Source organism: Paenibacillus sp. FSL R10-2782 (genome assembly GCF_038592985.1).
Lineage (GTDB): Bacteria > Bacillota > Bacilli > Paenibacillales > Paenibacillaceae > Paenibacillus > Paenibacillus terrae_C.
On record NZ_CP151951.1, the window covers coordinates 749,386 to 980,071 of the forward strand.

Genomic DNA, 230,686 nt, shown 5'->3' on the forward strand with positions numbered 1-230,686 from the left:
GCAAGTTTTAAAAATGTCCGGTGTCCACGGCATCGGCGTTGGGTATAGGGACCCTGCTCGTCCCAAAAGAGGGGCCGCTGTCATTGTGTATACAGATCGGCTTGCCACAGCCTCTACAGGACTTCTGACGGCTACTGCACTAGGCAAGCAAACGAGAGTTCCTGTCCGAATTGTAAGGTCTGGAAAGATGAAAGCCCATGCTGCGGACTACATGACGCGTATACGCCCGGTCATCGCCGGCTACAGTGTCGGGACGATTGAAGGCTCCGGTACAACCGGACTCATCGTTGCCCCAACTGGAGCGCCGGCTACCCGCTATCTTTTCAGCAATAACCATGTACTCAACCCGTCCAATACAGATAACCGGGAGGCCTCGCTTCAGCCAGGCGGAGCCGATGGGGGGACGGCTACCCGAGATCGTATAGGGCGTTTATATCGGTATATACGCCTGAACCCAAAGGGAACCAATTTCATTGATGCGGCGCTTTCCTTGCCGACCCGCAACAGCTTGCTCAGTCCGCGTTACGCTACGGTAGGAGTTGTTCCGGGGCATGTGACCGCTTATCGTGTGGGAGAAAAATTCAAAAAGGTGGGGCGTACGACCGGATTGGTGAAAGGTACGGTAGAGTCCGTCTATACGGATCTACAAATTAATTACGGCGGAAGCTTGGGGCTGCTGACCTTCCAGGATCAGACTGTCATTAGAGGTACCACTCCTGTATCGCTGCCCGGGGATTCCGGCTCTGTCTGGCTCAGACGGTCGGATAATTATGCGGCTGCGGTCAATTTTGCAGGCACGGCAGATGGTCGTATGTCCATTGCCTTCCCGGTGCAGTGGTTCATGCAGGCGTTTAACACACGGGTAGCCCGCCCCGTCGGGGCAGGCCAGGTGCGCAGAGTAGATACAGGATCATCTCCACGCTCTTATACAAGACAGCTCACCAGCAAGGAATTGGCACGCTTACAGCCAAGAACAACACGGATTAAACGGAGTTAAACGCCCTACAGATGGAAAAGCTGCCGCTAATCACTCCGGTGAAGCGGTCGCTTTAAAAGCTTTCCATAGGAAGGCTAGCTTCGGAAGCACCATCCATCTGCGCAGTGGCAATATTGGTAACCTTTAAGATCGGCTTATATAGCGTGAATGATTCACGATGCAAATCATTCACGGCACAAATCATTCATAAGTTAAACAGTTCATGGCATAAAATAATTACATCCGTTTAATCTGTCCCTTCGGCATACGAGCTGGCAACCTTGTAAAATTTAAAGGCATACGTTTTGCTTTCGCCTGGAGCCAGCGACAGACTGGTGTTGGAAAGATAGCCACGGTTGGTGCTCCTCGACTCTCCGCAGGTCCTGATATTCAAGACCTGCGCCTGTAGAGGAATCAGGGACAAGCAGTAGATAAGGCCCGATGCCGCCAGACCAATACTCGTTAAACGGCAGCGGCAGTCCCCAATCTCCGATTTCCAGCATTTGATAGGAAGTGCTCGTTACTTTCATCTGCCGTATTTTGTTTGGGTGCGTTGGAGCTGTTCATGACATAGTTCGTATTGAATGTGTCTCCTACCAGACGTAAGGAAGAGATATCCCCGTAATCTCCGACCGAGATGGAGAATTCATTATTCGATAGCTGTACTGCCTGTATAAAGCCATTGTTACTGCGTCGCATCATCATATAAACTGGACATATGCCGGAATAAGCATTCAGAAGGTGGAGATCGCTATGGAAATTAAGATACAGTTGCCGAAAATTCCTTCAGACTTACCTGTATTAACCGATGAAATGTACTCCTTACGGTCCAAGGATGAGTTTAACATGGGCTCTGTAGAGGATATGACTATGGATAATGTAGAAGCTACCAGGGTTTCGTTGGAGAAGATGATTTTTAAAAATGTAACGATTATGGAATCGTCATTGCCGGAAAGTGAATGGACAGATGTTATTTTCGATAAATGCGACCTGTCCAATATTAACTTTTCGGGTTCCTTTATTCACCGGGTTGAGTTCAGAAATTGCAAGCTGCTCGGAACAGACTTCTCCAGAAGCAGACTCCAAAATGTTCGTTTTGTGGATTGCTTAGGAGATTATTCGCTGTTTCGCTTTGCCAATTTGAAACAGGTTGGTTTTGAGGATTGCTCCTTGATTAGCGCGGACCTTTATCACATGACGCTACAAAAAATCTTTTTTACCCGTTGCAATATGGATCAGGCTATGCTGTCGGGTTCCAAGCTCAAGGGGGTTGATCTGAGCGATTGCGAATTCGATGGACTACAGGTGGATATCGAAGACCTGGACGGGTGCATGATCTCACCGCATCAGGCCTCGTCTTTTGTGGGATTGTTAGGGCTAGTCATTAAATAAGGGGGGCTAATGTTGTTTCAGTATCAGGAGCAGCAATATGAGGGCATTGATTATAGCGGGAAAGATTTAAGGGAGGGTGAACTTATTCGGTGCACCTTTGAACGTTGTACGTTTACGAACGGTTCGCTGGAGGAAATCATGACCAGCGAATGTCGTTTTATCGAATGTGATTTTCAAGGGGCGTTGTTGAACGGTTCCATTCATACTGAATCGGCTTTTATAAATTGCAGCTTTATTGAAGCCAACCTGTTCGTCTCCAAATTCAGCAATTGTAAAATGACGGGGTCAGACTTTTCGAAAGCAAAAATAGATGGTATTACGCTCGTTCAGGGGGATTGGTCGTATACCAATTTGCGGCAGGCCCGGCTGGAAAAGCAGGATTTGAGAGGAGTACGCTTTTATGAAGCGGATCTCTCAGATGCCAATCTGCAGAAGGCAGACCTCAGAGATTGCGATCTGACCAGAGCTATTTTAGCTCATGCCAAGCTACAGGGAGCCGATTTACGTGGTGCTAATATGGATGGAGTCGATTTTAAAGCATTTGTTGTCAAAGGTGCACGGATGGATCGGGATCAAGCTCTATCGTTCTTGCGCTCGTATGGTGCGAAGGTCGATTGAGGCGGAGGTTCCACTCATTCTTTGATCCTATCCCAGGTCTGGCGCAGGCGGTTAATACCTTCAATGATTTGGTACTCCGTTAAATGGGCAAAAATAAAACAGGCGGATGGGGGGCCTGGTGTCAGTTGGTAATCGGCTGCATCACGCCATGTGACTCCAAAAGACCGTGCTGCCTGCATCAAATGGTGATACTGAGCAGGCTCATGCTTCCAGATGGCGTAGGCATGCAGGCCGCAATCGGTCTGATGCCAGTGAAAAAGTCCACTCAACTGCTGCATTTCACGCTGGAACACGTCGTAACGTGATCTGTACATCCGGGTCATCCGGCGAAGATGGCGAACATAGTCTCCGCGCATCATAAAGCGTGCCAGTGCGCGTTGCTCCAGACGGGCAGCAGGCAGCGGGGCATATAACCGTTTGGCGGCTGTCAGCGCTTGGGCCAGTGCAGCGGGCAGAATAGCGTAGCCCAATCGAAGACTACTGAACATGCTTTTGGAAAAGGAACTGACATAGATTACACAATCCCTGCGATCCAGTGCTTTCAGCGGTTCAATCGGTCGTCCTGCCCAACGGAATTCGCTGTCATAATCATCTTCGATAATCCACGCGCCTCTGGATACCGCCCACTGCAAAATGTGTTGACGTCGTGCTAATGGCAATACAGCTCCGGTTGGAAACTGTCGTCCCGGTGTAACAAACAGTAATCTGGAATCCCAATCCTGCGGAATAATTCCTTGTTGATCCAGCTCAGCGGCTTGTACTTGTCCGCCCGATGCAGTAACCGCACGGTGGATACCGGGGTAACAGGGATTTTCCAGTACAATTGGATCTTGCTCATTAATAAGCAATTGGCATAATAATGTGATCACTTCCATGGAACCACTGCATAATACAACTTGATCCGGGTGGGCCGTAATTCCCCGTGTTCTTCCAACATGCTGACAAATTGCTTCGCGCAACCATACATCACCATTCACAGGTGCTGTCATCAAGGCAGATGAAAGCTTTTGCAGGTCTTTGCCAGCGGTAGCCATTGCGCTTTTCCATGCGGTCAGTGAACTGCCTTCCAACACCACTTCTCCTGCCTGAAAAGAAATCAGGGGTTGTTGAGCCTCATCTTCATTCACAGCAGAAGCAGGAGAAGGCTGTGGCTCTCTTTCCATCTGTATAATCCGTTGTCCCCATGCTGACAGAGCTGGGGTTGTTTGTTTTACAGAAGGCGCTTGCTGGCTCTGCTTGTCGATCGGTGATTTGGTAGGTAGCATCGCTGTCTGCTCAATGACAAAGGTACCTCTGCCTACCGCCGTTTTCACATATCCTTCTGCCAACAGCATATCGTAGGCTTCTGCAACACTGCCCCGCGAAATTCCATACATCACAGCCAGATCACGACTGGAAGGCAGGCGCGTATCGCTGGCAAGTGAACCGTTCAGAATTCCTTCCCGAAGGGCATGATACAATGCCAAGTATTTATGATGATACATTTGAATAGCACGCTGATAAGCAATCGTAATATCCATAACCTTCTCCTTCCATTGGACTACTCATTTTCAATCATATTGGATCTATTCATTGATCCATTTTCAACATAATCTGAAATGTATCGCTGGTCAATAGACGAAAGGAGCATGAGCCATGAGAAGAAAAGAATTTACGGTGGCAGAAGAAGAGGAAATTGAGCAATTTCTGAGCGAGGTCAGCTTCGGATTTCTGGGCATGAATAGCGAGGACGGGTTCCCTCGTGTTGTACCCTTGAATTTTGCTTATGGAAACGGTGTTTTTTATATTCATGGCAGTCGTGTCGGAGAGAAGATGGAACGGATGAAGGATGACAACCGGGTCACTTTTTCCGCTGCCAAAGAGTATGCACTCATTCCGTCTTATTTTACGGATGAACATATGGCATGTCCGGCGACTTCATTTTTTAAAAGTATTACCGTGCGTGGTCATGCGGAGCAGGTAGTGGAGCTGGAAGAAAAGGCGTCGGCATTTTCCATTTTTATGAGTAAGCTGCAACCGGAAGGCGGCTATGATGCTATTGATGCCAGCGATCCCCGGTATGCTTCACGTCTGAAAGGAGTCGCGCTGATCAAGATTGTACCGGATGAGTGGACTGCCAAATTCAAATTCGGGCAGAACGTTAAAGATCAGGAACGTCAACAGATTATCGACGGTTTGCAAAACCGTGGGCTGGATGATGATCTGGCAACCATTGAAATGATGCGCAAATATTGTCCTCACCTCTAATCCAGTGTAATTATTCCTGCTCACTCACGGTCTAATTGGTTAATTATACCTTGAGGAAGATGCCCTTAGATTTCAAAACCTTCATTTCTTCTGTATTAGGTCTTTTGAAGGACAGGCGTATATCATCCTCAAGCCCGTTGTTCTTACTGCAAAGGGACTTTATAATACGATAGATTTGTGTAGTAAGGGGGCAAAATCGTGATGAGAACAGGAATCAGAAGTCGGGAAGGTCGACGGTTGTTACTGGAGGCAGGGGCTGAGGAGTTCGCTCAGACCGGTTTTTATCAGACAAAGGTAAGCTCGATTGCGGCGCGTGCAGGATTGACGCAGCCGGATTTTTATATTCATTTTGAGAGTAAGGAACAGATGTATGAGGAGCTTGTCGAGAGCTTCCGTTTGTTGGTGAATGAGACGGTCCAATGTATGGAGGTGGAGCCGGAGCAAAGCCAAGCTGAAATGTTGAGCCGGGGACAAGTGTTTCTGGAATCCGTATTTCGTATGTTATCCAATAATCCGGCGATAACCCGTGTCGGATTTTACCAAGCGGCAGACTCGGTGCGTATCAAGGCAGAAATGGCAGGTCATATTAAAAAAAATCTACTTGCTGCACAACGTCGTGGCTCTTACCGTGAGGAGTTGGACCCGGAGCTGACTGCGGAATGCGTCGTTGGCTTGATTGAACGGTTGACGTTAACCCAATTACTGACTGGACGCGAAAGTCCATCCGTACTTGCCAAGCAGACACGAAACCTGCTCTATCACGGCTTGCTGACACATGAAGGATAGGGGAGCCAATGCTTAAAAGACCTACATTTGGGCGTGAGGAGCGGCATCTGTACCTATCATGGCTGGCATCATACGCATAAGATGCTTTTGTAAACCATGAAGGGAGGAATCAGCATGTCTGGAGTAGGCGCTGGTTATGGAGCTTTCACATCTACAGGAGCGATTCTGGTACTTTTCATTTTGCTCGTTATCATTTCTAAAGCATTCGTGATCTAATTCGTTGCTAAACAATCAGCATTCGAGCGATTTGTTTGTAATCAACGAAGAGAGGAGGAAGTTGAAATGGGTGAAGTAGAAAGAGGTTGTGGCTACGGTGTTTGGACTTCCACTGGTGTGATTCTGGTACTCTTCATATTGTTGGTTATCATTACTCGCACTATTTTCATCTAAATTCTATATCATGGGCTTGAGCGCCGATGCTTCGGCCCTATGGTAATGCAAGCCGGAACAGGAACCGTCTCCAATAGGGGCGGTTTCTTTTTTTTGAAGTTAACGTTGACGTTAACGTTATATAGGTGTAGTGTTTATATGTAAATTTTTTCATAAGTAGGGTGTCATGCTTACGTATAAAATTGACGAGGTTGCCAAGCAATGCGGTTTGACCAAGCGAACCATTCGTTATTATGAGGAAATCGGTCTGTTGCCCTCCCCGCAGCGCAGCGAAGGGAATATGCGGCTGTATACGCAGGAGGATGTGGATTTACTAAAAAAATAGTGAGTGCCAAGGAGGTGCTTGGCTTCTCCTTGCAAGAGCTTCAGCGTTACATATCCGCAGCGGAAATACTAAAGGGTCAGCGGGAGGAATACCGTGAGCGAACGGATAACCTGCTTCCTGCTGAGCGCCGGGACATGTTGGAGGATATGGAAGCAGCACTGAACGAACAGTTGGAGTTGATGGAGGGAAAAATCAACAGCATCCGTATGCTCCAGACCGAGCTGGAGGAATTGCGGGTCAGGGTTCGTGAGCGAAAAATTCTGCTAGATAAGGAACTTGGCAGCGCCCCGTCATAAGAGGAGCATTCTACATTTAGATTTGGAGGTTACATCATATTATGAGTTCACAACACGCATTACCTGAGGAGTTAAAGTTACCTGATGAGTTAAAAAAACAGGCAGGCTTGCTCTCTCAGCCCAAGGCGGTATGGGCGGTTGCTTTTGCCTGTGTTATTTCATTTATGGGACTGGGATTAGTCGATCCTATCCTCCCGGCAATCGCCGATCAGCTTCATGCCACCAAGAGTCAGGTGTCACTGTTGTTCACCAGCTATAATCTGGTGACAGGCGTGGCTATGCTCATTACGGGCGTAGTGTCCAGCCGATTGGGTGTCAAATGGACGCTGCTGACCGGAATATTGCTCATTATTGTGTTTGCCGGGTTGGGCGGTACAGCCGATACGGTTGGCGGGATTGTGGGCTACCGGGCAGGCTGGGGTCTGGGGAATGCCCTGTTTATTGCTACGGCGCTATCCGCAATTGTCGGTCTGTCCACTTCGGGAACGGCCAAAGCGATTATTTTGTATGAGGCGGCCCTGGATCTCGGGATTTCGGTCGGCCCGCTGCTTGGCGGTGAGTTAGGCTCCATTTCTTGGCGCGGTCCGTTCTTCGGTGTAGCTGCATTGATGGTTGTGGGATTCTTGTTCATTACATTTATGCTGCCTACGATTCCAAAGCCTAAAAAGCGCGGCTCGATTGCTGATCCGTTCAAAGCACTCACTTATCCTGCCTTGCTAACGCTGGGCGTTGTGGCTTTGTTGTATAACTTCGGATTTTTTACACTGATGGCGTATTCTCCATATGTGATGCATCTGGACGAGCATGGTTTGGGCTATGTCTTTTTCGGCTGGGGAATTATGCTTGCCTTTACCTCGGTGTTTGTAGCACCGAAGATTCAAGCTCGCTTTAGCGTGGTATCTTCCATTAGTGTCATGCTAACGCTGTTTGCCATTGATTTAGGCGTCATGGCGATAGGGACGGTCGCAGGCTCACCGACGATTGTCATTGTGGCGGTCATCTTGGCTGGTATTTTTTTGGGGATTAACAATACATTGATCACCACGGCTGTGATGCAGGCTGCTCCGGTGGAGCGCTCCACAGCATCTGCGGCCTACAGCTTTATGCGCTTTTTGGGTGGGGCGATCTCACCGTGGCTTGCAGGAAAGCTGTCCGAGTGGTATACGGCGGAAACTCCATTTTATTTTGGCGCATTGATGGTACTGCTGGGTGTAGTGGTGCTGATCGTACGTCGTCGACATATGCAGGATATACAGATTGATGCTCACTAAGAATGAACTTCTGAGGGGGAAAAGAGTATGAGCGAATACCAACATATTCTGGTCGCGATCGATGGTTCGGAACAGGCTATGAAGGCGTTGGAGACAGCCAAAGCGCTGTCTAAACAGCTTCAGGGTGGACCGCGTCTGACCGTATTGCATGTGAATCCGGCTTTATCCATGAATGAACCTCCGATTGGGGTGGATGTGGATGAGCGAATTGAGGAGGAAGGACGTCATATATTGGAGCCAGCATCTGATTATTTGAAGGACGAGGGTATTTCTTATCGCGTGCTGGTGGGTCATGGTGACCCGGCGAGTGTTATTTGCAAAAGTGCAGAGCAGGAGCAGGTGGATCTGATTATTATGGGAACACGGGGCAAAGGGCTGGTTTCCGAAATGATCCTGGGAAGCGTCAGCCATCATGTGATCCAGCATGCGCCCTGCCCTGTGCTGACGGTAAAATAAGCGGTAAAAAAGCCTGTCTGAAAAGGGAAGGAGATACGCATGATGCGTATAACCTCCCCAGATCAGCCGGGCTTTTTTAGTAAGGATATTCAGCGCAAAACTTTCCGAACCCACTTGAGTTTATCTCCGTAAGGTGGGAATAGAAGCTTGTTGTTGATCTCGGAGTTTTTCTTCATGATGCTTTTGGTGTGGGAGAAGAGATCAAAGCTATATTTTCCATGGTAACCGCCCATACCGGCTGCTCCAACGCCTCCGAAGGGAATGTGCGGGTTAGCGATATGAGACACCGTATCGTTTACACATCCACCTCCAAAGGACAGGCGGGTAAGCACTTCATGTTCAACCTGTTTATCTTCTGTAAATAAATACAGTGCCAGTGGCTTCGGATGATCCATTACCGTTTGGATAGCCTCTTCCAACTGTTCAAATTCCAGCATCGGCAGGATTGGCCCAAATATTTCATCCTGCATCGCAGCATCTGACCAGGATCGGGACTCCAGAAGGGTAGGCTCAATATAGAGGTCTTCCCGAAGCGTTGTACCACCAAAGCGTATATTCTCCCGATCCCGCTCAATCATAGCAGCCAATCGGTCAAACTGTCGCTCATTGACGATACGGCCGTAATCGCTGCTTTGCTGAGCATCCTGACCATAAAAGCTTGTAATTGCTGCCTTCATCTGCTCCAATAGCTCTTTCTTAACCTCTTTATGGACAAGCACATAATCGGGGGCAATGCAGGTCTGACCCGTATTCATCATCTTTCCCCAAATAATACGCTTGGCGGCCATCTCGATCTTTGCAGATCGCTCTACAATGACCGGACTTTTTCCTCCAAGCTCCAGAGTGACAGGCACTAGATTTTTGGACGCCGCCTCCATGACAATTTTGCCAACCCCCACGCTCCCCGTAAAGAAAATATAGTCAAATGGAGCATGAATCAACGCGGATGTGACTTCCTTTTCGCCTTCAATCATCCGAATATAAGACTCATCAAAGGTTTCATGTATCAGCTTCCTGATGACAGCGGCAACAGCAGGCGTATTTTCGGATGGCTTCAGAACGACTCCGTTCCCTCCGGCAATGGCACCAATGAGCGGCTCAATTAACAATTGAAATGGATAGTTAAACGGACCGACAATCAGTACTGTTCCGTAAGGTTCCTTGTACACATAGCTTCTGGTTAGAGGGTGATAAATAGGTGTTTTTACCCTTTGGGGCTTCATCCACTTCTTGAGGTGCTTTGTCATATATCGAATACTGTCCAGAGTAAAGCCGATTTCGGTGGTATAGGCTTCAAATTCATTTTTGCGTAAATCCTGAAACAAGGCGGACATAATCGGTTGCTCATAACGTTGGATGGCATGGGCCAGCTTTCGTAACTGCTCCAGCCGAAACTCAACACTACGGGTTTGCCCACTGTGAAAAAATTGACGATGCTGCTGTAAAATGTGGCTGACCTGCTCTGATGTTAGCTGCTCCATAAAGTACATATCCCTCCTATTCAGCCTTTTATTAAAGGCAGTTCCGTTCCAGCGTTGTGACTAGGTTTTTCAATAGCTGTATCGAATGATCCAAGGCTAAAAAATAATGGTGCTCCGTGCCTCGTTGTTCCAGTTGGACGACTCCCGCATTCTTCAGAAGCTTCAAATGGTGGGAAACGGCAGGCCGTGACAAAACCAAATGCTCCGTAATAGCGTTGACGGTCATCTTGCCATTCTCTGAAAGTAAGAGCAAAATATCCTGACGGTGCGGTTCGCTTAAAGTCTGAAAAGTAGGAATGCATGCTCGAAGCAGCTCGATTGCTTGTTTTCCCATATTTATAGTATCCCCCTTAAATGTTTAACCATTTAAACCTAATGGAAGGAGTATAGTCTTTTTGATATGAGTATTCAAGTCGAGCAAAAAGAATAGCATACAAAATAACACTAGATACAAAGAACCACCGGATACAGGTTATTTCGCCTGAATATCAACCAGTAGTTCTTTATGCCTAGTATGAAATTCTCGCCCTGGTCATCCATTGTTTTTTGTCGGTTAGCTATGATGCTGCGTATCATGGTTCAAAAGCATCTGTACATGAAGACATTTGTGAAGTATACCTATGTAGGATAGCAAGCTGTAGTTATAGCATTTTTTTGAGCTGGGATATTCGGGCTTGGGAAACGTCAAGTATCTTTGCATATTCGTGCTGTGCTGCATTGGGTTGTTTTTGCATCAATTCTTTTAGGCTTTCGATCATCTGTTGCGTTGATCGACGCAAACGTTTGGATTGCTTCAATGGCCTTTCCCTGCTGGAGAAAGTCGATTTGGACGGCCTGGTGATAGGGCTGAAATCCGTACCATTTTTCAAATCACGAATACATTCCCCACAAATAAAGCTGTCTCTAAAATAAGTCAATTGCTCCGCCGAACCACACATTTTACACGTCACCCCGGTATATTTTCGTAAGGCGAGAGTACCCGTTTCCTCATCAGCGAAAATCTCAACAGGATCACCCATCTTGTAATCCATTGAAATTCGCATCTCTTTGGGAATGACGATACGACCTAACGAATCTAAGGGACGTGTCATACCTGTATTTTTCAAATGATAACCTCCTTTTTTTATATCCTTATAATACTAAATAAAGGGGAGAAAAAAGAATAGGCTTAGAGAAGCAATAGTATATATTAAGTAAACTATTGAAAAGTATACAAAAAAATTCTATAAAATGGTATACTTTTTTTGTAGAAAAAACGATAATTTTAGCACAGCTTGCGTCTTGTACTCAATCAATCTATGATTCTGGGGCGAGAAACCTTCGTGGGCTACTCGCTCTTTTTAGTATATTTCTCAATACTTTGCACTCTATTCTATGAAAACCTATACTTATAGTTAAAGCTAACTTTAAGAACTGCAACAAAAACGAGGAGGGGAATGAACATGTACTCCATCAGAGAAGTTCAAATCAAGAGCGGACTGCCTGCATCTACACTTCGTTATTATGAAAAAGAGGGGATATTACCTGAAGTGGGGCGGGATGAAGGCGGGAGAAGAGTATATACGGAAAAACAAATTGACTGGATCAGGTTTGTTATGGCTATGAAAGATACGGGGATGACGATTGAAGAGATTAAGGCATACCTTGAGCTTAATGCGAAAGGCGAAGCCGCCGTTCATGAAAGAAGAGATCTTCTCGTAGCTCATAAGAAAAAGGTAGAAGAACATATGGCCCAAACACAACACAATTTGGAGAAAATCATTCAGAAGATCGCTTACTATGATCATGTGGTTATGGGGAAAAACTTCTCTTAACCAAGCATTTGCTGCAAAGGTAAAAAAGCCAAAGCCGTTTGCTTAAAAAGCAAACGGCTCTTCGGAGGGAGCAGGGCACTATATATTTCTGGTAACCTCATACGCATCCCAGACAGCGTACATAATATTTTGTACTTGCTTGGCATCTCCGATTAAGTAGGCTTCGGAAACGTCATTTTGGATGTCTTCATAAAGCGATTGTTGAGGAGTATATCCTACAGCCAGAATCGCTGAATCGGCCTTTAGAATCGTTTCTTCACCATCTTTGTTTTTAAGAACATATTCTTGATCGTTGGCATCGACAATTTTGGTGTTGGTCAGGAGATGGATATCCTTAAATGCAACAAGGTCACGCAGCATATCTTCATTTGCATGGCACAGGGGTCCGCCTACGGTTAAAATATCTTCTTGCATTTCCACCAGGGTTACTTTTTTACCTTGATCAGCAAGCCAGAGTGCAGTTTCGCATCCCACAAGCCCGCCCCCGACAATTACAGTGGAAGCACCGGGATCTTTTTTCCCAAGCAAAACCTCTTCTGCCGAATACACCTTGGTAGACATGCCGATGGAGAAGGTTTTTGGAGAGGATCCGGTAGCAAAGATAACGACATCTGCTGCATATTCCTTTACGGTAGTCCGGTTAACCTCGGTGTTCAATCGGACGTCAACGTTTAAATCCTTTAATTCCCCTTCGTACCAGGTCGCAAGTAAATGGTCGTCTTCCTTGAAGTCTGGAATTCCGCCCGGGATTAGATTACCTCCCAATCGGTTATTTTTATCAAATAAGGTAACGTGATGTCCCCGAATAGCAGCTACACGGGCAGCTTCACATCCTGCCGGCCCTCCACCGATCACCAAAACTTTTTTGGATTGATCTGCTTTTCCGAGTGCGTAGTCTTTTTCTCTACCGCAAGCTGGATTAACGGCACATGAAATCGTTGCAAAAGATGCCAATCGACCCATACAGCCCTCCTGGCAGGAGAGGCAAGGACGAATCTTTTCTATTTTCCCAACCTTGATTTTATTGGGGATATCAGCATCAGCTAACAATGGGCGACCAAGTGCAATCATATCGGTTTTTCCTTCACGTATAGCCTTGCTGGCCAAGTCTGGATTATCCAATCTGCCAGCAGTAATCACAGGTACCTTTAGAATGGCTTTTAAAATTTTGTTGTAAGGAAGATAAAGTCCTTTTTCCTGATACATGGGTGGATGTGCCCAATACCAAGAGTCGTAAGAACCGACATCGCCATTGAAAGCATCATACCCGGCTTCCTCTAATATTTTGGCAGCTTCAATCCCCTCTTCAATATCCCGTCCCTGCTCCTTAAACTCTTCGCCTGGCAATCCGCCTTGACGCCAATCTTTAATAAAGCTTTTGATGCTGTATCGAAGAGATACCGGGAAATCCTGTCCACATTCGGCTTTGATGGCTTGAACGATCTCTATGGCAAATCTTAAGCGGTTTCTCAGACTTCCTCCGTATTCGTCTGTCCGATGGTTAAAGAAAGAAATCGCAAATTGATCCAATAAATAGCCTTCATGAACCGCATGGATTTCAATACCGTCAAAGCCTGCCTTTTTGGCAATAGCTGCGGATTCCGCAAATTTTCTGATATAGGTGTGAATTTCGTCAATGGTCAGCTCACGACAAGTTACATCAGGAAGCCAACGATGAGGAATGGGAGAAGGAGCGACAGCCGTTTTACCAACAATTGAAGGGATACTTACCCGTCCAAATCCTGCGGATAATTGCAAAAATATTTTTGTGCCGTATGCATGAATCCGCTCCGTCATCATTTTACCCGTTTTAACGAAATTCAACGGATTTAGAGTAGGGCAGGGCATGGATGGCAGGGCACATTTCTCAATTTCATTCTCAACCATCGTTACACCTGTAATGAGTAGACCTGTCCCACCTTTTGCCCGTTCAACATAATACTCGACGCCACGTTCATTAAAAGTACCATCGGCATCACAAAGCCCGCCTGGACCCATGGGAGCCATGACAAAGCGGTTTTTAATTTCCAGCTTTCCAATTTTCATAGGCTCGTATAAAATTTGATGTTCTTCTTTCATAAGAATACCTCCTAAGTATGGATCATTTATTAAAATGAATGTATTCACCGAATGGATTCAGTATAGAATAGGAGTAAGTATTATTATGTGATTATTTTCACAATTAAACAAAATAGCATTCCCTATTATAATTAAGTAATATGAACAAGGTACCTGAGAAAGAGAAATATTTACAATAGAGAGGGGAGTAAGTGAGTGTCAAAAAAACAATTGAATGGACGCAAGCTGCAAAGTTTGCAGACTAAAAAAAATATATATAACAGTACATTAGAGCTAATGCATGAAAAGAGCCTGGAAAAAATTAAAATTGAGGATATCTGTCGAAAGGCCGGCGTGTCCGTGGGGTCATTTTATAATCATTTCAAGACTAAAAGTGATATTTTGGTGGAAATGTATGCACAGGCGGATGGCTACTTTGAATTAAAATTTAAGAATGAACCACCTTCAGAAAGTATTGCGCAGGATCTTATTCAGTATTTTGAGATTTATGCGGAATATAATCAGAATATTGGCTTAGAGACGGTGCAACAATTATATACAAGTAATAACAAGCTTTTCATTACTAAGGGTCGTGATATGCAAAATATACTTCAACAGATTATAGAGAGAGGACAAGCCGCGGGAGAGCTGGATCAAAGCATGACATCCGAAGAGGTGACGGACTACTTATTTATTGCAGCTCGTGGGGTCATGTACAACTGGTGCCTTCATGATGGCGACTCTGATTTAATTGTAAATATGCGTGAATATATGAGTCGTCTGATCACGATCTTTAAGCAAAGGAATTGATTGTATCCTAGCCGCAGAGACGGATCACTACACGCTTAAAGAAGAAGTATAAAAAGGGATGAACAGCAAGCTAATTTAATGGCTTGCTGTCCATCCCTTTTGCGTGTAAAGCAGTTTTACATGCTGCTGTGTGTCGCTCTCATGCCTTGCTGGCTGTTGTTACCGTAGTGTTGCATGTTACCGCTGCCTGCATATTGCTGCCCGGTTGCACCCATGTGTTGCGGAAAGCTTTGATTCATGTGGCTTCCCATACCATAGGATGACGGTTGCATACTGCGGGAGGCGTAGTTATCGCCAAAGCCGGGTTGAGTCATTTGACTGCTGGAGCGGATGGTGTTTTCCAACTGACTACACAATTGAATAACTTGCTGGCATTGCTGCACAGCTTGTTGGTGGTGCTGGATTGCGGTTTGGATCATTTGAGCTGCATTGCGTTCACGTTGCACAAGGCCCTCTAAATTGGAGGCATTTTGTTGCTCCTGTTGTAGCAGTTGCTGATACATGGCAGTTCCTTGCTGTGTTTGTTGTACCAATTGTTGCATAATTTGTTCACACTGACGAAGCTGCTGTTGTGGAGCCATGGTGTTGTTGTACATTGTCATCAATCTCCTTCACCGGATGGTTTTGGGTTCCAGACCCTCATATATTGTGGCGAAGGAAGACGATGATTATACGCGGATTTTGGCTACAGATTGGCTACCAGAATAGCCGTAAATTCCTCTAGGAATACACGATCTTCGTGATCAAAGCGGGCTTTTAGCGGGCTGTCAATGTCCAGCACTCCCAGCAGTTCCCCGTTCTTAATGAGGGGGATGACGATTTCGCTGTTGGAGGCCGCGTCACAGGCGATATGGCCCGGGAACGCATGGACATCCTCTACGACAAGGGTCCGTCTCTCCACTGCGGCTGTACCGCATACACCGCGTCCCAGCGGAATCCTTATACACGCGGGCTGGCCCTGAAATGGACCGAGTACAAGCTCGGTCCCATCATAGAGATAGAAGCCGCTCCAGTTAATATCCGGTAGAAAATGACCAAGCAATGCAGAAGCGTTCGCCAGATTTGCAATGGTATTGGGTTCGTCATGAATGAGTGCCCGGAGTTGTCCGAGAACCGATTCAAATTGTTCGTGACGTGTGCCTTCGTAAGGGATAGTCTGAAACATGTAGTCCACGCTCCTATCAGTGAATTTTTTTTACCATTATCTGTTGTATATATCGGCAGAAAAAGGTAATTCTGCAAGCTGCTTTTACCATTGGTTAATTAATTTAAGATATAACGATTGTATATATTCAGTCAAGAGGAAAATACATCTGTAACCTTTCTGGACCTCGTTACTTATGTGGAGAAAAGCAGGGAGTAAATACAGAGTATAGTCATCATTCATAACACAGGAGTGTTTGCGTTTGTTGGAGGGGTATGCTTAAATGTAGCGTATATTTATTGTCACTTTGATGCTGGAAGGATGATTGAACATGTGTGCATATGCATGTAAGGGGCATATACCACCGCTGGAAAGCCCGCGTCTTCGACTGCGAAAGATGGAAAGCGGGGATGCAGCTACGATGTTTGCCTGCTGGTCTGACCCGGAGGTTCACCGTTATATGAACCTTACGGGGATGTCCGGGCGTGAGGATGCGGAGGATATGATCGAGCTGTTGAATGAGCTGGCGAAGACGGAGGATGCGCTGCGCTGGGGCATAGAGCTGAAGGAGAACGGGAAGCTGGTCGGCAGCTGTGGATTTAATTATTGGCAGACCGAAGGAGCTTATAAAGCCGAAATCGGTTACGAGCTGGCTAAGCCCTATTGGAGAAAGGGCTATATGTCAGAGGCACTACGGCTGGTCCTGTCTTTCGGGTATGACACGATTCGGGTGAATCGGATGGAAGCGTTGGTGGACCCACGAAATACGGGATCCCAAGCCCTGTTGTCCTCTATGGGCTGGACGCAGGAAGGGCTGTTACGACAAGTGCAGCATACGTCTACAGGCTTTAAGGATATGCTGATGTACTCCTTGCTGCATGAAGAATGGCTCAGACTGGAGGCGAGGCGAAATGCTGTTTCAGTATAACGGAGGGTCGTCGTCGCTGCACAAGCTGGGGCCATTAAGCAAGTTGATCCTGGTGGGATGCATTAGCCTGTTGTCGATGGCATGGGAATCAACACTGCATGAAGCTGCGCTGCTGGTTGTACTGATCGTTGCGGCTTGGTTTGGGGCAGGCTTAACGTTGGCACGCCAACTCCGGGCTATGTCATTTCTAATTGGTCTGGGCATTCCGTATTTTATATTGTCTATTCTGGCGATTCGGGAAGGACATATCGTGGCAGCTTGGGGGCCGATCTGGATTACAGCGGAAGGGCTCGATATCGCAGGGGCGTTGACGCTGCGCATTTTTGTGCTGTTTTTGGCCTCATATATTTATCTATCGACAACGGATCCCCGAGATTTTGTACAGGCTTTGAATCTGCGTCTGCGTGTCCCTTATCGGTTTGCGTTCGGTATTTCGGTGGCGCTGACGTTTCTCCCCTTATTGGAAGAGGAAGGACGTACCATAATGGCAGCACGGCGTGTACGTGGACAGGAACCACCGCGTGGGCTGCGGAATCGGCTATCCTGGTGGGGCGGGTATACGGCTGCAGTGCTGGTGAATGCCGTGAGGCGGGTTCAGCAGACGGCGCTGGCGATGGAGGGCAAAGGCTTTGGAGCATATGCAGACCGGACTTATCTTCGCATGCTGGATCGTCGTCGTTCCGGCTATGTATGTGCTGTGGTTGCTGTATTAGGTACTGCTGTTTTATGGTGGAGCTTATAGGGAGCAGCCTCTTTTTTCGCCCTTATTGTCAACTTTAATAAAAAATTAAGGTTGACAATAAGGACTTGTATGAATACATTTAGAAAGTGGAAATTTATATTTGGAGAGGAGATAGAGAATTACATATGAAGGAATCTCGTATTTTTGCAAGATTTACGACGCTGGATATTGTACTGATGGCGATGCTGGCAACGTTGAATGGAGTCATGACCGTTTATTTGTCGATGATTAACAAAACATTAAACAGTCTGGGGGGCCCCATCGCCACTTCCGCCATTGTCGGGCTGTACATGATATATGGTTTGCTGGCCTATTATATTATTCGTAAGCCGGGTACGGCGGTAATTGCTTATTCATTCGGTGCAGTGGTGCAGTCCTTTATGGGCTCAGTCTACGGAATCGCTTCTATTATCGCGGCTGCGGTCTGCTATATGGTTGTGGCTGAACTGGTATTTGCTTTATTGCGCTATCGACGCTGGAATGCCGTTTCGTTGATGCTGGCAGGCGGGGCCATGGTTCCGTTGTGGTTTATCGTGGCAGCCAATATGTTCGGCTACATGTATTGGGGCTGGAAGGTGCTGGCGATTACACTGGTCGTGCGCATCCTGAGCGGCATTGTATTGTGCGGTCTGCTGACCAAGATGTTGGGTGATGCGTTGAGTCGGACAGGGCTGCTAAAACGTTTTGAGCTGGGACGCGCTTCACGTGCGGAATGAACATAGCGATTATGGTTCTGTATGTAAAATAGCCGTGTCCATGAAGGATTTTGGCTATTGGTATAATGATCAGACTGAACCCACGATACGTGGCTTGACGCTGGACATCGCGGTGGGCGAGCATGTTGCGATTGTCGGGGCCAGCGGAAGTGGAAAGTCTACGCTGTGCCAGCTTCTCCATGGAGGATTATCCCGTTCGGGTGAAGGTGAACGGACCGGGAAGCTGACCGTATACGGGCTGGACCCGGACACGGCTGACCTGGCGGCTGTCGCCTCTACCGTCGGCGTCGTGCTTCAGGACCCGGATGCCCAACTGGTGCAGGGAATCGTCGAAGACGAGCTTGCCTTCGGGCCGGAGAACCTGCGCGTGCCTCCGGCGGAAATAGCGCAGCGCCTGACGGCTGCGCTGGAGGCCGTTGGCCTTGCCCCCGAGCGCGACTCCTTCGTGCGTCGCCTCTCGGGAGGCCAGCGCCAGCGCACCGCTATCGCTGCGGTGCTGGCGCTGGAAGCGCCGCTCGTCGTGTTCGACGACGCAGCGGCGCAGCTGGACCCGCCGGCTGGACGCGACTTCGCCCTGCTATGCCGGCGGCTCCATGCCGCAGGCCGGACAGTGGTCACCGTGTCCGGCCGCATGGACGATGCCGCGCGCGCAGCGCAGCGCGTCATCGTGCTGGAGGGCGGGGCTGTGCAGCTGCAAGGCCCGCCCGAAAAGCTGCTGCGCGAGCATAGCGCGCAGTTGGCCGCCTTGGGGCTGCTGCCCTCTCCCGCAGGGAGGGGAGGCGTGCCCCAAGGGCCGGGGGCGAAGCCCGGCCTGCCGTTGCTGGAGGTGAAGGGACTGGCCTTCACCTATCCCGGCAGTAGCCGGGCAGCGTTGGCAGGCGTGAGCCTTGCCCTTGCGCCCGGCGAACGAGCCGTGCTGCTGGGCGAGAACGGCTCAGGCAAAACAACGCTCGGCAAGCTGATGATGGGCCTCCTGCCTGCACCCAAGGGGTGTATGTGGTGGGAGGGTCAGGATATGGAGAAGCTGCCGATTCATCAACTGGCCGCCGGGATCGGCTATGTGTTCCAGCAGCCGGAGCATCAGTTTGCGGCTGCAACGGTGTGGGACGAATGCTTGTACAGCGTCCGGATCAAGCTTGGATTACGGGCTGGCGAGCCGATTCCGGCTGCGTATGAGGAACGGGCACAGCGATTGCTGACAGCCGCCCGACTGGATCACAGGCTGAATGCCTCTCCGTACCTGCTGAGTGGTGGTCAAAAAAGGCTCTTAAGCGTAGCTGCGCAGTTCATTCTGCCCAAAAAGCTTTACATTTTGGATGAGCCTACGGCCGGAACGGATTATGAAGGAGCGAGCATCCTGCTTCGCATGTGCGCAGAACAGTCTGCCGAAGGTGCAGCTTTCCTGATCATCACCCACGATATGCAGTTCGCTGAAAGCTTTTCCAGCCATATTCTATACATGGAAAAGGGGCAGCTCAAGCGGGAGAGTACCGTGGAGTTATCATGAGATTACAGTTGACAAAATTAAGTATATGTAGACAATAATATATATACATCGTACAAAACAGGCGGCCTATATAGGCCGCCTGTTTACGATTATGCAGTGCGGGTAATACCAATCCTGTGCAGTCGAATTGCACAGGTGCAACCAGTTTACATAAGGAAAGGATTTGTGATTTGCTTGGGAAAAGATAAACCCATGAAGCGCGGGCTTGTGCTGACCGGTGTCCTGTTGGCCACCTTTCTGGCCGCGATTGAGGGAACCGTCATCGGTCCTGCCGGACCGACTATTGTTAGTGAACTGGGCAGTGTGAATTTACTCAGTTGGATTTTTACGGCCTATTTGCTGACGATGGCTGTAACCACACCTATTTTCGGCAAGCTTAGCGATTTATTTGGCCGCAAACCGATTTTTCTGATCGGCTGTTCATTGTTTGTACTCGGTTCTTTGCTTTGTATGCTGGCTGGTAGTATGGAGCAGCTTATTTTGTACCGGGCTATTCAAGGGATTGGAGCGGGCGGCGTGATTCCCGTTACCTTTACCATTATCGGAGATATATACAAAATGGAGGAACGCGGCAAAGTTCAGGGAATGATCAGCTCGGTATGGGGGATTTCTTCCCTAATCGGGCCTTTGCTGGGCGGTTACGTGGTCACTTATTTTGGCTGGGAATGGATTTTTGGTTTTAACGTCCCTTTTGGACTGCTTGCAATGTTCTTCATCGCTCGTTACCTGCGGGAGCAGGTAGCGAAGCGTACCGCACGTATCGACGTGCCGGGAGCTGTTACCTTTACCATCGGAATGACAGCCCTGTTGCTCGTATTGGCGCTGGGCGGACAGTATATCGGCTGGGCTTCTCCTGAATTGCTGGCCTTGGCTGCTGTTGCTATTTTATTCCTGATCCTGTTTTTGTTTATCGAGAAACGCGCTCAGGAACCGATGGTGCCGCTAAAGCTGTTTCGGATATGGGACATTGCTTTTTCCTGTGCCGCAGCACTGCTGGTGAGTTCTCTGCTGATTGGCCTGACCAGCTACCTGCCGCTTTGGATTCAAGGCGTACACGGTGGGGATGCTGCTTCGTCCGGTCTGGCACTGGCTCCGATGTCGGTAGGCTGGCTATTCGGCTCCATGATCGGAGGACGCATTTTGCTGACTCTGGGTTCGCGTCGAACCTCATTAGTGGGACTGACCCTGATTGTATTGGGTGCCTTCGTGATGACCTTGATGGGCCAAACGGCGCCGATCTGGCTGCTGTTCCTGTCTACTTTATTGTACGGATTGGGATTTGGCTTCTCCATGACCGTGTTTACGATTATTGCCCAGTCTTCGGTCGGGTTCCAGTTGCGTGGTGCATCTACAGCATTGAATACGTTCCTACGCACATTGGGGCAGACGATTGGTGTCGCAGCCTTCGGTTCATGGCTGAATTATCGCATTGCTGCCCAAACAGCAGACGGACAGCTTACACAGCAGGGGGTTACGCAAGAGGATATTAACGGTCTGCTTGCACCTCATTCTTCACAAAGTTTGAGTGGCAGGACTGCCGGCTTGCTCCGTTCTGTGCTGGAAAACAGCCTGCATTCCCTGTTCATCATCATGGTCGTTATTGCAATCGTTAGCTGGTTTGTCGTTCTCGGACTTCGGAACCGTCCACCGGGTACGGAAGAAGAAGCAAGCAAGCCTGCAAAGGCGGCACAGGGAGGAACTGCATAGGAATAAAGGAAACGTAGATCGTTTCCTTGTTACATGTGGCGCTTGCCAACAGAATGTTTATTGCTTGTATAGCGATGGCACGAGACAGGAAAATATGAATTATTGCCCATTTATTCAAGCTGAAAAGTCCGCTCCAGGTACAAAAATGGGGCGGACTTTGCTATGAATGTCGGATTATAGGAACTAAATGCTTAAAAACTGCTGATTGGATAAAACTATTTGTGATAGGGTGACAGGTTGTCAGCGCTACGGCCTAGCTTTTTGAGCAATCCGATAAGCTGATCTCTTTCGGTTTCGCTGATTCCGCTAAAAGCACGTTCAATCTGACGTGTATAGTCTGGGTAAATTTCGTCCATGACGCGTTGTCCCTCGTCCGTCAATTCCGCATATATAATCCGACGATCCTGGTCGCACGGGTGACGGTGCAAATAACCGCGGCTCTCCAGCTTGTCGATAACATAGGTGACATTTCCGCTTTGCAGTAGCAGCTTGGCTCCAATTTGCTGGATCGGCTGCGCGCCCTTGTGATATAAAACTTCCATTACGGCGAAGGCCGTTGGGTTAAAGCCCACCGTTTTGATGCCAGCAACCGCATGCTCGTTTACACTTTTGAATGACTTGCCAAACACGCTATACAAATGCATAGATTGCTGTGTCACCAGTGTCCGGTAATCTATCATCTTCATTCCGCCTTTATGTATGGATTTGGGCATCCTTTGACCGCTCGGCTTGGATGACCGGGCAACCATACCCTTGTTACTAGCATAAAGGGATTTACGTAATGAGAACATGCGATTTGTCACAGTAGCTGCTTTTTTAACTATTTAATTTCAAAGCTTTAAAGTAAATTTTTGAAAAATAAAGGTTTTGAATGTAAAAAAACCTTCCCAGATGGTTATATTAAAAAATAATAAATCTTACAGACCCCAAATAAATGCAACAGAGGAGATGAGGCACATGGATACGGGTTCTTTCCGTTTTCATTTTCGTGATCCGCAGCAGGCCGCCCAAGCCTGTGAAACATTAAAAGAAATTGGGTACACCGCCAGCACAAACGGTGACACAGGTCTGAGTGTTCATATTGAGAATCAGGATGTACTGTCTGCACTGGAGATTTGCCAAGCCTATGAGGGCAGCATGATTGAGGGGGGGGATCTCCCTTCTGATTCGGGTGACATTCCTGGCTTGCAAGGAAGTGTGTGGGTGCCAAATCCGGGTTATCGCTCGGAGGATTGGATGATTCCCGCTCACATCATCAATGAGGATTGGAGCGAAGCGTATAAGAACGGTTCCTCCCCAACGAACAGCAGCCCGACAAAGGAGCACAATGTCAGCTCCGATCAACAACCCGAAGAGGATGTAGACGGTTTTTCTGGCAGCATCCATATCTGAATTCACATGAATGAGCGTAATAACCGACCAAGTGGTGTTTTGATTTGTTTAAATCCAAAAAGGAGCTCTAATTCCGTGCACAAAAGGATTAGAGTTTTTTTAATGACAGGCTGATCAAAATGGGTGAGAACGAAATTTTTGCCGAAGTCTACGCCCCAATCCTGCTACTGAATCCTGCCTATGAAGAGGCTTATATGCCTGTTGTAGCAGGCAAAGGGAATGAGAGTCGCTTTTGTAATCTTCAAGCTATTCCCGATCTTGTGGCTAGTTGCTGCTATTTTTGCTGCTATTTTGGCAGCGGTGGGTATTTAATAAATCAAGCACAGAACCCCTGTCTTTCAGAGACAAGGGTTTCTTTTTGTGCCATTTTTTTAACATGTATGGTGCATAAGTTTACGTGGGAAATGAATAATATGGATAGCTTTTTCCTAAGGAGGAAATAAACTTGATGCTTGCTGATAACAGACTACTCATTGCTGCTCTAGGCGGTGTAAATGAAATCGGGAAAAACATGTATTTCATCCAGTACAATCAGGATATTGTCGTTATAGATTGTGGCTCCAAGTTTCCTGACGAAAATTTGCCTGGTATTGATCTCATTGTGCCGGATGTCACCTATTTACTGGAAAATAAGGACAAGGTCAGAGCGCTTATCGTGACACATGGGCATGAGGATCACATTGGAGGCATTCCTTATTTGCTGAAGCAAATAAATATTCCCGTATATGGGACAAAGCTCACCATCGAATTGATTAAGATTAAGTTAAAGGAGCATAACCTTTTACGTGATGCCAAGCTTCATCTTATAGATGCGAATTCAACCGTTCAAACTGGCACGATCCAGGCCTCCTTTTTCACCACCGTCCACAGCATCCCTGATTGCTTGGGAGTCTTTTTTCAGACACCAGAAGGAAATGTGGTTCATACCGGGGATTTCAAATTCGATATGTCTCCCGTCAGTGGACCTTTCCCAGATCTTCATCGAATGGCCGAAATTGGACAACAGGGGGTTAAAGTGCTTCTTTCCGAAAGTACAAATGCCGAAAGACCAGGCTTTACTCCTTCAGAACGCTTGGTCGGCGGGCATATTTTAGATGCATTCGCCAGAGCCAAACAGCAAGTATTTATCTCTACGTTTGCTTCCAATGTTAACCGTGTCCAACAAGTCATTGACGCGGCTGTGGAAACAGGACGCAAACTGGTTTTACTCGGACGAAGTATGATAAATGTGGTATCGGTAGCTAAGGAACTGGGCTTCTTAAGCATGCCCGAAGATCTGCTGATCGAGGCGGGTGAAACAGAGCGGTTTCCTGCAGAAGAAATCGCCATTTTATGTACAGGAAGTCAGGGCGAACCGATGGCTGCACTGTCCCGGCTAGCCAATTCGATGCATCCAAAAATCGAAATTTTGCCCGGTGATACCGTAATCATTGCCGCAGGAGCCATACCGGGGAATGAACGGAATCTTGCCCAAGTGATTGACAACCTGTACGTACTGGGCGCCAACGTTATTTATGGATCAGGCAGCAACACAGGGATGCATGTATCCGGTCATGGTAGCCAAGAAGAGTTAAAATTAATGATGACCCTGATGAAACCCCAGTATTTGATTCCCATACATGGTGAATTCAGAATGCTGTATCAGCATCGTCAGCTAGCAGAGTCTGTGGGCATTCCTATGGAGAATGTATTTATTGTCCATAACGGTGACACTATTCAAATCGAAGAGGGAAGGGCATCCATGGGGCCCAAAGTACCATCCGGCAATAGTCTGGTAGACGGGCTGGTAACAGGTGACGTAGGCAACATTGTACTGCGAGACCGCAAAAAGCTTTCTTCAGACGGAATGCTGATTATTGTGATGACGTTGAGCAAAAACGAGAAGCAAATGCTCGCAACGCCAGAGGTTATATCAAGGGGATTTGTATATGTCAGGGATTCCGAAGAGCTCATGAATCAGATTCACGACACGATCATGTCCACGGTGAACGAGTTAACAGAAATTGAAATGAGTCAGTGGGGTCTGATTAAGCAGATGTTAAAAGATGATGTTGGCCGGTTCATTTACAGTCAGACCAAGAGAAGACCCATGATTTTGCCTATCATTATTGAGGTTTAGGAAACGGGCATGGATTGTGTTCACTATGCCATTAACCAAAAAAAGACTTAAATCAGCAATGTCACTGATTTAAGTCTTTTTAATTCCCTCCTACCTCCCCAAAAAACGAGGATGCGGTGGCGGTATAGCGAAGCGGAGGATTTGAATCTGGAGAAGCAACAGCGATCGTAAGCTAGGGTCTCCACACTCCTACAGCATTTCGTTTAAAGCCGCCTGTGTTCCCGCCGTATGCCCCGTCGTAAACGCTGCGGTAATATTATAGCCGCCCGTATACCCGTGAATATCCAAAATCTCACCGCAGAAAAACAGTCCCGGCATCAGCTTGGACTCCATCGTTTTTGGATTGGTTTCCTTCAAATTTACACCGCCTCCGGTAACGAACGCCTCCTTCAGAGAGAGCGTACCGTTCACCCGAATCGGAAATGCCTTGATTCGATGGGCTAACTCCTGCCATTGCTGCTTCGGAATATGATCATACGTCAAATCCTCACGCAGCTCGGTTTGCTGGAGCAGCAGCGGAATCAGGCGTTCCGGCAAATAGGGCTTGAGCACGTTTTTAATCGCCTTTTTGGCATCGGCTGCCGCCAGCTCCAGTGTTTCCCGATAGACTTCATCAGCATGCTTGTGAGGCTGCAAATCCAGAGTCAGCAGTACCGTGCTGGTCTTGTCCTTTTTCATCCCTTTTACGACAAACTGACTGCATCGCAAGGCGGAGGGACCGGACAGGCCAAAGTGTGTAAAAATCATGTCCCCTTCGTGGGTGATTACCTTCTTTTGCTTCGCATTCCACACGGTTAGGCTGATGTCGCGCAAAGATAGACCTTGTAGCTCCTTCGTCTGGATAAACGTCTCACCTGACGTTAATGGAACCTCCGTGGGATACAGCTCGGTGATCGTATGGCCTGCTTGCTCTGCCCATGCGTAGCCGTCACCTTCCGAGCCTGTATGAGGGACGGACTTGCCGCCAACCGCTACAATCACGTTGCGGCTGCGAAGGGTTTCCCCGGAACGCAGTCTTACCCCCGCAGTACGACCTTCTTTGTATAGAACCTCCTGTACGGGGCAATTCGTCCGAATGTCGACTCCTTGAGAACGAACCTTGTTGACCAAAGCATCGACAACTGTTTTGGCCTTATCCGTCACCGGAAACATACGCCCGTTGTCTTCTTCCTTTAAGGCTATGCCCAGTTGTTCAAAAAAGGCGATGATATCCCGGTTGCCAAAAGCCGCCAGCGCACTGTGCAGAAAACGTCCATTGCCGGGGATGTGCCGGATCAGCTCGTCCAGCTCTTTTGCATTCGTGACGTTGCAGCGCCCTCCACCGGAAATACCCAGCTTTCGTCCGAGTTTATTTCCTTTTTCGAGTAAAAGCACCTTGGCGCCCTCACAACTGGCTGCTGCAGCGGCCATTAATCCGGCAGAGCCGCCTCCAATCACAATAACGTCGTATGTCATGAACCTCTTCCTTTTTGTTGAAAAATTTTTTGAAAACTCAAAATAGGATATCAGGATTTCCCCATATCGTAATACCGTTACCTTAGATACACATTATCGCTGTATTTCTGTATAAGGATATACCCTATCACAAGCTTGGGTATTCACGTAAAGACGTCATCTTCTATTAATCTATGTTTCGCAGAATTTGTCGTTCTATACCGGGATTTTAACACATATATTGTAATATATTGTAGCCTGTGCTTTAATTCAACTAACGGCGTCAAGGAAAGATGATGAGGGGGAGAAGTCCTTGTTAATTGCGTTGAAGGAAAGTATGCTTCAAGTTCTCCTTGCCGTGATGTCTGCGGGTTTTTTCTCTATATTAACGGATTATGGGGATAAGAAAAAGGTTTGGGGTGGCAATCTGCTTTCCGCATCTAATCAAAGGATCCTTTTTTGGTGCTGCTTGCCAGCCATATTGCTATGTTCGCTCTTTCAATATCAGCCTCCTTATGGCCTACCTTCCAATCTGGGGATTATCCCCCTCGCTGTTGGCATCATGTACGGCAGACGGCGCACAGCATGTATTCTTGCCGCTTCTGCGCTGGTTAGTGTTCTGATTATAGCCCAGTCTACGGCAATGTCGCCAATGTATGTGGGTACGGGTTTTATTCTTTTTCCTTTTATGCTGCTGCACGTCAAGTTTTTTCAAAGAGGAACATTATTGGACAAAAAACTTCTTATTTCTGCCTATGTTGCGGCTGATTTGCTGCTTAAAGCGATTTTCTCGCTACTGTGGGGCAAACAGGATGTTTGGGTATATGTTCCTGATCTCCTTACGACGCTTTGGAACATTGCAGCAGGTGTGCTGGCAAGCTTTTTGGTCGTCAGTCTGATGCGAAATGCCTTCGAGAAGCTGGCGTTGCGGCGGGATGTGACCGAGTTTACGAGCAAATATCTAATTGAAGCCGATAAGCTGCGTCAAGTGTTGGATCTGATGCCGTTAGCCCTGGTAACTCTGGACAGCGAGGAACGAGTTGTACATATGAACAAAACGATGCTGGAACTCTATCGGGACGTCGATCCGTTTATTACGCTTCCTGAGGTGGTGGGGCGTCCTTTGACAACGCTGTTTGGTTTAAGCACTGCACCAGTGGTCAATGAACGGGTTGCGAAGGCCCTTGAAGGAGAGGCGGGTGCTGATTTTATAAATGTGCCTCCCAAAGTATTTTTCTCAAGCTTCCTTCCCATTCATGATAAACATGTAAGCCGAACGACAGGTGTCATTATCGCCTTACAGGACATTACAGAGCTGGAGACACTGCGCAGCGAGCTGGGCAATTTCGAGAGGCTTAGTCTGGTCGGACAGATGGCGGCGGGCATTACTCATGAAATACGCAATCCGATGGCGGTTGTGCGGGGATTTTTACAGCTCATGCGCGAAAAGAGTCCCGATTCCCTCGGTCACTATTATCGTATTGTGATGGAGGAGCTGGACCGGGCGAATGGAATTATTAACGATTTTCTGTCACTTGCCCAAAACCGGATTGTCGAGAAGGAGCAATGCCATCTGCATGATATTATCCGTGAACTCACTCCTCTGCTGTGGGCAGATGCCAATCTGAGAGGACAGACGATCGAGCTGAAGCTGGAGGATCATGTCGCAATGTTGCATTTGAACTCTAAGGAAATGAAGCAATTGCTGCTCAATCTGTCGCGTAATGCGATGGAGGCTATGGGGGATAAAGGTGTGCTGACGATTTCAACGCATGAAGAGGGCGATTTTGTGGAGCTGGAAGTGAAGGACACGGGTCCCGGTATTCCGCAAAATCAGCTTGAAAAGCTGTTCCAGCCTTTTTACACGACCAAAACGAAAGGTACAGGTCTGGGCCTGGCCTTATGCCAAAGTATTGTAGAGCGTCATCACGGTACGATTGCAGTAGATTCGGTGGAGGGAATGGGAACGCAGTTTAAAGTTCGATTGCGCAGAACCATTCCAACTCACAGGGATCATTCTGAATCACCCTCCATGAATTCCATATAGAAATAATTGTACAAATATATATCTGGATTTTTGCAAATTGCGTGAAAAAGATTGTATAATAAAGATTAGATGTCCATGTCTTTCACACGGCAGAGGCTGAAATGAAGCAACATAATATACATGATTTTTCGAAAAGGAGTGAACGAATATGTCGATGTCTTTTGATCAATATATGAGAGATTCTGTTCAGCCGATGCGCGAAGAACTGACAAGTCTCGGAATTCAGGAGCTGCGTACTCCGGAAGATGTGGAGGCCAAACTGCCTGATGCCAAAGGCACAGTGCTGGTCGTTGTGAACTCGGTGTGCGGTTGTGCCGCAGGTCAATGCCGTCCGGGTGTAGCCGAAGCGCTGAAGCATGATATTACACCGGATCATCTGTACACGGTTTTTGCTGGTCAGGATAAGGAAGCAACGGCGAAGGCACGCGAATTTTTCGCACCATATCCGCCATCTTCTCCTTCGATCGCGCTGTTGAAGGACGGCGAACTGGTTCACTTCATCGAGCGTCATCAGGTGGAGGATCGTTCGGCAGACCAAATCGCTGCTGATTTAACCAGTGCATTTGACCGTTTTTGCCGGTAATACTGCTCAAGCTAGGCCCCGCATTTTTCGCTTGCGAAACTTGCCGGGGCTTTTGCATGTTGGCTTGTGAAGGAAATTCCTAAAAAAGAGGTGCTTATCTGATGAGTTTGCAGGAACAGATTATTGCTGAATTGGGAGTACAGCCTACCATTAACGTAGAGGCCGAGGTCCGCAAGCGTGTGGATTTCCTCAAGACGTATGTCACGAAAACTGGAAGCAAGGGCCTGCTAATCGCCATCAGCGGCGGGATCGACAGTGCTGTAGCGGCTGCCTTGTGCAAACAGGCTACGGATGAGCTGACGCAGGAGCAAGGCGAAGAGTACAAAACGCTTGGAGTATTTCAGCCGTATGGCAAGCAGGAAGATATCGAGCATAGCTACGCGGTAGCCAAAGCGTTTGACCTGAAATATGCAGGGGAAACGAACATTCAGGAAGCGGTGGACAAGATTGCCGTGGAGGTGGAGCATTCGTTGAAGGATATTGGTCTTGAGCGCTCCATTACTCCGCAAGTGAGAGGGAATGTAAAGGCAAGAACACGTATGGTGGTTCAGTACGCGCTTGCAAATGAGCTGAATTTGCTCGTTGTAGGTACAGATCATGCCTCGGAAGCTATCACAGGCTTTTATACCAAATGGGGTGATGGTGCCGTTGATATTACGCCGCTCAGCACGCTGAACAAGCGTCAGGTGCGTTTGCTGGCGAGCTACCTGGGAGTTCCGCAGGTCATTTTAGACAAAGCGCCTACAGCGGGATTGTGGGAAGGCCAGACGGATGAAAAAGAACTGGGTATTTCTTACGAAGCGAACAGCGACTATCTGGAAGGCAAGGAAATTGACCCGGCGGCACGTGAAAAGCTAGAAAGCTTCTTCACACGCACAGCGCATAAGCGGACAAGCATTCCAGGCATTTAAGCAGCGAACAATTATGGAATTGTAAAATAATAATGCGGCGATCCGCCCGGCGGATCGCCGTTTGTATTGACAGCAGGCTATGGCTTAATTGGTGATCCATTCCATGAAGCGGCGGGTTTCGGTAATCGCCTGATCCAGCGGAAGGCTGCTTCCCTGGAACGGATGAACGGTATTGAAGGTATGGTTGCCCCCTTGAATTTGTACCCACTCAATATCAGGACGAACTGAGGTAAGCAGGGCAGAGCCTTCACGCAGGCGTTTGGAATCCTCGGTACCTTGAATGAGTACGGCAGGCTGTTGGCTGTCTTTAAGCCTGTCCACGATGGCAAAGCGCTGGCGATTTTGCTCCAGATCCTCCAAAATAACAAGATCCAGCGGAAGCTGCTGTCCGGTTCTGGCGTTGGGTACGTAGCTGCGACCCTTGGTCCGCATTTCTTCTTTTTGCGGCAAGGTGAACAGGTCCAGGTCAGTTACGCCATTCCATGAAATGACGCCTGAAACCTCTTCCGGATGATCCAGCGCATAGATGAAGCAGCTTCCCGCACCTCGGCTGTGTCCTAACAGAAACAACGGCAGTTGTCTGAACTCGTGGCGTGCTCTCAGATTTGTCAGCAATAAGTCCAAATCCTCTTGTTCCCGGCTGTAGGTGTTCCGTGCGAACTTTTCCAGCTCGGTAAAATTCGTTAGATCCTCACCTATGCCGTTATGTGAAAAGTTGAAGGTTACGACATGGTTGTCTGTGCTCAAGGCTTCTGCTATATAGGGGAACATGCCCCAATCCTTGAAGCCCTTATAGCCATGAGCAATGACGAGCAAGCTTTTGGCTGTATTTTTGGAGGGAAACCAGGAAGCCCTGATTACCGCATCTGTACCTGCTTCCGTACCTGCTTCAATAACGAGTGATTCTGACATCCTATCCTTCCTTTCTACGGGAATTTTAAATGGGCATATAAGCTAAATCAACATTTCGCAAATAGCCTTTCTTATTTTAACATATTTTGGTGCTGATTTTACGGCTTTGCGACTCGCCATGATGTGGACACGCTGTTACAATAAGGGCAGTAAAGTATAAAAGGACGGGGAATACCCAAATGATCTACGGAATCGGACATGATGTGCTGGAAATGAGCCGGATGGCTGACATATTGGCAGGCAAGCATGCAGACGCTTTTTTAAATCGGGTGTTGACCCCGGCTGAACGCGACCTTGCTATGGAGCGAAAGGGCAGGCTGGCGGAGTTTGTAGCAGGGCGTTTTGCCGCGAAGGAAGCGATAACGAAAGCCTTCGGCTGCGGAATTGGGCAGATCATCGGGTTCGGCGATATGGATATTTTACCGGAGTCTGGGGGCAAGCCAGCGGTTTATTTGTCTGCCCCTGCGTGGCACAGACTCGGGCTACCGGGTGCGGGCGGCTCGGATTATAGCATTCACCTGAGTATTACACATCAACCCAACATTGCCTCTGCTTTTGTGATTGTTGAATATAAGGAGACGTGATGTGATGACCACCCATACATTGGAACAAAAACGTTATTTCAGCTTCGAGCTGCTGAATTGGTATACACGAAGCAAGCGGGATTTGCCGTGGCGCCGACACCGGAATCCTTTTTATATCTGGATTTCGGAAATTATGCTCCAGCAGACGCGTGTCGATACGGTGATTCCGTATTTTAACCGCTTTATTGCACGGTTTCCGACGATTGAGGCGCTGGCGGAAGCGCCCGAGGAGGATGTACTTAAGCTGTGGGAAGGGCTGGGATATTATTCCCGAGCCAGGAATTTGCAAACGGCAGCGAAACAAGTGGTTGAGCTTCACGGTGGGGAAGTACCGGATGATACGCAGGCTGTCGCCGCTCTGAAAGGCGTAGGCCCGTATACGACGGGAGCGATTATGAGCATTGCCTTCAATCGGCCGGAGCCTGCTGTGGATGGGAATGTGATGCGCGTGCTGTCGCGCTATTTCTTGATTGAAGAGGATATCATGAAGGGTAGCACGCGAGCACATATGGAAAGTCTGGTGCGGGAACTGATCCCTGAAGGGAGAGCCTCCGACTTCAATCAGGCACTAATGGAGCTGGGTGCGCTGGTCTGCACGCCGAAGTCGCCCCAGTGCCTGACCTGCTCGGTCATGGAGCATTGCTCAGGCCGATTGGCAGGCCGCGAGGAGACGCTGCCGGTCAAGACGAAGGCGAAGCCGCCGCGGCTGGAGCCGCGTTCCGTCGCCCTCATCGAGGGCAGCGGCGCGAACACAGGCCGCCTGCTCGTGCGTCAACGCCCGGCCAAGGGCCTGCTGGCCCGCATGTGGGAGCTGCCGCACGAGCTTGTCGGGCCGGAGGGCTACAACGGCCCGGTGCCGGATGAGCCAGCCATGGATCACCTGGCGGGTCATTTGCTGGCGGAGGGCGTGCTCGCCCGTCCGGTGCGGTTCGTACGTGAGGCGGAGCATACGTTCAGCCACATTCACTGGAACCTGCGTGTGTTCCAGTGTGAAGAGGTCGCCAGCCCTGCTGGAGAGGCTGGCGGACAGTCGCTGGCTGCCGAGCAGCGGGCAGGCTACAGCACCGACGGTGCGAAGCCGGGTGCGCTGCTTGCGCTGGCGGAGCAGGAGGAGTGCGCGGCGCTGCCTGCGGGGTACCGCTGGATCAGCGAGGCCGATATGGACACCTTGGCGTTTCCCAAGGTGTTCCTCGATCTAATCACCGAATATTTTGCGAAGCAAAAAGGGACCTTGGTGTAGGTCCCCAAGCTGTCGGGAGAAGTCCCGACAGCTTTTTTTGTTCTTTTTTTATTCAGCCTGACATCTCATTTAAATAACGATGCATATAGGTAATACCTATCCATAGTCGTAGCCGGGTTTTAGGCTATGCCTTTATCTACATCGCTTGTTCAAAAATGTCGATCACTTCTTGCTGCGTAGGTTGAATCGGATTGGTTACACCGCAGGCATCCTTGAGTGCGTTGGCGGCGAGAACAGCGAAATCTTCTCGCTTGACGCCGAGTTCTTCTAGCCCGGAAGGGATGTTGACCCGTTTAGCCAGCTTTTCAATGGCGTGCAGGGCTAGGCTGGCACCTTGCTCCGGTGTTACACCGTCCGTTTTTTCGCCAAGTGTACGGGCAATATCGGTGAGTCGTTCGGCGGAAGCCTTGGCGTTATAGCGCTCTACATGCGGCAGCAAAATGGCGTTACAGACCCCATGCGGCAGATTATAGAAGCCACCCAGTTGATGTGCCATGGCGTGAACAAAGCCCAATCCGGCGTTATTGAAGGCCATCCCTGCGAGGAACTCGGCGTAGGCCATTTGGCTACGAGCTTCCACATCGTTTCCGTCATCCACAGCTTTGACCAGATAATCCCGAATCAGCTCAATGGCTTTAAGCGCGCAAGCATCCGTGATCGGTGTGGCATTGGTGGAAACATAAGCTTCAATAGAGTGAGTGAGCGCATCCATCCCTGTTGCGGCAGTTAATGACTTGGGCATAGCCATCATCAGATCAGGATCATTGACGGCAATGAGTGGTGTCGTGTGCTTGTCAACAATCGCCATTTTGATATGACGCTCTTCATCCGTAATTATACAAAACATAGTCATTTCACTAGCTGTTCCTGCCGTGGTGTTAATGGCAATCAGAGGGAAGGAAGGCTTCTCGGATTTATCCACGCCTTCGTAGTCCCCGATCTGTCCGCCGTTGGAGGCCAAAAGCGCGATTCCCTTGGCACAGTCATGCGGTGACCCGCCTCCGAGCGAAATAATAAAGTCGCACCCGGATTGGTTCAACAGCTCCAAACCCTCATTTACATTTGAAACCGTGGGATTCGGTTGAGTGCCGCTGTATACGACGGATTTTACGTTTAGACTGTCTAACATGCTTGTTACCTTTTTCGCAATTCCAATATCAACTAAAGGCTTATCGGTTACGATCAATGCATTTTTAAAGCCCAATTTTCCGATTTCTGTACCTGCATCCGCCAGTGCACCCGAGCCCATAAGACTCATACCCGGCATCATGAATTTGGAGGTTCCCGTCATAAATATGCATCCACCTTTGTTATTATTTTGAGGTAAATCAAGATATAATGATGGAATAAAAGGATCTTTCAACCATCCTTATATCCTTATCATACTGCCCTATATTGGCGGGAACTAACGCATTTTATTATAAAATATCGTGATTTTTAAAAGGGAGCATTTTGCATAAATCCAGGGAGCGGCCTTCAATCAGCAATATAAAGATCGGAATGATTCTGTCCGCCTATATATTGTATCCATGAGCGACTGGAATCGAATTATGCAAACTGCTGAAGGGTGAAACGATGGAGCATTCCAAAACTTTAGGCGACTTTAATCGTTATAGTGAGCTGCAATATGGATATGAAACCGAGCTGATCAGAATTTTGTATTATGATCTCCCAGAAAATTATTACGAGAAATATGCTTCATATGAATGCCCAAAGCTGTGTACGATTTTGGAGGGGAGAAAAGAAGTCAAAATTAATGAAATGGAGCGTTTTGAATACGATTCTCAGGAGATTATCCTGCTTCCTCCTCAGTCCAGCGTAGAAATGAAGATCAAAGAACAAACCAAGGCACTGGTCTTTGAATTAAGCGATCAGTTGATGGAACGGTTAAGGAACGTGGTAGAGGAGGAATTTCAGGTCCCGGAGAGTTCCCCGACTCATGCGGTGGTTCGCTGCGAGCTGAACGAAAAGGCGAATTCACTTACCGCATCTATGGAGCGGATCAAGCAATATATGGCACATCCCGTCGAAAGAAAAAATTTCCTGATTGATCTGAGCGCTCAGGAAATGGCCTATCATCTGCTACAGATGCAGGTGCTTGAGCAGAATCTGCTTACGAACCATCGGCATCCTGTGTTTCGGGCAATCCGGGATATTCAGGAGCAGTTGCCTGGGATCAGGTATGTGAAGGATCTGGCGGATAACTATAATATGTCACATGCGAATTTCACGAATCAGTTTAAAAAAATAACAGGATTAACCCCGCTCGACTATATTACGAATCAAAAAATGCAGCTCGCCAAGCAATGGCTCCAGCACCGGAACGTGACAGAGGTCGCTTTTGATTTGAATTATGAGAGCGTTTCCTATTTTATCGGTCTTTTTAAGAAAAAGTACGGGGTTACACCCAAGCAATATCAGATGAGTGTGCAGCGCCAAGTTGTGGTTACGTAATGTAAAAAAAAGTCAAGCGGCGATTCCACAGTAACCGGGGAATCGCCGCTTGGCTTTTTTTACAGATATAGAGTTACCAGCTTATTTTTTCGCTGCTGCGTAACGTTTGTTCACTTCATCCCAGTTGATGACATTGTAGAATGCTGCAATGTAATCCGGGCGTTTGTTTTGATATTTCAGGTAGTAAGCATGCTCCCAAACGTCCAGTCCAAGTACCGGAGTCAGACCTTCGGAGATTGGGCTGTCTTGGTTAGGAGTGCTGGTGATTGCCAGTTTGCCGTCTTTGCCGACAACCAGCCAAGCCCAACCACTACCAAAGCGTGTTGTAGCTGCTTTGGTAAAATCTTCTTTGAATTTGTCATAGCCGCCCAACTCGTTGCTGATTGCTTCAGCAATAGCGCCAGTTGGTTGTCCGCCGCCGTTAGGGCCAATAACTTCCCAGAACAGGCTGTGGTTGTGGTGTCCGCCACCGTTATTGCGAACCGCAGGGCGGATGCTTTCAGGAACGCTGTCCAGATTGGAGATCAGATCCTCCAGGCTTTTGCTTTGCAGTTCAGGAGCGCTTTCCAGAGCTGCGTTCAGGTTTGTTACATATGTGTTATGGTGACGATCATGGTGAATTTCTACTGTCAGCGCATCAATGTGCGGCTCCAGTGCGTCTTTCGCGTAAGGAAGTTCTGGTAATTGAAATGCCATTGTAAAATCCCTCCTGATTATATGGTTTGGGTAAGGTATTCCTATGTAATAATACCCTCTACAGTTATATTAAACCGCATTCAGGCTATTTTATCAACATTTTTGTTTGTAAAATAGCAAACTGGGCAATACGACCTGGTAGCTATCATGTCCAAAAACCCGCTTGGAATACATGATGTATAGGTAATAAAAGGAAAATTATGCAGCCCAAAAATGTAAACGCTTCATATATAGCGCTTACATGAGAAAAAGGGATGTATTCCTTCTAAAAGTGTGGTTTAATGTTCAAGGAAGCAGAAATTTCGGCTTTTTTGTCGACTGCTATATCTTGTCATGTCTGCGGATATGACGAATTTGAGGGAATTCACCCTTTTCCTGTTCTTCAATTCATATATAGCAGATCGTTTGCATTTTTATCATAATGCCTTGTGATTAACACTATGCTAACAACTTTAAGGATTTATGTAAAAATGACGGTGCTGTCTCAATTTGTTTTATTAAGCTTACGAAAAGGGAGATATTACTTATGCACGTTCGTTCCTTTCAATTGAGTGATGTGAATCCAGTAATGGGACTCATGCAGGTTGCCTTGTCTGAGGAGTGCTACAAAGAGACGGTGGGTGCTTTTGCCCGTCAGCTTTCGTGGGATTCCGGCTTGATCGTTGTTGCAGAAGAGGATGATGAGCTGGTTGGCGCCCTGATCGGCACGATTGATCAGAATCAGGGTTGTTATTATCGTATTGCTATTCACCCGGATCATCGTCGGATGGGAATTGGCAAATCGCTTGTGGAGTTCATGGAGCAGCGTTTTCAGCAACGTAAGGTTAGTCGCATCTGGGTAGCCGGAGACAAGCACAACAGCGCGGCCATGCCTTTGTATGAAGCGATGGGTTATGGGGCAAACCAGATTTTGCAGGCTTTTCAGCAGCTCAGTATTTTGGCTCCTCATTAATCAGCAATGGATATAAAGAGAATCGAATATTTTCAAAGCTAATACTTCCATTTAAAGCATATCTGAGTAACCGTTGCAATCGGGTACGGGATATGCTTTTCTATTTATAACAGGGTTGAGGAGGTTTAATATGCACACACTGGCTCCTTCGTCAGGCCCGCTTCCTACGCCGGAAACGTCCAAGCATACTGGTCGTTGGAGTTATATACGCGATTGGCTGGTGACTCTTCTGATCGCGATGACCATCTTGCTGCTGCTGAATCTGTTCGTGTTTAATTTGTCTACGGTCAGGGGACATTCCATGCAGCCGACGCTGATGGAAAGTCAGCATTTGTTCGTTAACAAGCTGGTTTACAATTTTCATGATCCAGGCAGGGGGGACATCGTGATCCTACAGGATCCCGACTCCAAGCCGTCCAGCCCGAGATTTTTAGTGAAAAGAGTCATAGGTACTCCCGGGGATGTAATCCGGGTTGAGCATAATCATTTATATGTGAACGGCGAGCTGCAAAATGAGCCTTACACCGACTCAGAGATTGAGGATGGTGATTACGGTCCTTTTACAGTGGAGCCGGGACACTTTTTTGTCATGGGCGATAACCGACACGCCGAGGGCAGCAAGGACAGCCGATATTTTGGCAGCATTAAATCTCAGGATTTGCTGGGGCGTGCGGAGCTTGTATTTTGGCCGATATCCGAGTGGAAGTGGCTGTAGAGAAAGTATAGTCTGTATGCTAAAAATCAATGCGGAACGCGTGCCAATCGTCAGGACCATGACGGGGCAGGCGGTGACCGATCAGGAAAGGAAGAGAAGTATGAAAGAAGTGATGGTATATACCGACGGCGCTTGTTCGGGCAATCCCGGCCCTGGGGGCTGGGGCGTCGTTTTGCTATATGGAGAGCATCGCAAGGAGCTGTCCGGGGCCGAAAAAATGACGACAAACAATCGTATGGAGATAAAGGCCGTGATTGAAGCGCTCAAGCTGCTCAAGGAGCCTTGCCATGTCAAGGTGCACAGTGACTCCGCCTATGTCGTAAACTGCTTCAAACAGGGCTGGATTAAGAATTGGCTTCGTAACGGCTGGCGTAACAGTAAAAATCAGCCCGTTGAAAACAAGGAGTTATGGGAAGAACTGTGGGAACTGATGAGCAAGCATGAGGTAGAGTATGTGAAGGTCAAAGGTCACAGTGACAACGAGCTGAACAATCACTGTGATTTTTTGGCGACCAGCGCTGTTAAAAATTTACGGTAGCATCTGCTGAACTAATCTGTTGAAATTTGAGATATGAGGATTTTGCAAAAAACCTCATATAAGTGATATGAAAGAGAGGTGAGTATCGGATGCAACGCGGACAGACACCAACGGCTGCCGGAACCGCTTTGGCTTGGGCCTCGCTCAAGCAGGAGATTATCGAAGCCGCTCCGGGGCTGGGCATCGACTCCATCGGGTTCGCATCCGCCGATCCCTTTCTGTCTCTGAAAGCAATATTGGAGGAGCATCGTGCCAAAGGCTATGAATCCGGTTTTGAGGAGCCGGACATTGATAAACGGATCTACCCGGAGCTGTACGGTTCGCAGCCTGCATCCTTGATTGCCATTGCGGTGGCTTATCCTTCCAAAATGAAGGACCCGCCGAAGTCGGATAAAGGCAAGTACCGTGGCATCTTGGCGCGTTCCGCCTGGGGTAAGGACTACCACATGGTGCTGCGCGAGGCGATGGAAAAGCTGGAGGCTTTTATAGGTGAACGGGTTCCCGACGCGATTATGAAAAATATGGTGGATACCGGGGAGCTATCAGACCGGGCTGTTGCGGAGCGGGCGGGTATTGGCTTTAGCGGCAAAAACACGATGATGATTTCACCGACACTGGGATCATGGATTTATCTTGGTGAGCTGCTGACGAATATCCCTTTTCAGCCAGATGAGCCGGTGACGGACGGTTGCGGGGAGTGTACCAAATGCCTGGATGCGTGCCCTACGGGTGCGCTTGTCGGGCCGGGGCAGCTCAATGCCCAGCGATGTGTGTCCTTTTTGACGCAAACGAAAGGCTTTCTGGATGAGGAATTTATGCTGAAAATCGGGAACCGGTTGTACGGATGTGATACCTGCCAAATCGTATGTCCCAAAAATCGGGGCCTCAACTGGGATCATCATCCTGAGCTTACACCCGATCCCGAAATTGTGAAGCCATTGCTGCTGCCGTTGCTGGAGTTGAGCAATCGTGAATTCAAAAAGAGATTTGGTCAAAGTGCGGCAGCCTGGCGGGGAAAGAAGCCGATTCAGCGCAATGCAGTTATTGCGCTCGGCAATTTCAAGGATATTAGCGCCGTGCCCAAGCTGACGGAGGTTCTGTTGGATGATCCGCGTCCTGAGCTTCGGGGTACGGCAGCATGGGCTTTGAGCCGAATTGGAGGAAAAAACGCAATGACAGCGATCAAGCAAGCATCTGAGAAGGAACAACATGAGCAAGTACGTGAAATGGTCGCGCAGGCGCATTCCAAACTTGAGGAACGAGAACAGGCTGAGCAGCAACAGGTCTCAGAAGTAACGGTTCAGGGACCGACTACGATTTATTATGATGAAATAGAGACACCCGTAGGTATTTTGACGCTGTGTGCAACGGATCGGGGGCTATGCCGGATTGATTTTGGCGTTTTTCATGCGAAGGAGGCGCTGCTTCAGCAATGGGCACGTACATGGATCGGGGAATATGTCTATGTGCAGGAGCCGGAAAAGCTGCGTGAGGCTGCCGATCAACTGCGTGAGTATTTTGCCGGGAAACGACGGGATTTCACTGTGGCCTATGATTTGAGGGGCACCCCTTTTCAGGAGCAGGTATGGCGTGCGCTTCAAAATATTCCGTATGGGCAAAGCGTGTCCTACAAGGATATCGCGGAGTCAATTGGCAGAGCCAAGGCGGTACGTGCGGTCGGAGGAGCGAACAACAAAAATCCGTTGCCCATTCTGATTCCATGTCACCGGGTATCGGGTGCAAACGGGAGCTTGGTTGGATATGCAGGAGGGCTGCCGATCAAGATGAAGCTACTGGATTTGGAGAAGGAATGAGGACAGGCATTTGCAAATTGTGATTTGCTAGCTGTCCCATGTTTTGCTATGATAGGTTCGTGTATAACAAGAGGTTTCATATAAATATACAGAGGTGACGACTTCGTGGTGTGGAATATTGTCATTCCGATTATTACCCTGATTGTTGGTTTGGTTGGGGGATTTTTCATCGGTGCTTATTATCTTCGCAAACAGCTTGAAAAAATGCAAAACGATCCTGATACGCTGCAAAAAATGGCCAAGCAGATGGGTTATAATCTGAATGGGAAGCAAATGCAGAAGGCCCAGCAGATGATGAAGAACCAGCAGTTCTCCAAAAATCAGCCAGGTCAGCGTAAAAGTCAGGGCCGTCGGAAATAGTGAGCAACATAAGCACGGATGCCGCAAGAGGTTGCACAGAGGAGGATTACTGTGGCTGGCGTAAAAGATTATATTAACCGCAAAGCTGCGGATAACCGGGATAAAATCGAGTACCATGTGGAGCAAATTCTACAACTGATTGGTGAGGACCCTAAGCGTGAAGGGTTGCTGGAAACACCGGCACGCGTAGCGCGCATGTATGAGGAGATATTCGCAGGTTATGAGGTTGATCCCCGGGATGCGCTGGGTGTAACATTCGACGAAAATCACGAGGAGCTTGTGATTGTGAAGGACATCGTCTATTACAGCCAGTGTGAGCACCATATGGCTCCTTTCTTCGGAAAAGTGCATATCGGCTATGTACCCAGTGGCAAAATTGTAGGACTAAGCAAGCTTGCCCGTCTGGTTGAGGCTGTAACGCGCCGATTGCAGGTGCAGGAGCGCATTACGGCACAGATCGCAGATATTTTGAATGAAGCGGTCTCCGCTCACGGGGTTATGGTGGTCGTGGAAGGCGAGCACTTATGTATGTGCGCAAGAGGCGTCAAAAAGCCTGGCAGTAAAACGGTAACATCTGCGGTACGCGGAACGTTTCGTGATGATGCGGCGCAGCGTGCAGAGTTCCTCTCGCTGCTTAAGGATTGACCGAACAGGCGTGACAGTGATGAGATGAATAAAAAGGGGGGGGTACGCATATAGGCGTAGCCACCCTTTTTTGCTAACATGAGAATAGGTGGACGTTAGCTGCTTTGAAGGAGGATACAGTATGGAGAATGTACATATGTCAGCAGCCAAAACAACGGTTTTGCCTGATCTGCAATGGTTTGAAGCGCCACTCGTGACCACTCAGACGGATGTTTTGTCTCCACTGGCGTGGGAGGAACTGGCCTGCCGGCAAGTAGGGCAAGGAGCTGCGCCTGTTTTGCATCTATGGCGGCACCCGGCTGCGCTGGTGATCGGCCACCGGGACCGCAGGCTTCCGTACGCGCCGCAAGCGATGGAGCGTGTGCGGAACGCCGGAACCTCGGTATGCGTGCGTCCCTCGGGCGGAGCGGCCGTCATGCTGGACAGGGGGGTACTGAACCTGTCCCTGATCTTGCCGAATCCGCAGCGAGCGATCAGCCTGCATGAAGATTTTCGGCTTATGGCGGGGCTGATCAGCGATGCGCTGGCCCCGTGGTCCGCCGAGGCGCAGACCGGGGAAATCGCCGGGTCCTTCTGTCCCGGCGATTACGATGTCAGCGTCCGAGGCCGCAAGTTTTGCGGCATTGCGCAGCGGCGGCAGGCCAAGGCCTATATCATCACGGCCTTTGTGATGATTGAGGGCAGTGGCGCGGAGCGCGCACAGGCGGTGCAGCGGTTCTATGCGGAGGCAGCCGGAGCTGCGCCGACGGGTGTGCCGAAGCCGGATTATCCGCAGGTGAATCCGTCAACGATGGGTAGCCTGGCGGAGCTGGCCGGGGTGCCGTCGGTTGAGGCGTATACGGCATCGCTGCGCCGTGTAGTCGAAAGTCGGGCGGCGATTTTGCCTGCCGATGGCTCACTGGTGCAGCCTCAGGGACTGACAGAACAAATGGCAGCACTTAGAGAGCGATACGATTTGCAGGTGTAGTGGGAAGGGGAAGTATGTTCCTGGCTACAGATGAGTCTTGGCTTAGAACGGCTGCCATCTCAGCTTAGAGGCTTGGGCATAGCGTTTTTCCACCTCAGGCCAGTTCACGACATGCCACCAGTCCTCGATGTATTTGTTGCGCTCGTTCTGATGCTTTAAGTAATAGGCATGCTCCCAGACATCAATCGCCAGTAGCGGGATGGACTCCCATTGAGTCAGGTTCTGGTGCTTTTCAGCCTGCAAAATTTCAAGCCGTCCTGCACGTGGACTCCACGTCAGGATGGCCCAGCCGCCACCCTCGACCTTCTCGGCTGCCGAGCTGAATTGCTTCTTGAATGCCTCATAGCTGCCAAAGTCCTTTTTGATCTGCTCTGCCAGTGGGCCGCTTGGTGTTCCGCCGCCCTGAGGACTCATAATCGTCCAGAAAAGGGTGTGTAGATAATGCCCCGCGCCATTAAACGCCAGCTCACGTTCCCAGTGCTTCACAAGGTCAAAATCACCCGTTTTCCGGGCTTCCTCCAGCTTTTTCTCCGCTTTGTTTAAATCATTTACATAGCTTAAATGATGCTTGTCATGGTGGATGCGCATCGTTTTCTCATCAATATATGGCTCAAGCGCATTATAGGGATAAGGAAGCGGTGGTAAACGATGTCCCCCGATGGGAACAGGTCGGCCGGGTGAAGTTTTTTCCATTGCCGCAGGCTCAGCCTGGCTTGACTGCACGCCTTTGTCTTTGTTCGCCCACGGTCCTTCCCACCTCGTGCTGTCTGTCTGGCCTGTCTGCCGCTCTCGCAGCGCATCCTCGGGGTAATCCTCACCCTCTGCCGCCATATGATACAATGCAGTGGCCCGCGCAATGGAGCCGGGCTCCTGAAAGGAATTGGTCGATATCAGGAAATACTGGCTCTCATGTGCTGCATGCAGCACAATTCCGGTGGATTTTGGCTGCTGTCGTAACGCATGGCTGTGCTCGGTCAGCAGACTGAGCTGCCGTACATACTCCTGTGACTGGCGGTTTGCGGTTAGCAGCAATTCGTCCAGACGACGATTCAGCCCTTGTGAGACAGGCTGTGAATCTGATGTCACTCCTGCCGATGCCTCAGTCGATTGTAGCCCTTCTGGCGCCGATTCTGACTCCGAATCTCTCGACTGTCCCGATTGCCCGGCTTGTGCTTGTGCAGCAGCCGATGACCGCTCCCATTGACGATGCCACGCCTGATCTGCCGGATCGAGGGCGCTTCGCTGCTCTTCAAGCAGCTCTATAGCGGTGCGTTCCGTCTGTTCGAATACCGTCCTCCAGTCATCCAGCAGCCGCACGTAGGCAGGCTCCAGGCCCTCTGTAGCGGACTTAATCACTTCCACATGCCAGCTTTCCTGCTGCTTCCAATGCCGGATTTCCTCCAGCACACGCAAGGGCAGGAAAGACCCGTAAGTACTCAGCATCATTTTTACCTCCCGTTTCCCACTATGGCTATCTGGGCTGGTTCCAAGAGCCTGACCCGGATGCATACGTACCCAGTATATTCGCCGTCTCATCGGGAATATGTCTACAAACTCCCCCGATCTGGCGCGGACATGTAATGTGGGGCAATGATACATAGTTGGACGCAAAAAAGAAGCCTCGCTGCGGCTCGGGTTAAGTGTCCACAGACGGGCTTCTCCAGGTTGAAAGGAGTACGGCTTCTAAAATAGAACCCTTACTTCGTAGTCGTTTGTTTACTGGCATTAGCAATCGTTTTCTTATCCTCCAGCTCTTGAACACCGCTTAAAAACGTCGATACCCGCCGCAAATACTCACGTGGGTGCTCTCTAAAAATAAGCTCATGCAGTCCGTTTTTGACAATCCATACACTGGAAAGCGGGTTGGTTTGATTGGCAGCGAGCTTTTCCGCAATCGGGTAAGGGGCTTTTTCATCCTGCGTCCCATGTACGAACATGATCGGGAACGGATAGTTTTCCGCTTTGACCTCTTGATATGGAATCTGATGCAGGCTGGTACCATTCAAGACTGGAAACAGCAGCTCCAGAATTTCCAGAGACGGATGGCGCGGCAGATCGATTTGATTATGAATGTTATGATACAGCGTATCCGGCTCCAGTAGGAAGGTGCTGTCCAAAATCATGGCGTCCACATCCTTGGTTTGCAAGCCCGCCTGAAGAGCGGTTCCAGCACCCATCGAGAAGCCCCATACGATGATCTCCGAGGAGCCGCGTTGCTTCGCAAGCTGGATGGCCCCGAGAAGCTGCTGGGATTCCGCTTTGCCCCCAGTTGCGACGGCTTTGCTATTTTGTGATGCGAATCCGTAATCGAACATGACTACGTTAAAATTCAAACGGTGGGCATAATGCGCCAGATCATACATCGGAATCCAGCTTTCTTCGCGATTGGCCCCGTAACCGTGGCTGAAAATAATCGTTTTCTTCGATTGACCTGCCGGGATATACCAGCCCTGCACCATCCGGCTGCCATCCTTGGCGGGGAAGCTGATTTCCTCGTAGGGCATTCCTTTGGCCTGCATCGGGTTCGAGTAGAGTGGCGCGACGGTTGGATTCGTCAGCACCCATGCGATATAGGCGTGCAGGGTAATAAAGCAAAACAATAGAAAAAATACGACTGACAGCAGCAAGGCAATGACCACATGCTTGATCCGCAATAGCCGGGGGTTGATCAGTGGGGTGGACGGCTCCTGGACAGCATGCTGTAGCTGAGAGCTGCGCTGGGATGTCGAAATCATGTAAGAGCCTCCTTCATATAAAAATGAACTTCGTTTCATAGAATATTAGGTACAATTCCACTTGAAATTGATAGTTTATGCCCGTATCGATACCTATTATCGTATGATGCGTGTTATCCAAAGTCAACGCTTGAACCGGAAAAGTAAAAATGATGCAAAGAATTGTCGATGTTTGTCCTCGTTCTGTAATATGGCTGTCACAAAAACATTGGTTTACAGTAGCCGCGATTATTCTATATAATTTATGTAACCATGTTTCATGGTGTGAAACGAATATGAAACAAAGAGGAGCGGTTCACAATGGAAGACCGTAAATTAACCGTTCGCGCCGTGGAGCGTGCGCTTGATATACTGATGTGTTTTACCGGAGATTCCGATCTAGGCCTGACAGAGATTGCTTCCAAAATTGGTTTACATAAAAGCACGGTTCATCGGCTGCTGGCTACGTTGGAGGATCGGGGCTTTGTTGTTCGGAATGCTGCAACGGAAAAATATCGGCTCGGCATCCGGATATGGGAACTGTCCACCCATCTGTCGCAAAGCGACGAGCCGGCGATCCTGTTACAGCCAGCCATGGAAGGATTGCGTGACCGTCTGGGCGAAACGGTCAGCTTATACCTGCGCGATGGCAGCATGCGTATCCGCATTCAGGCCGTGCAGAGCAATCAGGCGATCCGTCGCGTTGCACCAGTAGGTGCAAGCATGCCGCTGGCTGTAGGAGCCTCCAGCAAGGTGCTGGCGGCCTTTATGCCGCCGCAGGAGCTGGAAGCCCTGCTAACCGGGGATGAATGGCCGCCCTCGGTAGATCCGGAGGTCTATAAGGCTCAATTGCAGGATATCCGCGAGAAGGGCTATGCGACCAGCTATGAGGAACGGGAGCCGGGCGCTGCTGCTGTCGCTGCGCCTATCGTGAATCGGAAGGGGCAGGTCGCTGCGGCCTTGTCTGTATCTGGTCCGGTTAGCCGACTAGCGCCCGAGAAGCTGCATGATTTTGCACCGATTTTAATCGAGGCAGCCAAGGAAATGGGGCTTATGCTTCCATAATCTTTGGAAAAAGGGACCAGGGAAGGGTTGCCAAAGCCGCAAATTTGAAGTAATCTGTTGGTGATGGCGGGTTGTCCTATATAGCCGCCTCATACGAATAGAATTAACAGAGTTACTGGGGGAGCCTGTAATGCCGGGCTGAGATGGAATCGCACTAGATTCCGGACCCTTTGCACCTGATCTGGATCATACCAGCGTAGGGAAGTAATCGGCCATTGAAATGTATACGCAGCCGCTGTCTACGGCAATGCATCGGAGTATGTTTCCGCGTGCGCAGCTGTCTGGATAGCCGTTTCGTTAGATTAGCCGGTTCCCTGGGGAACCGGCTTTTTTGCATAGATCAGCCAGCCTGGGGATGGTTCCGGATCGGTGTGTCATTTCATCGAAACGGGAGGAATGGACAATGAAACCGACAGAAACAGAAGGAACAGTAGGGAACGCAGTGGATGAACAGACTGGAGGGGTAAAGCCCTTTCCAGGGAGCCGCAAGGTGTATATTCAAGGCACGCGGCCGGACATTGCCGTGCCGGAGCGTGAAATCGCGCTGCATCCCACACATACGCCACAGGGCACGGAGCATCATGAGCCGTTACGCGTGTACGATACGAGTGGTCCCATGACCGACGAAGCCTATCAGGTCGATATCCATCAGGGCTTGCCTCCATTACGGCGGGCTTGGGCACTGGAACGGGGCGATGTGGAGGCTTACGAGGGGCGCGCCGTCAAGCCGGAGGATAATGGGCTGAAGCCCGGCTCCAAACGGGAGACGGCGGAATTTCCCGGCGTCACCAACCGTCCGCTCCGTGCGCGGCAAGGGCGTAGTGTAACGCAAATGCATTATGCGCGGCAAGGGATCATTACGCCCGAAATGGAATTTGCAGCCATCCGCGAAGGAGTGGAGCCTGAGTTTGTGCGGCAGGAGTTGGCGGCTGGACGAGCCATCTTGCCTTCAAATATCAATCACCCGGAAAGTGAGCCGATGGTGATTGGACGTCATTTTCACGTGAAGATTAATGCGAACATTGGTAATTCTGCGGTTACGTCCTCCATCGAGGAGGAAGTGGAAAAAATGACCTGGGCTGTACGCTGGGGCTCGGATACGGTCATGGACCTGTCCACAGGCCGTAACATCCATACGACGCGTGAATGGATCATCCGTAACTCTCCTGTGCCGATCGGAACTGTACCGCTGTATCAGGCGCTTGAAAAGGTGAACGGCGAAGCTGAGGCGCTAACGTGGGAGTTGTATCGTGACACGCTGATTGAGCAGGCAGAGCAGGGCGTGGACTATTTCACCATCCATGCGGGCGTGCTGCTGCGGTATATTCCGATGACGGCAAGCAGAATGACGGGAATTGTGTCCCGTGGCGGTTCAATCATGGCGGCTTGGTGCCTTGCGCACCATCAGGAGAACTTTTTGTACACGCATTTTGAAGAAATATGCGAAATTATGAAAGCCTACGATGTAGCCTTTTCCCTTGGGGATGGTTTGCGTCCGGGGAGTATCTATGATGCGAATGATGAGGCACAGTTTGCTGAGCTGGATACGTTGGGCGAGTTAACGCAAATTGCCTGGAAGCATGATGTTCAGGTTATGATTGAAGGGCCGGGACATGTCCCGATGCACAAAATCAAGGAGAACGTGGACCTGCAAATGGAGATTTGCAAGGAAGCTCCCTTTTATACACTGGGACCGCTCACGACGGATATTGCACCTGGCTACGACCATATTACCTCGGCGATCGGGGCGGCAATGATCGGTTGGTTCGGGACGTCCATGCTGTGCTATGTGACGCCGAAGGAGCATTTGGGCCTGCCGAACAAGGATGACGTTCGTGAAGGAGTCATTACGTACAAAATTGCGGCACATGCTGCCGATTTGGCCAAAGGCCATCCACGGGCGCAGCAGCGGGACGATGCTTTGTCCAAGGCACGTTTTGAATTCCGCTGGCGCGACCAGTTCAATCTTTCACTCGACCCTGAGCGGGCCTTGTCCTACCATGATGAGACACTGCCAGCAGAGGGAGCCAAGGAAGCACACTTTTGCTCAATGTGCGGTCCCAAGTTTTGCAGCATGCGTATCACGCAGGACATTCGCGCCTATGCGGCGGATAAGGGGCTGGACACTGAAGAAGCGATAGCCGCCGGGATGCGTGAGAAGGCAGAGCAGTATCGTGATGCCGGGCAGTAAAAAATGCATAAATAACAAAAGCCGTGGTTCTCTACAGATGATGTAGGGGCCACGGCTTTTTAGCTTATGTAAAGCGAGATCATCCAACCGGATAAACGAATGCTTTATTTTTTACCCATTTTCTCATTCAAAATGTCCTGAAAGCTGAGCTTCTTCTCCGAGCTGTCTTCCTTCTTCTGCATACTCACTGCGTTGGCACGTTGGTATTGGTGATGAAAGGGCATCAAGGTGTGTACAGTTAAATTCATTGTATTCATGCGGGCTGTTCCTCCAATTCCATTTTGTCAAATTCAGATTGAGTTGCTTAGGACGTCTGTATAGGACTATTCGTATGTACTTGATGTCGTAATACCGGGTAGACTACTTGGTAATGTTTCAATCATTATAAACGCATTTTTTCAAATTAAAACGCTTTTGACATAAAACAGGAAGATGGTCGTATGTGTCTAAAATGAGGATTAGGTGTATGGTCATCTTGAGGGAAAATGTGCCTAGGTCCAGAACAAGGGCCAGAGGCCCGTTTTCTCAGTTTAGTAGTCGGGATTGTGTTTTTTTGTCGAACATCTTTATATAAGTGAGGATTTTGCAAAATCCTGAAATCAATATGAAGTCAGTCTGGTGGCGAATTAAAGTGTCAAAGTTGTATTGACTTTATGTTTGGTAGTGGATACCATGAACTGGTTGTAAGCGTGTTTTAGCTACTAGAGTCAGCCTATCCATCAGGCGATTCATCCGTTGAAATGTTTGAGAAAGGACCTGGATCTATATGAAAAAAAGAATTGCAGACATCGCATTTATTATTCTGGGTGCGTTTTTTTTCGCGCTGGCTGTTAATCTGTTTGTTATCCCGAATGAGTTTGGCGAGGGGGGCGTTACAGGGGTCACGATCATATTGTACTACCTGTTTCAGTGGTCCCCCTCGATCGTCAATCTGGTGATCAATGGATTGCTGCTGATTGTCGGATATAAATTTTTGGACAAGAGAACGACCCTGTACACCGTCATTGCGGTTGCTTTTAACTCGTTGTTTTTACATTTAACGGCCAACTGGCGGATTGATTCGCATGAGCCGACGATTAATGCCGTATTTGCCGGGGTTTTGGTGGGGATCGGGATTGGTTTGATCGTGCGGGTGGGCGGGACAACAGCGGGAACGGTTATTTTGGCCCGGATTGCCAACAAATATCTGGATTGGAACATCAGCTATGGCTTGCTGTTTTTTGATCTGATTGTTGCATTTTCTTCCTATTTTATTATTGGCCCGGAAAAGCTTATGCTGACCATCGTTATTTTGTATGTCGGGACGAAGGTTATGGATTTCATGATCGAAGGACTGAACCCGAAAAAAGCGGTCATGATTATTTCGGAGCATCAAAACAAAATTGCCGAGATGGTCATTACCCAAATGGATCGGGGAGTAACAGTCCTGTCAGGCCACGGGTACTACACGAAAAATCCGAAAGAAGTGCTGTATATCGTCATCAGCAAGCAAGAGGTGTCAGCGCTTAAAAAGATTGTGAAGGCTATCGACACAGCGGCGTTTATCACGATTCATGATGTGCGGGATGTGTTCGGAGAGGGCTTTTTGGATATTTCGAAGTAACTGGCGGTGCGAAGGCAATTTCATAGGAGACATAGATTGGAAGTCGGTCCTGAGGGATCGGCTTTTTTGTTTTATATAGATAAAAAAATACCCCCGATTCGCAGATAGAGCTGCAATCGGGGGTTCTTCACATATGACGTTAAAAAAAACTTAGTCTGCGATCATTTGACGCAATACGGTTTGCAGAATACCGCCGTTGTGGTAGTAGTCGATATCGACGGTGCTGTCCAGACGGGCAGTTACCGGGAACTCGAACTTCGTGCCATCCTCGCGTTTGGCTACAACGGTAAGCTCTTGACCCGGCTTCACGTCATTGTCGATGCCGAGAATATCAAACGTTTCACGACCGTTCAGACCCAGGCTGGACCAGCCGTTGCCTTCCTGGAATTGCAGTGGAAGCACACCCATACCGACCAGGTTACTGCGGTGAATCCGTTCGAAGCTTTCTGCAATGACGGCTTTGACGCCCAGCAGAAGCGTACCCTTCGCTGCCCAGTCACGTGAGCTGCCTGTGCCGTATTCCTTGCCGGCAATAACGATCAGGTTTTGATCGGCTGCCTGATATTTCATAGATGCATCGTAGATGGACATTTCCTCATCCGTCGGCAAGTATTTGGTCACGCCGCCCTCGGTGCCAGGAGCTACGTTGTTGCGAATACGGATGTTAGCGAACGTACCGCGCATCATGACCTCATGGTTGCCCCGACGAGAGCCGTAGGAGTTGAAGTCCTTGCGCTCTACGCCATGCTCCTTCAAGTACAGTCCTGCCGGGCTGGAAGGAGCAATGTTGCCTGCTGGTGAGATATGGTCCGTAGTGACCGAATCGTTCAGCAGGGCAAGCACACGCGCATTACGGATTTCCTGGATATCCTGTACACCATCTTGAAGTTTTTCAAAGAATGGCGGATTTTGAATATAGGTTGATTTTTCATCCCATTCATACAGTTCGCCTTCAGGAACCGGAATGGAATTCCATTTTTCGTTGGCAGTGAACACATTCTCGTATTTACGACGGAACATATCCGGGCTGAGAGACAGGCTGATCGCTTCCTTGATTTCCTCGGAAGTGGGCCAGATGTCTTTCAGATAGACCGGCTGATTGTCGTGATCGTAACCGAGCGGATCATTCACCAAATCAATGTTCACCGTACCTGCCAGCGCATAAGCGACGACCAGTGGCGGTGAGCCGAGATAGTTGGCTTTGACCTGCGCATGCACGCGGCCCTCAAAGTTCCGGTTACCGGAAATGACAGCGCCAACCGTCAGATCGTTGTCTGTGATGGCCTGACTCACTTCGTCAGGAAGCGGACCGGAGTTACCAATGCAGGTCGCGCAGCCATAGCCAGCCACATGGAAGCCGAGTGCTTCCAGCGGAGCGATCAGCCCGGCTTTTTGCAGGTATTCCGTCACGACAAGGGAGCCCGGCGTCAAGCTGGTTTTAACATAGCCCGGCTTTTTGAGCCCGCGTTCTACTGCCTTTTTGGCGAGCAAGCCTGCGCCCAGCATAACGCTTGGGTTGGAGGTGTTCGTGCAGCTTGTGATCGCCGCAATTACGACTGCGCCAGTACCCAGCTCGCTGGTGGAGCCGTCCGGGTGGGTCAGCGGAATCTTCTGTGCGATCTTTTCATCACTCAGTCCGTAGCCGCCTTTGTCCACAGGGGTACGGATAATGCCTTCAAAGGTTTCCTTCATGCGACTAAGCTCAACACGGTCCTGCGGACGTTTGGGACCCGCAAGACTCGGTACAACCGAAGCCAAGTCCAGTTCAATCGTATCGCTGAACACAGGGTCCGGCGTATCGGATGTGCGGAACATGCCTTGCGCTTTGTAATATTCCTCTACAAGACTCACTTGCTCATCAGAACGTCCGGTGCTGCGCAGGTAGGCCAGCGTTTCCGCATCGACCGGGAAAAAGCCGATCGTTGCGCCGTATTCCGGTGCCATATTGGCAACCGTTGCACGGTCAGCCAGGCTGATGTTAGCCAGGCCGGGTCCGTAAAATTCCACGAATTTGCCGACTACGCCTTTTTTACGCAGCATTTGGGTTACCGTAAGCGCCAGATCGGTGGCGGTAGAGCCTTCTGGCAGACTGCCTGTCAGCTTGAAGCCGATAACATCCGGTGTGACAAAATACAGCGGCTGCCCCAGCATACCCGCCTCTGCCTCAATCCCGCCGACGCCCCAGCCGACGACACCCAGACCGTTAATCATCGTCGTATGGGAATCCGTTCCGACGAGGGAATCCGGGAAGACGACGGTTTCGCCGTCAATAGTTTTGGTGGCGGCCACGGATGCCAGATACTCCAGATTGACCTGATGGACGATCCCCGTGGACGGTGGAACAGCACGGAAGTTGTTGAACGCCGTTTGCGCCCAGCGCAGAAAACGGTACCGTTCCTCGTTACGCTCAAATTCTACATTAATATTATAGTCCAGCGCTTCGCTGGTACCGAAAGCATCAACCATAACCGAGTGGTCGATAACGAGATCGACGGGTACGAGCGGGTTGATTTGTTTCGGGTCGCCGCCCGCTTTTTTCACAGTATCGCGCATGGCTGCCAAATCGACAACCACCGGAACGCCGGTGAAATCCTGAAGCACGATGCGTGCGGGAATGAATGGAATTTCCTTGTTGGTGTCACGATTCTCAGCCCAGCCTGTAAGCTGCTGCACATGCTCTTCTGTAATCGCGCGTCCATCGAATTGGCGCACAGCGGCTTCCAGCAACACTTTAATGGAAAAAGGCAGCTTGGCGATACCGCTTTTTCCTTGTTCCTCCAGTGCCTTGAGACTGTAATAACGGTAAGGCTTGCCATCAACTTCGAGACTGCGGGCAATGGAGAATTGATCTTTTCCTGACATAAGTATTACCTCCTTATAGTAGATGCCTGGGGGAAAATAGGGATGTCGTTTTTTCGACGTCTTGCACAGTTGGCTTAAATTGGTTGCGCTCTCATGAAAGCAGCATAGCTGATCTGAAGAATAACCGATTAACCTATAGATAACAGTTATTTTCATAATAGAGCAGAAGACGATTTCCAATGGTTTCATTAGATGAAACTTAATTTCAAAATAATGTTTCTGAATTAAGTATACCGTTTTCACTCGATTCCGTAAAGTTTTTTTGGCCTAATTTATGCGCCGAAGCCTGGAAAATAAAACGTTTCTCTTTCTCGTGTTCCAGTGCTCATACCAAGCTTTAGAGATTCATACTTATAGATAGAGAGCCATACCAGGCTATAGAGGAAATGAAGAAAGCTATACGGTATTCCCGCTATCCCCACACAAGGATTGGCGGGACGGAAATGGAGGGACAGGGATGGGGGAGCGGGAATGGAAGCAGGCCCTTTTTGCTTATGTGAACCAATATAACCGGAGTGAGGTGAACGGCGCTCCGCAGCCGGATGAATATCTGGAGGTAGGTCAGCGAATGGAGCGTGCGGCCCGCACGGCTAGACTGGAACAGTGGTATAACGAGCGGAACGCCGTTCCCTTACGTAGTGAAACACGCGCCAAGCCGCTGCGAATAGTGCAGGATACGCCGGAGGAGGCTGTGGTGGATGTACAACTGCATGTCCGGCTTTTTTACGAAAAAGGCGGGATGACTCACCGGGAGGATCGGATTGAACGGGAACGTCTGACGTTCACGCGTGAGGGTGAAGCCTGGCAGGTGGCAAGAATCGAGCGTGATCCGGCAGAGAGGAAGCCGGCGGGGGGAGAGGTTCCTTTTGAACAGGCTTCGTTTAATCAGGGAGGGAATCTGCCGCTGCTGAATCGCGGTGTACTCGGCTTTGGCTCATCAGCACGCCCCAGCCGATATCGCCGCGAAGAGGCGGCAGCCTATGCGGATCAATGGTGGGATAGCTTCAACCCGGAGTTTGAGGGTTTTGATGTGGATTGTACCAATTATATCTCGCAATGCCTCTTTGCAGGGGGAGCACCGATCCACTATACTGGTAAAAGAGAATCGGGCTGGTGGTACAAGGGACGGGTCGCCGGACGTGAGTTGTGGAGCTATAGTTGGGCGGTTTCCAACAGTCTGGAGCGATATTTAGGCTCTAGCTCGTGGGGGTTGACTGCGGAGCAGGTGAGCCGTCCAGAGCAGCTTATGCTGGGGGACGTCATTTTTTATGATTGGGATGGTGACGGCATCTTTCAGCACAGCACGGTGGTAACGGCCTTTGATGCGGGCGGCATGCCGCTTGTTAATGCGCATACGGTAAGCTCCAGGCACCGTTATTGGGACTACAAAAATTCGTATGCGTGGACGGACAACACGGTATATCGCTTTTATCACATCGCCGACTATTTTTAAATGAGATGATTTATAGCAGGTACAGTGACGCAGATCAGGCACAATGACGAAAGCAGGAAAGCGGAGGATAGGCATGGCAAAACAAAAATTGACCGTAGGGCTAGTGTACGGCGGCAAATCGGGCGAGCATGAGGTTTCGCTGCAAACGGCGTATGCGGTACTGAACGCTTTTGATTATGAGAAATACGAGATTATTCCTTTTTATATTACGAAGGCTGGCGATTGGCGCAGAGGGTCGCTGCTTGACGCACCTTTGGCTTCTGTAGAGCAATTGAAGCTGGAGCGCGCAGAGGGCGGTACGAAGGCGGCATTAGATACGTTGTTCGGTAAACTGTACGGAGAGCATACGCTGGATGTGCTATTTCCGCTGCTGCATGGCACCTTTGGTGAGGACGGAACGATTCAGGGCTTGTTTGAAATGGCGGATATGCCTTATGTCGGTGCAGGAGTGCTGGCTTCTGCCGCAGGGATGGACAAAGGCGTCATGAAGAAGCTGTTTGAGCATGCCGGACTGCCGCAAGTGAAATACTGTTATTTTAATAGTACACAGTGGGCGCATACCAGCCATGATTTGGTGCGCAACATGGAAACCGAGTTAGGGTACCCGTGCTTCGTCAAGCCGGCGAATCTGGGATCAAGTGTCGGCATTTCCAAAGCTACTAACCGGGGAGAACTGGAAAAGGCAGTCGAGCTGGCTTTGCAATTTGATCTGAAGGTCATTGTGGAGGAGTATGTCGATGCCCGCGAGGTCGAGGTTAGCGTACTCGGCAACGACGAGCCGATTGCTTCGGTACCCGGTGAAATTGTATCGTCCAGCGACTATTACGATTATGCTGCCAAATACACGGACGGCCAATCGGAAATGCTCATTCCGGCACCGTTGGACGAGGAAGTGGCGGATCGTATCCGTGAAGCCGCATTGCAAGCATTCCGCGCTCTGGAGGGCTGCGGGATTTCCCGTGCCGATTTCTTCGTCAGACGTTCGGACGGACATATTCTTATTAATGAAGTAAACACGATGCCAGGTTTTACGCCGTTCAGCATGTATCCATTGCTGTGGAGAGAAACAGGCGTATCCTATCAAAGCTTGCTGGACCGCATGATTGCACTCGCACTGGAGCGTTATGAGCGCAGGTCTGCGCTGCATTACGAGAATTCATAAAACGAACCAGGGGGGAGCTGATCACTCCTCTCTTTGTTCATATACACGGTATACAGTCAGGATTTGTAAAAATACTTATCACGAAAGGTGGCGGCTAAACATGGGCTTTCAAACCGAATTTAACTCGGTGTGCAAATTCAAAAGCGAACAGGAATTGTACGAACTGCTGGAATACGGACGCGGCAAAATGGTTAAATCCGGCCTGCGTGTGTTCCCGACAGGTCAGAAGGTCATCGCTTACAGCGTGGACAATGAGGCAGTAGCCATCGTGCAGATTGTCGGCTGTATTGCCGAAATCAATTTTCAGGGCGACGAAGTGACCGAGGTTGAAATGCTCCTCATTCGTAAGCTGAATGAAGAGGAAGCCAGAATTCAGACCGCATTGGCAGATGAAATGTTTTTCGGAGCGCAATAGACAGGTCAAGGACAGATGAATGCCGAATCAGAGAGTTATGCTGGAAGCCAAAAGCAAGGATGAAGCGTGTTCGGGCTGATGAAGGAACTGCGTGCGTGTATGAGAAGGTGACGGAGTGAAGATGCTAGATGGGGCTTCGGCAGAAATTACGCCTTAAAGAATAGTGTTCGGCGGATAAGTTCCCAAATAGAGAAACTTTATGGAATATATTGTGTATAATAGATTGTATAACTAGAAAAGCGGTACTTTAACAGAGATGGTTAAGAGACTGTGCTGTAATGCAGCTTCGTAGACCACGTAACAATGATATAGAAAGTAGAGTGAACACGTTGAACGAACATGAAAACGAAAAGGTTCCCTATATTGTATCAGGAAAAAGCTATACCGCCGTGGCCATTAACGCAGCATCCAAAGCCGGGGAATGGATCAAAAGCAGACTGGGCACCGTTGAGCAGTTAAGCACCAAGCAATCATCGACGGACCTTGTGACCGAAGTGGATAAAGGTGCGGAGCAGATGATCCGCAGACTGATTCTCACGCATTTTCCCGACCATGCCATTTTGGGCGAAGAGGGGGTAGAGCCAGGTGCCGAGGCATCGGCCCGTGCATTGGAGGCTGCTCGTGAAGAGGAGTATTTGTGGATTATTGATCCGGTAGACGGCACAACTAATTTTGTTCACAGCCTGCCGTACTACAGTGTATCTATCGCCTTGGCCCACCGTGGAGAGGTGATTGTCGGTGTCATTTATGATCCGTCCCGCGACGAAATGTTTGTGGCTGAAAAAGGTAAAGGCGCGTATGTGCATGGCAATCCGATGAGGGCATCCAGAGAAGAAACACTGGGAGACAGTCTGGTGTGCATCGGCTTCCCACCGGACCGCACTTTTGCACAGCCGCTGAATATGAAAATAACGCAGGTTCTTACGCCGCAGGTACGAGGCATTCGGGCACTCGGCTCGGCAGCCCTGCATCTGGCTTATGTGGCATCGGGACGGTTGTCAGCCTATTGCGAAATCGGTTTGAATGCCTGGGATGTAGCAGCGGGCGCTTTGCTGGTACAGGAATCGGGAGGAACGATCACAGATACGCTCGGCAGACCTTATGACCTTAGCGTGCGACATATTGCAGCTACAAATACAGCTATTCATTCTCAACTCATTCAAGTACTGAAAGAAGCAGATGCAACTGGGTTATAATACATCTATATCGCTTATCGCTGAAGGAGGAAGGATGATGAGCCAATCCGAAGATTTGGAACGTGAGCTAAGTGAATTGCTGACGGAAGGCGAAATTCGTGAGAATGAAGCCAAAAAACGCGAACGGCTCACTCCTAAATATGAGGTGCGGATCCAAACCCATATTGACCCTATTGTGGAGGAGACACGTAAATATCGCAGCATGGCAAGGGAACTGGACGACCGATACGATGAATATATGAGCAAGGCGGACAAATCGGAACCAACCGACCAACGCTGAGCGAACACAAATACCTCTTGCCTAATGACCAAGGCTTGGGGTATTTTGTATGATGTACAGCTTTATCGGACAATCTCCATTCCAGGCTGGAACAGGCAGGACGAGTAAGGAGGCGACATCTACTGATCACTTATTTTAAAAGCGCTTTCAAAAATGCCGGAATCCATCATAAAATGGTACTGCTGATTACAGTGCTCATGCTGGTTAATTTTGCAGTTGTTGCAGTCATACTTAAATACGTATTTCATATTTATGATAATCAAATGTATAAAAAGACATCCGAAGTACTCAATATTTCTTCAATCGGCATTGAAAATGAGCTAAAGGATGTGGAAAAGGTTACTTTTAAGGTGACAACAGACGAACAGCTTCAGCGTTATTTACTACAATTGGAAAAGGAAACCTCACCTTACGTCAAAATGGTGCTGCGTAAAAAAATAACGAACAGGCTTATCGCCTTCGCCGGCTCTGAAACTTATATTTACTCTATGATGGTGATCGACAAAGAAGGTCAAGTCATGAGTGCGGGCAACCGCGAGGGCATTCCCCAGGAGCTTCGCTCCACCCTGTCTATGCTGGCAGACGAATATGACGGTTCCAACGCATGGTATGTAGCGGGTCACTCCTCCTTGCTCGCTGCGAGGCAGTTTAAATCCTTTACGGATTCCAACTTTACCCTGAACGGACTCGGAACGCTGGCGATTCGTGTACGAATTGACCGGATTGTAGCCGACCGTGTACAGACTTCTGATGGTGACGGACAGCTAATGATCACCGATGGAAGGCGTATGGTCTATCCCGAAACACCGCTTTTGAATGACAGCGATATGCTGGCCGAGCTTGGGCGGAAGCAGCCTTATGGTATTGCAACCTACACAGGCGGAACCTTTTTTGCAGCTCAAACCAAATCCTCTTATACGGGCTGGACGTATTTGCATATGACCCCCTTTGACGACATGTTTCGCAGTATTACAATCATTAAAGAAATTGTAAGCGCTATTTTTGTCATTATGCTTCTGATCGCGCTGGCACTGGGAGCACGATTATCTGGCAGTATTACGAAGCCGATCGTTCAATTAATCCAGAACATGCGTAAAATTGAACAAGGAGATCTCGACCGTCTGGAGGAGGAAGCACTCGGCGCGGTTCCTCTATCCACACAGGATGAGGTGGGCCTGCTGCACCGGACCTATAAGAAGATGATCCGCCGTATCCGTGAGCTAATTAATGAAAATGTTGCAAAGCAGCTATTGCTGCGGGAGACGGAGCTAAAGGCGCTTCAGGCGCAGATTAATCCACATTTTTTGTATAACACGCTGGAGTCTGTGAACTGGCTCGCAAAGGCGAATAAGCAGGATCGTATCTCGGAAATGGTGGAGGCGCTGGCCTTTCTGTTGCGCAGTGCAGTCAGTTTTGAGGAACAGCTCATTCCACTTCGGAAAGAGTTGGACATTGTGAGAAGTTATGTAACGATCCAAAGAACACGCTTCGACGAACGTCTCGTTTTCCATCTGGATGTTCCGGAAGAACTGATGGACGCGCAGATTCCGAAGCTGACGCTCCAGCCCTTGGTGGAGAATGCGATTCATTATGCGCTGGAGCCGCGAATTGAGCCATGTCGGATTGCTATCATTGCCCGGGAGCAAGAAGGTGCGCTGCTGCTGCGGGTCGAGGATGACGGACCGGGCATGACGCAGGATTTTTTGGAGCAGCTACGGAGCGGGCAGGTCGCTACACGGGGGCAGGGTATTGGGCTTGCGAACATTCAGGAGCGGATTGACCTGACGTTTGGTACACCATGGGGCATAGAACTGCACAGCGAGTCAGGAACAGGAACGTCGATTCATGTCTGTATTCCATATGTGAAAGGGGATCAGGATCATGTACAAGGTGCTGTTGGTTGATGATGAGCGTATGATTTTGGAAGGCATATCACAGGTGGTCGATTGGGCCAAGGCGGGTACGAGGCTGGTCGGTACGGCACGTAATGGGATTGAGGCGTATGATCAGATTCAGGCCAGCCCGCCTGATTTTGTCATTAGCGATATCTCTATGCCCGGACTGGACGGAATTGGACTGGTGGAGAGAACGACGGAGCATTTTCCGGATGTCCGCTTCATTCTGCTGTCTGGTTATAAGGATTTTGATTATGCCTGTCGTGCCATGCAATACGGAGTAAAACATTATTTGTTAAAGCCCTGCAACGAGCGTCAAATTCATGAGGCGTTGACCGAGTTGGGGCAGGAACGGGAGGAGCAGGAGGAACGCAAGCAGTTCGTGAACCGGATGAAGCTTGATTTTCAGCGTATGCTGCCTCATGTGAAGGAGCATTTTTTGAAGGAGTTTATTTCCTATAAAACTTACGGCAGTCGGGATATCGCTTTTTATGAGCGGTTATTCGGTCTGGAGCTGCAAGATAAGCAGGTTCGAATGCTGCTGCTGCGAGTCGAGGAATCCCATGAGCCGGAGCATCTATTTGCCCTGCAAAATATTGCGGCGGATTTAATGGACGATGTATTGCTTGGGACGACCATGCAAGGACAACTGCTTATCGTGCTGGAAAGCGGGAACGATACGTCCAGGCTTATGGAGCAGCTTGACGCGGTACGTGCGACGTTTCGCCGTTTTTACAAGCTGGAGGTGACAGTCGCAGTTAGCGAGTCGGATAGTATGCAGCACTCACGCGGGATGTATCGGGAGACGCTGCATTGTATGAATCACCGTTTTTACACCGGAGAGGGCAGTCTGATTACCAAGGAGGATCTGGCGGCCGCAGAACCTCGGGAGATGGCGGATCTGGAGCTGGACGAAGAGAAGTTTGGTCTGCTGATTAAGGCGGGGAATACGGAGGAGGTGGTGCAGGAGGTAGATCGGCTGTTCGGTATCCTGTCCCGTATGAAGCTGGAAATTTCCGTGACCCGCTCCTATGTGCTTCAACTGTATGCAGCCATGATTCGCATATGTCCCGAGGAGGAACGCGCGGCATTCACCAGCCGAATGGTCGTGCTGGCTGAGCACAAAACGCTTGCTTCTCTTAAATCCTTCGTGCAGGAAGCCGCCGGACGAATGACCGCAAGTTACTATAAAAGCAATGTGTACCGCCAGTCCTCCACCGTTAATAAAATGATCACCATCATCGAGCAAAACTACAGAAAATCCGATTTGTCACTGAATGGAGTGGCAGGCCAAATGCTGTATATGAATTCTGACTACTTAGGAAAAATCTTCAAAAAGGTGACGGGGGAAAACTTTTCGCACTACGTCAATCGCTACCGGATCGAGCGTGCAGCAGAGCATATTCGGGAGACGGGAGACGTGAAGGTATTCGAGCTGGCCGAATGGTTCGGCTTCGGCGGAAACGCCCAATATTTCAGCCAGGTATTCAAAAAATGGGCGGGCATGACGCCATCGGAGTATATTAAATCACAGGAACGGGGATGAGCGCTGGAGCCCCTCTGTTTTTTAAACCCAGGAAACCTGATTTGTGTATTCCAATGTTTCGCTGCTTTTGGGAAAATAACAACAGGAGCAAATGTAAACGCTATCAAATTGGCGTAAATACGTTATCACTTGTAACACAGCTCCTTTCAAGAACAGCGAAAAGGGGAGAGATAGGTGGGCAAAAAAGGATGGTTTCTGATCATAGCCATGCTGCTCGTATTGACGACGGCATGCAGCGGAGCAAATGACGGCGGCAATTCGGGCACAAGTGCAGACGGGAAGGTAAAGCTACGAATCGCTTGGTGGGGATCGGATACGCGTCATGAATATACGCAGAAGGTCGTCGATCTGTATAAGCAGAAAAATCCGAATGTGACGATTGATGTGGAATACGCCTCTTTTGATGACTATTGGAAAAAGCTCGCCCCGCAGGCTGCGGCAAACCAGCTGCCGGATATCGTGCAAATGGACATTTCGTACATTAGCCAATATGCGAAGAATGGCCAACTTGAGGATCTTGCGCCTTACTTGAATCAAAAAATTCAGGTCGCTGATGTGAACGAAAATGTACTCAAAACCGGCGTAATTGCCGGAAAGCAATATGGTATTCCAACAGGTGTTAATGTTCTGGGCTTCCAGTATGACCCGGCGTTGCTCAAAAAAGCGGGCATAGATAAAATTCCTGACAACTGGACATGGGACCAATACAAAGAGCTGGCTCTGAAGGCAGCCTCCAATAAAGTTCACTTCGATAGCACTATGGCTGCCGATATTTTCTTCCACTACTATTTGCGTACACATGGAAAGTCTCTCTACAATGCGGAAGGAACAGGCTTGGGGTATGACGACGATAAGCTGTTTGCCGATTTCTTTGGCGGATTGGCTGATCTCATTAAAAAAGGGGCGACCCCGACTCCTGAAATTATGAACCAAACCAAGGGCATTCTTGAAGAATCCGATATCGTAAAAGGAACGGGCATCGGAATCTGGCAGTGGTCCAATCAGTATGTGGGCTTACAGCAGGTCGTCAACCGTCCGATGGAGCTAGCGCCGATGTTTGGACCGAATATGGAAAAAGGCATCTACATGCAGCCTACGATGTACTGGACAGTCGCTGCCCGTTCTCAGGTGAAGGATGAGGCCGCCAAGTTTATTGATTTCTGGATGAACGATGTAGAAGCGAATAAGTTGATTAAAGGCGAGCGGGGCGTGCCGATTTCCGCTAAAATCAAGGAAGCTGTAGCACCTGAGTTGAGCGAGGCTACGAAGCAGGTGTTTGATTTTGTGGCTTCCATGGAGCCAAAGGCTTCTCCAATGAGCCCACCGCCGCCAGTCGGATCACCGGAAGTGATTGCGACCCTGACCGATTATATTGAGCAGGTCAATTTCGGGCAGATGACAGCGGAGGATGCAGCGGCCAAATTCCGGGCTGATGCGAATACCATCCTTGCGAATAACAAGCAGTAATCAGCGCAATGGAATCAGGATGGGCCTGACAGACACCGCTTTAACATAGGGACGAAGGCTAGTTTCGTTAGGCTAACCGTGCGTAGAGATGGCATGATACGCACGGTTAACCCGACGAACGAACCGTAAGTTTTCTTTATATACTTCATAACAAAATACATGTAACAACGATTTATCGATATAATAATTTGATTTGGCAGCAAAATGTAACAGAAGGGAGGCTTGATGAGCTTGCGAAACCATCAGAGCTTGAGAGCCAATATGACCGGATATGCGTTTATCAGCCCGTTTATTGTGGGCTTTCTGGCGTTTACGTTAATTCCGATGTTTATTTCATTGTATCTGTCCTTTACAAGCTACAATTTGTTCACCCCGCCCAAATGGATTGGTCTGGGGAACTTCGAGAAAATGTTCACAGGCGACCCGAAATACTGGAATTCAATCCGAGTCACGTTTACGTATGTACTGGTTGGCGTACCGCTGCGACTGATTTTTGCGCTGTTCGTGGCTATGATTTTGAATACCAAATCGCGCATGGTCGGCACGTATCGGACGATGTATTATCTGCCATCCATTATCGGAGGCAGTGTTGCGGTGTCTATCATGTGGCGGAACATTTTCAGCAATGAGGGCATTGTTAACAGCTTGCTTTCAGCCTTGGGAGCGACTCCCGTAAAATGGTTTGGTGATCCGAATGCTTCGCTTACGATGCTGATCACTCTGTCCGTATGGCAATTTGGTTCCTCCATGCTGATTTTTCTGGCAGGATTGAAGAATATTCCTGTTGAATTGTACGAGGCGTCCGGCGTAGATGGTGCTTCGCCCGTACGAAAATTTTTCAGTATTACGCTGCCGCTGCTTAGTCCAATTATTCTATTTAACCTGATCATGCAGACGATCAGTGCCTTTATGACCTTCGTTCCGGCGTATGTTATTTCCAAGGGCGAGGGAGGTCCAATGGATGGAACGATGCTGCATTCACTGTATCTGTTCCGGCAGGCGTTTATGTTCAGCAATATGGGATATGCGGCGGCCATGGCCTGGGTCATGCTCATTATGATTGCGATCCTGACAGCGATATTATTTATATCATCCAAATACTGGGTATTCTATGAAACGGAAAAGGGGCGCTGATACCGATGGCATGGAAAACGTTCAAATGGCCAATTTATCACATTCTGGTCGCTGCACTGGCGCTCCTGATGCTGTATCCCGTGTTTTGGATGCTGTTCAGCTCGTTTAAAGAAAGTCGGACGATATTCGTCACGGCATCCTCGCTTTTCCCTACAGAATGGATCTGGCAAAACTATGTAACAGGCTGGAAAGGCACAACGGGGTATAACTTTGGCACATATATTATGAATTCGCTCACGATCGTAGTGATTTCAACGATTGGAGCCGTGCTTTCCTCCTCATTGATCGCATTTGGCTTTGCACGTTTGAAATTCAGAGGACGTAACTTGTGGTTTGCCCTGATGATGGTGACGCTGATGCTGCCAGGGGATGTGGTACTGGTACCGCAATATATTATTTTCACCAAGCTAGGGTGGATCAATACGATCTTGCCGCTGGTAGTGCCGTCGTTTTTCGGAATGCCGTTCTTCATCTTCCTGATGGTTCAGTTTATACGGACGATACCGGCAGAGTTGGATGAAGCGGCTACGATTGACGGATGCGGCAAGTTCCGGCTGTATTTTCGAATTATTTTGCCCCTGCTCAAATCCTCACTGGCTACGGCGGCCATCTTTTCTTTCTACTGGAAGTGGGAGGATTTGCTCGGTCCGGTACTGTATCTGAACTCGCCGGATAAATATACCGTTTCGATTGCACTCAAAATGTTTCTCGACAGCGAGTCTGCCTCCAACTGGGGAGGGATGTTCGCCATGTCTATCTTAAGCTTGCTACCGGTTATCGCTGTATTCTTCGCCTTCCAGAAGCAGATTGTAGAAGGAATGAGTACAAGTGGCTTGAAGGGATAAAGTGGGGCTTAAGGGCTATCGCGGAGAGGTGAATGGAATGTGGAAGTTTGATTTTGGTCCGGGTGAGCCTGTGGATGGCTACACGGGAGTACCCCCGGATTGCTCGTACACTGCCGAGCAGGGCTACGGCTTCGAGAACGTGGATCATGTGTATGGTCGGGAAAGGCGATTATACGGCGTAACCGCACCCAAGGATACGCTCACACGGCTGCGAAGCCGCTTTTGCATCCCGCTGGGGACTGCGTTTGTCGCCGATGTACCGGAGGACGGGACGTATCTCGTCACCGTGCTGCTCGGCGATCCGCTCGCGGAGACGCTCACGCGGCTCAAAGCCGGCGAGGGCAAGCATGTGCTGCCCCCGTTACACACGCTGCCGGGCCAGTTCACAGAGGCCCGGTTTGCGGTGCCCATCAGGGGCGGCAAGCTGAGCCTCGCCGTATCGGGCACCGCGCCGAGGCTCAATGCGCTGGAGATAGCACCAGCGCCACAGACCCTCCGGCTATTCCTGGCCGGAGATTCCACCGTTACGGATCAGGACGCGTCCGGCTATCCGTATACAGGCTGGGGCCAGGCTTTACCAGCCCTGTTCAAGCATGATGTGTGCGTGGATAATCACGCCGTATCGGGAAGAAGCTCCAAAAGCTTCGTGGACGAAGGGCGGCTGGACGTCATTTTGGCCGAAATGAAGGCAGGAGACTTCCTGTTCATCCAGTTCGGTCATAATGATCAGAAGCCGGACCCGGAACGGGCTACAGAGCCTTTTACAACCTATAAGGAGCATCTGCGCCTCTATATCGACGGAGCCAGAAGCCGTGGGGCTACTCCAGTGCTGGTTACGCCTGTACACCGCCGTTATTTTAACGGGGACGGTACACTGTCCGACACACATGGTGACTATGTAACAGCGGTTCGTGAGCTGGCGGAAGAGGCGAACGTGCCGTTGATTGACTTGGCTGCCCGCACGCAGGAGTTATATGAGCGGTTGGGTCCCGAGGCAAGCAAAGAGCTCTTTATGTGGCTGCTGCCCGGTGAATACTTGAACTTTTCCAGTGGCTTGGAGGATAATACACATTTTCATGAGAACGGTGCGGTCTGTATTGCAGACATGGTGGTGGATGCTGTGAAGGAGCTGGATTTGCAGCCCTTACGCATGTATTTGCGATAGACGGACAGATTGTTCTCGAACAGGTGTCAAGGAGGCAGTTAACGTGAAACTTACTAAAGGGGGAGACGAGGAAATGCCTGCATTGATTTTTGATGAGGAACAAATTAAACAGGTGATCGACCGGGTGGTGGAACGCACATTTCAAATGGACTATAGCTGGGATTGGCCGGGTGGTGTGGCCTTTTACGGGGTGTGTGAAGCCTATGAAGCAACCGGGAACGAGAAGTATTTGATCAAATTAAAGGAATGGGTCGATGAAAATATTGCAGATGGACTTCCACCGCTCTCGGTGAACGGTGTGTCTGTGGGACACTGCTTGCTGACGCTGTATCAGGCTACAGGAGAGCAAAAGTACCTGGATATCGCCACTGAAATGGCGGAATTTCTGGCGAAGAAAGCCGAGCGGTTTGCCGAAGGTATTTTCCAGCATACGGTGAATTCACTTCATGACGTATTTCCGCAGCAGGCGTGGGTGGATACGATGTTTATGGCAGGTTATTATTTGCTGCGCATCGGTCATTTGCTGGGTAACAAGGAATATTGGGAGGACGGTATCCGGCAATATCACGGGCATGAGGAATTTTTGCAGGACCCGGATACGAATTTGTATTATCACGGCTGGGATCATGCGAACCAAAGCCGGATGTCAGGTATTTACTGGGCGCGGGGAAATTCGTGGGCTGCACTCACAATGGCAAAAGCGCTGAAATTCGTGGAGGTGCAGCATCCATCCTACATGATCATCGACGGTTCGCTGCGTGACCAGCTCAGTGCGCTGGTGCGGCTGCAATCCTCGGAAGGGCTGTGGCATACGGTGTTGAATGATGAAACCTCCTATCTGGAAACCTCAGGCTCCGCAGGCATTGCGACGGCTTTGCTTATGCAGGGGCGACTGTTTAACAAATACACGCAAAAGGCAATCGACGGTATTCTTTCCCGAATCAAGGAGGATGGCACTGTGACGGGTGTATCCGCTGGAACCGCCGTAATGAACGATATTGATGGCTACCGCAACGTACCATACAAACGCATTCAGGGCTGGGGACAGGGACTGGCGCTCGCTTTTCTGGCCCAACTGCTGCGTACCAAAGAGAATCCATTTGGATAGTTTGTGAATAGCATAGGGATGCAAAAGTATTATAGGTGAAAGGAGCCGGATAGCATGGAAAATACTGAGCTTTCTAAGGAAAAAGTAAACCAGCCGCGGGGCAGTTTATTCTGGGTTATTCCCGATGGCTATATTCCACCTGAAAGCCGGGGAGAGCTGCTTAGTCATGAGAGTATATGTGTGCTGAACTGTGGAACCCGAGCGGCCAAGCTGAGTATAGACATCTATTTTGAGGACCGCGAGCCGTTGGAGGGATTGATCGAGGTGGTGGAAGGAAGGCGAACTCGCCATATCCGTACGGCCTCCTTGGAGAGGGATGGTGAACGGATTCCGGCAGGCATTCCCTATGCGATTACGGTCACCAGCGATGTGCCGGTGATTGTGCAATATAGCAGACTGGACACGACACAGCCGGAACTGGCGCTAATGAGCGTCATGGCGTACCCGGTTGAAGGGTGAGATATTGGCTTGAGCGGGATATTTAATCTCAAGCGAACCATTCTAAGTAAAATAGATGAAATGAAAAAGAAATCCTCAAGATGGTCATTTATTCCAACTCGGGGATTTTTTTTGTGTTACAGCCGTGAGTATTTATGTTAATTCAGTCCACTTTTCGAGGCTTTGCAGCAGACGCTTTTCGCGGATCGAAGCTTCTCCGACCTCCAAAATTGGTGCCCAATACCCCGATAATGATAATAACTGCCCCGATAATATGATAGTATGCGAGCTGCTCCTTCAAAATATAAGCACCTGCCACCATGGAAATGAGAGTTGATAAATTACCGATCACACTCATTTTCGAGGCTTCGATCCACTTCAAGGCAAAGCTTGATAGCAGCGAGGTGACGAGGGTAGATAGAATGCCCAGATAAGCCAGTGCCAGCCAGTAATCAGGCTTTACCAGGGGAGCAATATAAGTGCTCATGGAGCCGTCTATAGCATGATATCCCAGCGCCACCAAGTTAAAAACGATACATCCCAAAATGGAGGTAACATAAGTCAGTTCCATCGGGCTGTATTTTTGTGTCAATGGGCGAGCCAGCACATTATAGCCGGATAGACAAACAGCAGAGAGCACGAGCAAAAGAATGCCACCAAAGCTATTGGAGGCCAGGGGCGCTCCGCTTTTCATCACGAATATAAAAATAACGCCTGCTACAGAGAGCAGCAAGGAGAGCTTTTGGATAACCGTGGTCCGCTCTTTAATAAAATAGGACGCCAGCAGCAGCGTGAAGATGGGAACGGTTGCCTGAATAATGCCGCCTTCCGATGAAGAGGTGCTCATCAGCCCGAAGGCTTGCAATGGAAAATACACTAAAGGCGAGAGCAGCGCCAGCGGTAAAATACGCAGGATATCACGCCGTGTGATGTTAATCCTGATCCAGCCCAACACTACCGGAACCGTCAAAGCGATAAAAGACAAAGCAAAGCGGTGGGCGATTACATCCAGCGGGCTGGCTTCGGTGACCGTCAGCTTCACAAACAAAAATGAAAAACCGAGTATAGCGGCATAGCTGAGAGCAGCCAGGTAGGCGACTCCAGTTTTGGAACGATTGTGCATGATAAACCTCCGTAATGAATGGCTTAGGCATTTGCTTTCTTTAGCCTAGCCTGAATGTTTCCAACATGTTGCTCCTCCCAATATACCCGGATGGCGTAATTTGATACAATCCATAAAACATACAACTGTACGGGTACAGTTTGCAAAATAAAAAAACCGGAAGGCAGTCTCAAAGGTGGGATATCCCAGTCCTTAAAGCTGCTTCCGGCCCTAATCATATCAAGATTCCATCATTTACTGATCTGCTTACTTGCCCTGTGCCATTGCATGGAAAGAATCGTCCGCTGCTTCCAGCGTAGCGTCCACGTCTTCATCTGTGTGTGCCGTTGTGAGGAACCATGCTTCGTACTTCGACGGAGCCAGATGAATACCGCGATCCAGCATATGACGGAAGAAGGAAGCAAACGCTTCGCCGTCCGTATCCTGCGCCTCATCGTAGTTCGTGATCGGATGATCACAGAAATGCGTCGAGAATGCCCCACGGATGCGGTTAATTGTCAACGGCACGCCATGACGTGCGGCTGAGGAAGCGATACCATCCGTCAGTCTCACAGCGAGACGTTCCATCTCTTCATACACGCCTTCGCCTTGAAGTACTTCAAGGCATGCAATGCCTGACGAGATGGAAGCCGGGTTGCCCGCCATGGTGCCCGCCTGATAAGCCGGGCCGAGTGGAGCAACCTGCTCCATTACATGCTTGCTGCCGCCGTAGGCACCGATCGGCAGGCCGCCGCCCATGATTTTACCCAGCGCGGTCAAATCCGGCTGAATCGCATCATGATTGTCCAATCCGGCGTACGTTTGGGTGGAGCCATAGTGGAAGCGGAACGCTGTAATGACCTCATCATAGATGACGAGTGAACCATTCGCCCGTGCCATCGAGCATAGCCCTTCCAGAAAACCGGGCTGCGGCATCACCATGCCGAAATTGCCGACAATCGGCTCGACCATGACGGCTGCCACATCGTCACTCCAGCGCTCCAGGGCTTGGCGCAGCGCGTCCAGATCATTGAAGGGCACGGTAATCACCTCGCTCGCAATGTTGGTCGTAATGCCTGCGCTGTCTGGTATACCCAGCGTGGACGGGCCAGAGCCTGCGGCTACGAGCACCAGATCGGAGTGACCGTGGTAGCAGCCTGCAAATTTGATGATCTTATTTCGCTTTGTATAGGCCCGTGCAACACGGATCGTCGTCATGACTGCTTCTGTGCCGGAATTCACAAACCGGACCTTGTCCATGGAAGGAATGGCTTCCTTTAGCATCTTGGCAAGCTTGATTTCCAATACCGTAGAGGTTCCGTACAATACCCCGTTCGCCGCCGCCTCACTAATGGCCTTGGTAATATGAGGGTGGGCATGTCCGGTAATAATAGGGCCGTAAGCCGCTAAATAATCAATGTACCGATTATCATCCTCGTCCCAGAAATGAGCGCCTTTGGCGCGTTTCATAAATACCGGAGCACCGCCGCCCACCGCCTTGAAAGAGCGTGAAGGACTGTTTACGCCCCCGACAATATGCTCCAGTGCTTCTTTATATAATGCTTCGGAGGTTTCCCGTTTCATCATCCAAAACTTCCTTTCCGTTCATTAAAATAGGGTATACACACGCCAAAGGGCAGCGTTCGCGGCTGCCCCCTGCATACATCATTATAGCTCTTTTTGTCCTGTCTTTGTTGTCGATTGTGTGGCAGCAGCATCATTGGTTCTGCTGCCACCCGTGAAAGAAGCCTTATCCGTCTTGGACGATGATGCACTGTCCGGTTGCTTCGTGTTGTTTTGATCCTTATTTTGTTCCTGTGTCTGTACAGGAGGATTGTTGAATATATCCTGCACGTACTTTTTCAATTCTTCCGGATCGCGGACGGTAAGAACCTCCGCGCCGCCTACATTTTCTTCCCCGAGCAGCTTCATCGGCGGAACCTGCTCGCTGCCAGCAAAGTTGCTTTGGTAGCCGACGTTTGCCAGCCTCCACATATCGTTGACACTGAGATTTGTATCAATATACGGGTTTACCTGCTGCAAAATGCTCGGCAGATTGGCAATGGAGGTCGTGCTCCGCATTTTCTGTGCTATAGCCTCCAAAAATGCACGCTGACGCCCTGACCGGGAGAAGTCCGACATGGCATCGTGGCGAAACCGCACGTATTGAAGCGCCTCTTTGCCTCCCAGATGCTGCATGCCCTTTTTCAAGTCAATATCGTATTCATGCTTATCGGCATTACTTGTATAATGCATATCTTTTTCGACTTCAAAATCAATACCGCCTACGGCATCCACCAGCTTGATGAACCCCTGAAAATCGGTATACACATAATATTGCACCGGAATGCCCAGCAGATCACCAGCTGTCTTCATGGCCGTGTTGGGACCGTGAGTAATGGCGGTGTTAATCCGATTTTTATCGTAGCCGGGAATATCCACGTACGTATCACGCAAAATAGAGAAGAGGTGAATCTTTTTCTTGACGGGGTCCAGCGATACGACCATCATGCTGTCCGACCGGGGGACTTCCCCTTTTTGGATACCACGGCCATCGACACCCATCAGCAAAATATTGACCGGATCCGTACCTTCCCACTTAGGCGGGTCTGGTGTGCGCACCTGATCGACCTGATTTACATTTTTGAATGGGGAGTTCGCACCCTCTTTATGCAGATTATCCAGTTGATTATAAATGGATGAAAAATAATACACGGCAAAGCCGACAATCGCGACGATAATCACGGCTAGAACCGACCATATCGTCCTTTTGGTTCTGCTTGTCATGGATGCTCTCCCTTTCGCTTTTCAATTCATTACATTATAATTTCTTTTTGGAGCACAATCAATTTAACTATGGATTTTATAAAATCCTGAATGTGAGGTATGACATGCTGGCAATTGATGTGCAGGATCTGCGCAAAACATTTAAAGTGCAAAAAAACCGCGAGGGCCTGAAAGGAGCCTTCCTTGATTTATTCGCCCGCGAATACAACGAAGTGGCCGCGGTCAAAGATATTTCCTTCGGTATTCCGCAGGGAGAAATATGTGGCTATATTGGTGAAAACGGAGCTGGAAAGTCCACCACCATCAAGATGCTCACTGGTATTCTTGTGCCAACGTCTGGACATCTCAAAGTAGGCGGCTTTGTTCCTTACGAGGAACGTGAGAAATTCGTAAGTAATATCGGTGTTGTTTTCGGACAGCGCAGCCAGCTATGGTGGGATATCGGCGTGATTGAGTCTTTTCAGTTGCTGCGCAAAGTATATCAGGTTCCGGCCACAGACTTCAAACGCAGGCTGGATGAGCTGGTAGAGCGGCTCCAATTACAGGACCTGCTAAGCCGCCCGGTGCGCAAGCTTAGTCTCGGGCAGCGGATGCGCTGTGAATTGGTGGCTGCGCTGCTGCACAATCCGTCCATCGTTTTTCTGGACGAGCCGACTATTGGACTCGATATTATGGTGAAGTCTGAAATCCGCGAATTTCTGAAGGACATGAATCGGGATCACGGTACGACGATTTTGCTGACAACCCATGATTTGCAGGATATTGAAGCGCTGTGCTCGCGTGTCATTATGCTGGATGACGGGAACATCATCTATGACGGTGGTCTGGAGGATTTGAAGGCACGTTGGGGTACAGGTCGTGAGGTACAGTTTCAGTTCGGCGTGCCCACCCAGCTTGAGCAATTACAAGCGTGGACAGCGGACATGCCGCTGGCATGGACGGCGGATAATGATTTGGCTGCCAAGGTGTGGATACCACTTCATATTAACGTATCGGATGTACTGGCCAGCGTAGTCGGGCGTACGGATATTACGGATATCAAAATCATTGAAACGAACACCGATGATATCGTGCGAAGCATCTACCAATCCGGCTCGGCGGAACGCAAGGGCAGTCCCTTGCTTCCGACAGTGGAGGCCAAAGTCCATGCTTAGCGTATATACCGATTTTATTCGTATCCGGTTTCTCACCATGCTCGCTTATCGTGTGAACTATTATACGGGCATATTAATTTATTCCATGAATATTGGCGTATATTATTTTACGTATAAAGCGATTTATGGAGATGCGGGCAGCATCGGTGGCTTTTCCGCAGCCCAAATGACGACCTATGTAGCAGTATCGTGGATGGCGAGGGCCTTTTATTTCAACAATCTGGATCGTGAAATTTCGACAGAGATTCGTGATGGCAGCATTGCCATCCAGATGATCCGGCCGTATAACTATGTGCTGGTCAAAGTCATGCAGGGGCTTGGCGAGGGGATGTTCCGTTTCCTGCTGTTTATGATCCCGGGCATGGCGATTGCGATGCTGCTGTTTCCAGTGACGTTGCCGACAGATCCTGTAGCATGGATCAGTTTCCTCGTGATGCTGTTTTTCAGTTTTATGATCAATACCCAAATCAATATTATCACTGGCTTGACGGCCTTTTTCATTGAAAATAACGAGGGTATAATGCGCATGAAGCGGGTGGTAGTGGACCTGTTCTCCGGCCTGATTCTGCCCATCAGCCTGTTTCCGGGCTGGCTGGCGACCTTCGCCCAGTGGCTGCCGTTTCAGGCGATTACGTATTTGCCTGGCTCCGTATTTACCGGACGAGTAAAAGGCGTGGGTATTTGGAATGTACTGGGTATCCAAATCATTTGGCTGGTCGTTCTGCTCGTGCCGATGATTATCATTTGGCGACTGGCGCGCAGACGTCTGTTCGTGCAGGGAGGGTAAGCCGATGATGTACTATTTGGGACTCATTAGCGAATATTTAAAGAATTACATGAAATCCCGGCTAACCTACCGCGCGGATTTTTGGGTAGAGGTCATTTCCGACCTGCTGTTTCAGGCAACCAACCTCATTTTTATTTTAGTTATTTTTATGCACACCAACACGTTGGGCGGTTGGAGTGAAAGTGAAGTCGTGTTCGTCTATGGCTTTTTCATGGTTCCTTACGGATTATTCAGCTGCTTCGTCAACCTGTGGAACTTTAGCGAACGCTACATTGTAAAAGGAGAACTGGATCGGGTCATGACCCGTCCTGCGTATAATCTGTTCCAGATTTTCCTTGAAAATGTGGACCCGCCCGCGCTGGTCGGTTCGGTCATCGGTCTGATCATTATGGGAATCAGCGGAGCGCAGATGGATTTGGCTATGGAGTGGTGGTTCATCCCGGCTCTAATCATCATGAGCCTAAGTGCCGTAGCGATTTATACGGGAATCTATACCATATTGACTTCGATTTCGTTCTTTTCTGATGCCCCGACGGGAATTATTCCGCTTATGTACAATATGCAGAGCTACGGACGTTATCCGGTGACAATTTACAACCGTGCGATTCAAGTTGTGCTGACCTGGATTCTGCCGTTTGCTTTTGTTGGCGTATATCCGGCATCCCTTTTCCTTCATCGGGAGGATATGCAGCATATGGCGCTTTTGACTCCGGTCATGGGAGCTGTATTTCTAACCTTGGGCTTACTGGCATGGAATTTTGGTATTCGGCGTTACAGAGGTGCAGGTTCTTAGGTCGTATCACATGAGAGCCCCACAAGATAGGAGATGATGAGATGTCCACGACATCTACCGCTATTGGACAACCCGCGCCGGACTTTGAATTGCCGGGAAGTGAAGGGAAAAACGTCAAGCTGTCTGATTTTAGAGGCAGCAGGGTTTTACTGTATTTCTATCCGAAGGATTTAACCTCCAGTTGCTCGACACAGGCTTGTGATTTTCGGGATAAGCATATGGAGTTTGAAGGCTTGAATACCGTCATTCTGGGGGTGAGTCCTGATCCACTCAAGCAGCATGACAAGTTTATTACCAAGTACGGACTACCTTTTCAGCTTTTGACGGATGGGGAACATGAAGTGGCGGAAGCTTACGGCGTGTGGCAGCAAAAGCAGATGTACGGCAAGCAATATATGGGGATCGTTCGCTCCACATTCCTTATCGATGAGAACGGTATTTTAATTCATGAATGGCGTAGCTTGAGAGTCAAAGGGCATATCGATGCTGCGCTGGAGTACATTCGGGAACTGGCAAAATAATAAACATCCACACACTCTTTGGGACACTGGCTCTTCTTCAGGTTCTCAGAGGGTGTTTTTGATATGTAATCTCCGGCGTATTCTTACTTTAGGATGTTGTATAACCCTCATTAAGATTGTTTGCTTTTCTGCCTGATCACGTAAATGCCCCACAAGCTCAAGGGAATGATGACCGAGTTGGTCAAATCCCAATCTACCCAGGAGGGGACAAGGGTATCAAAATAGTAGATGACATTGGGTGCAACCATGCTGCTCAAGCCGTAGACAAGCATTGCCGCAGGCATGCTGAAAGGGCGGTGATCTTTTAGACGAAATGTCTGTGCTGTCCCCAATATGAACGCGTAAAAATAAAGGAAGCTCTTAAAAAAGAGCGACAATCCCCATATAGCTGCTATAAAGGCCTCCATACGTTGGAAAAAATTGAACACGTTTATTTTGGCAGTGAGCATATACGAAGGATACACGCTATATTCAGTTAGAAAAGGGCCGAGAACAAAAAGAGACATAATTACAAACAGACTGAGCAGAATTCCGCCTATAAGGCTTCCTAAAAGGATGCTTCTTTTAAAATGTGCTGAATGCTTCACATAGGGGAAAAGCATGAGAAATACGACTAATTCTCCAAATGGATAACTAACCCCAAGAAGCGTACCATGAATAGTAGGGAGAATCCCGTTTTCCATAATTGGCTTTAATTTAGAAAAATCAATCTCGGGAATAAGGCAAGCCACTACAGTAATAGTCACGATTACAAAGAAAGGCAAGCATAGCTCGCTGGCACGGGCGAGGGTTTCAATTCCGGTAAAAAAAGCGTATACCAGCATGAGTATTGCCAACAGCATTAATATCCTTAACGGGGTTAGCACATAAGTCTGTGTAGTATAAAAGTCACCAAATTCCCTAATATATATGGCATCGGACATCAAGAAATAGAAAAGATACCATATCGAGACGACAGGAGCCAACCATTTCCCTAGAATTTTCCTTATAGCTTCAATCAAAGTAAGGCTGGGATACAGCTCATGTACACGCAGCAAAAGCCATACAAGCGCCATACCTGCCGGTATACTCAGCAGGGTACTGATCCATGCATCCTGTTTAGCGATATGGGTGCAGATGCTGGGGATGATCAGTATCATATCACCCATTGTGCAAAAAATAATGAGAACCGTTACTTGTCCAACACTAATTCGGCCTTTTTCCAACGCTGGTGGCCCCCTTTATTTACAAATTGAATAGATGTGAAAACAGGCTATTTACCGGCTTATATATCATCTCAATCAAGATTAGTGGGCTCGATGTTTCCTTTGCCTGAGCAGCGATCGTGCTGAACCACGCCCCGAATGCGAGCATCACGATGTATACAACCATGTCCTTAAAGCGAAGCTTGCGGTATAAGCCGGGCAAGTCCTTGATTGCAATCAATAGAGCAATGCACAAAACCGCAATGGCGGCCTTCATAGGGATGCTCCTTCCGTAATCGAACTCGTTTTGGGATGCCATGAAGCCGCGAACCTTTATCTGCCTTACTCCTTCATTTTCTTTTGAAGGGACTGGAAAATAGCTCCCATTTTCTTAATTTCTGTATTTGCCTTATATTCAATCTGTAAATTCATAAATGAGTGATTCCAATCTTTTTTAAGTTCTTTCCAGACCTTGGGATCAGTTTGATGAATTAATTGTCCAAACCCAAAAATGTCTACTTTGAAGTTGCGACGTACAGTTTCTACGGAATGCTTCATAATCTCGATCAATTTGGAGTTATTCTCCATCTCAATTTCTTTAATATCCTCCAGACTTTTTAGTTCCATTTTTTTGCAGCTATTCTCTCTAATCGTACTTATGTTTTCTACGGATATCTGGATTATAGGCTCACCGTTGCGTATTAATACCTTAGTCTTCGTATAACTTCTCAAAGTCAGCAGAGCGATCTTACCACCTTCCGGGCAGTCCGTATGTGCTGTCGTTGTATCTACGTTATCCCGGATATAGTTGTATCCTTTGCTATCGTATTCATCAAGCCACCCGATTAAACGGTCCTTTTTAAACACACCCAGGCTGGAAAGGGCCAGAACTGTTGTTGGTTCAATGGTTTTGATATTGTCCGTACCTTCCTCTATCCCCTTGGATAAATTTCCTTTAGCCTCAAGGGCGGGCAGAGTAGCATGTATTTCGGAACTGACGAGCTCCTCCATCAGCTGCTCTATAGTCACTTTGCTGACAGGAGCCCAGGTTTTAGATAATACATCCATAGAAGCAAACATTTTGTTCGCCGGAATTTTCTCCAATGTCGTGGTTACCTGAAGTATTTTGGAGGCAGACATACCTCTCGCAATACAGATATAAAAGTCAGTTCTGGCAAAAGGTTCTCTCATCAGGGATTCCACGACGTTGGCGATTCCCTGTCTGGCGAATTCCTCGCCAAATATCAGCATACGGATATGTGATAAATAGATGATTCGCGGGCTGATTTCTGTCATTTTTTGGATAGCTTCATAAAGAGTAGGAGCTGTTACCTCATAGGTAGTTACTGTAGGAGCTCCTTTACTTGATCTTGATTTGGAGGCCACCTCCGAAGGAACAACCACCTGTGCCGACACTCGGATTTGATCGCCGTCCTTATCCACACCCAGTCCTACGGTAATTCCGATCTCGTTAAGCTCTCTGCGGTCCCAACAGCCGGTCAGAAGGGAAGCGAGCAGACTGAGTATGAGAATCGTGCTGATCACTGCTTTCATGTACGGTCACATCCCAATTATTTTTTCTTACCCGCCCGCTTTCTCTGTGTTTTTTGCCGGATCGTATTCTGAACTTGATTCACATTCGGACGGGTAGTCATCCACGGCCAAGGCAGGCGAAAGATCGTATCCTTCATATCACTTTGCATATAAGGGCCGAACGGACTCATGTAAGACACTCCGAAAGATCTTAGGCTGGTCAGATGAAGCAACAGGACCATCAAGCCCATTAATATACCCAGAAATCCGAAGGCGGCGGCCAGCATCATGAGGGCGAACCGGATAATCCGTACCGCAACGGACAGCCCGTTTTCAGGGATGACATAGCTGGAGATCGCGGTGATGGATACGATAATAACCATGGCGGCCGACACGACGCCTGCATCCACAGCAGCTTGCCCAATGACCAGCGTACCTACAATGGATACCGCTTGTCCGACCGTCTTTGGAATTCGCACCCCGGCCTCACGCAAAATTTCATAGGTAATTTCCATCAGCATCGCTTCCACAAAGGCCGGAAACGGAACACCCTCCCGTTGCGCTGCCAAACTGATCAACAGGTTGGTAGGAAGCATTTCTTGGTGAAAGGTAGATACCGCAATATAGAAGGCTGGTGCCAGCAGAGCGATGAAAAAAGCCAAAAATCGCAGCATCCTCAACAAAGTACTGATATCCGCGCGTTGATAATAATCCTCGGCCGACTGGAAAAATTGGACAAACAACGCAGGAATCAGAAGTACAAACGGAGTCCCGTCCACTAATATGGCCACTTTTCCCTCCAGCAAACTGGCTGCTACCGAATCCGGGCGTTCACTGTTGTATATCGTAGGGAAGGGAGTAAAGGTGGCGTCCTGAATTTGCTCCTCGATGTAGCCACTTTCCATAATCCCGTCAATATCAATTCGGTCCAGACGTTCTCTCAACTCCTGAATAACGCCTTCGTCCGCGACTCCTTTGATAAACATCACGGCCACATTGGTATGTGTGACCTCTCCGATCTGCCTTGTTTCCATCCAAAGACGCGGGTCGCGAATTCGCTTGCGAACCAGAGCTGTATTGGTACGCAGATTCTCAGTGAAACCCTCCATGGGTCCACGTACAACCGTCTGTGATTGGGGTTCACTAACATTACGATCCTCCCAGCCGACAGCATCAATCCAAATGCTTTTCGCGTAACCCTCCAACAAAATGATAATTCCGCCGGATAGCATCCGGTTGAATAACGCATCCATTTCATCCAAAGTGCCTGAATGCCCTGCGATCAACACCTGATCCTTTAAATAATCGAACGGTTCGGCACCTTCCGGTACATGATGAATTTCCATCCGCATAAATGAGCGCAGTACAGAATCATGCAACAATTGAGTGTTAATCAGACCATCAATATAAAACACGGCTGCTGGCCATTTCTGCATCCACAGTAGCTCTTTGACAATCAAATCCCCGCTGTTTCCAATCGAGCTTTGGATATGATTCACATTATCCCGCAAGCAAGAGGATACGTGAGTGAGCGGACAGCTTTTATTCTCATTTTGCATACGTAAAATCCTCCGATATTGGAGTTAGTTGGTTTAGTGTGCTCTGAATATATGAATTTATGCTTGACGTTTGTATAGTCATCCCTATAAATTAGTTATATATCTAATTAGATTAATATATAATTATTTGATCATATCGATTTGGAGCTGAAGCACATGGTAAACAAGCAATACAGAAAGTTATTCGCGGCTGGTATCATTAACGGAATTGGAGACCGCTTCTGCCAAATCGCTTTGTTAGCCTTGATATATCGGCTTACCGGCTCGGGACTCAGCGTGGGGATTATGCTGGGACTACGGGTGATTCCTTTTTTAATTCTGTCGCCCGTGTCAGGAGTGCTTATCACCCGGATATCCAGACGCACCCTTATGATGACCACGGATCTGCTGAGAGGTGGAGTAACCCTTGTCTTTTTAAGTGTTCACAGCAATGAGGATATGTGGATCGTTTATGGAGTCAGTACCCTGTTAGCCTGTGGGGAAGCGCTGTACGCTCCAGCCCGTAAGTCGTCCATCCCGCTGCTGGTCCGACCGTCGGATTTGTTGCGGGTGAACAGTCTGGAGCAGGTGATGAGCGGACTGGTATTGGTGATTGGCGCCGCTGCTGGAGGCATCGTATCCGCTTTTTTTGGACCACAGGCCGCATTTATGCTCAATTCCGCCAGCTTTTTCGTTGCAGGTCTGATCGTCTGCAATATTGCATTCCCGCCCGTGACCAAGGAGGAAGTAAATAGGGAGGATGCTCATACTGAATCACGTGGAAGTCGGACGTCTTCCGATGATCGAATCCTCGGCAGGTCACAAATACTGCAATGCATCCGTATGTCGCTTCCGCTCCAAGTCGTAATTGCATTCGAGCTACTGGTTCCATTCCTCAATGGGATTGATAATGTGCTGATCAGTGTATATGCCGTGCAGGAGTTTAAGCTGGGGGATGCCGGGATTGGACTGTTTTACGCCGCTTTGGGTGCGGGCCTGGTTGTCAGTTATGCACTGGGGCGTCTATTCAGCCGTTCTTTATTGAGCGGAGGACTGGTATGTCTGCTATTGGAGGGAATTTTGCTCATGGGGTTAAGTGGAATTGAACATGCATGGGCGGCGGTCGCCATTTACTTTTTCATTTCGTTGGCAGGCGGGGTGGGAGCAATCTGTTTGGATACACTATTCATGCGAGAGACTCCGCTGCATTTACAGGGGCCATTATTGGGTATGCTGACAGCGTGGAGTCAAGGAATTATCGGCTTATCCATGTTTGGAGCTGGGGTGGCGGTGGAAATCATAGAGCCGCGTATGTTAGGTTTGATTGGCGGCGCTGGATTTATCTTGATATCTATCATGATATCAATTTACTATATAAGGACTCGCAGCCGTAAGGCAGCGGGAATCTAATTATTCCGTATCGTTTTTGCTACTGGTTTTCACTGATTTATCGGACTTGCGGAAAGAACCAATCAGGAAGGATCTCCAGCGGTAAACGATATATAGCAGAAGGATAATGCCGATGATGACGACGATTCGCAGCGCATACAGCTCCACCAAATGGAACATGGCATCCCATTGCGGACCGAACACCTTACCGATGCCAAGAAACAGGATGACCCAGAACAGGGCGCCGCTGTATGCATACAAGGCAAATTTACGCAGGGGAAGGGCGATAATTCCCGCAAAATAACCTGTAAAATGCCGGACACCGGGAATGAAATATCCGAGAAAAATAAGCCAGTACCCGTAACGTTGAAACCATTTTTGCGTTTTTTCAAGCTTGTCCGGCGATAACAAAACCCATTTGCCGTATTTATGGATAAAGGGGAGTCCGGCCCATTTTCCGATAAAGTAGGTAATGGTCATTCCGATGGTTGTGCCTAAAAAGGCCAGAAGCACCAGCTTTCCAAAATCCAGCGTACCCGAATAGGAGAGATATCCCGCATAAGCCATCGTGGTTTCCCCGGGAAAAGGTAAAGCAATAAATTCCAGCAGCAAGCCGAAAAAAAGGACGCCGTATCCGTATTCTTCGAACAATTGCGCGATCCATTTCAGCACATCCATCGTTTACACTCCTACGAACAGATTCATAATTTAGAATTAATTCATTTTAACAATCTTTTCATGTCCGCTCAACTCCGGTTGATTTCTTGACGTCTTGTTTTATCGTTGCGTATAATGAAACGAACAATTGAGGGAGGCACGGTAATGAATAAGCCTAATGAAATCGTTGTAGTTCTTGACTTTGGAGGACAATACAACCAGTTAATCGCAAGAAGAATACGGGACCTCGGCGTGTACAGCGAGCTCCTTCCATACAATACGCCTGCGGAGAAGCTGAGAGAACTGGCACCGAAAGGGATTGTTTTCTCAGGTGGACCTTCCAGCGTATATGCAGAAAATGCCCCTCAAGTCGACCGGGCAATCTATGATCTGGGAATTCCTATTTTCGGTATTTGCTATGGTATGCAGTTGATGGCTCACCAACTGGACGGTAAGGTAGAACGTGCAGGCAAGCGTGAGTACGGCAAAGCAGACGTGCAATTCAATGAGGATACAAGATTGGCCAAAGGGCTGGAATCTCGTCAAACCGTATGGATGAGCCACGGAGACCATGTTACGGATCTGCCATCCGGCTTTAAACTGGATGCAGGAACGGAAAGTGCACCGATTGCAGCAATGAGCCATCCGGAGCGGAATCTGTACGCGGTACAATTCCATCCAGAGGTGCGTCATTCCATTCATGGTAATGAGATGATTAGCAACTTCCTCTATGAAGTATGCGGTTGTGAAGGCAAATGGACGATGGAGTCGTTCATCGAGGACCAGATCCGTGAAATCCGCCAGCAGGTAGGCGACAAAAAAGTATTGTGCGCTTTAAGTGGCGGTGTAGATTCTTCCGTTGTAGCAATGCTCATTCATAAAGCGATTGGTGATCAACTGACATGTATGTTCATTGACCATGGACTGCTGCGCAAGGGCGAAGCTGAAAGTGTAATGGAGACGTTCGTTGGTAAATTTGATATGAAGGTTGTCAAAATTGACGCACGTGAGCGTTTCCTGTCCAAGCTGGCAGGAGTCGATGATCCGGAACAAAAACGTAAAATCATCGGTAACGAGTTCATCTATGTGTTCGAGGAAGAATCCAAGCAATTCGACGATTTTACATTCCTGGCACAAGGCACACTGTATACGGATATTGTAGAGAGTGGAACAGCCACGGCACAGACGATCAAATCGCACCATAACGTAGGTGGCTTGCCGGAAGACATGAAGTTCAAGTTGATCGAGCCGCTGAATGCACTGTTCAAAGATGAAGTACGTAAAGTCGGCGAAGAATGCGGACTTCCAGCTGAGATTGTATGGCGTCAGCCTTTCCCGGGTCCGGGTCTTGCCATTCGTGTACTGGGCGAAGTGACAGAGGACAAGCTTACGATTGTTCGTGAATCGGATTATATTTTGCGCGAGGAGATTGCCAAAGCCGGTCTGGACCGGGAAATCTGGCAATACTTCACCGCTCTGCCGAATATGAAGAGTGTTGGCGTAATGGGCGACGCTCGTACGTATTCTTACACTGTGGGCATTCGTGCAGTAACCTCCATCGACGGCATGACCGCCGACTGGGCGCGTATCCCTTGGGATGTGCTGGAGAAAATTTCGGTACGTATCGTTAATGAAGTGGATAACGTCAATCGCATCGTGTACGATATCACCTCTAAACCACCAGCAACGATTGAGTGGGAGTAGTTGCTATTGAGTTAGAAAGCCTTTATTAAAGGCGTTTCTAGCTCTTTTTTTTATTGCATTATCATTGTGTTTTTTCAAATCTACTTTGTTTTTCACCTTTTTCATGTTCCCAGTTATTCTTGATGTGAGTAAATTAAACTTACAAGAAAAAATGAAATAACAGCAAGTAAAATCAAATAGTAATCTCTCCATATCTTTATACTAAATGTAGAGCGGTTGAAAAGAGGTGAACAGAAGAATGTACGAGTGGCAGAAGCAAATTCAAATCATCGTTGATGAAATTGATGAATGTATTAAAAATTATAGTGATGAAGCTTTGACACTACACTTTCTTTCTCGAAGGTTGGGTTATTCCGAGTTTTATACAACGAGAAAATTCAAGGAAATAGCGGGTATGCAATTTAGGGATTATCTACGGCGTAGAAAATTAGCGTTTGCACTAAAAGAGGTTCGAGATAGTGAAAGAAGCATTTTGGATATTGCTTTTAATTATGGTTTTTCATCACATGAAGCTTTTACCAGAGCTTTCAAAGGAACATATGGTGTAACGCCAAGTGAATACCGAAAAGCGCCTAAGCCTGTCGTTCTTCGAACAAAAATAAACTCTTTTGACCGCTACTTTTTAGGATTGGGAGAGATTGGTATGATGAAATCTACCGATGATGTTAAAATTTATTTTGTAACTATTCCCGCACACAAATTTTTGCACATTAAAAACTATGAGAGTAATGGGTATTGGGATTTTTGGCAAAAACAAAGTCTTATTCCGGGGCAGGACTGCGAAACAATTTGCGGATTACTTGATAGTATTAAGGGCAAATTGGATGACGATGGTGGGAGCGAAGTTAACAGCGGCGGTGGTCAGATTATGGCATATATTAATGACCCTGACGGTAGATTATGCGATTGGGGTATTCCACGGACAGAGTGTTATGGGATACGTCTTCCTTTGGATTATAAAGGTGAAGTACCACCACAAATGCTTATGATTGATGTTCCCGAAGCCAAATATATTGTTTTCGAACATGGGCCATTTGATTATGAGCAGGAAAATCGCAGTGTAGAGGAAAAGGTTGAGAAGGCAATGGCAAATTTTGATTTTGCAAATACCAGTTACTGCTTTGATACTTCCCCTGGTAGAATCATTTATTGTTATCATGATCCGGAGCGGTTTTTAAAGTATATCAGACCAGTAAAAACGAATGGTTGAGTTCATCGAAAACAATAAACTAGCTGATGCATAAGGATTGTAGTATCCCTAGTTATGAAATTTTCATTTTACCCGCAACTATTGAATGCTCAAAAATACTCTCTTTTCTTTGCGCTTTCAGCAAATGGAAGGGAGTATTTTTTGTGACTAAACTCAAGGAATTGATTCAGGGTTTCAAGCTAAATCAAGAAGTTTTAGGTCGGGTAAAACGGTACATTGATGTAAGCATGTTCCGTTTATACTGTTGGGAAGGGTTTATGAGGAAGAACTAGGAATTGTTGAAGTGGAGGATGTAAGTCAGCTTCACGATAGAAAGTACATTCAGGAGCGGCAACGTATAGGGCGTGAAATCAACCGGACAATAAATAACAACCTTGCTACTCTGAAAGTTTTTTTCAATTCTTAGTAGATGAGGATTTTATTGATGAACAGAACAATCCGATGCGGCGGATTAAAAATCTCAAGGAAGCAAAAACCGTAATCGTCACGTTTAATGATGATGAGTACATGAGAAAGTATGAGGAACTAAAGCAGGAGCGTTTCAGGAAAAAAGAACAGGATGAAGTTGAGGATTACTACTTCCTAGAACAGTCGGCAGTTAAGCTTTCCCGCTTCCGCATAAACAAAATTCTAAAAGAGCATTGCAGAAATGCGGGGGTTCGGAAAGAAGTCCGATGCTCTCACCATGATTGCCGCCACTATTTTGCTCAGAAGCAATTAAGAAACGGCATAGATGTGTATAGTCTGAGTCGCCTGATGGGTCATTTTGACACGCAGATCACTTCTAAATACTTAAGAGGACTGGAGCAGGAAGATATTCTTCACATTGGTCGCTTACACAGTCCGTTAAATGGTTTGAAAATCAAACAAAATTCAATGGGTGAGTTGAAATGAGTAGAATTCATAACGTTGAACTGGACGAAGTGGCTATCCAAAGGCTCATATGTATCGCTAGAAGGCATTATAAGCTTGTCCTTGAGTTTGGAGGTAGGCGAACCTCTCCTAAACGCCGCGAAGCCATAAAAGCTGAAATTACGGCTCTGAGAGAACAAAGATCACAAATAATTAATTCATGTACTGTGAAAATGGAGGATGACATAACATGCAGATCGTAGTTTCTAACTTTGACTTCCTTAAGCCTGTCTTTGACTTTGAGTTGTTCAAAGTCGCCCACCAAGATAAAGAGGATGTGAAGCAAACCGCTATTCTTCGTATCTTGGAATCGGTGTCGAACTACACAAGTGAAGAACTCCCTGAAAACAAACTGTTCTCATTCTGTCAGGTTATTGTGAAGCGGACTGTTGCAGATTACTATCGCAGGTCAAGCCGCTTGATTGAACAGAAAACGATGTCCATAGACTGGAATGGTTATAACAGTAAAGGTGAAATTTCAGGGGGGGGGGCATTAAGTCCCACTTCTGATGATTATTCCTATGACATAGCACTTCTCCGTCATGATTTTACGCAACATAGGCATCTCTTTTCGCCCCAAGAAAGAAAAGTGCTGGAGCATTTACTATTTTCACGAGATGGTATTGGAATGAATATGGCAGATATTTGTTCTGAACTTAACATTAATAAATCTCATGCATCGAGAGCTTATAAAAAGCTTCGCACTGTGTGTAACTGAATTTCCCGATGCAACTAAATAAGGTGTGGCTACGATGTTTAAAATGCAATACATTACAAAAGAGGGAATTAAATTCTTTCACTGTTGGATGGATAAGCATGTCTGCTTTACCACCTATCCTTACATAGAGAATGCTTCTGAGCCTCCACCTGCATATTTCGCATAAATTCTTATATATTGGCCCTCTTCTAAATCCCAATCATTTTTAAAAGAATGGATAGCTTTTTCAGATACTACAAATGACATAAATAATCTATTCCCCTTTCCCATTTTTTCAATCACATTTTTTAACTTCTCTACTATAATTTTCCATTCTGAAACTAGCTCCACATCCACATGAAGCTCTTGCATTAGGGTTATTCAAGGTGAAACCGCCTAACATACCGCTTTCTTCATAGTCAATTTGAAGACCTTCAATATATTTAATACTATTAGTGTGAACCAAGATACTAAATTCACCTTTATTTAATAAGATATCACCTTCTGTTTTCTGCTCATCCACGATAAGAGAATAGGATAGACCACTGCATCCCCCCTCATCAACGCCTACTCTAAGGAAAGAATTTCGGGCATTAGCACTTGATAAGATTTCGACGATTTTTTCGAATGCTGCTTCACTGACCTGTATCATCGTAGTAATTCCTCCTTGGAACGTCATTTTTTTTAGCTGCATTGTTAACCCAGTCTATTAAACAGGGTATGAATGTAGCAAGAGCAGATCCTTTTGGTGTTAATTCATAAATAGTTTGTATGGGGCGTGCCAAACTTACAGTTCTTTTAACCAAATTATCGTTTTGAAGCTCTTTTAAACGCTTAGAGAGGATGCTTTCCGAAATGGAAGGAACATTTTCGGAAATTTCGCTAAATTGCTTTGGACCTTGAGAAAGGGAAAATAGTATATGAATAATCCATTTAGTCCCGATTATACGATAAGCTGTAAAAAGTTTCTCAGTATCTGTAGTCAACATATTATTGATATACCCTCCTTCTCATGATCAGCTTAGATAGACAGGAGACTGATTCCTTTTGTTCTAATTACGTAGCCGTTCCATGTCTTAAAGGACAAGGAACGGTTCCGTCAATACTCGCTTTTAAAGTGGTAAACATTGTGGATTCCTCATCTGTTTATTAGTTCAGTTTGTGGTGTAATCCGAGTGCTAGCGAATAAACTCATTACGATTAACAAGAGATGAAAACCCATCGTTACAATTAATCCTGATTGCAGTGACATCCCAGCAGATTGACAAACAACAAGGATGGAACCGCCTATTCCGATAACCACGCCCGGTGTAAAAGAATCCGCAAATTGCAAATTTGCTGAAGTTTTTCCAACACCTTCTTCCCCTGTTTGGGAAAATGCCACAACGCCGCTAATAGGATGTGCCAAGCCGATTCCGATTCCAGCTATGATTTGTCCAATAACCGCAACGGCAACAGTTACAACAGGTACCCAAAATACGAAGGCAATCCCAAATGCAAGCAGTAGCACACCCAGTATAATTCTTGTATGACGTCCACGACCTTGGTCTGCCGAATCCCAACGTCCTTGCAGATAAGCAATGACGCACCAACTCAGTGCAGCACTCGCTACAATTAATCCGGCCTGAGAAGGAGTAATACCTTTCACATCTATTAAAGCCAATACCAAGAAATTCTGTGTGCTGGTATAGGCAGCGAAGAACAGCCCACGTGTTGCTAGAATAGCTGGCATGCCTTTTCGGAAAGCAAGAGTTCCCTTGGGTAGCAGTTTGCGCAGCGGATATACCATTAGCACTAAGCCGATAATGACTAAAACAAACCCTGTAATTATCGGTAGCATGCTAAGACCAATTAAGAAAATCCCCGTACCTATCGTTAATAGTAACGCCAACCATGTAGCTGTAGCTCCGTTGTCCCCTTGTGTTCTCTCTGTCTTTAATTTCCTAAAAGCAGGTAAACTTAGAAATGCTGAAACAACCAGGATCGGTAATATTCCCCAGAAAACAAACCGCCAGGACCACTGATCTGCGATAAGACCGGCAACGTATGGACCAAGCATGGACGGAAGAACGTAGGCAGTACCGAATGCTCCGAGTATTTTGGCACGTAATTCATCGGGATAACTTAAGGATATTGCAGTGTACACGCAAGTCATCATAGCGCCGGCACCTAAACCCTGCATGGCTCGTGACCCTATCATGGTATACATATCGCCTGCTGTTGCGGCAGCGATCAGCCCGACGATAAACAAAAGAAGTGCGAAAGTGAACGGTGCTGCAGGTCCTCTTCTATCAATGATCCGACCGACGACCAGGGTCCCGATAATCTGCGCAAGCAGATATGTGCTGAATATCCAGCCAAATAGGTCAAGGCCGTTCAAGTCGCCAGCAATGGAAGGGGCAATTGTGGTTACCGATAAGCCCTCGAATCCAACTGCCATCACCGACAGGATAATTCCTATGGACAGTGCAAAATAACGCGGGCTGAAAATACTTTGAGGATTAGACGACATGAAATGTGACCTCCAAGAAATTTTTTATGTATACTTCATATCCGGATACTTAGTAAACATTTTTGTTTATAAAGTTTAAACTACAGTTTAACTTTGACTTTGTCAACATTTTTATTTAAAATGTAGAGAGTGTTGTAGATCCAGTCGCTTTCAAAAGGAGGTTCACCATGAGCCGCAATCAAACGAATAAGGATTCATCAACTGGTACCCGGAGAGGGATCATTGATCTGCTAAAGCAGCAAGGTGGAATGGATGTTGCGACACTATCCTCCAAATTTTTGTTATCTGGTATGGCTATTCGTCAACATTTAAATGCTCTCAAAGAAGAAGGATTGGTTACTTACGAAGAAGAGGCCCGTCCCATGGGACGACCCACAAAGCTCTGGAGATTAACGCCTGAGGCTGATCGTTTTTTTCCAAACGGATATTCTGAGTTGTCAGTCAGTCTGATCAATTCGATGAGAGAGGCTTTCGGAAACGAGGGGCTAGAAAAGCTGTTGTCTGTGAGGAATAAGAATATGCAAGAGCAATATCTTCAGCATCTTGGTAACGCATCGGGCGTAAGAGAGAAGCTGGAGAAACTAGCCGATATTCGAACAAGCGAAGGCTATATGGCCGAGGTCAAGGAGCAAGGCGATGGGAGTCTTTTGTTTATCGAAAAGCATTGTCCGATCTGTGAAGCTGCTGCTGCTTGTACCGGGTTATGTAAGAATGAGTTACATTTATTTGAAACCATTCTTGGAGATAATGTTCATATCGAACGGGTAGAGTATATTTTGGCGGGGGGAAGAAACTGTGTTTACAGGGTTAGGGGAGGCGAACAAGCACATTGATGCTTGCATGAATGACATCGGGAACAAGACAACAAAACCTTCAACTCCACATCTATCGTGGTTTTGAAGGTTCTTTTGTTTTAAGGTTTTGTTGTTCTAATGATGTCCTTTTTACCACATGATCTTTTTTCCAGTCGTTGCCGATTCTTCAATGCGGTCCAGTAGCTGATGTAGCTTTAAGGCATGGTTGAAATCGGGAGCGAGACGGGTGTCCGTCAAAATATCCTCGGCAAATACATGGTGAGCCTTGGCTACATTCAGAGTTACCCCTTCTTTGGGGAAATCCAGGCCGCTATCAGGCTCATGAACTATATTGATTGGTTCAAAATCGCCATTAGACGCATGACTCTGCTTACTGTTTGGATCATACACAAGTTTTTCGAGTCTCAGATTCCCAAATTGAACATGCCCAAGCGAAGGATGCTGAGCCAAACGCAAAACGCCCTTTTTTCCCTGAATCTCCAGCTCGAATTTTGGATTCACTCCCCCCTGAATGTGGACGGATACCGTTGCCCCCTTCTCCAATGACCCCTGAATCAGAATCTGATCTGCAGTATCCTTGGGAATGACTTCACCTGTTTCCTGAATAGTGGCTTCGTTATAGCGAGATGAAGAGATGGCTGATAGCTCACGGAATTCGCCAACGATGTATTGCAGCGCGTCCAAAGAATGTCCCCCGTTAATCGTCAGCAGATTGGCGCCATTGGCTCTATTCAGCAAATAAGCCGTATCCTGATCTGTTCGTCCTCCTTTACCTCGAGTAGCTACTTGCATATGACAGGACACAATTTCACCAATCGTTCCGTCTTCCACCAGCTTTTTCATCGTTTGCACTTCAAGATCCTGCCGTGCCTGCAAGCCGACGGTATGATGAATGCCGGCCTGTTCTGCTGCCGTAGCCATTTCAGCGGCTTCCGCAGTGTTTGCCCCCAAGGGCCATTCACAAAAAATATGTTTTCTCTCTTGAATTGCCGCCATCACTGCTCCGTAATGATGGGGAACTTTTACGCTCACCATGACCATATCCACATCCTCGGAAGCTGCGAGCTTTTTGGCATCATCAAAAGCCAGTGCCGCCCCTACTTCTTCTGCGCTTTGACGCGCGCTCTCCATACGGGAGGTGCCGACGGCAGTGATATCCAGGTTCGAGTGCTTGAGCAAAGCCGGAATATGCGTTTGACTGGCCCATTTATTATTCATCGAACCTCCTACGATACCTGCACGAATCTTCTTTTTGACCATGTTGCATACCTCCTGAATTTTTAAAATGAGGGTGGAAAATAGCGTCCAAGGTCAATATAATACACTTAACTCATAAATAATAATGTTTGTTTGTGATGCAAGTATCATTTTATTTGATGGGAGGTGAAGGGATGGATATTGAAAATATGCAGGCATTTGTTTCGGTGGCAGAACTGAGAAGCCTGACAGAAGCTGCCCAAAAGCTGAATCACCTGCAGTCGAACATGACGGCCAAAATAAAGAAGCTGGAGGCCCACTATAAAACAGCGTTATTTTACCGAAAACCTCGTGGCATGGAGCTGACCCCAGCAGGAGAAACCTTGTACGCTCAGTTCAAGCAAATTTTGTTGCTATGGCAAGACACAGAGATGAAAATGAGACCGCAGGAGGAAAAGCTGCGCATTGGCACGATGCAGTCCATCGTGGCGGGGGAAACAACAAGAGCGCTTACGAAGGTATATGAGCTGTACCCAAAAGCTTCTGTTACCTTAAAAACCGGAACCACTACGGAAATGGAGCGATTAATCCTCGACGGGGAACTCGATATCGCTTTTGTTACAGGGTATTCCACTAACCCTTACATTCATTATCAAAAAATATGCCGTGAAGAGCTGGTGTTGGTGGGGAAAGGCATTCATGAAGGCTCAGACCTCAAACAGGTGTTGCAAGGAGCCTCTATTATTATATTGTCGGATAGTTGCCTGTATCTCACGCATCTGGAGAAGATGTATCAGGACATGCAATTGACTCATGGCGAGGTTGTGGAGGTAGGGGTGTTTGATACGATGGTGCAGTTTGTTTTGATGGGAATGGGAATCACCTTGATGTCCAAGAAGCTGGCACGGCAATTTAATGTAAAATCCTATTTGTCGGTTCCCCCAACCTTCGGCTACATGGATACATATTTAATAACCCGTCCCAACTACAAGATGACAGCCATTGAACATAAATTTATCGAAATTAATAATACGATCTAAGGGATAGGAGAGGATCAAATGACTACTGATCAGGACAAGTACCAGGGAAGCCATGCCGTATTTTTGGGAGATAGCATTACTTTTGGTTATGAATTAAAGGATGGGGAAAAGCCTTACCCACATATCGTCAGCGAGGTCTTGGGCTTTCAAGGCTTTGAAAATCACGGCATATCCGGCAGCAGTGTAGCCAGCGGAGGCTTTGAGCCGATGTGTGAGCGATATGAAAAAATGAATCCTCACGCAGATGTGATCTTTTTTATGGGTGGAAGAAATGACTTTTCCATGGGAGAAACGCCGTTCGGTCATTTAGGCACACCATCGACAGAAACGCGAACATTTTATGGTGCGCTCAAGCATATTGCCGAGGGATTAATTAACCGTTACCCGGACAAGCTGATCATCTTTTTGACACCGCCCCACGGATCAAGTGATGCGGTTCCCGAACATTTGCCCAATGCAGTCACGGGACAAGTGTATAGCGCGTATGCGCAGGCCGTGAGAGATGTGGCTTCGCTGTATTCTTTTCCGTGCTGCGACCTGTGGAATATCGCCGGAATTCAACCGCTGCTGCCTATTCACAGACAGATGTATTTTACCGGGGAAAACAGTATTCCTGACGGTCTGCATCCAAATCAGGCAGGTCATGAGCGGCTGGCAGCTCGTATTATTGGATTTATGAACACGCTATAACCTATAGCTCATTGCCGGCTGTGAACAGAACACCACGATTCTTTTTCGATTGTATTACTCCGAACTATAGCAGGACACCGAAGCGCAAATACTCAGGCAGGTCGTTAAGCTTGAGTATTTTATTATTGTTTGAGTGTTTACTATAAATCACCCATCACCAAGCTTGAATATTTTCAATAGAGGTGTATAATAATTGATATATCAATTGATAAGTCAAGTAATTACAGAAAGGAGGATCTATCATCGAACATTGCTCTGAAAAAAGCCAATTGTTTTACCGCATGCATCTTTTGTGTAAAGAAATGAATACCGCTTTTGAAGCACAGTTAAAAACGAGCTTTACCAAGGTCGAGATTTTGTATCACATTGATCAGCGGCAGGAATTGAGTCAGCTGGAGCTTCAGCATTTGCTGGTTCTGGACGGAGCGGCGGTAACCCGACATCTGAAAAGGCTGGAGGAGGAGGGTCTGATTATCCGCACCAAAAAAGAGCAGGATAAGCGTGTGACCTATATTCGTCTAACAGAATCAGGGGTTCGAGAGCTGCACATTTTGTCAGAGCAAAGACAAGCCTTTCAGGACAAGCTGCTGCATGAGTTTGCTGATGGGGAAATTGTTTCTTTGACAAATGCATTACAGCGCATGTCTACCAATGTGAAGAATATGTAAAATACGCGAGGAGGAACTGAATATGAAAGCTATCGTCATTGAACGCTACGGAAGCAAGGATGAACTGAAGGAAAGAAATGTACCCAATCCTAAGCCACAGGCCCATCAGGTCGTTGTGAAAGTAGCAGCTACCTCCATTAACCCGATTGACTGGAAACTGCGTGAAGGTTATTTGAAGCAAATGATGGATTGGGAGTTTCCGATTATCCTGGGTTGGGATGTTGCCGGGACCATCTCGGAAGTAGGTAGCGAGGTAACTAATTGGAAAGTAGGAGACGAGGTGTTTGCCCGTCCGGACACGACCCGTTTTGGTACTTATGCGGAGTATACCTTGGTGGATGACCAACTACTGGCGCGTAAACCTGCCTCGATCTCATGGGAGGAAGCCGCATCTGTTCCGTTGGCGGGACTGACAGCCTGGCAGGCGCTCTTTACACATGGTCAACTGGCCAAAGGTGAAAAGGTACTGATCCACGCAGGCGCAGGTGGTGTCGGCATGTTTGCTATCCAGCTTGCCAAACAAGCTGGCGCCTATGTCATTACGACAGCCAGCGAGCGCAATCATGAGCTGCTTGCTTCATTAGGAGCCGATCAAATTATTGACTACCGTACGACCCGTTTCGAGGATGTATTGTCCGATGTGGACGTTGTGTTTGATACGATGGGTGGAGATGTTCAGAAAAACAGCTTTAAAGTTCTGAAAAGGCACACTGGACGGATCATATCCATCGTCAGCAATTTTGACGAAGAGCTGGTCAAGGAGCACGACGTAACGGCCAAAAATATATGGCTGGAGCCCAACGGACAGCAGCTACAGGAAATTGCCGACCTGTTAGAGCAGAAAAAAGTAAGATCGGTGGTAGGAGCTACGTTCCCTTTTTCGCAAAAAGGTCTGTATGATGCACATGCTCTAAGCGAAACCCACCATGCTGTCGGTAAAATTGCCATTACCTTTTCATAAGAACACATATAACGAGGCGCAACACGAAAGGAATTATACAACACGATGAAGATCTTAGAAGATTATTTTCACTATTATGATTTGGCAAAAGATGATGAGAAAAGCAGAGAAGAATTAATCAGCCTGTTCTCCAACGAAATTGAGTTCGTATTGAACGGTGACCGAAAACAAGGCATGAACAGCTGGAAAAGCTTCTTGAACATGTTCTTTGAAGGAACATCTGAAATCAAGCATATGTATGAAGGCTGGAAGCCCGTTCCCGAGGAACCTGCTGTTTATGAAACCAAATGGGCGGTATGCGGCAAAAGAGCAACAGGCGAAGTGTATACACTCACAGGAGTGGACAAAGCCCGACTGGATGCAGAAGGTAAGATTGTTTATTTGGAAAATATACCCGATACCGCGAATACCTTTGAAAAGTATAAAAATATCTGATTCGCTTAATAGATAACCCGTCAGCTATATAACAGCTTGGCGGGCTTTCTAATTCCCGAACAATACATATGTGATTAAATTACAACATTCGCTTTTTGTGTTGACAAGCAGTAGGGGACGGCCTAAAATAACGAATGTAATATAGAGCTTTTGAATGCGAATATTACAGTAACTGAACGATAACAATACGAGTATGCTTTGCGTAGGAGGAATTACGACTCATGGAGCGTTTCTTTAAATTAAAGGAACATGGAACGAACGTCCGCACAGAAATTATTGCGGGGATTACTACTTTTATGACCATGGCTTACATTTTGGTGGTCAACAATACCTTTTTAGGGCCCACTGGAGCAGGGATGCCCAGCGAAGCCGTCTTTTTTGCCACTGCGGTAGGTGCAGGACTGATCACTATTCTAATGGGGTTGTTCGTTAATGTGCCCATTGGCATGGCTCCAGGTATGGGCTTGAATGCTTATTTTATGACCGTAGTTTTGAGTTCGAATGGTATGATCACTTGGCAAGCGGCACTTGGCGCTGTATTTATATCCGGTATCGTCTTTCTGATTTTAACTGTGACACGAGTGAGACAGATGTTGCTTGTTGCAGTTCCGGAAAATCTAAAGACAGCTATTACCGTAGGGATTGGCTTGTTTATTACCATTGTTGGTTTTAAGCTGTGTAATCTGGTTATGGTAAGTATCGTTCCAGGGACGGATGTAGGTCAGCCGGTTCCGGGTCATGCTTTTAATCTGATTCTGGGTAGTCTGGTTCATCAAAAGGATGCGCTGCTGGCGCTGATCGGTTTGCTCATTATCGCAGCGCTGATGGTTGTTCGGGTCAAAGGTGCTTTGCTGATTGGTATCGTAGCTACTACATTGATTGGTATTCCGATGGGTGTAACGAATCTGAGCAGTTTGACAACAGGTCACTGGATTCCTGATTTTAGTAATCTGGCAGTAGGCCAATTGGATTTGAAGGCTGCTTTGCACATCGGGCTGTTTGATATCATTTTCATTTTCACATTTGTAGAGCTGTTTGATACGTTTGGTACACTGGTGGGTACGGCCACCCGCGCAGGTATAATGAAGGATAAGAAAAAAGGCGAGAAAATCATCGGTAAAGCCATGCTAGTGGACGCTGTTGGTGTAAGTACCGGCGCAGTATTGGGCACTAGCACAATTACAGCATTCGTAGAAAGCTCGGCAGGGGTAGAAGAGGGAGGACGTACGGGTCTGACTGCTGTAACGACAGGGGTTCTGTTCCTGTTGGCTCTCTTTATCGCACCGTTGGCATTGGTTGTGCCTTCCGCGGCCACTGCTCCAGCGTTGATTATCGTTGGCGTGCTGATGATGAGTCAGGTTCGCAACATTGACTGGGATAACTTCCTGCTGGCGTTCCCGGCGTTTCTAACCATCGTTCTGATGCCTTTTACAGGCGGAATCGCTAACGGTATTTCTGCAGGAATTTTGTCTTACGTGGTTCTGGCAGTATTCAGTAACCTGTTTACCAGCAACAAAGTTAAAGTTCACTGGCTCATGTGGGTGCTTGCGGTTATTGTTGTGATCCGGTTTGCCTTTATGGGTTCGGAATAACAATTTGATATAACTTGAAAAGCTCTTTGTAATACAGAACCTCCTTCCCTGTTGTTTCAGGGTGTGAGGTTCTTTTTTTATTCTAGTTATTTACTTCATGGAACAGACAAGGTTCTATTACTAATAGAAGAAGAATGAATAACAAATTGAGCTTTCCGAAATTAATTAAATAAATGCTTGCAAACTTATTTCGTCTATGATATATTCTAATTCCGGCCAAGAAATACAATATTGCGAGCGAGTGTTACAAAAAAAGATTTTAAAAAAATGCTTGCAAAGTTGGTTCGGACATGATAAGATATAAGAGTTGATAAGGCGATGAGCTGAGTCAACAGAAAAGAAATGTTTGATCTTTGAAAACTGAACAACGAGTGAGTAAATGATTTTGTTCGCAAAATCAACCACGAAGATTTCGATACCTACCGCAAGGTTGTATGAAATCGGAGTGAAAAAAGAGATATTTTATCTCGTCAGTTTCAAAATGAGCGAATCGCTCTTTCTATAAACCAGCTTCGGTTGGTCTTTAATGGAGAGTTTGATCCTGGCTCAGGACGAACGCTGGCGGCGTGCCTAATACATGCAAGTCGAGCGGGGTTGTTTGAGAAGCTTGCTTCTCAAACAACCTAGCGGCGGACGGGTGAGTAACACGTAGGCAACCTGCCCCTCAGACTGGGATAACTACCGGAAACGGTAGCTAATACCGGATACATCCTTTCCCTGCATGGGGAGAGGAGGAAAGACGGAGTAATCTGTCACTGATGGATGGGCCTGCGGCGCATTAGCTAGTTGGTGGGGTAATGGCCTACCAAGGCGACGATGCGTAGCCGACCTGAGAGGGTGATCGGCCACACTGGGACTGAGACACGGCCCAGACTCCTACGGGAGGCAGCAGTAGGGAATCTTCCGCAATGGGCGAAAGCCTGACGGAGCAACGCCGCGTGAGTGATGAAGGTTTTCGGATCGTAAAGCTCTGTTGCCAGGGAAGAACGTCTTGTAGAGTAACTGCTACAAGAGTGACGGTACCTGAGAAGAAAGCCCCGGCTAACTACGTGCCAGCAGCCGCGGTAATACGTAGGGGGCAAGCGTTGTCCGGAATTATTGGGCGTAAAGCGCGCGCAGGCGGCTCTTTAAGTCTGGTGTTTAATCCCGAGGCTCAACTTCGGGTCGCACTGGAAACTGGGGAGCTTGAGTGCAGAAGAGGAGAGTGGAATTCCACGTGTAGCGGTGAAATGCGTAGATATGTGGAGGAACACCAGTGGCGAAGGCGACTCTCTGGGCTGTAACTGACGCTGAGGCGCGAAAGCGTGGGGAGCAAACAGGATTAGATACCCTGGTAGTCCACGCCGTAAACGATGAATGCTAGGTGTTAGGGGTTTCGATACCCTTGGTGCCGAAGTTAACACATTAAGCATTCCGCCTGGGGAGTACGGTCGCAAGACTGAAACTCAAAGGAATTGACGGGGACCCGCACAAGCAGTGGAGTATGTGGTTTAATTCGAAGCAACGCGAAGAACCTTACCAGGTCTTGACATCCCCCTGACCGGTCTAGAGATAGGCCTTTCCTTCGGGACAGGGGAGACAGGTGGTGCATGGTTGTCGTCAGCTCGTGTCGTGAGATGTTGGGTTAAGTCCCGCAACGAGCGCAACCCTTATGCTTAGTTGCCAGCAGGTCAAGCTGGGCACTCTAAGCAGACTGCCGGTGACAAACCGGAGGAAGGTGGGGATGACGTCAAATCATCATGCCCCTTATGACCTGGGCTACACACGTACTACAATGGCCGGTACAACGGGAAGCGAAAGAGCGATCTGGAGCGAATCCTAGAAAAGCCGGTCTCAGTTCGGATTGCAGGCTGCAACTCGCCTGCATGAAGTCGGAATTGCTAGTAATCGCGGATCAGCATGCCGCGGTGAATACGTTCCCGGGTCTTGTACACACCGCCCGTCACACCACGAGAGTTTACAACACCCGAAGTCGGTGGGGTAACCCGCAAGGGAGCCAGCCGCCGAAGGTGGGGTAGATGATTGGGGTGAAGTCGTAACAAGGTAGCCGTATCGGAAGGTGCGGCTGGATCACCTCCTTTCTATGGAGAATCGTTTCCTGCAACGGAAACATTCAAATATGAAGCGTAAGCTTCAAACACTTACTCACTCGTTGCTCAGTTTTGAGAGCTCAAACTCTCTAGCTTCGACGAATGTTTCATTCACACATCCGTGTGGAACCGAAATATTCATCGGGTTTCGCTTCTTTGAAGCGAATTGCACCTTGAAAACTGGATACCGAAACGAAATTGCGTTTTAGAATATTCCTTTACGCTGATCTTGTGTAAACAAGTGAAATAAAGGTAGCTGCCTTGAATTTCATTCACACATTCGTGTGGAACCGAAATTCAAAGCAAATCGCATTTACGAAGTAAATGCTAGGTTAAGCTACAAAGAGCACACGGAGGATGCCTAGGCGCCAGGAGCCGACGAAGGACGTGGCGAACAACGATAAAGCCTCGGGGAGCTGTAAGCAAGCTTTGATCCGGGGATGTCCGAATGGGGAAACCCGGCTGTCTTCATCGACAGTCACTTTCTGCTGAATACATAGGCAGAACAGAGGCATACCAGGGGAACTGAAACATCTAAGTACCCTGAGGAAGAGAAAACAATAGTGATTCCGTCAGTAGCGGCGAGCGAACGCGGATTAGCCCAAACCAAGGAGCTTGCTCCTTGGGGTTGTGGGACGTCTCACATGGAGTTACAAAGGAACCGGTTAGATGAAGAGGTCTGGAAAGGCCCGCCAGAGAAGGTAAAAGCCCTGTAGTTCAAAACCTGTTCCCTCCGAGACGGATCCCGAGTAGTGCGGGGCACGTGAAACCCCGTATGAATCCGGCAGGACCATCTGCCAAGGCTAAATACTCCCTGGCGACCGATAGTGAAGCAGTACCGTGAGGGAAAGGTGAAAAGCACCCCGGAAGGGGAGTGAAATAGATCCTGAAACCGTGTGCTTACAAGAAGTCAGAGCCCGATCTATGGGTGATGGCGTGCCTTTTGTAGAATGAACCGGCGAGTTACGTTCCCGTGCAAGGTTAAGGTGAAAAACTGTAGCCGTAGCGAAAGCGAGTCTGAATAGGGCGACTTGAGTACGTGGACGTAGACCCGAAACCGGGTGATCTACCCCTGTCCAGGGTGAAGGTGCGGTAACACGCACTGGAGGCCCGAACCCACGCATGTTGAAAAATGCGGGGATGAGGTGGGGGTAGCGGAGAAATTCCAATCGAACCCGGAGATAGCTGGTTCTCCCCGAAATAGCTTTAGGGCTAGCCTCGGAATAAGAGTCGTGGAGGTAGAGCACTGATTGGGTGCGGGGCCCGCAAGGGTTACCAAGCTCAGTCAAACTCCGAATGCCATAGACTTGGTTCCGGGAGTCAGACAGTGAGTGCTAAGATCCATTGTCGAAAGGGAAACAGCCCAGACCATCAGCTAAGGTCCCCAAGTGTGTGTTAAGTGGGAAAGGATGTGGAGTTGCACAGACAACCAGGATGTTGGCTTAGAAGCAGCCACCATTGAAAGAGTGCGTAATAGCTCACTGGTCGAGTGACTCTGCGCCGAAAATGTAACGGGGCTAAACACGCCACCGAAGCTATGGCTTGATACTTAGGTATCAGGGGTAGGGGAGCGTTGAATGCGGGTTGAAGGTGTACCGTAAGGAGCGCTGGACTGCATTCAAGTGAGAATGCCGGTATGAGTAACGAAAAGATCTGTGAGAATCAGATCCGCCGAAAGCCTAAGGGTTCCTGAGGAAGGTTCGTCCGCTCAGGGTAAGTCGGGACCTAAGGCGAGGCCGAAAGGCGTAGTCGAAGGACAACAGGTCGAAATTCCTGTACCACCGTAATCCGTTATGAGCGATGGGGTGACGCAGTAGGGTAGTGACGCGGACTGATGGATGTCCGTCTAAGCAGTGAGGCTGGTGTGTAGGCAAATCCGCACATCGTAAGGCTGGGCTGTGATGGGGAGCGAAAATTACAGTAGCGAAGGTCATGATCTCAGACTGCCAAGAAAAGCCTCTAGCCAGGAGAAGGTGCCCGTACCGCAAACCGACACAGGTAGGCGAGAAGAGAATTCTAAGGCGCGCGGAAGAACTCTCGTTAAGGAACTCGGCAAAATGACCCCGTAACTTCGGGAGAAGGGGTGCCTCGGTAGGGTGAATAGCCCGAGGGGGCCGCAGTGAAAAGGCCCAAGCGACTGTTTAGCAAAAACACAGGTCTGTGCGAAGCCGCAAGGCGAAGTATACGGGCTGACGCCTGCCCGGTGCTGGAAGGTTAAGGGGAGTGGTAAGTCCTTTTAGGGCGAAGCTATGAACCGAAGCCCCAGTAAACGGCGGCCGTAACTATAACGGTCCTAAGGTAGCGAAATTCCTTGTCAGGTAAATTCTGACCCGCACGAATGGCGTAACGACTTGGGCGCTGTCTCAACGAGAGATCCGGTGAAATTTTAATACCTGTGAAGATGCAGGTTACCCGCGACAAGACGGAAAGACCCCATGGAGCTTTACTGCAGCTTGATATTGAATTTGGGTACGATCTGTACAGGATAGGTGGGAGCCTGAGAGACTTGAGCGCCAGCTTGAGAGGAGGCATCCTTGGGATACCACCCTGATCGTATCTAGGTTCTAACTTGGTACCGTGATCCGGTGCGAGGACAGTGTCAGGTGGGCAGTTTGACTGGGGCGGTCGCCTCCTAAAGAGTAACGGAGGCGCCCCAAGGTTCCCTCAGAATGGTTGGAAATCATTCGAAGAGTGCAAAGGCAGAAGGGAGCTTGACTGCGAGACCTACAAGTCGAGCAGGGACGAAAGTCGGGCTTAGTGATCCGGTGGTACCGCATGGAAGGGCCATCGCTCAACGGATAAAAGCTACCCTGGGGATAACAGGCTTATCTCCCCCAAGAGTCCACATCGACGGGGAGGTTTGGCACCTCGATGTCGGCTCATCGCATCCTGGGGCTGAAGTAGGTCCCAAGGGTTGGGCTGTTCGCCCATTAAAGCGGTACGCGAGCTGGGTTCAGAACGTCGTGAGACAGTTCGGTCCCTATCTGTCGTGGGCGTAGGAAATTTGAGAGGAGCTGTCCTTAGTACGAGAGGACCGGGATGGACGTACCGCTGGTGTACCAGTTGTTCCGCCAGGAGCACCGCTGGGTAGCTATGTACGGAAGGGATAAGCGCTGAAAGCATCTAAGCGTGAAGCCCCCCTCAAGATGAGATTTCCCAGTATGTAAGACCCCTTGAAGACGACGAGGTAGATAGGTTGGGGGTGGAAGTGCAGTAATGCATGGAGCTGACCAATACTAATCGGTCGAGGGCTTATCCTAAAGTATAGAACGCAATGGAGTTTCGGATTCAGTTTTCAGGGTGTAATACCTTGAAGGTATGTAGAAGATACATACGAATACGTTGGATTTCTATACACGCAGTAGCGTGGTACCAGAAATCTGCACGGAAGAATTTACGATGTAAATTCATGTTTGGTGGCGATAGCGGAGGGGTTCCACACGTACCCATCCCGAACACGACCGTTAAGCCCTCCAGCGCCGATGGTACTTGGACCGCAGGGTCCTGGGAGAGTAGGACGTCGCCAAGCAAAAGGAAGAAGGACCATGATCTCCTTGAGATTGTGGTTCTTTTTTGTGTTGAAAAGGTAAGACATATATACTTAACTTAATGGAAAGGTACAAATTGAGACTAACTCATATCAATTGAAGCTATTTTGAAATAAATTAGTACCAGGTATTAGTATCAGGTGTTATAATAGGAGCAACCATTATAAAGGAGAGTGATCAGATTGTTAAATTCTAAAGCAAAGCTTACGGCCCTGGGTACTTATGTACCTGAACGGATTTTGACGAATGCTGACTTGGAGAAGCTTGTGGATACTAGTGACGAGTGGATTGTGCAACGAACGGGTATGCGTGAACGACGAATTGCGGCTGAAGATCAATATGTATCTGATTTATGTATTCAGGCCGTTACACGTATGATTAACCTCTATAACGTAAATATAAACGAGGTTGATATGATCATTGTAGCGACAAGTACACCTGATTACTACTTTCCAAGCACAGCTTCACGGATTCAGGCACATTTTAATATTCCAGATACGGGATCCATGGATGTAAGTGCAGCATGTGCAGGATTCACCTATGGACTTCACCTGGCTAATGGGCTTATTACGGGTGGTCTACACCGTAAGGTGTTAGTGGTGGGAGCGGAAACGTTGTCTAAAATTACAGATTATACGGACCGGACGACTTGTGTACTTTTTGGAGATGGCGCAGGGGCTGCTCTTGTTGAATATGACGAGGATGAAGGATCATTTTTGACCGCAGATATCGGAAGCTATGGGCAGGGGGGAGTTCATCTCTATCGGGCAGGCTTATCTGATTATTTAGATGGAGAAAAGCTGCAAGCTAATGGATTTCTTGTTCAAAATGGACGTGAGGTTTATAAATGGGCTGTTCGCTCTGTCCCAGCGGGAGTAGAACGGTTATTAGAGCAGGCTGGAATGAAGAATGAGGACCTTGACTGGTTTGTACCGCATAGCGCCAATCTGAGAATGATCGAATCCATATGTGAGCGAGGGGCAATACCTTTGGAAAAGACGCTGACAAGTGTAGAGTTTTATGGCAATACATCGGCGGCATCTATTCCTTTGGCTTTACAGTGCGGTTTGGATGATGGGCGTTTACGGTATGGGCAGCGGGTATTGTTATATGGGTTCGGAGGGGGCCTGACTTATGCAGGTCTGCTGTTAAAATGGAGCGTGCCTGATTTGTAAGCTGTTCGGATGGTATAATTAACAATATAAGAGAAAGGGGCGTAACATGAAGGTATTAGTATTAGCAGAAAAACCATCCGTAGCCAGAGAGATTGCACGTGTGATGGGAAGCCGTGAGAAGCATAAAAGCTATATAGAGGGGCCCAAGTATGTTGTGACGTGGGCGTTAGGTCATTTGGTTGGACTGGCAGAGCCGGAGGATTATGATTCCAAGTATGCAACCTGGAATTTGGAGGACCTGCCGATCCTTCCCAAGAGCACTAAGCTGAAGGTGCTACGTGAAAGCAATCATCAGTTCAAGGCTGTGCAGCAGCTCATGAAGCGGCAGGACATTGGAGAACTTATTGTAGCGACGGATGCTGCTCGTGAAGGGGAACTGTTGGCACGTTGGATTATACAAATGGCAAACTGGAAAAAGCCTTTCCGCCGCTTATGGATTTCATCGCAGACGGACAAGGCGATTAAGGAAGGCTTCGCGAAGCTTTTGCCTGGGCAGCAGTTTGATCGTTTGTATGAATCGGCTCGTTGTCGGGCTGAAGCAGATTGGATGATTGGTCTGAATGTGACCCGCGCATTGACGTGTCGCTATAACGCTCAGCTTTCGGCGGGAAGGGTACAGACACCGACGCTGGGGATGATTATGGAACGTGAGAAGGAAATCACTCAGTTTCGTTCTCAGGAATATGATACATTGACGGCGGACTTTGGTAATTTTCAGGCAACTTGGCGTGCGGAAAATGGAGATTCACGCATGTTTGACCGCACTCAAGCAGAGGCTTTGCGCCGGAAATTGGAAGGCGTCAAGGGCACGGTTGCCAGTGTCAAAAAAAGTGAGAAGAATGAGCCTCACCCGTTGGCTTATGATTTAACCGAGCTGCAAAGGGATGCCAACCAGCGCTACGGCTTTTCGGCCAAGCAGACGTCTAATGTGCTTCAACGTCTGTATGAGCAGCATAAGCTGGTCACGTATCCACGTACAGACAGTCGTTATCTGACATCGGATATGGTGGATACCCTTAAGGAACGGCTTAATAGTGTGGCTGTAGGCCCGTATGCTTCCTTGGCACGTCCGTTACTGCGCAAAAGCCTGACGATCTCGAAGCGAATTGTGGATGACAGTAAAGTAACGGATCACCATGCGATCATCCCTACAGAGCAGACGTTGTTGCTTAATCAGCTAAGCCCGGAGGAACGTAAGCTGTATGATCTGATTGCGCGGCGATTTATTAGTCTTTTCTATCCACCTGCTCGTTATGATGCTGTAGCGGTTTCGGTAACAGTAGAGCAGGAAACGTTTCAAGTCAAAGGCACGACGATAAAAGATAGTGGCTGGCGTGCTGTATATGACGGAAATCTCAATGATACAGACGACGAAGCAGAGGAACGTGAGGACAACGGAAGTGGTGTTATTTTACCTGAACTGAAAAAAGGTGATTCCGTCCGAGTTGAGCGTTGCCTTGTGCGTGCTGGACGAACGATGCCGCCGAAGCGGTATACGGAAGCGGCGCTACTCGCTCAGATGGAGAAGCATGGTTTGGGTACTCCTGCTACTCGCGCAGATCTGATTGAGAAGCTGGTTAGCTCGGATACAATTGAGCGTCAGGGAAATGTAATGCATCCAACGGGTAAAGGCAAGCAATTGATTGAACTGGCAGCTCCACAGCTAAGAACACCGGAGCTGACGGCACGTTGGGAAGCGGGGCTGGAACGAATCGCGCGTGGTCAAGGGCAACCAGGACCGTTCCTGGACTCCATTCGTGCGATGGCAAAAGAATTGGTTTCCACTGTGAAAAATAGCAGTGCCGAATACAAGCCTCATAACGTGACGAATAGCCATTGCCCGGATTGTGGTACAAAGCTTTTGGAGAAGAAGGGCAAACAGGGCAAGTTCCTCGTATGTCCAAGTGCGGATTGCGGTTATCGCCGTTCGGGAGAAAAACGTTTGTCGAATCGTCGCTGCCCGCAGTGCCATAAAAAAATGGAAATGAAAGAGGGCAAGGCGGGGTTGTATGTAAGATGTCTGTCCTGTGGCATTACCGAGACGCTGGATAAGGACAAGCAACGGGTAAACAAACGTGAACAGCAGAAACTGGTAAGACAATATGAAAAGCAGGAGCCTCTTGGCTCCAGTCTGGGTGATCTACTGAAAGCAGCCTTGGAACAAAAGCAGGGGAAATAACTGAAAGCTAACAGTAGACCAACACTAAGGCAGCCGTAATGACAAGAAGCAAGCAGCAAGCCGGTATAAAAACTCTCTCTCTTTGGCATGGTAAGCCGAGGAGGTGAGTAGTTATGCCCAAGCATAAGCCGCTTAAAATCAACAATCAGCAAAATAAATCAAGTATTTTGGAGGAAGAAATCGCTCCACATCCAGAGAAGCAAGCGAAATATCCTCCAAGTCTGAATGGAATTCCTAAACAGCAGTCTTGATACGAAGTGACAGGAGCAATGGATTGTATCAAAATGGAATCAGTTATCCATTAACTGGTATGGATTTAAGCATTCGACGGGCAAACTTAAACTTGAAGCTATATTAGGGCTAAGACATTTGGGCTCCGTATGAAGTTTGTAGGTTGTCATTGTCTTGCGAAAAAGGAGCAACAGTTACGGAATGTCACCGTTACTGCTGCTCCTTTTGTTGTGAGCTGGCTTTTATATCTTATGGTTTATTGAGAATGCTTATTTGGATTTTCACAAATCCTCATTTACTCATTTATTAGTATTCATTAAAGAAGGACTGAATTTCTTTAACATCATGCGTTTGAGTCAAAGCAAGCATGAGCAAGATCCGTGCTTTTTGCGGATTGAGCGAGTCAGTGGAAACAAAGTTGGACGCTGCGTCTTTCGTTGATGGAGAGACGATCCCGCTCCCTACACGGCTGGAACGTGCGATGATGACTCCTTTTTTACCTGCTGCCTCAGCACCTTCTGTAGAGGTCTTGGACAAGGAACCATTGCCGGAGCCTGCCACGACGATCCCTTTGGCACCTGCCGCTACGGCTGCATCATACAGATAGCGCCCGTTATTTTGATATTCGTATAAAATATCTACCTGAGGCAGTTGGGTCAGATTGGAAATATCGAACATAGAAGCAGTTGTATGCTTGTGTGTAGATTTGTTGTAGTAGTACACTTGATCTCCCACAACGGCTCCCAGGTATCCCTGCTCCACAGACTTGAACGTATCGACTGCTGTCGTGTTCGTTTTGGTAATGTATCTCGCTGCACCGATGCGGTCATTTAGCAGTACGAGTACGCCTTGACCTCTGGAGGCAGAAGCCCCGGCGACTTTGACAGCATTATAAAGGTTAAAAGGACCATCGGCGCTGATTGCTGTAGCTGGACGCATGGAGCCAACGACAACCACAGGCTTATCGCTATTGACGACCAGATTGAGGAAATAAGCGGTTTCTTCCAGCGTATCTGTACCATGAGTAATAACGATTCCGTCTACATCATCCCTGGCGAGCAGTTCATTCGTACGTTTGGCGAGTTTTAAAAGGATATCATTATTAATGTCAGGACTGCCCACGTTGACAACTTGTTCACCGCTGACGTTTGCAATACTTTTCATTTCAGGAACGGCGTTAATCAGAGTCTCGATACCCAACGCGCCTGCTTTGTAGTCGGTTGTATCGGTGTTGACGGCAGATGATCCTGCGATGGTTCCCCCAGTAGCAAGTATTTTAATGTTGGGTAGATGATTTGTTTGTGGTTTCTCAGATTTATCGGTGATGGTAGTGGCAGATGGAGGTACAGTCGTGCTGGTGGTAGCTGCAGCCGCAGCGTTAGCGGTAAAACCACCACTCCATAAGGTACTTCCGAGAATAAAGCTGGCCAGCAGGGGAATCATTGTCATTTTTTTAATGTTAGTCATATAAAGCTCCTCTCCAATGTGAAAATCACAATACGAATGATAGATTAACTGACAAATAATTTGTCGAATTACGTTAATGTAACGAATTATAGAGGCTGAAATTGTTTTTAGTCAATATATATGTCATATAATATAACGTAATAACTTATTTTTTATGAATGTAATCGTTTTATTGTTTGTATAAGATGTGTAGTAAGATGATAGCTATTACTTTTTATTTGATTTTGTATAGAGTTTTATTAGGGATGATAGAGGGAGTTAACTTTATGTAAGTCATACGATTACACAGGGGAAACCGAAATTGACCGGTCTTCCGGCCGTTCTACAATATATAGTATTCAATGAATCAGATGCTATCACTCGTTCTGTGCGTTTTGAAAATATAGGCAGTTCAAATGTAACGCTCCGATGGGCTTTGAGCAGTAATATGGATTTTCGTGACGGTGATTACGGTATGCTGCAATTGTGTCTGGTTCATGGGGTAGGGCGAGTCTTTCCAGACGCCGGGAGCTGTACTAGTTCGTTCCTGGGAAGAATTGTGTGATATGTCGCGCACCTATCATCGCTTATATTGAACAAGACTGTCAAGAGGAGGATTTCGTGATCAGGTTCGTCCGGTGCTGATTAATAACTGGGAAGCCACGTATTTGATTTTAATGCGGACCGGATTAAAGAAATTGCTTCGGCTGGAGGGAGCTTGGGACTGAGTTGTTTATACTGGACGGTGGGTAGTTTGGGCAAACGTGACGACGACCGCAGCTGCTTGGGGACTGGCTGCAGCATACGGGGAAGCTTCCAGACGGTCTGGGTAGAAGACTGGGAGGAGAAATTACTGCGACAGGATGGAAGTGAGCATCGAAATTACAACAAGCAGACACCTCAAAGGGAGCCTGCTTGTTGTTTTGCAGAAGCTACAGAAGGCAATGTATCTGGTTCGTGAATAACAAGGCTTCAACTTTACAGCTTATACAGCAGGGTGCCTGCAATTAAGGGTTGTTGGTATGTTGTTTGGTTGGCAAGCTAGCGCTGGGAGTTCCTTTTCCTCTTTTACGGTTGCGTTCTGCCTTTTTAGCATTTTCTCTCAACTTTTCGACGTATTCATGGGTGCTTTCCATCGTAGTCCCTCCTTTGAAAACGAAATAGATGCAGTCAAACGTTACTATATCCGCAAAAGTGGAATTCCAGTCAGGAGAAAGCGTTGTTTCTGCAAAAGGGGGAGAGTTATAATGAAAGGGGAGAGGGCTATAAAGGACTAATGCCTGAACTCGGTACGGTGTGCAAAAGGAGGGAAGACATTGCAGACAGGCTTGTTGGTATGGCTGCTGTTTATAAACGCAGTAGGCTATCTGGTAATGTCGGAAGACAAAAAGAGGGCGCGTAAGCACCGTGATCGTGTACCCGAACGGACGCTGTTTTTGCTGGCCCTGATCGGAGGAGCATTGGGCGTGCTGATTGCAATGTACCGCAAACGGCACAAAACGCGGCATATGAGTTTCAGACTGGGTATTCCTGCGTTGCTGTTCGTTAATGCATTGCTGTACGGGTATTTTTTACGGTAAAGCTGTGGTTTAGGTCTCATGGGGATGTTTAATGATGACTAAGGCGGCTCTATGCTATAGCGTCCGGCAATGTGAATGTATGAACGCCCAAGGGAATACATATTTCAGGCTTTGTTTTAACAAACTGAATAGGAAGAGGTGCATATGTATGTTATTTTCGAAAATATTGCTTGCTTATGACGGTTCCGAGGCATCCAATAAGGCTTTGCTGAAGGCGGCTGAATTAGCCAAGGCTTCACCATCCTCAAAGCTTGAGGTTGTAACGGCGTTTGATTTTCCGCGTATTTTCATGGGTGAAGGTTTGGCTCCGATTCCAGCTTCGGTGAATAAAGAATATTACGATTTGGCGGAGCAAACCACGGATGAGGTCAAAAAACGGCTTGCTGATCAGGGCATTGACGCCAAGGTGGAGCTGATTCAGGGCTCGCCGGCTGAAGTTATTTTGGATTATGCGAATGAAAATGGCTTCGATGTGATTGTGATCGGCAGCCGTGGTTTGGGTGGTATTCGTGAATTTGTGCTAGGCAGCGTCAGTCATAATGTGGTGCAGCATGCGCGTATTCCTGTGCTGGTCGTGAAGTAACAGAATAGAAGGAATAAAAGTCGGATTACTGCCTACACAGGAAGTACCGGCTTTTATTTTTTGGTGGAGCATAGAGCCAGTCTATGATGGCAGTCTGAGGCAAAGAGTCGGCTAAATGTATAGCTATTGTCCCGGCTTGCGGGTAGAAAAGGGTTTGTGTTTTGTCAAACACGAACATTCAATTGGATGATTTTAATAATGTTCGTTTTCAAGTTGACATAAGGTGTAGGGAATTGTTAAACTATGAAGTGTATTGTCGATAAAAAAGAACTTTAGGTAAGATTGAATAAGGTACACATGTTTGAGCTGAAACAGACTTCAAAGTTGTAAAGAATATCTTTAAAGGTCGAGTAGGCAAAATGATGACTCGTATAATGCCGGGGATATGGCCCGGAAGTTTCTACCTGGAAACCTTAAATTTCCGGACTACGGGAGACATACGGCTGAAGCCGCATTTGTTGCGGTGAAACAGGCTTGCCTTTGGCATGCCCTTGAGAGGCTTTGTCGTTTGTTTTTCGTAGTCCGGTGTCTTGAAAATAACGTTATTTTCGAGTGCCGGATTTTTGGCGCTTATTGATAAACAGGGAGTGAAGGACATGTCAGTGCAGGTCGCTGTCATTATGGGCAGCACATCGGACTGGGACACCATGCAGCATGCATGTGCTGTGCTGGACGAGCTTGAAATCGTATATGAGAAAAAGGTAGTCTCAGCCCATCGCACACCGGATTTGATGTTCCGTTTTGCAGAGGAAGCTGCCGGGCGCGGCTTGAAGGTCATTATTGCCGGCGCGGGCGGCGCGGCGCATTTACCGGGTATGGTAGCCGCCAAGACGGCATTACCAGTCATCGGTGTGCCTGTCCAGTCGAAGACGCTGAATGGTCTGGACTCTCTGCTCTCCATTGTGCAGATGCCGGGAGGCATTCCGGTCGCTACTGTGGCAATCGGTAAAGCAGGTGCTACGAATGCAGGGCTGCTGGCAGCACAAATATTGGGTGCTTTTGATGAAAAAGTGCGCCAGCGGGTTGAGACAAGACGCGATCGTATCCGTGATGAGGTGCTGGAAGGCAGTGACTCGCTATGAATGAGGCATGTGAACCTGCAGGCTTTGTCCGACCTCCCGGTACAACAATTGGACTTTTGGGGGGCGGACAGCTTGGAAGAATGCTGGTACTGGCTGGAGCAAAGATGGGATACCGTTTTGTGACGCTGGACCCGACACCAGACAGTCCATGTGGGCAGGTGTCGGAACAGATTTTCGCTGCCTATGATGATGAGCATGCGGCCAGAGAGTTGGCCCGACGGTGCGACGTGATTACGTATGAGTTTGAAAATGTGGATGCGGGTGTAGCCGCACTTTTGGAACAGGAATCAAGTGTGCCGCAGGGTAGCCGTTTGTTGTACACAACACAGCATCGGTTACGGGAAAAACGCTCCATTGAAGCCGCTGGCGTTCCGGTCGCACCGTATCGTGAAATCGGCAGCGCTGTCGATATGGTTCAAGCGGTAGCTGAACTGGGCGTGCCATGTGTGCTCAAGACAGCCGTCGGCGGTTATGATGGTAAGGGACAGGTGGTCATTCGCCAACTTGAGGAAGCCGTAGCTGCCTACGAAGGTCTGGCTGATAGCGGTGCGGAACTGGTGCTGGAACAGTTCATTCGTTTTCGCTGCGAAATCTCGGTAATCGTTGCACGCAGCACGAACGGGGAAGCCAAAGCCTTCCCACCTGCGGAAAACATTCATGTGAACAACATTTTGCACACGTCGATTGTACCCGCGCGCGTGCCACAATCCGTGCAGGAGGAAGCACGCAAGCTGGCTTTGGCTGTGGCGGAATCGTTGGGTGCGGTGGGGCTGCTCGCTGTAGAGATGTTCGTTACCGAAGCCGGACAATTGTACGTCAATGAGTTGGCCCCGAGGCCGCATAACTCCGGTCATTATACGATGGAGGGATGCGCAACGTCGCAATTTGAGCAGCATATACGTGCCATTTGCGGCTTGCCGCTGGGAAGCACGAAGCTGCTGACTCCGGTCGTTATGGTCAATGTGTTAGGTGAGCATTTGGAGGATGTGATTCAGCGGTTCGTGCAGGTGGATACCGAAGCTGAAAGATTGGATGTTGTACCCAAGCTGCATTTATATGGAAAAAGTGAAGCCAAACCAGGCCGAAAGATGGGACATATGAATCTACTGTGCCAGGATGCGGAACAAGCGCTGGAATGGATTGAACAAACCAATATTTGGGGGAATAAATAGTTATGATCGAACGCTATAGCAGACCGGAAATGAGAGCCATTTGGACGGAAGAAAATAAATTTAAAGCATGGCTGGAAGTAGAATTGTGTGCCTGTGAAGCTTGGGCAGAATTGGGCGTTATTCCAAAAGAGGATACTGTGGCACTGCGTAAGAACGCAAGCTTTGATATCGACCGGATCTATGAGATTGAACAGGAAACAAGACATGATGTCATTGCTTTTACCCGCACGGTGTCCGAAAGCCTTGGCGACGAGCGCAAATGGGTGCATTACGGCCTGACCTCCACGGATGTGGTAGATACCGCACTGGGCTACCTGTTGAAGCAGGCGAATGAAATTCTGGAGCGCGATATCTTAAATTTTATTGAAATTTTGAAGGAAAAAGCACTGGCTTACAAGCATACGCCGATGATGGGTCGTACACACGGGGTACATGCCGAGCCGACAACATTTGGTCTGAAAATGGCTTTGTGGTACGAGGAAATGAAGCGCAATCTGGAACGTTTCCGCTTTGCGGCTGACCAAGTAGAGTACGGTAAAATGTCTGGCGCAGTCGGAACGTACGCTAACATTGATCCAGCGGTAGAGGAGTTTGTGTGCCGCAAGCTGGGAACCAAGCCTGCGCCAATCTCCACTCAAACGCTCCAACGTGATCGTCATGCCGAATATATGGCGACATTGGCACTGGTAGCCACGTCGTTGGATAAATTTGCAACCGAAGTCCGCGCCCTGCAAAAGAGTGAATTCCGTGAGGTGGAAGAAGCCTTCGCAAAGGGCCAAAAAGGATCTTCCGCGATGCCGCATAAACGCAATCCTATCGGCAGTGAAAATATTTCCGGTCTGGCGCGTGTGATTCGCGGGCATATGGTATCCGCGTATGAGAACGTAACACTGTGGCATGAGCGGGACATTTCGCATTCTTCCGTGGAACGTATCATTTTGCCGGATGCAACAATGCTGTTGAACTACATGCTGAACCGTTTTGGCAATATCGTGAAGAACCTGACGGTCTTCCCTGAAAATATGAAGCGCAATATGGCGCGTACGTATGGTGTACCGTTCTCTGGTCGTATTATGACGAAGCTGATCGACAAGGGCTTTAGCCGTGAAAAAGCCTATGATACCGTACAGCCGCGTGCTATGCAGGCATGGGAAGAGCAACGTCAATTCCGTGAAATCGTCGAGGCGACTCCGGAAATTACCGCTGTGCTCAACGCGGACGAAATTGAGGATGCTTTCAACCCGGCATGGCATCTGAAAAACGTAGATACGATCTTTAAAAAGCTGGGATTAGGGGAGTAGGAGGGAAGGTTGGCGCTTGGTGAGGCCACTGCGCGAACGGATCATTCTTCCGATTGCTGTTGCCCCTGGATTCCTGTGATTGGAATTAAACCCGTAAAGGTTGGAATCCAGGGGCAAAGGCAAGCGCTAACGCTTCTCCAGAACGATTCCGTCCGCTCCGCTGCACCCAGCACCAACCTTCGTGTGGGAGCAGAACTAGGGGAAGGTGCGGCACAGTAAGATGCCGCACCGACCCAAAGAGCGATGGAAAAGCGTGTTTCACTGCTTTTCTATCGCAAGCAACCGTTCTTGGGATGGCTTCCGAATTTGCGTAGCAAACAGTCCGCAGTCCTCCCAGGAACGCGCAAGGCTCAAGAAGCGAAGCCTTGAGCCACCGCGTAAGTGCGCAGCGTAGCACATGCGCACGACAGGCGAAGCCTGAATGCTCGGCGGCATGACGTGCCGAGCACGGCCATAGGCCGAGGGCTAGGCGATATGCAAGCCGCCAAGCCAAGGTCGAGCCGTAAGCGGCATATAACTTGCCGCTTGGACTTGGAAGCGTTAATACGTTGCGATTACGTAAAAACGGCGCTCTGCACCAACGTAAAAGCGTTGCTGGATTAAAGCTTGTGCCAACAAGCCTTAATCCAGCGGAACGCGCTCGTCCCACCCAAAATTCCAATAACCCGCACCATCCGCTGCTCACTACGCCAACTCTTGCGGGAGTCCCGAGGGGAGCAACCCTGGGGGTCCTCCCCGAGGGGAGGATTTAGGAGGGGAATACTCTTTTGAAAGAGGTGTAATGAAATGTCATTGTCTACCGCCGAGGGTCTGATCCATGCGCCGCTCTTGTACAAAGGCAAGGTGCGTGAGCTGTATGATCTCGGAGAGCATTTTCTGATTGTCGTGACGGACCGGATTTCGGCTTTTGATTACGTTTTGGAGCCACCCGTGCCCGAAAAGGGGAATGTGCTGAATAAGCTCAGTGCTTTCTGGTTTGAACAGACGAAGGATTTGTTGGAGAACCATGTTGTGCATACCGATGTGAACAAGCTCGGGCATGTGATCGACGAACAGAATAAAGAATTGCTGAAAGACCGGATCATGGTCACGCTGAAGGCCGAACGCATCGATATTGAGTGTGTGGTGCGCGGATATATTACCGGAGGCGGCTGGCGTCAGTATGAGCAGAACGGTGAGGTGAACGGTATTCCATTGCCGAAGGGACTACGTAAAAATGAGCGTTTTCCCAAGCCTTTATTTACACCTGCTGCGAAAAATGATGTCGGACACGACGAGGACATTTCCCTTCATCAGATGAAAGAGCTGGTTGGGGCCCGGCTGACAGATGAGCTTGAGGAAAAAAGCCTGGCGTTGTACGAGTTTGCGCGTGCTTTCTGTGAGAAGCGGGGAATTATTTTAGCGGATTGCAAGTTTGAGTTTGGTCTTGTTGACGGAAAGGTTATCTTGATTGACGAAATTTTCACCCCGGATGCATCCCGTTTCTGGGCACAGGAAGAGTATGAGCTGGATGTCGAGATTGACAGCATGGACAAGGAACCGGTGCGAAGCTATTTAGCTGCATCGGGTTGGGACAAGAACAGCAAGCCCGCTCCATTGCCTGCTGAGGTCGTAGAAGAAACGACTGCAAGATATACGGATATTTGGCGGCGTCTGACGGCACAGTAAATAGTATTCATAATTCAACCAATAGGATTCATCCATTCGGAGGAGGAACTGAAGGAACATGATTAAAGCAACGGTCTATGTCACAATTAAGCAAAGCGTTTTGGACCCGCAAGGGGTTGCGGTGCAAGGCGCACTGCATTCTATGGGCTTCGGAGAAGTGGACAGCGTCAGAATTGGTAAGTATATGGAATTGAATCTGGATACAACAGACCGCGAGAGTGCAGAAAAGCGCGTCATCGAGATGTGCGAAAAGCTGTTGGCCAACACGGTCATTGAAGACTACCGCTACGAACTGGAGGGCTGATTCCATGAAATTTGCAGTTCTGGTTTTTCCGGGCTCCAACTGTGATATTGACTGCTATAAGGCGGTAGAGGACACGGTCGGTGAACCTGTCGATTATGTTTGGCATACTGCGACGGATCTGTCGCCTTATGATTGTATTCTTGTTCCAGGAGGTTTCTCCTACGGGGATTACCTGCGCTGCGGCGCGATTTCCCGGTTTGCCCCGGTGATGAAGGAAGTAGCTAAAGCGGCTGCCGAGGGCAAATACATTTTGGGTATTTGCAACGGTTTTCAAATTTTGACCGAGGCTGGGCTGTTGCCGGGTGCTTTACGCCGTAATTTGTCGATGAAGTTCCGTTGCCACGATACGGTGTTGAAGGTTGCGAATAACGAAACGCCTTTTACAAAAGATTATGCTGCCGGTGAAGAGATCGTCATTCCGATCGCCCACGGTGAAGGCAACTATTACTGTGATAATGAGACGCTGGCTCGCTTGCAGGCGAATAACCAGATCGTATTTACGTATAAAGATAATCCTAACGGTTCCGTAACGGATATCGCAGGAATTTGTAATGAGCAAGGAAACGTGCTGGGCATGATGCCTCACCCGGAACGCGCGGTGGACGCATTGCTTGGAACGGATGACGGCAAACGTATGTTTACATCTATTTTGAACGCTTGGAGGGATCGTCATGGCGCAGCAAGTGTCCGCTAAGGAACCAACGGCAGAGCAGGTTGCCGAGCATAAACTGTATCAGCAGATGGGTGTGTCGGACAGCGAATATGCGTTGATCTGTGAATTCATGGGACGTCAGCCGAACTATACGGAGATTGGCGTATTTAGTGTCATGTGGTCAGAGCATTGTGCTTACAAAAACTCCAAGCCGTTGCTGCGTCGTTTTCCAACGAGTGGTCCGCGAGTTCTGATGGGACCGGGTGAAGGCGCAGGGATTGTAGACATCGGTGATAACCAGGCGGTTGTCTTTAAAATCGAAAGTCATAACCATCCGTCGGCTGTGGAGCCTTTTCAGGGGGCAGCGACAGGGGTCGGCGGCATCATCCGTGATATTTTCTCCATGGGCGCAAGACCTGTGGCGGTGCTGAACTCCTTGCGTTTTGGCAAGCTGGAGAGCGACCGTGTGAAGTATTTGTTCGAGCATGTGGTATCCGGTATTGCGGGATATGGGAACTGTATCGGTATTCCGACGGTAGGCGGCGAGGTTGTATTCGATGAAAGTTACGAAGGCAATCCACTCGTCAATGCGATGTGTGTCGGACTGATTGACCATGATAAAATCCAGCGCGGTGTTGCTAAAGGGGTCGGTAACCCGGTGTTTTATGTGGGACCGCCGACAGGCCGTGACGGGATTCACGGAGCGACCTTCGCATCGGTTGAGCTGACCGAGGAATCCGAAGCGAATCGCACCGCGGTTCAGGTAGGTGATCCATTTATGGAGAAGCTGGTCATGGAATCATGTCTGGAGCTGATCGACAGCGGTATTGTGTTGGGTATTCAGGATATGGGCGCGGCAGGACTTACTTGCTCCAGTGCAGAAATGGCGAGTAAGGCTGGCAACGGCCTTGAGCTGTATCTGGATCAGGTACCGCAGCGTGAAGAGGGTATGACACCTTATGAAATGATGCTGTCTGAATCTCAGGAACGCATGCTGTTCGTAGTAGAACCGAAGGATGAAGCACAGGCGCTGGAAATTTTCGAGCGTTGGGGTGTCATTTGTGCCAAGGTCGGCAAGGTGACGGATGACGGGCGTCTGCGTTTGTTCCATCATGATGAAGTGGTGGGTGACATGCCAGTGACAGCGCTGGTGGACGAGTGTCCGATTTACGATAAGCCATCTGAAGTTCCTGCTTATTATGAGCAAAACGCTGGCATTGACACACTGCGTTATGCAGAAGTGACGGATTTGAACGATGCACTGAAAAAGGTATTGTCTTCGCCAAGTGTAGCCAGTAAAAAATGGGTATATGAGCAGTATGATTACATGGTTCGCACCAGCACGGCCGTTCGTCCGGGCTCGGATGCAGCCGTAGTGACGGTGCGCGGAACCCGCAAGGGACTTGCTATGACAACAGATTGTAACGGACGTTATGTATACCTTGACCCAGAGGTAGGCGGACGGATTGCGGTCAGCGAAGCAGCACGTAATATTGTATGCTCCGGCGGCGAACCGCTAGCGATCACGGACAACCTGAACTTCGGTAACCCTGAGAAACCGGATATTTTCTGGCAAATGGAAAAAGCCGTGGACGGGATGGCAGAAGCTTGCCGCGTACTGGATACACCTGTTATCGGAGGCAATGTCAGCTTGTACAACGAAAATGCCAAAGGCTCCATCTATCCGACGCCTGTTGTGGGCATGGTAGGTCTGGTGCATGATACGGATCATATTACGACACAAGGCTTTAAGGCCGAAGGTGACGTGATTTTCCTGGTGGGAGAAACGAAGGCTGAGCTGGGAGGCAGTGAGTTCCAGGCTGTCGTACACGGTGTATCTGAGGGACGTCCACCTGAGCTGGATTTGAACGTGGAGAAAAAGCTGCTGAATGCGGTGCTTAGCGCCATCCAAACAGGCTTGGTACAATCTGCGCATGATTTGGCAGAGGGCGGATTGGCTGTAGCGCTTGCGGAATCCGGGATTAGTGGCGGATTGGGAGCACAGGTGAACGTAGAAACGACCTTGCGTCCTGACCATGCTTTGTTTAGCGAAAGTCAGTCCCGCATTTTGTTGTCTGCATCGCCAGATCAAGCGTCTGCGCTGGAAGCACATCTGCTTGGTTTGGGAGTGCCAGTTACCGTATTAGGAAAAGTTGAAGGATCACAATTGACAGTAGAGGTGAACGGACAACCCGCTTTGAACGAGGCAGTCGCCAGTTTGAAGCAAATCTGGGAGGATGTCATTCCATGTCTGATGAAATAACAGCACGGACGTTGTGGACTGGAGATTATTATAATGAAGGCTCTGGTAAAGAGGGGCTGTTTGATAAATTAAAAGAGGAATGCGGCGTGTTCGGAGTGTATAGACACTCCGATGCTGCTTCCCTTGCATATTACGGATTGCACGCACTCCAGCATCGCGGAGAAGAAAGCGCGGGCATCTGTGTGAGCAGTGGCGACGAGTTCCATTATCATCGTGGAATGGGTCTTGTTAAGGAAGTGTTCAATAAAGATTTGATGGCTTCGCTGACAGGCGACATTGCCATAGGGCATGTGCGCTACTCAACAAGTGGAGACAGTAAGCTGACGAATGCGCAGCCCTTGGTTTTCAAATATCGTGATGGCGATCTGGCAGTAGCGACAAACGGCAATATCGTGAATGCCTTGCAAATCCGGCATGAGCTGGAGCAGGGCGGTTCTATTTTTCAAACGACAAGCGATACCGAGGTCGTTGCGCATCTAATCGCCCGGTCGTCCAAAGATTTGGTGGAAGCGGCCAAGGATGCATTGAAGCGTATTGTCGGCGGGTTTGCTTTTCTCATTATGACCAACGACAAGCTGTTGGTTGCTTCCGATCCCAATGGCTTGCGTCCATTGACGATGGGCAGATTGGGAGACGCATATTTGTTTGCTTCCGAAACGTGTGCTTTGGAAACGATTGGAGCAGAGCTGTTGCGCGATATCGAGCCAGGTGAACTGCTAGTGCTGGATAAAAACGGACTGCACGAGGACCGTTACAGTGAAGGCAAGCACCGTAAAGCACTGTGCGCGATGGAATATATTTATTTTGCCCGTCCGGACAGCGACCTGAACGGAGCCAATCTTCATGCCGCACGCAAACGGATGGGGAGCCAGATGGCGTTGGAAGCTTTTGTCGATGCCGATTTGGTTACTGGGGTACCGGATTCCAGTATTTCTGCGGCGATTGGTTATGCAGAGCAGACAGGTATTCCTTATGAGCTGGGCATGATTAAAAATAAATACACTGGACGTACCTTCATTCAGCCGAGCCAGGAGCTACGCGAGCAGGGTGTGAAAATGAAGCTGAGCGCTGTACGCCGCGTTGTCGAAGGTAAACGGGTCATCATGATCGACGACTCTATCGTCCGGGGTACTACGTCCCGTCGAATCGTGAATATGCTACGGGATGCGGGGGCGCTAGAGGTACATGTACGTATTACCTCGCCGCCCTTCAAAAACCCGTGCTTCTACGGTATCGACACGCCGGATCGCCGGGAACTGATCGCGTCGTCCAAAACAGTTGAGGAAATCCGTCAGGAGATTAACGCCGATTCGCTCTATTTTATGAGTGCCGAGGGCTTGATCGCCGCTGTAGGCGGGTATAACGAAGAGGATTACAAAGGCGGCTTGTGCCTGGCCTGCTTCGATAATGATTATCCGACTCAAGTGGATTTCAAAGGCGAAGAAAAGTTCGGATGTAGTTGTTAGTAGAAGGAACAAAAGAGGTGCAGCAGTGCATGGTGGGTATGGGGATGGCGGTTCTGAGGGGAGCACTCCGCGTGTGGAAGGTTCTTCCGATCGCTGTTGCCGCTGGATTCCTGGGTTAAAATAACCCTTTACAGGGTTGGAATCCAGCGGCAAAGGCGAACGCTTCGCTTCTCCAGAATCCTTCCACCCGCTCCGTTCCGCAGATGTGCATTCTTATTGCAGCAATGCATGTTCCTCTTTTGTTCCCACGGGGAAGAGGTAAGGTAGTTAAAAACTCATGGCATAATTATTTCATGCCATGAGTTTTTAAAGGGGCAGGTGGCTCAAGAAAGCCACCTGTTCACTTAGCAGTTTAGTAGCCAGTGCGCGCTAAGCGACTAGCCGTACAGCAGGCAGAGCGAAGCTGCCTGCCTCAAGGTGCAAAGAAGTAAGCCGCCCGTTGGCGCTGCTCACTTCTTTGCCCGGCACATCCCCGCCTTTGCGAAGCAAACAGCCCGGGATGTGCCCCGCCGCCGCTGCGAAAGGCGGCCACGCACCAAAGCGTGTCCTTGTCATTTGCGGGAAGGACCCGCAAAAATGACAACGGAAAACACGCGACTCCTAGCACGAACCAACCACCAAGCAACACCCAATCCTACGCATCTGACCGACTCTTGAGGGGTCCAGGGGGAGCAGCCCCATGGAATCCTCCCTATTAGGGAGGACTTAGGAGGGTCAATCATTTGAAGGAGTGTTCATGAATGTCCGAAGCATACAAAAACGCAGGGGTAGATATCGCTGCCGGTAATGAAGCAGTAGAACGGATGAAAAAGCACGTCAAACGTACCTTCCGTCCCGAAGTGCTGACGGATTTAGGCGGATTCGGTGCGTTGTTCGGCCTGAATAAGGATAAATACGAGGAGCCCGTACTCGTTTCCGGTACGGATGGAGTCGGCACGAAGCTAAAGCTTGCTTTCGCAATGGATCGTCATGACACCATTGGTATTGATGCGGTTGCGATGTGTGTGAACGATATTGTCGTCGGGGGCGCGGAACCGCTCTTTTTTCTCGACTACCTTGCTTGTGACAAGGTTATACCCGAGAAAATCGAAGCTATTGTTGCCGGGATCGCTGAGGGCTGCCATCAGTCGGGTTGTGCGCTGGTTGGCGGTGAAACCGCAGAAATGCCAGGAATGTACAGTGATGGTGAATATGATATTGCTGGATTCACGGTCGGCATTGTAGATAAAAGCAAGATCATTAATGGCAGCTCCATTGCCCCTGGAGATACGGTTATCGGACTTGCCTCCAGCGGAGTACACAGCAATGGCTTCTCACTGGTTCGCAAGCTGTTATTGGAACAGCAGGGGTACAGTCTGCATGATGAAATTGAAGGCTTAGACGGCAAGCTGGGCGATGTATTGCTGGAGCCTACGAAAATCTATGTAAAATCCGTTTTGGCATTGCTGGACAAGGTAAAAGTAAAAGGCATGGCGCATATCACAGGCGGCGGTTTTATCGAAAATATTCCAAGAGTGCTGCCAGATCACGTTAATGTGGATATAGAATACGGCGCTTGGCCGATTCTGCCGATCTTCCAGCTCATGCAGGAAAAAGGCGCAATCTCCAACAAAGACATGTTCACAACCTTTAATATGGGGATTGGAATGATTGTCGTTGTGGACGCTGAGCACGCGCAGGCTGCGCTGGAAGTTCTGAAAGAACAGGGCGAAGCTGCTTATGTGATCGGAAAAGTAACGGAAGGCAGTTCTATCGTGACCTTTACGGGAGCCGAGGTGTAATGAACGAGTACAGGATTGCTGTTTTTGCATCAGGTGAAGGAACGAATTTTCAGTCATTGGTGGATGCGGCTGCACGAGATGAACTGGGCGGGGCAACGATAGAACTGCTGATCTGTGACAAGCCTGCGGCTCCTGCTGTAGCCAGAGCTCAGAAAGCCGACATTGTGTGTCACACGTTTCGACCCAAGGAATATGCTTCCCGCGAAGATTATGAGCGTGAATTGGTTGCTCTGCTGGAGCAGAAATCCATTGATCTCGTCGTGTTAGCAGGCTACATGCGTTTGCTATCTAGCGTCATGGTAGATGCCTACGCGGGTAAAATCATCAATATTCATCCTTCGCTACTTCCTGCATTTCCAGGGAAAGACGCTGTTGGACAGGCATTGGCCTATGGGGTCAAGGTCAGCGGGGTCACCGTTCATTTTGTGGACGGTGGGATGGATACGGGAGCAATTATTGCCCAACGTGTCGTGGAGGTACAAGACCATGACACAGCGGAATCCCTATCCGCAGCTATTCAATCCGTGGAACGTCAGCTATATCCAGAGGTAGTTGGCAGGCTGGCTCAAGCCAAAATCCAATTAGATGGCCGCAAGGTAACTTCACTTCTCTAAAGATGATTGTAATTTGTCATATCAAGGATGCCGTACAGGCATTTTCCGATATTTCTCGGGAAATAAATTGATAAAACGGAATTTTTCAAAATCCTGAAGAACTAAAGGAGGAGAAATGGTGAGTATTAAAAGAGCGCTCGTCAGCGTATCAGATAAACGGGGGATCGTGGAATTTTGCCGCGAGTTGTCCAAATTGGGTGTGGAAATCGTTTCGACAGGGGGAACGAGCAGCTTGTTGTCGAAGGAGGGTATTCCTGTCATTGGCATTTCAGAGGTAACAGGATTTCCTGAAATTATGGACGGACGTGTTAAAACACTCCATCCTGCGGTACACAGCGGCCTACTGGCTGTTCGGGATAATGAGGAGCATCAGCGTCAGATGAAGGAGCTTGGGCTGGATTATATTGATCTGGTCGTTGTGAATCTGTATCCTTTTGCGGAAACGATCGCCAAACCCGGTGTAACCTATGAGGACGCGATTGAAAATATTGATATCGGCGGTCCAACCATGCTGCGTTCTGCGGCTAAAAACCATGCGTTCGTAAGTGTCGTGGTAGATGCGGACGATTATAGCACGGTGCTGGACGAAATCCGCAAGGATGGCGATACCGAGCTGAACACTCGTAAGCGTTTGGCAGCAAAGGTTTTCCGCCATACCGCAGCATACGACGCGCTCATCTCCGATTACTTGTCGAATGTGATAGGCGAGCCATTGCCTGAGCGTTATACAGTAACCTATGAAAAAATTCAGGATTTGCGCTATGGCGAAAATCCGCATCAACAGGCGGCATTTTACCGTCAGCCGTTGGCGGCCAAGGGTACACTGACGACAGCGAAACAGCTTCACGGCAAGGAACTGTCCTACAATAATATCAATGATGCTAACGCGGCCCTGCAAATCGTTAAAGAATTCAGCGAGCCAGCAGTGGTAGCCGTTAAGCATATGAATCCTTGCGGCGTGGGAATCGGCGGCAGCATTTATGAAGCGTACAGCAAGGCGTACGCGGCTGATCCAACTTCCATTTTTGGCGGCATCGTAGCGGCTAACCGGATTATTGACGGCGATACAGCGAAGAAGCTGAGCGAAATCTTTTTGGAAATTGTACAGGCACCGGGTTTTACGGAAGAAGCACTGGAGATTTTGACGAAAAAGAAAAACATCCGATTGCTCGATCTGGGCGAGTTGTCCACATCTGAACAGGCTGAGAGCCGTTTCGTCGTTACTTCCATTGAAGGCGGCATGGTTGTTCAGCAGAACGACATTCACGCTGTAGACCCCGACGCACTTACTGTAGTGACAGAGCGTGCGCCATCCGAGGAAGAATTGAAACAGCTTTTGTTTAGCTGGAAAGTCGTTAAGCATGTGAAGTCCAATGCGATCGTACTGGCGGCAGACAACATGACCATTGGCGTGGGTGCGGGACAAATGAACCGTGTCGGAGCAGCTAAAATCGCTATTGAGCAGGCTGGAGAAAAGGCAAGAGGTGCTGTGTTGGCATCTGACGCATTTTTCCCGATGGGCGATACGCTGGAACTGGCAGCCCAAGCAGGCATTACGGCAATTATTCAGCCGGGCGGCTCCATCAAGGACGAAGAATCCATCAAGGTTGCTAACGAGCACGGCATTGCGATGGTCTTTACAGGCGTGCGTCATTTCAAACACTAGCTTGTATTCGCTGAGGATGCAGCAGCATTCTCTCACACGAGGATTTTGCAAAATCTTGACACCATAACGGGAGCGGGAGGAATCACCTGAATGGATATTTTGGTTATCGGTGGGGGCGGCCGTGAGCACGCGATTGTGTGGGCACTGAAAAAAAGCCCCAAGGCCGGACAAATCTACTGCGCGCCGGGTAATGCCGGCATCGGGCAGTTGGCGGAATGCGTACCGATTCCGGTGAGTGATTTTGACGCGTTGACAGAACTGGCGGAATCCAAAAAGGTCGGACTTGTTGTGGTTGGCCCCGATGATCCGTTGGCAGACGGTATTGTGGATGCTTTCGAAGCGAAAGGCATTCCGGTATTCGGACCGCGTAAAAATGCAGCGGAAATTGAAGGCAGCAAAATCTTCATGAAGGATCTGCTGCACAAATACCATATTCCGACAGCAATCTATCGGAAGTTTTATACCTATGAGGAAGCACATGCTTATTTGAAGGAACAGCCGATTCCTGTGGTCATTAAGGCGGACGGACTGGCAGCAGGTAAAGGGGTAACGGTCGCTTACTCTATGGATGAAGCGGAAAAGGCTTTATCCGACATTATGGTAGCGAAGGTGTTCGGCGAAGCCGGGGCGCAGGTCGTAATCGAGGAGTTTCTGGCCGGACAGGAAATGTCGATTCTTTCCTTTGTGGATGGTGAAACGGTTCGCCCGATGGCAGCGGCGCAAGATCATAAGCCTATTTTTGATGGTGACAAAGGGCCGAATACGGGGGGGATGGGCACGTATTCCCCATTACCGCATATAGCGGATTCGATTATTGAGGAAGCCATTGAGACTATCATTAAGCCGACGGCAAAAGCGATGGTGGCTGAGGGTCGTCCGTTCAGGGGTGTTTTATTCGCCGGATTGATGATTTCGCCGGATGGCAAGCCGAAGACAATTGAGTTTAACGCACGCTTCGGTGATCCGGAAACGCAGGTTGTGCTGCCCCGACTAAAATCGGATCTGCTCGATATTTTCCTCGCTGCGGTGAACGGTACGCTGGATCAGGTGGAGATTGAGTGGAAGGATGAAGCGGCGGTATGTGTGGTGTTGGCTTCCGGGGGCTATCCCGGAACGTACGCCAAAGGTGTTCCAATCCACGGACTGGATCAGGTGGACGAAGCTATCGTGTTTCATGCCGGTACAGGCATCAATGAACAGGGCGAGTGGGTCACAAACGGCGGACGCGTGTTGGGCGTGGTCGGTTTGGGACATAATATTGCCGAAGCGCGGGGCAAGGCGTATGAACAGGCGGCACGTATTACCTTTGAAGGCAAGCAAAACCGTACGGATATTGCGGCAAAAGCACTGCTATAGAAGCGTTTTTACAAGATAGAGAGAACCTCATCGGGGTTCTCTTTTTTTCGTTTGACAAAAGTATACTTATCCTATAGGATTAAAAAATAAAAACTGACTGACTGATCAATCGGGAGGAGGAAACCCATGCAGCCACTGAAGGAGAAGCAGTCCAAGACTACCGCGAATGAACCATTGGTTGATCACGTGGGAGAAGAAACAGCCGAAACCGATCGCAGAACGCAGCTTCTTCACATTGCGTTGAAGCGATTCGCCGAGCAAGGGTACCATCAAACGAAGATTTCAGATATCGTGGTGGAGGCCGGAGTGGCCCAAGGCACGTTTTATTGGCATTTTAAAAGCAAAGAGGCGCTGGCACTGGAGATTATCGCTACAGGCCGCGAACAACTGCTAGCAGCGATAGGACAAGGATACCGCCGTGATGCAGGTACGCTGGCTGATATGGTTAAAGCGTCCGAAGCGCTGTTTGTCCGACTGTTTGATTTTGCATTGGAGAACCGCTATCTGATGGGATTACTCCTGATCGGCAGCGGTGTGGATGAACCGGTACGGCAGAGCATTCGGGAGACGAGAACCGCGATGGAACTGGCCTTTCGGCGCAATATGGAGCGAGCGATAGAGCTTAACATGCTCCCCGCCGGATTGGATGTCGAATTACGGGCAGCGCTGCTCATGAGCATGATCGAAGGTGTCATTACACGCTGGCTATTCGGTTCCGAGGGAACACATGACAGCATTACGCAGGCAACAGCTAAACAATTGGCGGCAGAAGCGGCTAATTTTGAATTTTACGGACTGTTGGGTCAAGGCTAAGCGGGTGGGAGACCAGATCGCATGAATTGGCAGTAAGAGGCGAATAATAGAGCCAAAATACACATATGTACTCAATCATTTACATCCAGACAGGAGAGAAAAATCATGAAAACACGTAAAAGAGGGTTCCTGGTAACTACATTGATGGCTTTGGCCATGTTCAGTCTGGTGCTGAGTGCTTGTGGAACGAAGCCGGAAGCTGCTAACAGCAGCAACGGAGCGGGCACTAGCAATGAGGCGGCAGCGGGTAATGAGCTCGAAGCGATCAAGAAGACCGGTGTGATCAAGATTGGAATGATGGGAACGTACCAGCCGTACAATTTTTTGAACGATAAAAAGGAATTGGACGGATTTGATGTGGATATCGCCAATGAATTGGCGAAGCGTATCGGGGTCAAAGCAGAGTTCACGGCACAAGAATTTTCGGGACTCATTCCAAGTCTGCAAAAGAAGAAATTTGATGCGGTGATTAGCCAGGTGACGATTACACCAGACCGTCAAAAGGTCATTGATTTCACAGAGCCGTATATCACAAACAATGTAAATATTATCGTAAACAACAAAACAAACGATATTACCAAGCTGGAGGATTTTAAAGGAAAAACGATTGGTGTCGGCTTGGGAACAAATGATGAGTCCTATCTGCGTAACGAAGTGCTGCCGAAGGTTGGCGATTTCGAGATTAAAACGTATGATGATGTCATTACTTCCTTGAAGGATCTGAACTCTGGCCGAATTGACGCAACCATCAACAATCTGTATGCACTCAAGCCCATTGTTGATAAAAATGGCTTCCAGATTAAGGCGGTAGGCGAGCCAATTAAATCCGACCAGGCGGGTGTGGCTATTAACAAGGATACTCCTGAGCTTAAAGCAGCCTTGAACAAGGCTCTGAAAGAAATGAAGGAAGACGGCACCTATAAAACGATTTTCAAAAAATGGTTCGGCGAGGAGCCGAAAGAATAACGTAAGCCTGTTACAGGCGTCTGGCTCCGGTCTGGCTTTCATGCTGACATGGGGCCACTCGTCTGAAAGAAGGGAATATAACCGATGCTTGAATTAATGTGGGAGAACGTCCCTTTTTTATTGAAGGGCGCTTATTATACGCTGTATATCACGATTGTTTCCATGCTATTTGGCCTTATGATCGGCTTGGTGGTGGCAGTCGCCCGATTAAAGGGAAATCGTCCGGTTCGTTGGCTGGCGCGCAGTTATGTATCTATCATTCGGGGAACGCCAGTTTTGGTGCAGATTGCGGTTATTTACTATGGACTGGATGATTACGGAATATCGTTCGGCTCGCTGACTGCTGCTTGTCTTGCACTAAGTATCAATACAGGGGCGTATTTATCGGAGACGTTTCGTGGGGCTATTTTAGCGGTGCCAAAGGGTCAAACCGAGGCGGCTTATGCAAATGGAATGTCACCGGGTCAAACGATGTGGCGCATCATTCTTCCGCAGGCCGTGCGAATTGCGATTCCGCCGATGGGCAATACATTTGTCGGTATGCTTAAGGAAACGTCGCTCGTTTCGGTGATTGGGGTAAGTGAGCTGATGCGTCAGGCACAGCTTTTACAGGCACAATATCTGCGCTATATGCCGTTTCTGCTCGAAATTGGCATCATGTACTGGATTATGAGCATTGGGTTCTCCGCTATACTGGAGCGGGTGGAAAAGCGTCTGGCCCGAGCTTATTAAGGTGGAGATGATAGAGGATGATAACAACAAGCGGATTGGGTAAACGCTTCGGACAGGTGGAAGTGTTAAAAAGCATTGATTTTCAGGTGGCTGCTCGTGAAATCGTCGTGTTGCTCGGTCCGAGTGGCTCGGGTAAAAGCACCTTGCTGCGCTGCCTGAACGGTCTGGAGGAATTGTCTTTCGGCAAGTTTGAGGTGAACGGAATCGAGGTAAATGCTACCGCTACTATTCGTACCCGGCAAGCAGCCATTCGTGATATTCGCAGGCAGACTGGGATGGTATTTCAGCAATTCAATCTGTATCCTCACAAAACAGCAATCGGCAATGTCATTGAAGGGCTGCTGACAGTGAAAAAAGTGCCGCGCGACAAGGCCATGTCCATCGGACAGCGGCTGCTGGAGCGTGTGGGTTTGTCGGACAAGCAGGATGTACATCCTTCGCGTTTGTCCGGTGGACAGCAGCAGCGGGTAGCAATTGCGCGTGCGCTGGCAATGGACCCGGCAATCATGCTGTTCGACGAGCCGACATCAGCACTCGATCCCGAGCTGGTCGGGGAAGTGCTGGGCGTTATGCGGGAGCTGGCCCAGGACGGGATGACGATGGTCGTCGTCACCCATGAGATGAAATTTGCCCGCGAGGTGGCGGACAAGGTTGTATTTATGGCGGATGGTGTGATTTTGGAGGAGGCTGCGCCACAAGCGTTTTTTGAGGCTCCCCAGCATGAGAGAACACAGAAATTTTTACGTCAAATCAGTGAGTTCTGAAGTGAGAATAAGAATAGATTATAAATTAATCAGATGGAAAGAAGGCTTTTGGACATGAAAGTATCTACAACCTGGCATGGCAAACGCGCGTTTACTTCGGAGGGGCCATCCGGTTATTCTGTTGGAATGGATGCTACGGCAGCTTATGGCGGCGATGGTAAAGGCATGACACCGATGGAGCTGCTGCTGGCAGGTCTGGCGGGATGTATTGGCATTGATATCACGATGATTCTGGATCGCTTCCTGCCGGACATTACTCGTATTGATATTGACGCAGAAGGTACGCGTAAGGAAGAAATGCCGAAGGGCTTTACAGCGATTGATCTGACATTCCATGTAGATGGCAATGTTCCGGATTACCGCGTGTGGAAAGCGATTCAGATGGGTAAGGAAAAATATTGTGCCGTATCCGATTCCTTAAAAGCGGAGATTCGCATGCACTTGATCCTGAACGGAACAGAAGTACTACATCCAGCGTAAGGGTAGAAGGTTAGTGAAGGAGAGTCAACCTGTGTTATATGCAGGATGACTCTCCTTTTTAAATTTATTTGAAAATATGAGATGTAATGAAACTTTTTGTGCCTTGTTTTCGTTTACAATAGAATCTGAAGGTCAAAAATGGGAAAATAAACCTGTATGCTGTATGCATACAGGGGGAGGTATATAGTGAAACGAAAGCAGCTTGTGATCATAGTAGTGAGCTTGGCTGCGGTACTCATCATGATTGGTTTGGCCGCCGTGGGATTGCCATTATCGAAGCAGGACAGAATGGCTAATACCCCGGATACTGTTCAGCCCGCAACCGCCATTGCAGCTGAAGCTAAGGATGAAACGATTGAGCGGGATAGTGCCCATCGCGTGCTGCGCTTTTTGGAGGAACATCCAGAGAAAGCATCCATTACGATTCTGCGGGATGGTAAGAAGCTGGCAGGCCGTGAGGAACACCGAATGATGCCCTTGGCGAGTACGGTCAAGACGGTCATTGCGGTCGAATATGTCAAGCAAGCTGCGGCAGGCACAATTAACCCGAATGAACGGATCAGACTGACCGCGCTGGAGCGGTTCTATCTGCCGCGTCTGGATGGTGGTGCACATTCGGCGTGGATGAAGGAAATGGAGGCCAAAGGACGGGTGAAGAACGGAACCGTGTCTCTGCGCGAGGTTGCCAAAGGTATGATTCGATACAACTCCAATGCCAACACAGAGTATTTAATGGACAGATTGGGTTTGGAACAGATTAACCAAACAAAAACTGATCTGGGACTCCAGGATCATGATCCGATTTATCCATTTGTATCTTCCATTCTGATTCCTTATGAATGGATGAGGGAGACTCAGGGACGGACATGGGGCGGTACTGAAAATAGCAATTCCGCCAAAGCAGCCATTCAAGCGATGTCTGACGCAGAGTTCCGCCAACATGCCCAGATGATCCATAACAAGCTGCGCCGTGATGTTAGTGGTTCTTACAAGAAAAGTGCTGCAATTTCGACTTGGTATGGTCGGGAATTTGATCCAATGAATACGGAACGTTTTATAGCTTCGACGACGGCAGATTATGCGTCCTTGATGAGTAGGCTGAACAGCCGTCAATGCTTTTCGAAAGCCGAGCAAAAATTATGGTCTGAGGTCATGGAGCAGTCGCTGGATCGTTCAGTAAGTCAGAAATGGCTGAAACATTCCGGGCAAAAGGGCGGATCTAATGCGTATGTTTTGACTCTGGCCATGTATGCGATGGACAAGGAAGGGCATTCGACGGAGATGGCAGTCTTCTTTAAGGATCTGGACCCGTTCACGAATGCCTCCTTGCAAAATATGATGAATGAATTTAAAGAGCAGCTACTGCGAGATGAATCGTTCAGGAAGGAAATCAATCAGCGCATTGGTGTACAGGTGGAAATGTAACCCCTACCCGCTGCCCTTTTGCTTGTGTTCCCGTAGCAGCAAATACACAAAATATGGTGCGCCAATGAATGATGGCTGTCACGATGCCTGCGGGAGTTTCGAACGGAGGCTTCAAACCCCGTCCTAGCGCATCGGCGAGGGAGAACAGGAACGATCGCACTTTTAATCTGTTGAATGAATGGTCTATAATAGAAATAGTTACATAATGTGAGGAGGACAAAATCATGATTATTATTCATGCTGATATGAAAGTTTTACCTGAAAAAAGAGAGGCGTTTCTGCAACAAACCCAAGGATTAATCAGCGCATCACAAGCAGAAGAAGGTAATGTACGCTACACGCTGATGCAGGATCTGAATGATCCCAACGCTTTTACCATGGTGGAAGAGTGGAAGGATGCTGCTGCTGTAGATTTCCATAACAAGTCTGCCCACTTCCAAACATTTGTTGCCGCAGCTAAAGAATTGCTGGCCGCTCCGCTTCAAGTCAATGCTTTTCAGGATGCAGCCAAGCTGTAATAAGCCCGTTTACTAAATCTTAATCAGGAAAAGGAGGAGATAGACATGGGGAACATTGCGGATACAACTGTACTGAATAATGGAGTTCAGATGCCTTGGCTGGGTTTTGGTACGTACAAGGCCGAAGGCAATGAGGTCTACGAAGCAGTCAAAACAGCCATCGAGGTGGGCTATCGTCACATGGATACGGCGGCGATCTACGGCAATGAGGAACTGGTTGGACAAGCTATTCGTGACAGCGGGGTGGACAGAGAAAAACTGTTCATTACTACAAAGCTGTGGAATGAAGATCAGGGCTTTGATTCAACACTGCGTGCCTTCGAGGAAAGCCGCAAGCGTCTGGGGCTGGACATCATTGATCTGTATCTCATTCATTGGCCTGGCAAGGACAAGTACAAGGAAACCTGGAAGGCATTTGAACGCCTGTATGAAGAAGGAAGCGTACGCGCCATCGGAGTAAGCAACTTCCAAGTTCACCATCTTGAAAACCTCCTGAAAGACAGCAACATCGTACCTGCCATCAACCAAGTGGAGCTTCACCCGCGTCTGACACAGCAAGAGCTGCATCAATACTGCCGGGAGCACCAGATTCAGCTTGAATCCTGGAGTCCACTCATGAAGGGTAAATTAACCGAGCAAGCGGATATCGTTGAGATTGCTGCAAAATACGGCAAAACCTCGTCGCAGGTTATTTTGCGCTGGCATCTGGATCGGGGGATCGTGACGATTCCCAAATCTGTAACCGCGCATCGTATCCGCGAAAATGCAGATTTGTTCGATTTTGAACTGACGGCAGAGGATATTAACCGAATCAACGCACTTCATCTTGATGAGCGTGTGGGTACCCATCCCGATAAGCTATTGTTCTAATATTCAAACGTACAAAGAACCTCCAATCTGCGTTAATCGTAGTTAGGAGGTTCTTTTTTATGTGCGCATTGGGATCGTCTCATACGCATTTGTCCGTCTGGACAGAGTTACTATGTTCCTGCGTGCCTACTTTTGATTTAATTTGCGATGCAGGAGGAAAGAGTAGAGTATGGGGGCGACGACGGATATAACCAGTCCAGTGAGAAAAATGACCGTTCCCGCCATTCCATCGACCCATGCCGCCACCAAGCCCGAAGCACCACCGAGCATCATCATAGGGCCGCCAAAACGGTGTGTTTTACGCCATACCTCCGGGTTGGACAAAGTCCACGGCGTGCGGATACCGAAGGTAAAGTTTGGCTGTACCTGAGTCAAATAATTACCGAGCACCAGCAGCATCAGGCCTATCAACCCGCAAATTATAGTATTCATTTGCAGCAGTATGTTCAGGTTATATAGCAGCATGCCCCAGCCGGCTACAGCGAGTACAACGGCAATACTTGCACGCGTTACTTCATAGGCTTTAGAAAATTTCTCGTAATTCGCTCGATTCGGGTCCATGTAGCGGGCTAACCGGATCAATAGCGGTACCAAGCCCATCAGCGCCAGCATGACGATAGCACCATTCTTACCCATATACCCGTTCGGGGTATTGTTAAAGCTAAAATGAGAAGCTATGGTTTGGGGCAGACGGTCATACACTAACAAAGCACCTATAGCGGGTGACAAGGCGATCAAAGTGGTCAAAATATCCGTAAAACTCCAGCTTACACGAAATTTCATTCCAGTCCCTCCGTATCCTTGATGTTATTCGAATTTTTTTTCGCAGGGGCATCAGAATGGGCGATGCTGAACATCCAACCGATAACATCTGCGACAACCGTCGTATGCAGGGTGTAAATAATGTTTTGCCCCTGTCGCTCATCCAGCACCAGCCCGGCCTGCTTCAGGATATTCAGATGGTGGGAGATGCTAGGCTTGCTGATTTGAAAATGCTCCGCCACTTCGCCTGCGCTCATGCTTTTTTCTTTTAAAAGCTGTAATATTTTACGCCGGGTCGGATCAGCTAAAGCTTTGAAGGCATCATTCAAAATTCACTTCCTCCTTTAGATATTTAGATAATATTCTAAATATCTAATGTAATAGTAAAATAGAGCTAGGTTACATGTCAACGGATAGTTACATTATTTTTAGAATAAGGTTTAAAGCAGGTTTGCTGATTTTGTTTGTAAAAGGTCGGGAAGTTCGCTATAATTGATTTATATTAAAAATAAGAATCTTAATTTAAAATAAAAATTAGAGGAGAATATACATGAAACACGTATTTCGTAAAGGAAGTCATCCGCAGGCCCCGGTTATTTTGCTGTTGCACGGTACAGGCGGGAATGAACAAGACCTGATCCCTTTGGCTGATTTAGTAGCACCGGGAGCGTCTCTGTTAGGCGTAAGGGGAAATGTGTTGGAAAACGGGATGCCGCGTTTCTTTCGCCGTTTGGCAGAGGGGGTGTTCGACATCGAGGATCTCATATTCCGTACCAAGGAATTGAGTGAATTTGTGGATACGGCTGCGGAACAATACGATTTTGACCGCAACAACGTTGTGGCTCTTGGCTATTCCAACGGGGCGAACATAGCGGCCAGCATGCTCTTTCACGATGCCAAGGCGCTGCGCGGAGCTATTCTGCACCATGCGATGGTGCCGCTGCGTGGGCTGAATCTGCCAGACTTGAACGGTGTCCCTGTATTTATGTCTTCCGGTGAAAATGACCCGATTGTTCCGGTTGCGGAATCCCGTGAACTGCAAACCTTGCTGGAAGGCGCAGGCGCGCAGGTAGATGCACATTGGGAACGCAATGGTCACCAATTGACCCGTACCGAGGCCGAAGCCGCAGGAAAGTGGTTTGGGGAGCATTTTAATGCATAAAATGATCCGATAGCGTTCAAGCTACAGATTAGCGCTCCAGTGCGCGATTCCATGATTAGGAGGCAACAAACGAAATGGCAAAACCAGATAATCGAGCCGATAATGTTGAACACTTGCAACAAAGTATTCAGAATACACAGCAGAACCTGTATGAAGCTGAAGGGTATCTGAACGAATTTTCCTCTGAAATCAGTGACGAGGAGCGTAAACAAATCGAAGAAAAAAATAACCGTCGTAAAGAAAGTATTAGATCGTTTCGAGCAGAAGTGAAGGACGAAGCAGCACATTCTCAAGAGTAGTTCAAAAAACGCGACCCAGCTCCGAGTTTCAATTCGAGTTGGGTCGTTTTTTATGCAAAAATCATCATGATCCCATTCAAATCATTTTCCCCCTATAATGCAATGTAGGCGCCAGTTTGGCGCTAAAAATGAATTTTTCATAAATAATGTTCTTGTAAACTAATTTGGCTTGATGTTAAATAGAAAAAGAAAGCGCAATCATTTTAATGAATCATCTTTTCATCATGCGAAGGGGGAAGGATATGCTGCTGCGAAGAAAAAGCATGGCGTTGATGCTCATGGCGGTGGTTCTGCTGGCTGGACTGCTGCAAGGCTGTTCTGGCAAGGCCGACGAAAAGGATGGGCCGGGAACAGAACTGGTATTGTGGACTTTTAATGAATTGCATGAGAAGTTTTTTCTGCAAATGGCCGACCAATGGAACCAACTGCACCCTGATGAACCGATTGTTTTGAAAGCGAATACATTTCCTTATGATAATCACCACAGCAAGCTGTCGATTGCGTTGCAATCAGGGGTGGGAGCGCCGGATATCGCGGATATCGAGGTGAACAAGATCGGTAATTTCCTCAAAGGGATACCGCAACTGGTTCCGCTCAATCCGGTGATTGACCCGGAGATGAAGAACATTGTGCCTTCCAGAGTACAGATTTACGGTAAAGACGGTAAGTATTACGGCATTGATTTTCATGTTGGGGCCGAAGTGATGTATTACAATAAAGAAATTTTGGATCAGGCGGGGGTAAACCCCGATTCCATCGTGACATGGGCGGATTATGCTGCGGCAGGCAAGCAAGTGCTGGCGAAGACAGGTAAGCCGATGGCGACCGTGGAGACGAACGACCTGTGGAATTACTGGCCGATGATCTCCCAGCAGAACTCGGATTTCCTGGATGATAAGGGTAACCTGACGCTGGATAACGAAACGAATATTAAAACGCTCCAATTTCTCCAGCAGATGGTGAAGGACAAAATCGCCATTCCCGCGCCGGGCGGCGGCCACCATATGGAGGAATATTACGGGTTCATGAACAAAGGCGGAGCCGCTTCGGTGTGGATGCCGATGTGGTATATGGGACGTTTTACGGATTACATGCCTGACCTGAAAGGGAAAATCATCATCCGACCGTTGCCAGCTTGGGAAAAAGGCGGCTCTCGGTCAGCGGGAATGGGCGGAACGGGCACGGTAGTCACGAACCAATCGAAGCATCAGGATCTGGCGATGCGTTTTCTGGCTTTTGCCAAGCTGTCCAAGCAAGGGAATGTAGAGATTTGGAAGCAACTCGGCTTTGATCCGATCCGCAGTGAAGTATGGACGATGCCGGAAGTCAAAGCGAAGAATAAGTTTACGGATTATTTCGGAACGAATATTTTTGATACGCTCATTGAGGTAAAAGATGAGATCAATGCGGTGCATATCGGACCGAAAACGCCTGATATCGCCAGTGCAGTTCGTAATAAAATACTTTACCGAACACTGCTGAATGGCGAAGACCCAGCCACAGTGCTGCATGAGCTGGCAGATGAACTGAGATAGACCCCAACAGGAAAGGGAGTGAGATTCATGGCAACGCACGTTCATATGAACGCAAATGAACCGACAGGTCAGCAGCCGAAGCCTCAGCGTTCGACCAGAAGCCGATGGAGTCGCTTTATTCATTCCAGCCGTACGGCACCGTATGTGTTTGTCCTTCCGTTTCTACTGTCTTTTGCGCTGTTTTTTGCGTATCCGGTCATCTCGACGGTCATCATGAGCTTTCAGGAAGTGCTGCCTGGCATAACAACTTATGTCGGACTGGAAAATTATAAGGATTTGATCAATCCCACGTTTGGAAAGGCGATTCTGAACAGCGTCCTGTATACCCTGCTTACGCTGGTGGTGCTTATTCCACTGCCGCTGGTGCTGGCGGTATTGCTGAATTCGCCTAAAATGCCAGGCAGAGGTCTGTTTCGCTCGGTGATGTTTATACCTGCACTGACCTCGGTCGTGGTCGCGGGGACGATTTTCCGGCTCATGTTCGGGGAATTGGACGGTTCGCTGATGAATTCCTTGCTGGGTGTGTTCGGCCTGGAGCCGTACAAATGGCTGATGAACGCCAACACCGGATTTTTAGCGTTGATCGTACTGGCCTTGTGGAGATGGCTGGGAGTGAACATGCTGTACTACATGTCGGGACTGCAAAACATTCCCCCCGAGCTGTATGAAGCCGCACAGATTGATGGAGCCAGTCGCTTGGATTCCTTTTGGCGGATTACGATTCCGATGCTAAAACCAGTGACGATCTACGTATTTACGATTAGTATCTATGCGGGGTTGTCCATGTTTACGGAGAGCTACATGCTGTGGAACGGGAACAACTCTCCGAATGATATCGGCTTAACGATTGTCGGTTATCTGTACCGTCAAGGTCTGGAGCAAAACAGTATGGGCTTCGGAGCCGCAGTAGGCATTGTATTGCTCGTATTTACGTTGCTGCTGAACCTGATCCAGCTCAAATTTTTCGGCTTGTTTCGGAAGGAGGACTAAGCGATGGTTCAGAAGCAAAAAGGCCCGTTATCCGCACTGCTCGTTGTTCTGTTCATCCTGTTTGCCGGGTTTGCCCTGTTTCCGCTATTTGCCGTGACGCTTGCCTCTTTCAAGCCATCGACGGAGCTGCTGCGGTACGGCTTGAATCTCAAGCTGGAGTGGAGCATCATGTCCTTGAAAAATTACGCGTTCATCTTTCAGGGGACGACGGATTATTTTCAATGGTACTGGAACAGTATTGTGATTACTGTCTTATTTACGGTGCTATGTCTGATATTGTCCGCCATGGTGGGCTATGGACTGGAAATGTATCGTTTCAAACTGAAAAATGTGATTTTTACGCTCGTACTGGTCGTGATGATGATTCCAGTAGAAATTATTATGCTTCCACTCTATAAGCTGATGATCGGCATGAAGCTGATCAACACGGTATGGGGCGTCATTCTGCCCTTTGTTGTCGCGCCGATTCCGATCTTTTTCTTCCGTCAATATTTGAGCGGGGTACCGAAGGATTTTATGGATGCTGCACGGGTTGACGGCTGTTCCGAGTATGGCATTTTCGTGCGGATCATGATGCCTCTGATGGCACCTGCCTTCGCGGCAATGGCTATTTTGCAGGCGATGAATAGCTGGAATAACTTCCTGTGGCCGATGATCGTACTGCGTACCAACGATATGCTGACGCTGCCGATTGGTCTGTCCAGTCTGCTGACGCCGTATGGCAACAATTATGATGTGCTGATCGCCGGGTCGGTGCTGGCTATTTTGCCAATTCTCGTCGTGTTCCTGTTCTTCCAGCGTTACTTTATTGAGGGAATGACCGCAGGCGGGGTAAAAGGATAATCGTTGTGATATTGAATCGAGAGATTAAATAAAAGAAGCGTCTATCGTCAGGAAAAGCAGGTCGGGATTCACCCCGGTCTGCTTTTTTTAAAAGTATAATTGATTTTCATTCTCATTTCCATGCTCTATGACCTGCACAAGCTGTAGGTAAACGTGGTATGATATTTGAAAGATTTCAAATACAGACACATTCAGGCGGAGCGTGGAGAACCTATGGAACCAACAGAAACCCAAAAAATCGATCCGGCCCCGACGTCAACCGTCGGTATGGAGGATATTGTACGAGCGCATCATATGCTGAGCGAGGTGATTGTACGCACACCTTTGCAGCGGGATGCTGTCCTGTCGGCCAAATATAACTGTAACGTGTATCTGAAAAGAGAGGATCTCCAGGTCGTACGGTCCTTTAAAATCCGTGGAGCCTACAACATGATTCGCAGCCTGACTCCCGAGCAAATGGAAAAGGGCATCGTGTGTGCGAGTGCGGGTAATCATGCGCAGGGTGTGGCTTTTTCATGTAATGCGCTCGGCATTCACGGCAAAATATTTATGCCAAGCACAACGCCTAATCAGAAGGTGAAGCAGGTTCGTCGCTTTGGCGGCAACAGTGTGGAGGTCATTCTGACCGGAGATACGTTCGATGATGCATATGAAGAGGCCATCAAGGTGTGCAGCGAGCAGGAGATGACTTTTATCCATCCGTTTGATCAGCCGATGATTATAGCAGGCAACGGTACGATTGCGATGGAAGTGATGGAAAGTTTGGATACGCCAGCGGATTATGTATTCGTGACCATCGGCGGTGGCGGTTTGGCGGCAGGCGTAGGCACGTATTTCAAAACAGTCCGTCCTTCCACCAAGGTAATTGGCGTAGAACCGCTTGGTGCGGCATCAATGACGGAAGCGATGCGTTTGAACAAGGTGGTTACGCTGGAGCAAATAGACAAGTTCGTTGATGGAGCTGCTGTTAAGCGTGTCGGTCAGTTAACGTATGACATTTGTACACGTACCCTGGATGATATTGTGAAGGTGCCAGAAGGTAAGGCGTGTACTGCGATTTTGGAATTGTATAATGAAAATGCGATTGTAGTGGAGCCTGCGGGTTCGTTGCCTGTAGCAGCATTGGATATGTATCGTGAACAGATTCAGGGCAAAACGGTTGTCTGCATCGTTAGTGGTGGCAACAACGATATTGACCGTATGCAGGAGATTAAGGAACGGTCCCTAATTTACGAAGGACTAAAGCATTATTTTATGGTAAAGTTCCCGCAAAGAGCAGGAGCGCTTCGTGAGTTTCTTCAGGATGTGCTTGGACCGGATGATGACATCACAAGGTTTGAGTATACGAAAAAGAACGACAAGGAGAACGGCCCGGCACTGGTCGGCATTGAGCTGTTTCACAAGGAAGACTACCTTCCTTTGATTGAACGAATGAACCGCAAGGGGCTTAAATATACAGAACTGAACAAAAACGAAAATCTGTTTAATATGCTGATTTAACAAGGGAGGAGCCTAGGGGCTCCTTTTTTGTATCAGGATTTTGTAAAATTCGATTCCAGTCGCTCCATGATACATAACGTTATGCGTAGTTTATAAATTTCTTTTTATTTGAAATAAAGCGTTTACAAAAATGGAGTCGATAGGTTAATATATATGTAACTTCATAAGTATAAACACTAATGTAATATGTGTATCACCTGATTCTCATCATATAAAATGAATTTGGAGGTGCGTAAGTGTGTTGAAATCCTGGAAAAAATCAGTACAGGTTAAATTGGCCCGAACGGCGTTTGCTGCCGTAACCTCGGCTGCATTATTGCTATCAGTGGTGCCGTCGGCATCGGCAGAGCACTGGGCGTTAACTGGCGATGTGGCGGTACATGATCCGTCCATTACGAAGGAAGGCAATGCATGGTATATTTTCTCCACAGGGCAGGGGATACAGGTTCAAAGGTCGGATGATGGACGTAATTTTTACAGATTACCGCAAATATTCCTGTCGCCGCCATCATGGTGGAAATCGTATGTACCTAATCAAACCCCGAACGATGTCTGGGCACCAGATGCTCAAAAGTACAATGGACGAGTATGGGTTTACTACTCCATATCTACTTTCGGGTCCCGCACTTCGGCTATCGGATTGACTTCTGCAACGAGCATTGGAGCCGGAAGCTGGAGAGATGACGGACTGGTGCTGCGTACGACGCAATCAGATAATTACAATGCCATTGACCCGAATCTGGTCATTGATGCTTCCGGTAACCCTTGGCTTTCCTTCGGCTCATGGAATTCAGGTTTGAAAGTGACTCGTCTGGACAAAAATACGATGAAGCCTACGGGCCAGATTTATTCCATTGCGAAGCGTACCGCTGGCGGTCTAGAGGCTCCTCATGTTACATACCGAGACGGTTATTATTATCTGTTTGCTTCCATTGATAACTGCTGCCAGGGTGTAAACAGTAATTACAAAATTATTTATGGTCGCTCCACCAGTATCACTGGACCTTATGTGGACAAGAGTGGTAAAAACCTGATGGATGGCGGCGGAACCGTATTGGATGCGGGGAATGACCGTTGGAAGGGACCGGGCGGTCAGTCTATTTATAACAATAGTGTAATTGCGCGTCATGCCTATGATGCGACTGATAACGGAAATCCAAAGCTGCTGATTAGCGATCTGAAATGGGACTCCGCAGGTTGGCCTACGTACTAAAAATGTGGTCTGCATGGAGTCATGCGTATAGCGATCTCACATAGGCATTTTTAGAAACTGTTCCTCCATAGGGGGAGCAGTTTTTGGCTTGCAATGTCATAGAAACGTGCTATTATAAATCAAGTTGATAATAATTATCATTATCGCCATCGTCATGAGTGTTATGGTGGTTTCAGGTATGGAGGAGTGACCTTACGAATGCAGTTTAAAGGCAGAGCGGACAAATCTGCGGCTCGCACAGAAGGCACAGCTCCCGAAGTAGCCTTTGTAGCCCGTCCTTTACTCCGGGCGGGCCGGATTCGGCAAGCGCTGTTATTCATAGGCTCTGCTGTGTTGCTGGCCTTGGCCATGTTTGCTGCGATTTCACTTGGAGCCAAGGACTTGACCTTAGGAACGGTATGGGCGGCGGTATTTCACTATGATCGTTCATTGATGACACATCAGATTATTCATGAGTTGAGATTACCGCGTGTGCTAGGGGCGGCTGTCATCGGAGCTGCGCTGGCGGTGGCAGGCTCTCTGATTCAGGGTATTACGCGTAACCCGCTGGGAGATACAGGTGTGTTAGGCATTAACGCAGGAGCGATGTTCGTAGTCGCTGTGAGTTTTGCCTTTTTCCCGAATCTTCCTTACGGGACGTTAATCGTATTGTCATTCCTCGGGGCGCTAATCAGCACCTTGCTGGTATTTGGTTTGGGAGCTTCGGCACCCGGAGGATTGACGCCGATGAGACTGACCGTATCTGGAGCAGTGACGGCTGCTCTGCTAGGCTCTATGACTTCGGGAATTGCTATTTATTTTGATTTGAGTCAGGATTTAGCCTTTTGGTATGCAGGCGGTGTGGCTGGAATCAAATGGTCGCAGCTTGAGATTCTTGCGCCGATTTTGCTGATTGTGATCGCTTGGTCTATGGGGCTGGCACGCTCTATTTCACTGATTTCGATGGGCGATGAGGTGGCACTGAATCTTGGATTAAATCTCAAGCGTATCCGGCTGCTGGGTCTGCTGACCGTGGTGGTACTGGCAGGGCTGTCCGTGTCCGCAGCAGGGGCCATCGGCTTTGTAGGGCTGGTTATTCCTCATATCGCCCGCAAGCTGATCGGTGTGGATTATCGCCAGATCGTTCCGCTGTCTGCATTATTGGGAGCTGTACTGCTGGTGTTGGCTGATTTGGGAGCGAGAATGGCGAATCCGCCGGAGGAGCTGGCTATTGGTATTATGGTGTCTTTTATTGGGGTACCTTTTTTCCTCTTTCTCGCCCGTAAGGAAAGGAGGGATTTGTAGTGAGTCGCTCTTTAGGGACCGGGGATGCAAGAAGGACAAAAGCTTGGCTCGTTTGTTTGGTTTTGGCGGGGATCAGCTTTGTTGTCATTGTTCTGGGCCTGAATACCGGAACGATTCGCATTCCACCGCTACGCGTGCTGGATACGCTATTTGGCGGGAGCAGTGGGCGTGATCATATGGTTCTGTTCGAATACCGTCTGCCGCGTATCGTAGTAACGGTACTGGCCGGGGCCGGATTGGGTGCAGCCGGAGCAGTGATGCAGGGTTTGTCGCGGAATGCGCTCGCTGACCCGGGGGTGCTGGGGCTTCACGCGGGGGCTGCGCTGGGACTAGTAATGTTCGTCAGCTTCTTTCGTGATCTTGAAGGATCGGCAGCCGTATTGATTCCCCTGTTTACCTTTGCAGGAGGTGTTGTGGCGGCGGTGCTGATTGTGCTGTTGTCCTATAACCGGAACAGAGGAATCGTGCCTGTGCGTCTGATCCTGTCCGGCATCGGTGTAGCCTCGGGCCTCAGCGCGATAACGCTGTATTGGTCCTTGCGGCTTGATGAGGATACTTACGCGTTCACCGCACGTTGGTTGGCTGGTAGCGTATGGGGCCGGGACTGGATACATGCGGCGGCTTTGCTGCCGTGGATAGTTATTGTGTTGCCTTACGTTCTGTCACAGACGCGCAGCCTGAACAATCTGTCGCTGGGCGACGAGACGGCCGCTGGAATCGGTACGAGTGTGAAGCGTCAGCGTCTGTTGCTGCTGGGTGCAGCCGTGGCTCTATCCAGTGCCAGTGTGTCTATGGCTGGAGGTATTGGCTTCATTGGGCTGATTGCGCCTCATCTGGCTCGCCGTCTGGTTGGACCAATGTATCAGCATTTGCTGCCCGTGGCCTGCTTTGTCGGAATCGTCATTTTGGTCACTGCGGATACGATTGGACGCTCTGTGTTTCAGCCGAATGCGATTCCGGCGGGTGTGGTGGTTGCTGTGGTAGGGGCTCCGTATTTTTTATTTTTGCTGTCCCGTACGAAATGACGGATGGAAAATGACAGATCGAACAGCTACATAAACCAACAAGCTGAAGCGTTCTATATAGATCATTTAAGTTGGAGCTTCTATAACATTGGAGGAATAGCGATGAAAAAAAATGGTATTAATTATTCAGGATTCAAGCGTTCATGGGTGGGCATGGTTCTTATTTTATGTATGGTGATGCTGTCCGCTTGTGGACAAGCAGCAGACAACAAAACTGCCGATACGAAAGCGGCGGACAACGGTGAGAAAACGGTCAGCGCGGATTCGCGTATTGCTTCGATGTCCATTCATTTAACGAACAACCTGCTGGCGCTGGGCATTACTCCGGCTGGTTCGGTCATTGGCGGAGATGTTAAGGACTTTTTGCCCCATGTAAAGGATCGTCTCCAAAATACCCGCAAGCTGGGCGTTGTCACAGACCCGGATATGGAAGCCGTGCTGGATCTGCAACCTGACCATATTTTTCTCGACAAAAAATATTCGGGAACCGATGTAGCCAAGTATGAAAAAATCGCGCCGACCGAGGTCTTTGATCTGGACGAGGGGACCTGGAAGGACCAACTGAAAAAAATAGCTGTTATGGTCAAGCATGAAGCACAGGCAGACGCTTTCCTGAAAGATTACGACGCCCAACAGGAACGAGTTAAAAAGCTGATCCACTCCAAAATCGGGGACGGAACGGTTATGGCTGTACGTGTGACGGCGAAGGAAGTTCGTGTTATGGGCATGAAGCGTCCGGTAGGACCACTGTTGTATCAGGACTTGGGCTTGAAGCCAGCCAAGGGTGTAGAAAAAATCAACAAGGCCTATCAGGTCGTATCCCAGGAGGTTTTGCCGGATTATGATGCCGATGCGATCTTTGTCATTATCAGTAAAGGAGCGGATGCCCAAAAGGTGTATGCACAACTGGAAGGAAACGCGGTATGGCAAGGACTCAAAGCAGTGAAGCAAGGTCATGTTTACATGCTGGACGGACAGCCTTGGCTGGACTATTCGGCGTTGGGACACAAAATCGCGCTGGATAATGCAGAGCAACTCTTTTCCAAATAAGCTTTAGCGTACATCAGAGCCGTATCCCTAATGCATTTTATTGCAGGCGGGGAATACGGCTTTTTGGCACGAACAAAGATCGGGCAGCTCCAGTACAAATGAGGATTGCATCTTATGAATGTTTTTTGCGTAAAAAAATCGGCTTGAGACCGATGAAGCCGATGGCGGCAAGGATCAGATTAACCCAAGGTGAAATGCTGAACACGGGCAGTACGCGGCGCAGGGCCAGCCCAGCGACGAGAATCACCACGACTAACACGACATACAGCAAGATGGACTTGAGGTCTATGCGGGGCTTTACGGGCGTATAGTCTTGCTGTGCTTCCTCTTCTTCTTCCGGGCGGTCCATAAAATTCATCAGCGCTTCAACCAGCAGGATAGCTCCTGCGGCGATGATGATCAGGGTGGACAGGTTAACTTTTTCAAAAGGAGCAACATCTCCGCCTGTAAACGTTACAAACCATCCGATGATCGCCTGTGTCAAAAAAAACATGGACAGGGCAATCCATGCAATAAGCGTATAATTTTTAACTTTATTCATTGCTTCCTCCTGCTATGCGAGCGTATTCCGGTCTGGCGGAACCGCCAATCTGTAACAAAATCAGTATACGTGAGTAAGCAGCAGATGGCAAAAGGCTTTATCAGTGCAATGTATATTACCGCCCCATTCTCCTCAAACTGGATAAAGGGTGAGCACGCGGAGCATCCTGAATGTAAATGCGGAGAGGATGTGGCATCATGAAGCTGGATAAGCAGGTGGATTATACGGTTAATAAACGGCTGGAAGCCGCTCCAGTTAGAAACAGCGTGGAGGCCATGCCTGTGAATGTGAGTCAGCGGAGCGTTCAGGGAACATCCCCGACGTACCGTATTCTGAACGATGCTGAATGGGCTCAGGATACCGAATTTGCAGGTGATCTGGGCGAAGAGAGCTACCGCAGCTTATGGCATGAGGATCAGAATAGTGGTGTCTCCTGCAGACTGGAGTGGGAGGGGCGTACGGAGACCCACGAAATGTTCAGGAACAGCTACGAATAGTCTGCGGGATGGAGTTGATTTTCATAAAAAGTAACGCATTATGGCGCTCTCTGTTATCGTTAGAGGAGCGCCATATGTTCGTTTTTCTCCACTATAAACTGACAGGTTGACAAGGAAGCAGGGCAATGATAGACTGACTTTACTATAAAACTTATTAAACATATCGGAATTAAAGTGAATAGATATTTTGCTGAGCATCCATGTTACAATATACGTTTGACATATTCGCTTTAAATCATTAATTACCAATCATTAATCATCACAAGAAGCTTCGCAAGATAGTGTTGCCAATACAGCATAGCAGGTTGGTGACGGTGAAGCTTGAAACAGGGGGACAATCATGATGGAACGGCAAATTGGAATTCGCTTTGAAAATGAGGAGCTGGCCGCAACGATTCATTATCCAAGCAATCCGAATGAAGGAGACCGTCAGAGACGGGTACCGCTCGTAGTGATATGCCACGGATTTGTGGGCAATCGTATCGGGGTAGATCGGTTATTCGTGAAGACTGCCCGTGAGCTTGCAGAAGGGGGATATTTTGTCCTGCGCTTTGATTTTGCGGGTTGCGGGGAAAGTACGGGTGAATACGGCAAACAAGGGCTGGAGTCGATGATTAATCAGACACGTACGGTGCTTGATTATGCGGTGAATTGTGCGGATATCGACCCAACCAAGGTGACATTGATCGGGCACAGTCTGGGGGGCGCGGTAGCCCTTCTCACAGCGGTACGAGACAAGAGAGTACAAAATCTGGTGCTTTGGTCGGCGGTCGGCTACCCGTTCAATGACATTGTTAAAATTACGGAGCGAAGCGTATACGATGAGTCCGTGAAAAGCGGTCAGGCCGACTATTTGGGCTATAAGTTCACACCTTCATATTTTGAGTCGCTTGCCCAGTTCCAGCCGTTTCAGGAGGCCGTCAAGTTTAACGGTGATGTGCTCGTTATTCACGGAACCTCGGATGACATCATTCCTGTGGACTATGCATTCCTGTTCCAAAAGGTATTTTGGATGCGTCCAGAGGGACGCTGCGACAAAGAGATTATTTTTCAGGGAGACCACACCTTTTCTTCCGGTAAAGAGCGGCAGCGGTTGATCGACCGGACGCTGGAATGGCTGGATGAGCAGGAGAATATTCAGCGGGATTGGCAGCACTGGATGATCTGATTTCAGGCTGTAACGGATTGTATTGGAAATTGCGCCTCCACCGGAGTAAAATGGAAGAGTAACACTATACTGGCGTGTGGAGGTTGGCAGCGATGACATTACCCTCAATTTTTGTTGCGCACGGTTCACCGACACTGGCTTTAGAAAACAATGCATACACCAGCTTTCTTGCCGAGCTGGGCGCGAGCCTGCCCCGACCCAAAGGAATAGTCATTTTTTCCGCGCATTGGGATAGTGCTGATCAATGTATCGGGGCGGATGACCAGCATGCGACGTTGCACGATTTCTATGGCTTTCCTGAACAAATGTACACACTTGATTACCCTGCACCAGGCGATCCGAAGCTGTATGAGGAGATAAAGCATCTGTTCAGTCAGCACAACCTGTTCCACCAGCCTGTACGGAACCGGGGATTGGATCATGGAGCATGGGTGGTTTTGCGGCATATATATCCTGATGCGGACATCCCGGTCGTTCCGCTTTCCATTGATTCTAGGCGCGCTCCGCAGGAGCAATATGAGATTGGGCGGATGCTGGCACCGTTGCGTGAACAGGGCATTTTGATCATCGGCAGCGGCGGATTGGTCCACAACTTGCGGACCCTGGAGCAGACGAATGAGCCAGCAGATTGGGCGGTTCAATATGACAACTGGATCGGTCAGCAGCTTCAGGACTGGAATTTACGTCATTTGTTCCAATATGATAAAAAGGCTCCTTATGCCAAACAGGCGGTTCCCTCTTATGGGATAGAGCATTTTTCGCCGCTGTTTTACGCGATGGGGGCTGCGGATGACCAGCGCTCGGCGCAGAAGCTTTTTCAGTCCTATGTCCTGGGCTCGCTGAGTCTTAATTGTTGGGCTTTCGGTCAAGAACGTGATACGTAAATGTGAAAAAAGAACTTCCGAATCCACATGGCTAGTGGGAATGGAAGTTCTTTTTTGTGTGTAAAAGGGGATTGGTGATGATGAGACTTGGCAGGCATAGCTGCAACAAATACAAAAACAAAAACATTTATAGCAGGCATAGCTGCACAAAAAAACAACCATTAGCCCGGTGGGTAACGGTTGTTTTTTTGAGGACCTAAGCTATTTTTCGAGCGGGGTCCGCTGGAAAGGTATCTTTATTTTTAAGGAACAGTCCACGCAGGAAGGGCAGTACCCAACGATCAAAGCCAATCCGTCCAGCGTTTGCTCCAGCAACGACAAGGAAGATTTCAAACAGCAGGTAGATTGCATTGGTGCTTACTGTGCCCGAGAACAGGAACGAGAAGTTCATGACCATCGCCATCAAGGCAGCTAATGTAGTCAGTGTACCAAGAAGCAGGCCAACTCCGACCAGGAACTCACCCAGTGGGATCAGGACGTTGAACAGACCGACATTTGGTAGGGCAAAGGCTTCAAGGAACGATCCCCACCAGCCTTGTACAGCGGGATGTTCTCCGCCTGTTTTAGCAATGGCCCCCGAGATAAATCCGCCTGCATCGAATCCGCCAGTCAGCTTCTCAAGTCCATGGGTCATCCATTCATATCCCAGATAAACCCGTACTACAGTCAGTAGCCACATTGCTACTTTATTTTCACGCAACCAGTTGTTAAACATTCAAACCACTCCTCTTTCGTATCTTATAATGTTGTTTGTAATTCATTTGGTTTGGGATGATCATCTCTGTTACACCCTTATTGTATTAGGTTCAGTTACAGTTATTTGTGATAAAAATCACAAAGTCTGAATATTTTTTAAATTTTAATGTCTTCAGATAAGTATTCTATAGAGATGGGGAGATTCAATCAAGACAAAAACAGGAAATAACGCTTATAATGAGGAAAATGTCTAACTGGAGGGATGAAGTTGTCCGGGCCCATTTTCAATCGAAGCCAGTGGTTGCGTGTGATGACCTCGGTTTTTCTTTGTATGACCATGATGTCTTGTTCTGCTATGTCCCAATCGGGTGAATCAGAACCCGCTCCCCAACCGCTAAAGCAACAAACACAGCCGGAGCCGCTCAAGGAACCGAATATTCCGGCATTTACAGCTCCGCTTACCGGCCTTCCGGTGGAGCAGCCTGTTCTGGAACGTCCGCTTGCGATTATGATTAATAATGCTCCAGCCGCACGGCCTCAGGCGGGACTTAGCGAGGCTGATATGGTATATGAAGTTCTCGCAGAAGGTGGAATTACCCGTTTGGTAGCTTTTTTCCAAAGTCATGGCGGAAATGTGAAAATTGGCCCGGTTCGCAGTATTCGGCCGTATCTGATTGAGCTGGGCGAAACATACGGGGCGTTGCCGATACACGCCGGGGGAAGTACAGATGCTTATGCGATTTTACAGCAGCAACGAAAAGAGCACCTGGATGAGATTTCGAATGGGGGAGCTTACTTCTGGAGAAGCAAGGATCGCCGTCCTCCACACAACCTGTACACAGATGTGAACAGACTTCGCCAAGGAAGCGAAAGTAAAGGCTACGCCAAGCAGACGGTGGTTCCGGTATATAACTACCTTAAATCCGGTGAAGCTTCGATCATGGGGGACGGGGAGGCAGTATCTTTGCAAATCCGCTTTTTGCTTAAAAGCTACAAGGTATCTTACACCTACGATCCGTCAGATCAGCAGTATAAGCGTTTTGTGAACGAAAAGTCACATGTGGATCAAAACAATAACAAGCAGCTCTCTGCGGCCAATGTCATTGTGATGAGCACCAGGCACCAAACGCTGGATGATGTAGGTCGATTGAGCGTTGAGCTTAAAGGCGGTGGAGAGGCTATGTTGTTTCAACAAGGGAAGTTGATACACGCTGAGTGGCAGCATACGCCCGGTGATGCTATTCGTTTTATGAAAAATGGAGTTGAAATTCCGTTGGTACCGGGTACATCCTATATACATGTGGTTCCGGCGGACGTTTCGCTAAACGAGCATGTAAGTGTAGAAGCAAAATAAGGAATCCATAATCCACCCTTTTAGATATAATTTGTCGGATAATGAACTTCCTTGTCGGGCAATGTATACTTAATATTGTGAAATTTGCCTTTACAAACTTTACAAAAACATTGATGAGTGTGATAAGATAGCAAAGGTTGTCTAATGCAGTCGAAACAGGTTGCGGATATTTTCGTAAAGGGGTAATCGTTAATGAGATTGAAGAAAAAGGATATATTCTTCGAGACGTTGGAAAATATGGCAGATACAATCGTGCAAGCAGCCGATTACTTTGCCCAACATACTTCAAATCTTCAAGATGTGGTTCTGTTTACTAATGAAATGAAGAAGTATGAAAATAAGTGTGATGATTACACACACACGATTATTACTGAGCTGAACAAGACCTTCATTACGCCGCTGGAACGCGACGATATCATGGAGCTGACAACGACCATGGATGATGTGCTGGACGGTCTGGAAGCGACAGCCTCTCGTTTTTATATGTACAACATTACGGAGCCGGACGAATATATTGTGCAGTTCGCTGATATTTTGCGTCAGTCGGCTTATGAAATCCAGAAGGCTGTACATTTGCTTTCACAGAAGAAGCTGCTGGCCATCCGTGAATACACCATTCGCCTGAATGATTTGGAAAATCAGGGGGATGAGCTGTTGCGTATTTGCATCAAAAACCTGTTTGCAACTGTAACGGATCCCATTGAACTGATTAAACGCAAAGAATTGTACGAACGCCTTGAAACGACAACGGATTCATGCGAGGATGTTGCAAATATGCTGGAATCCATCATTATGCGTAACTCGTAAGGGAGTCCTTTTACATGGATACAAGTTTACTGGTATTGGGTATTGTTATTTTTCTTGCTCTGGCATTTGATTTTATTAACGGTTTTCATGATACGGCTAACGCTATCGCAACCTCGGTATCTACCCGTGCGTTGACGCCGCGTCGTGCGATTATTATGGCTGCGGTCATGAACTTTCTGGGAGCCATATTGTTTACAGGAGTTGCCAAGACGATTGGTGGCAGTGTCGCTGACCCTACCAAGCTTACGAACGGGATTGATATCGTCATTGCGACACTGATCGCAGCGATTATCTGGAATCTGCTCACATGGTGGTTCGGTATTCCTTCATCTTCTTCCCACGCCTTGATTGGTGCGCTGGCCGGGGCGGTGTATGTAGGTGCGGGATCAGAGAAATTGAACTGGAGCGGCTTCATCGGGATTGTTGAGGGACTTATCTTCTCCCCGCTAATTGCTTTTGTAATTGGTTATATTGTAATGATGATTTTAAAATACATCTTTGCTCGTCGCAGTCCGCATACGGTGAACAAAGGTTTTCGCACGATGCAGGTCATTACGGCAGCGCTTCAATCGTTCACGCACGGTACGAATGATGCCCAAAAGGCAATGGGGATTATCACATTTGCACTCGTTTCGGCGGGTTATCAGGATCATCTTGAAGTGCCGATGTGGGTTAAAATTTCGGCCGCAACAGCAATGGCGCTCGGTACATCCATTGGGGGCTGGAAGATCATCAAGACGATGGGCACCAAGATTTTTAAAATCGAGCCGATCAATGGCTTCGCCGCTGATATTTCCGGAGCTTCGGTTATTTTCACAGCCACGCTGCTTCATTTACCAGTAAGTACCACTCATGCCATTACTTCGGCTATTTTGGGTGTGGGTTCTGCGAAGCGTTTTTCCGCTGTGCGTTGGTCGCTGGCTGGTCGCATTGTCATTACTTGGGTTATTACCATTCCAATTTCTGCTTTACTAGCAGGTTTAATTTTCAAAATTCTTTTCTAGTTCATCATTATTTCTCAGAAAATAAGTACACACTATAGGTACACAATAAGCTTCTTCCGCTTTTTGCGGCAGGGGCTTATTGGCATTACAGGAGCAAAAGACAGGTCCTTTAAACCTTACCCGATCAGACAGGTCCATGAAACATCTTTCAAAAAATATCTGACATCAAAGTAGTCAATTTTTAATAACTCCTGTAGAATAAACAGAAAACTTTGAACCGTTCAACTGATTGGAGGTACTTATGCAAAAATCTGGAAAATTAACAGCGCTCATGATTTGTCTGTTTTTTGTGGTTGCCCTGGCTGGTAATTTTGGCGTAGTGGCACATGCAGAAAACAAAACAAAATATGATATCGGCACGGATACAACGTTCGCGCCTTTTGAGTTTGAAGATGTAGATGGTAAATTTGTTGGAATCGACATGGATCTGCTCGCGGCTATTGCCAGGGATCAGAATTTTGACTATACCATCAAGCCTCTTGGCTTTAATGCGGCAGTGCAGGCCCTTGAAACGAATCAAGTGGATGGCGTCATTGCTGGTATGAGCATCACAGATGAACGTAAGCAAAAATTTGATTTTTCTGAACCGTATTTTGATTCAGGTGTCGTCATGGCGGTCCGTAAGGATAATGATACAATTAAGCGCTATGAGGACCTGAAAGGGCAGCGTGTCGCTGTCAAAACGGGAACAGAAGGGTACACGTTCGCGGAGTCCATTAAGTCCAAATATGGCTTTACTACGGTTCCGTTCGATGATTCCTCTCAAATGTACGATGAAGTTAAAACTGGGAACTCGGTTGCATGTTTTGATGACTATCCCGTACTGGCGTACGGAGTGACACAGAATAATGGACTCAAGCTTGTGACCGATAAGGAAAAAGGCGGTTCTTACGGTTTCGCTGTCAATAAAGGCAGAAACCAAGAGCTCATAGAGAAATTTAATGCAGGGCTTGTGAATCTCCGTAACAGCGGGGAGTATGACAAAATCATGTCCAAGTATCTGGGTGAATCCGGCAAAGGTGCTTCGCCTGTAGAGCGTGGTCGCTGGGAACTGATTTCTGCCTCCCTGCCTTCGCTGATCAAAGGAATGGGAAATACATTGCTGTATACGCTGGTATCCCTGCTCTTAGCTTTTGTCCTGGGTCTGGTGTTCGGCTTTATGAAGGTGAGTCACAATAAACTGTTCCGTGGAATTGCAACGGTTTTCGTTGATGTGTTCCGTGGTATTCCGCTGATTGTACTTGCTTTCTTTATTTACTTTGGTATTCCGCAGGCACTGGATTTTAAAATGCCGCTTTTTGTTGCGGCCGTACTGACGTTGTCTCTGAACGCGGGAGCTTATGTGACGGAGATCATCAGAGGTGGTATTCAGTCCATTGATCCGGGACAAATGGAAGCGGCTCGTTCGCTTGGTTTGCCATACCGGACGGCTATGCTCAAAATCATTTTGCCGCAGGCCGTGAAAATCATGATCCCGTCGTTTATTAATCAGTTGGTTATTACGTTGAAGGATACTTCGATTTTGTCCGTTATAGGCTTAGTCGAATTGACCCAATCAGGTAAGATCATTATTGCACGGACGTTCCAATCTTTTGACATTTGGCTGGTGGTTGCGGTGATGTATCTTATCGTCATTACTGTCCTGACCAAAATTTCCAACCGTCTTGAAGGGAGAGTTCGCCGTGGGTAAAATTATCGTCAAGAACCTGAAAAAAAGCTATGGAAATAATGAAGTACTGAAAGGCATTGATATGCAAGTGCAGGAAGGTGAGGTTGTCTGCGTCATTGGCCCCTCGGGTTCAGGGAAAAGTACGTTTTTACGTTGTATGAACATGCTGGAGGAAATTACGGCAGGAGAGGTCATCGTGGATGACTACAATTTGAGTGACAAGAGCGTGGACATTAACAAGGTCCGTGAAAATATAGGCATGGTATTTCAGCATTTTAACCTATTTCCGCATATGACGGTGCTCAAGAACATTATGTTCGCGCCGACAGAGCTGGGTAAACAGTCCAAGGCAGATGCCCGGGAGACGGCCATGAAGCTGCTGGAGCGTGTGGGTTTGTCTGATAAGGCAGATGCCTTGCCAGGCCAGTTGTCCGGCGGTCAGAAGCAGCGCGTGGCGATTGCACGCGCGTTGGCCATGAACCCGGATATTATGCTGTTCGACGAGCCAACCTCGGCGCTTGATCCTGAAATGGTCGGAGAAGTGCTTGGCGTTATGAATGATCTGGCCCGTGAAGGCATGACGATGATGATCGTGACGCATGAGATGGGTTTTGCACGCGAAGTAAGCGACCGTGTCGTGTTCATGGACGGCGGTTACATCGTGGAGGAAGGTACGCCACAAGAGGTATTCGGTAATCCGCAAAATGAGCGGACGATCAGTTTTTTAGAGAAAGTATTGTAAGTGGGGCAGGGTTTGCGTTGAATGTGATATGTGCTCGTTGTAAGACGCTCCGCGTTCCATTTGATCTTACGATCGCTGTTGCCCCCGGATTTCCTGAATAAGCTCATGGCTGGAGAAATCCGGGGGCAGCTTATGCTTACGATGCGAGCTTTCCTACGGAAAGCTTTCAGGCGAACGCTGACGCTTCTTCAGATTCAAATGTACCGCTGTGCTTGCTGCGCTGGGGGAATAACGAGGTAAGTATTATATTCTGGTAGTAGATCCATTTTGATTTTTTTACAAAATGAACTAAAGAATACAACGAGTTGAACGAGAACGAAGTGGGCGCAACAGCGATGGGAAGCACCATCCGACCGCGGAGTGGCACTTCGTGGACGTAGGTGGTTGTTCTTTTATGATATTTATTTTCATAAGTGGAGGGCTTACTTTGAAGATAAGGACTGCTCATCACGAGGATATTCCGGCTTTGGCATATTTAATGGAGGAATTGGGTTATCCTACATCTATAGAGGAAATGAAACAGAGATATGAGCGTATCGCTTCTAATCCTAACTATCATACCCTGGTTGCTGAAATGGAAGGGGAAGTGGTTGGGATGGTGGGGCTACACTATGATATTTTTTATGAAAGAAATGAAGATTATGCGCGTATCGTTGTTTTTGTGATGGATTCCAAACATCGTAATAAAGGCATCGGCAAGGCGCTAAATCAGGAAGCGGAAGCTTGGGCAAAAGAAAATGGCTTGGTTGCGATTGCTTTGAACAGCGGTAATCGGAGTGAGCGTCAGGATGCACACCAGTTTTACCGCCGATTAGGATATGAAGCGACCAGCACAGGCTTTGTGAAATTAATTGAAGCATAGTTATCATTATAAGTTGAGGATTTTGCAAAATCCTGAAGTTAGCTTTTTATCAGATAGAGAGATGGAACATATCGTTTGAGTTGGATTTATATTTGATAAGGATATCTTGGGGGATTGTGATGGCCCGGAGATATCCTTTTCTTTATTTTGCTGTATGAAGCATGAATATGAGACTTGAGATTTGTATTTGTATAACGCTGAATAGCTTATATACAATATAAGTAGAATCAATGATAGTAGTGTTAGGCGAGAGGGGGCGTACGGTGATACGTACATTGGTCATAGGCCATGATCATCAGGTGACGGTGGGGCTGCCACTGGAGCAGATCGTCATGGAGGATTATATATGGATGTGGGTGGATTTTAGCGAGCCTACCGATCATGAATCAGAGCTGCTGACGAGTTATTTTCATTTTCATCCGTTGGCTGTGGAAGATTGTCTGCATGTCCTGCAACGGCCGAAACTGGACTATTATGAGGATGTGCAGTTTCTGGTAGTACATGCGCTGGATGTAGATACATTGGATGCGGAAGAAGTGGATATGTTCATTAGTAGCCGTTTTTTGGTGACATACCATCATCATGAACTGGAGGAGCTGGATCAGGCTTGGGAACGGATTGTCCAGCATGCCAATGAACGCAAAATTTGGTCGCGTGGACCGTTGGCTGCGGTTTATACAGTGGTGGACAAGCTGGTGGATAACTATTTCCCGAGTTTGTTCATGATTGAGGATGAGCTTGCAGAGCTGGAGAGCCTGGGCGGGCGTGAATCAGTGGAGGACTTGATGAAGCAGGTGTTTGCTCTGCGAGGCAGGCTGCTCAAGCTGCGCCGTACAATTGTGCCGATGCGGGATTTGATGTACAGGGTCCTTAATTCACAGCATGTGCAGGGTAAAGGGGAGCATATGGTCTATTTTACGGATATTTATGACCACCTGCTGAAGCTGACCGACATGCTGGAGGCCGACCGCGAGATGACAGCCGACCTGAGAGACAGTTATATTTCGCTAAATTCCAACCGTATGAATTCGATCATGAAGACGCTGACTGTCATTACGACTGTTTTTATGCCCCTGACGCTGATTGCGGGGATCTATGGTATGAATTTTTCGTATATGCCCGAGCTGGGCTGGAAATATGGTTATTTTGGAGTGCTGTTCTTTATGTTCATATTAAGTGCAGCGATGGTAATCTGGTTTATGCGTCGAGGCTGGTTCAAATAAAATAGCTTACTTCCTTTTGCGGTTGCTCTGACGTCTGCGTGGAGTCGTGGAGCTTTTGCGCTGTGTCTTTTTCCGGCGTGGGCGCGGTGGTGTATATTCATCCAATTCCTGCGCGATTCCCGTTGCAGAATTTTTGCTCGCAGATTTACCCAATCCTGGGAGAGATCCCATAATCAGCTTCGCCATCGGAGCAAACTGCTGCACGCTGGACATGACCTTTTGTACCTTGCCCAAAGTAGCGACAATCCCGTCAATGCCGCCCATACGGTCAATGAAGCCTTTAATTTCGTTGAGATTGCTAAGGCTGCCAAGACTGCCAAGCAGGCCTCCTTTGGCTGAGGCCGGATCAGCCGTGACCACGGCGGCAGATTCTGTAATGCTTGCTGGCGCCTCATAAGGCACGATTCCCGAGGAATCGACTTCCGGAACATTGCTGTACGTGTCGAGTCCCGGGTATGAAGATGAATTATACGGATCGGAAAGGGAACGCTGTGGCGGCCTCCGATGATAGTAGTTTCCAGGCATGAGATCACATTCCTTTGTAGGTTGATACTCTACTGTATGTTACAAACGCACAGTGGGTTTAGGCGCGTGTCCCGAAATCAGGTATAAAAGCGGATTTGGGCTCTAGCACAGTACGATTCTGCTGAAAAATAATGCTGTTCTGTGATGCGTGAAATCGTTAACGCTTGAAAAACCGACTATTCCTCGGGTACAATGAGGATAGATCGTAACCTTGGGAGATGATAATCCATGCAGCTCAAAAAGCTTAATGATAAAAGTATTGATCAATTGTTCGAAGCCATCCTGACTCTAAAAAATTTGGAAGAGTGCTATGTATTCTTCGATGATTTGTGCACGATTAATGAAATTCAGTCCCTCTCTCAACGTCTGGAAGTTGCCCGTATGCTGGGTAAAGGTAGTACGTATAACCAGATTGAAGCAGAGACGGGTGCCAGTACAGCTACGATTTCACGTGTTAAACGCTGCCTCAACTACGGTAATGACGGGTATAAATTGACACTTGAGCGTCTGGGACGCTAATGCGAAGCCCTGGGGTACTGGTCATTAGCCATGGCTCAAGGGAGTCGTATTGGGTGGAACAGGTGGATCAGGCGGCCGCAAAGCTCCATTTGCCGAAGGACATGCCGTTAGAGATTTCATTTTTGGAAACGGTTAAAGGAAGATTGATCCAGGATGGTATTGACCGTTTGGAATCCCTGGGTGTGACAGATTTGCTGGTTGTGCCCTTGTTTATGTCGTCCGGCAGCACGCATGTAGATGAGATCAGTTATGCGCTGGGAGTCAAGGATACGCCAGACAAAGAAACGGATTTGAAGCCTTTTCGGATCAAGGCGTGTGTGCATTTTGGCAGTCCGCTGGATGACGGAGAAGATGTGGCTCACATGGTGTGGGACAAGGTTAGCCCATTGTCGGTCAACCCTGCGAGAGAGACTATTTTGCTCGTGGGACATGGCAGTGTGCATGATGGCTTTTTTCAGCGCTGGGAGCGAGGGATTTCTTCGTTAGCCCGTACGGTGCAAAGGGTGAGTAGGATCGCTACGGACTACGCCTTGCTGAATCCTGAGAGTGTATATGATAAGGTAGCGTACTGGAAGCGGGAGCGGGGTCATGATGTTATTGTGGCGCCGCTTTTTTTAAGCTCGGGATATTTTACAAGTCATATCATTCCTGGACGATTACAGGGGCTTGAATACCGTTATTCGGGAGATCCTCTGCTGCCGCATCCCCTGCTCACAAGCTGGATGAACGGGCAAATTCATGAACTGCTGCAAAGAATGCACAAGCAAGATTGAGCAACAGGGCGCTTGGTTCAGCTACAGCTTTATCATAGCTTGAAATTCCCGTATTTAGGTAAGCGCAGGCTTCTTTGATTGTAAAAGAGGCCTTTTTCCAGTATGATGATATTTTGTACAGGGTGAATGTAATGAATGAGAATATAAACATAAATATCATTAAATATACGGGTGGCGTATCGGGAATGAAAAGTGCTAGATTAATCTACAATCCGACCTCCGGACGTGAGGAAATGAAGCGTCGCCTTGCTGATATTTTGCAGCGTCTGGATGAAGGCGGTATTGAAGCCTCTTGCCATGCAACTACGGGCGAAGGGGATGCAACTCGTGCGACAGCTCAAGCCATTGAGCGCGGGTATGATATGATCATCGCCGCAGGTGGGGATGGTACATTGTACGAAGTGATTAACGGGATGGCCGAAAAGGAAAACCGTCCGCCCTTGGGCGTGTTCCCGCTAGGGACGACAAATGATTTTGCCAGAGCTTTGGGCATACCGAGGCAGTGGGAGGATTATTGTGATCTGGTTATTCGCCAAAATCCGAAGCCACTGGATATCGGTAAGGCTAATGATCGGTATTTTATTAACATCGCCGGCGGCGGTACTTTGACTGAACTTACGTATGAAGTGCCGAGCAAGCTGAAAACGATGATTGGACAGCTGGCTTATTATTTTAAGGGTGTGGAGAAAATGGTCAGCCTTGCCCCGCAAGAATTGATTATCAAGGCATCGGGTCAGGAAGTGATACACGACGAGTTCATGCTTTTCCTGATTGCTAATACGAACTCGGTGGGCGGATTTGAAAAGCTGGCGCCCGGCGCGACCATTGATGATGGGCTACTTGATGTGATCGCTGTGCGCAAATGTAATCTTGCGGAAATGATTCGGCTCGTGACACTCGCGCTGCGTGGTGAGCACTTGCAGGACAAGAAAATCGTTTATTTTAAAACAGATTACATGGAAGTAACCTCGCCCGGCTATGTCCAGCTTAATCTGGATGGCGAACTGGGTGGAACCTTGCCAGCAACCTTCCGCAATTTACCGCAGCATTTGAATGTTTTTCGGTAAGGAATGACGATGCAGTACAGTATATGGAATGTAGAGCTGGAAGTTATTTTTCGCTGTGACGATATCGGTTCTTGCCGTTCTCCGTGGGGAGTAACGGCATTTTCGAGTTCACGGTACTGGCATTAATGAGTTGAGCGATGACCGCGTGATTAGATATGAGGCTGTATGCCGATCATGAGCATAAACAGGTTTGAAAAGATTATCAGAAAGAAGTGACATCTATAATGACGAGTAACCGTAGCGGACGTGGAAAAAGCCGCCGGAATGAAGCAGCACCCAATCAAGGGAAGCCGCAGAAAAAGACCATGCCGATAAACAGTGAAAGAGGACAGGGACAGGGGCAGCTTCGAGCTGGGACCGGAAATGGAAACAGAAGTGTGAGTGGAAGTGCGCAGGAACGGAAACGGAAGGGATCGGAAAAAGGACGTGGGTCGTTTCGTTCTTCCGGTGGTGAACAAAGTCAGGATGCATCCAATCGTAACCGGGTCAGTGTAGAGCGTACCGATCTGCCAGTGCAAAAAAACGATGAAGCCGTGATGGACATCATCGGCATGAACCATGACGGCGAAGGCGTGGGGCGTGTTGAGGGCTTTACACTGTTCGTTCCAGGCGCGTTGCCGGGTGAAAAGGTACGAGTAAAGGTGCTGAAAACGAAGAAGCAGTACGGCTATGCCAAGCTGCTGGATATCGTGCAGGCAAGCCCTGACCGGATTGCAGCTCCCTGCGCCATCTACGATCAGTGCGGCGGCTGTCAGATTCAGCATATGAGCTACGAAGCGCAGCTAGGCTGGAAACGCCAGCATGTCGTGGACGTGCTGGAGCGTATCGGGAAGCTGAATGTGGAGGGAAATGAAGGTTCCATCGTAGGTGAGCAAGCTGCTGTAAAGGTACTTCCTACGCTGGGCATGAGCGAGCCGTGGAGGTACCGCAACAAAGCCCAAGTGCCGATCGGTGTCACCGAAGGCGGGCTTGTCGGCGGCTTCTACGCACGTGGCAGTCATCGTATTGTGGATATGGACACCTGTCTCATTCAGGACGAGCGTAACGACGAAGTCGTTGCACGTGTCAAAGAGATTGGGCGGACGCTGGGCATCAGCGCATATAATGAAGAAACCGGACGCGGGCTGCTGCGTCATGTCGTCGTTAAGACTGCTTTTCGCACAGGTGAAATGATGCTGGTACTCGTCACGAATGGACGAGATATCCCGCACGCGGATGCCTGGATTGGCAGTATCCGTGAATACATTCCGCACGTGGCAAGCATTTGCCAGAACGTGAATACCAAGCGAACGAACGTTATTTTTGGCGACGAAACCCGTGTGCTATGGGGCCGTGACGTGATCTACGATTATATCGGAAACGTCCAGTTCGCTATTTCCGCGAGATCCTTTTATCAGGTGAACCCTGTTCAAACCGAGGTGCTATATAGCAAAACCGTCGAATATGCCGGACTCACGGGTAAAGAAACGGTAATTGACGCGTATTGCGGCATCGGCACCATTTCCTTGTTCCTCGCTCAACATGCGGATCAGGTGTATGGGGTGGAGATCGTCAAAGAAGCCATTGAGGATGCACGGAGTAATGCGCTGCTGAACAATATGCGCAATGTGAAGTTTGAGGTAGGCGCGTCCGAAGAAGTCATCCCCGCCTGGAAAGAGCAAGGCATCACCGCCGACGTCATCGTCGTCGATCCACCCCGCAAGGGCTGCGATCCTCGCCTGCTCGAAACCATTCTGGAGATGAAGCCAGAGCGCGTGGTTTATGTATCCTGCAATCCGAGTACGCTGGCACGGGATTTAAGGATACTGGAGGATGGCGGGTATAGAACGGTGGAGGTTCAGCCCGTGGATATGTTTCCGCATACGGTGCATGTGGAGTGCGTGGTAGTAATATATCGAGATGAGAAGCATTGATGTACGAGGGATTAAGAGCAACTTGAATATGTTCCTGCATTCAAAAAACGCTTTAGGGTTGAGTGCGGGAACATATTTTATTTACATACATAAGGCACGCGAGAAGTGTTGCTCACTGTTGGTCAGGAAAGACTAATAGTTGAGGTGTATTGGCAGGTATAGTTTTGGAGCGGGTGAACCCGCTTCTTTTTTTTGAAAACTTATTGTGGAAGGGCGACATTTTGGTAGGCTTTTACCCTATAATTTCAGTTCCGCAGGCGCAACATAACTCATCTACTAGAAATAGATACATAAACGTCAGCTATATCGCTAATTGATGCTCTATGGTACAATATTCCTAAATTTGATTGAAGCGGGGGGATAAATGTGGCTATTACCAATTCTGAAACAATTGAGGAAACCTTACCTTATGGGACAAGCTGGGAGAATATCTTAAAGCTATTGGAGGCTATCAAAAAGAAACAGGGCGACGAAAAGAGTATCAGAGCAGTTTACTCAGGGGCTAAAATTGATGGCGCACGTAAAACAATGGAAATACTCGGTTTAATAGATGGATTTAATTTTAAAGCACTCGGTAAAGAATTGGCGTATGAAACAAATGAAGAAAAAAAACGAGAAATTTTTCGGAAAGTAATTTTGAATTATCCCCCATACGAATTGTTTTTAGCTAAATTGACAGAAAGTGAGTTCCAACAAGAGACTGATATTGAGAATGTTAAGAACTTTTGGGGTAGGAATGATTTTGGGGCTTCACCTAATAATAGAGATGAAGCGGCGAGTGTTTTTGGTAGTTTTATTGAATTAGCTGGATTGGGTGAGTTTATTATAGGAAGAAGAGGAAAAGCCACAAGAATTAAATGGAACGCTGAAGCAAAGAAGCTTATTGATGAAGCACATACGACTACAAATTTAGAAGCTATCGAGGAGACAACACTGAAGCAAGAGGTACCAGTTGACCAATCCAGCTCACATGATAATGGAAGTAAGGATAATGTAACTGATTTTTTCCCTACACAAAAGTCAGAACCTTCTCCTCCTAACATACACAGTGTTGAAGTTACACCAAATATAACAATAACAGTTGATATGTCTGAATGGGATACAGATAAAATTAAAGCTTTCTTTAAAGCAGCCTATGGAGAATTTGATAATGACTGAGAAACAAATTGATTTACCCTCACATAACGTATCGATAAGTTTGGTAATGGATGTAGTGACTAGATGTTACCATGGTGTGACTGATTTAAAGTCACTCATTACATATACGGCAAAAAGCGGGCTTTATGTAAAAAGTGCAGTTTGTGCAGGACTTTTGTTAGGTATGATAAAGGAATTAGGCGAAAATAAATATGTGATAGCCGATGATTGTCCTATTACATCGACTCCGAGTAATGAATTAAAAATTTCAATATTTCGAAATAGTTTAGAAAAGTGGGAAGCTTTTATTATATATCTTCGATATGTTACTAATGGCGATAAAAGTGATACAGCTGCTAGAAAGCTGAGTTCCTTGTACACATTTAATAAAACTCCAGTGCAAATTAGTCAACTATTACAAACTTGGGCAAAAGGGGTCGGTTTTCTCGATTCTAAAGGTAACATAATTAACATTGACCCTAATTTTAATGACATGACAATGGTTAATAAGCTATCTAAAGAAGTTTTTGAAGAAGTAAACATAAGCCTCTATCTACTTGATTGTCTGGGGGAAGATGTGTTTAAATGGTTAATTCATGATGAAATAGAAGAGTTAAAGAAAAGCATCTTGATTTTTAGAGACAATCCTAGAGAAGCAATCCAATGTGCAGGAAGGGCTTTTGAAGATGTTTTAAGAAGGATAGCTATCGAATTGAATGCAGATCCTAGTAAACAAAATGGTATCACACAAGTAGCCAACTTTCTCTATTCAAATACTGATAATTCCGGTATTCCTTTAATCCATGCCAAACTAAAAAATATATCACTTGCAGTTGGTGATATACGAAATATGGCTGGACATAGTAAAGAAGCAAAATCAATGGAAAGGTGGGAGCTTAGCCCTACCGCTGCATTAGGGTGTGTACTAACAAGCATAGCTACAATTAAGGCGATATATTATTTTTCAAAGAATAGCAAATATAATTATTAACACTAAGTAGAAAAATTTCTCGTCGGTAGTATCTCTTGTCTGTCCAAAATGAGCACTTTAATCATGATGTTTGGCAAATATATTTTCGGAGCGGGTAACCCCCTCTCTTTTTTTGAGCCTGTTATCATTTTTTATATGTTCGGTATATCTATTATCCCAGCTTTCTTCCTAAAACAAGAAGCTCATCATAGGGATCGCCTTCTAATCCAAAAACTTGAGCAAAGGCAGGTCATGTTTTAACCCCTTCTTCTTTTAAACGAATAATCTCAGTTCTTATGTGAGGGTAACTTGTTAATAGGTCATGCTCAACAATCATGTGGAGGTAGGCATCTTGTTGTTCAACAGCCCTAGTATCTTGACCGCATCAAATTTGGGGAGATAGATGTTCTAATTTTCCTCTTGCCTGCTGGGTGATATGCTCAATTAAATATATTGGGATGGCGCTAGCCTATATAAATAAAGTAGACGCATGAATAGATTTCATGCGCCTACTACGTTTGGAAAAGTTCTTCAAACTTGAAGACAACTTCCTATCGTATTGATTGGCTTCACCTGGTCTTAGCTATAAAAAAAACCTATATTTCTGACTCTTTGTAAAGAAAAACATTCATTTCAAAACATTTCATCTCAACTCGTCATTTAATGGTACAATGACTTCATCTAATGTCTTTCGCCACTGACGCTTCATTTCTGGTCCATATTTCAACGGTTTTGCATCTGGATGTACGGCTTTATACTTATCAAATTGCTTGCTGTCAATAATTCCCCCTATATTCGGAATAGGCTCTGATCCTATCACATATTGAATAGCAGATGAATGTAGCTCCCCTTCTTCTACAAACCAAGTTTTCGCAAATTCTTTAATCGCCTTGCTACGTGCTTTAGTGAAGAAGCGTCGTTTCACTACAAGAATATCTTCCTCTGAATCTGTTTCTGTGGTATCAATAGCGTTTAACATCGCACGGTATACTTCTTTAACAATTTCTGATTTTTTCAATTTTTGAAGTGCTTTTTCGATCTCATCACGAATATTCCGATTATTGGCTGAGTACGTTTCCAATAATAGGTCAATATAGGTTGAGTCAATATCATAGATCTTAATTGCATTTTCTCCATAGAATTCAATGTCTGAGAAGTCTGGTCCTTCTGGTCTATCATCGTCCCCTTCATCGACTAGCGATCCTTTAACCGTGTTGTACACGCCAATATATTGTTCTAAGGTCTTTACCTGTTCTTGGAGTGCTTTTGATTTCTCCATTTCATCGTTGTAATCATCATACGTAACTAAAGCTTCGTAGGCATTATTTAACTCTTGAAAAGCTTTCACAAATTCAATCCGGGTTTCAAGTGGAGAGTGTTCGCTAATATCGGTTGGATTTGGCACCAACGTTTGCAATGTTTTGTGAGCCTTTTTGAAGCGTTTCTTCGATTCATCATAAGTTGGATAAACAAGATTAGATTCCTCTTGTGCTTGAGAGTATAACTTCGTCGCATCCTTTACATTTTGTTCCATTGTCGAAGGTTTTCGGAATGTTACAATTAATCCTTTTGCCTTTCCGGGATAGGTACGATTGGTCCGAGAAAAGGCTTGAATCAAATTGGCATAACTTAAATTACGATCCACAAATAACGTTTGAATCGTGGGTGCATCGAATCCAGTCAATAAACGATCTACAACAATGACAAGGTCAATTTGTTTCCCGAATTTTTTAAACTCTGCTTTCTTACGAGCTAAACGATTGTTAATATCACCATTATATCGTTCAATATCTTCTATCGACCAAGCTGTATTATAATAACCGTTATAATCCTTAATAATCTCTTTCATTTCATCTTGAATTTGTTTGGAATTATCTTCGTTTTCTTGTATCGAATAGGTGACGGCAATTCGAGGAAAGTCCGGATCTTCAATCGTACGCCCCGTTCGAATCGGATGTCCAGCAAATTCTTTCGCCAACCATTCTGGATCTTTGGTCATTTCCTTGATTGCCTGATAGTAGCGTTTCGCCATATCAATGGAACTTGTTGTTAAGATAGCAGACTTTTGCGGATGACCGTTTTGGAAATCAAATTTGATATAGGCGTTATCTGGTCGAAAGATCTTATGAATGACTTTTTGAATATGATTATCACTTTCGAAAGATGATGGTTCAAGATATGCTTCCTTTTCCATTCCATCCATTTGATCAATGATGTTATTAATTTCATCCGCAGTAAAATTGGCGTATTTTTCACTTGAACGAAGTTGATTAAAAATATAATTATTTAATGATGCGGGTTCAATCGTATCTTCATGCTCTACTTGGAACCCTAAAACAGCCCCATCATCCAATGCATTCTTAATGGTATAAGTATGCAAAAACACTCCATATTGATCACGAGTGGTGCGAGCTAATTGGCCTTTAGCTTGTTTTTTATTTTCATTAAATATCGGCGTACCTGTAAAACCAAACCAAGTAGAATTTGGGAAGAATCCTTTAATCACTTCCATCCCTTCAGCACTTAACGCTCGATGGCATTCATCTACGACAAAGACAATATGTTGCCCCAGTAGTTTCTTATAACGTTGGGTGCCTCTTTGTTCCTCTTGCTTTTGGGCATAGCGCAAGGCAGCTTCTAGTTTTTGACGAGTGGTAATAATCACGGTATTGGAATTGGTATCAGATAGAAGAGTATTACTTAGCTCTTTCGCACTTCCGGTTCCGACAATCAAGCTATTAGACTTGGCATTGCCAGAAGAAATACCCGTATTAAACTCAGAAGCAAATTTAGTAAATTCTGTCGTCGTTTGATTATCCAAGTCTTTTCGGTCAATGAGCATAATTGTACGATCTACACCTGGTTTGCGAGCTAATAACTTCGTAGAAACAAAACTCGTCAACGTTTTTCCTGAACCAGTTGCATGCCACACATATCCGGATTCATGCTTCATGGCAGACGTAAACAAGGCTTCAATCGCATGAATTTGATAAGGGTGTAATACCATTAAGGTTTTGTTGTCTTGGTCCTCGCTAACGATCGTATAATTGGCAATCAATCGATGTGCATCTGGAATATTTAAGACCTGTTTCACAAATTCATAGAGATTCTCTACTTTTCGATTGTCCGTTGTCCGCCAACTAAAGATAAATTTCTTATGCATGTCTTTTGGCATCGCATTGGCAAAATAGCGAGTCGTTTGTTCGTTGGAAATGACAAATATCTGAAGAGTAGAAAAGATATTATTTCTAAACATCCCTTCTTCTGCGTATTTCTTAATTTGATTATAGGCTTGGAATACGCCGTCCTTGGCACTGACTTGCTTCAATTCAATTTGAACAATGGGCAACCCGTTGATTAAGAGTGTCACGTCAAATCGGCGATCACGATCATCAACGTTGGCCTTTTGTTTCGCAATCTGATGAACGACTTCGTATGTAGAGATTCCGCCACCAATGTCTTGATTGGAATATAGCACTAAAGACATCGAACCTAAAGATACATCTTCACGTTCAATCGTAATACGAGCAATTCCATTCTCCCCTTTGAGCCATCTAGCAGCATCAAAGGGTGTCTGTGTTTTCAATAATAACTCTGTTTTAATCGTGTCAAATTCTTTATCAGAAATGGGATGATCCCCAATTTCTGATAAGTTATTCTGCGTAACTTTTTGACGCAAATTCTTCCATAGGTCTTCTTCTGATTTTAAATCTGGACGATAACTCCATTGATTACGCCCTTCACCTAACACCTCAATCAGGCGACGTTCCACTTCAGCTTCGTCATTATGCGGTATCTTTGTCATGTTTCTACCTCTCTTCTATTTGCTTAGACAAACATCTTTTGTAGGAATGCTTTTTTCGTTTCTTTCAAGGCATCTAATTCGCATTGATGAAGAGCGATAATGTCGTCGAGTTGTTTGAGAAAGTTGCCGATTTTTAACTGTTCATCCTTGCTAGAAGTATAAGGGAATTTTATATTTTTAAAATTTTCAAAGAATAGATACTCTCTTACGCTTCCTTCAGTATTTCTTCTTACCTCATCAATAAAAAATTGCGATTTAATAAATTGTAGAATAAACTCATTATCCAGCTCCTCACTCATTTTTAAAACTACATAGAGTGAGCTCACAATTACTGTTTTATTGAGGTTGTTGAATGCAATAGAGCCAACGTTAATTCTAGCTGGATTGTACGCAAATTCATTAGGATTAACTAATTTATAAGATGCTTTATCAAGATTATCTAATCGATTCCCATTAAATTGCTCTGTTTGACTAACTAATCCCAACTTGTTACTTACAGAATATGCGGAATAATTTTCACCCATTGTATTTTTCTTACCAGCCTTAGAGATAAAGTCTTTAAACTTACGTTGTTCCCATTCTCCAGTAAACCCTGGGAAACGCACTTCCGGCACGGACTCCCCTTCTTTTGGAAACATTTTTTGCAAGAATCCCAGTTTTGTTTGTTTGAGGGTGGTTAGTTCTTGCTGATGAAAAGTGATAGTGTCATCTAGTTGTTTGAAAAAGTTGCCGATTTTAGACTGTTCGTCTTTATTAAGAGTAATTGAGATATTAATATTCTTTAGATTTCCACTTCCTAAGTTTGGAGGGTCTGTGCCTGCTAATTCATTTTCGATTTTATCCACAACAGATCTTCTTTGTAGTAATTGATAACCATATTCTGCATTTGTTGAAAAAATTAATTTTGCGACTCGCTGATTAAGCAATGCTTTTTTATCAACAATGGAAATTTTTAAAATGTGATTCAAAATGGGACGTGTTAACGCCATTACATAATCACCTTTATATAGACGATAATCTTTGTAACTCGTCCAAAATTCATCAGGGAGATAGCTAGACACACTCCAATCAATACCTTTTTTTCCTATATTAGCAATTTTCAACCATGGTATTCCAAATGAATTTGAATCTGAACTACTAAATGCATTTCCGCCAAATAGTTTAACAATATCAGAAAGCTTACTCTCTTGCCACTCCCCACTAAACTCCTCAAACCTCACTTCTGGCACACGCTTATTTCCCACGATTAAACACCTCTAATGCACCTTTGATCCATTCTGTGTTTTCTTTATCAAATTGTAACGATGAAATCATGTCATATAGGCTAGATTCTAGTTCTGATTTTTCTCTTCGAATGTCTTTGATCGTTGAGCCAATTTCAGCCATATCAACAGGTGCTTCTTCTTCCTCAAAGGTATCTACGTATCGAGGAATATTTAAATTGAAATCATTTTCTTTGATTTCATCAAAGGTAGCGACATAGGCATATTTCTTCACATCTTCTCGCTTCTTATACGTTTCGACAATCTTATCCATGTTTTCTTTGTGAAGTTTATTTTGGTTCTTTCCTTTCGTAAACTCATTACTTGCATTAATAAATAACACATCACGAGTGGTACGATTTTTCTTCAAGATAATTACTGTTGTTGGAATCGATGTCCCAAAGAATAAGTTTGCTGGCATGCCTATTACGGCATAAATACTTCCATCTTCTAATAATTTCTTCCGAATTACACCTTCTGAAGCTCCACGGAACAATACCCCGTGCGGTAAGACGATTGCCATTGTTCCCGAATCTTTCAAATGATAGAACCCATGTAACAGAAAAGCAAAGTCTGCTTTTGATTTTGGCGCTAACTTCCCGTAACGATTGAATCGAGAATCATCTAAGAATGTATCATCTGAAGACCAATTAGCTGAGTAGGGTGGGTTCATTAGGACGGAATCAAAGGTATAAGGCTCATCTGTTGGCCAATCTTTGTTCAATGTATCCCCATTGCGTAAACGCATATCTTCTTTATCCACACCATGCAAGATCAAGTTCATCTTCGCTAGATTATAGGTAGTTGTATTTAGTTCTTGTCCATGATACTTTACACTATCTGGATGGTTAATATAGTTTCGAATATTCAACATTAAGGAACCTGATCCCATGGTTGGGTCAAATACGCTAAATAGTTTCTTGTCTTCTTGACCAATTGCGGCAATACGAGCCATCATGTCAGAAACTTCATGAGGTGTATAGAATTCTCCAGCTTTCTTACCAGCTTCCGAGGCAAATTGACCAATCAAGAACTCATAGGCATCCCCAATGACATCGCCATTATGTCCCAGCACATCGACATCATTTAGTTTCTTCAGTACTTCCGTAATGGTAATGTTTCGTTGTTGATCATCTGATCCCAGTTTTTTTGATTTCAAATCCACATCATCAAACAATCCATTAAATTGATCATATTCCGTAGACAAATCGATAAAGGCTTTATTCAAGTCATTCAACTGAAACGTGTTTTGTTTCGCTTGATTGGTTAATACATTGAATAAATACTCTGGTTCAATATCATAGCCCAATGTATCCACTAACGTTTCAATCAAGTCATTTTTTATATCTCTATCTGCTAATAAATCCCTATACAATTGAGTTTGCTTTTCTTGTGTGTTGTATTCTTCTAACGATTCATCTGCTATTTCAACTACTTTTTCTAATAACTTGTCAGATAAGTACTTGTAAAAAATCAATCCTAATAAGTAGTTTTTGTATTCTGATGCATCCATCTTGCTTCGCAGGTTGTCTGCGGCACTAAATAATCTTGAGTTTAATTCAGCCATGTTGCGTTCCTCACTTTTTCTATTGTTGGTCTAATTGCCTCAATATTTCTAAATAAGTTGCTGTTCAAGTTCTGCTTGTTTCTTGGCCAAAGCTTAACGCTTCCTCAACAAGAAATATGCTTTTCCAATCGTCCGTTGTTTCTCAATACTGGGTAACTTGATTTCCAACTCTTTTAAAATCGCTGGAGTTAATATTGGTATAGTACTTCCTTGCATGGAAACTGCCATTTGCATTTTTATTGAGCGTGATTCATTCAAAGTATAACATAAATAGCTGCTATCCCATTGATCATGTTCAATCATGAGTTTCGCAAAGTTTTGGTTAATGATCTTTCCATGGTCTAAGTTACTCACTATTGCGGCTTTGGAACTAACAATGCTAAAAACAACATCTCTATCCTCAAATTTGATCCGGTCAAGGTGCTAGCTTAGTTTTAGTAAATATTATAAAAGTTAAGCCGTAACTATTTGTGCTTTATTATAGTATAAAAGAGGGGAACCGAGAGCATATCGTTCTTGGTTCTTTTACGTTTTTCAAGAACAGTTTCTCTTTTCAAAAAAAGCTGAACTAGACTCTTGAAATACGAACGTATATTCCATATAATTAAATACGAACGTTTGTTTCTGTTTGACGCACAGATACAAGACCCAACAGGATGGAACGTTCACAACTATCACACAAACCAACAAACAGGAGGCCAAAATTTGTCCAGTAATCCAACGCGCAATCAATATCAAATTAAGCTGTTCCACTTTAACGAGATCACTCATGTAGGTGACCAACTTTGTGCGCCGCAATCCAGCACTCGTCTCATCACCGTATCGAACAGCATCTATCTCGATCAACTCAAGCGAGTCGTAGCAAAACGTGATCCTTCCATTGATGTTACCGAAGTGATCTTTATGCTCAGAGCTGATCAAATTGACGAAGATGATCCAGCCCAACTTGCACTGTTTGAACGTATGTTACGAGAGGGCATCTACTATAATGGAAGGAAATATGTCCGTTCGATCAAGTCACCTGCCATGGGACGCACACAGCGAACAGAATTTATCCAAGAAAAGTATATCGCTGATCTGTATCGACACATAACACTCGGTAAAATGCCACCACTCACCAACATCCACAAGTGGGAAGCAGCACTTGGTGTGAGTCGTTCAGCAGCACAACCTGTTCCATATATCCCTCGTATTATCGTTATTCCAGATTATGAAAAAGATACGATCATTGAAGACGTATGGAAAGTGGAAAAGTGTGCTGAAGATTTAGAGCAACAGAAGTTAATATTCGAGGAAAAAACGAAGCAACGTGAATATTTCAAATCGAAGAACGAATTAAAGCCATCCAAGGAACAATTACATAAATTAGAACGTATACCGAATAAAACGATCTCGTGGAATGGCCGCACAAAGTCTGTTCCTGATCCAAAAGACTATAAAACTTTCAATGGATGGGATAAACAGAATCGTCGTGTGAAGGTGGAAGCAATTCCTTTCCCTACTCGTTCAGTTATGTATAATGACGAACTATATCCTTGCTATTCCATCGAGCAAACAGAAGAAATCCCAATCATCGTGATCAATGAAGAGTCCATCGGATTCAAGAGAGTCGAATATCCAAAGTATGAAAATAAGAATGTCCAGTTTTTTGATGGTCAAGGTTTAATGAGCTTCCAGTTTGCAGAGCGTATTGGACAACACCTGAACCTATCCTATTCACCTAATGCAGTTCAGGGAAGACTTCCATATATCAAAGGTAACTTTATCCGGTTCGATCTGTTGAAATGGTTCAATGAAAATAGTGTTACAGAAATAATAGATGTTTTTGGTGAATCACAGCCGATCATCGACAAACAGGGTCGTCCTATTGATCTCATCCTCACGAAATCCTGCTTCAAAGCATGGCATCAATACAGTGAAGGACAATCTAAGCCTAAGTGTTTGTTCGAGAGTATAACGGAATATGAAGAATTACTGAAAGTACATAATCATAATCACTTTTGGGTCGCCAATTATGCGAAGCCAGCATACCAGATGAACGCCTACACACCACTGACATATCAATATATTCATGCGCTGAATCTTACACTGAACGATTTATATCAATTAGCTATGCCTCTAATGGATGTCATCAAACGAGTATTACATGGACAAAAGAATGACATCCATGGAAAGTGGCTTCGAGATATCGCGTACACGAAAGCGTTCCTACATATGCTAGTCCAAGAAGACGATGAATCCAAAGATGTAGATGAAGAACCCGACGAACAGGAAAACGAAATAGAACAGGGTCAGAAGAAAGAGTTTATAAATGAAATTATCCAAGCTATCGATTTGAATGAATTGATGTTGTATGACGGTAATGTCCGTAAATTCATCGTGAAGCAAGCGATGCAGAAAGTGCAGGATATGTTGAAAGGTCGTATCCCGATTCGAGGTAGCTACTTTTATCTGACTAATGATCCAATAGCTTTTATGGAGCATGCCAGCGCAATTCCAGTAAAAGGTGTGCTGAAGAAGAACCAAGCTTTTATGAATCGGAAACGTGGCATGCATTCGCTATTCCGTTCACCGTTAACGATATTTAATGAAGTCGGTAAGCTAGATTTTGTACAAGTACATAACCGATATATGCGTCATTTAGATAATGTGATTGTTCTGAACTGTTGTGATTTAACACTGGCAAGACTTGGACTCGGAGATGTGGACGGAGATACGGCTCTCTGTACCAATGATCCCACCATACTCAAGGCAGTGATTAATGCGCCTACGATCATCAATGAGGATGATAAAAAAGTAGCTGCTCCAGTACCGAATCACATAGACAGTATCGTTAAGATGGAACTGAAAAGTCTACATAACCTGACGGGTAGATGTACGAATGTGAATACGTATTTTCAGAATCTGGCTTTGGAGGAAGGGAGCCTTCAAACACGCGTTTTGGAAAACTCAGTTTTAAAGTTTCTCCAGGGTCAAATCATTGATGCGACCAAAAATGGACTGGAAGTAGAGATTCCATATGTACTGGAACGTCTGGCTATCCAAATGCCATATTTCTTTCGTTTTGTTAATGGTGGCAAAGCAGAGGATTATCAGCACTCGACGAAATCGCCGTTTAATCAATTTTGTGTCAAGGCAGAAAAGTACATAGATGACAAGTTCCAGATGAAAGATGGCAAACTGGATCAGTCTATTTTAGGTATAGAAAGTACGAGACAATTGTTACAGGATATGAGCAAAGTTAGCCAGCCGAAGCTTCTGAACTATATAGCTCGTATTGAACCGCTGTATACAGAATACAACGAGCAGAAAAAACCAATTAATCATCGACGTATGCAATTTAATGAGCTGAAAAAATGGCAACGAGATAATGATACCCGAAAAGCGATCAGTGCGGAATACGCTAGGTTACGAGAGGAATACAAAGCTCAGTGTGAAGAGATCTGTCCTTATCCTTCGGTACTTGCCAGTGTTGCTGTTGAGATCGCATATCAAAACTACAGAACGTACTCCTTTGCATGGCTGTTTGTAGATGGGCTACTGGAAAATCTAAAGCAGCATGAAAATGTTTTGAAGATGGAAGTACGAAAGGTGAACAGGCTCACGAATCGTAATGTAGAAGGTAAGGAGCTTACCGTTCAAGTTGGCATCGCTACCATAGAGAATGTGGAGTTTCCATTCCATGTGCCGGACGGTGTTTATTCGTTATTTGAGATCATGGGACAATTCTTTATTGGATACGAAGCTGAAAGGGAAAGCGTAGTACAAACCAGTCATACGCCTTCTTTGCTGGATGGGAAAAGTACAAGACGAATATTGAGGAATTATCCGCTTGGCTTCAGCACTTTGAAAAAGTCTCAGGAAGAATCACAATCGATAGCTGACCAAGTATTGGGCAAGAAATTACAGGTTCAGGTGGTCGAGTACCGATATGTTCATATTGTGGATGAACAGGGTAAAGTGAAGTGTATTATTCCGAGAGATCAGGTCATTCGCCGGGATGAGGGGTTATCCTTCTTTGATTTTGATGGTGCAGCAATTGAATTTTTAACTATTGAGAAAGTCATGAAATCAAGCTTTAAGGCGATAGTCAATATCGAATAAATTGAATCATAGTGTGTCATGATAGGCGCCTGTTAACACGGGCGCTTGGGTGACAGCTAGAACGTTATATATACGAATTCAAAAATAAGGGAGATATCATCATTTGAACAACACACTAAAATTAAGCCAGATCGTTACCAACCCGAATCAGCCACGCAAGTATTTTAACGAGGAGTCTTTGCAGGAACTGGCAGCATCCATTGTAAGCGATGGTTTACAAGAAGCAATATTGGTCAGACCACTGGGAAATCAATATGAAATTGTTCAAGGGGAGCGCAGATATCGAGCAAGTCAAATGGCTGGACTGGATACGATTGCAGTGAAAGTAAAGGAATTAAGCGATGAAGAAGCTTTTCATCTATCTGTCATTGAAAATATCCAGCGGGAGCAAATGACTCCTATTGAAGAAGCCCATGCATTTTATGAGTATGTACAAAGAGGATACACGCATGATCAAATTGCCAAAAAAGTGAGCAAAAACAGAGCCTTTGTTACAAGCCGCTTAAGACTATTGAAACTATTACCTTTTATTCACGATTGGATTGCAGAGGGGTATATTTCAGATGGTCATGCCAAGCAATTATTGAAAATGGAATCGTTTTTGAACAGATTGCTAAAAAACAAACCGACCTCAAAGTTTCTTAATGAAGACGGTTCACAGAAAGAAGAAAGTCATTTTGAAAACTATCAATGGAAATTTCACAGTTCATTTTGGGAGAAGCATGACATAAAAAAAGAAAAGCTAACCGTAAACGAAGTCAAGAACTGGGTGGATGGTTGGCATTATGATTTAATCATCTCGCCTATTTTGAATTATAGGGGAATTGGCTCTGTGGTTGTTTCTAAAAATAGAGGATTCGCTTTAACCGCTCAAATGAATTGTATTATCAATCATCTTCATATCTCCAACATAACAGAAGAAGATATTGATTTTGCAGTTGTTTATGATTTGGAAAAAAATAAAGATCATTTTGATTCCGAATTCAGACCGTGGATGGTTGAAAAATTTTGGGATGAGATGCGAAATGAACTTTTTTACTCTGAGATCAACATCGAAGAGAAATGGAATTTACATAGCTTTCAAGATGAATTGAAAAAATGTAAAAGTTATAGCGATTCTTTAGAGGACAAATCATTGAAAATGTTAACGGAAGAAATCAAATTTTATAAGCAACAATTAGATCATATTGCCATAGAGAATCATGTTTCGACGGATGACATACTGGATGACTTGCTAGCCATGGAGTAAATGGTGTCACGTGACACATAGAGCGCCTGTTAACACGGGCGCTTGGGTGACACCTGATATATAGGTGTAATTCCACAATGAGAGGAGTGAACCTAAATGAGCTATTTTTATTGTTACGATATCCATTTGTTTAATTTTTTGACGAAGAAGGGTTTTTCATTTATAACGAAGGCACGACACTATAAGACGAATGTTTTATTTTCCATGTATCTGAAAACGCCAGAACTATCTGTAGCCATTGATGAATGGGAAGCAACAAATCATTAAAATGTAGATGTTAGAAATGATGTGAGGAGCATTTGATGAGAATTGATGATTATAAGCCAAAGCAAAATGTAACTGAGAAGATAAACGGGGAGGAAGTTGAATGGAAAAATGGAGATATCATTTTAATAAGCAGTGGGACGGCATCAGGTAAATCCTATTTTATTCGAAATAAGCTGGAACAATTAGCGGATCAGCAAAATGTGAACATACTTTTATTGGTCAATCGAAAGAATCTGTATAAACAGAATAAAGAAGCTATCGACAATTCACTGTTTTCAAGAATCAAAGTGGAATTATATCAAACAATTGAAAATCAGCTTAACGAAGGGAAAGAGTACGATTTTTCTCCCTATACATACATCGTGTGTGATGAGTCGCATTACTTTACTACGGACAGCGGATTTAATGATAATTCCGATGATTCTCTTCAAGCTATACTCGGTCTACAGTCTCAAATTAGGATTTTTATGTCCGCAACGGGCCATGTGTTATTCTCTTACATAAAGGATCATTACAGATATAAACTCAAACGAACCGAAAATAAAATATGGACGTACTCCATTCCAAGAAAATTCAATCAAATTGCATCGTTATCCTTCTACAGAGACTTTTATGCAGTAGAAAAACTAATTGAACGGAAATTCAATAAAGCTAACGATAAAATTATATATTTTGCAGACACGATCCAAAAGGCTTTTGAGCTTTACCAGAAGTATGACGATTCATTATTCGTATGCAGTAAAAGCAGCAGAAACAAAAAGTATCTCAAACATGTAGACGATGATCAAGTGGAATCCATGGTCAAACAAAATAGGTTTGACTGTAAATATCTATTCACGACGACGGTTCTTGATAATGGTTTTGATTTGAAGGATGAGCAAATTAAATTAATTGTATGCGATATATTTGACGTGGATACGATGCTACAGTGTATTGGGCGAAAGAGATTCAAGAATGACCAGGATAAGGTTCATGTGGTGTTGCTGAATAAAAATAATCGAAATTTGAATAATTACTTGAATTCAGTCCAGATGAAACTGGATGAAGCAGACGCTTTTATACATGGTGGAGTTGAGGAATGGAAAAAGCTAGTGGGTAAATTTTCGAGGAAATCCAATTACATCATTAAAGACAACGCAACAAGTGATGGCAAATATATATCGAAGAAGACAGTGTCCAGAGTTAAATATCTTCAAGCTGTAGCTACGAGAGATCGGCTTAAAGCAATGCTGGATCAGAATAGAGAAACCAATAATTTCAGGGAGGAAACTGGAGGGAAAAAGGAAAGCGATGCCTATATGATGTACATTTCGAACTTATTACATAAAAATAAAATCACGTTGATTGAGAAACGATTTGAGCAAGAAGAATTATGTAGCTATTTAGACACGATAGTCGGTAAAAGAATATACAAAGAGGGTCAGAAACAAGTCATTGAAAAATTTGATATCAAGGATTATCGAGGCAGATTACAAAAGAATATTAGCCAATTACAATCCTACCTCCAATCGAATCAATTAAAATATGCGATTGCTAGTTTTCCAGATAACCGAAAAAAGTTAGAAGATGGAAGCAACAACCCCCATAAAGGGAAGCGATATTGGTTGGTTAGCAAATTTAACGGATAGTCGGTTGTAACAAAAAAATCAAATTTTTCTCATTTTCGATATTGCCAAAAAGGTAGTACATATAAGGATTTTTTTAATCTTGGACAGCAAATTGTGGAGTAATGCTATATATATACATGTATCCATGATTTGCTGTCCAGATGATAGAAAAGTCAATAAAATCAACCGTTTTATGAAATGTAAAAAAGCAAAAAAATGAGACAACCAAAATTGAGCCGCAAAAGGGTGAATTGCCGAAGGCAAGAGGGGAAACGGCGGCTGGTCGATGAATACCGTTTACGAAGCGTAGCGAAGTGGTTTTTATCGAGATGGTGAGAGAGTTTCCCTTTATGTGGGTACAACGTTAAGATCCAAAGAAACCGTCAACAAAAATTTGTAAACAAATTATTTCTTTCCGTAGCCATCCAACATCGTTGGCTGTCTTCATTTTATTTTTTGAACATGATAGTTGACGTGACCCTACTTTTCTATATATAGGGGAAACTGGGGTCAGTCCATTGATATAGCCTAAACTTAGAAAGAATGAAATGAGAAATGGAGAAATGATGTTTACTCATACCCAAGACACTTACTCATTTGTAGTCATGTTGCTTATTTTTAAATTTTTGATTTACAGGTTGAAATTAATCTTGCTGAATTGGACTATTATTCGCAAAATTTTAAAGTTGCATTAAACTATTGGCACATTCTTTGAAATGCTCACTTTTTTAGAGTTATCCTTACTTATAATAAATGCCCCTTACTACATAATATAGAACTATGCAGCAGGGGCATATCACTCAATGCTAAATCAGCTTACAGCACTTGTATTTGAATTACAATTCATTTCTTGACGATGCTAGTTTACCGTAAGCTTGACCTGACATTTTAGTATTACTCGTATTATAAGTAGCATAAAATTCGCCAGTAGGCCAAGCTGAACTGCTAATCCAACTAAAAGTGTCTCCGGGAGCTATCTTTACTTCAGTTCCACTCATAATCGAACCACTAGCTGAGCCTTTGTGTACGGCGAATTTAATCGCTTCACTACCTGTATTCCTTACCCATAATTTAACATAACCCAATCCCGCAGGAATGGAAAAATACGATGTCTGTGTTTGACCGGATAATGTTGTGTCAAACACAGACATCGTTTGTTGAGGAGTAATAACATGATCCCCTACTGTTGGTGTAGTCACATCAGTCGATGTGTTTGCAGATTGGGAAACTGCTGCTGAATCAGTTGAAGCTGGTGTAACATCCGTAGTGGCTGCGGCAGAAGCAGTTAATGGAATGGCAACAGCTAAAGACAAAACAGATAATAATGAAGCTTTTTTAATGTTTTTCATACTCATAAGCCCACTTTCTTTGATTTTTTTCCTGCACGCTTTATCAATCAACCAGTATGTATAGAAACTATTAGAGTATTCATGATCAATAAAGTTTTTTTACAGGTAGTTATATACATTTACATTATAAGTCTTTTATTGTAATTGTTCAACAAAAAATTGGGCAATGATTCCATTATCCTAATATGGCACGCTTCGGAATTAAACCGCGCAAGGGTTCCACACAGGCTGTTCATGTTTCCGTTGGTTAACTGGTTCCTTGCTGCCGTGCCATAAAGCCCCGGAAGAACCGGGAAAATGATTCATGTCGGAAGCTCTGCTGCGAGCAGTTTGAGAATCGGCAGTGTCGCGATGAGTTGGCTTCAGACTCGTTTGTACATACTTGCCGTGCTGTGCGGCATGCTCCTCGTCATGAAGATGCAGGATGCCGTCCTTACTCAAAAATGCAAAACGTGGTTGTGTATATAAAAATGTGTCACGTGACACAATGTTGAAAATTTAAAAGTACATATTACACACGGGAACTCTGGCTATGAGCAAGGGTTCCTTTTTCATTTTGGAAAGGAGAAATCAGGATGATGATATTGTTACTAGCATTAGCTATAGAAATCTGTATTTGGCTTAGCATATTCTTCACTGTAATTCTGAATGAGAGAAGAATGAGCCGAATTGGAAATAAAATTCGTAAACGTAGAAACGTTAATTCCATACATAAAAAACGCCAGAAATAATGAGAAAGCTGTAGACATAAAGGAGCAAGTGATATAAATGAAATGGATGAAATTGAAGATCGATCAACTGGTACATGCGGAATATAATCCAAGGAAGGATTTAAAAGCGGGTGATCCAGAGTTTGAAAAGATCAGGAATAGTGTCCTCGAATTCGGTTATTGTGAACCGATTATTTGTAATAGCGATTATACCATCGTGGGAGGCCACCAACGTGCTAAAGTTTTGAAGGCACTCGGTTACAATGAAGTTGATTGCGTCATAGTCGATGTGAATAAATCGAAAGAGAAAGCCCTGAACATAGCGCTCAACAAAATTACAGGAGAGTGGGACTTTGAGGCACTGGCTGGATTATTAGATGAGTTAAAAGAAGCAGAATACAATATTGAGCTAACGGGCTTTGATTGGTCAGAAGCGGAGAAGTTGCTGGATACATTACACGAAGAAACAGTGGATGAGGAAGATGATTTTAATGTAGAAGAAGCATTACCTGAACATCCGATAACTCGTAAAGGGGACATCTGGCTACTTGGTAAGCATAGGCTCATATGCGGAGACTCAACTAATCGGCAGGATATCGCAACGTTAATGGGTGGCAAGAAGGCTCAGCTCATTGTGACCGATCCACCTTATAATGTGGACTACACAGGTAAGACGAAGGACGCATTGAAAATAGAGAACGATAAGATGGACAATCACCAGTTTTATGATTTCCTATTGGCTGCCTATACTCAAATGTATGAAGTAGCTGATGACGGAGCAAGTATCTATGTATTCCATGCTGATAGTGAGGGCTTGAATTTTAGGAAGGCATTTATCGAAGCTGGATTCAAACTAGCACAATGCTGTATCTGGGCAAAGCAAGCCATGGTACTCGGTCATTCTCAATATCATTGGATGCACGAACCCGTATTGTACGGTTGGAAGCCGACAGGTGGACACTACTGGAATAGTGATCGTAAGCAGACAACCTTATGGCAATTTGATCGCCCCTTCCGTAATGAATATCATCCCACGATGAAGCCGATTCCCCTGATTAGCTACCCAATTAAAAACTCAAGCAAGCTTGGCGATATCGTATTTGATCCATTTGGCGGTTCAGGTTCAACGTTGATTGCTTGTGAGGAAACGGATCGAATTTGCTATACCAGTGAGCTTGATCCCAAATATGTGGATGTGATTGTGAACCGATATATTGCCCACGTTGGAAGCGATAGTGGTGTATATTTGATTCGGGATGGTAAGCGGTATAGCTATCATGAAGTTGTTGCTGAGTCGGCAAGGTCAGAGGTATCATGTGCTGACTAAACCGAAAGGGTGATTGAGTTGGGTAAGGCAAAAGTGAATATGGTGATTCGATTCCTAAAGGGCATGCAAGCCGAAAAGGTAAATGTGCTAGGGGCTGAGGAAGCTCGGGAGGATAACGTGTTGATTCAGAAGGTGATTGAGGATATCGAGTTGTTTTACGAGGCTGAGTTGGAAGGGTAAGCTGATACATATGGGGAATGGGCTATTATGGTCTGTTCCCTTTTTTTCGTGCTGGAGGTGAACAGAATGAGCAAAAATAGTGACAAACCCAAAAGAAACAAGCCTAAGATACTGACCAAGTACGATCAATTTGTTGTGCCAAGACTCAGGGATATTCCCGTTTGGGTACGTGAAGGAGCAACAGATGAGGAGATTGCGAAGCGATTAAATATTCATATTTGGACATTAGGCGATTATCGCAGGAAGCATCCCAAATTTGCTGAAGCATTGGAACGTCCAACCAAGTGGGAGACACATGTATATCCTAGACTAGCGGAGATTCAACAGTGGTTTGAAGAAGGCGTGAATGCAGAGGACATTATCAGGAAACTCGATATAGGTAAAACGACTTGGTACGAGTATATAGATAAACATCCGATGCTGGCTGAACTAGTCAAATGGAGCAGATCTGTGCCTATATCCCACGTAGAAAATTCACTATTGAAAGCTGCTACAGGATATGAATATGAAGAAATTAAAACGATTATTGAAGAGGACAAAAATGGAAAAAAGAAGACGCGTATCGAGAAGGTGAAACGATATCAGCCTCCCAATCCGACAGCGATGATCTTCTACTTAAAGAACCGCGCACCCAACGAGTGGAATGATCGACGTGAGCTGGTGGTGAATACGAAAGCACTGGAACAGGAACGCAAGCAGCTATTTCTGGATATGATCGAAGCGGATGTGGTGGATGCCGACTATGAAGCTATTGAGGAATCAATAGAGATTGAGGAAGGATATATGGAGCCGGATGATTCACAGTCATAACGTTATGCCGTCAGTATTTGTATAGATAAACGCCAGTTTCAGCCCTAAATTAGCCTGTAAATTGCCCGAATTCAGTGCATAAGATAGGTTATGGATGGAGTGGACTTTGCCCCACATCAACGGTATGATGTGACACACAAGCGAAGGGTGGGGCGAATATGGAGTATATTAAAGGGTTTGAAGCACATTTACGGAGCAAGGATCGAAGCAAGAATACGGTTTCCTGCTATATTAGGGATGTATTACAGTTCATAGCTTGGTATCGGGGCAAGACGGAATATGGACTGGACAAGTGGATTGAACTGGATGGGGTAGAATACAAGAAATATCTGCAAAGCACCAATCAAGCGATACTCACCATCAACCGCAAGATCGCCAGCGTCAACGTATTTGCACAGTGGATGCATCAGCAAGGATATATTAAGGAAGAAATACATATCGAAGCGGTCAGAAACAAGGTTGTTCGGCAGTATAAGGGTCTTGAGGAAAAGGATTTGTGGAAGCTGAGAAATGAAATTCACCGTATGGGTAATCGTATGCACATTTGTATGATTGAATTGTTGCTGGGAACAGGGATACGGGTAAGCGAATTGGTTGGTATCAAGCTGAAAGATATTGAAATCAGTGAACGCAAAGGGTTATTGAAGGTATTCGGTAAAGGGAATTCCTTTCGTACCATTCCATTGAATAAGGATGTACGAAAAGCCATTACTCGGTATCTTGAAGTCAGGTCACAGGTTGATTCGGAATATCTATGTATGGGGCAGCGTGGAGCATTAGAGCGAAATGCGATCAACCTGATTCTGAACAAATACGGAGATCGGATCAATGTAAAGGTGACACCACATATGCTCAGGCATACGCTTGGCTATAAGTTGGTGAAAACGACTCCTTTGACGACCATCCAGCAAATCCTTGGACATGATCACGTAGCAACAACCAATATTTATACCCTAACAACACAGCAGGATATGGCTGAAGCTTTGGCAAATATCGAGTGGTGATGAGCCACTCTTTTTGTCGTGGAGGGAGGGGTTCTTCTATGTAGATAAACGGAGCTGCCAGCAAAGGGTGCAGAGATTTTTGTGATAATTTTACAGTAAATATGAGAAAGGAGCCAGAACAATTGAAACAATAAAGCAAGAAGAGCAGCGACAGGCTGAGCTGCTTAAGCAGTATATGGAGAAGCATTTCAAGCCGCCCAAAATGAAACAACTGATCGAAATGTTCTCTTTCTCTGAACTAAGAAAGCTTATCGGGGAGATGGACATTGAGTTTTTCGCTTTAGCCTATTTTCCTAAATACTTTGATCGAGTATTTGGCAAGTTTCATAAAGAGTTATTCACGGAATTAAGACATATGCTTGCCCATACTGGACTGATTACAGCTTTTGGTCTCCCAAGGGAGCATGGAAAGTCAACGATCAGTTCTTTTCTATTTCCTCTATATGCGACTTTATATGATAAATCACAGTTCACACTTATTATATCAGCGACAGAGCAGATTGCATTGCCGTTTTTGGATATGATCAAAGACGAACTGGAAACAAATCAGATGCTGATTGAGGATTTCGGCATTCGTAAAGGGAGCCGCTGGAATAACAATGAAATATGGCTCAAGAGTAAAGGTGGACTGGACTCATGTATTATGATTCGCGGGATTGACGGTAGTTTGCGAGGTATCCATTATAAGCACCATCGTCCTACCTTGGTTCTAATGGATGATTTGCTTAAGGAGGATACTGCACGATCCGAGGCCAAACGAGAACAGATTAAAAATACATTTACGGATGTTATTCTTCCTATTGGCACAAGAGATACAAATATTCTGATCTGTGGAACGATTCTCAACGAAGAAGATATCATGGCTGATCTGCTCAAAGGGAAGATACCAGGTGTGAGAAGTGTCCGTAAAGCAGCCGTGCTTCAGTTTTCAGAGCGGGATGATCTATGGTCAGAGTGGGAGCGACAATATAATAATCTCCAAGACGAGGATAGGATCAATACAGCTTTGTCTTTCTTTATGGCGAATGAGGAGGAAATGCTCAAAGGTACGGAAATCCTGTGGAGCGAGTATTTGGATTATTATTATTTGATGTGCAAGAAGCAAGCGATGGGAGAAAAGAGTTTCTACAAAGAATTACAAAACGACCCGCGTTCAACAGACGAATACATTTTTCAAAATCTCATGTATTGGGACAGATTGCCTGAGTTCGAAGACATGGAACTTGCCATGTACATTGATCCAGCCATTAAAGCTGGGAAGAAAAACGACTATTCGGCCATTTCAATTATTGGGCAGCACAGGAAGACGAAGCAAATGTATGTCATCGACGGCGAAATCTATAAACTGTTGCCGGATGATTTGTTTCAAGTGGCTATTGAAAAATTAAAGCTTTATCCTATAGATAAGCTGGGTTTTGAGGTGAATCAGGCACAGAGCTATATGAAGCAAAAGTTTGAAGAAGAGCTATGGAAGGCGAAGATACATATACCCGTAGAAAGTGTTCATTCCAAGGGGCAGAAGCATGAACGCATTATGAGCTTGGAGCCGGAAGTGAAGAAGGGTTATATTCTGTTCAATGCAGCGAATATTCGATATAATAACCAGATAAAGGATTATAACCGAAACTGCCAATATGATGATGCGCCGGATAGTTTGTATGGGGCTGTTCAATTGATTCAGTCTGTGAAAAGTCTGGTATTTTATGATCGTAGTTTGCTATTTTAGTTATATAAAAATCAGATTTTGAATTTATTAGCTAAGAGAGGAAATTTGCAAATGGATAGAGTAGCACCGAGCCGAACAATAAATCAGCTTCACTTTGAAGATCTAGATCCTATACGTTTCGAAGAATTAATACTATCAATTGCTTATCGAACTAATCGCTGGTTAGAGATCAATCATTTTGGAAAGAAAGGCTCTGATGATGGCATTGACATAGAGGCTATTGAGGAATTAGATGCAGGTGTTCATAGACGGTGGTATTTCCAATGCAAACGATATAAAAAAATTACTTTAAAACAACTAAAGGACATTGTAGATGATGTTATAGTGAACAAACTAGGTAAACCAGATATTCTAGTTATAGCGGTATCATGTGCTGTGAGAAAAGCAACTATTGAATCTTTTAAAGAATATGCTGCCACCAAAGGAATTGGACATGCGTCAATTTGGACAAGTACAGTAATTGAAGCAAAGTTATATGCTGAGTATCATGATTTGTTATTTTCATATTTTGGCATTAGTTTATCTTCAGAAAGAAGAAATCGAATTGCAACAGTCAGAAGGAATATAAGTTTAAAGGAAAAAATGAAAAAGGATTTCTTGAAAAGAGTCGCGGAAATGTCAGAGGATGTTTGGGAACGAATTAAGCATCCTTATAAGAAATTTAAATCCTCAGAAATACTCATACGTTCTGTTGATGATACTTTTTATCCCGAGAATATCCCTGACGAGTTGGGGAACTATCCCTGGTATAAAGTTGAATCTTATGATTTTTATCATAACGGCATAAGGGTGATTATCGGTATTAGGGAATTATTTATAGATAGAGAAAACAATTGGGGGATTATAAAAAATCACAGTGAAAAAACATATGATCAATATCATCGGGTTAAAGCTTTTGAAATAGGGAATATCCCATTTAGTAACATTATAGAGTATGATATAAATGGTGATGAGTTTTTTATATACCCTCACTTATTCTGTGACTTTTCAAATCAAGGACATCCTTATGAAAGTATTGATTACGTTGTAGAGAATAAAGATGGGGGACATGTTTTTTTAGATAGAAGTAGAAGGATATTAATTTAAGTCTGAAATTTTTTTCTGAAATGAAACAATTGATAAGGGCAGAAAGTCCACTTTCGAATTTTAAAGCAGTACTATTTTGAAACGGGTGAATTTAACAATTTACTATAACTAACTTAAATCCTCAGTCCGTGTGATTGAGGATTTTCTGAGTCTAAGGGGATAAAAGAATTGCAAATAACCGAACAAATCATTATAAAATGTCTAAATGAACTCCAATCGACTGCATTAGCCAAACAGAAATGTGCAGATTACTACAATGGTCAGCATGCCATTCTCAAGAACTATGCGATGCAAGAAAGCCGAAGCAATCAAAAGCTCATTTTCAATTTCCCACGTAAGTTCGTAGATAATGAAGTGGGTTATCTGCTCGGTAAGCCAGTAAACTATGTGTCCAAGTCGGATCAGGACGAAGCTATACATAATATAGATGTACATATGAGTCATTGGGATAAGGAGCATAATCTACAGCTTCGGAAACAATCTGAAATATTCGGTGAAAGTATTGAATTGAATTATATCGACTCCGATGGCCAGTTTTCAGCTATAGTATTATCCCCTTTGAATGCCTATGTGTTGGAGGACGGAACAGCAGAAAGAAACGTATTACTTGGCCTACATAAATTTACGAGACGATTTGATAAGCAAGCATATCTGGACGTGTATACTGACCATGAAATTCTACACTATACAATCGGCAGCGATAGTAAACCTAATCAGAGTAAGCAGAACCAAGCATCTGAATTAAAATATATCGGCAAACACAATCACATCTTTGGAAGAGTCCCGCTTATCTCCTGTCTAGCCAATACGGAGAGAAAAAGTGGCTTCCATGATGTGATTTCTTTATTTGATGCCTATAACGCATTGAATTCCGATTTGGTCAATGAAATTGCAGATCACCGCAATGCCTACCTGGTGATTGAGAATGCCAAACTGGAAGCAGAGGACTTATTGAATATGAAGAAGATGGGTATTATTCAGGTTCCCGCTGGTGGGAAGGTAAGTTGGCTTACGAAAGAGATTAACGATTCCTTTGTGAAGAATGAATTGGATAACATCGAACGCAAAATTTTCGACATGATGGATCAGGTTAATTTTAATGAAAACTGGGCCAGTAATACATCTTCCTTAGCTCTGCGAAATAAGTTGCTAAATTTAGAGAATCGAGTAGCAATGCGTGAAGCCTTAATGGAGAAGGCAATCAAGCAGCGATTACGGAATTTCTTCACGTTCCTGCACATTAAAGAAGGCGTTCAATATGATTACCGGGATATCGCCGTAAAATTCACAAGAAACTTGCCAACAGATTTGGTGGGGATGGCAGATGTGATTGTGAAACTGAAAGAAGTGGTCTCACAGGAAACATTGCTAACACTGTTACCGTTTGTAGAGAATCCCAAGCTGGAATTCAATAAATTTCATTCGGAACAGCAACGATTAGTTGGTACGGATAAGGAGAAATCGGATGCAGAATAAAAATAGTATCAAGCGGTTGGTTAAGAATAATTGTGCATGCTATCTTGGAGCAAAGCATGGTATTCAAAACTATTGCTGTTTACAGGATGGTCCATGTGTATTTTTCGCTCAAGATGATTCTCTTCCCCGTTGTACCTATTTTGAAAATGGAGTTTTGCCAATGGATGAGAATCTGGATCAAGAGTATAAGTCTGATCGGAATGTAGAATCTGAATTTAAGACAGCGAAATCGAGGGTGAACTGTACACGTTGCGGAGAAACATTTTCGGCAAATTCGAATCGGCAGAAATATTGTGAGAAGTGTAGAGGTAAGGCGAGAAAAGAAAATATTAGGATACGTGTTCGGAAGTTCAGACAAAAAGACGACTCGATGTAACGCTTTAGAGGTGGAAAAATCCCTATAAACAAAGGGTTGAAAATAGGCAAAAATGAGGAGTTGGTATGTTCGTACCTTTTCGTCACTTTTGCGTTTTCTAATGCGTTACATGATTATCTTGAGCATGATATTCAATATGATACGGTTCCAGCATACATATACGTTTCAGAAGTTTAGGCAAACAATAGGGTGGATGTAACGCTTTAGGCTATCCAAAAGCCGTATAAACAAAGGTTTAAAAATATGCAAAAGTGGGGAGTTGGTATGTTTGTACCTTCTCCTCGTTTTGTGATTTCTAAAGCGTTACATTGCTGTCCTGAGCATGACATTAAAAGGCTCCATACATACATAAGCGTGTTCGGTTCTGAGGAGGCGGATGGGCAATAAAGGAGATTAACGAAAGTGAAATTGGAACAAGTGAAGCAGTTGATTGAAGAAAACCAAACAAAGGAGGAATGGAAAACGTATCTTCAGGGTTTGAATCCGTATAGCGTAGAAGGGATAGAGCAATTCATTCAATCTAATCATGAAGCAAGAAGTTGGTTCGATAGCTCGGTGGATAAACGATCCGCCAAGTCGTTGGAAACATGGAAAGCTAATCATTTGGAAAGTGCAGTGGACGCTGAGATTAAAAAGCGGTTCCCGGCGAAGGATGAGAAAGAAATAGAAGTTGAGAAACTACGAGCCGAAGTGGAGCATATGAAGCTGGAGAAACAGCGTGAACGGTTAACCAGCCAAGCGGTAAAAATAGCATCCGAGAAGAAACTTCCACTCCCGTTAGTGGATTTTTTTATTGGTGCAGATGAAGAGGCGACGACAACGAATTTGGCTATGTTGGAACAATCGCTGCAATTGGCAATACAACAGCAAGTCGAGCAACGTCTTAAAGGAGATGGATATACACCTCCTGTGAATTCAACAGGTAGAACATTTACATTGGATGCGATTAAAGGCATGTCGCCAAACGAGATTAATCAGCATTGGGATCAAGTCAAGCAAGCATTACAAAACAAATAATAATCAAATTAATAGAAAAGGACAGGGTGATTAGAATATGACAGTACAGAATTTTATTCCTACGATTTGGAGCGCACGTTTAAATGAAAGTTTGAAGAAGAACTTGGTGTACGGTAATGTGGTCAACACCGATTATGAAGGTGAGATTAAAGGTCAGGGTTCCACAGTGAAAATCAATTCGATTGGGGCGGTAACCATTGGCAACTATGATAAGGTGGCAGGAATCGGGAATCCGCAGGAACTGGATGCTACGCAAAAGACGTTGGTGATTGATCAGGCCAAGTATTTCAACTTTCAAGTGGATGATGTAGATGCTGCACAAGTGAATGTGAATCTACTAGATGGTGGAATCGTGGAAGCCTCCTATGGGCTGGCCAATGTAGTGGATCAGTATCTTGCTGGATTCTATACGGAGGTCAGAGCTGAGAATACAATTGGCAATGATGCAGCACCCGTAATTCCAACTTCTCCAACGGCGTATGATTTGCTGATTGATTTGGGCGTTTTGCTGGATGAAAGTAATGTACCGGAAAGCGAACGTTTTGTAGTAGTTCCTGCATGGTACTATGGTTTGCTACTGAAAGATGCACGTTTTACCAAAGACCCGAACATTATCCGCACAGGCTATGTCGGAGATATTGATGGAATGACGGTATATAAATCCAACAATGTACCAAATACAGGAGGAGCTAAGTATAAAATCATTTCAGGTCATAAGAGTGCCATTTCGTTTGCAGGGCAAGTGGATTCGGTGGAAGCCTTCAGACCGGAGAAACAATTTTCGGATGCAGTGAAAGGGTTACAGGTATTCGGAGCTAAATGTATCAAGCCGGAGGCTCTTGCTGTGCTTACAGCGAATAAGTCTTAATTGAAAGTGGATGATATGAGAACACATTATAATAGAAGAAACACGTTTAGGGTGTCCGTTTTGGATGCCCTTATTTTTAATTTTGGAGGGTGATAAGATGTGGTTTTTGAATCAAGAAACAGGCTGCACATGGGAAGTAATGGATCAGGAGCTGACGCTGCGTTTACAGGCTAGTGGGCATTATGAGCAAGTGGAGGAACCTCAACCAGATGAGACTAAGCAAGAAGCAGCCCAAACGAAAGTACAAGCTACCAAGAATATGAAACGTACCGAGAAGGCACAGATAAAGGAGGAACAGGAGACAGCACATGAGTGAGCTAATGAATTTGATGAAACGATTATTGAGTATGGAGCCAACAGATGCCTCTAAAGACGATATCCTGATCCATTATTTGAATAAAGCAAGGAGTAATATTTATGGCTATTGTAACCTGGTAATGCTACCTGTGGAATATGATCATATCATGGTCGATTATGCGGTGTATCTATTTAAAAATCGGGATTCGGTTGGCCTGACAAATAAGCAGGAAGGTGAACGCTCAGCCGCCTATGAAGCAGGCATTCCGGCAAGTATTCGGCTTGCTCTACCCCTGCCTAAAATCAAGGTCGGGACAGATTAATGTTCTATGATACGAAGTTGGAAATTTTAGATGCTACTCATTTCAAACCTGTTCTGTCAGTGATGGCAGATGTACAACCTTATCGCAAAAGCTTTTCATTTGAAGATGGTTATATACTAGAGACAACATATCGAGCTTTCTGTCCACTGGAATCCTTATTGCAATTAAACGGCTATGTTCGAATCAGCAAGAATGTCTTTATTATTTTGGACATAAAAGAATGGAGCGATTATGTGGAATTATACCTGTATCGCTGTAAGCCGGATTTTGGATTGGGGGAAGAGGAATGACACGGAGCTTAGAATCCATGCTGGATTTCTTTCTGCGAGAGAAGGGAGAGCTTGTGCATATCAATAGTGTGCGTCAACTTACTCTCATTCGAGATGCGACAAATCATATTCAAATGACCGATGAAAAAATCATTCGTGCAGCAACACCCTTACATACAGGTGATACCGTGGATTATCGTGATGAACGGTATCTGATCACCAGTCAGGTGGATCAAAATGAAAAGTCGTGTCGAGGCAGGATGCGAAAATGTAATCAACGGTTGGCTTTAAACTGGAGTGGACAGGTGAAATGGTTTGATGCTGTGGTGGAAGCCAGAACGTTTTCAACGGAAACAGGTAAAGTTATCTCCATGCCAGAGGGCAACATCCTGGTTACCGTACAAGACAATATAGGTACGAGGGGTATTACATTAAGCCAACGATTTTATATGACTCATCAGCCATTTAAAGTGACTGGAATTGACCGCACGATGAATGGCATCATCCAGTTAAGCTGCACATTGGATAGCATAAATACAGCTTATGATGACGTGGAAAATAACATTGCAGACAGATGGAAGTACGAGATTGCTCATACATATGCATTACATATTCATCAGGGAACGATAGCCTATGTACGACTAAACGAAACGTTACCGTTGAATGTGACCGCTACGGATAATGGGAATGAGTTGGCTAATCCAGCCATAACTTTCATTTCGAGCGATCCGAACGTGGTTAGTGTAGACCAGCACGGTCAGGTTATGGGTATCGCTTTGGGACAAGCAAGCATCAATGCGAAATTAACCTATCACCCAGCAGTACAAAGTAGTATTGAAATGAGAGTTGTCGAAACAGGAACGCATATCTATTCGATCACCATTACCGGCAGTCCTACGCTTAAAACAGGCCAGAGTGCCTCATACGTCAGTCATATCTATGATCATGGAACAGAGGTGTTTGACCAGTCTGTGGAGTGGAGCCTACGAAATCAAGATGATTCAACTCCGATCATGGGAAGCATAACAGCCAGCACAGGAAATAGTGTTACCATAAAAGCAGGAAGCAGTAGCGGGGCGAACAATAAAGCCCTTGTACTGACTGCCACCTTAGTAAGCGATCCTAGTATTACCATAGAAAAGACCATTAGCCTTAAGAATTTATTTTAATCTTTATTATCTATCGGCTTGCCCTAGAGGTGAGCCATTTTTATTTCAAAGGAGCACATACATATGCAACGAAAATCCATCGACTACCTACTCAGTCTGAGCCTATTGAAGCAATTGAGATCACAAAATGTCATTACAGAAGAAGAGTTCATAGCGATTGATGAGCTTAATAAAAAGTCTTTCAAGTAGCTATAACATGGGCAGAAATGGACTTGATGATGTGCCGGAAGCATTATACCATGTGACCGTATAAAGAAGATATCGAAGGGAGAAACACCTATGGGCCAAGCTGCAACCGCAAAAAAAGTCGTGATCGTTCCCGTGAAAACGTTGGACATCGTAGAAGGAATTCAATCGATTCAAAAGAAGAAAGTCGCTGCCTATTGCCGGGTTAGTACCGATTCCGAGGAGCAAAAGGAAAGCTATACCAATCAGGTCAATCATTATACCCAATACATTCAAAACAACTTGGAATGGGAAATGGCTGATATTTACGCAGATGAAGGCATCACCGGAACCACCACTAAAAATAGAACACAATTTAATCGCATGATACAGGATGCCCGAAACGGTAAACTGGATCTCATACTGGTCAAGTCGATTTCGAGATTTGCGAGAAATACACTGGATTTATTGAAATATGTACGGGAACTGAAAAGTCTCGGAGTTGCTGTATTCTTTGAACGGGAGAATATTAATACGCTAGATACCACAGGTGAGGTATTGCTGACCATCCTGAGTTCCCTTGCCCAAGACGAGAGTCGGAATATTTCTGAAAACAGCCGATGGGGAATATTGCGTGGCTTCCAAAACGGTAAAGTCTTCTGCAACACCACTCGCTTTCTCGGCTACGATAAGGACGAGCAGGGGGAACTGGTGATTAACGAGTCAGAAGCCGAGATTGTACGCAGAATATACGAGGAGTATTTGGATGGAAAAAGCTATCAGGTGATAGCCAGAGGATTGATGCGAGATCACATTAAAACAGTCACGGGTGGCGATACGTGGTGGGATTCCTCCATTACCTTAATTCTGACCAACGAGAAATATTACGGAGCTTTGCTTCAGCAAAAGACGGTAACGGTAGATTTTCTAACCCACAAACGAATCAGGAATAAAGGACAGGAGCAGCAATATTTAATTGAGGACAACCATGAACCGATTGTCTCGAAGGAACTATTTGAAGCGGTGCAAAAGGAAAAGGAACGGAGGGCCAAGCTGAAAGGGAGTGTGATGGGGGAGAGTAAAAGATACTCCAGTAAATATGCACTCAGTAGCAAAGTATATTGTGGATGCTGTGGGGCCATTTTTAAACGCCGAACCTGGAACAGCAATAATCCATCCAAAAAAGTAGTATGGCAATGCAAAACGTATGTCAATAAAGGTAAAGTAGCCTGTGATGCCAAATCAGTCGATGAACCCATTTTACATTCCGCGTTTGTACGATTGTTCAACCGGATGTATAAGAATAAGAAAGGATTCATGAAGACGTTGAAAGCCAATATTGAATCGGTACTTTCCAGCAGAGTAGGGCAAGAACCGCTATTGGACATCGAAGGACAGATGCAACAATTGAAATCCGACTTGAAGGAATTAGTGAATCTTAAGCTACGGAATCAGATGGATGAGACGGTTTATGCTGAAGAAACAAACAGGCTTTCCAGTGAACTAAACGAGCTACGACAACAGAAGCTGACACTGGAGCAGGAGCATGAGCAGCAAGCAAAAATCAAGGAGCGTGTAGATGAGATTATTCAAGTACTAAGCACACAGCAGGATATACTGGAACAATTTAATGATAACCTATTTAATGCGTTGGTGGAGAAGATCACGATTCTCTCACCAGCGCATTTTGTTTTTACCTTGAAAAGTGGAATGAGCATAGACGAAATACTGGACTAACGAAACCATAGACTAAAGTGATCAATGGGCTAACGAGTAAATGTGGGTTGTATGACGGGAAGGATCAATCGAATCCCGTCTTTTACTCCTTCCATATAGATGGACTGTTTGTCCTGACTTAGTTGATAGCCTATTGCTTCTTCCCATTCAGATAGCAGACGTTGAATATCTTCGTTTTGGTTGGTTTTGAATTGATCCATTTGAGTGAATAGATTTTTGTCCTCAGATGAACATGAAGCCTGTTGTTCACTGGCGAGTTCTAATTGATAAAATCGTTGGCGTAATGCTTCCAGAAACCAATCTGGCCAATTTGGCATAACGTATTTTCCCTCCCGTTGTTTGAGTGTGTGTATGTTAACTCTGATGGGGAGGGATGGCAAGTCATTATTTAATAACCTAATTAAGATGATACGAGTTATTGATGAATCTTTATCAATAGTTCGTTTGTTTAGAATATTAAAATATTAAGAAGAGTAGAATTCTTCTACAGATAGTGCCTCTATAGAACTGCAATAAAAATCAATAAATCCAAATCCATCATTCTCTCCATAGCCACTGTCGTCATGGACATGATATTGTTGGCTACTTACTAACCCTGATTTTTTCATATCATGGATAACCAAACTATCATTTAAGGGTAATGTTGTTGCTTTTCGTAGTGTAAGATCGTAAACGTTGTGATATCTTATTTTTATTTTAAAGGGTTCCTTTGTTTCTAAAATAATTACACAGAAAGAAATATCTAAGCTCCCAATATAGTTATCTTCATAATCAGCCTCAATTTCGTAATCAATTTTAACTATTCTTTCGTAAGCCCAAGCGCCAAGCTTATTTAGTTTATTTGTTATGATTTCGTAATTTTTAACCATATTATTCTTCCCCTCACTTATTAATCAACAAATTTTATCCTATTTGTTTTACGATCTATTTTACCTCTTCTCATTCTGCCTGTGGAAGGGTCAATGAAATATACAATTTTTTCTTTAAGAGTTTTTCCTGCATCTTGATAGATATACTCATGCAAATGCGGATCAGTGTGATGAGCAGAATTGCCATGATCGCTATAATCAACTCTATATTTTTGTTTTCCTCCTTGGTCATAAATGACTCTAGACTTTTCGACCTGTCCACTAGAGCCTAATCTATTAAAGTCTAATCTATCCCCAGGGGTTCCTTGTGTAGGAGCATAGTTGTTTTTATAATAATTATCAGGTAAGAATGGCTCCTTTGCAAAATCATCATTTTTATTGTTCAGCCCAGCTTGAGTTGTAGGTTTAAAAGGCTCAGACGAATTTTTTGTGGTGACGCTTTTTTGATCTATTTTTTGTTGGATTCTCCGTATGTTTTCCTTTGCAAGTCGAGCGCTCTCAGAGGCTCCTTCTTTTCCCATTCTGGAGAATTCATTTTTGAGAGCTCTGCCTTCACCACCTCGACCATCAAGTGCCAACGGCTCTCGTGTTATATTTGCATAGCTCATCCATCGTTGTTCTTCTGGTGTAATGCCCACTTGGTTGGATAGGATCAAAAAGTCCCCTGGATAATTTTGTTTCCAGTCATCGTAGTATTTAAAATCTGGATCTCCATTTGCTTTACGAACTACCCCGTCCTCCGCACGGTAGCTTCCTAGTGGAATTTCAGGTCTGTAATTCTCATATGCAGCCCAATGTTGATGGTCTCTATTAATTTTCTCATACTCTTCATCACTAATCTTAGGAGGAGAGTTTTCTTTTTCTGCTTTCTGGGCAGCTTTAGCTCTAGCTTCTTCTTTTTCTTTATAATCCCTGAGCATTTTATCTTGAACACTTTTAGGAACCTGCTGGTATGCATGAACCATAGCATTCGATTCTTTCAGCAGGTTCTGAACTAACTCCAATGGGCCACCTGAATCAGTCAGATGACGTGCACTCGTGTACACTTTCCCCAGTATCCACTTGCTATAGTAGGCTTGTCTGGCTTGCTCATGCTCGTATTGACTGATCAACCCTTGGAGCGCTAAACCAGCCAAGTGTTTCAGTGGATGAACTCCGCTATCCTTGCTGCCTCCAATCGTAGGAGTTCCCTTGCTCCGAACGGGGATTGCTGCGGTTGCTTGTAAAATGGTTGATGCTACTTTACCTGCTGGCCCACCTACCGTATTCAACATCACATTGGCTACGTTCCCAACTACCGGAATGGAACCTAATAGCTTGGATATCGTCCCCATCAAAGCATTAGCCTTCTGAAGCTCAGCTGGAGTCGTAATTTTTGCTTTAGGAGTAGGGGCTTGGCTGCTCTTGGCTGCTGATTGAGCTGCTTCATATGCTTTTATACTCATTAATGGTGGCTCTGGGACAGGAGGGAGGTCAGCCACGAAAACGGGTGCTTTCACCGTTCCTTCCTGATAAATTACTGGAGCGTGGGTATCCGTCTCCCCATCCAGCACCATGCTGCTGGCTCCACCTTTTAAGTATAGCGCCGTACCAGCTTCGAGTGATAGTTCCTCACCTGCATCGAGCCTCACATGACCACCCTGAATTTGTACATCCCCCGGACTGTTGATGGTGATGCCCGTATCCTCGTGCAGTGTAATAGAAAATCCATCGGAGGTAGAAAGGGTCAGTTCTTGCTCAGACATTTCTACGCCGCTACCTTGCACATGTTGCCATACCTTCACATTCGGCTGTCCATTTGTGTGGCGTTGTTGTCGTAACGAATCCGTCACATAGGCATCCTGTTCGCGGTGTGTAGGCAGATACAGTTCTACTTGTTCCCCGATCTCAGGCATATCGTACCAGCCACTGTGTTCTTCGGCTACATATCTTGTCGCCACGGGAAACCAGCAGGCTTTGGCAGGATCTTGCTTCGGATCGATGTCCAGTTGAAGCTGTACGAAATCCTGTTGTACCTTGAGCACCGTTCCCGTTAGTGAAATTCCAGTAGCCTGATCGTTTTCATAACGGGCATAGCGGATATTCTGTTCGGCTTGAAGATCATAACGGGTGCGCAGTAAGCCATCTGCTAACTGTGTCACTGCCCGAACGACGACCAGTTCTTTGCCTTGTCCAATGGGCAACGTGATGAGGTCACCTAGCGCGTAGTATTGCAGACTTTCAATCATATAGGTGACATAAGAGCCAGCACGTTGTTCTCCGGGCTTTTCCGCATCCAACTCATGAAACGTTTTTCGTACCCTGTAAAACACATCTCGTTCCACTTTGTGCTGCTTGCCTTCCGGCATCCCGAAGAAAACCTTGGGCGAGGCTGCGGTCACTTCTGGCACAAGTATTGAACCAAAGTGAGAAGCGAGGCGTTTTAAAAATGCCCAATCGGTCTCCTCATATTGTAAAACAAAAGTATCCAGTTTGGCATAATTAGTTATGGTATCAATGGCGTCTCCATACTCATATTTACGAACCATCGAGGTGACCAGTTCATCATAGGTACGGTGAATATCCTGATAGGAACGTTTTTTCAGCTTGATATCCATTTGATAGGAATGGGAAGCAGCCTCCAATTCAAAGGTGTATACTCCACGTATACAATGTACGGTCATACGCGTAACAATCCCGTGGAACAGCCTTCTCAGCGATTGTCCCTGATCATCCAACTGACGAATGACAATTGGCTCTTGCTCCATATCCTGCCCGATGCATGCGACTCCTTGTTCTTCTGAGAGCAGCCCACTGATATGTAAAAAGGTATGATCATTAATGGTACGTGTTATTTGAAGTTGTTCGATGTGTTGTGGCTGAAAGGGACCATAAAAGCGTAGGCTTTCATACCCGATCCCATCTGATAATATGCTCAAGTGAGTTCATAACTCCTTTCCAAATGTGATAGCTGTTTCCTCAATTAAAGGACGTCATTTTTAATTCGGTTCTGGAGGTTTAGAGGTGATATTTAAATAACAACCCAGCATATGTATTTATCGGTCAAAAGAGATATTTAGTTTACAGAATGACCCATTGGAAGTGGTATTTACAATGTGTATTTTTGGAAGGGATAGGTGTGGGAAGAGAGAAAGCTGATAGTAATTTTGAGCAATTGTCTTTCAAAGTCAGGAACAGGGCTGATTTAATCGTGATCATTGATTCGGGTAAATTAAATACAGGCTCATATTGAATCAGTGGGATCAATAGAAGTGAAGTGAAGCAGGGCATTATCTGGAAAAAGGAGTGTTCTGGGAAGGAGTAGCTTTTGATAATATAGGTAATATATATAATAAAAAGGAATATATCCCTTTCGCTGTCTCGACACATGTGGAGTGCGTGGTAGTAATATATTTGAAATAGGTTGGTGGCAATAGGTTAAATGGTTTTTAACTAAATATAGAAGTGTGTTTTATGTTCCCCCGGACGAATGGTTCGGGGGATTTTTTTGACCCCCGGGGTCTTACTTTTACGCAGAAAAGAGTGGCGAAGTGCGATAATATGAAATATAATCGTATTTCATATTATCGTTTGACAAAACAAATTGGATGTGATTTAATGTGTAATATAGAATTATTTCAAAAAATGCAATCTGATGTTTGAGGGTGATTTATTTGGAGAAAAGAGGATTAAAAGAGTTCGTAACATTCGTTCCAGGTATAAATCCAACAAGGGCGCAAAAACAGTTTAGTACTCAAGTAATAAATTATTATGACCAGTCGTCTTTTGAAGCTGATTATAATCACGAGGACGTAGTAGTTGAAGATGAGTCAAAGTCTTTATCTCAAAATAACATATCATTAAATGAAGGTGACGTTGTTATCAGTAACTCATTACAGCTTGCAACAATGGTCGGTAAAATTAATGTTGGTAAAGTGTTGTCCCTCAACTTCACAAAAATAGAGTTTGATAGCGAAAAACTTGATAAGAGATATTTTCTTTTCTTATTTAATGCTTACAAAGATGTGAAGCGACAAAAAGAAAGGGAGTTACAGGGGAGTGGCCCTGTTTTAAGAATTCCGCTTCGTGCACTTGGGGAAATTATTGTTCCTGTTGTTCCGATCGAGGAACAGAAGAAAATAGGCGCTATTTACGCAGAAACATTGAAGTTGCAAAGTAAGTTAAACAAATACGCAGACTTGATTGAGCAGTTTACCAGCTCAATAATAGAAGAAACCTTAAAGGGGAAATAATCAATGAAAAGTCAATCAGAGTTAGTATTTGAAAATGAAGTCGTCGATTATTTGACCAAAATCGGTGGAGTAAAACAATGGGAGTACAAAAAAGAAATCAAAACAACCGAACAACTCTGGGATAACTTTAAAATAATTCTAGAACAAAACAATCGTGCTCGTTTAGATGAACCATTGTCTGTCACTGAATTTAACCAGGTGAAGAAAATCATCACTAGTATTGAATCACCTTACCAGGCTGGACAATTTTTGTACGGTGTTAACGGGGTTTCTGAAATAGAAGTTGACCTTGACAATGGTAAACATGTATTTTTGACAGTATTCGACCAAGCCCAAGTAGGCGGCGGAAACACTGTTTATCAAGTGGTAAACCAAATAAATCGGCCAAAAGTTATTGATGGTAAGCCAAACCGTCGATTTGACGTGACGTTGCTTATTAATGGTTTGCCAATTATTCAAATCGAATTAAAGAAAGCACTTCACAGCACTACAGAATCCTTGAATCAGATGGAACAGTATATTGCTGAGAAACAATTCAGTGGCATCTTTTCAACCTTGCAGATTCTAATCGCGATGACACCGTTTGATATTCGTTACATGGCAAATACCCCACTCAAAAGCTTTAACCGAGCTTTTGCTTTCAACTGGCAAAACGAAGATAATGCTCGCCCTATTCGTTCATGGAAGACGTTTGCGGATAAAGTGTTGTCCATTCCGATGGCTCATGACTTGGCAACACGCTATATGGTACTTGATGGTACAAAAAACAAAGAAAGTATCAAAGTCATGCGTCCTTATCAAGTCTATGCCACAAAGCGTGTGCTTGATAAAGTTAGAAAGTTTGACTTCAAGTATGATGATGGTAGATTAGGATACATTTGGCACACGACTGGCTCAGGTAAAACAATCACAAGTTTTAAGACAGCGTGGCTTGCAAGCCGTCTATCTAATGTGGATAAAGTTGTCTTCTTGGTTGACCGAATCGCACTTACCAACCAAACCGCTGATGCCTATAAAGCCTATGATCCTGTTGCGGGTTTTGAAGGGAAAACTGGTGTGGTGGGTGACACAGCCAATATCTCAGATCTTCATCGCAAACTAACGAAGAAAAGCGATAAGAACATCATTGTGACAAGTATCCAAAAGATGTCGCGTTATGTAGCACGGGATAGCTTCAAGCCACTTAATGAGAGTATTCTTTTTATCGTTGATGAAGCCCACCGTTCAACTGGTGACGGTACTGAAAATGAAGGTATGCTTGAAACGATCCGAAAAGCTATTCCTAATTCTGCTTGGGTTGGCTATACTGGGACACCGAAATTCCCCGAAACGCGAGAAATCTTTGGTGATATTCTACATGCTTACACTATCAAAGAAGCGATCGCGGATAAAAACGTCTTAGGGTTTAACGTTGAATTCAAGGAAACGATCGAGGCTCCTGAAAATCCCACCGAAGATGATATCGATGATAATATTCGTGGTAGTGTTTACGACTATAGTCCAGAACATGTGAAATTAGTAGTGAAGGACATATTCGATAACTGGAAGAAACGTTCAAATGACCGCAAATATAATGCCTTGTTTACAGTCCATGTTGGCGGTAACAAAGCAAGTACACCAAGAGCGATGGAATACTTCGATAAGTTTGCTGAAGAAAATGCGAATCGTCCAGCAGATCAACGATTAAAAGTTGCAGTGAGTTTTTCGGTAGACACATCCAATAGTATTCATCAACTGAAAACGAACGAAAACTTGCATAGAGCCATTAAAGTCTATAACGCATTGTTTGACACAGCATTTGATATGACGACAGTTAAAGCCTACACAGAAGACTTAGCACGGCGGCTTAACAAGACAGTTGACGATGGTAACTATTTAGATTTGGTAATCGTTGTGGATCAACTTTTGACCGGTTTTGATGCTCCTGAGATGAATACGCTCTATATTGACCGAACACTTAAGGGTGGGAACTTGATCCAGGCATACTCACGTACAAACCGAATGCATAACCTTGTCGATAAGCCTTGGGGAAATGTCGTGAACTATCGTTGGCCGGAGCAAAACGAGTATGAAATGAATAAGGCTTTTGCTATTTATTCAAATCGTGCATCTGCCGATGAACAGCTTTCACTTGAAGAATTGAAGAAAGGCAACGAAGAGTTTGGTATCACTTCCAAACCATTTAGCAAGGTTCAAGCTGAGATGCAAGAAGTCATCAAGAAGCTTTCAACGCTCACAGACGATTTTGTACAATTACCACCAAGTGAAAAAGCACAGGATGAAGTCTTTGAGAATTTGAAAGAGTATAATCGCTTGTTGAGTCAGTTGAAACAATATACTGAAGACGATGACAAAAATCCTATATCCGCCTATGATAATGTTGAAGAGTTCTATGAACGATTAGGTATTACTGAAGAGCAAGAAGTCATTTTAACAACTGTGATCGCCGGTGAGTTGAAAGAACGACGTGCAAAGCGAGAAGACATTGATATTTCGCAAGTCAATCTCGCTATGGTTCATATTCACGATGTTACCATCAACTATGATTATTTGATTGATTTGATCGCCCGGATGGCTGACGAAGTTCACGCGAACGAAATGTCGAAAGCGGAAAGTACACGTGATGAAATCCATGTTGAAATTGCCAAGTCTGACAATGAAAAAGAAAAATCTAAGATGCGTAACTTTGTATCTAAGATTTTCTCGAAAGATTTTGAATTTGATAGTTATCCAGCACCTCGAAGTGTTGAAAAAATGAACCAAGCCATGGATAAAGCACAAAAGGAAACGAATATCCAGCTTGTAACGAATTTCATCCGCACTTGGGGGCTTGACAACAGCACAAAACCTAAGGAACTTGAAATGTTGATAAAAAAACACCGATTAGGTCAAGAGGATATGGATAAACAAGGTGAGATAACTGCAATCATGAATGATGCAAGGGCTGATTATAAAGAAATCGCAGTTGAAGAGATTGCAGCATTAACCTGGGTACGATACCGAATTGAATTCCGCAAGGCATTTTATGAAATGGCCGATGAAATTAAGAAGGGAGAATAGTCAAGTGATGAAATTATGCGGAATACAAAGAGGAGATCAAAAATGAGCGATAAAATAAAAAAAATGCCTGAAATCAGATTCGCAGGATTTACTGACGCTTGGGAACAGCGTAAGTTGGGGGAGATTTACACGGAAAGAAACGAAAGAGGTAATAATTCTTTACAAATTCTTTCGGTTTCAATTCATCACGGTATTTCAAACGGTGAATTAGACAGCAGTTCATTGGGTAAGAAAGTTCGCAGAAGTGAAGATAAATCCTTGTATAAAGGTGTGCGTTCCGGCGATCTAGTATTCAACATGATGCGTGCTTGGCAAGGAGCGATCGGCGTAGCAAAAATAGAAGGAATGGTAAGCCCTGCCTATATTACGGCCATTCCGAATGAAAAATTATTTCCGCCATTTATGGATTATTGCTTGCGGCGGCATGAGATAATTACCCAGATAGATAATTTTTCTTATGGGGTCACGGATTTCAGAAAAAGGCTGTATTGGGATTCGTTTTCCAAAGTTTCGTGTCTTATTCCTTCTGTTCCTGAACAAATCAAAATCAATTCGTTCTTCAATCAACTCGACAACCTCATCACCCTTCACCAGCGTAAGTTAGAACTATTGAAGGATACGAAAAAGGGCCTGCTTCAAAAAATGTTTCCGAAAGATGGAGCCGGTGTTCCTGAAATTCGCTTTGCAGGATTTACGGATGCTTGGGAACAGCGTAAGTTGAGTGACGTGCTAACTGAACGTAATGTTCAGCATCCACAAAACAAGAATTATCCACTAGTATCATTTACTGTTGAGAAAGGTGTTACACCTAAAACAGAACGTTACGAACGAGAACAGCTTGTTGTGGGTGATAAAGCTGCTAAAAAGTATAAAGCCACTGAGCTAAATGATATCGTCTATAATCCTGCTAACCTGAAGTTTGGTGCGATTTCACGAAATAGTTATGGAAAAGCGGTGTTCAGCCCAATCTATGTGACGTTCGAAGTAAATGACAAGTTAGCATTTCCAAGCTATGTCGAAATGTTCGTCACACGACAAGACTTTATTCGGTATTCATTACGGTATCAACAAGGTACTGTGTACGAACGCCAATCAGTTAGCCCGGAAGATTTATTGAGTTTGAAAATTTTATTGCCAGGCAAGGAGGAACAGCTCCAAATTGGTAATTTCTTTGAGCAACTCAACGTCACTATCGCTCTTCAGAAGCGTGAGTTAAATTCGCTTGAAAATTTGAAGAAATCACTGCTTCAACAAATGTTTATATAAGAAAAGGAGATTACACAAATGAGTAATGCAAGAGATATTACATCAAAGCTATGGGAAATGGCTAACAAACTACGTGGAACTATGGATGCAAGTGAGTACAAGAACTATATTTTGCCATTTATGTTCTATCGCTACTTATCAGAAAATCAAGATGAATACTTAAAAGTCAATGATTTGGAAGAGTTCTACGAAGTGACAGAAGAGACTGAAAAAGAAGATTACCTTGAAGAAATCAGTAAAGGTATTGGATATGCGATTGACCCAGCCTACACTTGGGATAAAATCGTATCAAAAATTGAAAATCACAAAATCAAAGCTAGTGATTTCCAAGACATGTTTGACTCGTTCAATACAAATGCCAAACGTAACGCGATCGCAGAAGCGGACTTTGCTAATGTATTTTCAGATGTTAACCTCGGGGACACACGTCTAGGCTCAAGTACAAACGAACGTGCAAAGGCTTTGAATGATATCGTTTTGATGATTAACGAGTTTACTTTCAAAGACGATTCCGGTCGTGACATTTTGGGTGACGTTTACGAGTATTTGATTGGGCAATTTGCTGCCAATGCTGGTAAAAAAGGTGGGGAATTCTATACACCTCATGAAGTTAGTCAAGTTTTGGCGAAAATTGTTACGATTGACGCAGCTGGTACTAGCAATCAATTCCGTGTATATGACCCTACTATGGGATCGGGTTCACTTCTATTGACAGTTCAAAAAGAATTGCCAAATGGTAACGAAGAAGGAAGCGTTGAGTTTTACGGTCAAGAGTTGAATACGACAACTTATAACTTGGCCCGCATGAACTTGATGATGCATGGGGTGAATTATCGCAATATGGAGTTGAAACGGGCAGACACACTTGATGCTGATTGGCCATTTGCAGAAAAAGATGGCACACAAATTCCTTTGAAGTTTGACGCGGTCGTATCAAACCCACCATATTCTCAGAATTGGGATACAAAAGACGTTGATCGAGAAAAAGATACACGTTTCAAGGGTTATGGTGTAGCACCTGCTTCTAAGGCAGATTATGCCTTTGTTCTTCATGGACTGTACCACTTGGATAAAGCTGGAACAATGGCTATCGTGTTACCGCATGGGGTACTTTTCCGTGGTGCGTCTGAAGGTAAAATCCGTAAAAATATCATCGACAACAATCTGTTAGATGCTGTTATTGGATTACCAGCTAACTTGTTCTATGGCACAAGCATCCCAACTTGTGTGCTGGTGGTCAAAGGTCGTGAAGCTCGGAAAAGTAAAGATATCTTGTTTATTGATGCTTCAAATGAGTTTGAAAAAGGAAAGAACCAAAACAAACTCTCTCCTAAAAACACCGAAAAAATTATCGAAACTTACAGTAACCGTAAAGACGTTGAGAAATATGCTCATGTGGCATCCTTGGATGAAATCAAAGAAAATGAGTACAATTTGAACATTCCACGTTATGTCGACAAGTTTGAAGAAGAAGGCGGTATTCCACTTTCACAAGTGGCTCAAGAGTTGTCAGAAGTAAAAGCAGATATTACGAATTCATATGAAAAATTGTTTGAGCTTTTGAACGAGTTGAACGGGACAACCGATGAAGCCAAAGAAGAACTGAGTAAATTTATTAATCTTTTAGGTAAATAATAGTGTTAGAAAAGAGCTAAGGAGGATTTTAAACCTTGGCTCTTTTCACAAACACTTGGGAACAGCGTAAGTTATTTTTGATGACCATTCACCAAAACAGGTGAAGTATGCTTTAGAAACTTTGATCAGACAAGCAGAATTAATGTATGGCATAAATTGTCCCCTCGCTTTTGAAATTATTCATTTATTCATCAACCTGAACCAATAACAGTCTATTCTTAAATCCCCCACGCTTTTCTTTCTTCTCCAGCCTTATCTGCTCAAACTCCTCTATGCTAATCCCCTGATTATCCAATATAGCATAAACGACCTCAACCAAATCCGCCAATTCTCCAACCTGGTCAGCAGTTTCAGCAGTAAGATATTCCTGAAGTTCCTCCTCTAACTTCATATCGAGCATGTCTGAGTAGTCATTGTCATCCAACACCATTATTGTTGCTTTCTTTCCTGAAGCTTCAATAATCTGTGGAATCTTATCACGGACTTAATTTGTTGTATACTTTCACCACTTAATCTCCCTTCGATATCTTAACCTTGACATGATATCCAAAACTTTCTGACTAGCCCATTGTTGATTGCCATTTCCAACTCTGAAACATGCTTGTCCTTGTGTTCCCGATTCAACAACGATTCAAGTAACCGTTGATTCCGTTGCTCTAGCTGCTCAATCATGGCTTCATGGGGAATAACATTTGATTTACTCGAGTTACACGATTGATGGGAAAATACCAGGTTCCATAGATCATCACTGTATAAATATGACCACGGAATGACATGGTCAATAGCCGGAGTTTCATTGATTATTTCATTGCCACAATGGAAGCATATACGTTTGGGATTCTCAACCTCGATTAAATCTGAGAACTTCGTTAGTGGCTTACGTCGAATTTTATCCTCATCAATGATTTTCACCTTTTTATAAATCCGCGGCGAGTGATTAAAGTTTTCAAGCATTTGTGACCATCTGTAGTTTACCGCATCGAATACGATCAAGCTGTTTTCTTTGAGTAGTTTCATATTATCGCTTGCAATGTATAATGAATCAGCATTACGCTCGTAGTTGTAAATACCATCAACTGTCTTTCCTTCAACGTTCAGAAAGCGATAGCTGACATCAGACTTTAAAGCAGTCTTGACTTGTTTAAGGGTTTTTTGGTATTGGTCCATGCAAATACTTTCTATATTTGATCGGAACAATTTAACTGGGTGGGTGATACCCGAAATTTGCTGATATACAGTGATCAGTTCTTTGACCAGCGATACTATCTTCGGAGGTTTGTTAGGATTAGGGCTTTGTTGCAAGTCAAAAAAAATTGTCTGTTCAAAGTAATACCGAATCACCTTTTTAGCAATTGTATCGAGTCCAATTTCAATTGTACCTCCGTACTGAGCATAATCATATTCAACAGCAATTTCAGTGATTGCTTTTGCCCACGCCGCTTTGTAAGTATTATCAAATGAACAATTTCGGATTATGTGTAGCCATTTTTCTAAGAATGTCATGTAAGACTCCTTTAGTTAAAGTTATGTATGAATCGACACTTTGGAAAGTTGCTGTATCCTTTTTGGCATTGTAGAGATTCGCTCCTTAACATGATAGATTTATTCTACAAGCCCTTATTTTTATTGTCCAACTAAGTGTAGCCGATCCACTCTGTTTGGTTTTTACATACGATAAGATTTAATTTGAAGTAAGAGAAATTAAGCTTCTCAGGAGTCACGCTAAGTAGTAAGATGTTAGTTAGAACTTTTATAAATTTAGATCATTTATGGTCATATTCAAGGAGGAAAGTAATTTGTTTGATTTAGATATTAAAGATAATATAAAATTAACACTTGAAGTCTCAGAAGGCTATCTTAGAAATATCATTGATAATCGCTTAAATGTTAAAAATTACAAAATGTTAATTCTTAATTTACATAATGCTTTAGAGCTGACTTTTAAATTTTTGTTGCAGTCTAGAAATGATTTTATGATTTATGAAATGCAAGACAGTAACTCTTATCAGAAAGTTATAAAAACTTACAAAAGTATGCATAAACAAAGGAGAGCTTTAAATGATAGCACGCTAATAGAAAATAAGTTACATACCGTTTCCTTTACTAAAGCTTATGAGATATTGGCTTATCTTTATAATGTTGAGGGATTTGATGAGAAATTTATTTTTAAATTAATGAAATTGGACACATTACGTAATGGTTTGACTCATTTTACAGCTAGAATAGAACATACTGACATAGTAGTTTTATACAATCTCTTTGAGGAATGTGTTAATTTATACAATTCCGAACTAGATAACCACAGACATGTACTTAGAAAGATTTTAGAGGGAGTTAATAATAAATTTATACCTAATCCAGATTTAGCTTATGAATTTTCAAATGCAATAAAGGATATCAAGATGAAGTTGTTGGATGAACCAATTATTATAGAACTTATTGGTTCGTTAATACAAAAATTGGGGCAAATAAATGAAGACATAAGTTTGAATGATTATGAAAGATTGATAAAATTTTTCTATGATGAACAAAGTATCGTGCAAAAAAATATTGAATTTCCCAAAAATGATCAAGACGAAATCCTCAAAGCATACGGTTATACTGATTTGGAGTCAGAGGAGGTTCGTAAGGAACGAAAAAAACAAGATATAGAGAACAAGACTAGAATGAAAAGAAGTATAAAAAGAATGAAAAGAATGAAGTTTATATACGATCAATCCGGTGGAAAAAAATCATCTATTTCATTTGATAAATTTCTTTTAAATTCAATTTTCATGATATTAGAATCAGAATTCATATACAGTAGGACATACTATGATTCTTATGATGTGGATTTGATGGGTGGATTAAGTTTAACAGTAAGTTGCAAAAATCTCATTTTAGACAAATGGGGTAATGACAAAGTTTTGATTTGTAAAGTATTTGACCTGTCTGAAGAGGAATACTTTAAGTTAGATTTTGAGGGGGATTTCTATTCTAACTCATTTTATGACGCAGAGGCTGATTTTCCCGATGATGAGTTGTAGGAATTTCAATCAGAAAACGTAGAAATCACAAATTTTATAAAGATGTAAAAGCCATATTTTATTCATACTAATCAAATTGAAGCTCGAGTGTCAAGGCCTAGCAACTGATGCTAGGTCTCTTCTTCATGTCTTTCTGGGGGATACATAATGACCAGTAAGGATCGGGAGCGCGATAATAATGATTTAATAATATAGTCTCTTTTCTCGTTTCCCAAAAAACTTCTTCTACTTTCAAAAATTATATTACACTAACTATTCAAATGAGAACGCATATTCGATATAATAAAATAAGAACATTAGTTCTGTGTTTAAACTAAAATATCGGAGGATTCGCATGATCAAAAAAAGACAATACCACCTATGGCAATATCAACTTGACGATGTAACAGAGCAAAATGGCGAATTTTCATTGGCCTACACTTTGGTAGATGCTAAACAAACAAGTGAAAACTTCATGTATTACATTTTGCACGAGAAAATAATGAATAAGAAATTCGATGCTACAGTAGAGTACATAACCAATCAAGATACTTCCAACCTAAAATCCAATAATAGCAAGCCGATCAGAAAAAAGAAGAATCTCCTCCCAATCATGACCATCGAGACTGGACGTGGACGTAGTGAAGAGGACAATGACAAACTCAAACGTTTACTGGAAAAGGGCTTTACCGCCATCTATACAAAGGCAAACGGTCAAGAGATTGCTCGCCATACCTATGTATTTCTGGATAATGTCCTTTCCGGTGCTCAGAACAAAGAATGTCGTCAGTTATTTGTACTGGAGAAATACGCTGAAGCGTTGAAAGTACATGTTTCCCTTGGAACCGAACCAACTAAATGCACCGTATCTAAAAACTTGACGCGCAATGCCCTAATGACAACAGATGTGTATCTCTGCCCTGTAAATATGAAGCAGCTAACCATCTGCATTCTCCCTGATAAAGAAATACCCGTAACGGAAGACGTAGAGATGATTCTTCCATATCATCGTACACCCAAAGAAGAGGACATGTACACTAAGCTTCAAGCTTATATGGAAGAAGAAAAACACTATGAAAAGCAGCGCCAAAAAATCAATCAAAAGGTCAAAGAGCATAAAATCGAACTTCCTATCGCACCTAACGATAGAGACCAATACAAAACGACTGGTCGCTGGGAAAGAGAGAATAGCAGACGAGTGTCTTTAGAGCACCTTAGTAAGCCTGCATGGAAAGTTGAAAAGAAAGATGGCGTTTCGGTTCCCGTATGGACTATCGATCAGACTAAGCCGTATGAGAAAAAAGAACTCCCCATCACACCATGGTCAACGGGGTTGCAATTAGCTGAAGTAAAAAATCATACGGTCATGGAAAATGTATTTGATGGTATGGGTTTGGTCTCAAAAGAGTTAGGACGGCAAATGGAAAGATTCCTTGAGGTAGACTATACGATTACAGGTTATCAATTACGCTTGCCAGCAATCAAAGGCTTTTTTCCTTGTGTAGATTTCCATGGATATTTCCGTAAGCATAACGTGAAGCGGATTCAGGATATATTCGGAACGTGGCATGATGTAGACAAGATCGATATTTTGACCACCGAGTCCATCTTTAAAGCGAAGCTGCAAGTGGTCGGAGAAAAGCCAGACGGTTCAGAGGAGAAAGCCTGGTTATTTCCCTCGATAGCAGCATACCAGTCTAAATTGATCGAGTATGGCTATGATGCGATTGGCATCTCCAATATTGCCAAGCCAGTACATGAACAATACCGAAAATCATCGTATCAGTTGTTATTGGCACTGGATTTGCAAGCAAGAGATGTCATTTGTTTATCCCATGTGCAGGGTGACCTCATATATCGTGCATTAAGTATCTACAGCAAAGAGGAGCTAGAATGGGAAGATCTCCGCTATTTGCAAGCATTTTTGCACTTGGTGTATCGGGAAAATTCAGATAATGGAATTGGTAAACAGTGTAGTGATGCTATTCATGCTCTACACCTTAATAAAAAATTGGCATTCGATCATAAAGTAAGGCAAACGATCAAGGAAGTAATCGATCATAAAATAGATGAAATGGGCTTGGGGAAGTTTTATGTTGAAGCCAAGTATCTGTATATGACACAAGATATTTTAGCGTTTTTGTCTTACGCTGCGGCAGCGGATCACTATACATGGAAATATACAGGGTTTCTTTCTGCCAAGCAGAGTTATTGTGGCGGCGCGATATTAGGCCAGAATCTATTTGCGAGAAATCCGATCATGTCCTTCAGTGAAATCACGCGAACCACATTTGTGGATTATGAAGGTGAGGATGCTGAGTTTATTCGTCATATCGACAACATTGTGCAGCTTCCTTTGGGGACAGAGCCAGATCGTCTTGGCGGCGCAGACAGGGACGGCGATGAATTACTGGTTTTGTCTACAGAATTAAATTTGGTCGAGACTCAGATTGAATACCTTCAGCAGTACAATTTTAAGGTTAATAACGAAAAAAGTGAACACCACGGTAAAAATCGGCTTGATCTGTTGAATGAGAATATTCAGCAGCATTTTGCGGAACGTTTTCCCGTTCAGGCTAAAGTATCGCTAGCAGACTATGTCATCGAGTCACTGGTACAAGTGAACGATGCAGATAAATCCACTGCCTCATCACAGGAATGGAACAAGGCAAATGTTATTGATTTTATTATTCGCTCTGAAGATAAAACGGGAGAAATCACCGATATTAATACGACGATTGAAAATATCGCTAACGCGAAGGGTAGGTTATTGCAATACAAGTTTCCGATTGCGATCATGAAGCATTTGCAGGCCCTATGTATAGATGCTTCCAAATCGGGTCTGTTCGACCAAGTTGTCATTCCAGATGTAATTCAATATCGGTTTGGAACGTTGAAGCCACAATTTACATTTTTCAAAGACGGAAAAACCTACAACAAGGATCGTGAGCACATCTCGGCCTTAGATCTGCTTGCTAATTCCATGTTTTCGTTTAAGAAATATGTAAACCAAATCATGCTGGAGGATACAGATCGAAAAATTAGAAAGCATCAGTTTGAGAATGTCTATCAGTATTTTCAAAATCCTGACTTGGATATAGTTTGTGTGGATCAAGCGATTGATGCGTTAAATGCAACCTATAAAGCGTTTTTGCAAAGAAATAAAGAGCTAACGCAAGAGAAGCAAAGCCTGAATCCATTCGCATCAGACGAGAAGCAGAAGCGATTGCGAAAAGAAGTGGATGCCAAATTTGCAGAGCTATATCGGGAAACGAAAGCAGCAGCAGAACACATATGTGATTGTCCTTCTCTACTTGCTACGGCTGCTGTGCGGAAGACTTACGTGGATTCCAAAGCGAAAAAATCGAATGAAAATTATTCCTTTTGTTGGGTGGTCGCCAGTGAAGGAATGCTGCAAAATGTACAGCTTCATTATGAGGGTAAAGATAAAGTTTATATCCAGCAGGCAAAAGAGAGCGATGAACGTACCTTTGAGTGGCTGGGCCATAACTATACTACGGTGATGAAACAAGAAGCTTATACATTACAATGGCCTGAAGGCAAAGATATGAGCATTCCTGACAAGTACCTCAAACGACAGGATGCGAAGCTCGATGATCTCATCGACTACAAAATTTCCTTGGTAAGCAGCGAAAAGAGGACATGGAATCCAAAAGAAGTAGCTGAGAAAATAGTGGGTCAGACGTATACCTTGTTTGATGACCGAGCCTGGCTTGGCGTGGCTGAAGGATTGAGCATTGCTCGCAAAGCAGGAGATTCCCTCCTCAATTGCTATATGAACAAGTCTATAACCATTAAGCACATTATAAAGACAACAAAGGCTTCCATCATTTGCCGGGTAGACTTTCGAGCTTAATGATGCGGCTTGTCAGCCGGTAGGGAGGGATGTGGGAGGAATTTACCTTTCACATTCCAATCATTAATATATTTGGAGGTCAGATATGGAAAGCAATACAATTGTCATTACTCAGTCTCGGATGGCAGGATGGTTGATGTTTAATCGGTTTCATAAAATGGATGAAAAAGTAGATTTAAAGGATTCGAATCGGAAAGTATTTATATTTAAGGATTCATCTCCATTAAGGAAGGCCATGGAACAATATAACGAATTTAAACAGGTAGTCGATAACATCTATTAATAAGGGGGATCATAACAATATGACAACAGCTTTAGAGAAGCACGATGATAAACACAAGTATTATATTGACCAATTCACCATTAACGGAAAACGGGTAGATGTACGAAAAAATAGCAATAGCAAACAAGTAGAAGCTTGGATAGATGGTATGTGGAAGCCGATCACCAAGGAAGATATCGATAAACAGTATCGGATACAGTTTGATTATCCTCCATATGAGTTGGAGTTTTCGTATAATGGTGGCAAAACGTGGTGGACATACACGGACGAAAAATATATGACCGATTCGGAACGAGCGTATCTCAAGAAGGAGATCGCGTTTTTTGAGAATTGGGAACTTGAACAACGTATTGAAGAGGAAGAACGGAAAGCGAATGATCCTGAATATCAAGAGTGGCTTGCCGAACAATATGAGGAATGGTTAGCTCACGAGGAAGAGTACTACCGGAATCAAAGCAATACTAAGCTTACATCTCATGTCGATATTGTAGATGTGTTCAAACGCGATGACGAGTCAGCAGGAGAGAATTCTCCCAAATCAATTGAGCATAATTATATGGAATACTTTGAGATTCACGGAACGCATAAGAAATTTCAACCAGTTTGGTATGCCAAAGATATTTTAGATCAGCATATGAAATGTTTTTCTGATGGTACGTTTTTGTATCGATATGATCAGGGCGTATATGTCAATGATGGTGAGCGTCACCTGGAGCAATTATCCGTTACCCTGCTGGATAATGAATTTCGCCATAGTCGGATTAAGGAAGCACGTTATTACATAGAGGCCCAAAGTTATATTGCAGGAACCCAAATGAATCTGTTGGACGACTATATTAATGTGAAAAACGGTCTGTTGAATTGGAAAACGGGAGAGTTAAGGGAGCATACGCCTGATAGACGGAGCACTATTCAATTTCCTGTCCTATATGATCCTACGGCTAATGACCCTGTCATGCTTAAGTTTATCGAATCTGTTCTGGAACAGGATACGCATGCAACATTGTTTGAAATGATCGGCTATTTTCTGATTCCTACCTTGGAGTATGAAAAAATATTTTTATTCACAGGTACGGGAAGCAACGGGAAATCGGTATTGATTAAAACGATTGAAACGATGATAGGCAAAGCGAATATATCCAAAGTTAAAATTCAAGATTTAGAAGGAGACAGATCAAGGTTTAAAATTGCTGAACTTTATGGAAAAGTGCTGAATTGCTTTACAGATATCCCTGCGGATGCATTGAACTCTACGGGGAACCTCAAGGTACTTGCCAGTGGTGAAGGATTAAATGCTGAGAAAAAGGGGAAAGATCCCTTTAACTTTGAGCCGTTTTGTAAACTGTTGTTTAGTGCAAATGAGTTGCCGAAAAGTAGTGATAACAGTGATGGATTTTTTAGAAGGCTGATGGTGTTTCCTTTTACTCGAAAGTTTACGGATCAACAAAAGGATACTAAATTAATTCATAAATTGACGACTCCATCTGCTTTATCGACATTATTGAATTATGCGCTTGAGGGATTAAGACGACTCGAACAACAAGGTGGATTTTCATATTCACAAACGATTAAGGATCAAGTTAAAACGTATCAAATGGAATCGGATGTCATTATGCTGTTCATAGATGAAGAATGTCAAATCGAAAGTGAAGCTTCAAAACAACATGAAAGCCGAATCGAATGTAAAAGGTTATATGCGAAGTATGCTGCATGGTGTAAACAAGGTGGATTTAAACCTGAAACGACGATTAAATTTAATAAGCATATCAAAGAAAAACTTAAGGATAAGGTGTATCAGAGGAAAGCCAGAACAACAAGTGGCAATTCAGTTCCGTGCTGGTTTGGCATCAAAATATAATGTTTCCTGTTTGGAGCATCCGTTTCCTGTTCGTTTTCTGTTTTAAATACAATTGGAAACAGAAAAATAGTTTGTTTACATAGAGAATTATGAGTTTGTTTCCATGTTTCCTGTTTTTTTAACTCTTAAGAGAAATACATATAAATAATATTTGATCGAATATTATGTGCTGGTGAAGAGTGTATATGTGATAAGGAGTGCTCAAAACTGGAAACATGGAAACAGCTTTTAAAAATCCGCTATTATATTGGAGAAATTGAAGTGAAGATAGGAATTTGGCGTTATAAAATTGGAAACAAACGGACGGAAAATAGGAAACATGTTTATAGATGGATTTATACAATGGGCTTGTCAGCCCGTAGAGAGGCTGTGATAGGATATGAATACATATGTCTAGCCATGAATTTTAGAGTAAAGGGATGGTTGGAGTTGAGAAAGTGAACTTAATTAGCCGAAATGGGGTTGGGTGTGGGAGGGGAAACATCGGCAGGCGATACTACCGTTTACGAAGCGTAGCGAAGTGGTTTTATCGCGATTTTGAGTTTCCCCTATCCCACGTATAGACCATACATACATTCAGCAGCATTCATACACGTAATCAGATTCATTTTATTGGATAGGATACCACTTTGAAATTTACCACTTACATATTCAAATTTATCTTGCTGAATATGAATTGGAGATTTGTCTTACATAGTAATAAGATATGTCACGTGACACAATATTGAAAATTAAAAAATACATATTATACACGGGAACTCTGGCTATGAGCTAGGGTTCCTTTTTCATTTAGAGAGGAGAAATTAGGATGATTGTATTGTTACTAGCATTAGCTATAGAAATCTGTATTTGGCTTAGCATATTCTTCACTGTAATTCTGAGTGAGAGGAGAATGAGACGGATTGGAAATCAAATTTGTAAACGTAGAAATGCCCATACCATACATAAAAAACGCCAAAAACAATGAGAAAGCTATAGACATAAAGGAGCAAGTGTTATAAATGAAATGGATGAAATTGAAGATCGATCAACTGGTACATGCCGAATATAATCCAAGGAAGGATTTAAAAGCGGGTGATCCAGAATTTGAAAAGATCAGGAATAGTGTTATCGAATTCGGTTATTGTGAACCAATTATTTGTAATAGTGATTATACCATTGTAGGAGGTCACCAACGAGCCAAAGTGTTGAAGGCACTCGGCTACGATGAAGTCGATTGTGTCATAGTCGATGTGAATAAGTCGAAAGAAAAAGCCCTGAACATAGCGCTCAATAAAATTACAGGGGAGTGGGACTTTTACGCACTGGCTACATTATTAGATGAGTTAAAAGAAGCAGAATATAATATTGAGTTGACAGGCTTTGATTGGTCTGAAGCAGAGAAGTTGCTAGATACATTGCACGAAGATACAGTAGATGATGAGGATGATTTTAATGTAGAAGAAGCATTATCTGAGCATCCGATCACTCGAAAAGGTGACATTTGGCTACTTGGTAAGCATAGGCTCATATGCGGTAACTCGACTAACCCGCAGGATATCGCAACATTGATGGATGGTAAGAAGGCTCAACTTATTGTAACTGATCCACCCTATAATGTGGATTATACAGGTAAAACCAAGGATGCATTGAAAATAGAGAACGATAAAATGGACAATTACCAGTTTTATAATTTCCTATTGGCTGCCTATACTCGAATGTTTGAAGTAGCAGATGATGGAGCAAGTATTTATGTTTTCCATGCGGATAGTGAAGGTTTGAATTTTAGGAAGGCATTTATTGAAGCCGGATTCAAACTGGCACAATGCTGCATATGGGCTAAACAGGCTATGGTAATGGGCAGAAGTGATTATCACTGGATGCACGAACCCGTATTGTACGGTTGGAAGCCAACTAGTGGACACTACTGGAACAGTGATCGTAAGCAGACTACATTATGGCAATTTGATCGTCCCTTTCGCAATGAATATCATCCAACGATGAAGCCGATTCCCCTGATTAGTTACCCAATTAAAAATTCCAGTAAGCTTGGTGACATCGTGTTTGATCCATTTGGTGGTTCAGGTTCAACATTGATTGCTTGTGAGGAAACGGATCGGATTTGCTATACCAGTGAGCTTGATCCTAAATATGTAGATGTGATTGTGAAGCGATATATTGCCCATATTGGCAGCGATAATGGCGTATATTTGATTCGGGATGGTAAGCAGTATGACTATCATGTAGTTGTTGCTGAGTCGGCAAGGTCAGAGGTATCATGTGCTGACTAAACCGAAAGAGTGATTTGAATTGGGTAAGGCAAAAGTGAATATGGTGATTCGATTCCTGAAGGGCATGCAAGCCGAAAAGGTGAATGTGCTAGGGACTGATGAAGCTATGGAGGACAATGAGTTGATTCAGAAGGTAATTGAGGATATCAAGTTGTTTTACGAAGTTGAATTGGAAGGGTAAGCTGATACATATGGGGAATGGGCTATTATAGTCTGTTCCCTTTTTTCGTGATGGAGGTGAGTTAATGAGCAAAAATAATGAAAAGCCAAAAAGAAATAAGCCAAAGATACTGACCAAGTATGATCAATTTGTTGTGCCAAGACTCAGGGATATTCCCGTTTGGATACGTGAAGGAGCAACAGATGAAGAGATTGCGAAACGGCTAAATATTCATATTTGGACATTAGGTGACTATCGTAGAAAACATCCCAAATTTGCTGAAGCATTGGAACGTCCAACCAAGTGGGAAACACATGTATATCCTCGGTTAGCGGAGATTCAGCAATGGTTCGAAGAAGGCGTGAACGCGGAGGACATCATCAGGAAACTCGACATTGGTAAAACGACTTGGTACGAATATATAGATAAACATCCGATGCTGGCTGAACTAGTCAAATGGAGCAGATCTGTCCCTATCTCACACGTAGAAAATTCACTTTTGAAAGCTGCTACAGGCTATGAATATGAAGAAATTAAAACGATTATTGAAGAGGACAAAAATGGAAAAAAGAAGACGCGCATTGAGAAAGTGAAAAGATATCAGCCTCCCAATCCGACAGCGATGATCTTCTACTTAAAGAACCGCGCACCTAACGAGTGGAATGATCGACGTGAGCTGGTAGTCAATACGAAGGCACTGGAACAGGAACGGAAGCAGCTATTTTTGGATATGATTGAAGCCGATGTAGTGGATGCCGATTATGAAGCTATTGAGGAATCGGTCGAGATTGAGGAAGGATACATGGAGTCAGAAGATTTACAGTCATAACGTTATGTCGTCAGTATTTGTATAGATAAACGCCAGTTTCAGCCCTGAATTAGCCTGTAAATTGCCCAAACTAAGTGCATAAGATAGGTTATGCAAACGGTGGACTTTGCCCCACATCAACGGTATGATGTGACACACAAAGCGAAGGGTGGGGCGAATATGGAGTATATTCAAGGATTTGAAGCGCATTTACGGAGCAAGGATCGGAGCGAGAACACGGTTTCCTGCTATATTCGGGACGTGTTACAGTTCATAGTCTGGTATCGGGGCAAGACGGAATATGGATTGGATCAGTGGATTGAATTGGATGGCGTAGAATACAAGAAATATCTGCAAAGCACCAACCAAGCGATACTCACCATTAACCGAAAAATTGCCAGTGTCAACGTATTTGCACAGTGGATGCACCAACAAGGATATATATCAGAAGAATTACATATCGAAGCGGTAAGGAATAAGGTTGTGCGGCAATACAAAGGGTTAGCGGAAAAGGATTTGTGGAAGCTGAGAAATGAAATTCACCGTAGGAGCAATCGTATGCACATTTGTATGGTCGAATTATTGATTGGGACTGGCATACGAGTAAGCGAATTGGTTGGCATTAAGCTGAAGGATATTGAGATAAGTGAACGCAAAGGTTTATTGAGGATACTTGGCAAAGGAAATGCCTATCGTACCATTCCATTAAATAAGGATGTACGAAAAGCCATTACCCGATATCTCGAAGTTAGGCCACAAGTTGAATCGGAACACTTATTTATTGGGCAGCGTGGTGCTTTGGAACGGAATGCGGTCAACCTGATCCTGAACAAATACGGAAATCGGATAAACGTGAAGGTGACACCACATATGCTCAGGCATACGTTAGGATATAAGTTGGTGAAAACAACTCCTTTGACGACCATCCAGCAAATCCTTGGACATGATCACGTAGCAACAACGAATATCTATACGCTAACAACGCAGCAGGATATGGCTGAAGCTTTGGCAAATATCGAGTGGTGAGCAGCCACTCTTTTTTCCGTGGATGGAGGGGGTCTTCTATGTAGATAAACGGAGCCGCCAGCAAAGGGTGCAGAAATTTTTGTGATGATTTTACGGTACATATGAGAAAGGAGCCACTACTATTGAAACAATAAAGCAAGAAGCTGAGCGTCAGGCTGAGTTGCTGAAGCAGTATATGGAGAAGCATTTTAAGCCGCCCAAAATGAAACAACTGATCGAAACGTTCTCTTTTTCTGAACTTCGTAAGCTTATTGGTGAGATGGACATTGAATTTTTCGCTTTAGCCTATTTCCCTAAATATTTTGATCGAGCGTTTGGACAGTTCCACAAAGAGCTATTCACGGAATTAAGGCATATGCTTGCGAATACAGGACTGATTACGGCTTTCGGCCTCCCTAGAGAGCATGGAAAGTCCACGATCAGCTCTTTTTTATTTCCGCTGTATGCCACGCTTTATGATAAATCACAGTTTACATTGATTATATCTGCCACAGAGCAAATTGCTCTTCCGTTCCTTGATATGATCAAAGATGAGTTAGAAACGAATCAGATGCTGATTGAGGATTTCGGTATTCGTAAAGGTAGTCGCTGGAACAACAATGAGATATGGTTGAAAAGTAAAGGTGGGCTGGACTCCTGCATTATGATTCGTGGGATTGACGGTAGTTTGAGAGGTATTCACTATAAGCATCATCGTCCTACGCTAGTTCTAATGGATGATTTGCTCAAGGAGGATACGGCTCGATCCGAAGCTAAGCGAGAACAAATTAAAAATACGTTTACGGATGTTATTCTGCCTATTGGCACAAGGGATACGAATATTCTAATCTGTGGAACCATTCTAAACGAAGAGGATATTATGGCCGATTTGCTCAAAGGTAAAATCCCTGGTGTGCGAAGTGTTCGTAAAGCAGCCGTGCTTCAGTTTTCAGAGCGTGATGATCTATGGTCAGAGTGGGAGCGACAATATAATAATCTCCAAGACGAGGATAGGATCAATACGGCTTTGTCTTTCTTTATGGCCCATGAAAAAGAAATGCTAGACGGTACGAAAATCCTATGGAGCGAGTATTTGGACTATTATTATTTGATGTGCAAGAAGCAAGCCATGGGTGAAAAGTCATTTTATAAAGAGTTACAAAATGATCCGCGTTCAACTGACGAATATATATTTCAGAATCTCATGTACTGGGACAGGTTGCCTGAGTTTGAGGAGATGGAACTTGCCATGTACATTGATCCAGCCATTAAAGCAGGAAAGAAAAACGACTATTCTGCGGTTTCAATTATTGGTCAACACAGGAAGACAAAGCAGATGTATGTGGTTGACGGTAATATTTATAAACTGTTGCCGGATGATTTGTTTCAAATCGCCATTGAGAAGTTGAAGCTTTATCCCGTAGATAAGCTTGGTTTTGAGGTGAATCAGGCACAGAGTTATATGAAGCAAAAGTTTGAAGAAGAGCTATGGAAGGCGAATATACATACACCCGTAGAAAGTGTTCATTCCAAGGGACAGAAGCATGAACGAATTATTAGCTTGGAGCCAGAAATCAAGAAAGGTCATATTCTGTTCAATGCAGATAACCTCAGATACAACCATCAAGTGAAGGACTACAATCGAAATTGTACATACGACGATGCTCCAGATAGTTTATATGGGGCTGTTCAATTGATTCAGTCGGTCAAGAGTCTGAAATTTTATGATCGAAGTTTGTTGTTTTGAGGCTTCTGTCAAAACTCAATTTTTATTTTATCCAATCTAATGGAAAGGTTAGTTGAAAATACTTACTATTTACATGAGAACATACATTCTGTATCATGGTAATATGATTTCCAAATTCAGGAGACATATTTGCTGTGGGAACGTATATTCAGAATTAGAAGAATCCTATTATTATTGATGATGAGAAGAAAGGAGAAGAGAAAATGACGAAAACTGGAATTGTTTTGGTTGCCAGCGTATCTATAATTCGAGCAGATAAAGTGTTGATAATAAAAGAAAATAAACACACTGCCAGAAATAAATGGAACTTTCCAGGTGGGAGGATAGAGCTTGGTGAAGATATCCTAGACGCCGCACGTAGAGAAGTAAAAGAAGAAACCGGGTATGATGTCAAACTTACAGGAACAACAGGCATCTATAATTTTATGAGCAGCACAAACAATCAAGTCATTATGTTTCATTTTACTGGTGAAATTATTGGAGGTTCTCTGCAAATAGATAACATTGAGATCAGTGAATGTAAGTGGATTACAGTATCCGATTTATTGATTCCTAACCTATACGAAATTCGTGAGATAGATGTTATTAAACAAATTGTGAAAAATATCATAAATGAAAATAATTATTCATTATCTCTATATAACCAAAAATTAGGTATGTAGACACTACGCTAACAGGTAACTACTTTATTATAGGTGGTTCCTTTATTTGTGAAAAAATTAAAACCAACAATTACATAGTCCATTTTGAAAGGAAGAACCTATTTGCAAATAACCGAACAAATCATAGTAGAGTGTCTAAATGAACTCTACTCGATTGCAATAGCCAAACAGAAATATGCAGATTACTACAATGGTCAGCATGCTATTCTCAAGAACTATGCGATGCAAGAAAGCCGCAGTAACCAAAAGCTCATTTTCAACTTTCCACGTAAGTTCGTAGATAATGAAGTCGGCTACCTGCTCGGTAAGCCAGTAAACTATGTGTCCAAGTCGGATCAGGATGAAGCCATACATAACATAGACGTACATATGAGTCATTGGGACAAAGAGCATAATCTACAGCTTCGGAAACAATCTGAAATATTCGGTGAAAGTATTGAATTGAACTATATCGACTCGGATGGTCAGTTTTCAGCCACTGTATTATCCCCTTTGAATGCGTATGTGTTGGAGGACGGAACAGCAGAAAGAAACGTATTACTTGGCCTACATAAATTTACGAAGCGGTTTGATAAGCAAGTCTATCTGGACGTGTATACCGACCATGAAATTCTACACTATACAATCGACAGTGATGATAAAGGCAATCAAATAAAGCAAAACCAAGCACCCGAACTGAAATATATCGGCAAACATAATCACATCTTTGGAAGAGTCCCGCTTATCTCCTGTCCAGCCAATACGGAGAGAAAAAGTGGCTTCCATGATGTGATTTCTTTATTTGATGCCTATAATGCGTTGAATTCCGATTTGGTCAATGAAATTGCAGATCATCGTAACGCCTATCTCGTGATTGAGAATGCCAAGCTGGAAGCTGAAGATTTATTGAATATGAAGAAGATGGGCATTATTCAAGTTCCAACTGGGGGAAAGGTGAGTTGGCTTGCGAAGGAAATTAATGATTCTTTTGTAAAGAACGAGTTGGATAACATTGAACGAAAAATTTTCGACATGATGGATCAGGCCAACTTTAATGAAAGCTGGGCCAGTAATACGTCTTCCTTAGCGCTGAGAAACAAGCTGCTGAATTTGGAGAATCGAGTGGCAATGCGTGAAGCGTTGATGGAAAAGGCGATCAAGCAGCGTTTACGGAATTTCTTCACCTACCTACACATTAAAGAAGGAGTTCAATACGATTATAGGGATATCGCCGTGAAGTTTACTCGTAACTTGCCGACAGACTTGGTGGGGATGGCTGATGTGATCGTTAAATTGCAGCAAGTCGTATCTCAGGAAACGTTGCTAACACTGTTACCGTTTGTAGAGAATCCCAAGCTGGAATTCAATAAATTTCATCCAGAACAGCAGCGATTAATTGCTACGGATAAGGAGGTATCAGATGCAGAATAAAAATAAAATCAAACGGCTGGTTAAGAATAGTTGTGCGTGTTATTTCGGAACGAAACATGGCATCTCGAATTATTGCTGTTTACAAGATGGCCCATGTGTATTTTTCGCTCAAGATGATGATCTGCCCCGTTGTAGCTATCTTGAAAATGGAGTGCTGCCAATAGACGAGAAGCTGGAGCGAGAATATAAGTCTGAACGTAATGTAGAGACTGAGCCTAAGACAGCGAAGCTGAGGGTGAACTGTACACGTTGTGGAGGAACATTTTCGGCAAATTCGAATCGGCAGAAATGTTGTGAGAAGTGTAGAGGTAAAGCGAGAAAAGAAAATATAAGGATGCGTGTTCGGAAGTTCAGACAAAAAGACGGCTCGATGTAACGCTTTAGAGGTGGGAAAAAACCCTATAAACAAAGGGTTAAAAATAGGCAAAAATGAGGAGTTGGCATGCTTGTACCATTTCGTCACTTTTACGTTTTTTAAAGCGTTACATCATTGTACTGAGCATGATATTCAATATGATGCAGCTTCAGCATTCATACACGTTTCTGAAGTTTAGGCAAACAATAGACTCGGTGTTACGCTTTAGGCTACCAAAAAGCCATATAAACAAAGGATGAAAAATACCTAAAAGTGGGGAGTTGGTATGTTTGTACCTTTTCCTCGTTTTTGTGATTTCTAAAGCGTAACAACACTGTCCTGAGCATGACATTAAACGGCTCCATACATACATAAGCGTGTTCGGTTCTGTGAGTCGAATGGGCGATAAAGGAGATTATCTAAAATGAATTTAGAACAAGTGAAGCAGTTGATTGAAGAAAACCAAACGAATGAGGAATGGCAAACGTATCTTCAGGGTTTGAATCCGTATAGCGTGGAGGGGATGGAGCAATATATCCAATCTAATCAGCAAGCAAAAAGTTGGTTCGATAGCACCGTGGACAAACGATCCGCTAAATCACTGGAAACGTGGAAAGCCAATCATTTGGAAAGTGCAGTGGATGCTGAGATCAAGAAGCGATTCCCGACTAAGGATGAGAAAGAAATTGAAGTGGAGAAGCTACGTGCTGAAGTAGAGCACATGAAGTTAGAGAAGCAGCGTGAACGGTTAACCAGTCAAGCGATTAAAATTGCATCCGAAAAGAAACTTCCACTCCCGTTAGTGGATTTTTTTATTGGTACAGATGAAGAAGCGACGACAGCAAATTTGGCTATGTTGGAACAATCGTTACAATTGGCAATTCAACAGCAAGTGGAGCAACGGCTCAAAGGGGATGGATATACCCCTCCGGCTAGTTCAACGAGTAGCACATTCACATTGGATGCGATTAAAGGCATGTCCCAAAACGAGATCAATCAGCATTGGGATCAAGTCAAACAAGCTTTACAAAACAAACAATAATAAACGAAAAGGACAAGGTGAATAGATATGTCAGTACAGAATTTTATTCCTACGATTTGGAGCGCACGTTTAAATGAGAGTTTGAAAAAGAATCTGGTATATGGAAATGTGGTCAACACCGATTATGAAGGTGAGATTCAAGGCCAAGGCTCTACAGTAAAGATCAATTCGATTGGAGCGGTGACGATTGGCAATTATGATAAAGCTGCAGGTATCGGGAATCCACAGGAACTGGATGCTACGCAAAAAACGTTGGTGATTGATCAAGCGAAGTATTTCAATTTTCAAGTGGATGATGTAGATGCTGCTCAAGCGAATGTAAATCTACTGGATGGTGGAATCGTGGAAGCTTCGTATGGACTCGCCAATGTAGTCGATCAGTATCTTGCTGGATTTTATACAGAGGTCAAAGCTGAAAATACGATGGGTAACGATGCAACGCCGATAATTCCTACAAAAGATACAGCCTATGATTTACTGATTGATTTAGGTGTGCTATTGGACGAAAATAATGTACCTGAATCGGAACGTTTTGTAGTGGTTCCTGCATGGTACTATGGCTTGCTGCTGAAAGATGCCCGTTTCACCAAAGACCCGAATCTTATCCGCACAGGCTATGTGGGAGATATTGATGGCATGACCGTTTATAAATCCAACAATGTGCCAAATACCGCAGGAGCTAAGTATAAAATTATTGCAGGTCATAAAAGTGCCATTTCCTTTGCAGGTCAAGTGGATTCGGTGGAAGCATTCAGACCAGAGAAACAATTTTCAGATGCAGTGAAAGGGTTGCAAGTATTCGGAGCCAAATGTATCAAGCCGGAAGCCATCACTGTACTTACAGCGAATAAGTCTTAATTGAAAGTAGATGATATGAGAACACATTATAATAGAAGAAACACGTTCGGGGTGTCCGTTTTGGATGCCCTATTTTATTTTTTTGGAGGGTAATAAGATGTGGTTTTTGAATCAGGAAACAGGATGTATATGGGAAGTCACAGATCAGGAGTTAATGCTGCGGTTACAGGCCAGTGGGCATTATGAGCAAGTGGAGGAATCTCAACCAGATGAGACTGAAGAAGATGAACCTGTAACGAAAGTTCAAGCTGCCAAGAACATGAAGCGTAACGAGAAGGCACAGGTAAAGGAGGAACAGGAGCCAGCACATGAGTGAGCTAATGGATTTGATGAAACGATTATTAGGCATGGAACCAACGGACATATCCAAGGATGATATCCTAATCCACTATTTGAATAAAGCGAGGAGTAATATTTATGGCTATTGTAATGTCTTAACACTACCAGTGGAATATGATGAAGTCATGGTCGATTATGCTGTGTATCTTTATAAAAATAGGGATTCGGTTGGACTTATAACTAAGCAAGAAGGTGAACGCTCAGCTACCTATGAAACAGGGATTCCGACAAATATTCGACTGGCTCTTCCTCTGCCTAAAATCAAGGTCGGAACAGATTAATGTTCTACGATACGAAGTTGGAAATTTTAGATGCTGAATTCATACCTATTCGGTCAATGATGGCAGATGTACAACCTTATCGTAAAAGCTTTTCATTTGAAGATGGTTACACACTGGAGACTACATATCGAGCTTTCTGTCCACTGGAATCTTTATTGCTGTCGAACTGCTATATTCGAATTAGCGAAGATATTTTTATTATTTTGGATAAGAAGGAATGGAGTGATTATGTGGAGTTGTACCTGTATCGCTGCAAGCCAGATTTTGGTTTGGAGGTGGAGGAGTGACAAGGAGCCTAGAGCCGATGATAGATTTCTTCCTGCGAGAGAAAGGCGAGCTTGTACACATAAACGGTGTAAGACAGCTTGGTCTGATTCGAGATGCGACAGATACCATTCGGATGACCGATGAAAAAATTATTCGAGCAGCAACACCTTTACAAACAGGTGATATCGTAGATTATCGCTATGAACGATATTTAGTTATCAGTCAGGTGGATCGAAATGAACAGTCTTGTCGAGGCAGAATGAAAAAATGTAATCAACGGCTGGCTTTGAACTGGAACGGGCAGATAAAATGGATTGATGCTGTGGTGGAAGCCAGAACGTTTTCAACGGAAACAGGTAAAGTTATCTCCATGCCAGAGGGACATATCCTGGTTACAGTACAGGACAACGCAGATACGAAGGGCATTACATTAAGCCAACGATTCTATATGACTCATCAGCCATTTAAAGTGACTGGAATTGACCGCACGATGAATGGCATCATCCAGTTAAGCTGCACATTGGATAGCATAAATACAGCTTATGATGACTTGGAAAATAACATCGCAGACCGATGGAAATATGAGATTGCTCATACCTACGCATTACATATCAATCACGGAACGATAACCTATGTACGGCTCAACGAAATAATACCGTTGAATGTGACCGCTACGGATAACGGGAATGAGATGGTTAATCCAGCCATAACTTTCATTTCAAGCGATCCGAATGTGGTTAGTGTAGATCAGCAAGGCCAGATTATGGGCATCGCTTTAGGACAAGCAAGCATCACCGCAAAACTAACGTATCATCCGACAGTACGAAGTACCATTGAATTGAGAGTCGTTGAAACGGGAACGCATATCTATTCGATAGCCATTATCGGCAATCCCATCCTCAAAACAGGACAAAGTGCATCATACTTCAGCCATATCTATGACAATGGAGTGGAAGTGTTTGACCAGTCGGTAGAGTGGAGCTTATGGAACCAAGATGATTCAATTCCGATCATGGGGAGCATAACAGCCAGCACAGGAAATAGCGTAACCATAAAAGCAGGAAGCAGTAGTGGAGCAATCAACAAAGCCCTTGTACTGACTGCCATCTTAGTAAGCGATCATAGCATTACTACAGAAAAGACCATTAGCCTTAAGAATTTATTCTAAGCATTATATCTATCGGCTTGCCTTAGAGGTGAGCCATTTTTATTTCAAAGGAGCACATACATATGCAACGAAAATCCATCGACTACTTGCTCAGTCTAAGCCTATTAAAGCAATTGAGATCACAAAATGTCATTACAGAAGAAGAGTTCATCGCGATTGATGAGCTTAATAAAAAGTCTTTCAAATAGCTATAACATGGGCAGAAATGGACTTGATGATGTGCCGCAAGCATTATACCATGTGACCGTATAAAGAAGATATCGAAGGGAGAAACACCTATGGCCCAAGCTACAACCGCAAAAAAAGTCGTGATCGTTCCCATTAAAACGATGGACATCGTAGAAGGAATTCAATCGATTCAAAAGAAGAAAGTCGCTGCCTATTGTCGGGTCAGTACCGATTCCGAGGAGCAAAAGGAAAGCTATACCAATCAGGTCAACCATTATACCCAATACATTCAAAACAACTTGGAATGGGAAATGGCTGATATTTACGCCGATGAAGGGATCACTGGAACCAGTACCAAAAATAGAACACATTTTAATCGGATGATACAGGATGCTCGAAATGGTAAACTGGATCTCATTCTGGTCAAGTCGATTTCAAGATTTGCTAGGAATACACTAGATTTATTAAAATATGTACGGGAACTGAAAAGTCTCGGAGTCGCCGTATTCTTTGAACGGGAGAACATTAATACGCTAGATACCACAGGTGAGGTATTGCTGACCATCCTGAGTTCCCTTGCCCAAGACGAGAGTCGGAATATTTCTGAAAATAGTCGATGGGGCATATTACGTGGCTTTCAAAACGGCAAAGTCTTCTGCAACACGAATCGTTTCCTCGGCTACGATAAGGATGAACAGGGTGAATTGGTGATTAACGAGTCGGAAGCAGAGATTGTACGCAGAATATACGAGGAGTATTTGGATGGCAAAAGCTATCAGGCGATAGCCAGAGGTTTGATGCGAGATCACATTAAAACAGTCACGGGTGGCGATACGTGGTGGGATTCCTCCATTACCTTAATTCTGACCAATGAGAAATATTACGGAGCTTTGCTTCAGCAAAAGACGGTAACGGTAGATTTTCTAACCCACAAACGAATAAGAAATAAAGGACAGGAGCAGCAATATTTAATTGAGGACAACCATGAACCGATTGTATCGAAGGAAATATTTGAAGCGGTGCAAAAGGAAAAGGAACGGAGGGCCAAGCTGAAAGGTAATGTCATGGGGGATAGTAAAAGATACTCCAGTAAATATGCACTAAGCAGTAAAGTATATTGTGGATGCTGTGGAGCCATTTTCAAACGCCGAACCTGGAACAGCAATAACCCATCCAAAAAAGTGGTATGGCAATGCAAAACGTATGTCAATGAAGGTAAAGCAGCATGTGATGCCAAATCAGTCGATGAACAAGTATTACATTCCGCGTTTGTACGATTGTTCAATCGGATGTATGAGAATAAGAAAGGATTCATAAAGACGTTGAAAGCCAATATTGAATCGGTGCTTTCCAGCAAAGTAGGGCAAGAACCGCTATTGGACATTGAAGGAAAGATGCACCAATTGAAATCCGACCTGAAGGAATTAGTGAATCTTAAGCTACGGAATCAGATTGATGAGATTGTATATGATGAAGAAACGAACAGACTTTCCAATGAACTCAACGAGCTACGACAACAGAAGCTGACACTGGAGGAAGAGAATGAGCAGCAAGCAAAAATCAAGGAGCGTGTAGATGAAATTATACAAGTACTAAACTTACGGGAAGATGTACTGGAACAATTTGATGATAACCTATTCAATGCGTTGGTGGAGAAGATAACCGTTCTCTCACCAGCGCATTTTATTTTTACCTTGAAAAGTGGAATGAGCATAGACGAAATATTGGACTAACGAAACCATAGGCTGTAACGATCAATAGGCTAGAGAATATTTGTGGGTTGTATGACGGGAAGAATCAATCGAATCCCGTCTTTCACTCCTTCCATGTAGATGGATTGCTTATCCTGACTTAGCTGATAACCTATGGCTTCTTCCCATTCAGATAGCAGACGTTGAATATCTTCGTTTTGGTTGGTTTTGAATTGATCCATTTGAGTGAATAGATTTTTGTCCTCAGATAAACATGAAGCCTGTTGTTCACTAGCGAGTTCTAATTGATAAAAACGTTGGCGTAATGCTTCGAGAAACCAATCTGGCCAATTTGACATAACACATTTCCCCTCCCGTGGTTTGAGTGTGTGTATGGTAACTCTGATGGGGAGGGATGGCAAGTTATTGTTTTGTGCAGGAAAGATGGATTATTATGATTTTTTAACCTTTTTATTTTGATTATACAAAAAAGCTCATTCCTACTCATGATTCAAGTTGGAACAAGCTTTTTAAAGTTCATCAAGTGTTTGTTAATTTGTTCAGTGTTTGGTTTGTTGGTGGTATTGCACTCTTATTGTCGGAGTTAATAGCTCTATTTCAACTTTATGTTAATCTTCATAGTCATCTTCTACTTTAGGTATGAATGGAGACAAGAAAGGGTCTGTGTGTTCAGTCAATTCACCTCGAATTAATGTATGAACCCTAAATTCATTAAATAGTTTCATATCATCACTATCCCTTACATATAAAATTCCATATGAGCCGGGAGCAAACTCACCCACTCTTTTTAATAATTCTATGGGATTATGTTTAGCTGTAGGTTTATGATTATTAAGACCTGCTATCCAGAGTTGAAAATCTCCATTTACGGCTCTTAAATCCAAAACGCCAGAAGGCCAATCTAATTCATTCAAAAAGTTCTGTATCTCTTGAATGACTAAAATTAATTTTTCATCATCATCTTCAAATGAGGAACTTTCTCTAATGGTTGCCCACCCGTGATACTCAAACATTTCTTCTCATCCTCTCATGGTATAAGGGGTTTAGTATCAATAATTATTTCTACACCATATCTTTCGGCATATTCTTTAAGTTGTCTTAGCACTCTATCATCAGGCTTACCTTCAAAGTGAAAGTACGCTTTTCTGTTCGTCTCAATTGCTGCTTCAATCGTAGCTTTCGCTTGTTTTCTAAATTGCTTATCTAAACTGTTCAACGGTGGTTTGGTTTGAGCAATGTACTGGTCGCTTACCGTATCAAACTCACGTCCCTTAGGGTCATTGCTAAATTTAACTCTGGCTTCTCCACCTAGTTTTTCTGCTAACATATCAGCTGCTTCATCTTCCTTAGGAACCTTTACTAATTTCCCTGAATATTGTCCATTATTTGAATTTCCAGTTTTACCCGTCCCCTCAGGAGTTTTACTCGGATTCGTTGATTTAGGTGTCTCCTTAGGCCTACTAGAATTTGCCCCATTATAAATCGGCGAATCATTGAATTCATCAATCGGCTTGTTTACACCTGGGCCACCTTTTGGGTTGGGTTTTACAGGCGGATTCTCTACAATAGGTGGTTGGCTGGGCCTAGCAGGAGGCCTTCCAGCAGTCCCCATACCGATACGAGCTCCTACAACCCCATAAGTCGTGTCTTCGACTAAATCACTTAGACCTGTCCTCTCCATGTAATCTCCGGATTTTTGTCCGATGAAGCCCTGATTGTATCGAGCAATGAGTGCATCTATTTTCTCTTTGTCCAACTCAATAGCATTTGTTGAGTCTACTCCCATAGCTACTAATCCATTTTCTATGGCATTTAGGGTTCCTTCATCCCATACTTGTGTTCGCTTTGTGTTGACGATGCGCTGGATGGCAGCCATTTTATTGGGGTCTTTAATATCATACAGTGATAGTTTGCGCTGCATTGTAATTTCAGTGCGTAGTGCTTGCTCAGCTTGCTTTAGCTTACCTTCATCCTGCCACCAGTTGGCTGTAAAATAATCAGTTTGATTCCAATATGAAGTATACTCCTTAGTTTTTCTTTCTCTCCATAGTGCAAGTTTTGAATTCTCATGTTTCTGTGTTTGCGCTGCCTGAAGGCGTTGTTTTTTCGTATAATCTCTGAGCATTTTATCTCGAACACTTTTAGGAATCTGCTGGTAGGCATGAGCCATAGCATTCGACTCTTTCAGCAGGTTCTGAATCAGCTCCAGTGGGCCTCCAGAATTCGCTACATGACGTGCACTCGTATATGCTTTTCCTAAAATCCACTTGCTATAGTAGGCTTGTCTTGCTTGCTCATGTTCGTATTGACTGATTAGTCCTTGGAGTGCTAAGCCAGCCAAGTGTTTGAGCGGGTGCAACCCCGTTTCTTTACTGCCTCCAACCGTTGGCGTTCCTTTACTACGAATAGGGATGGCTCCTGTTGCTTGTAACACCGTTGCCGCCACTTTACCTGCTGGCCCACCCACCGTATTCAACATCACACTGGCTACGTTCCCTACTGCTGGAATAGAGCCTAACAGTTTGGATATCGTCCCCATCAAAGCATTAGCCTTCTGAAGCTCAGCTGGAGTCGTAATTTTTGCTTTAGGAGTAGGGGCTTGGCTGCTCTTTGCTGCTGATTGGGCTGCTTCATAAGCTTTTATACTCATTAATGGTGGTTCAGGTACAGGAGGGAGGTCAGACACGAAAACGGGTGCTTTCACCGTACCTTCCTGATAAATCACTGGAGCTTTGGTATCTGTCTCACCATCCAGCACCATGCTACTTTCTCCACCTTTGAGATACAGCGCCGTTCCAGCTTCCAGCGACAGTTCCTCACCTGCATCAAGCTTCACATGACCACCCTGAATCTGTACATCCCCCGGACTGTTGATGGTGATGCCACCATCTTCATTTAGTGTAATGGAAAATCCATCGGAGGTAGAAAGGGTCAGTTCTTGCTCAGACATTTCTACGCCGCTACCTTGCACATGTTTCCATATCTTCACATTCGGCTGTCCATTTGTGTGGCGTTGTTGTCGTAGCGAATCCGTCACATAGGCATCCTGTTCGCGGTGTGTAGGCAGATACAGTTCGACTTGTTCCCCGATCTCAGGCATATCGTACCAACCGCTATGTTCTTCGGCTACATATCGAGTCGCCACGGGAAACCAACAGGCTTTAGCCGGGTCTTGCTTCGGGTCGATGCCCAGTTGAAGCTGTACGAAATCCTGCTGTACCTTGAGCACCGTTCCTGTCAGCGAAATCCCAGTGGCCTGGTCGTTTTCATAACGGGCATAGCGAATATTCTGTTCGGTTTGGAGATCATAACGGGTACGCAGTAAGCCATCGGCTAACGTGGTCACTGCTCGAACTACGACCAATTCTTTGCCTTGTCCAATGGGCAACGTGATGAGGTCACCCAGCGCATAATATTGCAGACTTTCAATCGTATAGGTGACATACGAGCCAGCACGTTCTCCCGGCTTTTCGGCATCCAGTTCATGAAACGTTTTCCGTACCCGATAAAATACATCTCGTTCCACTTTGTGCTGTTTGCCTTCTGGCATCCCGAAAAAAACTTTGGGTGAGGCTGCGGTTACCTCTGGCACAAGTACGGAGCCAAAGCGGGAAGCAAGACGCTTTAAAAAAGCCCAATCCGTCTCCTCATATTGTAAAACAAAAGTATCCAGTTTGGCATAATTAGTTATGGTATCAATGGCGTCTCCATACTCATATTTACGAACCATCGAGGTGACCAGATCATCATAAGTGCGGTGAATATCTTGGTAGGAACGTTTTTTCAGCTTGATATCCATTTGATAGGAATGGGAAGCGGCTTCCAATTCAAAGGTGTATACTCCCCGTGTGCAATTCACAGACATTTGCGTAACAATCCCGTGAAACAGTCTTCTTAGCGATTGTCCTTGATCATCCAACTGACGAATCACAATCGGCTCTTGCTCCATATTTTGTCCGATGCATGCGGCTCCCTGTTCTTCGGAGAGCATACCACGGATATGTAAAAAGGTATGATCATTAATGGTACGTGTGATTTGAAGTTGATCGATGTGTTGCGGCTGAAAGGGACCATAAAAGCGTAGGCTTTCATACCCGATCCCATCTGATAATAGGCTCAAGTGAGTTCATGACTCCTTTCTAGATATGATGGCTGATTACAAAAGTAAAGTGCGGCATTTTTGATTCGAGTCTGACTAGTAGAAGACACGAATGAGTGCAAATTTGAATCAAGATAGATATGTATCACTGAGTTTGTTGGGTACAAAGTTACGAGAGGTGATATTTATTAAACAGTCCAGCATATGTATATATCGGTTGAAAGAGAGATTTAGTTTACAAAATGACCCATTCGTTGCGGTATTTTCAATGTTTATTTATGGAAGGTAGAGGTGTGGGAGGAAGTTTATAGTATATAAAAGCTTATAAATTAGAAGGTGAGAGGGAGCATATCCTTTCCATCACCTCGAAACATATGGAGTGCTGTTCACTACTTGTTAGAAATGAAAAATAATTGACGTAACAGTGCATTTAGGTCCCTTGAAAAAGAGGTCTATTTCACCTGCCGCCGCGACAGGCACAAAAGGAAATAAAGACCACAATAGGTGAACTGCACCCCAATTGTTAGACACCATCTAACATTGGAGGTGCAGTTTTTGTAATGGCTAAAGTGACCACACAAGAAAAAATACAAGCGGTAAAAAGGTATCTTGAAGGGAAGGAAGGACAGAAAAGCATAGCGAGGAGTATAGGAGTATCGCATAGTATACTCCTAACATGGATTCGACAGTACGAACATCATGGAGAACAGGGTTTTGAAAATGGCTATACAACCTATTCCGTGGAAGATAAACTAAAGGTGCTTCATTATATAAACGAACATGGGACATCTATCCGCGAAGCAGCTGCGATCTTCAATATACCAACACATTCTCTGGTACTACGTTGGAAGAACCAACTAGAGACAGAAGGTGTAGATGCCCTCAAATCAAAGAAAAAGGGGCGTCCATCCATGAAAGAAGAATCCAAGAAACCTACTCCAGTTGAAGGCTCTATCGAGGCGTTACAAGCGGAAATAGAACGTTTGCGTATGGAGAATGCCTACTTAAAAAAGTTGAATGCCTTAGTTCAAAGCAAGGAAAAATCACAAAGCAAGACAAAGTGAAAGTCATTTTTGAACTAAGGCTGAAATACCCCGTTACGGCTCTGCTGCAACTGGCTCAGATACCACGTAGTACGTATTACTACTGGGTGAACACATTCGGAGAACCAGATAAAGATGCTGACTTAAAATCCCGTATTCAAGCCATTTATCAAGAGCATAAAGGCCGCTATGGATACCGCCGAATTCGAGATCAATTGCACAGTGAAAAGCTCCAAGTCAACCATAAAAAAGTACAACGAATCATGAGTGAACTTGGTTTGAAATGTACGGTACGAATGAAAAAGTACCGTTCATATAAAGGAACTGTTGGTAAAATCGCACCCAACATTTTAAATCGAGACTTCAACGCAACGAAGCCTAATGAAAAATGGGTGACGGATATTACGGAATTCAAGTTATTTGGTGAGAAGCTGTATTTATCCCCCCTATTGGACTTATTTAACGGTGAAATCATTACGTATACAGTGGAATCACGCCCCGTCTACTCTCTTGTTTCCAAGATGCTGGACAAGGCATTGGAACAAATAAATGAAGGAGATTCGCTCATGATTCATTCAGATCAGGGATGGCACTACCAAATGAGCCCATACCAACACACGTTAAAGGAACATGGAATAACACAAAGTATGTCGCGTAAAGGCAATTGCTATGACAATGCCGTGATCGAGAGCTTCTTTGGCATTCTAAAATCCGAATTTTTATACACACAAGAATTTGAAAGCATCGAACACTTCAAAGAGGAACTTGATCAATATATCACGTACTACAATAACGACCGTATAAAGGCAAGATTAAAGGGCATGAGTCCCGCTCAATACCGGGCTCATACCCTCAAGATAGCTTAATTATATACCGTCTAACTTTTCGGGGTCACTTCAAGGAGCACTGGCTCGCTTTGTGGTCTTTTATATAGATTATGCATCGAAAGAATCAGGAAACGTACACTTTATATTACTTTACAGGCACACCTTGATCAAGGAATTGCTCATGTTTTGCAATTAACGTTATGTAACTATCGTTGCAACTATTAAAATAAATCCTATCACTAGACCGGCAGGGCCCCAATAATGCATAGGGATAAAAAACAGACTGTGCTGGGTTCCCATTTGATAGCGTTGCCCCGTTTCCATATCAACTAGCACTTTGTCCGAGTCGGCGTTGAGTGCTTTCCCCAGATACCAGATAATAACTCCAGACACAATGAATACAAAAGCCATCGGCAGCCGGGAATCTATTGAGTCAAGTCCTAGAGCGGATACTAAACTCCCGACAATAACAAATAAAATCCCTGGAATAACAATATTTAAAATACCAAAACCCTTCCAAACAATCACATGAAAACTTCCTTTCTGGTTATGTTTACGTTAATAGTGAGTCCCGTATGTATATATCCGTACTTTTCTAATAATTACATATTTTTATCAACTATTAACACCTCCTTAAAACCATTACTCTCATAGTTCAAATCCAGCATATGTATTTATCGGTTAAAAGAGAGATTAACTTTACAGAATGACCCATTGGAAGCTGTATTTACAATGTGTACTTTTGGAAGCAGGTGATATGGGAGGAGGGAAAGCTGAAAGTAATTTTGAGCAATTGTCTTTCAAAGTCAGGAACTGAGCTGATTTAATTGTGATTATGGATTAGGGTAAAAAAAGGGTGTTGTGAGAAGGATCGGATTTTGATAACTATAGGTAATATATATAATTAAAAGGAATATATCCCTTTCGCTGTCTCGACACATGTGGAGTGCGTGGTAGTAATATATCGAGATGAGAAGCATTGATGTACGAGGGTTTGAAGACAATTTGAATATGTTCTCGCACTCAAAAAATTGCATTAGGGTTGAGTGCAGGAATATATATTATTTTCATTCACAAGGCATGTGGAGTGGGTGGCTTTTTTGGTACGGAAGGGCAATTAATTTGGAGATACAATGGCGGAAATAGTAAAGAGGGGCGGCAAAGGCCAACCCCTCTTTTTGTTGCCTTAAATATGGTAGCATCTTTAGACTAACGAGGTTATCTTTTGGGCAATAATTTTAGTCATTGTATGTTTGTGAGGAATGCCTGACGAGTTACAGTCGAAAATAACTTCCGAACTATCTTCAATGAACCAGTCGTGATAATGTGTAAGCAGTTCACCAGAGTACCACTTATACGAATTAGGTTCTTTTTCAGGTGGTGGAGCAATAAACGGCTTGTTTACAAACACATTAAAGATATGCAAGCCGTTTGGATTTGTGTACTG

At 45.5% G+C, this 230,686-nt stretch carries 208 protein-coding genes, 3 rRNA genes, 6 pseudogenes and 2 riboswitches (2 of these 219 running past the window's edge); of the genes and pseudogenes, 162 read left to right on the top strand and 55 right to left on the bottom strand.

Annotation, left to right across the window (positions count from 1 at the left end):
* Window positions 1–997, top strand: the 3' portion of a protein-coding gene (locus tag NST83_RS03380; protein ID WP_342416569.1) for a hypothetical protein. Its footprint begins 50 nt before the window's first position; the window shows 997 of its 1,047 coding nt (coding positions 51–1,047); its start codon lies off the left edge, out of view; it ends in the stop codon at window positions 995–997.
* Between the two features lie 256 nt (window positions 998–1,253).
* On the opposite strand, the pseudogene NST83_RS03385 reads toward NST83_RS03380, so the two are convergent.
* Window positions 1,254–1,675, bottom strand: a pseudogene (locus tag NST83_RS03385) (hypothetical protein); the annotation flags it as partial.
* A gap of 54 nt (window positions 1,676–1,729) precedes the next feature.
* Here NST83_RS03385 and NST83_RS03390 point away from each other — a divergent pair.
* Window positions 1,730–2,368 carry a pentapeptide repeat-containing protein gene (locus NST83_RS03390; RefSeq protein ID WP_342416570.1) on the top strand — a complete coding sequence of 213 codons (639 nt, stop codon included), beginning with the start codon at window positions 1,730–1,732 and terminating at the stop codon, window positions 2,366–2,368.
* A gap of 12 nt (window positions 2,369–2,380) precedes the next feature.
* On the top strand, window positions 2,381–2,986 hold the full coding sequence (locus NST83_RS03395; RefSeq protein WP_137061518.1) for a pentapeptide repeat-containing protein: 606 nt from the start codon (window positions 2,381–2,383) through the stop codon (window positions 2,984–2,986).
* A 14-nt stretch (window positions 2,987–3,000) separates the two neighbouring features.
* Here NST83_RS03395 and NST83_RS03400 read toward each other — a convergent pair whose 3' ends face one another.
* Window positions 3,001–4,506 carry a PLP-dependent aminotransferase family protein gene (locus NST83_RS03400; RefSeq protein WP_342416571.1) on the bottom strand — a complete coding sequence of 502 codons (1,506 nt, stop codon included), beginning with the start codon at window positions 4,504–4,506 and terminating at the stop codon, window positions 3,001–3,003.
* Between the two features lie 115 nt (window positions 4,507–4,621).
* On the opposite strand from NST83_RS03400, the gene NST83_RS03405 reads away from it, so the two are divergent.
* The 6 genes and pseudogenes from NST83_RS03405 to NST83_RS03430 all read left to right on the top strand — a co-directional run bounded on the left by NST83_RS03405 (window position 4,622) and on the right by NST83_RS03430 (window position 8,757).
* Window positions 4,622–5,233 carry a pyridoxamine 5'-phosphate oxidase family protein gene (locus NST83_RS03405; protein ID WP_342416572.1) on the top strand — a complete coding sequence of 204 codons (612 nt, stop codon included), beginning with the start codon at window positions 4,622–4,624 and terminating at the stop codon, window positions 5,231–5,233.
* A 201-nt stretch (window positions 5,234–5,434) separates the two neighbouring features.
* Entirely contained in the window at window positions 5,435–6,019 is a 585-nt protein-coding gene (locus tag NST83_RS03410) for a TetR/AcrR family transcriptional regulator (protein WP_342417862.1), read from the top strand.
* Between the two features lie 114 nt (window positions 6,020–6,133).
* Window positions 6,134–6,235, top strand: a complete 102-nt coding sequence (locus NST83_RS03415) for a hypothetical protein (protein WP_014599460.1) — start codon at window positions 6,134–6,136, stop codon at window positions 6,233–6,235.
* A gap of 340 nt (window positions 6,236–6,575) precedes the next feature.
* Window positions 6,576–7,030 (top strand): annotated as a pseudogene (locus NST83_RS03420) (MerR family transcriptional regulator).
* Window positions 7,031–7,071: 41 nt separating this feature from the next.
* A complete protein-coding gene (locus tag NST83_RS03425; RefSeq protein ID WP_342416573.1) occupies window positions 7,072–8,301 on the top strand; it encodes an MFS transporter in 1,230 nt (409 codons plus the stop codon).
* 27 nt (window positions 8,302–8,328) lie between these two features.
* Window positions 8,329–8,757 (top strand): universal stress protein, encoded by a 429-nt coding sequence (locus tag NST83_RS03430; protein WP_137061523.1) that lies wholly within the window; start codon window positions 8,329–8,331, stop codon window positions 8,755–8,757.
* Between the two features lie 89 nt (window positions 8,758–8,846).
* Here NST83_RS03430 and NST83_RS03435 read toward each other — a convergent pair whose 3' ends face one another.
* The 3 genes from NST83_RS03435 to NST83_RS03445 form a co-directional block, all read right to left on the bottom strand.
* Window positions 8,847–10,238, bottom strand: coding sequence for an aldehyde dehydrogenase (locus tag NST83_RS03435; protein ID WP_342416574.1), 1,392 nt, complete (start codon window positions 10,236–10,238; stop codon window positions 8,847–8,849).
* 31 nt (window positions 10,239–10,269) lie between these two features.
* The gene (locus NST83_RS03440) at window positions 10,270–10,572 is read right to left on the bottom strand and encodes a metalloregulator ArsR/SmtB family transcription factor (protein ID WP_342416575.1); all 303 of its coding nucleotides are present in this window, start codon (window positions 10,570–10,572) and stop codon (window positions 10,270–10,272) included.
* Window positions 10,573–10,879: 307 nt separating this feature from the next.
* Window positions 10,880–11,344 (bottom strand): AbrB/MazE/SpoVT family DNA-binding domain-containing protein, encoded by a 465-nt coding sequence (locus NST83_RS03445; RefSeq protein ID WP_137061525.1) that lies wholly within the window; start codon window positions 11,342–11,344, stop codon window positions 10,880–10,882.
* Between the two features lie 336 nt (window positions 11,345–11,680).
* On the opposite strand from NST83_RS03445, the gene NST83_RS03450 reads away from it, so the two are divergent.
* Entirely contained in the window at window positions 11,681–12,052 is a 372-nt protein-coding gene (locus NST83_RS03450) for a MerR family transcriptional regulator (RefSeq protein WP_137061526.1), read from the top strand.
* Between the two features lie 78 nt (window positions 12,053–12,130).
* Here the strand turns inward: NST83_RS03450 and NST83_RS03455 are convergent, their stop codons facing one another.
* Entirely contained in the window at window positions 12,131–14,131 is a 2,001-nt protein-coding gene (locus tag NST83_RS03455; protein WP_342416576.1) for an FAD-dependent oxidoreductase, read from the bottom strand.
* A 195-nt stretch (window positions 14,132–14,326) separates the two neighbouring features.
* Here NST83_RS03455 and NST83_RS03460 point away from each other — a divergent pair, with 195 nt between their 5' ends.
* Window positions 14,327–14,920 carry a TetR/AcrR family transcriptional regulator gene (locus NST83_RS03460; RefSeq protein ID WP_342416577.1) on the top strand — a complete coding sequence of 198 codons (594 nt, stop codon included), beginning with the start codon at window positions 14,327–14,329 and terminating at the stop codon, window positions 14,918–14,920.
* Between the two features lie 116 nt (window positions 14,921–15,036).
* Here NST83_RS03460 and NST83_RS03465 read toward each other — a convergent pair whose 3' ends face one another.
* Complete coding sequence (locus NST83_RS03465) at window positions 15,037–15,516, bottom strand: hypothetical protein (RefSeq protein ID WP_137061528.1); 480 nt, start codon at window positions 15,514–15,516, stop codon at window positions 15,037–15,039.
* Window positions 15,517–15,605: 89 nt separating this feature from the next.
* Window positions 15,606–16,085, bottom strand: coding sequence for a GAF domain-containing protein (locus tag NST83_RS03470; RefSeq protein WP_342416578.1), 480 nt, complete (start codon window positions 16,083–16,085; stop codon window positions 15,606–15,608).
* Window positions 16,086–16,395: 310 nt separating this feature from the next.
* On the opposite strand from NST83_RS03470, the gene NST83_RS03475 reads away from it, so the two are divergent.
* The 6 genes and pseudogenes from NST83_RS03475 to NST83_RS03500 all read left to right on the top strand — a co-directional run bounded on the left by NST83_RS03475 (window position 16,396) and on the right by NST83_RS03500 (window position 21,664).
* Complete coding sequence (locus tag NST83_RS03475) at window positions 16,396–16,992, top strand: GNAT family protein (RefSeq protein ID WP_137061530.1); 597 nt, start codon at window positions 16,396–16,398, stop codon at window positions 16,990–16,992.
* Window positions 16,976–17,734 (top strand): energy-coupling factor transporter transmembrane component T, encoded by a 759-nt coding sequence (locus NST83_RS03480; protein ID WP_342416579.1) that lies wholly within the window; start codon window positions 16,976–16,978, stop codon window positions 17,732–17,734. Before NST83_RS03475 ends, NST83_RS03480 begins: the two co-directional genes overlap by 17 nt.
* A gap of 125 nt (window positions 17,735–17,859) precedes the next feature.
* Window positions 17,860–18,450, top strand: a complete 591-nt coding sequence (locus NST83_RS03485; RefSeq protein ID WP_342416580.1) for an ECF transporter S component — start codon at window positions 17,860–17,862, stop codon at window positions 18,448–18,450.
* Between the two features lie 40 nt (window positions 18,451–18,490).
* Window positions 18,491–18,928, top strand: a pseudogene (locus tag NST83_RS03490) (ABC transporter ATP-binding protein); the annotation flags it as partial.
* Between the two features lie 132 nt (window positions 18,929–19,060).
* Window positions 19,061–19,957: an ATP-binding cassette domain-containing protein gene (locus NST83_RS03495; RefSeq protein WP_342417863.1), complete on the top strand. Its 897-nt coding sequence runs from the start codon at window positions 19,061–19,063 to the stop codon at window positions 19,955–19,957.
* Window positions 19,958–20,149: 192 nt separating this feature from the next.
* Window positions 20,150–21,664 (top strand): MDR family MFS transporter, encoded by a 1,515-nt coding sequence (locus NST83_RS03500; RefSeq protein WP_342416581.1) that lies wholly within the window; start codon window positions 20,150–20,152, stop codon window positions 21,662–21,664.
* Between the two features lie 215 nt (window positions 21,665–21,879).
* On the opposite strand, the gene NST83_RS03505 is transcribed toward NST83_RS03500, so the two are convergent.
* Window positions 21,880–22,344: a MarR family transcriptional regulator gene (locus NST83_RS03505; protein WP_014279758.1), complete on the bottom strand. Its 465-nt coding sequence runs from the start codon at window positions 22,342–22,344 to the stop codon at window positions 21,880–21,882.
* 277 nt (window positions 22,345–22,621) lie between these two features.
* On the opposite strand from NST83_RS03505, the gene NST83_RS03510 reads away from it, so the two are divergent.
* Together NST83_RS03510 and NST83_RS03515 are read left to right on the top strand one after the other, a co-directional pair.
* The gene (locus NST83_RS03510) at window positions 22,622–23,056 is read left to right on the top strand and encodes a hypothetical protein (RefSeq protein ID WP_342416582.1); all 435 of its coding nucleotides are present in this window, start codon (window positions 22,622–22,624) and stop codon (window positions 23,054–23,056) included.
* A 448-nt stretch (window positions 23,057–23,504) separates the two neighbouring features.
* Window positions 23,505–25,175: a ribonuclease J gene (locus NST83_RS03515; protein WP_342417864.1), complete on the top strand. Its 1,671-nt coding sequence runs from the start codon at window positions 23,505–23,507 to the stop codon at window positions 25,173–25,175.
* Window positions 25,176–25,364: 189 nt separating this feature from the next.
* Here NST83_RS03515 and NST83_RS03520 read toward each other — a convergent pair whose 3' ends face one another.
* Window positions 25,365–26,630, bottom strand: coding sequence for an NAD(P)/FAD-dependent oxidoreductase (locus NST83_RS03520; protein WP_342416583.1), 1,266 nt, complete (start codon window positions 26,628–26,630; stop codon window positions 25,365–25,367).
* Window positions 26,631–26,922: 292 nt separating this feature from the next.
* On the opposite strand from NST83_RS03520, the gene NST83_RS03525 reads away from it, so the two are divergent.
* From NST83_RS03525 to nadE, 3 genes are all read left to right on the top strand, one after another.
* Window positions 26,923–28,656, top strand: coding sequence for an ATP-binding protein (locus tag NST83_RS03525; RefSeq protein ID WP_342416584.1), 1,734 nt, complete (start codon window positions 26,923–26,925; stop codon window positions 28,654–28,656).
* Window positions 28,657–28,804: 148 nt separating this feature from the next.
* Window positions 28,805–29,239 carry a BrxA/BrxB family bacilliredoxin gene (locus NST83_RS03530; RefSeq protein WP_044646128.1) on the top strand — a complete coding sequence of 145 codons (435 nt, stop codon included), beginning with the start codon at window positions 28,805–28,807 and terminating at the stop codon, window positions 29,237–29,239.
* 101 nt (window positions 29,240–29,340) lie between these two features.
* Window positions 29,341–30,150 carry an ammonia-dependent NAD(+) synthetase gene (nadE, locus tag NST83_RS03535; protein WP_342416585.1) on the top strand — a complete coding sequence of 270 codons (810 nt, stop codon included), beginning with the start codon at window positions 29,341–29,343 and terminating at the stop codon, window positions 30,148–30,150.
* An 84-nt stretch (window positions 30,151–30,234) separates the two neighbouring features.
* Here the strand turns inward: nadE and NST83_RS03540 are convergent, their stop codons facing one another.
* The gene (locus tag NST83_RS03540; RefSeq protein ID WP_342416586.1) at window positions 30,235–31,062 is read right to left on the bottom strand and encodes an alpha/beta fold hydrolase; all 828 of its coding nucleotides are present in this window, start codon (window positions 31,060–31,062) and stop codon (window positions 30,235–30,237) included.
* Between the two features lie 179 nt (window positions 31,063–31,241).
* Between NST83_RS03540 and acpS the strand changes: the two genes are divergently transcribed.
* Both acpS and mutY read left to right on the top strand, forming a co-directional pair.
* Entirely contained in the window at window positions 31,242–31,646 is a 405-nt protein-coding gene (gene acpS, locus NST83_RS03545; RefSeq protein ID WP_342416587.1) for a holo-ACP synthase, read from the top strand.
* Between the two features lie 4 nt (window positions 31,647–31,650).
* On the top strand, window positions 31,651–32,886 hold the full coding sequence (mutY, locus tag NST83_RS03550) for an A/G-specific adenine glycosylase (protein ID WP_342417865.1): 1,236 nt from the start codon (window positions 31,651–31,653) through the stop codon (window positions 32,884–32,886).
* A gap of 136 nt (window positions 32,887–33,022) precedes the next feature.
* On the opposite strand, the gene yiaY is transcribed toward mutY, so the two are convergent.
* Window positions 33,023–34,177 (bottom strand): L-threonine dehydrogenase, encoded by a 1,155-nt coding sequence (gene yiaY, locus NST83_RS03555; RefSeq protein ID WP_137061540.1) that lies wholly within the window; start codon window positions 34,175–34,177, stop codon window positions 33,023–33,025.
* Window positions 34,178–34,461: 284 nt separating this feature from the next.
* Between yiaY and NST83_RS03560 the strand changes: the two genes are divergently transcribed.
* The gene (locus tag NST83_RS03560) at window positions 34,462–35,340 is read left to right on the top strand and encodes a helix-turn-helix transcriptional regulator (protein ID WP_342416588.1); all 879 of its coding nucleotides are present in this window, start codon (window positions 34,462–34,464) and stop codon (window positions 35,338–35,340) included.
* Window positions 35,341–35,421: 81 nt separating this feature from the next.
* Here the strand turns inward: NST83_RS03560 and NST83_RS03565 are convergent, their stop codons facing one another.
* Window positions 35,422–36,036, bottom strand: a complete 615-nt coding sequence (locus NST83_RS03565; protein WP_342416589.1) for a superoxide dismutase — start codon at window positions 36,034–36,036, stop codon at window positions 35,422–35,424.
* A gap of 526 nt (window positions 36,037–36,562) precedes the next feature.
* Here NST83_RS03565 and NST83_RS03570 point away from each other — a divergent pair.
* The 7 genes from NST83_RS03570 to NST83_RS03600 all read left to right on the top strand — a co-directional run bounded on the left by NST83_RS03570 (window position 36,563) and on the right by NST83_RS03600 (window position 42,027).
* Entirely contained in the window at window positions 36,563–36,988 is a 426-nt protein-coding gene (locus NST83_RS03570; protein ID WP_137061542.1) for a GNAT family N-acetyltransferase, read from the top strand.
* Between the two features lie 130 nt (window positions 36,989–37,118).
* The gene (gene lepB, locus NST83_RS03575; RefSeq protein ID WP_342416590.1) at window positions 37,119–37,703 is read left to right on the top strand and encodes a signal peptidase I; all 585 of its coding nucleotides are present in this window, start codon (window positions 37,119–37,121) and stop codon (window positions 37,701–37,703) included.
* Between the two features lie 100 nt (window positions 37,704–37,803).
* Window positions 37,804–38,241 (top strand): ribonuclease HI, encoded by a 438-nt coding sequence (rnhA, locus tag NST83_RS03580; protein WP_025681918.1) that lies wholly within the window; start codon window positions 37,804–37,806, stop codon window positions 38,239–38,241.
* Window positions 38,242–38,330: 89 nt separating this feature from the next.
* Window positions 38,331–40,055, top strand: coding sequence for a tRNA epoxyqueuosine(34) reductase QueG (gene queG / locus NST83_RS03585; RefSeq protein ID WP_342416591.1), 1,725 nt, complete (start codon window positions 38,331–38,333; stop codon window positions 40,053–40,055).
* A gap of 105 nt (window positions 40,056–40,160) precedes the next feature.
* Window positions 40,161–40,415, top strand: coding sequence for a YneF family protein (locus NST83_RS03590; RefSeq protein ID WP_342416592.1), 255 nt, complete (start codon window positions 40,161–40,163; stop codon window positions 40,413–40,415).
* 51 nt (window positions 40,416–40,466) lie between these two features.
* Complete coding sequence (gene folE, locus NST83_RS03595; RefSeq protein ID WP_137061546.1) at window positions 40,467–41,060, top strand: GTP cyclohydrolase I FolE; 594 nt, start codon at window positions 40,467–40,469, stop codon at window positions 41,058–41,060.
* A 121-nt stretch (window positions 41,061–41,181) separates the two neighbouring features.
* A complete protein-coding gene (locus tag NST83_RS03600) occupies window positions 41,182–42,027 on the top strand; it encodes a lipoate--protein ligase family protein (protein ID WP_342416593.1) in 846 nt (281 codons plus the stop codon).
* A 42-nt stretch (window positions 42,028–42,069) separates the two neighbouring features.
* Here the strand turns inward: NST83_RS03600 and NST83_RS03605 are convergent, their stop codons facing one another.
* Both NST83_RS03605 and NST83_RS03610 read right to left on the bottom strand, forming a co-directional pair.
* On the bottom strand, window positions 42,070–43,470 hold the full coding sequence (locus NST83_RS03605) for a Fe-Mn family superoxide dismutase (RefSeq protein WP_342417866.1): 1,401 nt from the start codon (window positions 43,468–43,470) through the stop codon (window positions 42,070–42,072).
* A 254-nt stretch (window positions 43,471–43,724) separates the two neighbouring features.
* Complete coding sequence (locus NST83_RS03610; RefSeq protein ID WP_137061548.1) at window positions 43,725–44,762, bottom strand: alpha/beta hydrolase; 1,038 nt, start codon at window positions 44,760–44,762, stop codon at window positions 43,725–43,727.
* A gap of 300 nt (window positions 44,763–45,062) precedes the next feature.
* On the opposite strand from NST83_RS03610, the gene NST83_RS03615 reads away from it, so the two are divergent.
* Window positions 45,063–45,806 (top strand): IclR family transcriptional regulator, encoded by a 744-nt coding sequence (locus NST83_RS03615; protein WP_137061549.1) that lies wholly within the window; start codon window positions 45,063–45,065, stop codon window positions 45,804–45,806.
* Between the two features lie 107 nt (window positions 45,807–45,913).
* Window positions 45,914–46,026: riboswitch (TPP riboswitch) on the top strand.
* 183 nt (window positions 46,027–46,209) lie between these two features.
* A complete protein-coding gene (gene thiC, locus NST83_RS03620) occupies window positions 46,210–47,997 on the top strand; it encodes a phosphomethylpyrimidine synthase ThiC (RefSeq protein ID WP_342416594.1) in 1,788 nt (595 codons plus the stop codon).
* A 104-nt stretch (window positions 47,998–48,101) separates the two neighbouring features.
* On the opposite strand, the gene NST83_RS03625 is transcribed toward thiC, so the two are convergent.
* Window positions 48,102–48,254 (bottom strand): hypothetical protein, encoded by a 153-nt coding sequence (locus tag NST83_RS03625; protein ID WP_010348453.1) that lies wholly within the window; start codon window positions 48,252–48,254, stop codon window positions 48,102–48,104.
* 509 nt (window positions 48,255–48,763) lie between these two features.
* On the opposite strand from NST83_RS03625, the gene NST83_RS03630 reads away from it, so the two are divergent.
* On the top strand, window positions 48,764–49,600 hold the full coding sequence (locus NST83_RS03630) for a YitT family protein (RefSeq protein WP_044646111.1): 837 nt from the start codon (window positions 48,764–48,766) through the stop codon (window positions 49,598–49,600).
* A 150-nt stretch (window positions 49,601–49,750) separates the two neighbouring features.
* Here the strand turns inward: NST83_RS03630 and acnA are convergent, their stop codons facing one another.
* On the bottom strand, window positions 49,751–52,462 hold the full coding sequence (acnA, locus tag NST83_RS03635; RefSeq protein ID WP_342416595.1) for an aconitate hydratase AcnA: 2,712 nt from the start codon (window positions 52,460–52,462) through the stop codon (window positions 49,751–49,753).
* 457 nt (window positions 52,463–52,919) lie between these two features.
* Here acnA and NST83_RS03640 point away from each other — a divergent pair, with 457 nt between their 5' ends.
* From NST83_RS03640 to NST83_RS03700, 13 genes are all read left to right on the top strand, one after another.
* A complete protein-coding gene (locus NST83_RS03640) occupies window positions 52,920–53,915 on the top strand; it encodes an amidase domain-containing protein (protein WP_342416596.1) in 996 nt (331 codons plus the stop codon).
* 73 nt (window positions 53,916–53,988) lie between these two features.
* Window positions 53,989–55,077 (top strand): D-alanine--D-alanine ligase, encoded by a 1,089-nt coding sequence (locus NST83_RS03645; RefSeq protein ID WP_342416597.1) that lies wholly within the window; start codon window positions 53,989–53,991, stop codon window positions 55,075–55,077.
* 100 nt (window positions 55,078–55,177) lie between these two features.
* Window positions 55,178–55,492 (top strand): hypothetical protein, encoded by a 315-nt coding sequence (locus NST83_RS03650; protein ID WP_342416598.1) that lies wholly within the window; start codon window positions 55,178–55,180, stop codon window positions 55,490–55,492.
* 278 nt (window positions 55,493–55,770) lie between these two features.
* Window positions 55,771–56,688 (top strand): inositol monophosphatase family protein, encoded by a 918-nt coding sequence (locus tag NST83_RS03655; protein WP_170970772.1) that lies wholly within the window; start codon window positions 55,771–55,773, stop codon window positions 56,686–56,688.
* A 37-nt stretch (window positions 56,689–56,725) separates the two neighbouring features.
* Complete coding sequence (locus NST83_RS03660; RefSeq protein ID WP_137061555.1) at window positions 56,726–56,968, top strand: hypothetical protein; 243 nt, start codon at window positions 56,726–56,728, stop codon at window positions 56,966–56,968.
* Window positions 56,969–57,141: 173 nt separating this feature from the next.
* Window positions 57,142–58,872 (top strand): histidine kinase, encoded by a 1,731-nt coding sequence (locus NST83_RS03665; RefSeq protein WP_342416599.1) that lies wholly within the window; start codon window positions 57,142–57,144, stop codon window positions 58,870–58,872.
* Window positions 58,850–60,409 (top strand): response regulator, encoded by a 1,560-nt coding sequence (locus NST83_RS03670; RefSeq protein ID WP_342416600.1) that lies wholly within the window; start codon window positions 58,850–58,852, stop codon window positions 60,407–60,409. Before NST83_RS03665 ends, NST83_RS03670 begins: the two co-directional genes overlap by 23 nt.
* A gap of 174 nt (window positions 60,410–60,583) precedes the next feature.
* Window positions 60,584–61,876, top strand: a complete 1,293-nt coding sequence (locus tag NST83_RS03675) for an extracellular solute-binding protein (RefSeq protein WP_137061558.1) — start codon at window positions 60,584–60,586, stop codon at window positions 61,874–61,876.
* A 225-nt stretch (window positions 61,877–62,101) separates the two neighbouring features.
* Window positions 62,102–63,010 carry a sugar ABC transporter permease gene (locus tag NST83_RS03680; RefSeq protein WP_137061559.1) on the top strand — a complete coding sequence of 303 codons (909 nt, stop codon included), beginning with the start codon at window positions 62,102–62,104 and terminating at the stop codon, window positions 63,008–63,010.
* 5 nt (window positions 63,011–63,015) lie between these two features.
* On the top strand, window positions 63,016–63,855 hold the full coding sequence (locus tag NST83_RS03685) for a carbohydrate ABC transporter permease (protein ID WP_137061560.1): 840 nt from the start codon (window positions 63,016–63,018) through the stop codon (window positions 63,853–63,855).
* Between the two features lie 37 nt (window positions 63,856–63,892).
* Entirely contained in the window at window positions 63,893–65,020 is a 1,128-nt protein-coding gene (locus tag NST83_RS03690) for a rhamnogalacturonan acetylesterase (RefSeq protein ID WP_342416601.1), read from the top strand.
* Between the two features lie 73 nt (window positions 65,021–65,093).
* Complete coding sequence (locus NST83_RS03695; RefSeq protein WP_342417867.1) at window positions 65,094–66,128, top strand: glycoside hydrolase family 88 protein; 1,035 nt, start codon at window positions 65,094–65,096, stop codon at window positions 66,126–66,128.
* A gap of 54 nt (window positions 66,129–66,182) precedes the next feature.
* Window positions 66,183–66,587 carry a sensory rhodopsin transducer gene (locus tag NST83_RS03700; RefSeq protein ID WP_137061562.1) on the top strand — a complete coding sequence of 135 codons (405 nt, stop codon included), beginning with the start codon at window positions 66,183–66,185 and terminating at the stop codon, window positions 66,585–66,587.
* Window positions 66,588–66,729: 142 nt separating this feature from the next.
* Here the strand turns inward: NST83_RS03700 and NST83_RS03705 are convergent, their stop codons facing one another.
* The 3 genes from NST83_RS03705 to NST83_RS03715 form a co-directional block, all read right to left on the bottom strand.
* Window positions 66,730–67,689 carry a DMT family transporter gene (locus NST83_RS03705; protein ID WP_342416602.1) on the bottom strand — a complete coding sequence of 320 codons (960 nt, stop codon included), beginning with the start codon at window positions 67,687–67,689 and terminating at the stop codon, window positions 66,730–66,732.
* Window positions 67,690–67,935: 246 nt separating this feature from the next.
* Window positions 67,936–69,252 (bottom strand): glutamate-1-semialdehyde 2,1-aminomutase, encoded by a 1,317-nt coding sequence (locus NST83_RS03710; protein ID WP_342417868.1) that lies wholly within the window; start codon window positions 69,250–69,252, stop codon window positions 67,936–67,938.
* 84 nt (window positions 69,253–69,336) lie between these two features.
* Window positions 69,337–70,455 (bottom strand): LCP family protein, encoded by a 1,119-nt coding sequence (locus tag NST83_RS03715; RefSeq protein WP_342416603.1) that lies wholly within the window; start codon window positions 70,453–70,455, stop codon window positions 69,337–69,339.
* A 104-nt stretch (window positions 70,456–70,559) separates the two neighbouring features.
* Here NST83_RS03715 and NST83_RS03720 point away from each other — a divergent pair, with 104 nt between their 5' ends.
* From NST83_RS03720 to bcp, 4 genes are read left to right on the top strand one after another with little or no spacing between them, the layout of a single operon-like run.
* Window positions 70,560–71,609: an ABC transporter ATP-binding protein gene (locus tag NST83_RS03720; protein WP_342416604.1), complete on the top strand. Its 1,050-nt coding sequence runs from the start codon at window positions 70,560–70,562 to the stop codon at window positions 71,607–71,609.
* Window positions 71,602–72,396, top strand: coding sequence for an ABC-2 family transporter protein (locus NST83_RS03725; RefSeq protein ID WP_342416605.1), 795 nt, complete (start codon window positions 71,602–71,604; stop codon window positions 72,394–72,396). Before NST83_RS03720 ends, NST83_RS03725 begins: the two co-directional genes overlap by 8 nt.
* Window positions 72,397–72,400: 4 nt before the next feature.
* Window positions 72,401–73,189: an ABC-2 family transporter protein gene (locus tag NST83_RS03730; RefSeq protein WP_137061568.1), complete on the top strand. Its 789-nt coding sequence runs from the start codon at window positions 72,401–72,403 to the stop codon at window positions 73,187–73,189.
* Between the two features lie 41 nt (window positions 73,190–73,230).
* Window positions 73,231–73,710 carry a thioredoxin-dependent thiol peroxidase gene (bcp, locus tag NST83_RS03735; protein WP_342416606.1) on the top strand — a complete coding sequence of 160 codons (480 nt, stop codon included), beginning with the start codon at window positions 73,231–73,233 and terminating at the stop codon, window positions 73,708–73,710.
* Between the two features lie 110 nt (window positions 73,711–73,820).
* On the opposite strand, the gene NST83_RS03740 is transcribed toward bcp, so the two are convergent.
* The 4 genes from NST83_RS03740 to NST83_RS03755 all read right to left on the bottom strand — a co-directional run bounded on the left by NST83_RS03740 (window position 73,821) and on the right by NST83_RS03755 (window position 77,986).
* On the bottom strand, window positions 73,821–74,915 hold the full coding sequence (locus NST83_RS03740) for an endospore germination permease (RefSeq protein ID WP_342416607.1): 1,095 nt from the start codon (window positions 74,913–74,915) through the stop codon (window positions 73,821–73,823).
* A gap of 19 nt (window positions 74,916–74,934) precedes the next feature.
* Window positions 74,935–75,171, bottom strand: coding sequence for a hypothetical protein (locus NST83_RS03745; protein WP_342416608.1), 237 nt, complete (start codon window positions 75,169–75,171; stop codon window positions 74,935–74,937).
* Window positions 75,172–75,236: 65 nt separating this feature from the next.
* Window positions 75,237–76,448: a Ger(x)C family spore germination protein gene (locus NST83_RS03750; RefSeq protein ID WP_342416609.1), complete on the bottom strand. Its 1,212-nt coding sequence runs from the start codon at window positions 76,446–76,448 to the stop codon at window positions 75,237–75,239.
* Between the two features lie 17 nt (window positions 76,449–76,465).
* Window positions 76,466–77,986, bottom strand: coding sequence for a spore germination protein (locus tag NST83_RS03755; protein WP_342416610.1), 1,521 nt, complete (start codon window positions 77,984–77,986; stop codon window positions 76,466–76,468).
* 156 nt (window positions 77,987–78,142) lie between these two features.
* Between NST83_RS03755 and NST83_RS03760 the strand changes: the two genes are divergently transcribed.
* The gene (locus tag NST83_RS03760; protein WP_342416611.1) at window positions 78,143–79,375 is read left to right on the top strand and encodes an MFS transporter; all 1,233 of its coding nucleotides are present in this window, start codon (window positions 78,143–78,145) and stop codon (window positions 79,373–79,375) included.
* On the opposite strand, the gene NST83_RS03765 is transcribed toward NST83_RS03760, so the two are convergent.
* Entirely contained in the window at window positions 79,376–80,032 is a 657-nt protein-coding gene (locus NST83_RS03765; protein WP_342416612.1) for a DedA family protein, read from the bottom strand. It lies immediately after the preceding gene.
* A gap of 144 nt (window positions 80,033–80,176) precedes the next feature.
* On the opposite strand from NST83_RS03765, the gene guaA reads away from it, so the two are divergent.
* The 4 genes from guaA (at window position 80,177) to NST83_RS03785 (ending at window position 84,555) form a co-directional block, all read left to right on the top strand.
* A complete protein-coding gene (gene guaA / locus NST83_RS03770; RefSeq protein WP_342416613.1) occupies window positions 80,177–81,715 on the top strand; it encodes a glutamine-hydrolyzing GMP synthase in 1,539 nt (512 codons plus the stop codon).
* Window positions 81,716–81,953: 238 nt separating this feature from the next.
* Window positions 81,954–82,925, top strand: a complete 972-nt coding sequence (locus tag NST83_RS03775; RefSeq protein WP_342416614.1) for a helix-turn-helix transcriptional regulator — start codon at window positions 81,954–81,956, stop codon at window positions 82,923–82,925.
* Between the two features lie 441 nt (window positions 82,926–83,366).
* Window positions 83,367–83,819 carry a site-specific integrase gene (locus NST83_RS03780; protein WP_342416615.1) on the top strand — a complete coding sequence of 151 codons (453 nt, stop codon included), beginning with the start codon at window positions 83,367–83,369 and terminating at the stop codon, window positions 83,817–83,819.
* Between the two features lie 208 nt (window positions 83,820–84,027).
* Window positions 84,028–84,555, top strand: a complete 528-nt coding sequence (locus tag NST83_RS03785; RefSeq protein ID WP_342416616.1) for a sigma-70 family RNA polymerase sigma factor — start codon at window positions 84,028–84,030, stop codon at window positions 84,553–84,555.
* Window positions 84,556–84,675: 120 nt separating this feature from the next.
* On the opposite strand, the gene NST83_RS03790 is transcribed toward NST83_RS03785, so the two are convergent.
* From NST83_RS03790 to NST83_RS03805, 4 genes are all read right to left on the bottom strand, one after another.
* Window positions 84,676–84,837 (bottom strand): hypothetical protein, encoded by a 162-nt coding sequence (locus tag NST83_RS03790; protein WP_342416617.1) that lies wholly within the window; start codon window positions 84,835–84,837, stop codon window positions 84,676–84,678.
* Window positions 84,830–85,186 carry an iron-sulfur cluster assembly accessory protein gene (locus tag NST83_RS03795; protein ID WP_342416618.1) on the bottom strand — a complete coding sequence of 119 codons (357 nt, stop codon included), beginning with the start codon at window positions 85,184–85,186 and terminating at the stop codon, window positions 84,830–84,832. The genes NST83_RS03790 and NST83_RS03795 overlap by 8 nt, the downstream gene beginning before the upstream one ends.
* Entirely contained in the window at window positions 85,170–85,523 is a 354-nt protein-coding gene (locus NST83_RS03800; protein WP_342416619.1) for a helix-turn-helix domain-containing protein, read from the bottom strand. Before NST83_RS03800 ends, NST83_RS03795 begins: the two co-directional genes overlap by 17 nt.
* A gap of 149 nt (window positions 85,524–85,672) precedes the next feature.
* Window positions 85,673–87,046 carry an MFS transporter gene (locus NST83_RS03805; protein WP_342416620.1) on the bottom strand — a complete coding sequence of 458 codons (1,374 nt, stop codon included), beginning with the start codon at window positions 87,044–87,046 and terminating at the stop codon, window positions 85,673–85,675.
* A 167-nt stretch (window positions 87,047–87,213) separates the two neighbouring features.
* On the opposite strand from NST83_RS03805, the gene NST83_RS03810 reads away from it, so the two are divergent.
* Entirely contained in the window at window positions 87,214–87,879 is a 666-nt protein-coding gene (locus NST83_RS03810) for a metalloregulator ArsR/SmtB family transcription factor (protein WP_342416621.1), read from the top strand.
* Window positions 87,880–87,990: 111 nt separating this feature from the next.
* Here NST83_RS03810 and NST83_RS03815 read toward each other — a convergent pair whose 3' ends face one another.
* Window positions 87,991–89,121, bottom strand: coding sequence for a Gfo/Idh/MocA family oxidoreductase (locus tag NST83_RS03815; protein WP_342416622.1), 1,131 nt, complete (start codon window positions 89,119–89,121; stop codon window positions 87,991–87,993).
* Between the two features lie 131 nt (window positions 89,122–89,252).
* Here NST83_RS03815 and NST83_RS03820 point away from each other — a divergent pair, with 131 nt between their 5' ends.
* The 12 genes from NST83_RS03820 to NST83_RS03875 all read left to right on the top strand — a co-directional run bounded on the left by NST83_RS03820 (window position 89,253) and on the right by NST83_RS03875 (window position 103,687).
* Entirely contained in the window at window positions 89,253–90,098 is an 846-nt protein-coding gene (locus tag NST83_RS03820; RefSeq protein WP_342416623.1) for a LysR family transcriptional regulator, read from the top strand.
* An 18-nt stretch (window positions 90,099–90,116) separates the two neighbouring features.
* A complete protein-coding gene (locus NST83_RS03825; protein ID WP_342416624.1) occupies window positions 90,117–90,788 on the top strand; it encodes an SGNH/GDSL hydrolase family protein in 672 nt (223 codons plus the stop codon).
* 302 nt (window positions 90,789–91,090) lie between these two features.
* On the top strand, window positions 91,091–91,456 hold the full coding sequence (locus NST83_RS03830) for a MarR family transcriptional regulator (protein ID WP_252361657.1): 366 nt from the start codon (window positions 91,091–91,093) through the stop codon (window positions 91,454–91,456).
* Between the two features lie 22 nt (window positions 91,457–91,478).
* Complete coding sequence (locus tag NST83_RS03835; RefSeq protein ID WP_342416625.1) at window positions 91,479–92,417, top strand: NADP-dependent oxidoreductase; 939 nt, start codon at window positions 91,479–91,481, stop codon at window positions 92,415–92,417.
* Between the two features lie 45 nt (window positions 92,418–92,462).
* On the top strand, window positions 92,463–92,852 hold the full coding sequence (locus NST83_RS03840) for a hypothetical protein (protein ID WP_342416626.1): 390 nt from the start codon (window positions 92,463–92,465) through the stop codon (window positions 92,850–92,852).
* Window positions 92,853–93,073: 221 nt separating this feature from the next.
* Complete coding sequence (locus NST83_RS03845; protein WP_342416627.1) at window positions 93,074–94,444, top strand: NCS2 family permease; 1,371 nt, start codon at window positions 93,074–93,076, stop codon at window positions 94,442–94,444.
* 523 nt (window positions 94,445–94,967) lie between these two features.
* A 16S ribosomal RNA gene (locus NST83_RS03850) occupies window positions 94,968–96,525 on the top strand.
* Between the two features lie 339 nt (window positions 96,526–96,864).
* Window positions 96,865–99,794, top strand: a 23S ribosomal RNA gene (locus NST83_RS03855).
* A gap of 152 nt (window positions 99,795–99,946) precedes the next feature.
* Window positions 99,947–100,063, top strand: a 5S ribosomal RNA gene (gene rrf, locus NST83_RS03860).
* The 16S, 23S and 5S rRNA genes sit together here, the layout of an rRNA operon.
* Before the next feature lie 201 nt (window positions 100,064–100,264).
* Complete coding sequence (locus NST83_RS03865; RefSeq protein ID WP_342416628.1) at window positions 100,265–101,257, top strand: ketoacyl-ACP synthase III; 993 nt, start codon at window positions 100,265–100,267, stop codon at window positions 101,255–101,257.
* Between the two features lie 46 nt (window positions 101,258–101,303).
* Window positions 101,304–103,436, top strand: a complete 2,133-nt coding sequence (locus NST83_RS03870; RefSeq protein ID WP_342416629.1) for a DNA topoisomerase III — start codon at window positions 101,304–101,306, stop codon at window positions 103,434–103,436.
* A gap of 113 nt (window positions 103,437–103,549) precedes the next feature.
* Window positions 103,550–103,687: a hypothetical protein gene (locus NST83_RS03875; protein WP_167518699.1), complete on the top strand. Its 138-nt coding sequence runs from the start codon at window positions 103,550–103,552 to the stop codon at window positions 103,685–103,687.
* Window positions 103,688–103,973: 286 nt separating this feature from the next.
* Here the strand turns inward: NST83_RS03875 and NST83_RS03880 are convergent, their stop codons facing one another.
* Window positions 103,974–105,134 (bottom strand): type II asparaginase, encoded by a 1,161-nt coding sequence (locus NST83_RS03880; protein WP_342416630.1) that lies wholly within the window; start codon window positions 105,132–105,134, stop codon window positions 103,974–103,976.
* A 697-nt stretch (window positions 105,135–105,831) separates the two neighbouring features.
* Here NST83_RS03880 and NST83_RS03885 point away from each other — a divergent pair.
* Window positions 105,832–106,074, top strand: a complete 243-nt coding sequence (locus NST83_RS03885) for a hypothetical protein (protein ID WP_342416631.1) — start codon at window positions 105,832–105,834, stop codon at window positions 106,072–106,074.
* Between the two features lie 46 nt (window positions 106,075–106,120).
* On the opposite strand, the gene NST83_RS03890 is transcribed toward NST83_RS03885, so the two are convergent.
* Window positions 106,121–106,249 carry a DUF4023 family protein gene (locus NST83_RS03890; RefSeq protein ID WP_023987044.1) on the bottom strand — a complete coding sequence of 43 codons (129 nt, stop codon included), beginning with the start codon at window positions 106,247–106,249 and terminating at the stop codon, window positions 106,121–106,123.
* A 180-nt stretch (window positions 106,250–106,429) separates the two neighbouring features.
* Here NST83_RS03890 and NST83_RS03895 point away from each other — a divergent pair, with 180 nt between their 5' ends.
* The 11 genes from NST83_RS03895 (at window position 106,430) to purF (ending at window position 117,184) form a co-directional block, all read left to right on the top strand.
* Complete coding sequence (locus NST83_RS03895; protein WP_044647005.1) at window positions 106,430–106,693, top strand: DUF1294 domain-containing protein; 264 nt, start codon at window positions 106,430–106,432, stop codon at window positions 106,691–106,693.
* 148 nt (window positions 106,694–106,841) lie between these two features.
* Window positions 106,842–107,276 (top strand): universal stress protein, encoded by a 435-nt coding sequence (locus NST83_RS03900; RefSeq protein ID WP_149096206.1) that lies wholly within the window; start codon window positions 106,842–106,844, stop codon window positions 107,274–107,276.
* Between the two features lie 347 nt (window positions 107,277–107,623).
* Window positions 107,624–107,725, top strand: a riboswitch (purine riboswitch).
* Window positions 107,726–107,872: 147 nt separating this feature from the next.
* On the top strand, window positions 107,873–108,358 hold the full coding sequence (purE, locus tag NST83_RS03905; protein ID WP_342416632.1) for a 5-(carboxyamino)imidazole ribonucleotide mutase: 486 nt from the start codon (window positions 107,873–107,875) through the stop codon (window positions 108,356–108,358).
* Window positions 108,355–109,530, top strand: coding sequence for a 5-(carboxyamino)imidazole ribonucleotide synthase (gene purK, locus NST83_RS03910; protein ID WP_342416633.1), 1,176 nt, complete (start codon window positions 108,355–108,357; stop codon window positions 109,528–109,530). Before purE ends, purK begins: the two co-directional genes overlap by 4 nt.
* Before the next feature lie 2 nt (window positions 109,531–109,532).
* Entirely contained in the window at window positions 109,533–110,831 is a 1,299-nt protein-coding gene (gene purB / locus NST83_RS03915; protein ID WP_342416634.1) for an adenylosuccinate lyase, read from the top strand.
* Window positions 110,832–110,840: 9 nt separating this feature from the next.
* Window positions 110,841–111,050, top strand: a complete 210-nt coding sequence (locus NST83_RS03920; RefSeq protein ID WP_342416635.1) for a hypothetical protein — start codon at window positions 110,841–110,843, stop codon at window positions 111,048–111,050.
* 567 nt (window positions 111,051–111,617) lie between these two features.
* Entirely contained in the window at window positions 111,618–112,499 is an 882-nt protein-coding gene (locus NST83_RS03925; protein WP_342416636.1) for a phosphoribosylaminoimidazolesuccinocarboxamide synthase, read from the top strand.
* 58 nt (window positions 112,500–112,557) lie between these two features.
* A complete protein-coding gene (gene purS, locus NST83_RS03930) occupies window positions 112,558–112,803 on the top strand; it encodes a phosphoribosylformylglycinamidine synthase subunit PurS (RefSeq protein ID WP_014279841.1) in 246 nt (81 codons plus the stop codon).
* A 4-nt stretch (window positions 112,804–112,807) separates the two neighbouring features.
* Window positions 112,808–113,497 carry a phosphoribosylformylglycinamidine synthase subunit PurQ gene (purQ, locus tag NST83_RS03935; RefSeq protein ID WP_342416637.1) on the top strand — a complete coding sequence of 230 codons (690 nt, stop codon included), beginning with the start codon at window positions 112,808–112,810 and terminating at the stop codon, window positions 113,495–113,497.
* Window positions 113,475–115,718, top strand: coding sequence for a phosphoribosylformylglycinamidine synthase subunit PurL (gene purL, locus NST83_RS03940; protein WP_342416638.1), 2,244 nt, complete (start codon window positions 113,475–113,477; stop codon window positions 115,716–115,718). Before purQ ends, purL begins: the two co-directional genes overlap by 23 nt.
* Complete coding sequence (gene purF / locus NST83_RS03945; protein WP_342416639.1) at window positions 115,703–117,184, top strand: amidophosphoribosyltransferase; 1,482 nt, start codon at window positions 115,703–115,705, stop codon at window positions 117,182–117,184. The genes purL and purF overlap by 16 nt, the downstream gene beginning before the upstream one ends.
* A gap of 369 nt (window positions 117,185–117,553) precedes the next feature.
* Here the strand turns inward: purF and NST83_RS03950 are convergent, their stop codons facing one another.
* Entirely contained in the window at window positions 117,554–117,739 is a 186-nt protein-coding gene (locus NST83_RS03950; RefSeq protein ID WP_342416640.1) for a hypothetical protein, read from the bottom strand.
* A gap of 185 nt (window positions 117,740–117,924) precedes the next feature.
* Between NST83_RS03950 and purM the strand changes: the two genes are divergently transcribed.
* The 10 genes from purM (at window position 117,925) to NST83_RS04000 (ending at window position 127,781) form a co-directional block, all read left to right on the top strand.
* Entirely contained in the window at window positions 117,925–118,965 is a 1,041-nt protein-coding gene (gene purM / locus NST83_RS03955; protein ID WP_342416641.1) for a phosphoribosylformylglycinamidine cyclo-ligase, read from the top strand.
* Window positions 118,965–119,579: a phosphoribosylglycinamide formyltransferase gene (gene purN, locus NST83_RS03960; RefSeq protein ID WP_342416642.1), complete on the top strand. Its 615-nt coding sequence runs from the start codon at window positions 118,965–118,967 to the stop codon at window positions 119,577–119,579. Before purM ends, purN begins: the two co-directional genes overlap by 1 nt.
* Window positions 119,580–119,697: 118 nt before the next feature.
* Window positions 119,698–121,245, top strand: a complete 1,548-nt coding sequence (purH, locus tag NST83_RS03965) for a bifunctional phosphoribosylaminoimidazolecarboxamide formyltransferase/IMP cyclohydrolase (protein ID WP_342417869.1) — start codon at window positions 119,698–119,700, stop codon at window positions 121,243–121,245.
* Between the two features lie 90 nt (window positions 121,246–121,335).
* Window positions 121,336–122,601 (top strand): phosphoribosylamine--glycine ligase, encoded by a 1,266-nt coding sequence (gene purD / locus NST83_RS03970; RefSeq protein WP_342416643.1) that lies wholly within the window; start codon window positions 121,336–121,338, stop codon window positions 122,599–122,601.
* A gap of 126 nt (window positions 122,602–122,727) precedes the next feature.
* Entirely contained in the window at window positions 122,728–123,414 is a 687-nt protein-coding gene (locus NST83_RS03975; protein WP_342416644.1) for a TetR/AcrR family transcriptional regulator, read from the top strand.
* Window positions 123,415–123,519: 105 nt separating this feature from the next.
* Window positions 123,520–124,380, top strand: a complete 861-nt coding sequence (locus tag NST83_RS03980) for a transporter substrate-binding domain-containing protein (protein WP_342416645.1) — start codon at window positions 123,520–123,522, stop codon at window positions 124,378–124,380.
* Between the two features lie 84 nt (window positions 124,381–124,464).
* Window positions 124,465–125,112 (top strand): amino acid ABC transporter permease, encoded by a 648-nt coding sequence (locus tag NST83_RS03985; RefSeq protein ID WP_342416646.1) that lies wholly within the window; start codon window positions 124,465–124,467, stop codon window positions 125,110–125,112.
* Between the two features lie 17 nt (window positions 125,113–125,129).
* Complete coding sequence (locus NST83_RS03990) at window positions 125,130–125,876, top strand: amino acid ABC transporter ATP-binding protein (RefSeq protein ID WP_342416647.1); 747 nt, start codon at window positions 125,130–125,132, stop codon at window positions 125,874–125,876.
* Window positions 125,877–125,930: 54 nt separating this feature from the next.
* Window positions 125,931–126,356: an OsmC family protein gene (locus NST83_RS03995; RefSeq protein WP_342416648.1), complete on the top strand. Its 426-nt coding sequence runs from the start codon at window positions 125,931–125,933 to the stop codon at window positions 126,354–126,356.
* A gap of 186 nt (window positions 126,357–126,542) precedes the next feature.
* A complete protein-coding gene (locus tag NST83_RS04000; protein WP_342416649.1) occupies window positions 126,543–127,781 on the top strand; it encodes a serine hydrolase in 1,239 nt (412 codons plus the stop codon).
* A gap of 3 nt (window positions 127,782–127,784) precedes the next feature.
* Here the strand turns inward: NST83_RS04000 and NST83_RS04005 are convergent.
* Window positions 127,785–127,920: pseudogene (locus NST83_RS04005) on the bottom strand (iron chelate uptake ABC transporter family permease subunit); the annotation flags it as partial.
* 85 nt (window positions 127,921–128,005) lie between these two features.
* Here NST83_RS04005 and NST83_RS04010 point away from each other — a divergent pair.
* Both NST83_RS04010 and NST83_RS04015 read left to right on the top strand, forming a co-directional pair.
* Complete coding sequence (locus NST83_RS04010; RefSeq protein WP_342416650.1) at window positions 128,006–128,299, top strand: putative quinol monooxygenase; 294 nt, start codon at window positions 128,006–128,008, stop codon at window positions 128,297–128,299.
* 45 nt (window positions 128,300–128,344) lie between these two features.
* A complete protein-coding gene (locus NST83_RS04015; protein WP_342416651.1) occupies window positions 128,345–129,169 on the top strand; it encodes an aldo/keto reductase in 825 nt (274 codons plus the stop codon).
* A 126-nt stretch (window positions 129,170–129,295) separates the two neighbouring features.
* Here NST83_RS04015 and NST83_RS04020 read toward each other — a convergent pair whose 3' ends face one another.
* Both NST83_RS04020 and NST83_RS04025 read right to left on the bottom strand, forming a co-directional pair.
* Window positions 129,296–129,952 carry an SdpI family protein gene (locus tag NST83_RS04020; RefSeq protein WP_342416652.1) on the bottom strand — a complete coding sequence of 219 codons (657 nt, stop codon included), beginning with the start codon at window positions 129,950–129,952 and terminating at the stop codon, window positions 129,296–129,298.
* Window positions 129,949–130,260 (bottom strand): autorepressor SdpR family transcription factor, encoded by a 312-nt coding sequence (locus tag NST83_RS04025; protein WP_342416653.1) that lies wholly within the window; start codon window positions 130,258–130,260, stop codon window positions 129,949–129,951. Before NST83_RS04025 ends, NST83_RS04020 begins: the two co-directional genes overlap by 4 nt.
* Window positions 130,261–130,481: 221 nt before the next feature.
* Between NST83_RS04025 and NST83_RS04030 the strand changes: the two genes are divergently transcribed.
* The 10 genes from NST83_RS04030 (at window position 130,482) to NST83_RS04075 (ending at window position 140,832) form a co-directional block, all read left to right on the top strand.
* On the top strand, window positions 130,482–131,093 hold the full coding sequence (locus NST83_RS04030; RefSeq protein ID WP_342416654.1) for an alpha/beta hydrolase: 612 nt from the start codon (window positions 130,482–130,484) through the stop codon (window positions 131,091–131,093).
* A gap of 74 nt (window positions 131,094–131,167) precedes the next feature.
* Entirely contained in the window at window positions 131,168–131,392 is a 225-nt protein-coding gene (tlp, locus tag NST83_RS04035) for a small acid-soluble spore protein Tlp (protein ID WP_342416655.1), read from the top strand.
* A gap of 242 nt (window positions 131,393–131,634) precedes the next feature.
* Window positions 131,635–132,927: an ABC transporter substrate-binding protein gene (locus NST83_RS04040; RefSeq protein WP_342416656.1), complete on the top strand. Its 1,293-nt coding sequence runs from the start codon at window positions 131,635–131,637 to the stop codon at window positions 132,925–132,927.
* Window positions 132,928–132,954: 27 nt separating this feature from the next.
* Entirely contained in the window at window positions 132,955–133,917 is a 963-nt protein-coding gene (locus NST83_RS04045) for a sugar ABC transporter permease (RefSeq protein ID WP_342416657.1), read from the top strand.
* Between the two features lie 3 nt (window positions 133,918–133,920).
* Complete coding sequence (locus tag NST83_RS04050) at window positions 133,921–134,760, top strand: carbohydrate ABC transporter permease (protein ID WP_342416658.1); 840 nt, start codon at window positions 133,921–133,923, stop codon at window positions 134,758–134,760.
* Between the two features lie 213 nt (window positions 134,761–134,973).
* Window positions 134,974–136,260, top strand: coding sequence for a threonine ammonia-lyase IlvA (ilvA, locus tag NST83_RS04055; protein ID WP_342416659.1), 1,287 nt, complete (start codon window positions 134,974–134,976; stop codon window positions 136,258–136,260).
* A gap of 238 nt (window positions 136,261–136,498) precedes the next feature.
* Window positions 136,499–137,473, top strand: a complete 975-nt coding sequence (locus tag NST83_RS04060) for a glycoside hydrolase family 43 protein (protein WP_342416660.1) — start codon at window positions 136,499–136,501, stop codon at window positions 137,471–137,473.
* Window positions 137,474–137,671: 198 nt separating this feature from the next.
* Window positions 137,672–138,757: an iron ABC transporter permease gene (locus NST83_RS04065; protein WP_342416661.1), complete on the top strand. Its 1,086-nt coding sequence runs from the start codon at window positions 137,672–137,674 to the stop codon at window positions 138,755–138,757.
* Window positions 138,757–139,782 (top strand): iron ABC transporter permease, encoded by a 1,026-nt coding sequence (locus NST83_RS04070; protein WP_342416662.1) that lies wholly within the window; start codon window positions 138,757–138,759, stop codon window positions 139,780–139,782. The genes NST83_RS04065 and NST83_RS04070 overlap by 1 nt, the downstream gene beginning before the upstream one ends.
* Before the next feature lie 102 nt (window positions 139,783–139,884).
* On the top strand, window positions 139,885–140,832 hold the full coding sequence (locus tag NST83_RS04075; RefSeq protein ID WP_342416663.1) for an ABC transporter substrate-binding protein: 948 nt from the start codon (window positions 139,885–139,887) through the stop codon (window positions 140,830–140,832).
* Between the two features lie 112 nt (window positions 140,833–140,944).
* Here the strand turns inward: NST83_RS04075 and NST83_RS04080 are convergent, their stop codons facing one another.
* Entirely contained in the window at window positions 140,945–141,373 is a 429-nt protein-coding gene (locus tag NST83_RS04080; RefSeq protein ID WP_342416664.1) for a hypothetical protein, read from the bottom strand.
* Between the two features lie 197 nt (window positions 141,374–141,570).
* On the opposite strand from NST83_RS04080, the gene NST83_RS04085 reads away from it, so the two are divergent.
* From NST83_RS04085 to NST83_RS04095, 3 genes are all read left to right on the top strand, one after another.
* Window positions 141,571–141,870 (top strand): hypothetical protein, encoded by a 300-nt coding sequence (locus NST83_RS04085; protein WP_342416665.1) that lies wholly within the window; start codon window positions 141,571–141,573, stop codon window positions 141,868–141,870.
* A 343-nt stretch (window positions 141,871–142,213) separates the two neighbouring features.
* On the top strand, window positions 142,214–143,038 hold the full coding sequence (locus NST83_RS04090; RefSeq protein WP_283656193.1) for an alpha/beta fold hydrolase: 825 nt from the start codon (window positions 142,214–142,216) through the stop codon (window positions 143,036–143,038).
* Window positions 143,039–143,130: 92 nt separating this feature from the next.
* Window positions 143,131–143,922, top strand: coding sequence for a class III extradiol ring-cleavage dioxygenase (locus NST83_RS04095; RefSeq protein ID WP_342416666.1), 792 nt, complete (start codon window positions 143,131–143,133; stop codon window positions 143,920–143,922).
* 196 nt (window positions 143,923–144,118) lie between these two features.
* Here NST83_RS04095 and NST83_RS04100 read toward each other — a convergent pair whose 3' ends face one another.
* The gene (locus NST83_RS04100; RefSeq protein WP_342416667.1) at window positions 144,119–144,637 is read right to left on the bottom strand and encodes a DoxX family membrane protein; all 519 of its coding nucleotides are present in this window, start codon (window positions 144,635–144,637) and stop codon (window positions 144,119–144,121) included.
* Between the two features lie 249 nt (window positions 144,638–144,886).
* Here NST83_RS04100 and NST83_RS04105 point away from each other — a divergent pair, with 249 nt between their 5' ends.
* From NST83_RS04105 to corA, 7 genes are all read left to right on the top strand, one after another.
* Window positions 144,887–145,972 (top strand): DUF3048 domain-containing protein, encoded by a 1,086-nt coding sequence (locus tag NST83_RS04105; RefSeq protein WP_342416668.1) that lies wholly within the window; start codon window positions 144,887–144,889, stop codon window positions 145,970–145,972.
* A 192-nt stretch (window positions 145,973–146,164) separates the two neighbouring features.
* A complete protein-coding gene (locus tag NST83_RS04110) occupies window positions 146,165–146,779 on the top strand; it encodes a DUF47 family protein (RefSeq protein ID WP_014279877.1) in 615 nt (204 codons plus the stop codon).
* Window positions 146,780–146,793: 14 nt separating this feature from the next.
* Entirely contained in the window at window positions 146,794–147,783 is a 990-nt protein-coding gene (locus NST83_RS04115; RefSeq protein ID WP_283654716.1) for an inorganic phosphate transporter, read from the top strand.
* 271 nt (window positions 147,784–148,054) lie between these two features.
* Window positions 148,055–149,473 (top strand): amino acid ABC transporter substrate-binding protein/permease, encoded by a 1,419-nt coding sequence (locus NST83_RS04120; RefSeq protein WP_342417870.1) that lies wholly within the window; start codon window positions 148,055–148,057, stop codon window positions 149,471–149,473.
* Complete coding sequence (locus NST83_RS04125; protein WP_342416669.1) at window positions 149,466–150,194, top strand: amino acid ABC transporter ATP-binding protein; 729 nt, start codon at window positions 149,466–149,468, stop codon at window positions 150,192–150,194. Before NST83_RS04120 ends, NST83_RS04125 begins: the two co-directional genes overlap by 8 nt.
* 427 nt (window positions 150,195–150,621) lie before the next feature.
* A complete protein-coding gene (locus NST83_RS04130) occupies window positions 150,622–151,056 on the top strand; it encodes a GNAT family N-acetyltransferase (RefSeq protein ID WP_342416670.1) in 435 nt (144 codons plus the stop codon).
* Window positions 151,057–151,319: 263 nt separating this feature from the next.
* Complete coding sequence (gene corA / locus NST83_RS04135; RefSeq protein WP_342416671.1) at window positions 151,320–152,279, top strand: magnesium/cobalt transporter CorA; 960 nt, start codon at window positions 151,320–151,322, stop codon at window positions 152,277–152,279.
* Window positions 152,280–152,285: 6 nt separating this feature from the next.
* Here corA and NST83_RS04140 read toward each other — a convergent pair whose 3' ends face one another.
* On the bottom strand, window positions 152,286–152,804 hold the full coding sequence (locus NST83_RS04140) for a tyrosine protein kinase (protein ID WP_342416672.1): 519 nt from the start codon (window positions 152,802–152,804) through the stop codon (window positions 152,286–152,288).
* A 228-nt stretch (window positions 152,805–153,032) separates the two neighbouring features.
* Between NST83_RS04140 and NST83_RS04145 the strand changes: the two genes are divergently transcribed.
* The 6 genes from NST83_RS04145 (at window position 153,033) to NST83_RS04170 (ending at window position 159,204) form a co-directional block, all read left to right on the top strand.
* Window positions 153,033–153,323 (top strand): YerC/YecD family TrpR-related protein, encoded by a 291-nt coding sequence (locus NST83_RS04145; protein ID WP_014279885.1) that lies wholly within the window; start codon window positions 153,033–153,035, stop codon window positions 153,321–153,323.
* Window positions 153,323–154,096, top strand: coding sequence for a CbiX/SirB N-terminal domain-containing protein (locus NST83_RS04150; protein WP_342416673.1), 774 nt, complete (start codon window positions 153,323–153,325; stop codon window positions 154,094–154,096). The genes NST83_RS04145 and NST83_RS04150 overlap by 1 nt, the downstream gene beginning before the upstream one ends.
* Window positions 154,097–154,281: 185 nt before the next feature.
* Window positions 154,282–155,163 (top strand): diacylglycerol kinase, encoded by an 882-nt coding sequence (locus NST83_RS04155; RefSeq protein ID WP_342416674.1) that lies wholly within the window; start codon window positions 154,282–154,284, stop codon window positions 155,161–155,163.
* A gap of 224 nt (window positions 155,164–155,387) precedes the next feature.
* Window positions 155,388–157,076 (top strand): 23S rRNA (uracil(1939)-C(5))-methyltransferase RlmD, encoded by a 1,689-nt coding sequence (gene rlmD / locus NST83_RS04160; protein WP_342416675.1) that lies wholly within the window; start codon window positions 155,388–155,390, stop codon window positions 157,074–157,076.
* A gap of 366 nt (window positions 157,077–157,442) precedes the next feature.
* Window positions 157,443–158,234, top strand: a complete 792-nt coding sequence (locus NST83_RS04165; protein ID WP_342416676.1) for a hypothetical protein — start codon at window positions 157,443–157,445, stop codon at window positions 158,232–158,234.
* Window positions 158,227–159,204, top strand: coding sequence for a hypothetical protein (locus tag NST83_RS04170; RefSeq protein ID WP_342416677.1), 978 nt, complete (start codon window positions 158,227–158,229; stop codon window positions 159,202–159,204). Before NST83_RS04165 ends, NST83_RS04170 begins: the two co-directional genes overlap by 8 nt.
* 151 nt (window positions 159,205–159,355) lie before the next feature.
* Here the strand turns inward: NST83_RS04170 and NST83_RS04175 are convergent.
* The 5 genes and pseudogenes from NST83_RS04175 to NST83_RS04195 form a co-directional block, all read right to left on the bottom strand.
* A pseudogene (locus NST83_RS04175) lies at window positions 159,356–159,553 on the bottom strand (DUF4269 domain-containing protein); the annotation flags it as partial.
* Between the two features lie 273 nt (window positions 159,554–159,826).
* Complete coding sequence (locus NST83_RS04180) at window positions 159,827–162,988, bottom strand: HsdR family type I site-specific deoxyribonuclease (RefSeq protein ID WP_342416678.1); 3,162 nt, start codon at window positions 162,986–162,988, stop codon at window positions 159,827–159,829.
* A 23-nt stretch (window positions 162,989–163,011) separates the two neighbouring features.
* On the bottom strand, window positions 163,012–164,232 hold the full coding sequence (locus tag NST83_RS04185; RefSeq protein ID WP_342416679.1) for a restriction endonuclease subunit S: 1,221 nt from the start codon (window positions 164,230–164,232) through the stop codon (window positions 163,012–163,014).
* Window positions 164,222–165,817, bottom strand: a complete 1,596-nt coding sequence (locus NST83_RS04190) for a type I restriction-modification system subunit M (RefSeq protein ID WP_342416680.1) — start codon at window positions 165,815–165,817, stop codon at window positions 164,222–164,224. Before NST83_RS04190 ends, NST83_RS04185 begins: the two co-directional genes overlap by 11 nt.
* A 19-nt stretch (window positions 165,818–165,836) precedes the next feature.
* A pseudogene (locus NST83_RS04195) lies at window positions 165,837–166,210 on the bottom strand (restriction endonuclease subunit S); the annotation flags it as partial.
* A 312-nt stretch (window positions 166,211–166,522) separates the two neighbouring features.
* Between NST83_RS04195 and NST83_RS04200 the strand changes: the two are divergent.
* The 3 genes from NST83_RS04200 (at window position 166,523) to NST83_RS04210 (ending at window position 173,065) form a co-directional block, all read left to right on the top strand.
* Window positions 166,523–169,921 (top strand): hypothetical protein, encoded by a 3,399-nt coding sequence (locus tag NST83_RS04200; RefSeq protein WP_342416681.1) that lies wholly within the window; start codon window positions 166,523–166,525, stop codon window positions 169,919–169,921.
* Window positions 169,922–170,024: 103 nt separating this feature from the next.
* On the top strand, window positions 170,025–171,170 hold the full coding sequence (locus NST83_RS04205; RefSeq protein WP_342416682.1) for a ParB/RepB/Spo0J family partition protein: 1,146 nt from the start codon (window positions 170,025–170,027) through the stop codon (window positions 171,168–171,170).
* Between the two features lie 302 nt (window positions 171,171–171,472).
* Entirely contained in the window at window positions 171,473–173,065 is a 1,593-nt protein-coding gene (locus NST83_RS04210; protein ID WP_342416683.1) for a DNA/RNA helicase, read from the top strand.
* 815 nt (window positions 173,066–173,880) lie between these two features.
* On the opposite strand, the gene NST83_RS04215 is transcribed toward NST83_RS04210, so the two are convergent.
* Window positions 173,881–174,393: a hypothetical protein gene (locus tag NST83_RS04215; protein WP_342416684.1), complete on the bottom strand. Its 513-nt coding sequence runs from the start codon at window positions 174,391–174,393 to the stop codon at window positions 173,881–173,883.
* A gap of 768 nt (window positions 174,394–175,161) precedes the next feature.
* On the opposite strand from NST83_RS04215, the gene NST83_RS04220 reads away from it, so the two are divergent.
* The 15 genes from NST83_RS04220 to NST83_RS04290 all read left to right on the top strand — a co-directional run bounded on the left by NST83_RS04220 (window position 175,162) and on the right by NST83_RS04290 (window position 188,933).
* Window positions 175,162–176,430, top strand: coding sequence for a site-specific DNA-methyltransferase (locus NST83_RS04220; RefSeq protein ID WP_342416685.1), 1,269 nt, complete (start codon window positions 175,162–175,164; stop codon window positions 176,428–176,430).
* Window positions 176,431–176,448: 18 nt separating this feature from the next.
* Window positions 176,449–176,610 carry a hypothetical protein gene (locus NST83_RS04225; RefSeq protein WP_342418049.1) on the top strand — a complete coding sequence of 54 codons (162 nt, stop codon included), beginning with the start codon at window positions 176,449–176,451 and terminating at the stop codon, window positions 176,608–176,610.
* Window positions 176,611–176,676: 66 nt separating this feature from the next.
* Window positions 176,677–177,420: a transposase gene (locus tag NST83_RS04230; protein ID WP_342416686.1), complete on the top strand. Its 744-nt coding sequence runs from the start codon at window positions 176,677–176,679 to the stop codon at window positions 177,418–177,420.
* 158 nt (window positions 177,421–177,578) lie between these two features.
* Entirely contained in the window at window positions 177,579–178,424 is an 846-nt protein-coding gene (locus NST83_RS04235) for a tyrosine-type recombinase/integrase (protein WP_342416687.1), read from the top strand.
* 175 nt (window positions 178,425–178,599) lie between these two features.
* Window positions 178,600–180,150: a phage terminase large subunit gene (gene terL / locus NST83_RS04240; RefSeq protein WP_342416688.1), complete on the top strand. Its 1,551-nt coding sequence runs from the start codon at window positions 178,600–178,602 to the stop codon at window positions 180,148–180,150.
* 51 nt (window positions 180,151–180,201) lie between these two features.
* Window positions 180,202–181,236, top strand: coding sequence for a hypothetical protein (locus NST83_RS04245; RefSeq protein WP_342416689.1), 1,035 nt, complete (start codon window positions 180,202–180,204; stop codon window positions 181,234–181,236).
* A gap of 168 nt (window positions 181,237–181,404) precedes the next feature.
* Window positions 181,405–182,712, top strand: coding sequence for a phage portal protein (locus NST83_RS04250; protein WP_342416690.1), 1,308 nt, complete (start codon window positions 181,405–181,407; stop codon window positions 182,710–182,712).
* 778 nt (window positions 182,713–183,490) lie between these two features.
* Window positions 183,491–184,105 carry a DUF4355 domain-containing protein gene (locus NST83_RS04255; protein WP_342416691.1) on the top strand — a complete coding sequence of 205 codons (615 nt, stop codon included), beginning with the start codon at window positions 183,491–183,493 and terminating at the stop codon, window positions 184,103–184,105.
* Window positions 184,106–184,142: 37 nt separating this feature from the next.
* Complete coding sequence (locus NST83_RS04260) at window positions 184,143–184,973, top strand: P22 coat protein - protein 5 domain protein (RefSeq protein ID WP_342416692.1); 831 nt, start codon at window positions 184,143–184,145, stop codon at window positions 184,971–184,973.
* A 97-nt stretch (window positions 184,974–185,070) separates the two neighbouring features.
* Complete coding sequence (locus NST83_RS04265; RefSeq protein WP_342416693.1) at window positions 185,071–185,289, top strand: hypothetical protein; 219 nt, start codon at window positions 185,071–185,073, stop codon at window positions 185,287–185,289.
* Entirely contained in the window at window positions 185,282–185,593 is a 312-nt protein-coding gene (locus tag NST83_RS04270) for a phage head-tail connector protein (protein ID WP_342416694.1), read from the top strand. The genes NST83_RS04265 and NST83_RS04270 overlap by 8 nt, the downstream gene beginning before the upstream one ends.
* Window positions 185,593–185,883 (top strand): hypothetical protein, encoded by a 291-nt coding sequence (locus NST83_RS04275; protein ID WP_342416695.1) that lies wholly within the window; start codon window positions 185,593–185,595, stop codon window positions 185,881–185,883. The genes NST83_RS04270 and NST83_RS04275 overlap by 1 nt, the downstream gene beginning before the upstream one ends.
* On the top strand, window positions 185,880–187,031 hold the full coding sequence (locus NST83_RS04280) for a hypothetical protein (RefSeq protein WP_342416696.1): 1,152 nt from the start codon (window positions 185,880–185,882) through the stop codon (window positions 187,029–187,031). Before NST83_RS04275 ends, NST83_RS04280 begins: the two co-directional genes overlap by 4 nt.
* Before the next feature lie 63 nt (window positions 187,032–187,094).
* Window positions 187,095–187,220, top strand: a complete 126-nt coding sequence (locus NST83_RS04285) for an SHOCT domain-containing protein (RefSeq protein WP_268794278.1) — start codon at window positions 187,095–187,097, stop codon at window positions 187,218–187,220.
* A 90-nt stretch (window positions 187,221–187,310) separates the two neighbouring features.
* Complete coding sequence (locus NST83_RS04290; protein ID WP_342416697.1) at window positions 187,311–188,933, top strand: recombinase family protein; 1,623 nt, start codon at window positions 187,311–187,313, stop codon at window positions 188,931–188,933.
* A gap of 29 nt (window positions 188,934–188,962) precedes the next feature.
* Here the strand turns inward: NST83_RS04290 and NST83_RS04295 are convergent, their stop codons facing one another.
* The 3 genes from NST83_RS04295 to NST83_RS04305 all read right to left on the bottom strand — a co-directional run bounded on the left by NST83_RS04295 (window position 188,963) and on the right by NST83_RS04305 (window position 192,720).
* A complete protein-coding gene (locus tag NST83_RS04295) occupies window positions 188,963–189,250 on the bottom strand; it encodes a hypothetical protein (protein ID WP_342416698.1) in 288 nt (95 codons plus the stop codon).
* A gap of 147 nt (window positions 189,251–189,397) precedes the next feature.
* The gene (locus NST83_RS04300; RefSeq protein ID WP_250243268.1) at window positions 189,398–189,802 is read right to left on the bottom strand and encodes a hypothetical protein; all 405 of its coding nucleotides are present in this window, start codon (window positions 189,800–189,802) and stop codon (window positions 189,398–189,400) included.
* 20 nt (window positions 189,803–189,822) lie between these two features.
* Entirely contained in the window at window positions 189,823–192,720 is a 2,898-nt protein-coding gene (locus NST83_RS04305) for a contractile injection system protein, VgrG/Pvc8 family (protein ID WP_342416699.1), read from the bottom strand.
* A gap of 726 nt (window positions 192,721–193,446) precedes the next feature.
* On the opposite strand from NST83_RS04305, the gene NST83_RS04310 reads away from it, so the two are divergent.
* The 4 genes from NST83_RS04310 to NST83_RS04325 are packed head-to-tail and all read left to right on the top strand — an operon-like array spanning window position 193,447 to window position 199,995.
* Window positions 193,447–194,034 (top strand): restriction endonuclease subunit S, encoded by a 588-nt coding sequence (locus NST83_RS04310; RefSeq protein WP_342416700.1) that lies wholly within the window; start codon window positions 193,447–193,449, stop codon window positions 194,032–194,034.
* Window positions 194,035–194,037: 3 nt separating this feature from the next.
* A complete protein-coding gene (locus tag NST83_RS04315) occupies window positions 194,038–197,094 on the top strand; it encodes an HsdR family type I site-specific deoxyribonuclease (protein WP_342416701.1) in 3,057 nt (1,018 codons plus the stop codon).
* Window positions 197,095–197,136: 42 nt separating this feature from the next.
* The gene (locus NST83_RS04320; RefSeq protein ID WP_342416702.1) at window positions 197,137–198,360 is read left to right on the top strand and encodes a restriction endonuclease subunit S; all 1,224 of its coding nucleotides are present in this window, start codon (window positions 197,137–197,139) and stop codon (window positions 198,358–198,360) included.
* A gap of 18 nt (window positions 198,361–198,378) precedes the next feature.
* A complete protein-coding gene (locus tag NST83_RS04325; RefSeq protein WP_342416703.1) occupies window positions 198,379–199,995 on the top strand; it encodes a type I restriction-modification system subunit M in 1,617 nt (538 codons plus the stop codon).
* Between the two features lie 184 nt (window positions 199,996–200,179).
* Here the strand turns inward: NST83_RS04325 and NST83_RS04330 are convergent, their stop codons facing one another.
* Window positions 200,180–200,425, bottom strand: coding sequence for a nucleoside triphosphate pyrophosphohydrolase (locus NST83_RS04330; RefSeq protein WP_081112477.1), 246 nt, complete (start codon window positions 200,423–200,425; stop codon window positions 200,180–200,182).
* A gap of 98 nt (window positions 200,426–200,523) precedes the next feature.
* A complete protein-coding gene (locus NST83_RS04335; RefSeq protein WP_342416704.1) occupies window positions 200,524–201,498 on the bottom strand; it encodes an HNH endonuclease domain-containing protein in 975 nt (324 codons plus the stop codon).
* A gap of 293 nt (window positions 201,499–201,791) precedes the next feature.
* Between NST83_RS04335 and NST83_RS04340 the strand changes: the two genes are divergently transcribed.
* From NST83_RS04340 to NST83_RS04430, 19 genes are all read left to right on the top strand, one after another.
* Window positions 201,792–203,021 (top strand): hypothetical protein, encoded by a 1,230-nt coding sequence (locus NST83_RS04340; protein ID WP_342416705.1) that lies wholly within the window; start codon window positions 201,792–201,794, stop codon window positions 203,019–203,021.
* Between the two features lie 334 nt (window positions 203,022–203,355).
* Window positions 203,356–206,877 carry a hypothetical protein gene (locus NST83_RS04345; RefSeq protein WP_342416706.1) on the top strand — a complete coding sequence of 1,174 codons (3,522 nt, stop codon included), beginning with the start codon at window positions 203,356–203,358 and terminating at the stop codon, window positions 206,875–206,877.
* Window positions 206,878–206,962: 85 nt separating this feature from the next.
* The gene (locus NST83_RS04350; RefSeq protein ID WP_250239913.1) at window positions 206,963–207,160 is read left to right on the top strand and encodes a DUF5659 domain-containing protein; all 198 of its coding nucleotides are present in this window, start codon (window positions 206,963–206,965) and stop codon (window positions 207,158–207,160) included.
* A gap of 19 nt (window positions 207,161–207,179) precedes the next feature.
* Entirely contained in the window at window positions 207,180–209,018 is a 1,839-nt protein-coding gene (locus NST83_RS04355) for a phage/plasmid primase, P4 family (protein WP_342416707.1), read from the top strand.
* A 1,001-nt stretch (window positions 209,019–210,019) separates the two neighbouring features.
* A complete protein-coding gene (locus NST83_RS04360) occupies window positions 210,020–211,288 on the top strand; it encodes a site-specific DNA-methyltransferase (protein WP_342416708.1) in 1,269 nt (422 codons plus the stop codon).
* Window positions 211,289–211,307: 19 nt separating this feature from the next.
* A complete protein-coding gene (locus NST83_RS04365; protein ID WP_342416709.1) occupies window positions 211,308–211,469 on the top strand; it encodes a hypothetical protein in 162 nt (53 codons plus the stop codon).
* A gap of 64 nt (window positions 211,470–211,533) precedes the next feature.
* Entirely contained in the window at window positions 211,534–212,277 is a 744-nt protein-coding gene (locus NST83_RS04370) for a transposase (RefSeq protein WP_342416710.1), read from the top strand.
* A 159-nt stretch (window positions 212,278–212,436) separates the two neighbouring features.
* Window positions 212,437–213,282 carry a tyrosine-type recombinase/integrase gene (locus NST83_RS04375; protein WP_342416711.1) on the top strand — a complete coding sequence of 282 codons (846 nt, stop codon included), beginning with the start codon at window positions 212,437–212,439 and terminating at the stop codon, window positions 213,280–213,282.
* 175 nt (window positions 213,283–213,457) lie between these two features.
* Window positions 213,458–215,008, top strand: coding sequence for a phage terminase large subunit (gene terL / locus NST83_RS04380; RefSeq protein WP_342416712.1), 1,551 nt, complete (start codon window positions 213,458–213,460; stop codon window positions 215,006–215,008).
* 203 nt (window positions 215,009–215,211) lie between these two features.
* Complete coding sequence (locus NST83_RS04385) at window positions 215,212–215,670, top strand: NUDIX hydrolase (RefSeq protein WP_342416713.1); 459 nt, start codon at window positions 215,212–215,214, stop codon at window positions 215,668–215,670.
* Window positions 215,671–215,772: 102 nt separating this feature from the next.
* A complete protein-coding gene (locus NST83_RS04390) occupies window positions 215,773–217,080 on the top strand; it encodes a phage portal protein (protein WP_342416714.1) in 1,308 nt (435 codons plus the stop codon).
* Between the two features lie 779 nt (window positions 217,081–217,859).
* Window positions 217,860–218,477: a DUF4355 domain-containing protein gene (locus tag NST83_RS04395; RefSeq protein WP_342416715.1), complete on the top strand. Its 618-nt coding sequence runs from the start codon at window positions 217,860–217,862 to the stop codon at window positions 218,475–218,477.
* A 27-nt stretch (window positions 218,478–218,504) separates the two neighbouring features.
* Complete coding sequence (locus NST83_RS04400) at window positions 218,505–219,335, top strand: P22 coat protein - protein 5 domain protein (RefSeq protein ID WP_342416716.1); 831 nt, start codon at window positions 218,505–218,507, stop codon at window positions 219,333–219,335.
* Between the two features lie 97 nt (window positions 219,336–219,432).
* Window positions 219,433–219,651, top strand: coding sequence for a hypothetical protein (locus tag NST83_RS04405; protein ID WP_342416717.1), 219 nt, complete (start codon window positions 219,433–219,435; stop codon window positions 219,649–219,651).
* A complete protein-coding gene (locus tag NST83_RS04410; protein ID WP_342416718.1) occupies window positions 219,644–219,955 on the top strand; it encodes a phage head-tail connector protein in 312 nt (103 codons plus the stop codon). The genes NST83_RS04405 and NST83_RS04410 overlap by 8 nt, the downstream gene beginning before the upstream one ends.
* On the top strand, window positions 219,955–220,242 hold the full coding sequence (locus tag NST83_RS04415; RefSeq protein WP_283652801.1) for a hypothetical protein: 288 nt from the start codon (window positions 219,955–219,957) through the stop codon (window positions 220,240–220,242). Before NST83_RS04410 ends, NST83_RS04415 begins: the two co-directional genes overlap by 1 nt.
* Window positions 220,239–221,390 carry a hypothetical protein gene (locus NST83_RS04420; RefSeq protein ID WP_342416719.1) on the top strand — a complete coding sequence of 384 codons (1,152 nt, stop codon included), beginning with the start codon at window positions 220,239–220,241 and terminating at the stop codon, window positions 221,388–221,390. Before NST83_RS04415 ends, NST83_RS04420 begins: the two co-directional genes overlap by 4 nt.
* 62 nt (window positions 221,391–221,452) lie before the next feature.
* Window positions 221,453–221,578 carry an SHOCT domain-containing protein gene (locus NST83_RS04425; RefSeq protein WP_268794278.1) on the top strand — a complete coding sequence of 42 codons (126 nt, stop codon included), beginning with the start codon at window positions 221,453–221,455 and terminating at the stop codon, window positions 221,576–221,578.
* 90 nt (window positions 221,579–221,668) lie between these two features.
* Entirely contained in the window at window positions 221,669–223,291 is a 1,623-nt protein-coding gene (locus tag NST83_RS04430; protein ID WP_342416720.1) for a recombinase family protein, read from the top strand.
* Window positions 223,292–223,320: 29 nt separating this feature from the next.
* Here the strand turns inward: NST83_RS04430 and NST83_RS04435 are convergent, their stop codons facing one another.
* The 3 genes from NST83_RS04435 to NST83_RS04445 form a co-directional block, all read right to left on the bottom strand.
* Entirely contained in the window at window positions 223,321–223,608 is a 288-nt protein-coding gene (locus NST83_RS04435) for a hypothetical protein (RefSeq protein ID WP_342416721.1), read from the bottom strand.
* Window positions 223,609–223,878: 270 nt separating this feature from the next.
* Complete coding sequence (locus tag NST83_RS04440) at window positions 223,879–224,283, bottom strand: Imm7 family immunity protein (RefSeq protein ID WP_283652795.1); 405 nt, start codon at window positions 224,281–224,283, stop codon at window positions 223,879–223,881.
* Window positions 224,284–224,297: 14 nt separating this feature from the next.
* On the bottom strand, window positions 224,298–227,390 hold the full coding sequence (locus NST83_RS04445; RefSeq protein ID WP_342416722.1) for a restriction endonuclease fold toxin: 3,093 nt from the start codon (window positions 227,388–227,390) through the stop codon (window positions 224,298–224,300).
* A 539-nt stretch (window positions 227,391–227,929) separates the two neighbouring features.
* On the opposite strand from NST83_RS04445, the gene NST83_RS04450 reads away from it, so the two are divergent.
* Window positions 227,930–229,278, top strand: a protein-coding gene (locus NST83_RS04450) for an IS3 family transposase (RefSeq protein ID WP_342415705.1) whose coding sequence is annotated in 2 segments (ribosomal slippage) — window positions 227,930–228,374 and window positions 228,374–229,278 — 1,350 coding nt in all. Because the reading frame shifts where the segments join, the coding sequence is not laid out codon by codon here.
* A gap of 159 nt (window positions 229,279–229,437) precedes the next feature.
* Here the strand turns inward: NST83_RS04450 and NST83_RS04455 are convergent.
* Both NST83_RS04455 and NST83_RS04460 read right to left on the bottom strand, forming a co-directional pair.
* Window positions 229,438–229,767: a hypothetical protein gene (locus NST83_RS04455; RefSeq protein WP_342416723.1), complete on the bottom strand. Its 330-nt coding sequence runs from the start codon at window positions 229,765–229,767 to the stop codon at window positions 229,438–229,440.
* A 676-nt stretch (window positions 229,768–230,443) separates the two neighbouring features.
* Window positions 230,444–230,686, bottom strand: partial view of a methyltransferase domain-containing protein gene (locus tag NST83_RS04460; RefSeq protein WP_342416724.1) — the end only. 588 nt of this gene lie beyond the right edge of the window; the window shows 243 of its 831 coding nt (coding positions 589–831); the start codon falls outside the window, past its right edge — the gene reads right to left on this strand; the stop codon is at window positions 230,444–230,446.

Bases quoted from the DNA above. Each gene is read 5' to 3' on its own strand.
- NST83_RS03390 (WP_342416570.1), top strand. From the start codon at position 1,730: ATGGAAATTAAGATACAGTTGCCGAAAATTCCTTCAGACTTACCTGTA.
- NST83_RS03400 (WP_342416571.1), bottom strand. From the start codon at position 4,506: ATGGATATTACGATTGCTTATCAGCGTGCTATTCAAATGTATCATCAT.
- NST83_RS03405 (WP_342416572.1), top strand. From the start codon at position 4,622: ATGAGAAGAAAAGAATTTACGGTGGCAGAAGAAGAGGAAATTGAGCAA.
- NST83_RS03410 (WP_342417862.1), top strand. From the start codon at position 5,435: ATGAGAACAGGAATCAGAAGTCGGGAAGGTCGACGGTTGTTACTGGAG.
- NST83_RS03415 (WP_014599460.1), top strand. From the start codon at position 6,134: ATGTCTGGAGTAGGCGCTGGTTATGGAGCTTTCACATCTACAGGAGCG.
- NST83_RS03425 (WP_342416573.1), top strand. From the start codon at position 7,072: ATGAGTTCACAACACGCATTACCTGAGGAGTTAAAGTTACCTGATGAG.
- NST83_RS03430 (WP_137061523.1), top strand. From the start codon at position 8,329: ATGAGCGAATACCAACATATTCTGGTCGCGATCGATGGTTCGGAACAG.
- NST83_RS03435 (WP_342416574.1), bottom strand. From the start codon at position 10,238: ATGGAGCAGCTAACATCAGAGCAGGTCAGCCACATTTTACAGCAGCAT.
- NST83_RS03440 (WP_342416575.1), bottom strand. From the start codon at position 10,572: ATGGGAAAACAAGCAATCGAGCTGCTTCGAGCATGCATTCCTACTTTT.
- NST83_RS03450 (WP_137061526.1), top strand. From the start codon at position 11,681: ATGTACTCCATCAGAGAAGTTCAAATCAAGAGCGGACTGCCTGCATCT.
- NST83_RS03455 (WP_342416576.1), bottom strand. From the start codon at position 14,131: ATGAAAGAAGAACATCAAATTTTATACGAGCCTATGAAAATTGGAAAG.
- NST83_RS03465 (WP_137061528.1), bottom strand. From the start codon at position 15,516: ATGTACAACAACACCATGGCTCCACAACAGCAGCTTCGTCAGTGTGAA.
- NST83_RS03470 (WP_342416578.1), bottom strand. From the start codon at position 16,085: ATGTTTCAGACTATCCCTTACGAAGGCACACGTCACGAACAATTTGAA.
- NST83_RS03475 (WP_137061530.1), top strand. From the start codon at position 16,396: ATGTGTGCATATGCATGTAAGGGGCATATACCACCGCTGGAAAGCCCG.
- NST83_RS03480 (WP_342416579.1), top strand. From the start codon at position 16,976: ATGCTGTTTCAGTATAACGGAGGGTCGTCGTCGCTGCACAAGCTGGGG.
- NST83_RS03485 (WP_342416580.1), top strand. From the start codon at position 17,860: ATGAAGGAATCTCGTATTTTTGCAAGATTTACGACGCTGGATATTGTA.
- NST83_RS03500 (WP_342416581.1), top strand. From the start codon at position 20,150: ATGAAGCGCGGGCTTGTGCTGACCGGTGTCCTGTTGGCCACCTTTCTG.
- NST83_RS03505 (WP_014279758.1), bottom strand. From the start codon at position 22,344: ATGATAGATTACCGGACACTGGTGACACAGCAATCTATGCATTTGTAT.
- NST83_RS03510 (WP_342416582.1), top strand. From the start codon at position 22,622: ATGGATACGGGTTCTTTCCGTTTTCATTTTCGTGATCCGCAGCAGGCC.
- NST83_RS03515 (WP_342417864.1), top strand. From the start codon at position 23,505: ATGCTTGCTGATAACAGACTACTCATTGCTGCTCTAGGCGGTGTAAAT.
- NST83_RS03520 (WP_342416583.1), bottom strand. From the start codon at position 26,630: ATGACATACGACGTTATTGTGATTGGAGGCGGCTCTGCCGGATTAATG.
- NST83_RS03530 (WP_044646128.1), top strand. From the start codon at position 28,805: ATGTCGATGTCTTTTGATCAATATATGAGAGATTCTGTTCAGCCGATG.
- nadE (WP_342416585.1), top strand. From the start codon at position 29,341: ATGAGTTTGCAGGAACAGATTATTGCTGAATTGGGAGTACAGCCTACC.
- NST83_RS03540 (WP_342416586.1), bottom strand. From the start codon at position 31,062: ATGTCAGAATCACTCGTTATTGAAGCAGGTACGGAAGCAGGTACAGAT.
- acpS (WP_342416587.1), top strand. From the start codon at position 31,242: ATGATCTACGGAATCGGACATGATGTGCTGGAAATGAGCCGGATGGCT.
- mutY (WP_342417865.1), top strand. From the start codon at position 31,651: ATGACCACCCATACATTGGAACAAAAACGTTATTTCAGCTTCGAGCTG.
- yiaY (WP_137061540.1), bottom strand. From the start codon at position 34,177: ATGACGGGAACCTCCAAATTCATGATGCCGGGTATGAGTCTTATGGGC.
- NST83_RS03560 (WP_342416588.1), top strand. From the start codon at position 34,462: ATGGAGCATTCCAAAACTTTAGGCGACTTTAATCGTTATAGTGAGCTG.
- NST83_RS03565 (WP_342416589.1), bottom strand. From the start codon at position 36,036: ATGGCATTTCAATTACCAGAACTTCCTTACGCGAAAGACGCACTGGAG.
- NST83_RS03570 (WP_137061542.1), top strand. From the start codon at position 36,563: ATGCACGTTCGTTCCTTTCAATTGAGTGATGTGAATCCAGTAATGGGA.
- lepB (WP_342416590.1), top strand. From the start codon at position 37,119: ATGCACACACTGGCTCCTTCGTCAGGCCCGCTTCCTACGCCGGAAACG.
- rnhA (WP_025681918.1), top strand. From the start codon at position 37,804: ATGAAAGAAGTGATGGTATATACCGACGGCGCTTGTTCGGGCAATCCC.
- queG (WP_342416591.1), top strand. From the start codon at position 38,331: ATGCAACGCGGACAGACACCAACGGCTGCCGGAACCGCTTTGGCTTGG.
- NST83_RS03600 (WP_342416593.1), top strand. From the start codon at position 41,182: ATGGAGAATGTACATATGTCAGCAGCCAAAACAACGGTTTTGCCTGAT.
- NST83_RS03605 (WP_342417866.1), bottom strand. From the start codon at position 43,470: ATGCTGAGTACTTACGGGTCTTTCCTGCCCTTGCGTGTGCTGGAGGAA.
- NST83_RS03610 (WP_137061548.1), bottom strand. From the start codon at position 44,762: ATGATTTCGACATCCCAGCGCAGCTCTCAGCTACAGCATGCTGTCCAG.
- NST83_RS03615 (WP_137061549.1), top strand. From the start codon at position 45,063: ATGGAAGACCGTAAATTAACCGTTCGCGCCGTGGAGCGTGCGCTTGAT.
- thiC (WP_342416594.1), top strand. From the start codon at position 46,210: ATGAAACCGACAGAAACAGAAGGAACAGTAGGGAACGCAGTGGATGAA.
- NST83_RS03625 (WP_010348453.1), bottom strand. From the start codon at position 48,254: ATGAATACAATGAATTTAACTGTACACACCTTGATGCCCTTTCATCAC.
- NST83_RS03630 (WP_044646111.1), top strand. From the start codon at position 48,764: ATGAAAAAAAGAATTGCAGACATCGCATTTATTATTCTGGGTGCGTTT.
- acnA (WP_342416595.1), bottom strand. From the start codon at position 52,462: ATGTCAGGAAAAGATCAATTCTCCATTGCCCGCAGTCTCGAAGTTGAT.
- NST83_RS03640 (WP_342416596.1), top strand. From the start codon at position 52,920: ATGGGGGAGCGGGAATGGAAGCAGGCCCTTTTTGCTTATGTGAACCAA.
- NST83_RS03645 (WP_342416597.1), top strand. From the start codon at position 53,989: ATGGCAAAACAAAAATTGACCGTAGGGCTAGTGTACGGCGGCAAATCG.
- NST83_RS03650 (WP_342416598.1), top strand. From the start codon at position 55,178: ATGGGCTTTCAAACCGAATTTAACTCGGTGTGCAAATTCAAAAGCGAA.
- NST83_RS03655 (WP_170970772.1), top strand. From the start codon at position 55,771: ATGCAGCTTCGTAGACCACGTAACAATGATATAGAAAGTAGAGTGAAC.
- NST83_RS03660 (WP_137061555.1), top strand. From the start codon at position 56,726: ATGAGCCAATCCGAAGATTTGGAACGTGAGCTAAGTGAATTGCTGACG.
- NST83_RS03665 (WP_342416599.1), top strand. From the start codon at position 57,142: ATGGTACTGCTGATTACAGTGCTCATGCTGGTTAATTTTGCAGTTGTT.
- NST83_RS03670 (WP_342416600.1), top strand. From the start codon at position 58,850: ATGTACAAGGTGCTGTTGGTTGATGATGAGCGTATGATTTTGGAAGGC.
- NST83_RS03680 (WP_137061559.1), top strand. From the start codon at position 62,102: ATGAGCTTGCGAAACCATCAGAGCTTGAGAGCCAATATGACCGGATAT.
- NST83_RS03685 (WP_137061560.1), top strand. From the start codon at position 63,016: ATGGCATGGAAAACGTTCAAATGGCCAATTTATCACATTCTGGTCGCT.
- NST83_RS03690 (WP_342416601.1), top strand. From the start codon at position 63,893: ATGTGGAAGTTTGATTTTGGTCCGGGTGAGCCTGTGGATGGCTACACG.
- NST83_RS03695 (WP_342417867.1), top strand. From the start codon at position 65,094: ATGCCTGCATTGATTTTTGATGAGGAACAAATTAAACAGGTGATCGAC.
- NST83_RS03700 (WP_137061562.1), top strand. From the start codon at position 66,183: ATGGAAAATACTGAGCTTTCTAAGGAAAAAGTAAACCAGCCGCGGGGC.
- NST83_RS03705 (WP_342416602.1), bottom strand. From the start codon at position 67,689: ATGCACAATCGTTCCAAAACTGGAGTCGCCTACCTGGCTGCTCTCAGC.
- NST83_RS03710 (WP_342417868.1), bottom strand. From the start codon at position 69,252: ATGAAACGGGAAACCTCCGAAGCATTATATAAAGAAGCACTGGAGCAT.
- NST83_RS03715 (WP_342416603.1), bottom strand. From the start codon at position 70,455: ATGACAAGCAGAACCAAAAGGACGATATGGTCGGTTCTAGCCGTGATT.
- NST83_RS03720 (WP_342416604.1), top strand. From the start codon at position 70,560: ATGCTGGCAATTGATGTGCAGGATCTGCGCAAAACATTTAAAGTGCAA.
- NST83_RS03725 (WP_342416605.1), top strand. From the start codon at position 71,602: ATGCTTAGCGTATATACCGATTTTATTCGTATCCGGTTTCTCACCATG.
- NST83_RS03730 (WP_137061568.1), top strand. From the start codon at position 72,401: ATGATGTACTATTTGGGACTCATTAGCGAATATTTAAAGAATTACATG.
- bcp (WP_342416606.1), top strand. From the start codon at position 73,231: ATGTCCACGACATCTACCGCTATTGGACAACCCGCGCCGGACTTTGAA.
- NST83_RS03745 (WP_342416608.1), bottom strand. From the start codon at position 75,171: ATGAAGGCCGCCATTGCGGTTTTGTGCATTGCTCTATTGATTGCAATC.
- NST83_RS03750 (WP_342416609.1), bottom strand. From the start codon at position 76,448: ATGAAAGCAGTGATCAGCACGATTCTCATACTCAGTCTGCTCGCTTCC.
- NST83_RS03755 (WP_342416610.1), bottom strand. From the start codon at position 77,986: ATGCAAAATGAGAATAAAAGCTGTCCGCTCACTCACGTATCCTCTTGC.
- NST83_RS03760 (WP_342416611.1), top strand. From the start codon at position 78,143: ATGGTAAACAAGCAATACAGAAAGTTATTCGCGGCTGGTATCATTAAC.
- NST83_RS03765 (WP_342416612.1), bottom strand. From the start codon at position 80,032: ATGGATGTGCTGAAATGGATCGCGCAATTGTTCGAAGAATACGGATAC.
- guaA (WP_342416613.1), top strand. From the start codon at position 80,177: ATGAATAAGCCTAATGAAATCGTTGTAGTTCTTGACTTTGGAGGACAA.
- NST83_RS03775 (WP_342416614.1), top strand. From the start codon at position 81,954: ATGTACGAGTGGCAGAAGCAAATTCAAATCATCGTTGATGAAATTGAT.
- NST83_RS03780 (WP_342416615.1), top strand. From the start codon at position 83,367: ATGCGGCGGATTAAAAATCTCAAGGAAGCAAAAACCGTAATCGTCACG.
- NST83_RS03785 (WP_342416616.1), top strand. From the start codon at position 84,028: ATGCAGATCGTAGTTTCTAACTTTGACTTCCTTAAGCCTGTCTTTGAC.
- NST83_RS03795 (WP_342416618.1), bottom strand. From the start codon at position 85,186: ATGATACAGGTCAGTGAAGCAGCATTCGAAAAAATCGTCGAAATCTTA.
- NST83_RS03800 (WP_342416619.1), bottom strand. From the start codon at position 85,523: ATGTTGACTACAGATACTGAGAAACTTTTTACAGCTTATCGTATAATC.
- NST83_RS03805 (WP_342416620.1), bottom strand. From the start codon at position 87,046: ATGTCGTCTAATCCTCAAAGTATTTTCAGCCCGCGTTATTTTGCACTG.
- NST83_RS03810 (WP_342416621.1), top strand. From the start codon at position 87,214: ATGAGCCGCAATCAAACGAATAAGGATTCATCAACTGGTACCCGGAGA.
- NST83_RS03815 (WP_342416622.1), bottom strand. From the start codon at position 89,121: ATGGTCAAAAAGAAGATTCGTGCAGGTATCGTAGGAGGTTCGATGAAT.
- NST83_RS03820 (WP_342416623.1), top strand. From the start codon at position 89,253: ATGGATATTGAAAATATGCAGGCATTTGTTTCGGTGGCAGAACTGAGA.
- NST83_RS03825 (WP_342416624.1), top strand. From the start codon at position 90,117: ATGACTACTGATCAGGACAAGTACCAGGGAAGCCATGCCGTATTTTTG.
- NST83_RS03830 (WP_252361657.1), top strand. From the start codon at position 91,091: ATGAATACCGCTTTTGAAGCACAGTTAAAAACGAGCTTTACCAAGGTC.
- NST83_RS03835 (WP_342416625.1), top strand. From the start codon at position 91,479: ATGAAAGCTATCGTCATTGAACGCTACGGAAGCAAGGATGAACTGAAG.
- NST83_RS03840 (WP_342416626.1), top strand. From the start codon at position 92,463: ATGAAGATCTTAGAAGATTATTTTCACTATTATGATTTGGCAAAAGAT.
- NST83_RS03845 (WP_342416627.1), top strand. From the start codon at position 93,074: ATGGAGCGTTTCTTTAAATTAAAGGAACATGGAACGAACGTCCGCACA.
- NST83_RS03870 (WP_342416629.1), top strand. From the start codon at position 101,304: ATGAAGGTATTAGTATTAGCAGAAAAACCATCCGTAGCCAGAGAGATT.
- NST83_RS03875 (WP_167518699.1), top strand. From the start codon at position 103,550: ATGCCCAAGCATAAGCCGCTTAAAATCAACAATCAGCAAAATAAATCA.
- NST83_RS03880 (WP_342416630.1), bottom strand. From the start codon at position 105,134: ATGACTAACATTAAAAAAATGACAATGATTCCCCTGCTGGCCAGCTTT.
- NST83_RS03890 (WP_023987044.1), bottom strand. From the start codon at position 106,249: ATGGAAAGCACCCATGAATACGTCGAAAAGTTGAGAGAAAATGCTAAA.
- NST83_RS03900 (WP_149096206.1), top strand. From the start codon at position 106,842: ATGTTATTTTCGAAAATATTGCTTGCTTATGACGGTTCCGAGGCATCC.
- purE (WP_342416632.1), top strand. From the start codon at position 107,873: ATGTCAGTGCAGGTCGCTGTCATTATGGGCAGCACATCGGACTGGGAC.
- purK (WP_342416633.1), top strand. From the start codon at position 108,355: ATGAATGAGGCATGTGAACCTGCAGGCTTTGTCCGACCTCCCGGTACA.
- purB (WP_342416634.1), top strand. From the start codon at position 109,533: ATGATCGAACGCTATAGCAGACCGGAAATGAGAGCCATTTGGACGGAA.
- NST83_RS03925 (WP_342416636.1), top strand. From the start codon at position 111,618: ATGTCATTGTCTACCGCCGAGGGTCTGATCCATGCGCCGCTCTTGTAC.
- purS (WP_014279841.1), top strand. From the start codon at position 112,558: ATGATTAAAGCAACGGTCTATGTCACAATTAAGCAAAGCGTTTTGGAC.
- purQ (WP_342416637.1), top strand. From the start codon at position 112,808: ATGAAATTTGCAGTTCTGGTTTTTCCGGGCTCCAACTGTGATATTGAC.
- purL (WP_342416638.1), top strand. From the start codon at position 113,475: ATGGCGCAGCAAGTGTCCGCTAAGGAACCAACGGCAGAGCAGGTTGCC.
- purF (WP_342416639.1), top strand. From the start codon at position 115,703: ATGTCTGATGAAATAACAGCACGGACGTTGTGGACTGGAGATTATTAT.
- NST83_RS03950 (WP_342416640.1), bottom strand. From the start codon at position 117,739: ATGACAAGGACACGCTTTGGTGCGTGGCCGCCTTTCGCAGCGGCGGCG.
- purM (WP_342416641.1), top strand. From the start codon at position 117,925: ATGTCCGAAGCATACAAAAACGCAGGGGTAGATATCGCTGCCGGTAAT.
- purN (WP_342416642.1), top strand. From the start codon at position 118,965: ATGAACGAGTACAGGATTGCTGTTTTTGCATCAGGTGAAGGAACGAAT.
- purD (WP_342416643.1), top strand. From the start codon at position 121,336: ATGGATATTTTGGTTATCGGTGGGGGCGGCCGTGAGCACGCGATTGTG.
- NST83_RS03975 (WP_342416644.1), top strand. From the start codon at position 122,728: ATGCAGCCACTGAAGGAGAAGCAGTCCAAGACTACCGCGAATGAACCA.
- NST83_RS03980 (WP_342416645.1), top strand. From the start codon at position 123,520: ATGAAAACACGTAAAAGAGGGTTCCTGGTAACTACATTGATGGCTTTG.
- NST83_RS03985 (WP_342416646.1), top strand. From the start codon at position 124,465: ATGCTTGAATTAATGTGGGAGAACGTCCCTTTTTTATTGAAGGGCGCT.
- NST83_RS03990 (WP_342416647.1), top strand. From the start codon at position 125,130: ATGATAACAACAAGCGGATTGGGTAAACGCTTCGGACAGGTGGAAGTG.
- NST83_RS03995 (WP_342416648.1), top strand. From the start codon at position 125,931: ATGAAAGTATCTACAACCTGGCATGGCAAACGCGCGTTTACTTCGGAG.
- NST83_RS04010 (WP_342416650.1), top strand. From the start codon at position 128,006: ATGATTATTATTCATGCTGATATGAAAGTTTTACCTGAAAAAAGAGAG.
- NST83_RS04015 (WP_342416651.1), top strand. From the start codon at position 128,345: ATGGGGAACATTGCGGATACAACTGTACTGAATAATGGAGTTCAGATG.
- NST83_RS04020 (WP_342416652.1), bottom strand. From the start codon at position 129,952: ATGAAATTTCGTGTAAGCTGGAGTTTTACGGATATTTTGACCACTTTG.
- NST83_RS04030 (WP_342416654.1), top strand. From the start codon at position 130,482: ATGAAACACGTATTTCGTAAAGGAAGTCATCCGCAGGCCCCGGTTATT.
- tlp (WP_342416655.1), top strand. From the start codon at position 131,168: ATGGCAAAACCAGATAATCGAGCCGATAATGTTGAACACTTGCAACAA.
- NST83_RS04040 (WP_342416656.1), top strand. From the start codon at position 131,635: ATGCTGCTGCGAAGAAAAAGCATGGCGTTGATGCTCATGGCGGTGGTT.
- NST83_RS04045 (WP_342416657.1), top strand. From the start codon at position 132,955: ATGGCAACGCACGTTCATATGAACGCAAATGAACCGACAGGTCAGCAG.
- NST83_RS04050 (WP_342416658.1), top strand. From the start codon at position 133,921: ATGGTTCAGAAGCAAAAAGGCCCGTTATCCGCACTGCTCGTTGTTCTG.
- ilvA (WP_342416659.1), top strand. From the start codon at position 134,974: ATGGAACCAACAGAAACCCAAAAAATCGATCCGGCCCCGACGTCAACC.
- NST83_RS04065 (WP_342416661.1), top strand. From the start codon at position 137,672: ATGCAGTTTAAAGGCAGAGCGGACAAATCTGCGGCTCGCACAGAAGGC.
- NST83_RS04075 (WP_342416663.1), top strand. From the start codon at position 139,885: ATGAAAAAAAATGGTATTAATTATTCAGGATTCAAGCGTTCATGGGTG.
- NST83_RS04080 (WP_342416664.1), bottom strand. From the start codon at position 141,373: ATGAATAAAGTTAAAAATTATACGCTTATTGCATGGATTGCCCTGTCC.
- NST83_RS04085 (WP_342416665.1), top strand. From the start codon at position 141,571: ATGAAGCTGGATAAGCAGGTGGATTATACGGTTAATAAACGGCTGGAA.
- NST83_RS04090 (WP_283656193.1), top strand. From the start codon at position 142,214: ATGGAACGGCAAATTGGAATTCGCTTTGAAAATGAGGAGCTGGCCGCA.
- NST83_RS04095 (WP_342416666.1), top strand. From the start codon at position 143,131: ATGACATTACCCTCAATTTTTGTTGCGCACGGTTCACCGACACTGGCT.
- NST83_RS04100 (WP_342416667.1), bottom strand. From the start codon at position 144,637: ATGTTTAACAACTGGTTGCGTGAAAATAAAGTAGCAATGTGGCTACTG.
- NST83_RS04110 (WP_014279877.1), top strand. From the start codon at position 146,165: ATGAGATTGAAGAAAAAGGATATATTCTTCGAGACGTTGGAAAATATG.
- NST83_RS04115 (WP_283654716.1), top strand. From the start codon at position 146,794: ATGGATACAAGTTTACTGGTATTGGGTATTGTTATTTTTCTTGCTCTG.
- NST83_RS04120 (WP_342417870.1), top strand. From the start codon at position 148,055: ATGATTTGTCTGTTTTTTGTGGTTGCCCTGGCTGGTAATTTTGGCGTA.
- NST83_RS04140 (WP_342416672.1), bottom strand. From the start codon at position 152,804: ATGCCTGGAAACTACTATCATCGGAGGCCGCCACAGCGTTCCCTTTCC.
- NST83_RS04145 (WP_014279885.1), top strand. From the start codon at position 153,033: ATGCAGCTCAAAAAGCTTAATGATAAAAGTATTGATCAATTGTTCGAA.
- NST83_RS04150 (WP_342416673.1), top strand. From the start codon at position 153,323: ATGCGAAGCCCTGGGGTACTGGTCATTAGCCATGGCTCAAGGGAGTCG.
- NST83_RS04155 (WP_342416674.1), top strand. From the start codon at position 154,282: ATGAAAAGTGCTAGATTAATCTACAATCCGACCTCCGGACGTGAGGAA.
- rlmD (WP_342416675.1), top strand. From the start codon at position 155,388: ATGACGAGTAACCGTAGCGGACGTGGAAAAAGCCGCCGGAATGAAGCA.
- NST83_RS04170 (WP_342416677.1), top strand. From the start codon at position 158,227: ATGACTGAGAAACAAATTGATTTACCCTCACATAACGTATCGATAAGT.
- NST83_RS04180 (WP_342416678.1), bottom strand. From the start codon at position 162,988: ATGACAAAGATACCGCATAATGACGAAGCTGAAGTGGAACGTCGCCTG.
- NST83_RS04190 (WP_342416680.1), bottom strand. From the start codon at position 165,817: ATGGCTGAATTAAACTCAAGATTATTTAGTGCCGCAGACAACCTGCGA.
- NST83_RS04210 (WP_342416683.1), top strand. From the start codon at position 171,473: ATGAGAATTGATGATTATAAGCCAAAGCAAAATGTAACTGAGAAGATA.
- NST83_RS04215 (WP_342416684.1), bottom strand. From the start codon at position 174,393: ATGAAAAACATTAAAAAAGCTTCATTATTATCTGTTTTGTCTTTAGCT.
- NST83_RS04220 (WP_342416685.1), top strand. From the start codon at position 175,162: ATGAAATGGATGAAATTGAAGATCGATCAACTGGTACATGCGGAATAT.
- NST83_RS04230 (WP_342416686.1), top strand. From the start codon at position 176,677: ATGAGCAAAAATAGTGACAAACCCAAAAGAAACAAGCCTAAGATACTG.
- NST83_RS04235 (WP_342416687.1), top strand. From the start codon at position 177,579: ATGGAGTATATTAAAGGGTTTGAAGCACATTTACGGAGCAAGGATCGA.
- terL (WP_342416688.1), top strand. From the start codon at position 178,600: ATGGAGAAGCATTTCAAGCCGCCCAAAATGAAACAACTGATCGAAATG.
- NST83_RS04245 (WP_342416689.1), top strand. From the start codon at position 180,202: ATGGATAGAGTAGCACCGAGCCGAACAATAAATCAGCTTCACTTTGAA.
- NST83_RS04260 (WP_342416692.1), top strand. From the start codon at position 184,143: ATGACAGTACAGAATTTTATTCCTACGATTTGGAGCGCACGTTTAAAT.
- NST83_RS04265 (WP_342416693.1), top strand. From the start codon at position 185,071: ATGTGGTTTTTGAATCAAGAAACAGGCTGCACATGGGAAGTAATGGAT.
- NST83_RS04270 (WP_342416694.1), top strand. From the start codon at position 185,282: ATGAGTGAGCTAATGAATTTGATGAAACGATTATTGAGTATGGAGCCA.
- NST83_RS04275 (WP_342416695.1), top strand. From the start codon at position 185,593: ATGTTCTATGATACGAAGTTGGAAATTTTAGATGCTACTCATTTCAAA.
- NST83_RS04280 (WP_342416696.1), top strand. From the start codon at position 185,880: ATGACACGGAGCTTAGAATCCATGCTGGATTTCTTTCTGCGAGAGAAG.
- NST83_RS04285 (WP_268794278.1), top strand. From the start codon at position 187,095: ATGCAACGAAAATCCATCGACTACCTACTCAGTCTGAGCCTATTGAAG.
- NST83_RS04290 (WP_342416697.1), top strand. From the start codon at position 187,311: ATGGGCCAAGCTGCAACCGCAAAAAAAGTCGTGATCGTTCCCGTGAAA.
- NST83_RS04295 (WP_342416698.1), bottom strand. From the start codon at position 189,250: ATGCCAAATTGGCCAGATTGGTTTCTGGAAGCATTACGCCAACGATTT.
- NST83_RS04300 (WP_250243268.1), bottom strand. From the start codon at position 189,802: ATGGTTAAAAATTACGAAATCATAACAAATAAACTAAATAAGCTTGGC.
- NST83_RS04315 (WP_342416701.1), top strand. From the start codon at position 194,038: ATGAAAAGTCAATCAGAGTTAGTATTTGAAAATGAAGTCGTCGATTAT.
- NST83_RS04320 (WP_342416702.1), top strand. From the start codon at position 197,137: ATGAGCGATAAAATAAAAAAAATGCCTGAAATCAGATTCGCAGGATTT.
- NST83_RS04325 (WP_342416703.1), top strand. From the start codon at position 198,379: ATGAGTAATGCAAGAGATATTACATCAAAGCTATGGGAAATGGCTAAC.
- NST83_RS04330 (WP_081112477.1), bottom strand. From the start codon at position 200,425: ATGGTGTTGGATGACAATGACTACTCAGACATGCTCGATATGAAGTTA.
- NST83_RS04335 (WP_342416704.1), bottom strand. From the start codon at position 201,498: ATGACATTCTTAGAAAAATGGCTACACATAATCCGAAATTGTTCATTT.
- NST83_RS04345 (WP_342416706.1), top strand. From the start codon at position 203,356: ATGATCAAAAAAAGACAATACCACCTATGGCAATATCAACTTGACGAT.
- NST83_RS04350 (WP_250239913.1), top strand. From the start codon at position 206,963: ATGGAAAGCAATACAATTGTCATTACTCAGTCTCGGATGGCAGGATGG.
- NST83_RS04355 (WP_342416707.1), top strand. From the start codon at position 207,180: ATGACAACAGCTTTAGAGAAGCACGATGATAAACACAAGTATTATATT.
- NST83_RS04360 (WP_342416708.1), top strand. From the start codon at position 210,020: ATGAAATGGATGAAATTGAAGATCGATCAACTGGTACATGCCGAATAT.
- NST83_RS04370 (WP_342416710.1), top strand. From the start codon at position 211,534: ATGAGCAAAAATAATGAAAAGCCAAAAAGAAATAAGCCAAAGATACTG.
- NST83_RS04375 (WP_342416711.1), top strand. From the start codon at position 212,437: ATGGAGTATATTCAAGGATTTGAAGCGCATTTACGGAGCAAGGATCGG.
- terL (WP_342416712.1), top strand. From the start codon at position 213,458: ATGGAGAAGCATTTTAAGCCGCCCAAAATGAAACAACTGATCGAAACG.
- NST83_RS04385 (WP_342416713.1), top strand. From the start codon at position 215,212: ATGACGAAAACTGGAATTGTTTTGGTTGCCAGCGTATCTATAATTCGA.
- NST83_RS04395 (WP_342416715.1), top strand. From the start codon at position 217,860: ATGAATTTAGAACAAGTGAAGCAGTTGATTGAAGAAAACCAAACGAAT.
- NST83_RS04400 (WP_342416716.1), top strand. From the start codon at position 218,505: ATGTCAGTACAGAATTTTATTCCTACGATTTGGAGCGCACGTTTAAAT.
- NST83_RS04405 (WP_342416717.1), top strand. From the start codon at position 219,433: ATGTGGTTTTTGAATCAGGAAACAGGATGTATATGGGAAGTCACAGAT.
- NST83_RS04410 (WP_342416718.1), top strand. From the start codon at position 219,644: ATGAGTGAGCTAATGGATTTGATGAAACGATTATTAGGCATGGAACCA.
- NST83_RS04415 (WP_283652801.1), top strand. From the start codon at position 219,955: ATGTTCTACGATACGAAGTTGGAAATTTTAGATGCTGAATTCATACCT.
- NST83_RS04425 (WP_268794278.1), top strand. From the start codon at position 221,453: ATGCAACGAAAATCCATCGACTACTTGCTCAGTCTAAGCCTATTAAAG.
- NST83_RS04430 (WP_342416720.1), top strand. From the start codon at position 221,669: ATGGCCCAAGCTACAACCGCAAAAAAAGTCGTGATCGTTCCCATTAAA.
- NST83_RS04435 (WP_342416721.1), bottom strand. From the start codon at position 223,608: ATGTCAAATTGGCCAGATTGGTTTCTCGAAGCATTACGCCAACGTTTT.
- NST83_RS04440 (WP_283652795.1), bottom strand. From the start codon at position 224,283: ATGTTTGAGTATCACGGGTGGGCAACCATTAGAGAAAGTTCCTCATTT.